Source organism: Actinomadura sp. 6N118, from assembly GCF_044326415.1.
In the GTDB taxonomy this organism is placed as follows: Bacteria; Actinomycetota; Actinomycetes; order Streptosporangiales; family Streptosporangiaceae; genus Spirillospora.
In genome coordinates, this window is record NZ_JBIRAZ010000004.1 from 111,726 (window position 1) to 339,183 (window position 227,458).

Here is a 227,458-nt window from a genome sequence, read left to right on the forward strand (position 1 = left end):
GAACGGGGAGGAAACCCGATGACCACGCCCGACTTCACCAAGCCCGCCACGGCCCTGCGCGCGGGCGACGCCGAACGCAACGCCGTGATCGAACGTCTCGGCGACGCCCTCGCCGAGGGCGCTCTGGACACCGCCGAGTACAACCGCCGTCTCGAACTGGCCGCCACCGCCGTCACCATGGACCGGCTCGAGCTGCTCACCGCCGACCTGCCGGTCTCCCGCGCCGCCCAGGCCAAGGCCGAAGCCGCCCGAGAAGAGGCCGACAAGCGCGAATGGCTCAACGAATGGGGCTACTGGGGCGCCGGCGCCCTCATCATGACGGTCATCTGGGGCGTCTCCTCACTGAACGCGGGGGAGCTCAAGTGGTTCTGGCCCATCGCGCCCCTCGGCATCTGGGCCGCGGTCCTGGTGTCGTACGCCATCTGGCCGGACGCCAAGGACAAACACCGCAGGTCCATCCGCCACTGACGGGCGCCGCAAAACCCGTTAGCCCCCTCCGCCCACGATGCACCACACTTGGCTGATCGTGAGCAACCTGCACATCTTCGACATGGACGGCACGCTTCTCGCCGGGTCCACCGCCAACCTCGAGGTGGCCCGGCAGCTCGGCACCCTCCCCGAACTCCACGCCCTCGAAGCCCGGTTCGCCGACGGCACCCTGGACACCCGCGGCTTCTCCGCCGCCATCCACGCCCTCTGGCGCACCCTCACGCCAGCCCAGGTCGCCGCCGCCTACACCGCCGGGCCCTGGCTCAACGGCATCGCCGACGTCGCTGCCGACATCCGCCGCCGCGGCGAACGCTCCGCGGTCATCACCATGTCGCCCGACTTCTTCGCCCGCCACCTGCTCGACCTGGGCTTCGACGAGGTCGTCGCGTCCCGCTTCCCGCCGCTGCCGTTCACCGCCCCGCTCGACCCCGCCGGCATCCTCACCCCGGCCGACAAGGTCCGCATCGCCGACGACCTGCGCACCCGCTACGGCCTCACCCGCGCCCAGTGCGTCGCCTACGGCGACTCCGTGTCCGACGGCCCCCTCTTCCGCCACCTCACCCACACCGTCGCCGTCAACGCCGACCACCACCTCGCCGGCATCGCCGCCGCCGACTACCGCGGCAACGACCTCACCCAGGCCTACCGCCTCGGCCGCAGTCTCCTCGACACCCCCGCCTGACCACCAAGACGAGCCGTGCACGTTCAGTCGCGGGGGCCCCGGCCCGAGCAGGGCCACACCGGGTGAACGCGCCTGCGGCTCACCAGGACGTGACCGCCGAGGCTGCCTCGCCCCTGCATCTGGAGTGGGCGGCATCCGGATTGGCCGGGAGCAAATCCCGCAACCACCATCGCGATCTGCGTTCGTCCACTTACCGTGGGTTACATGACCTGGCCCCCGCACCCGCCCAGGCCGCGCCGCACGGCGGGGGCCCGGTCCACCGCGGCTCTCATTCTCTTCACGGTCGCCGCCGCCACAGCCGTCTGGGTCACCGTCCAGGCCGCCCACCACACCCCGCGCAGCGGCCACGGCGACCTCGCGCCCTCCGGACCGGGCACGCCGTCCGGGCCGGGCACGCCGTCCGCGCGCCGCAGCGGCGCACCGCCATCCCCGCACGCCACCGCCTCAGCGTTGATCGGCCAGCAGGACACCACCCGCCCCGACCCCGCTCCCGCACGCGCCCGGGCACGCGCTGGCACGCCAGATGACCGCATGCCAGAAGCCCGCACGCCGCGCCCTGTTCCGCCACGGCCTTCGCGCAAGCTGCCGCGCCGCCCACTCCAGGCCAAACCACGCAAGCCCGCGCAACCTCAGGTACCCGCCTGGATCCGCAGCGAATGCGCACGCCGCTTCGAAGACGGCCCGCGCCGCTCCGCCTGCGTCATCCACCTCCAGCAGACCCTCGGCCGCTGACACCCCGAGATCGCCCGCACGGGCGCATAGGCCCTCCACCGCGGCAACCCGACCCTTGGCCGGCCGAGGTCGTTTGCGCCGAGCCCCCGTGCCCGCCCGTCATGGTGATCGCGCTCATGGCGACGTTTCGACCAGGACGACTACGCTGCGACCTGCGTGCGCGAGTGCCAGCGTCCTCCCCGCTCATGGAGGCCGCCACGACCACCTCGTACACGCCCCGTGTGCATGCACGGGGCGTGCCGTTCAGCAGACTGCCCAGGGGACGGCCGGGCGATCCGGCCCCGGCCCCGCGAGGACCACGCCCAGGCATGTGCGGTCGTCCCGGGGCGACCGATATCGTCGCGCCAGGAGGCGCGACGATGGGCTGGTGGCAGATTGACGCGGACACGCTCGCGCGGGGCCGCTTCGTCATCTCACCTTTGGCGGAGACCATCGCCGCGCTCAAGACCCTTCACCACGCGGCGGCGGCCCACCCCGGTGAACGCACCTGGCTCGACACGCACCTGCCCGCCTACCGCCGGCGCCTCGCCGCCGATCCCGTCACCGCGCTCCTGATCCACGCCGCCCTGGGCCCCACCTGGAACGCCACCTTCCTCACCCCCACGCCCGACGGCGACTCCACGTTCGACGACGGCTCCGCGTTCGACCAGGAACTCGCCCGCGTCCGCGCCACCGCGCCCGATGCCGCACGCACCGACCTCGGACCTTCCCTGCGCGGCCCGCTCCCCGCCGCTCTCGACCGCGACGACCTGCCCGAACGCGCCGCGAACCTCCTCCACTGGGTCTGGACCAGCACCGTCCACCCCACCTGGCCGCACCGCCGCCGCGTCATCGAGGCCGACATCGTCGCCCGCACCGTCCATCTCGGCCACGGCGGCTGGTCGGCCGCCCTCGGCGACCTGCGCCCCGGCATGCGCTGGCTCGGCGGCGACCGCCTCCAGATCACCACCCGCGACCACCCGCCCCGGCATCTCACCGGCGACCAGCTCGTGTTCGTCCCCGTCACCCCTCACCGGACGTGGCTCGCCTGGGACGACGCCCACCGGCGCTCCGCCGTCGTCTATCCCTGCTCCGCCACCCTCACCACCGCGCGGCAGAGCCCCGCCGCCGCGTCACTCGCCGCCCTCCTCGGACCCGTGCGAGCCGCCGTCCTGACCCTCCTGGACGCCCCGAAGAGCACCACCCAGCTCGTCGCCCTCACCGGATACGGCCTCGGCTCGGTCGGCCGCCACCTCAAGGTCCTGCTCGACGCGCACCTCGTGGAGCGCCGCCGCGCGGGACGCTCGGTCCTCTATTACCGGACCGTCCCCGGCGACGCTCTCGTCCAGGCCCAGGAGCACTCATGAGAGCCCCTGCGGCCCCAGGCACCCCAAGTGCCCCTGATGCCCCTCCCAGCGGCTCTGCTTACCTGCCCTGGCTCCTCGTCACCGCCATCGCCTACGCCCTCACCCACCACATCGGGTTCGGACTGGCCTGGCTCGGCAACGCGGGGGAGACCCGATGGGCCGACTGGGTCGACCTCATCACCCCCTACGCCGTCCTCCTCCCCGCCGCCGCGGCCCTGCGCGCCGGGGGAGCGGCACCGCGCCTCTGGATCCTCTACCTCGCCGGCGCCCTCACCTACGTCGAAGGCCACGGCATCCACCTGGCCGCCAACTCCGTCAGCAACGCCGAACCCAGCGACCTGGTGCATCTGTGGGACGAGGTCGTCGGCCACTACGTCTGGTACGGCGGCCTCGCCGTCGTCTTCGCCGCACTCGGCGCCGCCCTGGCCCGCCGGCCACCTGCACGCGGGCCGCTGCCCGCCCTCCTCTCCCTCATCACCGGCGTCACGTTCACCACCAACGCCCTGGAGGGCGGCACCGCCGTCGCCGGGATCGCCGTCGCGGCGGCCTTCACCGCCTGGGGCTGGCGCACCCGCGGCAGCCTCGGCCGCGTCATGATCTACACGTTCGCGCCCGCGGTGGTCCTGCTCATCGCCTACGGCATCATGCACGGCGGCTTCCCCGAACCCTCCGACATCGGCTGGGTCTGACCCCAGGCCGCTCACCGCCATGAAGGCGGATCGCTCCTCCCTGCCGGTGGCGCCGTGCCAAACCTTGAACGGGGTTGCGCCGGTCGACATCCCGGATCAGGGCGGCCTTGACCGGCAGCCCCGCACCCCCTATGGTCGAAAACCAGTTGGTTATATAACCAGGTAGAGAGAGTATGACTGACACTGACACAGAACGGCTGGATGCGACCTTCGCGGCGCTGGCCGACCCGACCCGACGGGCCATCCTCGGACGGCTCGCGCGGGGCGAGGCCACGGTCGGGGAGCTGACCGAGCCGTTCACGATGAGCCAGCCCGCGATCTCCAAGCATCTCAAGGTGCTGGAGCGGGCCGGGCTGGTCTCCCGCGGCCGGGACGCCCAGCGCCGCCCGGTCCGGCTGCAGGCGGCGCCGCTCAAGGAGGCCACCAACTGGCTGGAGGACTACCGGGACTTCTGGGAGGAGCGCTACCAGAACCTGGACGCACTCCTGCGCGAGCTCAAGGGGGAGACATGAGCACCCTGCACGTCGACACCCCTGGCGAAACCGACATCGTCATGTCCCGGGAGTTCGACGCCCCGCGCGAGCTCGTCTTCGCCGCTTGGACACGGCCGGAGCTGCTGCGCCGCTGGCTCGGCGCCCGCGGCTGGCACCTGACCCGATGCGAGGTCGACCTGAGGGCCGGCGGTCGCTACCGGTTCGAATGGGCCGGCCCTGACGGGCAGTTCATGGCCAACGGCGGCGTCTACCGGACGGTCGCAGCGCCCGCGCGGCTGGTGTTCACCGAGCGGTTCGACGACCAGTCCTATCCGGGCGAAACCCTCATCACCCACGACTTCACCGAACTCGGCGGCACCACGACGGTGACCAGCACGCTCCGGTTCGCCTCGCGCGAGGCACGCGACCGGGTGCTCGCCCACCCGATGGCCCGCGGAGTCGCCGAGGGCTACACACGACTCGATCAGGCACTCAAGGAGAACCTCATGAACTGGACCCTCGAAGTGGTCATCGTCCCCGTCACCGACCTCGACGCCGCCAAGGAGTTCTATGCCGACCAGCTCGGCTTCAACGTCGACCACGACACCAAGGTCGGCGAGGATCAGCGGATCATCCAGCTGACCCCGCCGGGTTCGGGCTGCTCGGTCGTCATCGGCACCGGGATCCACTCGATGAAGCCCGGCTCGCTGCAAGGCCTGCAGCTGGTCGTCAACGACCTGCACAAGGCCCGCGCCCAGCTGGTCGAACGCGGCGTCGACGTCAGCGAGATCACGGTCTTCGGCCCCGAAGGCAAACGCCCGGAGCAGGAAGGAGACGACCTCAACAACGCCGGCTTCGTTTTCTTCTCCGACCCGGACGGCAACTCCTGGGCGGTCCAGCAGATCACCAACCGTCCGTGACGGCGCCGCCGGGGGAGCGGGGGGCTTGTTCAGGCGTCGTCGCGGCCCAGCAGCGGGTGAATGCGCATCGCCGCCTCCAGCTCACCCGGCAGCTCGTCGCGGTATCGGCCCAGCGTGGACAGGTCCGCGTGGCCGAGCACGCGCCGCACCGCGTCCATGTCGGTCGCCGCCGCCAGCAGATGCGTCGCCGTCGTATGCCGCAGGCCATGCGGGGTGACGCTGCGCCGCCGGTCCGGCTCCACCCGCGCCAGCACCCGGTCGATCACCGCCTGCACGTCACCGCGCGCCAGCCGCCGCCCCCGCCATGACAGCAGCAGCGCCTTCGGCTCGAGCCCGCGATCGAGCAGCGGGCGTCCCTCCTCCAGATAGGCGTCCAGCACCTGCGCCACCGGCCGGGGGAGAGGCACGTCCCTGGTCCGCCCGCCCTTGCCGAAGATCCGCCAGTAGCGGGTGCCCGCGTTCACGAAGAAGTCCTCGGAGTTGGCACCCGTCAGCTCCGACACCCGCGGCCCCACCGCCGCCAGCACCAGCACGATCAGCGCGTCCCGCAGCTCGGTCCGCTGGTCGGACCGGCCACGCCGCTGCTCCCGCTGGCCGGTGCCGAGCTCCCGCGCCGCGCCCACCAGCCCCGCCGCCTGCTCCGACGTCAGCGCGCGGCGTTCGGCGCGCAGCCCGCCGCGCTGCTTGGGCCGGACCGTCACCGTGAGCATCGGGTTGAGCTGGACCCACCCGGAGAGCGCCGCGTGCTGGAAGAACGCCGACACCGACCGGCGGAACCGCGCCTGCGACGCCGCGCTCTGCAGCGGAGCGGCACCACCGGCCGGCACGCCGCCACGCTCGGGCGCGCGGCGCCCGTCCGGTTTGCGCGCGAACCGCAGCAGCACCTCGTCGACGTCGGCGCCGTCCAGGTCGTCGAGGACGTGGTCGGGCCCGGCCAGGTCGGCGAAGGTGTGCACGTCCCGCGCGTACACCTCGGCGCTGCCGGGAGCCAGCGCCCCCGTCGCCGTCTTGGCGCGGACCATGTCGGTATAACGGTCGACACACTCGGCCACGGTGAGACGCTGAACATCGGCTGGACGCACCCGCCGGACGCTACCGGCCGCCTCCGACAAATCTAGAATCGGACATTAGATACAAAACCAGACAGAACCCTCATTCTGTCTGGTTTTGAAAAGAGTTCAGATAATGAGTACAGGAGTGCAGGTCCGGTGGAATCGGACGGCCCGGCGAGCCGTTCCCCCATAATGATCACGAGGAGGTCAGCGGTGCTGGACGAGGGACTGTTCGAGCAGGTCGGCGAGGTCGTCAGGGGATCGGCGCCACGCGACCTGGGAGAGCTGCGCCTCATGGTGCGCCGCACCGGCGTCAAGGCCTGGTTCGGCGACGCCGCGCCGCACCGCGAGCACTACGAGGCCCAGGTCATCAACGCCGACATCGTCACCGCCGCCCGCGAGTTCGCCGTCGAGATCGGGTTCCACGCCGAGCACCCCAAGGCCGCCGACAACGACGCCGCGCTCGAACGCCTCACCACCCGCCAGGACAGATGGCGCCCGGCGCTGGGGGACGACGCGGTCGCCGGCCCGTTCATCGGCCCCGCCAACTGGCGCCGCGTCTCCGAGCTCTGGCTCGACCCCGACCTCGCCGACGGCGACATCGCCTTCGAGATCGGGGTGCGCCTCGTCGACTACATGACGGCGCTCGAGCCGCTCCGCCGCACGCCCTGAACACCGGTCATCGAACACCGTTCATCCGAACGAACACCGTCATCCCTGATGTGCGGCGTTAGAGGTGCGGGGCCAGGTCGGCGAGCAGGCGCCGCTTGGACCTGGCGCCGACGATCTGCAGGGCGACCTGGCCGTCGCGGTAGAGGTTGAGGGTGGGGAAGCCCATCACGCCATACCGCTGGGCGATGCCGGGGTGGTCGTCGCCGTTGAGTTTGGCGATCGTGAGGCGGCCGCGGTACTCGTCCTCGATCTCCTCAAGGATCGGTGAGATCATCCGGCAGGGCGGGCACCACTCCGCCCAGAAGTCGACCAGTACCGGTGTGCCGCCGCGGAGTACCTGCTCGTCGAAGGTCTCGCTGGTCAGCTCGATCATCGTTGTCTGCCTTCCGTGCCGTCTTTCCAGGGAGGGCGCAGCCTGGGCAGGCACGCGCCAGCTGGCCGGCCATGTCGGCCCGGCGCCTGATCAGGGCGCGGATCTCGGTGTCGATCTCGGCGAGTTTGCGCTGGTAGACCGCTATGGACTGGGGGCAGGAGCCGCCGGTGTCATGGCCGGCCCGCAGGCATTCCACGAACGGGCGGGCGTCGTCCAGCGTGAACCCGGCGGCCAGCAGCGTGCGGATCTCCGCGACGAGCCGCACGTCCGACTCGTCGTATTCGCGGTAGCCGTTTCCGGCGCGCCGCGCCGTCAGCAGTCCCTGTTGCTCGTAGTAACGCAGCGAGCGGGTGCTGACGCCGGCTCGTTCGGCCAGCTCACCGATCCGCATCGGCCCTCCCTGATCATCAGCCGTCAGCGACGGTAACGCTTGACACCGGCGTCAAGGTCAAGCCGCCGCGGGCACGCCTTCTTCCCGCCGGTTTCCGCGGTTTCGCGCCCCTCTTCTCGCGTTCTCACACTTGGTCGATAATGTACATTATGTTAAGTAAGCTGGTAGAGGCTGAGATCGGCGTTGGCTCCGGTGAGCACGGTGGCGATCACATCGCCGGGAATGTCCCGGGCGGCGATCGCGGCCAGGCCCGCCGCTCCGGCGGGTTCCAGCAGCAGCCCGAGCGTCTCGGCCGCCAGGTGCATCGCGGCGAGCAGCTCGTCGTCGTCGATCAGCAGGAAATCGTCGACGAGCGCGCGGGTGCGGACGACCGCCTCAGGTTCGGGCTCGCTGATGGAGATGCCGGCGGCGATGGTGGCGCCGTGTTCGACGGCGACACGCGCGCCGCTGCGCCAGGAGCGTTCCAGCGCGGGTGCGGCGGCCGAGGTGACGCCGACGATGCGGACGTGCGGCGCGTGGGCCTTCACCCAGCGCGCGACGCCGGCGATGAGCGCGCCGTCGCCGACCGGCACCACGAGCGTGTCGAACGGTTCACCGCGCAGGAGTTCGACGCCGATGGTGGCGTTGCCCTCGTACACGGCGGTGTCGCTGCCGTCGACGGCGTAGTACCGGCCGGGCACCTCGGCGGCGGCGTAGGCCGCGGCGTGGTCCTTGTGGGAGCCTACGACACGGTGGACGTGGGCGCCGAACGCCGCCATGCGGCGGGTCTTGATCTGGGAGGCGTCGGCGGGGACGAACACGTCGGCGCGCAGGCCGTGGCGGCGGGCGGCGTAGGCGATGGCCTGGCCGAAGTTGCCGCCGCCCGAGCCGCACACCACGGTGCTCCCCCGGGCCAGCCCGCTGACGAGCAGGTCGGCGCCGCGGCCTTTGAAGCTGCGCAGCGGGTTGAGGGTCTCGACCTTGGTGATGACGCGGCGGCCGAGGCGTGCCTGGAGCTGTTCGTCGGCGTACTGGGGGCTGTCGCGGAACGCGGGGTCGATGGTGGTGGCGGCGTGGGCGATGCGGTCCAGGTCCAGGCCGAGGCCCGGGCCAAGATCAAGGCCTAGGTCAATGTCGTGGTCGAGGTTGTGCTCGAGGTCTGCGTTGAGGCCGGGTGCGTGGTAGGTCATGGGTGGAACGGTAGGCGGGCCGCCAGTGGACGCGATTGAAGATTTTCCCGGCGCCGTGCAAGATTCTTGCGTGGACGTCGCGTACAGCCTTGATGAGATCGACTATCTGCTGCTCGGGCTGGTGCAGGTGGACGCGGCGCGTCCGCTGCACGAGCTGGGTGATGAGGTGGGCCTGTCCCCCAGCGCCGTTCAGCGGCGGCTGACGCGGCTGCGCGCGGCGGGGGTGATCCGGTCGCAGGTCGCTGTGCTGGAGCCGCGTGCTGTGGGCGCGGCGTTGACGGCGGTGGTGCTGGTGGCGCTGGCGGACGATGACGCGGCGCATCATGAGGCGTTCCGGGCGCGGATGCGGGCCGAGCCGGCGGTGCAGCAGTGCTTCAACATCGTCGGGCAGTGGGATTACGTGGTGGTGCTGGTGACGGCGGATCTGGCGGCGAACCGGGAGGTGTCGCGGCGGTTGTTCGTCGGGGACGCGACGCATGTGCGGCGGTTTGAGACGTTGCCGGCGTATGAGACGGTGAAGTCGGGATTGGCGGTGCCGCTGCCGGGTGCGGCGGGATAGGCTGCGGCCATGACATGGCGACATTGATCTTCCACTGGGCCTGGGTCCGGGCTGGCGCGCCGGCTGTACGCGTGTGCGTTCCTTGAGGACTTCGTTCTTCTGTATCCGGTGTACGCGCTGCTGTTCGCCGACACCGGCCTCTCCCCCGCGGCGATCTCGTCGCTGTTCGTCATCTGGTCGGTCGCGGGTTTCGTGTTCGAGTTGCCGTCGGGTCTGTTCGCCGATGTGTTCTCGCGCCGCCGGCTGCTGGTGGCCGCTCCCCTGCTGACCGGTGCGGGTTTCGCGCTGTGGACGTTGGTGCCGTCGTATCCGGCGTTCGCGGCGGGGTTCGTGTTGTGGGGTGTGGGGACGGCGCTGCGTTCGGGGACGTTGCAGGCGCTGGTGTACGAGGAGCTCGGGCGCGTGGGGGCGGCGGGTTCGTACGCGCGGGTGATGGGACGGTCGCAGGCGCTGGGCACGACGGCGATCATGCTGGCGAACGGGGTGGCGGCGCCGGTGATGGCCGCCGGGGGTTACCGGGCGGCGGGGGTGGCGAGCGTCGTGGCGTGCCTGCTGTGCGCGGTGGTGTCGTGGTCGCTGCCGGAGTCACGGGGCGCAGGCACAGGCTCGGTCTCGGGTGCGGGTTCCGGCGAGGACGAAGGTAACGGAGGGGACGGCGATGGGTCGTTCCTGGAGGTGCTGCGGGACGGGGTGACGCAGGTCCGGCGGGTGCCGCGGGTGCGGGGCGCGCTGGTGCTGACGACGGCGGTGATGGGGTTCGGTGCGCTGGATGAGTACCTGCCGGTGCTGGGGCGTTCGACGGGCGCGGCGGTGGCGGTGGTGCCGTTGCTGATGCTGGTGGTCGGCGTGGGTGAGACGGCGGGCGGGTGGCTGGCGGGCCGGGGTGTGCGGTGGCTGGCGCCGGCGTTGGTGGTCGCGGCGGTGTGCATGGCGGCGGGGGCGCTGAGCGGCCGGCCGGAGGGGATGGCGCTGATCGCGGTGGCGTTCGGCGTGATCCAGTGGGCGGTCGTGGCGGCGGAGGCGCGGCTGCAGGAGCGGATCTCGGACCGGTCGCGGGCGACGGTGATGTCGATGGCGGGGTTCGGGTCGGAGGTGGTGGCGGTGCTGGTGTTCGCGGGGTACGCGCTGGGGTCGGCGTGGGCGGGACCCGGGGTGTTGTTCGCGGTCGCGTCGGTGCCGTTCGTGGTGATGGGGCTGGCGTTGTGGGTGCCGGGGCGAGGGCGCCGCTGACGGCGGGTGTACAGGGTCGTGGGCGGTGTACATCTCGGGATGTAGCCGGGTGGGCGGCGCTGCGCGAAAGGTGCACGGCGGGTGAACGCTCGCGCCGGATTCGGCGGTGCGGGTGTCCCGGTCAGGATCGGGGCGTACTGGAACGATCCTGGTTTGGGGCGTGAGCTGATGGATGCGCTGATGCTGGCCCGGGTGCAGTTCGCGTTGACGGCGGGTTCGCATTTCCTGTTCGTCGCGTTGACGCTGGGCCTGGCGACGCTGGTGGCGGTGATGCAGACCCGTGCGACGGTGTCGGGCAGCGTGGTGCACGCGCGGATGACGCGGTTCTGGGGCCAGCTGTATGTGATCAATTATGCGGTGGGGATCGTCACCGGGCTGGTGATGGAGTTCCAGTTCGGGTTGAACTGGGGCGGCATGTCGCGGATGGTCGGCGGGGTGTTCGGGGCGCCGCTGGCGATGGAGACGATCGTGGCGTTCTTCATCGAGTCGACGTTCCTGGGTCTGTGGATCTTCGGGTGGGATCGGCTGAACCGGTGGGCGCATCTGGCGCTGATCTGGGTGGTGACGCTGACGGCGTACTTCTCGGCGTATTTCGTGCTGGTGGCGAACGGGTGGCTGCAGCGGCCGGTGGGCTACGAGATGGTGGACGGCGTCGCGCGGCTGACGGATCTGGGCGCGGTGATGGCGAACCCGACGGCGGTGCTGGCGTTCTTCCATGTGCTGTTCGGCGGGTTGCTGACCGCGGGGTTCTTCATGGCGGGGGTGAGCGCGTTCCATCTGTTCCGGCGGACGGCGGAGGTGGAGTTCTTCCGCCGGTCGATGCGGATCGGGCTGCTGACTGTGATCTTGTCGGTGTTCCCGGTGGTGGTGTTCGGCGGGATGCAGTTCGGTCATCTGCAGCCGACGAAGAACCCGGGGTCGGACGACGCGGCGGCGAAGGCGGCGGAGTTCACGGCGCGGTTCGGGCCGGATGACTACCTGGCGCCGGGGCTGACGGACGCGGGCCTGGCGACGATGATCATGGTGTGGGTCGTGATGGTCCTGGTGGCGCTGGTGGCGTTGGTGAAGTTCCCGTTCGGGCGCTGGCTGGTGCGGGGCCGGGTGTTCCACGTGCTGATGATGGTGGCGGTGCCGCTTCCCTATGTCGCGATGCTGGCGGGCTGGGTGTTCCGTGAGGTCGGGCGGCAGCCGTGGACGGTGTACGGGGTGCTGAAGACCAAGGACGCGCTGTCGGACGTGAGCCCCGGGTTGATCACGACGTCGTTCGTGGCGTTCACGGCGCTGTTCGCGGTCCTGATCATGGTGAACACGTGGCTGCTGGCGCGGTATGCGCGGCGGGGGCCGGACGCGGCGCAGCTCGGTGCGGCTCCCCCGGTGGAGTCCGCGGCGCCGGCGTTCGCCCCGACGTTCTGATCCCGGCGTGTTGACCGGTCTTTCTTGACCTGGCCTTCGTACTTCGGTCTGAGTGGAGCCTGACGATGGAGATTCTGGCGATCGTGATGCTGGCGGTGTTCGCCGGTGCGTATCTGGTGCTGGCGGGAGCCGACATCGGGGTGGGCATGCTGCTGCCGGTGCTGGGCCGTTCGCAGCAGGAGCGGCGGGTGGTGATCGCGGCGATCGCGCCGTTCTTCCTCGGGAACGAGGTGTGGCTGGTGTCGACGGCGGGGATCGTGGCCGGAGCGTTCCCGGGGCTGGAACATCACCTGCTGGAGGGGCTGTTCCCCTTGTTCGCGGTGTTGCTGCTCGGGTGGGTGGTGCGCGACATGGGTTTGTGGCTGCGGGGGCGGGTGGACGCGGCGGCGTGGCGGCGGGTGTGCGACGGCGCGATCGTGGCGGGCAGTTGGGCGCTGGCGCTGGCGTGGGCGTCGGTGCTGGGGTCGGTGTTGGCCGGTGGTGAGGGGCTGAACGCGGGGTCGGTGGCGGGGTTGCCGCTGGCGGCGTTGTTCGCGGCGCACGGTGTGGCGCTGGCGCGGTGGCGGCTGACGGGCGCGCCGGCGGCGCGCGCCGACCGGTTCCCGGCGCCGTATCCGCTGACGGGCGCGGCGCTGGCGACGGTGATGCTGGTGGCGGGGACGCGGTTGCCGTGGTCGGACGCGGCGGCGGCGGGATCGGGGCTGGCGGTCACGGCGGTGACGACGGCGGTGGTGCTGCCGGTGCTGGTGGCCGCGCAGGCGCTGGTGTGGTGGACGTTCCGCGGCCGTGTCGACTCTCCCTCATATCTGTGATGTCCGGCGTGTCTGTGCTGTCCGGTGTGATGTTCGGGAGGTCGTGGTGAAGCCGGTCGAGCGGCGTCTGCTGCGCCGTCTCCCCCGCCGCGTGGTCGTGGTGCTGGCCGCGCTGGCGGTGGGGCAGGGGGTGTTGCTGGTCACGCAGGCGGATCTGCTGGCGCGTGCGATCGCCGGTCTGGAGGCGTGGCCGCTGCTGCCGCTGGCCGGGGTGGTGGCGGGCCGTGCGGTGCTGGCGTGGGTGACCAGCGGTGTCGCGGGGCGCGCGGCGGCCACGGCGAAGCGGGAGCTGCGCGACGCGCTGCTGGCACGCCCCGCAGGGACCTCCGCCGGCACCTGCCCCGAGCCCTCCGCCGGGACCTCTGCGGGAGGCTTGGTGGGGACTTCAGCCGGTGGCGGTGGTGCCAGTGCGGGTGAGCGGGTGACGTTGCTGACGCGGGGCCTGGACGCGCTGGATCCGTTCTTCACCGGGTACGTGCCGCAGTTGCTGGCGGCGTGCGTGGTGCCGGTGCTGGTGCTGGCGCGGCTGTTCACCGCTGATTGGGCGTCGGCGCTGGTGGTGGCGGCGACGGTGCCGCTGGTGCCGGTGTTCGGTGCGCTGGTGGGGATGCGGACGGCGGCGCTGACGGGCCGGCAGTGGGGGCTGCTGCAGCGGCTGGGTGGTCATTTCCGGGATGTGCTGGCGGGGCTGCCGACGTTGCGGGAGTTCGGGCGGACCGGTCATCAGTCGGTGGTGGTGCGGGAGCTGGCGGGTGAGCACCGCCGCGCGACGGTGGGGGCGCTGCGGGTGGCGTTCTTGTCGTCGCTGGTGCTGGAGCTGGTGTGCGCGCTGTCGGTGGCGCTGGTCGCGGTGCCGGTGGGTTTGCGGCTGATGGATGGCGCCATGGCGTTGTCGACGGGGCTGCTGGTGCTGATCCTCACGCCGGAGGCGTATCTGCCGTTGCGGGCGCTGGGCGCACGGTTCCACGCGAGCGCGGAGGGGGTGGCGGCGGCGGAGCAGGCGTTCGCGGCGCTGGACGCCCCTGTGGAACGCGGCGGCGGGCTCCTCCCCCGCGATCGGGCGGTGGCGCCGGAGATCGTGCTGGAGGACGTCACGGTGCGGTATCCGGGGTCGGAACGGGTGGCGCTGGAGGGGGTGTCGTTGCGGATCGCGCCGGGTGAGCGGGTCGCGGTGGCGGGGCCGTCGGGCGCGGGCAAGTCGACGTTGCTGCTGGTGCTGCTGGGTTTGGTGACGCCGGAGTCAGGCCGGGTGCTGGTGGACGGCGTGGACTTGGCGGAGCTGGATCTGGCGGAATGGCGGCGCCGGATCGGGTGGGTGCCGCAGGCGCCGCATCTGTTCGCGGCGTCGGTGGCCGACAACATCAGGCTCGGTGCGCCGGACGCGCCGGATGAGCGCGTGGTGGAGGCGGCGCGGGCTGCGGCGGCGGACGGGTTCATCGGGGCGTTGCCGGATGGGTACGCGACGGTGCTCGGTGAGGGCGGCGCGGGCCTGTCGGCGGGTCAGCGGCAGCGGCTGGCGGTGGCGCGCGCCTATGTGACGGGTGCGCCGCTGATGGTGCTGGACGAGCCGTCGGCGCGGCTGGATCTGGCGAGTGAGCGGGCGCTGGTGGAGGGGGCGGAGCGGCTGCTGGCGGGCCGTACGGCTCTGATCGTGGCGCACCGGCCGGCGCTGCTGGGGTTGGCGGGCCGTGTGGTGCGGATGAGGGACGGCCGCCTTGCCGAGGACGGCACGGAGTCCGGCAGGGAGGCTGCGGCGTGATCGGCATGTGGAGGGCGGTGCGGCCGTACACAGCGCGGTTGCTGGCGGCGGGGCTGGCCGGGGTGGCGGCGGAGCTGTGCGGGCTCGGGCTGGTCGCGGCGGCGGCGTGGCTGATCGCGCGGGCGGCGCAGCAGCCGGCGCTGGCGGCGTTGTCGCTGGCGATCGTGGCGGTGCGGGGGTTCGCGCTGGCCAAGGGGTCGCTGCGGTATGCGGAGCGGCTGGCGGGGCACGATGTGGCGTTGCGGGCGCTGGCGGAGCTGCGCGGGCGGGTGTTCGACGCGCTGGCGGCGCGGCGGCGGGGTCTGGCGTCGCGTGACGGGGACGCGCTGACGCGGATGGTGTCCGATGTCGACGCGGTGCAGGATCTGCTGCTGCGGTGCCTGCTTCCGGGGGCCGCTGCGGTGGTGTGCGGCGCGGCCGGGGTCGTGGTGTGCGCGGTCGCGGCGCCGGCCGCGGCGTTCGTGGTGGCCGGTGGGCTGCTGGTCGCCGGGGTGGTGGTGCCGTGGGCGGCGTGGGCGGCGGGTGGCCGCGCGGCGGCGCGCGCGGCGGCCGAGCGTGAACGGCTGGCGGTGCGGGCGCTGGACGTGCTGGAGGGCGCCGCGGAACTGGCGGTGTTCGGCGCGTCCGGGCGGTTCACCGAGGCGGCGCGGGAGTCGGCGGCGCGGCTGGAGGATGCCGAGCGGGTCACCACGCGGGTCACGGGCGCGGTGACGGCGGCCGGATTCCTGCTGCAGGGTCTGACTGCGGCCGGGGCGGCGTGGGCGGCGATGAACGCAGGTGCGGACGAGGTCGCCGTGGCGGTCGTCGCCTTGACCGCGCTGGTCGCGGTGGAGGCGGTGCTGCCGCTGGCGTCGGCGGCGCAGCGGCTGCGTGAGGTACTGCCGGCGTCGCGGCGCGTGGCGTCACTGCTGGCCGCTCCCCCGCCGTCCCGTCCGGCACGGCCCAGGCCGCTGCCGCGCGGGCCGCTCGCGGTGGACTTCCTCGGTGTCCGCGTCGCCTACGAAGGCGTCACTTACAAAGGCGTCACCTACAAAGGCCACGGCGGGTACGCGCTGGACGGTGTGGACTTGACGGTGGAACGCGGGCGGCGCGTCGCGGTGGTGGGCGCCAGCGGCGCGGGCAAGAGCACGCTGCTCGCCGTGGTGTCCGGTGAGGTCCGGGCGGCGTCGGGGACGGTTCGGCTCGGCGGCCACGATGTGGCTTCCTGCGACCCGGACGAGGTGCGTTCGGCGGTGCGCGGGCTCACGCAGGACGCGCACGTGTTCGCCACCACCGTCCGCGGCAACCTGATGCTGGCCCGCCCGGACGCCACGCAGGCGCAGCTGGAGGCCGCGGCGCGGCGGGCGCGGCTGCTGGAGGTCGTCGACGGGCTGCCCGATGGGTGGGACACCGTCGTGGGTGAGGGTGGCCGTGGCCTGTCGGGCGGGCAGCGGCAGCGGCTGCTGCTGGCGCGCGCCCTGCTGGCCGACCCGCCGGTGCTGCTGCTGGACGAGCCCGCCGAGGCGCTGGACCCGGCCACCGCCGACGAGATCACCCGGGAGCTCCTGACGCTGCCGGGCGGCGGCACCCTGATACTGGTCACGCACCGCCTGGCCGCCCTCGGCGCCGCCGACGAGGTGATCGTGCTGGACCGCGGGAAGGTCGTGCAGCGCGGCCGCCACGAGAACCTCCTCGCCCGCCCCGGCGCCTACCGCGACCTGTGGGAGTCCGAGCTCCTCACCACCTGACTTCCCCCGGCCACCTGACCCTGCCGCTGACCGCGCGGCTACAGCGGCAGCGGTGCGGCGCGTCTGACGGTGCGGATGACGGGGGCGGTCTCCATGGTGGTGATGGCGTCCAGCGCCGCGATCCGTTCGGTGAGGTAGCGGCCCAGGTCGTGGGGGTCGCGGCAGTTCAAGGCCGCTACCAGGTTGGTGGGGCCGGTGGTGAGCGCGGCGAACGAGATCTCGGGGTGGGACGCCAGTGCCTGGCCGACCTCGGCGGCGCGGGCGGGGCGCGCGGCGATCCACAGCCGCGCCTGGGTGCGGTAGCCGGCCGCGGCGGGCGGGAGGTCGAGCTGGTAGCTGAGGACGCCGGTGCGGCGCAGCGTGTCCATGCGGCGTTTCACGGTGGTCTCCGACCAGCCGGTCACCGCGGCGAGGTCGGCGTAGGGCGCGCGGCCGTCCAGGGTGAGCGCCCGCAGCAGCGTTCTGTCGCCGTCGCCGAGGTCGACAGGGCCGTCGCCGGGTTCAGGTGGCGGCGGACGCAGCCGTCCGGCCGCGTCGGGGGGCAGGCAGGCCAGGCCGCTCCAGCCGCCGGGAAGCACGAAGCCGCGCAGCAGCAGGTGGGCCGACACCGACACCACACGGCCGGTGCGGGGCAGCTTGTCCAGCAGCAGCGCGTCCTGGTCGCGGGTGCTGCGGGTCTGCACGGTGCAGGACACCTCCGTGCCGCCCGACAGCAGGTACACGAACGAGGTGTCGTCGCGGGCGGCGAGGGCCCTGGCGACCGGCATGGCGGCGTCCGGTGTGCAGGTCAGCCGGATCGTCCATTGCAGGTATCCGAGGCGGCGGCCGTTCACCAGCCCCACGACCCGCACCATGCCCTGGCTGTGCATCCGCCGGTAGCGGCGCGCCACGGTGTTCTCCGAGACCTCCAGCGCGCCGGCGATGGCGCGGAACGACGCCCGCCCGTCGATCTGCAAGGCGTGGATCAGGCCACGGTCGACGGCATCCATCATCTTCCCCGCTGCGAATGACGGTTTCCACCGATTCTAAAGGCACGGCTGGGATGTGGCGGCGGCCAGGGTGAGCATCGGCGCATGACAGATGACACGAAGATCCTCGTCCTGGCTGCCACCGGGAATGTCGGGCGGCACCTGGTCACCGGGCTCCACGCGGCGGGCCATGCCGTGCGGGCGGTGACCCGCGACCCTGGCCGCGCCCGTGTCCCCGCTGGTGTGGAGGTGGCGCGCGGCGACCTCGCTGACCCCGGCAGCGTCGAGGCCTGCCTGGCCGGCGTCGGCGCGGTGTTCCTGCTGTGGCCGCTGCACACCGGTGACCGGCTGCCCGCGGTGCTGGAAGCCATCGCGCGCCGTGCCGGCCGCGTGGTGTTCCTCGGCACCGGCGGCGTCCCCGATCTGCCGTTCGAGAAGCAGGACGCGCTCGTGCACGGCCTCGGCATCGAGTCGACCGTGCTGCGGCCGACCACGTTCGCGGTCAACCTGCTGTGGTGGGCGGGCCAGATCCGCGCCGGCGACACCGTCGAAGGCGCCTACGGGCAGCTCCCGATGTCGCTGATCCATGAAGCCGACCTGGCCGCCGTCGCCGCCCGCGCCCTCACTTCACCCGGCCATGACGGCGCCACCTACACCCTCACCGGCCCCGAGGTGCTCACCCAGGCCGAGCAGGTCCGCGTCATCGGCGAGACGCTCGGGCGGCCGCTGCGCTGGCGGGAACTCACCCGCGAGCAGGCGTACCGGCGCCTGCTCGCCGACGACTCGTTCCCCGACTCGTTCGCGGACGTGCTCCTCGACGGGTACGCCGCGATGCTCGCCGGGCCGCCGCCCACGCTCACCACCACCGTCGAGGACGTCACCGGCTCCCCCGCGCGCCCGCTGCGACGATGGGTGGCCGACCACGCCGCCGAGTTCGTGTGAACGCCCGTTCATGCAGGTCGTGGGTGTGGACGCATGGAGGGCGCCGCACCGGGTAGGGCGCGCACCGACGAATCGTGCAATCTCCCGGGAGGGGGCGAGCGTTCAATGCCGCGATCACGCGACGTACCGTCGGCCTTCCGGCGCACTCCGCAGGTGGCTCAGGAACTGCTGGGCAAGGCCAGGGACCGCCTCGGCCGGCTCGGTGAACGGTGGCGGCCGGCGCTGCGCCGTAACCTGCGGCCCAACGGGCCCGGCAACATGCAGCCGGGGCCCGCGCCGCTGGAGGAGCCGGAGGAGGCACGGGGCCCCGAGCCGCCCCAGCCGCGCAAGGCGGACACACCCAAGAAGGCTCCGGCAAGGAAGAAAGGTCCGGCTGAGAAGTCCGCCAAGGGTTCCCAGCCCGCCGGGGCGAAGAAGGCTCCCGCCAAGCAGGCACCGGCGGCCGCGAGCGCTCCCGCGCGGTCTGAGCCGGCCGGCTCCAACGGTGACGGCCTGGCCAAGCGGGACCTGTACGAGCGGGCGCGGGAGCTGGACATCCCCGGCCGGTCCAAGATGAGCAAGCAGCAGCTGGCCGACGCGATCAGCAAGGCCGAGAAGAGCTGATCGCGGCGGCGGTCAGCCGTCATGCGTGCGGGCGCCGGACGGGCAGCGACGCCGGCGGCGCCCGCTCCCAGCGCGCGGGCAAGGGAAAGGCCCGGTGGCGCCCCTGTCCACGCACCACCGGGCCTATGGCCTGATCACCGCGGGGTCATGCTTCGGGCAGCAGCGGGCCGAGCGGGCCCAGGTCGAGGTTGAGGTCGTGGTCCTCCAGGTCGAAGTGGTCCTTCAGCCGTTCCATGGCCTGTTCCAGCCGCATCAGCGCGAGGCCGAGGTCCTCGACCTGGTCGTCGGTGAGGCCGCCGCCCTCGACGCGGCGCAGCGCCTGCCGTTCCATCAGCTGCCGGATCAGCTCGACGAGGGTGAGGACCAGCTTCACCAGGTCGCGTTCGACGGTCTCAGGGTCGGAACGCAGCCGCTGCATCACACTCGAGGTGCCCGACGTACCTGACGTGCCTTGCGTGGCGCGTATCGGCGCTGACCGCAGCGGCTCTGCGGCCGCCGCGCGGCTGGCAAGGGGGTAGGTCACGGAGTCCTCGTGCGTGAGGTGCCGTGCGGGGCGGTGGTCGTCAGGGCGCTCGCGCGCGGGCCGGTTGTCGGTCACTGGTCCTCCTCCCCCATGAGCTCGTCGCGGACGGAGGTGATGAGGGCGCGCAGCGAGATGTGCACCAGGTCGACCTCGGCGATGGAGATGACCAGGTCGCCGGTGATGACCACCCCGCCGGCCAGCAGCCGGTCCAGCAGGTCCACCAGCGCCACCCGCTCGGCGGGAACCGACGGGTGGCCGGGATCCAGGGTGACCGTCATCGGCGCTCGCCCGCCTCGGCGTCGCCGGTGTCGATGAACGAGTACGGCGGCCACGGGCCGGTGACCTCGGCGCCGATGCCGGGCAGGCGCGCGTCGATGTCCTTGACCGCCGCCAGGAACCCCTCCACGTGGTCGTCGTCCAGCAGGTAGGCGACGTTGAGGATCTGGGTGCCGTCGTGGCCTGACAGCTTCGGGTCCTGCGGCGGGTGCTGGCGCGTGGCGACGGCGTGGTCGGCGAGCTCGGCGTGGATGGCCTGGGCCTGCGCGGTGATGCGGCGGCCGGCGTCCTCGCGCTGCTTGCGCTGCGCCTGCCGGTTACGCAGGTACGCGGCGCCCGCCCCGGATCCGCCGACCGGCGCGTCAGCGCCGGCGGAGGTGGCGGGCGCGGCGGACAGGGCCTCGGCGTAGGCGTAGGCCTTGACGCCCCATTCGGACCGGCCGGTGATGCGGTCCAGCGCGCGGGTGAACGTGTCGTGCTGCTCGGTGAGCAGCCGCGCCACGCGGTCGTCGTCGCGGTAGAGGGTGGCGATCCGCACCGGCGCGGTCGGTGCGGAGCGGGCTGCCTGGTCGACGACATCGTGGTGGGCGCGCGCGGTGGCCTCCAGGAACGACAGGTCCTCCAGGTTGACGCGCAGTGCCTCCTCTCCGTAGTCGGCCTCACGTACCGTGCTCACCAGCGCGGTGAGGTCACCGACTGTGACGGCGCGGACAGGGGCGCCGCCGACGCCGGGCGTGGCCGGGAGCGCCGCAAGGTCCAGGCCGCGCGACACCCCGTACAGGTAGACGGCGGTGCCGCTGCCCGGCGTGCCGGTCCCGGCAGGTCCGGTCACTGTGCGTCACCACCCTTCCCGGTCTTGGTGTTCTTGCCGGTCGTCTCGTTCCCGGCGGACCCGTTGTGCTGTCCGGCTTCCAGCGCCGCGATGCGTTCCCGCAGCCGCTCGTTCTCCTCAAGGATCTGCCGCTGCTGGTCGAGCTCGGCGTCGGATGGGCCGCCTGCGGCGGGCTTCCGCGCGCGGGACGACAGTGACGGGTCGTGTTCCCACCAGTCGATGCCCATCTCCTTGGCGCGGTCGACGGAGGCGACGAGCAGCCGCAGCTTGATGGTGAGCAGCTCGATGTCCAGGAGGTTCACCCGGATGTCCCCGACGATGACGATTCCCTTGTCGAGGATGCGTTCCAGCAGGTCGGCGAGGTTCGCCGAGGGCCGCTGTTCCATGCCCATCGAGCGGGCCGGTGAACGGGCACCGGTCCAGGACAGATCATCGCTCACGTGTGCAGCCCCCTTTTCCTGGTCAGTCCCGTCCGCATCTGTCGACCTGGCCGCGCAGGTAACGGCGCCTGCGCCGGTACGACGACAGCTCGCCGTCGCCGTCCAGCGCGGTCTCGTAGACCGCGAGGATGTCGGCCGAGTCGGGGATGCGATGGGTCTCCACGATCTCCACCGCGATGTGCCAGCCGTCGTCGGCGCGTTCGACGCCCACGACGCACTCGGCGTCCCGGCCGGTGAGCCGGGTGACATGGCCGACGGCGTACTTGGCGGCCTCGGACGCGGAGATCATCGTGTTCAGCTCCCCTGGGACCGGTTCTGGGTCAGCCGGGCGATGAGTTCCTCTTCCCGCTCGGCGGCCTCCTCCTCGGTGATCTCACCGGCGGCGACCGCGTCCGCGATGTACTGCATCTCCGCGGCGATCCTGCCGGGGTCGTACAGCTGCGCCTCGGCCTGCTCCTTGAGCACCTCGGCGATCCACACGACCCCGCGGACGGGAGCGAGCGGAAGGGTCACCAACCCGGTGAAAAGACCCATGTCAGGCCTCCGGGACGAAGTCGTAGGGCGGCAGCGGCCCGACCAGCCGCAGCTTGATGCGGTCGCCGTGAGCCTGGCCGAGCTTGTCGACCGCCGACTCGAACTCCTCGCGCTTGGCGCGGTCGATGAGGAACGCGGCGTCCAGCACGTCCTCCTCACGGGCCGGCGGCTTGTTGACCACCGACTCGGCGACGGGCGCGAGCGGGTCGATCAGCGCACGGCCGTCGTGGTCACGGCGCCGCTCCAGCGCCTGCGCGATCATCTCGCCGAGGCGGATCCGGTCGTAGTAGACCGCGTCGGCGGCGTCGGCCGGCACCTGCCGGATCCGTTCGCTCAGCTGCGCGATCTCCGGTTCCTGCTCCATCACCTCCCGCAGCACGCTGTCCTGCACGTAGGTGCCCTTCAGCCGCAGCTCCAGGCGGCCGTCGAGGCCGTCCAGGACCTGCCCGAGACGGTCGGAGTTGGCGGCCAGCAGTTCCTTCTCCACCGCCTCGCGGCCGCTCAGCGCGGCGCCGAAACGGAACGGGACGACGACCGCGGCGGCGTCCAGGAACTCGTTGAGGACCTTCTGATGGGCGACCAGGTCGGCGCGTTCACCGAGCGGGCGGCCCTGCGGCAGATCACTGATGATCGCGCCGACGCCGTCGCCCTGGACGAGCTCGACCGGTTTGTCGTCCAGCCCGGTCAGCCCCTTGGGAACGGGCGTGCCTGCGCGGGTCACACCATAAACGTAGGAAGGAGTGGTCATCGTTTACTCCTCCTCCTTCTTGCTGCTCCGGCTGCCGCCACGGCGTGACCGCGCGCCCTGCTTCTCCTCTTCTTCCTCTTCGGAGCCGCCGAACGTCTCCTTCAACTTCTCCGAGGCGCCTTCCAGGGCACCCTTGGTCTTCTTGTTGGCGCCGGACTCGGTCATGGTGTCGATCATCTGCGGGAGGCCCTTGGACGTTCCGTCGTGGGCGATGTCCAGGCGGTTGACCGCCTCGGCGAACCGCAGATAGGTGTCGACGCTGGCTACCACGATCCGCACGTCGACGGTGAGGATCTCAATGCCGACCAGCGAGACCCGGGCGTACACGTCAATGACCAGTCCCTTTTCCAGGATCAGGTCGACGACGTCGGCCAGGCCGCTACCCGACCGGCCGCCGCCGCCCTGCGTATAGGTCGTGCCCGACGTCTGCTGGGCGATGGGCCCAGACATGTCATCACTCCTTGGGAAGTCGGGAATTTTTCGATGTTCAGTTCGACCCCTACCCCTCCTGTTCCACCTAAACGAGACACCCGGATCGCGAACGGCCGCGGACCGGCGGTGGCCTGCCCGCAGCCGTTCGCGATCGTTCGCGATCGTTCCGCGGTGGTCAGCGCTTGCGGGCGCGGCGCACGGCCCACACCGCGGCGCCGGTGGCGACGACGGTCGCCGCCGCGGCGGGCGCGGCGCGCAGCAGCTTGTGCATCGTCAGCAGCCGGGTGAGGCGGCCCAGCTTCTGCGGGACGGCGGCCACCTTCTCCACCGCCCGGACATCCGACCGGACCTGCTCGGCTCCCTTCGACACGCCCCTTGACGTGGATTCCGCCGTGGATTCCGCTGCGGATTTCGCGGTGCCGCGAGCCGCCTCGGCGACGCGGTTCTTTGCGTCGGCAGCGCGGTTCTTTGCGCCGGCGGCGCGTTGCTTCACCTGCTCGGTTCCCTTACCGGGGACCGACGGGGTCTTCATTGTCTTCTCCTTGCCATGATGAACGATTTTCCAGTGGATCTCGGGATCGCCGAACGCCCCCCGGGGGTCAGCCGTGGCGGCGGATCTCGAAGAACTCGGCGAGCTTCTGCCGGAACGCCACCGCGGCGACCCCCACCCGGTCGGGGTCATGCCACAGCGCCCTGGCGGTGTGCTTGGCCTGGTCGAACATGATGTGCGGAGGCAGCGGCGCCACGTTGGGGTCGACGACGAACTCCAGCACGACGGGCCCGCCGGCGCCCAGGGCCCGGTCCCACGCGGCGCCGACCTCGTCGGGATCGGTGCAGCGGATACCGGTCAGCCCCAGCAGCTCGGCGTACGCCGCGTACGGCACGTCAGGCACGTCCTGCGACGCCGGGAACTTCGGGTCGCCGCCCATCGCGCGCTGCTCCCAGGTGACCATGTTCAGGTCCTGGTTGTTGAGGACGCAGAACACCAGCGGCGGCCCCGAAAGCCGAGCGGCGTACCGCGCCACCGTGATCATCTCGTTCATGCCGTTCATCTGGAACGCGCCGTCCCCGACGAACGCCACCACCGGCCGGTCGGGATGGGCGAACCGCGCCGCGATCGCGTACGGCACACCCGGCCCCATCGTCGCCAGCGTGCCCGACAGCGACGCGCGCATCCCGGCGCGCAGCCGCAGCTGCCGCGCCCACCAGGTGGTGCCCGACCCGGAGTCGGCGGTGAGGATGGCGCCGCCGGGCAGCCGGTCGCTCAGCTCCCACGCCACCAGCTGCGGGTTGATCGCGTCGAACCGCTGGCGCGCCTGGCGTTCCATGATCCGCCACCACTCCCCCACGTCGGCCTCGACGCCCTGCCGCCACGTCCGGTCCTCCTTGCGCTCCAGATAGGGGATCAGCAGCCGCAGCGCCTCCCGCGCGTCCCCGGCCAGCCCCGCGTCGACCGGGACGCGGCGGCCGATGCGGCGTGCGTCCTGGTCGATCTGCACGACCCGCGTCTTGCCCTCCTCAGGCAGCCACTCGGCGTAGGGGAACCCAGTGCCGACCATCAGCAACGTGTCACACTTCATGATCATGTCGTCGCTGGCGCGGGATCCGAGCAGCCCGACCGGCCCGGTGACGAACGGCAGATCGTCGGGCAGCACGTCACGGCCCAGCAGCGCCTTGGCGACCCCGGCGCCCAGCAGCTCGGCGACCTCGGTGAGCTCCACGGCGGCGCCGCGGGCGCCCTGCCCGGCCAGGATCGCCACCTTCTTCCCGTCGTTGAGGATCTCAGCGGCGTGCCGCACGTCGTCGACCCGCGGGATCACCTGCCCGCGGTAGAAGCCGACGCCGGAGAACACGCTGCCGTGCGCCCGCCCCGGCGTGGTCACCGCGTCCTCCTCCTGCACGTCCTCAGGGAAGATCAGCGTCGCGACGCCGCGGGTGGCGGCGGCCGTCCGCATCGCCTGGTCCACCAGATGCCGCGCCTGCGCCGCCGTCATGCACACCTGCACGTACTCCGACACGTCCTTGAACAACGACGCCAGGTCCACTTCCTGCTGATAGTCGGCGCCCAGCGAGGTACGCCGCTGCTGCCCCACCAGCGCCACGACCGGCGCGTGGTCGAGCTTGGCGTCGTACAGCCCGTTCAGCAGATGGATCGCGCCCGGCCCGGACGTGGCCATGCACACCCCGACCTCGTCGGTGAACTTGGCGTGGCCGCACGCCATGAACGCCGCCATCTCCTCATGCCGCGGCTGCAGGAACTCCGGATCGTTCTTGGCACGCTCGAACGCGCCGAGGAAACCGTTGATGCCGTCCCCCGGATAGCCGTACACCCGGTGCACACCCCACTCGCGCAGCCGCGAGAGGACAAAGTCGGAGACCTGAGTCATCGTTCGCTCCTCCTGTGGGTACCGGATGTCACGGGAGTTCACCCAGCGCCCTACCCGGCCCGTCACCGGCAAACATGCGCCCCCGCGAGGGCGCGGAACGGGTCCGGTACGGGTCCGGTTCCGGGTCACGGACGTTTACGGCCGTGACCACGGTTATGCAAAGGACCATGCGGGGAACACGATGATGCCGGGAGAGCTGCTGGCGCTGGCGGCCGCCGCCGGGTTCGGAATCACCCACTTCGCCGCCGGGCTGCTCGCCCGCCGCGTCCCCGGCGTGACGGTCGCGCTCCACACCCAGCTCGGCGGCACCGTGATCGCGGTCGCCGCCGCGCTCATCTGGACGTTCGGGACGCCTGGCCCGGCCGACCTCGCATGGGGTGCGCTGTCGGGCGCCGGGTCGGGCATCGGCGTGGCGTTCCTCTACCGTGCCATGAGCCGCGGCTCGCTCTCGGTGGTGGTGCCGCTCAGCGACGTCGGCGCGGTCGCGATCCCGGTGCTGGTCGGCCTCGCCGTGCTCGGCGACCGGCCCTCACTCCTCGGCCTGGCCGGCATCGCCATCACGATCCCCGCCATCTGGCTGGCGGCCACCGGCCCCGCCACGCCATCCGAGCACCCCGGCCGCCGCCGCTGGCTGTCACCCGGCGTCGGCGACGCGCTGCTGGCCGGAACGGGCTTCGCCGTGCAGTTCCTCGCCCTCAAACCCGTCCCCCTGGACGCCGGGCTGTGGCCCATCGCCGCCAGCCGCGCCGCGTCCGTCGCTGTCACCGTCCCCTGGGTACTCGCCGCCGCAGGCGTCCCCCTGCGCATCCCCGCGCGGCACGCACTGCCGGCGCTGGCCGTCGGCACCGTCGGCAGCTCCGCGATCGCGCTGTTCTGGATCGCCGCGCACCGCGAACTGCTCGCCGTCGCGTCCGTGCTCGCCGCGCTCTACCCCGTCATCCCGGTCGTCCTCGCGCTGATCTTCCTGCGGGAACGGCTCACCCGCAAGCAAGCCCTCGGCCTGTGCGGCGCGGGCACCGCCATCGCGCTGCTCACCGTCTCCTGACCGCTGCCTCCCCGGCAGAGATCGACTGCCTCCCCGGCAGGAATCGAACCTGCGGCACCCGGCTTCGGAAACCGGAGCTCTGTCCGCTGAGCTACGGGGAGAAGACCCGCGAACGGGCCTGGAGACGCAGGCGGGATTCGAACCCGCGTACACGGTTTTGCAGACCGCCGCCTGACCACTCGGCCACTGCGTCCAGAAAAACAAAAAAGCCGCCGTTCCGGAATCCGGAAGGCGGCCGAGCCTGTCGTCACACAGAACTCACCGGCCCGCCCGGCCGGAACCACCGGATACAGCTCATGTCCCGGCTCCCTTCCCGTCCGACGCGGCGTCCTTGACCACCAGAATGCCCGCCGCACCACCCCGGTTTCAACGCATTTTCCCGCGCTGTAAAGTCACCGGAATGGCCGCGGCACCCGTCCTCACCACCGAACGGCTGACCCTGCGAGGCTGGCGCGACAGCGACCGCGCCCCGTTCGCCCACATGAACGCCGACCCCGCCGTCATGGAACACTTCCCCGCCCCGCTCACCCGCGCCGAAAGCGACGCCCTCATCAACCGCGTCACCGCCGGCTTCGACCGCCACGGCTTCGGCCTGTGGGCCCTGGAAATCACCCGCACCGGCACGTTCATCGGCTTCACCGGCCTGTCGGTCCCCGCCTTCGACGCGCCGTTCCTGCCCGGCGTCGAGATCGGATGGCGGCTGTCCACCACCGCCCAAGGCCACGGCTACGCCACCGAGGCCGCCCGCCGCGCCCTGGCGTACGGCTTCCAGAACGCCGGCCTCACAGAGATCGTCTCGTTCACCACGACCACCAACCACCGCTCCCAGGCCGTCATGCGCCGCATCGGCATGACCCGCCACCCCGTCGGCGACTTCGACCACCCCGCCCTCCCCGACGGCCACCACCTCAAACGCCACGTCCTCTACCGCATCACCGCCCCCACCTGGGAATCCACCACCCGCTAACCGCCACGCGAAACGCCAAGGGTCTCAGGTGGTATCGGCGTCGTAGGTGGCGCGGGCCTCGAGAACGTCGTCCATGTTCGCCTCGGCCCAGCTCTTCACCGCCTGCATCACCGGTAGCAGGCCGGCACCGAGCGGCGTCAGCTCATAGTCCACGCGCACCGGCACCGACGGCGTCACCGTGCGCGACACCAAGCCGTCGCGCTCCAGGTTGCGCAGCGTCTGCGTCAGCATCTTCTGGCTGATGCTGGCGACCACCCGCGCCAGCTCGCCGTACCGCAGCGGCCCCCCGGCCAGCGCGTTCACCACCAGGCTCACCCACTTGTCGCTGATGCGGTCCAGCAACTGCCGCGTCGGGCACTCGGCGATGTAGGCGTCATAGGCGACCGCCGCCTCCGCGCGCCGCTGCGCCGCCGTCCGCGTCGCCATCGCTCACTTCCACGTCCGGTACGCACTCCCAGGTGCCTACTTCCCGACAGAGAGTACCTCTCCCTAGGTTTGCAAGGAATTCACCAACCGACATTTGGAGATGGCCATGCGCGCAGTCGTCGCCCGTACCTTCGGCGGACCTGACGTTCTCGAGATCATCGACGTTCCCGTGCCCGCCCCCGGGCCCGGGCAGGTCCGCATCCGCGTCCAGGCCGCCACCGTCAACCCCGTCGACACCGCCACCCGCGCCGGGCTCATCACCGAAGGCGGCCTGATGGCGCCCCGCGACACCATCGGGATCGGCTGGGACGCCGCCGGGACCATCGACGCCACCGGACCCGGCGTCACCGCGTTCACCACCGGCGACAACGTCATCGGCCTGTCAGACCGGCTCGACGTCCCCCTCGGCACCCACGCCGACTACGTGGTGCTGGACGCGAGCGCCGTCGCACCCGCCCCCGCCGGCATCCCCGCCACCCACGCGGCGACGCTGCCGCTCAACGGCCTCACCGCCGCCCAGGCACTCGACCTGCTGGATCTCCCCCGCGGCGCGACGCTGCTCGTCACCGGCGCCGCCGGTGCCCTCGGCGGCTTCACCGTCGAACTGGCCGCCCACCGCGGCCTGCGCGTCGCCGCGGTCGCGGGACCCGGCGACGAACACCTCGTGCGTGACCTGGGCGCCGAGTGGTTCGTTCCCCGCACCTCCCCCGACCTGCCCGCCGACGTCCGCGCCCTCGTCCCCGGCGGCGTCGACGGAGCCGTGGACGCCGCCATCATCGGCCCCCGCGCCCTGGAGGCCGTCCGCAACCGCGGCGCGTTCGTCGCCGTCGCCGGGGGAGCCGCACCCGTCCCCCTGCGCGGCACCCGCGTCTCCAACGTGTGGATCACCGCCGACGGCGCGCAGCTGGCCGAACTGTCCGCGCTCGCCGCAGACGGCCACCTCACGCTCCGCGTCGCGGACACCCTCCCCCTCAAGGAGGCCGCGCTCGCCCACCGCAAACTCGACGAAGGCGGGCTGCGCGGACGCCTCGTCCTCACCACTTAGGCGAAGACGTTCTCAGGCGTAGACGACGCACCCGCGCTCCTCAAGCCCGGCGACCAAGGCGCCGGACCTCGCATCGAGGGGATTCCAGCGCACATCGAGCTTGTCGAGCGCGGGCAGCTCGCCCAGCCACCCCGGAAGCATCCGCAGGCCGTTGGCCCGCAGATCAAGATGACGCAGCGACCGGAGCCGCCGCACTCCCTCCGGTACCGCGGTGAGGCGGTTGCGGCGCAGGTTGAGGACCCTCAGCTCCGCCAACTCACCCAACGTGCCCGGAACGCTCGCCAGCCGGTTGCCCTCCACGTGCAGCTCGCGAAGGCCCGTCAGCCCCTCGATCTCCACGGGAAGCCCGGTCAGGGCGTTCCGCATCGCCCGCAACTCCCGCAGGCGGCTCAGAGCGCCGATCGCGTCAGGCAACGCTGTCAGCTCGTTGCCGTTCACGTTCAGGTAGGCGAGATCGGCCAGGGCGCCGATCTCCTCCGGGATGCGTGCCAGGCGCAGGTCCGCCGCATACAGGAACCGGAGCCGCCGCAGCACACCCAGACCCTCCGGCAACTCCGCCAGCTGGTTGCCGCTCAGGTCCAGCACCCGCAGGCCCGGCATCGACCCAACAGGCGGCAACGCCTCAAGCCGGTTGTTGTCGACGTACAGCTCCTCCAGCGCCGTCAACCCCACCAGCCGCCCGGAGATCTCCGTCAGCGCGTTCTCACCCACATCCAGGCAGCGCAGCCCCGCGTGATCCCACACATCCGCCGGCATCGCCGAAAGGCCCGTCCCACGCAGCCGCACCTCATCCACGTCCACCGCCCCGACCCTAGATCACCCACCGGCCGGCGCCGCCGTACGGTGGGGCCATGACGGCGCTCATCCCCCGGCCACGGTCCGAACCCGCGCCCGGCGCCGTACACGTCCCTGGCTGGCTCGACACCGCCATGCAGCGGCGTCTCGTCGAGGCCTGCCGCACGTGGGCGCGGCCACCGGCGGGCATGCGCCACACCAGACTGCCCGGTGGCGGCGTCATGTCCGTGCAGACCGTGTGCCTGGGGTGGCACTGGGAGCCCTACCGCTACGTGCGCCACGTGGACGGCCAGCCGGTCAAGCCCCTCCCCGGCTGGCTGGCAGACCTGGGAAGACGCGCCGTCGCCGAGGCCTACGGCGACGACGGCGAGTATCTGCCGGATGTCGCCCTCGTGAACTTCTACGACGCCGCGGCCAGGATGGGCTTGCACCAGGACCGCGACGAACGCAGCCCCGCCCCGGTCGTATCGTTCAGCCTCGGCGACACCGGCGTCTTCCGCCTGGGCAACACCGAGAACCGCGGACGTCCCTGGACCGACCTGGAACTGGAATCGGGCGACCTCCTGGTGTTCGGCGGATCCTCCCGCCTGGCCTACCACGGCGTCACCAAGATCCTGCCCGGCTCCGGACCGCCGGGCATCGGTCTGGACAGCGGCCGTCTTAACATCACTCTCCGCGAATCTGGTCTGGGTGATGGGGATAGATAGGAAATGGTGGTGAGCTTTACTGACCCGCCAGCTTGACAATGTAAGGTTCAATCCGACAGACGAACTCCCGGGAGAGCCATGGGCCGCGACCCCGACTACCTGGCCTACCTGCGGCAGCGCCTTGCCGCCGAACCGCCTTCCGGCAGCAGGTCCCTCACCGAGCTCCGCCAGGAACACGCCGCCGCCCTGGCCGCCCTCCCCCGCCCCACGGTCGACCTCGTCAAAGACATCACCATCGACGGACCCGGCGGGCCGCTGCACGCCCGCCTCTACCGCCCCGCCTGCACCACGCCCTCCCCCTGCCTGGTGTACTTCCACGGCGGCGGCTGGGCCCTCGGTGACGTGGAGTCCTACGACCCTGTCGTCCGCGCCCTCACCCTCGCCTGCGACGTCGCCCTGCTCTCCGTGGACTACCGGCGCCCGCCCGAGCACCCCTTCCCCGCCCCGGTGGACGACGCCGTCGCAGCCGTCAGCTGGACCGCCGCCAACGCTCCCGCCCACGGCCTGGATCCCGCCCGCCTCGGCATCGCAGGCGACAGCGCCGGCGGTCAGATCGCCGCCGCAGCCGCCTGGCGCCTGCGCGGCACGGACCTGCGGCCCGCCCTGCAGCTCCTGGTCTATCCGGCCGTCGACCTGCGCGACGTACCGCCCGACCTGCCCGACCCCGACGGCCTGCAGTTCCCGCGAGCGGGCGTCGCCCGGATCCTGGAGCTGTACCTGCGCGACACCGACCGCTCCCTCCCCGAGGTGTCGCCGCTGCTCGCCCCCGACCTCACCGGCATGCCCCCGACGATCGTCGCCACCGCCGAACACGACCGGCTGCGCCCCCAGGCCGAGCAGTACGCGGCGCGCCTCACCGACGCCGGCGTCGACGTCACCCTCGTCACCGGCAGCGGCCTCGACCACGGCTTCCTCGGCTTGGGATCGTTCGCCCGCAGGCCCGCCGAAGGCATCGCCCGCATCGGCGCCGAAGTCCGCGCCCTCTTCGCCCGTATCTGATCGAGTGGCTGTCGATTCCGGCGGAACCCGATCGTCGTATGAGCGAAACGATCCACCAGCGGGAAGGACGAACGCGATGAAGTACATGTTGATGATGTACGAGACCGACAAGGACTGGGTCGGCGCACCCGAACAGGAAATCCAGGACTCCATGAACGAGCACATCGCGTTCACCCAATACCTGGACGGACGCGGCGTCGCCTGGTCGGGGGAGGCACTGCGGCCCTCGACGTCGGCGACCACACTGCGGCCCAGCGCCGACGGGCTGGCCGTCACCGACGGCCCCTACGTCGAGCTGACCGAGCATCTGGGCGGCTTCTACGTCATCGAGGCCCGCGACCTGGACGACGCCCTGGACATCGCCCGGCGCTGCCCCATGGCCACCGGCATCGAAGTACGCCCGATCTGGGACGTCGACACCCTGGAACAGGAGGCGCGGAACGCGTGACCGGCGTCGACGCCGCCGTGGCGGAGGCGCACCAGCGGGGGTGGGCGGAGACGCTCGCCACCGTGGTGCGCCTCACCCGCGACCTGGACGAGGCCGAGGACGCCGTGCAGGAGGCGTTCGTCTCCGCGCTCGCCACCTGGCCGCGCACCGGCGTGCCCCGCAACCCCGTCGCCTGGATCACCACCACCGCCCGCCGCAAAGCCCTGGACCGGATGCGCCGCCGCGCCACACTCGCCCGCAAGCTCCCGCTGCTCATCGTCCCCGCCGAGCCCGACGACTTCGACGGCTTCGAAAGTCCCGACCGCGGCGAAAGCACAGCGGCGGCGGGACCACAGGACGACAGGCTGCGGCTCATCTTCACCTGCTGCCATCCGGCGATCGCGCCGCAGGCGGCGGTCGCCCTCACCCTGCGGCTGGTGTGCGGCCTGCACGTCCCCGAGATCGCCCGGTTGTTCCTGGTGACCGAGCCGACCATGGCCGCCCGCCTCACCCGCGCCAAGAAGAAGATCCAGGAAGCCGGCATCCCCTACCGCTCTCCTGGCGGCGACGAGCTCACCGAACGCCTCCCGGCCGTCCTGGCTGTGATCTCGCTGCTGTTCACCGAGGGGCACACCGGCAGCCAGGGCACCACCCTCACGCGGCCCGAGCTGCTCGACCAGGCGATCCGGCTCGCCCGGCTCCTGGCCGAGCTGCTGCCCGGCGAAAGCGAGGTCACCGGCCTGCTCGCGCTGCTGCTCCTGCTGGACTCCCGCCGCGCCACCCGCGTCGGCCCCGGCGGCGACCTGATCCTGCTGGCCGACCAGGACCGCTCCCGCTGGAACACCGACGCGATCGCCGAGGGACGCGCCCTGGTCGAACGCGCGCTGCGCACGGCCCGCCCCGCCGGCGCCGGCCCCTACACCGTGCAGGCCGCGATCGCCGCGCTGCATGCCGAGGCGCCCACCGCCGCCGACACCGACTGGCCCCAGATCGTCGCGCTCTACGACGTGCTGCTGCGGGTGCATCCCTCCCCCGTCGCCGCGCTCGGCCGCGCCGTCGCGGTGTCGATGGCGGCCGGCCCCTCGGCGGGCCTCGCCGAGCTCGACCGCATCGCCGGCGACCCCCGATTCGCGCACTACCACCGCCTCGACGCCGCCCGCGCCCAGATGCTGGAACGCCTCGGCCGGCACACCGAGGCACGCGCCGCGTACCGCCGCGCCGCCGAGGCCGCCCGCAATCCCGTCGAACGCGACTTCCTCACCACCCGCGCCGGCGAAGCCGAAACAGGCCCGTCACGGGCGTGATGCCGGCACCGGCCTGAAAGCCGTCACCGGCCGGAAGCCCTCACCGGCGCGTCCGCCCCACGGTCAGGCGGCGGCGAGCTCGGCGCGCAGCATGTCCAGCCCCATCGGGCCCAGGTCCAGCGCACGGCGGTGGAAGGCCTTGAGGTCGAACGCCGCGCCCTCGCGGCGCCGGGCCGCCTCCCGCGCCTCCAGCCACACCTTCTCCCCCAGCTTGTACGCGATCGCCTGCGCCGGACGCCCCAGATACCGGTCGATCTCGAACTCCACCGGGATGTCGGGCGTGGTGTGACCGCGCAAGAACGACAGCGCCAGATCCGGCGTCCACCGCTCCCCCGCGTGGAACCGCACGCCCTTGGGGATCTCCAGCTCCAGGTGCAGGCCGATGTCCAGCACGATCCGCGCCGCGCGGAACCGCTGGCCGCCCGCCCACATGCCCAGCCGGTACGCCGGGTCGGTGAAATAGCCCAGCTCGTCCATCAGCCGCTCGGCGTACAGGCCCCAGCCCTCGCAGTGGCCCGGGAACAGCTCACCGGCCAGCCGCTGGAACCGGTTGAGCGTCGTGGTGTTGAGCGTGGTGACCCCCAGCTGCAGGTGATGGCCGGGCACGCCCTCATGGAACATCGTCGCCGGGACGCCCCAGGTCACGATCTCCTGGTCCGGGTCGGCGACGCCCCACCACACCGTGCCGGGCCGCGACAGGTCCTCGGCCGGCGCCAGGTAGTAGATCCCCTCCTCGTTCGGGATCCGGCACTCGACCCGGCGCAGCGGCGCGGGAATGTCGAAATGCGTCCCGTCCAGATCGTCGATGGCCTGGTCGGCCAGTTCCTGCAGCCACGCGCGGAACCGCTCGGCGCCGCGGACCCGGTACGCCGGGTCGGAGTCCAGCGCCGCCAGCACCACCCGCAGCGGCTCAGCCGGCACGATCCGCTCCGCCGCGTTGTCGATCTCGGTGCCGATCCGGGCGAGCTCCTCCCACCCCCACGCGTAGGTCTCCTCCAGATCCAGCCGTGTCCCCAGGAAGTCCCGTACACCCAGCTCGTAGCGTTCCCGGCCGAGCGCGTCACGTTCGGGCGCGGCGGGCGCCAGCTCACCGGTCAGGAAAGCCGCGAACCCGGCCGTGGCCCGCGCGGCGGCACGCGCCGCCTCGTCGAGCTCCCCGCGCAGCGGACCGTCGCCATACCCGGCCCCCAGACTCGCCAGGTAGGGCTCCATCTGCGCGCAGGCGCGGGCGTTCCGCAGCACCTGCCGCCGCGCCGCCACCCGGCCGTCCCGCCGCGCCAGCGACAAGCTCGTCCGCAACCCCTCAAGCGTGCCCGGCAACGCCCGCAGCCGCGACGCCATCGCCTCCCACGGCGTGCGCGGGCCGTCGTCCAGCAGCTCGAACGCCTGCCGCAGCCGCTGCAGCGGCCCGTCGGTGGTGTCCAGGAAGCTGTCGTTGACCTTCGCCTCCTCCAGCGCGAGCTCGACCTCCAAGCGCTCACGCAGCACCCCGGCCGCGACCCGCCCGCCGTCCCCGGCCGGCCCGCCCGCCGTCAACGCGTTCAGCTCGGCGAGGGTACGGCGGGACAGGTCGGCGCGCGCGGCGAAACCCTCCGGGCTGTAATCAGTGAGGTTCGCCTCCTGCCCGGCGATCCCCATCATCGCCGCGCGGCACGGGTCCAGGGCGGCGAAGCCGTCCACGTACCGGTCAGCGAGGACATCCAAAGCGATCATGATCTCAGGCTACGACCGGGGCGCCCATCAGCGTGACCCGCCCGCCGGGTCAGCGTGCTTCGGCGTCAGCGTGATTCGGCCGCCAGCCGGATGCCCAGGCCCACCAGCACCACGCCCGAGACCTGCTCCAGGCGGCGCCGCGCTCCCGGCCGCTCGAACAGCCGCCGCGCCGCGACCACCAGCCACACGACCCCCGAGTACCAGATCAGGTCGATCAGGGCCCACAACACCGAGAACGCGATCAGCGTCACCAGCACCGGCGCGCCCTCCGGTACGAACTGCGGCAGGAACGACACCGCGAACACCCCGGCCTTCGGGTTCGCGAAGTTGGTGATCAGGCCGAGCCGGAACGACCGCCACCCCGGCACCGGGACGTCCGCCGCCTCGAACTCCGGCGTCTGCGTCGCCGGGCCCCCGCGGCGCGCCTGCCACAGCGCCTTGGCGCCGAAATAGACCAGGACGGCCGCCCCCGCGATCCGCAGCGCGTCGTAGGCGAGCTGGGACGCCGCCAGCAGCGCCGACAGGCCCAGCGCGGCGGCCACGCCCCACACCACCACACCCGCCTCGTTCCCCAGCGTCGTCAGCACCCCGGCGCGGCGCGACCGCATCGACTGCCGCATGATCACGACCGTGCTCGGCCCCGGGGCCATGGCGATCAGGAACGCGGCGCCGGTGAAGGCGAGAAGACTCTCCAGCATCCAGCCATGATCGCGTGGCGTCCACGGTGAACGCAACGCATATCGCGCCGGTCCAGACCCGCCCCCGGCTCAGACCGGGCCGCCCCCGTCGTCGGAATTCCCGGGGGACGGCGTCGGAGTCGGGGTCGGCGAGGGGGACGGGGTGGTCGGCGACGGAGTCGGCGTCTGCAACGTCGGCTCGGGCGGCGGCGGTGGCGGATCCTTCACCTTCGGCTGGCACGCGAACAGCACCAGCATGAGCAGCGCCAGCACCACCAGCACCGCCGCCAACGTCAAGATCGCAGACACCAGGCCGCGCTCGGTCCGTTCCACCGTGACCATTTGCGGCGGCGCAGGCTCGGGCGGCCGTTGCAGCGCCGGCGCGCTCGACCCCTGCCAGTACGGCTGGAACTGCGGCCCCCGGCGGCGGCCGCCCCAGCGGCTCCGGAACGCCCCCTCCAGCATCACCGAATCCAGGAAGCGCTCCGCGCCCACCCGATCGGGTCTGCCCGCGTCGTACAGCACCGCCACCCACGGCGCCGGGCCGTCCGGCTGCGCGGCCACCACCGGCGCCGGCCCGTCCGGCCCGAACTCCGGCGGCCGCCCCGACCCCGGCAGCGCCGCCGTGATCGCCGCGCGGAACCGGTCCCGCGCGGCCGCGTCACCCGCCGCGCCCCGCGTCAGCACCGCCACGCTGGCCCGGCGGCCCTCATGATCCTCACCCAGGAACACGATCCCGGCGGAGGTCTCCGACAGCCGCGCCGAAAGCCGGTACGGCCCCAGCTGGGCGGGGTCTCCCGGTGGCAACGGCCTCGACATGGCCGTCAGACTAACAACGCCGCCAAACCGACCACCCCGGCGGCCACACAGATCACCAAGGACGTGGGATGGACGTGGGGATGGACGTGGGGATGGACGTGGGGATACTGCGCGATTGGGTACAGATGATCGCGTAGGGTCGAAAGGCGCCCGACCGCACCCGGAGGACCGTGTGGCCTCCCAGACGACGAGGACTCCCAGATGACCGTGGCCGCCCACGACGTCGACCAGGCCGCTGCGCTGCTGCAGCACACCGTGGCCGAGGTCAAGAAGGTCATCGTCGGGCAGGAGCACATGGTCGAACGGATGGTCGTGGCCCTGCTCGCCAAAGGCCACTGCCTCGTCGAAGGCGTGCCCGGCGTCGCCAAGACCCTCGCCGTCGGCACCCTCGCGCAGGTCGTCGGCGGCACGTTCGCCCGCCTGCAGTTCACCCCCGACCTGGTGCCCTCCGACATCGTCGGCACCCGCATCTACCACCCCTCCACCGAGCAGTTCGACGTCGAGCTCGGCCCGGTCTTCGTCAACTTCGTCCTCGCCGACGAGATCAACCGCGCCCCCGCCAAGGTCCAGTCGGCGCTGCTGGAGGTCATGGCCGAACGCCAGGTCTCCCTCGGCGGCAAGACCTACCCCCTGCCCAAGCCGTTCATCGTCCTGGCCACCCAGAACCCCATCGAGTCCGAGGGTGTCTACCCCCTGCCCGAGGCGCAGCGCGACCGCTTCCTCATGAAGATCGACGTGCACTACCCCGGCGCCCATGAGGAGCTCCAGATCCTCCAGCGCATGAGCGTCGACCCGCCCGAGGCCGCCGAGGTGCTCGACCCCGAGCAGCTCACCACCCTCCAGCGCGCCGCCGAAGAGGTCTCGGTGCACGAACTGGTCGCCGACTACATCGTCCGGCTCGTCATGGCCACCCGCGAACCCGAGCAGTACCGCCTGCCCGACCTGCGCCGCGTCATCGAGATCGGCGCCAGCCCCCGCGCCACCCTCGGCCTGGTCGCCGCCGCCCGCGGCCTCGCCCTGCTCAACGGCCGCGACTACGTCCTGCCCGACGACGTCCGCGCCGTCGCCCGCGACGTCATGTCGCACCGCGTCGTGCTCACCTTCGACGCCCTCGCCGACGGCGTCGAGACCGCCGACGTCATCAACCAGATCCTTGTTGCCGTCCCGCCACCCCGCGTGGTGTGGAACCACGGCGTCGCGGTGGCGACACCATGATCTCCCTCCGGCGGTCCCGCAACGGCCCGAAGCTGGCGGCCCTCGCTCCCGAACGCACCCTCAAACGGCTGGAGCTGGCCGTCACCCGCCGCCTCGACGGGCTCCTGCACGGCGAGCACATGGGCCTGATCCCCGGCCCCGGCACCGAACTCGCCGAAGCCCGCCTCTACCAGCCCGGCGAGGACGACATCCGCCACATGGACTGGGCCGTCACCGCCCGCACCACCACACCCCACGTCCGCGACCTCATCGCCGACCACGAACTCGAAGCGTGGGCGCTGGTCGACCTCACCCCCAGCATGGACTTCGGCACCGGCACCATGGTCAAACGCGACCTCGCCGTAGCCGCCCTCGCCGCCGTCGGGTTCCTCACCATCCGGCTAGGCGACCGCGTCGGCTCCTACCTGCTGCAGCCCGACGGGCTCCGCCGCCGCCCCGCCCGCACCGGCAAAGCCGCCATGTACTCCATGCTCCAGGCCATCCTCGACGCCGAACCCGGCCCCCGCGCCGACGGCGCCCCCGACCTCGCCGCCGGGATCACCGCCCTGGACCGCGGCCAGGCCCGCCGCGGCCTCCGCGTGATCATCTCCGATTTCCTCCCACCCCACGACACCGCGCTCACCGCGGCCGCCGGCCCCGGCACGGCCCCGCCCTGGGAACGGCCCATGCGCCGCCTCGCCGCCCGCCACCAGGTCCTCGCCGTGGAGATCATCGACCCCCGTGAGCTGGACCTGCCCGACATCGGCCTGGTCGAGATGACCGACCCCGAGACCGGCGCCGTCCACGAGATCGTCCTCAACAAGAAGGTCCGCGCCCGCTACGCCGCAGCCGCCGCCGCCCAGCGCGAGCACACCCGCGCCGCGCTCCGCCGCAGCGGCGCCCACCATCTCGTCCTGCGCACCGACCGCGACTGGATCGCCGACGTCGCCCGCTTCGCACTCCGTCAGCGCCGCGCCGCCGGCCGCACCGTCGCGCCGGGGGTCCGCCCATGACGTTCCTGTCACCCGAACGGCTCTTCCTGCTCGGCCTGCTCCCGATCCTGGCCGGCGCCTACATCGTCTTGCAGCTGCGCCGCCGCCACTACGCGGTCCGTTTCACCAACCTCGCCCTGCTCTCCCAGGTCGCACCCAAGCGGCCGGGCTGGCGCCGCCACGTTGCCGCGGGGCTCTTCCTCACCATGCTGCTCCTGATGATGATCGGGTTCGCGCGGCCGGCGACCGCGGTCAAGGTCCCCCGCGACCGCGCCACCATCATGGTCGCCGTCGACGTCTCCCTGTCGATGATGGCCAAGGACGTGGCCCCCGACCGGTTCGGCGCCGCCAAGGAAGCCGCCAAGAAGTTCATCCAGGACCTGCCCCGCCGGTTCAACGTCGGCGTCGTCTCGTTCGCCGGCAACGCCAACCTCGTCGCCGCGCCCTCGGCCGACCGTGAGGCCGCCATCAACTCCATCGACCGGCTCGTCCTGGCCAAACGCACCGCCATCGGCGAAGCCGTCTTCACCTCCCTGCAGGGCATCCGCTCCTTCGACGCGCAAGCCAGCAACGACCCGCCACCCGCCCACATCGTGCTGCTGTCCGACGGCGACAACACCACCGGCCGCACCGTCCAGGAAGCCATCGACGCCGGCCGCGCCGCCCACGTCCCCGTCTCCACCATCGCCTTCGGCACCCCCTACGGCACCGTCGACATCGAAGGCGAGACCACCAGCGTCTCGGTCAACAAGGAAACCCTCCGCACCCTCGCCGAAGGCACCACCGGCAAAGCCTACGAAGCCGCCGACGGCAACCAGCTGTCAGAGGTCTACGCCAACATCGGCAGCTCCCTCGGCTGGAAGACCGAACACCGCGACGTCTCCGCCCGCTACACCGGCATCGCCCTGCTCTTCGCCATCGCCGCCGGCGGCGCCTCCCTCGCCTGGTTCTCCCGCCTCCCCTGAACGCCGCGCAACCGAACCCCGCGCAACCGAGCGCCGGGGACCTCAAGGCCGCGCAACACGCCCGGCGCTGATACGGTCGGCCGACGTGGGGGAACATTACTTCGCGAACCGGCCTGAGGCCGCCAGCAAACCGCGCAGCGTCGATCTCGTCCTGCCCGACCTGCACCTGCGGCTGGAGACCGACCGCGGGATGTTCTCACCCGACCGCATCGACCTCGGGACCCGCATCCTGCTCGAAACCGTCCCCCCGCCGCCCGCCACCGGCACCCTGCTGGACCTGGGCTGCGGATACGGCCCCATCGCCCTCACCATGGCCACACGCTCGCCGCAGGCGAGCGTTGTAGGGGTAGACGTCAATGAGCGAGCGCTCGCCACGGCTGCACGCAATGCCACAGCCGCGGGCCTTGACAATGTAAGGTTCTGCCTGGTGGACGAGGCCGACCCCGGGCTGCGCTTCGACGCCATCTGGTCCAACCCGCCGATCCGCATCGGCAAGGCCGCCCTGCACGACCTCCTGCTCACCTGGCTCCCCCGCCTCACCCCCGCCGGGACCGCCCACCTCGTCGTCCAGAAACACCTCGGCTCCGACTCCCTGCAGCGGTGGCTGAACGACCAGGGCTTCCCCACCCGGCGGATCGCCTCCCGCTCCGCCTACCGGATCCTCGCCGTGTCCGCCCGTACAGAAGGCCAGACCTCATGAGCACGCCCGCCGAGCGCAGGCAGCTGCGCCCCACCGACGTCAAACGCCTCAACCGGGACTGGCGCCGGCGCACCGAGGCGCGGCTCGGCCTGCTGGTGGAATCGGTCACCCAGCCGTTCAACATCGGCTCGATCGTCCGCAGCGCCGCGGTGTTCGGCGTCGACCACCTCTGGCTGGCCGGCAACTCCACTCCCCCGACCCACCGCAACGTCGCCAAGACCGCCCTCGGCACCGAACGCCTCGTCCCCTGGGAACACGCCGGCACGCCCGCCGAGGCCGCCGCGGCGGTGCGCAAGGAAGGCATGCGCCTCATCGCGATCGAGCTCACCACCGACGCCGTCCCGCTGCACGAGGCACCCCTGGACGGCGACGTGTGCCTCGCCGTCGGCGGCGAGGACCACGGCTGCTCCCCCGCCCTGCTCGCCGCCGCCGACGCGGTCGCCTACATCCCGCAGATCGGCCGCGTCGGCTCGCTCAACGTCGCCGTCGCCACCGCGATCGCCCTGGGCGAGGCCCGCCGCCGCGAATGGGCCGGCTAGCGACTCCCGGGCCGGCCAGCGGTTCCGCGCGGCTACCCGCCCAGCAGCGCCGCGAACTCCTCCAGCGAGATCTTGCCGTCCCCGTTCGCGTCGGCCTGGACCACGACCTCCACCGCACGCGTGCTGCTGACGTCCTGCCCCAGCGCGCGCATGAGGTTCTGCAGCTCGGCCGTCGAGATGTAACCGTCACCGTCGGCGTCGACCATCTCGAACGCCGCCCTGTAGTCGTTCACGTCAGCCACTAGGCGCACCTCTCGTCATGGATCTTCCAGCCTCAGGACGGTAGCGCAGCCCACCGCCTTGACAAAGTAAGGTCGCACAAGACCGCGGCGCCCGCCATACTCGGGTGAGTGCCGCGCAGCTATGCATTCCTGGACCACGCCGGCCCGATCCCGTTCGCCCACCGAGGCGGCGCCGGGGGCCGTCCCGAAAATTCCATGGCCGCCTTCCAGCGCGCCATCGACCTCGGCTACCGCTACCTGGAGACCGACGCGCACGCCACCACCGACGGCGTCGTGGTCGCCTTCCACGACCGCACGCTGGACCGGGTGACCGACAGTTCCGGCGCGATCGCCCGCCTCCCCTACGCCCGGGTCGCCAAGGCCCGCATCGGCGGCACCGAGCCCATCCCCCGCCTCGAGGACATCCTCGGCACCTGGCCCGAGGCCCGAGTCAACATCGACCTCAAGGACGCCCCGGTCATCGGCCCCCTCGCCCAGGCACTGCACCGCACCCAGGCCTGGGACCGGGTCTGCATCACCTCGTTCTCGACCCGCCGCCTCGCCCAGATGCGCGCCCGCCTGCCGCTGTTCACCGACCGCGACGTGTGCATGTCCCTCGGCCCGCGCGGCGTGATGGCGCTGCGCGCCAAGTCCTACGGCGGCGCCACCGACAAGCTCGTCCGCCTCGCCGCGACCGGCATCGCCTGCGCCCAGGTCCCCCACGGCCTCGGCCCCGTCCCGTTCGTCACCGAGGCGTTCGTCTCCAAGGCCCACGACCTCGGCCTCAAGGTCCACGCCTGGACCGTCAACGACGCGCCCGACATGGACCGGCTCCTCGACCTGGGCATCGACGGCATCATGACCGACGAGCTCATCACCCTCCGCCAGGTCATGACCGCGCGCGACCTCTGGCCCCGCGCCACCGCCCAGCCCCAGGCCTAGCGCCCCCAGGCGCCCTGTGCGCCGCTCGGCGTCACCGGGTGAAGCCCGGCGGGCGTGGTGGGCGCGGCGGGCCTCCTGGACGGTACTGAGCGGCGATGCGCATCGGCTGCGCCCGCGTCACCTGCTGCTGCTCGGTCTCCTCCGGGACGGGGCCGGACTGCGTCAGGTCGATCCGGCCGTCCTTGAGCAACCGCAGCAGCTCAAGGTCCTCCGCGGAGACGATGGCGGCCATCACCCTGCCACGGCGGGTCAGCGCGATCGGCTCGCCCGTGTACGAGACCCGGTTGACCAGATCTGCAAAGTTCGCTCGCGCTTCCGTAACCGGCACATCCACAGGATTCATCGTATAGCGAACTCCTCTGGCCTCCCGTGAGTACGAAACGTACGCTTCGGACATCTCGTACCTACTGTACAGAGAGAAAGGGAGTCACTCATGGATGTGGCGATGCCGGGGTTCGGCGGCGAAGGCGCGGAGGTGTTCGCGCCGCGGATGAGGGCCACAGTGGCGGAGGCGCCCATGCTGGCGGAGGCGGCGCTGTACGAGCGGCTGCTCGCCGAGCGGATCATCTTCGTGGGGCAGGAGGTCGACGACCAGCTCGCCAACCGCGTCTGCGGGCAGCTCCTCCTGCTGTCGGCGCAGGACGGGCGGCGCGACATCACGCTCTACATCAACTCCCCCGGCGGCGTGGTCGACGCCGGGATGGCGATCTACGACATGATGCAGTTCGTGCCCAACGACGTCTCGACCGTCGCGCTGGGCATGGCGGCCTCGATGGGGCAGTCGCTGCTGTGCGCGGGCACGGCGGGCAAGCGGTACGCGCTGCGGCACGCGCGGATCATGATGCACCAGCCGCACGGCGGCATCGGCGGCACCGCCTCCGACATCAAGATCCAGGCCGAGCAGACGCTGTACCTCAAACGGACCCTGGCCGAACGGACCGCGTTCCACACCGGGCAGCCGCTGGAGAAGATCGAGGCCGACTCCGACCGGGACCGCTGGTTCACCGCCGAGCAGGCCCGCGAGTACGGGTTCGTCGACCACGTCATCGACAGCACCGAGCGGGTGGGAGCATGACGGAAGGACGCTACGTGCTGCCGTCGTTCGTCGAGCGCACCTCGTACGGGATCAAGGAGATGAACCCGTACAACAAGCTGTTCGAGGACCGCATCATCTTCCTCGGCACGCCCGTCGACGACACCGCGGCCAACGACATCACCGCCCAGCTGCTGGCGCTGGAGGGCATCGACCCCGACCGGCCCATCAGCCTCTACATCAACTCCCCCGGCGGCTCCCTGACCTCGATGCTGGCCGTCCACGACACCATGCAGTACATCCGGCCGGAGATCGAGACCACCTGCGTCGGGCAGGCGAGCTCGGCCGCGGCGATCCTGCTCGCCGCGGGCACCCCCGGCCGGCGGGCCGCGCTGGTCAACTCCCGGATCCTGCTCCAGCAGCCGGCCACCGACGTCCAGCGCGGCCAGTCCAGCGACCTGGAGATCCAGGCACGGGAGATCATCCGGATGCGGGAGCGGATGGAGGAGATCCTCGCCGAGGCGACCGGCCGGGACCTGGCCGAGGTCGCGGCCGACATCGACCGCGACCGGTTCTTCACCGCCGCCGAGGCCCGCGAATACGGCCTGATAGACGAGGTTCTCAGTTCCCGCAAGGGATACGGCCGCTGAAACTTTCTCCCGCGCGGCGCAGTACGGCCGAAACTACAGGGTTGGATCCGGTCTCCTGCGGGAATCTTGTCTCGGCATAGAGCGTTGGGGATTACAAGACCGCAAGCCGTCTGGGAGGCACGTGACGATGGCCGAGCGCGCACTTCGCGGCACCCGACTCGGAGCTACGAGCTACGAGAACGATCGCAACACCGATCTGGCCCCTCGGCAAGAGGTGGACTACACCTGTACAAAGGGCCACCGGTTCACCGTGACGCTCGCAGCCGAGGCCGAGGTGCCGATGACCTGGGAATGCCGCAGCTGCGGCGCCACCGCGCTGCGGGTGGACGGAGAACTGCCCCAAACCAAGAAGGGCAAGCCTCCGCGCACCCATTGGGACATGCTCATGGAGCGCAGGACACTCGAGGACTTGGAGGAGGTCCTCGCCGAGCGCCTGGCGATCCTGAGAGCAGGGCGCAGGAAGACCGCATGATCAGCACCGCATGATCAGCCCGACTGCGTGATCAGCTGAAAGGGCCCGTACCGTCTGCAGACGGTACGGGCCCTGCTGCTTGTCCGGATTTGACGCGCCCGGATTGCCGCGTCGGAGCTGCCGCGTCGGAGCTGCTGTGCCCGGGCTGCTGTGTCTGGCCGGGCTGCGCCACTGGGCGGTGATGCTGCACCGCCGGGCGCTGAGGAGGTCTCAGGGGCGCTTTTCGTCGTCGTCGACGACCTCGCCCCGGACGACCGGCCCGCGCGGCGTCCCGGCGCCCTGAGAGCCGCCGGAGGCGGCGCCGAACGGGTCGAAGCCCGGCCCGGGGAACATCGGCCCGGCCCGTGTCTGCGCGATCTTCACCCGCCGCCCCGCGTACGCGGCCAGCAGCCGCCGGACCCCCGGCCGGGTGAACGGCAGCACGAACAGGAAGCCGAAGAAGTCGGTCACGAACCCCGGCGTCAGCAGCAGCACGCCGCCGACCAGGACCAGCGCCGCGTCGGCCAGCTCCCGGTCGGGCATGACGCCGCGCTGGAGCGTGTCCTGCAGCGCCCGCCACGCACGCCTGCCCTCACGCCGGACGATCCAGCCGCCCAGCAGGCTCTCGACCAGCAGCAGCGCCACGGTCCACCAGCCGCCGATCACCTCGCCCACCTGAATGATCACGTAGATCTCCAGGATCGGCATCACCAGGAAGGCCAGGACCATCACGAGCGCAAGCATGGTTCCATCTTCGCGTAGGAGGGTTGTCTCTGCCCCTGTCAACGCCGGGGATCAGCCGATCGTTTCCCCGGCCGCGCGAGTATGCGCAGGGCGAAACGCTGCGCAGGACGAAAACAGGGCCGGTCCAGCGCCGGCCCAAGCCGCCGATCCAGCGCCGTCGGCTCAGTCCCGCCGGCTCAGCGGCGGGAGCGCAGCTTGGCCGTCCGGGCCTCCACACCCCACCGGGTGATGCGCAGCATCGCCTCGGCCATGATGTCGCGGCTCATCTTGCTGCTGCCGTGGGTGCGTTCCACGAACGTGATCGGCACCTCGTCGACCTTCAGGCCCTGCCGCAGCGCGCGCAGCGCCAGGTCGATCTGGAAGCAGTAGCCGCGCGAGTCGACCCCCTCCAGGCCGATCTTCTGCAGGGTCGCGGCGCGGAACGCGCGGTAGCCGCCGGTCGCGTCGTGCAGCGGCACGCCCAGCATGAGCCGGGTGTAGGTGTTGGCGCCGCGCGACAGAGCCTCCCGGCTCTTGGGCCAGTTGAGGACCTTGCCGCCCGGCACCCAGCGCGCCCCGATCACCAGGTCGGCGTCGACGAGCGCGGCGAGCAGGCGCGGCAGCTCCTCGGGCTGGTGGGAGCCGTCGGCGTCCATCTCGACGATGACGTCGTAGCCGCGTTCCAGAGCCCACCGGAAGCCCGCGATGTAGGCGGGGCCCAGCCCCTCCTTGCCGGTCCGGTGCAGCACCTTGACGTGCTCGTCGGACTCGGCGAGGGCGTCGGCGAGCTCGCCGGTGCCGTCCGGGCTGGCGTCGTCGACCACGAGCAGGTCCACCGACGGCGCGGCCTCTCGCACCCGCACGACGATGCTCTTGATGTTGTCCCGCTCGTTGTAGGTCGGGATGATCACGAGCACCCTGCCGAGCTCGGCTGGGATCTCCATCGGTGTCTACTTCCCCTCGTTCTTCCTGCGGGTGGTCGCCACGGCAACACCGGCCGCGCCGACGGCCAGCAACGCCAGCACCCACTCCGGCTTGGCCCCGAGCCGGTCCGACAGCGTACGCGAGGTGCGCGCCGGCACGCTCGCCACCTGGATGTCGGGGGTGAACTCCCGGGACTTGTCGATCATCGTCCCGTCCGGCGCCACGATCGCGCTGATGCCGCTCGTCGCCGCAACCAAGATCGTACGGCCATGCTCGACCGCGCGCAGCCGGGACATCGCGATCTGCTGCGGCGGCAGGCTGGTCTTGCCGTAGGTGGCGTTGTTGGTCTGCACCACCAGGAGGTTGCCCGCGGCGACGTCGCGGACCTCCTTGTCATAGGCGACCTCGAAACAGATCACATCCCCGACCGTGACCGGTCCCAGCCGCATGACGCCCGAGCGGGTGCCCCTGGCGAAGTCGCGCGGGATGCGCTCGAAGCGGGTGATCAGCTTGGTGAGGACGTCGCGGAACGGCAGGTACTCCCCGAACGGCACCGGATGCCGCTTGACGTAGTAGTCACCGGGGCCGCTGCGCGGGTCCCAGACGATGCCGCGGTTCTCCACGCGCTCGCCGTCCGGGGTGTCGACGAGGGCGCCGACCAGCACCGGGACGCCGATGTCGCGGACGGCGCCGTCGATCGCGGTGTAGGCGTCGGGCTCGGCGTACGGGTCCAGGTCGCTGGCGTTCTCCGGCCACACCACCAGCTCGGGCCGCGCGACCTGCCCGGCGCGGACCAGCCGGGCCAGCTCGCGGGTCTGCCGCACGTGGTTGTCGAGCACGGCCTTGCGCTGCCCGAGGAAGTCCAGGCCGAGCCTCGGCACGTTGCCCTGGACGACGGCGACGGTGACCGGGTCGCCCGCGGTCGGCGTCGGGATGGCGAACCCGCCCCCGACGATCGCGGCGGCGGCGCCCAGCGCGACCGCCAGCGGCCGTGCGGCCGTCCGCAGTGAGCCCTTGCGGTGGTCGAGCACGATCACCGCGGCGTACGCCAGGAGGCCGCCGATCAGGGCCGTGAGGAAGGTGACCAGCGGCGCGCCGCCGAGCGAGGCGTAGGGGGTGAGCGGGGTCGCGGTCTGGCTGAACGCCAGCCGGGCCCAGGGGAAGCCGCCGAACGGCACGTTGCCGCGCAGCAGCTCCTCGGCGACCCACAGGGCGGCGGCCCACACCGGCCAGGCGGGCAGCCGGATCACCAGCGCGATCGCGGCGCCCAGCGGTATGAAGTACAGCGCCTGGACCAGGCTCAGGAGGATCCAGCCGTCGGGGCCGATCTTGGCGATGCCGGTGAGGACGGGCAGGAAGAACGCGGCACCGCCGACGAAGCCGAGCCAGGCGGCGGTGCGGCCGCGCAGGCCGCGCAGCGCCAGGGTGAACATCGCCACGCCCACGGGCGTGAGCGGCCACAGGTCGATCGGCGGGAACGCCAGCCACATGACCAGGCCCGACGCGATCGCCAGCAGTGTCCGCGGCCACCCGGCGCGGCCGTTCGTCCGCCCGAACGCCACCAGGCGCGCGGTGCGCCCGCGAGGGGCGTCGGCGCCGGGCTTGCCGGCGGAATCGGGCTCGCCGCCGGAACCGGCCGCCGCCGGTGTCCGGTCCGGGAGGGTCTCCTGCGCCACCATGGCTCCTGTCGCAACACCACTGGGTCGAAAACACCACTGGCGGGAACGCTACCGCTCACGCGGGCCTGACACGACCAGGAGGTGGCAAGGGAGAGGCGCCGGGGCAACGGAACAGGAGCGCCGGGGCACGGAAGAGGGCCCGTGACATCCATCGGGCCGGAGTCGTCTCACAGGCGGTGAGAACGATGATGCTCCGTTTTCTACTGGATGTCCGGGCCCTTCCCGGGTCCAAGCCCCCGCCCGATCGGGCGGCTCCGCCGTGACGCGGCTGCCGGTCACCTGCACCTGGCTCGGACGGGATCGGGCGCGAATCCGCACTCGTGCCCGTCGCGGCGCGGTGTCCGGTGGCGCCTCGGGCGGCCGATCGGTGAGTCCCGTGCTGGACTGCAGCAAAACTACCGGCTTCCGGGCCCTTGTCAACCGCTTCACGTCCTGCGCGGACCCCTTGTTTCACAAGGTGAAAACCATGATCGGGACACGTTCGCAAATCACGGTGGTCACAAGGGTCACAACTGCGGCGGCGCCGGTTCGGGCACCACCACCGTGCCGGTCGCGGTGACCACGATGATCGGTTCGCTGAGCACTTCGGCGGCCGACTCGCCCTTGCCCGGGGTGCCCCGGCACACCACCCGCGCCTCGAACTCCAGGGTGCGGCTGCGGCGGCCCACCCGGGCGACGGTCGCGGTGGCCTCGACCACGTCACCGGCCCGCAGCGGCGCGCGGAACTGCACGTCGGAGTAGGACGCGAACAGCCCCTCGTCGTTGTCGGTGCGGATGCAGACCTCGGTGGCGACGTCGCCGAACAGCCCGAGGACGTAGGCGCCGTCCACGAGATCGCCGGCGTAGTGGGCGTGGGCGTACGGCACGTACCGGCGGTGCGTGACCACCAGCCCTTCGAAACCCTGCCCTTCGAGGCTCTGCCCCTCGATGCTCTGCCCCTCGATGCTCTGCCCCTCGATGCTCTGGCCGGTCACTGGGTCGCCTCCCCGGGCAGCAGCGCGTGGACGAGATAGCTGGCGACCTCGGCGGGCGTGGTGCCCTTGCCGAAGATCCGGTCGACGCCGAGGTCCTCGGGCGTGACGGTATCGAAGCGGGGCCCGCCCACAACCAGCAGCGGGCGGCCCATCCCGGCGGCGACGGCCGTGGGGTACTCGGCGTGGAACGCGGCCGCCATCTGCTTGGTGTTGTGCAGGTGGGCGTTCCTCTGCGTGACGACCTGGGAGACCAGCACGGCGTCGGCGTTCTCGGCCTTGGCGCGTTCGACCAGCTCTTCGACCGTGACCTGGGCGCCCATGTTGACCACCTGGACCTCGCGGTAGTACTCCAGGCCCTTCTCCCCCGCGAAGCCCTTGACGTTGAGGATCGCGTCGATCCCGACGGTGTGGGCGTCGGTGCCGATGCAGGCGCCGACGATCACCAGGCGCCGGCCCAGGGCGGCGCGGATCGCCAGGTTGACCTCGTTGGCGCTCAGCAGGGGGTACTCCCGCCCTTCCGGCACCGGGATGGAGGCGTAGTCGATCAGGTGGCCGACCCGGCCGTAGACGATGAAGAACGTGAAGTCGGGGCCCATCGGCTTGGCGTGCACCACGCTGGCCGGGTCCAGCCCCATCTTCCCGGCGAGCTGGAGCGCGGCCGCGTCGGCGCGCTTGCCGGCCGGGACGGGCAGCGTGAACGACACCTGCACCATGCCGTCGCCGGTGGTGTCGCCGTAGGGCCGGATGACCTGCCGGGTGTCGGCGGGCTCGGCCGGGGCCTGGGTGTGGGTGCTCCCTGCGGGATGCGTGCTTCCTGGCGGTGGGGTCATGCCGGCACCTCCTCTGTGTGAACGCCGTGGTGGGCATGCGGATCCTCGGCGTCGAGGATCTCGATCGCGGGGTTGAAGTACCCGCCGGCGCGTTCGGCGACGCCGTCCAGGCCCTTGCCGCGGTCGGCGGGGCGGCGGGTGATGCCGAACGTGCCGTCGGCGATCGCGTTGAGCAGCCCGTCGTCGCAGATCCGGTCGAGCAGGTCGATGGACTCCGACAGCACCTGGCGGGCCCGCTGCGCGACGAACCCGCCGGGGCGCGGCACGAAGTCGTCGGCGAGGCCGCCGCAGGCGTCCCGGACGTAACGGACGTTCTCCAGCGCCAGGTCGCGGTCCGACAGCCAGGGCGTGTGGATGCCCTCGGTCATCATCCCGATCAGGATGATCGACTGCCCGGTCATGACGCCGGCCAGGTTGAAGAACGCGTCCAGCAGGTAGCCGGCGAAGATGTTGCCGGTCATGTGCTTGGTCGGCGGCATGTACTTCAGCGGCGCGTCCGGGAACAGCTCGCGGACGAGCTGCGCGTGCGCGAGCTCCAGCCGGAACGACTCGGGGATCGCCGGGTTGATCTCGAACGCGTGGCCGAGCCCGAGCTGGGCGTCGGCGAGCCCCGCCTCGTGCCCGAACCGCTCGTTCAACAGCTGGCTGACGATGACGGTGTGCGCGGCGTCGACCGCGTCGGCCGTGGTGAGGTAGTTGTCCTCGCCGGTGTTGATGACGATCCCGGCCCGCGCGTGGATCTGCCGCGAGAAGCGCTGGTCGATGAACGTCCGGCGCGGGTTGATGTCGCGGAAGATGATCCCGTACATGCAGTCGTTGAGCATCATGTCCAGGCGTTCGAGCCCGGCCAGCGTCGCGATCTCGGGCATGCACAGCCCCGAGGCGTAGTTGGTGAGCCTCACGTAACGCCCCAGCTCCCGCGAGACGTCGTCCAGGGCCGCCCGCATCAGCCGGAAGTTCTCCTGCGTGGCGTACGTGCCGGCGTAGCCCTCCCGCGTCGCCCCCTCCGGCACGAAGTCCAGCAGCGACTGCCCGGTCGAGCGGATCACCGCGACGACATCGGCGCCCTCCCGAGCCGCCGCCTGCGCCTGCGGGATGTCCTCGTAGATGTCTCCCGTGGCCACGATCAGGTAGATCCAGGGCTGCGCCGGATCGCCCACCTCCGCCAGCACCCGGTCGCGTTCGGCGCGCCGCCGGTCGATCGCGGTGATCCCGGCCCGGGCCGCCCGCCGCGCCGCTTCTCGCGCGTTCACCTCGTCGGTCCCGGCGGGGAGCCGGAAGGACACCCGTCCCCTCGCGGCGGCCTCGGCGAGCTCGATCAGGGAGCCGTGCGACCCGTTCACCAGCGCGTCCCACACCGGGAGCGCTACGCCGTGCTCCAGGCCGACCTGGTCGCGGACGGCGTCGGCGAGATGGTTGGCCCAGGGGCGGCCGTCGCTGTCGGCGCCGGCGAGGCCCGCCAGCCGCAGCAGTGCCCGTTCCACCGAGACCGTCGTGTGGGTCCGGGCCATCTCGATGATCGGCTCGGCGGCGCGGGCGGCCAACCGTCTGGCGCGCCCTGCCACCGCCGGGTCGAGATCGAGTTTTCGCTGCGGCGTCATTGCCGACCCCCTCGAACAATCGTCCGTATTGATGGGCTTCCTACGGGAGATCCTCCGGCAAACAGACCCCGATCCGCAAGAACCTCAACTATCTCAACCGAACCTGCCGAGGAGGCCGACGACGCGGCGTGTCACCCCTGTGCCGCCCCCGTGCCGCTACAGGCCGGGGATCTGGCCGTTCCTGAAGGCGTCCACGAAGAGCCTGTGATCGTCGCGGACGACCGAGGCGTACTCCATGCCGAACGCCACCATCGCCTCGACGAACGCCTTCTCGTCCGGGCCGACCGCCGCGTTGATGGCGTCCTCCACCTGGAACCCGACCAGGGTGTGGTCGGAATCGGTGTCGGACACACAGTGGATCTTGGCGGTGGCGCGGCCCAGGTCGTCGAGCACCGAGAGCATCTCCTCGGGCTCGGTGAGGGTCGACCAGTCCAGGTCCTCCTCGTAGGGCGAGAGCTCCTGCACGACGTAGCCGACCCCGTCCAGCTCGGTGTAGCCCAGCCACGGGTCGGTGTTGGCCTGCAGCGCGCGCCGTGAGACGGCGGTGCGGTGGCCGTGGTGGTGGAAGTAGTCGCGGATGCGGGGGTCGTCGACGACGCGGCTGGGCGCGGCGACGTTGCCCTGCTTCATCGACAGGACGACGTCGTTCTCCAGAGCCTGGGTGTTGCCCTCCACCAGGATGTTGTACGCCGACAGCCCGGCCGAGCCGATGCCGAACCCGGAGGCGCCCACGATGTCCTTCACCTGGTAGGTGATGGGACGCAGCCGCTTGTCGACGGGGATCGTCTGCAGGTACGCCTCGTACGCCCGCTCCACCTTGGCCCGCTCGGCCTCGCCGAGGCGGCGCACGCCCGGCCGGTTGCGGAACCGCCGCTCCTGCTGGTCCACCAGCGTCATCTCGTCGAGCAACTCGATGCGGGTGTTGGCCAGCGCCGCCACCAGCACGGCGCGGATGTAGCCGTCGGTGTTGTCGAGGGTGAGCGCGAACTCGTGGTCGTCGTCGTGCTCGGCGAAGTGCCTCACCTGGTCCACGTAGGCGCGGACGTAGGTCTCGATCAGGCGCTGGATGTCGGAGTCGGAGATGGCCTTGCCCCACGCCATCAGCGCCAGGCTGGCCACCAGGCGCTTCACGTCCCAGGTGAAGTGCCCGACGTAGGCCTCGTCGAAGTCGTTGACGTCGAAGATGAAGATGCCGTCGTCGTTCATGTAGGTGCCGAAGTTCTGCGCGTGCAGGTCACCCTGGATCCAGACGCGGCCGGTGCGCTCGTCGGCCCAGGGGTCCTCGTCGTGGATGATGTCGGCGTAGAACAGGCAGGCACTTCCCCGGTAGAACGCGAACGGGTCGGACGCCATCTTGCGGAAACGGCGGCGGAACTCGGCGGGACTGCGCTCCATCAAGTCGGAGAAGGCGTCGACCAGGACCTCCACGATCTGGCCCTGACGTTGCTTGGGGTCACGCTCGCGCAGTGACCGGGTGATGCTCGCCATCACAGTGCTCCTCGATGATCCGGTGGGTCGTCCCGGTCATTGTGGTTGGTTCCCAGCCTCTCGGGCGGTGAACAACGCGCGAATCGCCGGTTCCGACCTGAACAAGTCCAATGCCAGATCGACGTGCCCCGGGACATAGCCGTTCCCGATCAGCATCGTGACGTCCGCCGCCAGGCCCTCGGCGCCCAGCGCGGCGGCGGCGAACGAGGTGGCCATCGAGAAGAAGATCACCGTGCCGCCGGGCGCGGTGGCCAGGATCGCGCCGTGCTCGCAGCCGGGCACGTCCACGCAGACCACGGTCACATCGGCGGGCTCACCCAGGGCCGCGGCCACGGCGACCGGGTCGCGCGCGTCCGCCCGGACGACCGTGTCGGCGAGGCCGGTGGCCGCCAGGCGGCGCTCCTCCTCTTCCGTGGGCACCAGCCCGATCGTGCGGGCCGCGCCGGCGCGGCGGGCCGCCGCCAGCGACAGCGACCCGCTCTTGCCCGCCGCGCCCAGCACCGCCACCACCGGTCCGCCGCGCGCTGAGCCACCAGAGGCTGAGCCACCAGAGGGGGAACGACCCTCCACACCCCCCGGCGCGGGTCCGCCGGGCCCCTCGTGCCGGCGGACCACGCGATGGGTGAGTGCCGGCGCGCCGCACACGTCCATCACCGACAGCGCCAGCGGCACGGGCAGGTCGGCGGGGAGGACGGCGGCGATGGAACACGCGAAGAGGATCGCGTGCCCCTCGGCCGGGATCTGTTCGGACCGCCCGTCCCAGCGGGCCAGCCCGTCGGTGATGGCGAGCGGGGTGAGGGTGAGCGAGACCAGCGTCGCGATCCGGTCCCCCGGCTTGAGGCCCAGCGGCGAGTCCGGCCCCGCCTCGTCGACGACGCCGACCAGCATGCCGCCCGAGCCGGTCACCGGGTTCTGCATCTTGCCGCGCGCGCCGATGATCGCCAGTACCTCGCGGCGGACGGCATCGGGATCGCCGCCGTGCGCGGTGTGCAGCTGCCGGTAGGAGGCGGCGTCCAGGTTGAGCCGCTCCACCCGTACGCGCACCTCGTCCGGGCGGATCCGGGGATCGGTGTCGAGCCGCGCGGCGGCCTGGGGCAGCACCCCCGGCGGATCCAGGACCCGGTGGAGCCCCACCGGGGACGTGCTCATGCGTGGATCACCCATATATCCGCCCGCCTCGCCTCTCTTGTCCGGATTGGCATCCCGGAGGATATCCGGGGTACCACTGGTTCATACGGAATTCTTCCCGTAACGTCCGTCTCGGACAAGATATAGTTAAGACGCGTCGCACGAGGGGGGTCAACGATGACCACTGCTGCTCTGCATCCCGAAGCCCTGCCCGAGGGGAACGACGCCGGGATTTCGGATCAGCCGTATGTGTACCGCCGGCGGCCGTTGGAGGAGCCCGACTGGCGGCGCCTCCCGGGCTGGCGCGACGTCACGGCCGAGCAGTGGGAATCCGCGCAGTGGCAGCGAGCGCATTGCGTCAAGAACATCCGGCAGCTGCGCACCGTCATGGGCGACCTGCTCGACGAGTCGTTCTACGCCGACCTGGAACGTGACCAGGCCGAACGCGCCACCATGTCGATGCTGGTCACGCCGCAGATGCTCAACACGATGGACGTGACCTCCACCGAGTCCTTCCTCGCCGACCCGGTGCGCCTCTACATGATCCCGGTCTTCAGCGACCGCAGGACCGACTGGCCGTCCCATCCCTACGCGGCGCGCGACTCTCTGCACGAGGCGGAGATGTGGGCGGTCGAGGGGCTCACCCACCGCTACCCCACCAAGGTGCTGGCCGAGCTGCTGCCGACCTGCCCGCAGTACTGCGGGCACTGCACCCGCATGGACCTGGTCGGGACGTCCACCCCGGCCGTGGACAAGCACAAGTTCACGATCAAGGCGCCCGACCGGCACGGCGCGATGCTCGACTATCTGCGCCGCACCCCCGGCGTCCGTGACGTGGTGGTCTCCGGCGGTGACGTGGCCAACCTGCCCTGGCCCCGCCTGGAGTCGTTCGTGGACGCCCTCCTGGACATCGGCAACATCCGCGATATCCGGCTGGCCACCAAGGCGCTGATGGGGCTGCCGCAGCACTGGCTGCAGGATGAGGTCCGGGCCGGGATGGAGCGCCTGGCGGCCAAGGCGCAGCAACGAGGCGTGCAGATCGCCATCCACACCCACGTCAACGCCGCCCAGTCGGTCACGCCGCTCGTCGCCCGCGCGGCCAAGGCGATGCTCGACACCGGCATCCGCGACGTCCGCAACCAGGGCGTCCTGCTCCGCGGCGTCAACACCACGCCCGAGCAGCTGCTGGACCTGTCGTTCGCGCTGCTCGACGAGGCCGCGATCCTGCCGTACTACCTCTACATGTGCGACATGATCCCCTACAGCGAGCACTGGCGGATCGCGGTGTGGGAGGCGCAGGAACTGCAGCACGCCATCATGGGTTACCTGCCCGGATTCGCCACCCCGCGGATCGTCTGTGACGTGCCGTACGTCGGGAAACGCTGGGTGCACCAGCTCGCCGACTACGACCGCGAGCGCGGCATCTCGTACTGGACGAAGAACTACCGCACCGCCTTGGAGGCCACCGACCCCGAGGCGCTCAACCGCCAGTACGAGTACTACGACCCGATCCACACCCTCCCCGAGCCCGGACGCACCTGGTGGCAGGAGCGCCCCTCCGCCGCATGATCACGCCCGACTGATTGCCGCCGCATGATTGCCGCGGGGCTACGCTCGCTAGCGTGACGCCTCCACCAGCAACGTTCCCGCTCGGCGCGGCGGCCACGGTCGAGGAGCTGGAGACCGATCCGCACCCGCTCCTGGCCCGGCTGCGCGCCGGCGAGCCGGTCTCCTGGCTGCCCGCCTTCGACGGCTGGCTCGTCACCTCACACGAACTGGCCGTACGGGTGATGCGCGACGCGGCGGCGTTCACGGTCGACGATCCGCGTTTCTCCACGGCGCAGGTCGTCGGCCCCAGCATGTTGTCGCTGGACGGGCGGACCCACACCCGCCACCGCGAGCCGTTCGCCCGCCCGTTCCGCCCGGCCCAGACCCGTGCCCGCTTCACCGCGTTCGTCCAGGCGGAGGTGGACCGTCTCATCACCGGGATCGCGCCCGCCGGGCGGGCCGAACTGCGCGGCGACCTGGCGGGCCCGCTCGCCGTCGCCGTCGTGGCCGAGGCGCTCGGGCTGGAGGGCGCCGACGCCACCACCGTGCGGTCCTGGTACGAGGCGTTCGTGGTGGCGGTCTCCGACATCACCGCCGGGCGGCAGGGCCAGGCGGGCGACGCCTACGCGCGGCTGAGCGAGGCCGTCCATGAGGCGATCGGCGTCCCAGGGTCCGCGTCGCTGCTCGCCGAGGCCGCGCACCAGGAGGAGGGCCTCACCGCCGAGGAGGTCACCTCGAACGCGGCGGTGCTGATGTTCGGCGGCATCGACACGACCGAGGGCATGATCTCCAACGCCGCGCTGCACCTGCTCGGGCACCCGGAACAGCTCGCGCTCGTCCGGGCCGACCCCGGCCTGCTGGACGCCGCGATCGAGGAATCGCTCCGGTTCGAGCCGTCGGCCTCGGTCGTGGACCGCTACGCCACCCGGGACGTCACGCTCGGCGGGGCGGCGATCAGCAAGGGCGACCTGGTGCGCGTGTCCATCGCCGGCGCCAACCGCGATCCGGCGGTCTTCCCCGACCCCGACCGGTTCGACGTCCGCCGCGCGAACGCCGCCGAGCACCTCGCGTTCGCGCACGGACCGCACTTCTGCTTCGGCGCGCACCTGGCGCGCCTGGAGACCCGCACCGCCCTGGCGGCGCTGCTCGACCGGCTGCCCGGGCTGCGGCTCGATCCCGCCGCCACGGTGTCGGCGCGAGGGTTGGTCTTTAGGAAGCCAGTGCGGCTGCCGGTGCGCTGGGATGCGGCCTTTACATTGTAGATCACAAATGACCTGGGCCGATAGCAGCGATTTCGGCCCTGGTTGTGTGGGAACATCGGCGCATGATCGTGGAACGCCGGGTCGAGCTCCGCTTCGGGCATGAGAGCCGTGAAGCCGAGACGCACACCAATCTCTCCGCCGTCCGCCAGGACGGCTCCTGCCTGTGGCTCGCGGGCGACGAGACCGCCACCATCGAGCGGCTCACCGCGACCACCGACGGGCTCGGGCGGGTCGCCGCCTACGACGACCATCGTTCGGTCGCCCTCGCCGACCTGGTGGAGCTCCCGGCCGGACCGGACGAGGAGGCCGACATCGAGGGCCTCGCCCGCGCCAACGGCTGGCTGTGGGCGATCGGCTCGCACAGCCTCAAGCGCAAGAAGGTCAAGGCCGGGCAGTCCGACGCCAAGTCGCGCAAGCGGCTCGCCTCGGTCGTCCGCGAGGAGAACCGGTTCATCCTGGCCCGGCTGCCCCTGGTGACCGGCGACGACGGCCTGCCCGAGGTGGTCAAGCGGCGCGGCGAGCACACCGCCGCCGTGCTGGGCGGGCATGGCGACTCCATCACCGATCTGCTCGCCGACGACCCGCACCTGGGCCCGTTCCTTCCGATCCCGAGCAAGGACAACGGCATCGACATCGAGGGGATCGCCGCCCAGGGCGACCGCCTCTACATCGGCCTGCGCGGGCCGGTGCTGCGCGGCTGGGCCGCGCTGATCGAGATCCACCCCGAGACGCACCCGGACGATCCGCACCGCCTCCGGCTGCGCCCCATCGGGGAGGGCAAGGCGCTGTACCGGACCCACTTCCTGGACCTGGGCGGCCTCGGCATCCGCGACCTGTGCCCGCACGGCGACGACCTGCTGATCCTCACGGGCCCGACGATGGACCTGGACGGCCCGGTGCGCGTGATGCGCTGGCCCGGCGCCGCCAAGGTCGCCGCCGCCGACATCGTGCCCGCCGAAGAGCTGCAGCTCGTCGGCGAACTCCCGTACGGGGACGGCGACGACCACGCCGAGGGCATCGCGGTGCTGGAGGAGTCCGACGCCGTCGGCCCCAAGCTGCTGGTGGTCTACGACAGCCCGTCGGCCGAACGGCAGACCGCGGACGGCGGGATCCTCGCCGACGTCGTCTCCTTCGAGAAGTAGCCGACCCGAAATAAGCGCTTACTTTCGACCTCTGCTTGGATGGGACCTGGGAACCGAGCGGGAGTCGAAAGGCGGGGCAGGCATGATCGAATGGTCCGACGAGGACGTCATGATCCGGGACGCCGTGCGCGGCTGGATCGACGCGGAGGTCCGGCCGAACCTGGACGCCCTCGACGCCGGGGAGCTGCCGCCGTACGACCTGATCCGCAGCCTGTTCAAGACCTTCGGGTTGGACGAGCTGGCCCGGTCCTCGTTCGCCTCCCGCATCCAGAAGGAACGCGACGGCGGCAGCCCCCGCGAGGGTGGCCACTCCGGCGAAGGCGGCGACTCCGGCGAGGACCGGCCGGGGGGCGGGAACGCCGCGATGAACATGCTGCCCATCATCGAGCTGTGCAAGGTCTCCCCCGGCCTGGTCACCGCGATGGGCGTCAGCCTGGGTCTCGCGGCCGGCACGATCATGAAGCGCGGCACGGTCGAGCAGAAGGAGCGCTGGGGCCTCGACCTGCTCACGATGGACAAGGTCGGCGCCTGGGCGATCACCGAGCCCGGCTCCGGCTCGGACGCGTTCGGCGGCATGCAGGCGACCGCGCGCAAGGCCGGCGACGAGTACGTCCTCAACGGCAGCAAGACCTTCATCACCAACGGCCCCTACGCCGACACGATCGTCTTCTACTGCAAGCTCGACAACGGGCGGGCGCCCCGCGACCGCGAGATCCTCACGTTCGTGCTCGACCGCGGCATGCCCGGCCTCGACCAGAGCAAGCCGCTGCGCAAGATGGGCCTGCACTCCTCCCCCACCGGCGAACTGTTCCTCAACGACGTGCGGGCGGGCGCGGACCGGCTGCTCACCGGCGGGTCGGGCGGTGGCAAGGAGTCGGCGAAGCAGAACTTCGTCACCGAACGCGCCGGCGTCGCGGCCATGTCCCTCGGCGTCATCGAGGAGTGCCTGAAGCTGTCGGTCGACTACGCCAAGAAGCGCGAGCTGTGGGGGCAGCCGATCGGCGACTTCCAGCTCATCCAGCTGAAGCTGGCGAAGATGGAGGTCGCGCGCATCAACGTGCAGAACCTCGTCTTCCGGCACATCGAGATGCAGCGCGCCGGGCGCACCCCCACGCTGGCCGAGGCGTCGGCGATGAAGCTCTACACCGCGCAGGCCGCCAGCGAGGTCGCGATGGAGGCCGTGCAGCTGTTCGGCGGCAACGGCTACATGAGCGAGTACCGCGTGGAGCAGCTCGCCCGCGACGCCAAGTCGTTCCAGATCTACGCGGGCACCGACGAGATCCAGGTGACCCACATCGCCCGGGATCTCCTGTCGCGCTGACACCCGCGCCCACCGAAAGATCGGCGGCCATCCGAACTCCGGGTCACCGCCGGGCATCCAACAGACAGCCCGGCCAAAAGGCGGGGCCGAAGGTAAGGGATCAGCAACGATGATCACTTATCCTGGGGATGCGGGCTTTCCTGGACAGGCGACGACGGGATCTGGATACTCACAGCTATGGACGGTCAGCCCTCATATCCGGTGAGAGCGTCCGATATGGAGCGCGACCGAGTGTTGCGTGTGCTCAGCGATCGAGTGGCCGAAGGCCGGATGTCCCACGAGACGTTCGAACGGCGGGTCGACCAGGTGCTGCGCGCGCAGAGCCAGGCCGAGCTCGCCGACATCGTGCACGACCTGCCGTCCACCAATCGCGTCGTCAACCGGCTGACCGGGATCATCACGTCGGTCTCGCAGGTCACCGCGCGCATCGAGGCGGCCTGGCGGGCGCCGCGGCTGCCTCGGTTCATGCTCCCGCCGTCCGACCTCAGCCGCATCGTCGTCGGGCGCGCACCGGGCTGCCAGTTCATCCTCACCGACCTCACCGTCTCCCGTTTTCACGCCGAGATCTACCGCGGTGACGAGGGCTGGATGATCTCCGATCTGGGTTCCATGAACGGCACCCGCGTCAACGGCTGGAGGCTGACCGGCCCAGCCCGGGTGCGTCCCGGTGACGAGGTCGGCTTCGGCAACTCCAGCTTCATCGTGGCGGCACCCTGAGCTGGACCGCCGCGGCGCTCCGGCAGCTCGACGAGGACGCCCCGGTCACTCCCCTGCGGCCCTACCCCGGCGACTCCCGGATCCTGCTCAAGGACGAGTCGGCGCAGCCCTCCGGCAGCCTCAAGCACCGGCCCGTCCGCGCGCTGCTGCGCGCCGCGGTCAAGTCCGGCGCATTGCGTGAGGGACAGGCGATCGTGACGCCGACGAGCGGCAACACAGCGATCGCCGCCGCCTGGTTCGCACGTCTGCTGGACCTGCCGATGGTCGCCGTGGTCCCTGGCCGGACCCGGCCGGACAAGGCGGCCCGCATCGAGCGGCTCGGCGGCGAGTGCCGCCGCCACGACCCGCCACTGGCCGTCTACGAGGAGGCCGGGCGGCTCGCGGACGAGATCGGCGGCTACGTGCTCGACCCCTTCACCCCGGTCGACGACCGGTCGCTCGCCACCGAGCTGTTCGGCCAGCTCGCCGAGCCGCCCGCCTGGGTGGTGACGGGCGCGGGCAGCGGCGTCACCAGCGCGGCGCTCGGCCGCCACATCAGGGACGGCGGCCTGTCCACGCGGCTCGCGGTGGCCGACCCGGAGCACTCGGCCTACTTCGCGGCGTGGGCCTACGACGTGGACGACTACGCCACCGGGATGCCGTCGCGCATCGACGGGATCGGGCGGCCACGCGTCGAGCCGGCGTTCGACGCCTCGGTCGTCGATGTCGTGATCCCGGTGCCGGACGAGACGAGCCTCGCCATGACCCGCCACCTGCACGAGGCGACCGGGGTGCCTGCGGGTCCGTCCAGCGGTGCCTGCCTGCAGGCCGCGCTGCAACTGGCCGCCAAGCGCGGCGAGGGCACCATCGTCTCGCTGATCGCGGACGCACCCGGCCCGCCCGCTTCCTGAAATGGAGTAGTTGGACTGGACCTCGGTCCTCATCCGGTCACGTAAGGGCTGTCCCGGGTGAGGTGCACGGGGTAGGACACTGTGACGTACCGCAGGCCCAGGCTGCCGCATGGGCACGCATGCAGAACCCGGCGCCCACCGTCGAGGAGACGCCCGAGACCCAGCCGCCGGCATGAACGGCGCCACGGGCGTGCGCGCCACGTCGGCGCTCGACACCCCGGCGGCCTCGCCCGCCGACGTGGTCCCCTCGCCGTTCGCAGCGGTGAACGGGGGTCCCCCGCGGCTCGACCCGTCGGCGTTGCGGACGGAGCCGACCAGCGCGGACGTGGAGGCCTGGTGGGACGGCCTCGTCGCCGCAGGGCTCGATGTCCGCCAGCCGGCGGCGCTGCTGACCCAGCTTGATGCGCTGCTGGCGGCGGCCACGGGCCTTGACGGCCAGGACCTGCTCGACAACCTCGCCCCCCGCGCGGCACTCGTTCGAGGGCTGGTCGGCTACGCGCTGGTGCAGCTCGGCCCAGCGCTCGAGCGGGCGGGCGCCGTGGCCGGCGCCCTGCCGGTCACATCGCCGATCGTCGACCACGTCGCCGGCCGGGAGAATCTCGTGAGCGCGGCGCTGCAGTCGGCTGCCGACCTCTCCGTGTTCGTCCCGTTCCCGCTGTCAGCGGCCGTCTCGTCCAGCACGCGGCTGGCCGGGTTCCTGACGAGCGACGCGCCGCAGGCGCAGGCCGTCAAGGCCGCAGCGGTCGAATTCGCGCAGGGTGTCTACGACGGCTTCACGACGTCGGGCCTGGTCGACCCCTCCTCTCGAAGGCCCGCTCGGCGACGCGTTCCGCGCAGCGATCAACGATGACCGCGTCCAGGACGCCATCGCAACGTCGCCACACGACATGATCGACGTGATGACCCGGCTCGACGCTGCGATCAGGAACGGCCGCCTGATCGGCTCCTTCGGCGTGAACGCGCCGTGAGAGGGTTTCGGCCACCACGACCGCGACCGGCTGGCCGAAGAAGCGGGGGCCGTTTAGGATCGCTCCGATGATCACCGGAGTCCGTGCCGCACATTGGCTGTTGTGGAGCCAGCTCGTCCTGGCGGTGACCGCTCTCGCGGTCTTCGCCGCCTCGTTCTTGGTCGGGCCCGACGACAATGCCGCTGCAGACGTCTCCATCGACGTGCAGACCTCTATCGTCCCCGTATGCTTCTGCCTGCTGATGTCCGGGACGCTCGGCCTCGTGGCTCTGCAGACGGGGAGCATACGGCGCCTCGCAGGGACCGCCCTGCTGCTCATACCGGTCGCGGTAACGCTCTCGAAACTCTGGACGACCTTGCTGACCGCACCTACGGACGGTGAGGCCATAGACACGGCGAGCGTCGAGGAGGAAGTGGAAGTGCCTGCCTGGATCCCCGTGGCCAGGGGGTCGATGAATGACGTTCTGTTCATGCTGAACGCGGCACATTGGCTGGCGTCTGCGGCGATCCTGCTGGCCGCCGTCTGCGGCGTGCTCGTCCTGCGGGTCCGGCCGCGCGGCGGCGCCTCCGGCTGAAGGAACCGCACCGTTCTGAAATCGGGGTCTTGACGGATTCGGCAGGGTTCCTTACTTTCACTTCCAAGTTAGGAAACCTTCCTAACTTGACGGCCGGTCCCGCGTGGGCGGAGGCGATCTCGTGGCTGCACCTGTCCCCGGCAGACCGAGCCTGATGCGGGCGATCAACGACCGTGCGGCGCTCAAGGTGCTGCTGGAACGCGGGCCGCTCACCCGGCCGCAGCTGTCCGAGCTCACCGGCATCTCCAAGCCCACGGCGTCGCAGCTGCTGGCCCGGCTGGAAGAGGCGGGACTCGTCGTCCAGGACGGGATACGGGAGGGGCAGCCGGGCCGCACCGCCGAGCTCTACCGCGTCAACCCGGCCGCGGCCTACGTCGCCGCCCTCGATGTGACCCCGGCGCGGATCCGCGCCGTCGTGGCCGACCTGACGGGGGCCGTGGCGGGCGAGCACACGCTGCCCACACCGGCGCGTTCCGGCGTGGACGCGGTGGCGCGGGTCCAGGCCGCCCTCGAATCCGCCTCTGTCGGGATCCCGCGCGACCGGCTCCGGCGTGTGGTCATCGGCATCGGCGGCGCGGTCGATCCCACCACCGGCAAGCTCGGCTACGCCGCGCACATCCCCGGCTGGCACGTACCCGACCTCGGCAAGCGCCTGACCGGCGCGCTCGGCGCGCCGGTCTCGATCGAGAACGACGTCAACCTGTCCGCTCTCGCCGAGCTGTCAGGTGGGGAGGCGGGTGACGCCCGCGACTTCGTGCTGTTGTGGGTCGCCGAGGGCGTCGGCATGGCGGTCGTGCTCGGCGGCGTGCTGCACCGGGGCGCCACGGGCGGCGCGGGCGAGATCGGCTACATGCCCGTCGCGGGCGCGCCGCTCAGGCGCGACGTCAGGCGCACGCACAGCGGCGGCGTGCACAGCCTCACCGGCGGCGCCGCCGTGCTCAAGCTGATGCGGGCGCACGGCTTCCGGGGACGGGACGCCGCGACCGCCCTCGGCCGCGCCGCCGCCGTGGAGTCCGGCCCCGCCCACGCCGCGCTCACCGAACTGGCCACCCGGCTGGGCGCCACCCTCGCGACCGTCGTCGCCGTCCTGGACCCGCAGCTGATCGTCCTCACCGGCGACGTGCTGCGGTCGGGCGGCGAGCCGCTGCGCGCGCTCGTCGAGCGCGAGCTGCACACCATGACCATCCCCAGGCCTCCGGTCCGGCTCAGCTCGGTCGAAGGCAACCCCGTCCTGGCGGGCGCCCTGCACCTGGCGCTCGGCGACGCCCGCGACGAGGTCTTCTCCAGCACCACTCCCTGATCCGGGCGGTCCCCCCTGCCGCCCTCCCCTAAGGAGGAACCGGAGTGCGCATCCAACCCTCGCCCCGCGCAGTGGCCCTGACGGCCGTCCTCGCCCTCACCGCGGCCTCGGCTTGCACGGCCGGCGGCGACAAGGACAAGGACAGCGGGCCTGCGGCGGACGCCCCGCAGACGATCCAGGTCTGGCACGGATGGAGCGCCGACCACGAGGTCAAGGCGTTCGAGGACGCCGTCGCCGGTTTCCGCCGCGCCCATCCGAACATCACCGTCAAGATCACCGGCAACCAGCTCGACGACCAGATCACCAACGCGATCCGCGGCGGCAACCCGCCCGATGTCGTCTCCTCCTTCACCACCGACAACCTCGGCCAGTTCTGCCAGAGCGGCGCGTGGCAGGAGCTGACCCCGCGGTTGCAGAAGGACAAGGTCGACCTCGGCATCTTCCCGAAGGCCGTCCAGGACTACACGCAGTTCAAGGGCAAGCGGTGCGCGCTGCCACTGCTCGCCGACGCCTACGGCCTCTACTACAACAAGAAGCTGATGAAGGGCGAGAAGCCGCCGACGACGATGAGCGAGCTCGCCGCGCTGGCCAAGAAGCTGACCGTCCGCGATCCCGACGGCACCATCAAGGTCGCCGGGTTCATGCCCTCGACGCAGTACTACGAGCACACGCCGCAGCACATCGCCCCCAGCTTCGGGGTGAAGTGGCTGGGTGCCGACGGCAAGGCCAACTTCTCCAAGGACCCGGGGTTCAAGGCGTACCTGCGGTGGTCCAAGGACCTGCTCGACTGGTACGGCCTGCAGAACGCGCGCAAGTTCATGCGGTCGATGGGCCAGGAGTTCGAGGCGTCCAACCCCTTCCAGAAAGGCAAGGTCGCCATGGCCATCGACGGCGAGTGGCGCACCAAGTTCATCGAGAAGGAGGCGCCCACGCTGGACTACGGGACGGCCCCGCCGCCCGTCGCCGACGACCGCAAGGACCAGTACGGCAGCGGCTTCACGCTCGGCACCATCATGGGCATCCCGCGCGGCGCCAAGCACCCCGAGGCCGCCTGGGCGCTGGTCAAGTACCTGACGACCGACACGCAGGCCGTGGTGACGCTGGCCAACGCCCTGGGCAACGTGCCGAGCACGCGCGACGCGCTCGCCTCACCTGCTCTGAAACTGCCGCCGCAGTTCAAGACGTTCATGGACGTCTTCCGGCATCCCGGCACCAGTACCAGCCCGTCCAGCCCGAACGGCGGCGACTACATCGTCCAGTTCCAGGAGTTCGTCCAGGACCAGTGGGAGCCCGGCAAGGTCTCCGATCTCGACAAAGGCCTGCGCGACCTCGACGTGAAGATCGACAAGGCCCTTCGGCTCTCCGGCGGCTGACATGACCGTCCTGTCCGCGCGGCGCGCACGCGGGGGACGCCGGCCGGTGGCGGCGCCCCGCGCGCGCCGCCGCCACCGCCTCCGGGTGCTGGCGTTCCTGTCACCCTGGCTGATCGGCTTCGGCGTCTTCTTCGCCTACCCCTTGCTGGCCACCGTGTACTTCTCGTTCACCCGGTACGACCTGTTCTCACTGGAGTACGTCGGGCTGACCAACTACCGCTTCCTCCTCCAGGACGAGGACGCCTGGCGGTCGATGCGCAACACCATGTGGCTCGTCGTGGTCATGGTGCCGCTGCGGGTGCTGTTCGGGCTCGGCACCGCGCAGCTGCTCACCCAGCTCAAGGCGGGCGGGAGCGTGCTGCGGTCGATCATCTACCTGCCGTACCTGGTGCCGCCGGTGGCCGCGACGGTGGCGTTCGTGTTCCTGCTCAACCCCGGCACCGGGCCGGTCGAACAGTTCGCCAGCGCCCTCGGCGTCCCCGTGCCCGACTGGTTCAACGAGCCGGAGTGGAGCAAGCCCGGGCTCACGCTGCTCGGGCTGTGGGCGGTCGGCGACGTCATGATCATCTTGCTGGCGGCGCTGCTGGACGTGCCGCGGCAGTTGTACGAGGCGTCCGCCATCGACGGCGCCGGGCCCTGGCAGCGCTTCCGTCACATCACGCTGCCCACCATCTCGCCGGTGTTGCTCTTCGCTGCTGTCACCGGCGTCATCCAGACCCTCCAGTACTTCACGCAGGCGATGGTCGCGGCCAAGGTCGCCGCCGGGCAGGCCGACCAGCCCGGCACGACGACCGCGCCGGGCTACCCGGACGGGTCGACGCTGACGTTTCCGCAATGGCTGTACGACGAAGGGTTCCGGCAGTTCAACATGGGCTACGCCTGCGTGCTGGCGCTGGTCCTGCTGGCGGTCTCGATGGCCTTCACGCTGGTCCTGCTCCGCCAGTTCCACGCCTTCGCCGACGAGGAGGTGTCCGGATGACTGACGGTGTCCGGATGCGCGAGCCAGCCGAGGGCCTGCGTCCGTCCCCCGGTCCCGGCGAGGCGCCGCCGCCCGCACGGCGCCGCGCCGCGGGCGGGACGCGCGGGCGGCGTGTCCTCTACTGGGTCGCCACGCACGCGATCGCCATCGCCCTGGGCCTCATGTTCATGGCGCCGGTGACGTTCATGTTCCTCACCGCCGTGATGACCGACGACCAGGCGCTGAGCGGCGCGCTGTGGCCCTCGGAGTGGGCGTGGGGCAACTTCGCCGACGTGATGTCGTCCGAGATGCTGCGGTGGCTCGGCAACACCCTGCTGTACGCCGGGCTCGGGACGGCCTTCATGCTCGTGTCGAGCGTGCCGGTGGCGTACGCGCTCGCGCGGTTCAGGTTCCGCGGGCGCAAGCTCGCGCTCGTGCTGGTCATCACGACGATGATGTTGCCGCCGCAGGTCGTGGTCGTCCCGATGTACATCGTGTGGGCGCGGTTCGAGCTGACCGGCTCGTTGTGGCCGCTGATCATCCCGCTGCTGTTCGGCGACGCGTACTCCATCTTCCTGCTCCGGCAGTTCCTGGTGACGATTCCCAAGGACTACGCCGACGCGGCGCGGGTGGACGGCTGCGGGGAGTTCGCCGCCATGATCCGCGTCGTCCTCCCGATGGCCCGGCCCGCGATCGCCGCCGTGGCGCTGTTCCAGTTCTTCTACTGCTGGAACGACTACTTCGGGCCGCTGGTCTACGCCGACCCTGACCACCGCCCGCTCGCCGTCGGCATCGCCACGTTCCGCGCCGCGCACAACGTCGAGTGGAACCTGACGATGGCGGCGACCCTGCTGACCGTGCTGCCGGTGATCGTGGTGTTCTTCCTCGCCCAGCGGGTGTTCATCCAGGGCGTGACGCTGACAGGAGTGAAAGGGTGAAGCTGGCCGTCATCGGCGGGGGTTCGACCTACACCCCCGAGCTCGTCGAAGGGATCGCGCGGCGTGCCGGGACGCTGCCGGTCGAGGAACTCGTGCTCGTCGACCCCGCCGCGGACCGGCTGGCGGTCGTCGGCGGGCTGGCCGCCCGGATGCTCGCCCGCGCGGGCAGCCCGGTGACCGTGCGCACGGTCACCGGCATGGGCTCCGGCCTGGACGGCGCGCTCGACGGCGCCGCCGCCGTGCTCGTCCAGCTCCGGGTCGGCGGGCAGGCCGCACGGCTGAGCGACGAGACGTTCCCGCTGGCCTGCGGATGCGTCGGCCAGGAGACCACCGGGGCGGGCGGGCTGGCCAAGGCGCTGCGGACCGTCCCGGTCGTGCTGGAGCTGGCCGAACGGGTGCGCGAACGCGCGCCCGGCGCGTGGATCGTCGACTTCACCAACCCGGTCGGCATCATCACGCGCGCGCTGCTGGACGAGGGCCACCGCGCCATCGGCCTCTGCAACGTCGCGATCACGTTCCAGCGCCGCTTCGCCGGCCTGCTCGGAGTGGACCCGGGGCGGGTGAGTCTCGGGCATGTCGGCCTCAACCACCTCACCTGGGAACGCGCGGTCCAGGTAGACGGCTCCGACGTCCTCCCCCGGCTCCTGGAGGAGCACCTCGGCGCGCTCGCGGTGGAGATCGGACTGCCCGCCGGGCTGATCCGGAGGCTGGGCGCCGTCCCCTCGTACTACCTGCGCTACTACTACGAGCACGACCGCGTCGTCGGCGAGCAGCGCGCCGCGCCGGCACGGGCCGCGAAGGTGGCGGAGATCGAGCGTCGCCTGATGGAGATGTACGCCGACCCCGCGCTCGACACCAAACCGGCGCTGCTGGGCGAACGCGGCGGGGCGCACTACTCCGAGGCCGCCGCCGACCTGCTGGCCGCGCTGCTCGGTGAGGCGCCGGGCGTACAGGTGGTGAACGTGCAAAACGAGGGGACGCTGCCCTTCCTGCCGCCGGAGGCCGTCATCGAGGTTCCCGCCCGGATCACCGCCGCCGGTGCGGCGCCGCTTCCCGTCCCGCCGGTCGAACCGTTGCTGGCAGGCCTGATCGCGCATGTCTCCGCGTACGAGGAGCTCGCCGTCGCCGCCGCCCGCCACGGGGGCGCCGACCGGGTGACGGACGCGCTCCTGGGCCACCCGCTGGTCGGCCAGGCGGACGCGGCCGAGCGGCTGGCGCGCGAACTGATCAACGAAGGCCGGGCTCACCTCCCCTGGGCGGCGAACGGATGAGCCGCACGCTGGTGGCGGTCGACGGCGGCAACAGCAAGACCGACGTCGCCGTGGTGTCGGACGGCGGCGAGCTGCTCGCCGCCGTCCGCGGCCCGGGGTTCCAGCCGCAGGCGCACGGAGTGGACGACGCCGTCGCGATGCTGAGCGGTCTCATCACCGACGCCGTCGCACGCGCCGGCCGCGGCACGGCCGACCAGCTCGCCGCCTTCCTGGCCGGAGCGGACTTCCCCGAGGAGGAGGAACGGCTGGAGAAGGCTCTGGCCGCCCGCGGGCTCGCCCGGCGCGTCCGGGTCGCCAACGACACGTTCGCCCTCCTCCGCACCGGCTCCACGATGGGATGGGGCGTCGCGATCGTCTGCGGCGCGGGCATCAACTGCCTGGGTGTCGGCCCGGACGGGCGCACCGCCCGGTTCCCCTCGCTCGGGCGGATCACCGGCGACTGGGGCGGCGGCGCCGACCTCGGCGCCGAGGCGTTGTGGCACGCCGTCCGCGGCGAGGACGGACGCGGGCCTCAGACGGCGCTGACCGCCGCCGTCGCGGCGCACTTCGGCCTGTCCCGCGCGGAGGACGTGGGCCTCGGCGTGCACCGGGGCGACATCCCGCCTGGACGGCTGGCAACGCTCACTCCGGTACTCCTCGACACAGCCGAAGCAGGCGACCCGGTGGCACGCGGGATCGCCGAACGACTGGCCGAGGAGATCATGCTCCTCGGGGTCACGGCGCTCCGCAGGCTCGATCTTCTCGGCTCCCCCGCCGAGGTCGTGCTCGGCGGAGGCGTGCTCACCTCCCGCCGCCCGGTGCTCATGGACACCATCGAATGGCGCTATTCGGCGCGGGCGCCATGGGCGCGCCTGATCGTCGCGGACAGCCCCCCGGTGCTTGGCGCCACATTGCTGGGCCTGGACCTGCTCAACGCACCCCTCGCCGCCTACGAAGCAGCCCGCGCCGCGTTCAGTACGCCATGGCAGCCACCAATCCGCTCATAATGGCGCTCCGCGTTGCGGCGCCCTAGCCACGGACCTTGACGTTGTAAGGTTCGGCCCGAGGAGTCGACAACACTCCACAAACGATCCGCAACGGAAGGAACGTCGTGCACATCGGGTTCGCCGTGCCGGTATCAGGGGCGTGGGCCACTCCCGCCCACCAGGTCGAGATCGCCCAGAGGGCCGAGGGTCTCGGCTACCACTCGCTGTGGACGCTGCAGCGGCTCCTCAACCCGGCCGGATCCACCGACGACACGTACCGCAACGTTCCCGATCCATTTGTCACGCTCGCCTACCTGGCCGGATTCACTAGCACGGCCAGGCTCGGCGTGGCCGTCGTCAACCTGCCGTACTTCTCCCCCGCGCTCCTGGCCAAGCAGGCCGCGACGCTCGACCACGTCGCCGGCGGACGCCTGGATCTCGGCTTGGGGCTGGGCTGGATGCGCGAGGAGTTCGCCGCGGCGGGCGCGCCGTACGAGCGGCGCGGCGCCCGCGCCGAGGAGTTCCTCGCGGCGCTGCGCGCGCTGTGGCACGACGAGGTGAGCGAGTTCCACGGCGAGTTCTACGACTTCCCGCCGGTCCGGATGGACCCCGCGCCGTTCCAGTCCCCCGAACCGCCGATCTTGCTCGGCGGCGCGTCCGAGCCCGCGCTGCGCCGCGCCGGCCGCCTGGCGGCCGGCTGGGTGAGCTCCAGCCGGGCCGACCCGGCGAGCCTCGGCCAGTCGATCGGCATCGTCCGCGACGCCGCCGCGAAGGCCGGGCGCGACGTGGACGCGCTGCGCTTCGTCTGCCGCGCCGCCGTCCGGCCCGGCCCACGCCGGCGGCCCCTCACCGGCACCTACGACGAGATCCGCGACGACTTCGCCGCTCTCGCGCGGCAGGGCGTCACGGAGCTGTTCGTCGACCTGAACTTCGACCCGCGCGTCGCGGACCCGCACGAGGCGATGCGCCTCGCAGGCGAGGCCCTGGAGGCCTTTGCACCGTTCTAAAATCTGGGGGCGGCGTTCTAAATCTGGGGGCGGCGGCCCTCCCAGGGAGTGCTGAGGACGACCGTGGTCCGGGTGGCCACGTTGGCCGCGGCCCGGATCTTCTGGAGCAGGTCCTCGAGCTCGTTCGGCGTGGCGACCCGCACCTTGAGGATGTAGCTCTCCTCGCCCGCCACCGAGTGACAGGCCTCGATCGCGGTCAGGTCCCTGAGCCGATGGGGGGCGTCGTCAGGAGCGGACGGGTCGATCGGCTTGATCGACACGAACGCGGTCATCGGCAACCCGATCTGCTCATGATCGAGTTGCGCGGTGAAGCCCTTGACGATGCCGCGTTTCTGCAGCCTGCGCACCCGCTGGTGCACGGCGGACACTGACAGCCCGGTCTCCTTGGCGAGGTCGGTGAAGCTCATCCGCCCGTCGTCGGCCAGCAGTGTCATGATCTGACGATCGATCTCCTCCACGCGGGAAAATCTAGCTTGCGCGGGAGGCCGGTGCCGACCCGGTTACGGTCACAGATCGGTCAGGACCTGCGCGGTGGCCCGCAGCTGCCGCGGATCACCAGCTCCGTGGGCAGCAGCACCGGCCCGCCCCGGGCCCGCGTGCGGTCTCGCAGCAGCAGTTCACAGGCCCGGTATCCGGCGTCGTGGCCGGGGCGCGCCACCGCCGTCAGCGGCGGGTCGCACAGCTCGGCCCACGACACGTCCCCGACCATCGCGATCGACACGTCCGCGGGCACCCGCAGGTCCAGTTCGCGCGCCACCAGCACGGCCGCCTCGCCGATCAGGTGCCCGGCGGCCAGCACGGCCGACGCGCCGGCCCGCCGCTGCAGCAGCCCGGCCGCCGCCGCGTAGGCGCTGTCGCGCTCGGGCCTGGCCGCGACGACCAGGTCCTCGTCCACCGCGACGCCCAGCTGGGTGAGCGTGTCGCGGAACGCACGCTCCCGCACCCCCATCGGCGCCCCCGGTGACGCGGCCCCGAGGAACGCGATCCGCCGGTGCCCGAGGCCCACCAGATACTCCACCAGGGCCCGCACCCCGGCACGGTCGTCGATGAGCACCGTGAGGACGTCCGGCGGCCCGGGGAGCACCCGGTCCACGGAGACGACCCACCCCCCGGCGCGGGCCACCGAGTGCCACGCCGCCGGATCCCCCTCCGGCACGGCGATGATCCCATCGAGGCGCTGTTCCATCATCCGGTCGGCGATCGCGGCCTCCCGCCCGGCGTCGCCGTGCGCCGCGTCCAGCAGGACGTGCTCGCCGAACGTCCGCGCGCACTCCAGCACGCCCGCGATCAGATCGGCGCAGAACGGGTCGGTCACGTCGGGGACGATCAGCCCGATCCCGCCCGTCCGCTGGAGCTTGAGGCTGCGGCCCACCGCGCTCGGCCGGTAGTCGAGATCCCCGGCGGCGGCGAGCACCCGTTCCCGCGTCGCCGCGCTGACCGAGCCGCCCGAGAACACCCGCGAGACCGTGGCGATCCCGACCCCCGCCGCAGCCGCGACGTCTTTGATCGTCGCAGGCCGCGCCCCACGCCGCCCCACCGCACGCTCTCGCGATTCACCCCTGTCGGCCATGTCCGCCACTCACTTCTCCTCTGTCGACCATGTCAACCGCCTCCGCATTTTTTCATGATCTTGCGTGTTGTGGAAACGTTTCCATGAGGTTTAATCCGATGAACAAGTAAAGGGCCTGCTTAACCGAGTGGGTTGGAAACGTTTCCATCCGACACCGGCACCGGCCGGTGATCGGGGGGCCCGTGCGACGGCGTGCGGGTGAGGTGAGAGGCAGACGATGGCCAAGATCGTGCTGGACAAGGTCGACAAGATCTATTCGGGTGGCGTCAAGGCCGTGGACTCCCTGGACCTGGAGATCCGCGACGGCGAGTTCATGGTGCTGGTCGGCCCGTCCGGCTGCGGCAAGTCGACCGCGCTGCGGATGATCGCCGGGCTGGAGGAGATCAGCGACGGCAAGATCTCGATCGGCGACCAGATCGTCAACGATCTCGCGCCCAAGGACCGCGACATCGCGATGGTCTTCCAGAACTACGCCCTCTACCCGCACATGACGGTCGAGCAGAACCTGGCGTTCGGCCTGAAGCTGCGCGGCACCCCCAAGGCCGAGATCAAGCAGAAGGTCCTCGATGCGGCCAAGATGCTCGGTCTCGAGCAGTTCCTGGCGCGCAAGCCCGCCGCGCTGTCGGGCGGCCAGCGCCAGCGCGTGGCGATGGGCCGCGCGATCGTGCGCCAGCCCCAGGCGTTCCTCATGGACGAGCCGCTGTCCAACCTGGACGCCAAGCTGCGCGTGTCGATGCGCGCCTCGCTGAGCCAGCTGCACGAGCGCCTCGGCGTCACCACCGTGTACGTCACGCACGACCAGGTCGAGGCCATGACGCTGGGCGACCGGGTCTGCGTGCTGCGCGAGGGCAGGCTGCAGCAGGTCGACACCCCGCAGCGCCTGTTCGACAACCCGGTCAACCTGTTCGTCGCGGGCTTCATCGGCTCCCCCGCCATGAACTTCGTGACCGCCGAGCTCAGCCGCGGCGACGGCGGCGCGCAGGTCACCTTCGCCGGCTACACCCTGCCGGTGCCGGACGCGCTGCTGGCCGACAAGCCCGGGCTTGAGGGCTACATCGGCAAGAAGATCATCCTTGGCATCCGCCCGTCGGACTTCGAGGACGCCGCGCACGCCAAGCCCGAATGGGCGCCGCTGGCCGCCAAGAGCAGCGTCACCGAGGAGCTCGGCAGCGAGATCAACGTCATTTTCACCATCGACGCCCCGCCGGTCGAGCACAAGGACACCGCCGACCTGGCCGAGGACGCGGCCGAGGGCGAGGCGGCCGACATGGCGATCCCGCTGATCGAGAACAAGGCGCTGTGGACGGCGCGCGTCAACGCGCGGTCCCACGTGCGGCCCGGCCAGGACATCGAGCTGGCCGTCGACACCCGCCGCCTGCACTTCTTCGACCAGGCGAGCGGCCTGGCGATCGGCCACGCCGACGCGGCGGCGGTCGAGCCCGCCGACGACGACGAGGTCCCGGCCTAACGAACGCATCACGTTTTCCCACAGCCTCATCCACAGGCTGTGGGGAACGTGATGCGCGTCACATTTTTCAGATACGCGCCGCATGCCGTTCACATCACGGTATGCGGCGCTTCATCTCTCACTTCACCGAGCCGGCGAGCACCCCTTGCACGAAGTACCGCTGGAAGGCGAAGAACACGGCCAGCGGCACCACCAGCGACAGGAACGCCCCAGGCGCGATGATGTCGATGTTGGAGCCGAACTGCCGGACCTGCTGCTGGATCGCCACCGTCAGGGGCTGGGAGTCCCGGTTGGCGAAGATCAGCGCGATCAGCATGTCGTTCCACACCCACAGGAACTGGAAGATGCTCAGCGACGCGATCGCCGGGCCGCCCAGCGGGAAGATCACCCGGCGGAAGATGGTCCACTCGGTGCCGCCGTCCATCCGCGCCGCCTCCAGCAGGTCCCGCGGGATCCCGGCGAAGTAGTTGCGCAGCAGGAAGATGGCGAACGGCAGGCCGTACGCGACGTGGAACAGCACCACGCCGGTGATCGACCCGAACATCTTGAACCCGCCGATCTCGATCCCGCCGTAGAGCTTGGCGATCGGGATGAGGCCTACCTGGATCGGCACCACCAGCAGGCCCACCACGCCCAGGAACAGCCAGTCGCGCCCCGGGAACTCGATCCAGGCGAACGCGTACGCCGCCAGCGACGCGATGACCACGACCAGCACCGTCGTCGGCACCGTGATGAGGACGGTGTTCACGAACCCGGTGGTCATGTCGTCGTTGGACATGACGTCGGTGTAGTTCTTCAGGGTCAGCTCGGTGGGCTTGGTGAAGATCTTCCACCAGCCGCTCTCGGTGTTGTCGGCCTGGCCGCGCAGCGAGGCGATGAACAACCCGATCGTCGGCACCAGCCAGACGACCGCGATCAGGATCAGGGCGATCTGCACTGCGCCGCCGCCCAGCCGGTTCACGATCCGGGACGCGACGCTCCGCCGCGGCGCCCCCGACACGCCCCGCGCGGCACGCCCCACCGGATCGCCGGCGGCCGCCGGAACCCTCGCCGCCGCGCCGCCGGTGGCCACACCGGTGCCCGCCGCGTCCACGGACCCGGCGCTGTCAGACTCGGTGCTCTCGGTCATCCCTGCTCCCGGCGGAATCGGCGGATGTTGAAGATCATCGCGGGCAGCACCAGCAGGAAGAGCACGATCGCGATCGCGCTGCCCATGCCCTGGTCGGCGCCCTCACCGGTGAACGACTTGAGGTACATCTGCAGGGCCAGCACGTTGGCGTCCTGCTGCGTGGCGCCCGGCGCGATGATGTAGACGAGGTCGAACACCTTCAGCACGTTGATGACCAGGGTGACGAGCACGACCACCAGCACCGGCGCCAGCAGCGGCATCGTCACCCGCCAGAACACCTGGAGCTCGGTCGCGCCGTCGACGCGCGCCGCCTCCAGGGCGTCGCGCGGGATCGCGGCCAGCCCCGCGCCGATGAGGACCATCGCGAAGCCCGCCCACATCCAGATGTACGCGCCGATGATGGACGCGGTGACCAGGCTGGAGCCGAGCCAGTCGATGCCGTTGTACGGCTCGGCGAAGTTCGAGGCGGCCAGGCGGACGGTGTAGGCCCCGGCCGGCAGGTCCTTGAAGGCGAACGTGCCGTCCGCGGCGGACGTCGTGGTCGCGGCCACCTTGCCTCCCGAGACCGCCTCGACCTTGATCTTCCCGAGGCCCTTCTCGGGTGGGTCGACCTGGTTGGGCTTGGCCGCGGCGCCCGGCGTGAAGTCCGACCACACCGTGCCGGTGATGGTGCCGGGCCGGGGCGTGTTCGCCTTGGCGGGCCCCAGCGTCCGCTGCACCTCGGGCTTGACCGCGACGAGCGGCAGCAGCACCGTCGCGCCGGGTTGCACCGCCTCACGGGTCACGTAGGCGGTGCCGTCGGGGGTCTTCTCCGCCTTCAGCGGGCCGCCGCTCTCGCGCGGGCGGACGCCCGGGAAAGCGGAGGACTCCTTGAACGTGTCGTGCACGCCGACGGCGACCGCGTTCAGCACGCCGCGTTCGGGCGCCCGGTCGTACACCAGCGTGAAGATGACGCCGGCGGCGAGCATCGAGATCGCCATCGGCATGAAGACGATGAGCTTGAACGCCGCCGCCCAGCGGATGCGCTCGGTCACCACCGCGAAGATGAGCCCGAGCGCGACGATGATGGACGGCGCCGCGATGACCCAGATCAGGTTGTTGCGGAACGCGGTGTACATCGGCGACTTGGCCGACAGCAGCGCCCACATCACCAGCAGGGCCAGCGGCAGGGCCACGAGGATGATCCCGGCCCGCCGCCGGTCGGTGATGCCGAGGTACGCGGCGAAGACCGTGCCCGCCGCGACCAGCAGCACCAGCAGGGTCACGATCAGCTTGCCCGCGGTCGGGCCCCAGCTGACCGTGACGTCGTCGGTGAACATGTCGGTGTAGTTGCCGAACCACACCAGCTTCTCGCCGGAGCCGTCGTACAGGCTCCGCCAGAGCGTGTAGAGGATCGGGTAGACGACCAGCAGGCCCAGCACCAGGAGCGCCGGGAGGAGGAACCCTCCGGACATCCACGGCGCCGGACCGAGCCGCCCGCCCTCAGCAGACGGCTCCGTCCGGGTCTTCCCAGAGACTGCCTTCTTCTCGGACCCGTCCCCCGAGGGCTCGGGCGCGGCCGGACTCTCGGGGGAGTCGGTCATCAGCTTCTCCGTTGTCCCGTCAGTGTGATGGTGGTCAGCTCTTCATGGCCTTGGCGGCGTCGGACTCCAGGCCCGCCGCCGTCGCGTCCACGCTGGACGGGTTCTTCAGGAAGTCCTGGAGGCGCTTCCACTCGCCCGAGCCCTTGGTGCCGCCGAAGGCCGCCGGGTAGAGGTCGGACATGTCGAACAGGAAGTCGTCACCCGCATCGATGACGGCCTTGGCGCTGGTGCGCTGCACCTCGTCGGGGTAGTTCGACACGTCGAGCCCCTTGTTCGGCGAGATGTAGCCGCCCACCTTGGCCCAGTGCGCGGCCGCCTCCGGCGACGCCAGGTACTTCATGAACTCCTGGCTGCCCTTGTTGTCCTTGAGCATGACCGCGGCGTCGCCCGCGCCGACCAGCGGCGGCTTCTCCCCGGTCTTGGGGAACGGGAAGACCAGCGCGTCGGTGCCGACCTTGGACTTGGTCTCGGTGATGTTCGCCGAGACGACGTCGGCGCCCGAGAGCATGGCGGCCTTGGGCTCGGCGCCGAAGACGCTGGTGACCGCCTGGTCCATGAGCAGGCTGTTGGCCCCTGCCGCGCCGCCGGACATCAAGGTGGGCTTGCCCCAGAGCTCGGCGAGCGTCTTCAGCGCCTGCTTCACCGACGGGTCGGTCCACTTGATCTCGTGCTTGGACAGCTGGCGGTACTTCTCCACGCCGGCCTGCGAGGCGTAGACGTTCTCGAACCAGTCGGTCAGCGTCCAGCCGTCGCCGCCCGCGATCGCCAGCGGGGTCGTGCCGGCGTCGGAGAGGGTCTGCGCGGCCTTCACGAAACTCGCCCAGTCGGCGGGCGGCTGCACCCCGGCGTCCTGGAACGCCTTGGTGCGGTACCAGACCAGCGACTTGTTGCCGGCCTTGAAGTACAGGCCGTAGAGCTTGCCGTCGGCGGTGCCGAAGTCCTGCCACACCTTGGCGTAGTTCTGCTTGACCAGCGTCTGGACCTCGGGGCTCAGCGGCTTGATCCACCCCTTCTTGGCGAACTCGGCGATGACGCCCTGCTGGGGCAGCATCGCCACGTCCGGCGGCGCACCGCCCTGGATCTTCGTCTGCAGGAACGTGGCGGTGTTGTCACCGGTCGGGGTGAGCGTGACGGTCGCCCCGGTCTTCTTCTGGAAGCCCTCCAGCACCTTCTTGAAGCCGTTGCCCTCGGCGCCGGTCCACACCGCCGCCACCTCGAGCTTGACGCCCTTGAGCGTCTGGCCGCCGGAGTCACCGCCCTTGTCACCGGAGTCGTCGCCGCCGCAGGCGGCGAGGGCGAGGAGCAGGCCGGTCGCGAGGGCGGTGCCCCGCATCACGGCAAAACGGTTGCTGCGCATTCGTTTCCTTCCTGGACGAGGGTGCGGCCGATCACCAGATCGACGCACCGCTCTCGGGGTCGAAGAAATGCAGTCGGCCGGTGTCCACGTGGATGTCGAGCGGGTCGCCGACCTTCACGCGGGTACGGGGGCTGAACCGCGCGACCATGTCGGTGCGCGGCGCGTCCAGGGAACCGAGCACGTCGGTGCCCGCGTCCCGGGCCAGCTCCTTGGTGTCCTCGGTGACGACCTGAGCGGCCTCGACCGCGAAGTGCACGAGCACGTCCGAGCCCATCGCCTCCACCAGTTCCGCGGTGGAGGTGAGCCGCGCGCCGTCAGCGGTGCCGATGAGCTCGGCGTCCTCCATGTCCTCAGGGCGGATCCCGACGACGACGGCCTTGCCGAGGTAGGCGCCGAGGCCCTCGCGGTCCGCCAGCGCCTCCCCTGGCAGGGTCAGCGTCTGGCCGCCGACCTCGATGCGCGGGTTCGCCGCGTCCCCGGCCAGCGTGCCCTGAAGCAGGTTCATGGCGGGTGAGCCGATGAAGCCGGCGACGAACAGGTTCGCCGGCCGGTCGTAGAGCTCCTGTGGCGGTGCCACCTGCTGGAGCTCGCCCTTCTTCATCACCGCGACCCGGTCGCCGAGCGTCATCGCCTCGGTCTGGTCGTGGGTGACGTAGATCGTGGTGACGCCGAGGTCGCGCTGGATGCGGGCGATCTCGGCGCGCATCTGGACGCGGAGCTTGGCGTCCAGGTTGGACAGCGGCTCGTCCATCAGGAACGCCTGGGGCTCGCGCACGATCGCGCGGCCCATCGCCACCCGCTGCCGCTGGCCGCCGGACAGGTTGCGGGGCCTGCGGCCCAGGTGGTCGGTGAGGCCGAGGATCTCCGCGGCCTGGTCGACCTTGGCGCGGATCTCGGTCTTGGGCAGCTTGCGCAGCGACAGCCCGAACCCGATGTTGTCGCGCACCGACAGGTGCGGGTAGAGCGCGTAGCTCTGGAAGACCATCGCGACGTCGCGGTCGCGGGAGGGGATCCGGTTCACCACCCGGCTGCCGATCGTGACCTCGCCCTCGGATATCTCCTCCAGGCCGGCCACCATCCGCAGCGCGGTCGTCTTCCCGCATCCGGACGGCCCGACCAGGACGAGGAACTCCCCGTCGGCGACGGCCAGATTCAGGTCGGTCACGGCCCGGGTCCCGTCGGGATAGACCTTCCCGACGCCCGTCAGGGCCACCTCTGCCACGGCGTCTCCTCTTCGTCCGTCAACCTGGGGGACATCCGTCCGTAACCCCGGCGGAACAAGGACTTAGGTACATCGCGGCGAAGCCGGGCCGCAACCGGCACAGCACGTACTGAGACATTTGGTGTAGAGATCGTTATCTCCCCGTGGGGCGGCGCGACCGCGCGGCCGGACACGCCGTCAGGGGTCCGGCAAGAGACGGCAACGGGGGCGGACCAGCGCTGATCCGCCCCCGTTCGCCGCGCGTCCGCCGCTCGCCGCGCGTCCGTCGTCAGCCGACGATGATCACGTCCCGGTCGGTGGTGTTCATCCGGTCGGCGCCGCTCCCGGTGCACACCACGATGTCCTCGATCCGGGCGCCGTGCGCCCCCGGGTAGATGCCCGGCTCGATCGAGAACGCCATCCCCGGTTCGAGCGGCTCGGTGTTGCCCGCGACGATGTAGGGCTCCTCGTGCGACTCCAGCCCGATGCCGTGCCCGGTGCGGTGGATGAAGTACTCGCCGTACCCGGCCGCCGCGATCACCTCGCGCCCGGCGGCGTCGACCGCCTCGGGCGTCACGCCCGGCTTCACCGCGTCGCAGGACGCCTGCTGCGCCTCCCGGAGCACCCGGTAGTACGCCAGGTAGCCGTCCGGCGGCGTCCCGACGCAGTAGTTGCGGGTGGAGTCGGAGCAGTAGCCGCTGGGCATGGTCCCGCCGATGTCGACCACGACCGGCTCGCCCGGCCGGATCACCCGGTCCGACAGTTCCGCGTGGGGATTGGCTCCGTTGGGGCCGGAGCCGACGATGACGAAGTCCACCGTCTCGTGGCCTTCGGCGATGATGGCGTCGGCGATGTCGCGGCCGACCTCGCGTTCCGTACGGCCGGGCTTGAGGAAGTCCGGCACGCGGCGGTGCACCCGGTCGATCGCGGCGCCCGCCTCACGCAGCGCCGCGACCTCGGCGGCGCTCTTGCGCATGCGCAGCTCCCGCAGCACCTTCCCGGCGAGGACCTGCTCGGCGCCGGGCATCGCGGCCCGGAAGCGGAGCACCATCATCGCCCACATCCGGTCTGCCAGCCCCACCGTTCCCACCTGGCCCGGCAGCCGCCCCGCCACCAGCGCGTAGGGGTCGTCGGTCTCGTCCCACGGGACCAGTTCCACGTCCAGGTCACCGGCGGGCGACTCTTTCGCGGCGGGCAGCTCCAGCCGGGGCACCACCAGGAACGGGTCGCCCGACGAAGGCACCACAAGGCACGTGAGCCGCTCCAACGGCAGCGCGTTGTAGCCCGTCACGTACCGCAGATCGGGGCCCGGCGTCAGCAGCAGCGCTCCCAGCCCCGCCTCAGCCGTCGCCTGCTGCACCTGTGCAAGCCGCTCACGCGGATACAACTCCGTCGTCACATCCGTCTCCATTCCGCTTCGGATACGAACAAGGATCCCAGGGACCAGCATGGCAAGCGCCGTCGCGCTCCCCCACGCCGGGCCCGAGCCCGGCGGCGGCCGCCAATGGGACACGGCGGTCCCCCAACATGGCACGATGAGCCCCATGAGCGGGCTCATGCTGCTGGACACGCCGTCGTTGTACTTCCGCGCCTTCTTCGGGGTGCCCGAATCGGTCAAGGCGCCGGACGGGACGCCCGTCAACGCGGTCCGGGGGCTGATCGACATGATCGCCCGGCTCGTGCAGGACCGGTCCCCCGACCGCCTGGTCTGCTGCATGGACGCCGACTGGCGGCCCGCGTTCCGCGTCGAGGCGCTGCCCTCCTACAAGGCGCACCGGGTCGCCGAGGACGGCGGCGACCAGACCCCCGATCCCCTCGAGGTCCAGCTGCCCATCATCGACGCGGTCCTCGACGCGGTGGGGCTGGCCCGGGTGGGCGTGGCGGGCTACGAGGCCGACGACGTCATCGGCACGCTGGCCGTGCGCGGGGCCGCCCAGGGCCCCGTCGACATCGTGACCGGCGACCGGGACCTGTTCCAGCTCGTCGACGAGCGCGGGCCGGTCCTGGTGCTCTACACCGCCCGCGGCATCCGCAACCTCCAGATCATGGGCGAGAAGGAGGTCGCCGAGAAGTACGGCATCCCGGGCCGCGGCTACGGTGACTACGCGACGCTGCGCGGCGACCCCAGCGACGGGCTGCCGGGCGTGCCGGGCATCGGCGACAAGACCGCCGCCGCGCTCATCACCCGCTTCGGCTCGGTCGACGGCATCGTCGCCGCCCTGGAGGCCGGCACGGCCGAGGGATTCCCGGCCGGTGCCCGGCGGCGCCTGGAGGGCGCCCGCGACTATCTCACCGCCGCCGAGACCGTGGTCCGGGTCGTCACCGACATCGACTCCCCCGATCTGCGCGACCTCGACGACGCGCTGCCCCGCACACCGCGCGACCCCGAAGCGCTCATCGAGCTCGCCGACCGCTGGGCCCTGGAGAGCCCGGTCAACCGCCTGCTCAACGCCCTCAGCGCCTGACCGCCGGGTACAACCGGCCGATCCTGGCAGCAAGCCGGGCCTGTCCACTGTGTCAGGTGACGCAGACTACGTGTCCCCATGGGCGCAACATCGTGATCAGTGGTGGGTTTTGCTGGACGGGTGAGCAGAACGACCGCCCCGCTGGAGGGCCATGGACATGTTGCCGATCGGCGTCCGCGGGGCCGTCTCGTGAACGGCCGGTACCCGCGGCACTGGGCCTCACCGCCCCACTCCCCCCAACTGCCACGGGTACCGGTTTCCGCGAACACAGCCATTGCGGTGGACCGCCCCACTCCGCTGCGCCACCTGCCACGGGTACCGGTTTCCGCGAATGTCAGACCTGAGACCGCCCAAAGCGGCGCGCAGCCTTGCCAGACCCCATGGCCCGATTGTCCACTGGAGTGGACTCCACCCCGACCCGCGAGCCTCCGCCCCCGAAGCGCTCAGAAAACGGACCCCCGGTGATCGAAAGGAACTCCCAGCCGCGCGGTACCCCGCCCGCCGCCGCCCCGCATGACAACACCGCCGCCGATTCCTCCTGGGACGGCTTCTGGAACGCTCTGGACGACACGCAGCGCACCGCGCTGCGCCAGGTGGCCCGCCCGCGCGGCTACGCCTCCCGCGCGCCGCTGTGCTACCAGGGCGAAGAATCCGACCACATCATCATCATCAAAGACGGCTGGGCCAAGGTCACCTCGACCACCGAAGACGGCCACGACGTCGTCCTGGCCGTCCGCGGCCCCGGCGACCTGGTCTGCGAGAGCGCGGTGCTGGGCAGCCGCCGCAGGTCGGCGACCGTCACCGCGCTGAGCCCGCTGTCGGCGCTGGTGGTCCCCGCGGCCCGCTTCACCGCGTTCCTGGACGCCTACCCGCGCGTGTGGATGCTGGTCAGCAGCACCCTGGTCCGGCGGCAGGACGACGCCGACCGCCGCCTGCAGGCACATGTCTCCGCCAAAGGCACCCAGCGGCTCGCGCTGTTGCTGGCCGACCTCGCCGAGCTCTCGGCCAAACGATGCCCGCCGAGCCGCGACGGCAGCATCGACATCGCACCGCCACTGTCGCAGGAAGAGCTGGGCAGCTGGATGGACGCCTCCCGCGAGACCGTCGCCCGCGCCCTCAGCGACCTGCGCGGACACGGGCTGGTCCGCACCGGCTGGCGCCGCATCACCGTGGTCGATCTGTCCGGCCTGCGGGAGTTCGCGCACACCCCGGCCCCTTCGGGTACGCATTGACGGCTGCCGGGGAGGACGCCGACCGGGTTTACCCGGAAGGTCACCGTCCTTTGCCCGGCGTTGCCGGGCCGGTCCCCTACGCTCGTGGAGTGCTCCAACGGCCGATACGCCTCCGTTCCGAGGAGGCCGACAGCGAGGTCCGCGCAGGCCTCGACCGCATCCGCCAGGAGCTGGCGGTGCCCGGTGCCTTCCCGGCCGCCGTCACGGCCGAGGCGGTCCACGCGGCGCGGCTGACACCCAGCCCGGTGCCTGAGACGTCGGATCTGCCGTTCTTCACCCTGGACCCGCCGGGGTCGATGGACCTCGACCAGGCCATGCATCTGGAACGACGAGGAGCGGGCTACCGCGTGCACTACGCGATCGCCGACGTCGCCTCGTTCGTCCAGCCGGGCGGCGCCATCGACGCCGAGTCGCACGCCCGTGGCGTGACGCTCTATCTGCCCGACGCCAAGGCGCCGCTGCATCCACCGCAGCTGTCGGAAGCTGCGGCCAGCCTCCTGCCCGGGCAGCAGCGGCCCGCCGTCGTCTGGACGATCGACCTGGGCGGCGACGGCAAGATCACCGGCGTGGACGTCCGGCGGCGGCTGGTGACCAGCCGCGAGCGCCTCGACTACGACGGCGCCCAGCGCGCGGCCACCGCCGATCCGCGTCTCGCGCTGCTCGCCGAGATCGGCACCCTGCTGCTCGAGGCGGAGGCGGAACGGGGCGGGGTCAGCCTCCCGGTGCCCGAGCAGGAGGTGATCCGCGGCGACGACGGCTGGGAGCTGGCGTTCCGCGGCGGGCTGCCGAGCGAGGCGTGGAACGCGCAGATCTCGCTGCTCACCGGCAGGGCCGCCGCCGGGCTGATGTTGGACGGCGGGATCGGGTTGCTGCGCACGATGCCGCCGCCACCGGCCGAGGCGGTCTCCCGGCTGCGCAGGTCCGCGACGGCGCTCGGCATCGGCTGGCCCGAGGACCGCTCATACGGGGAGGTCGTCCGCGGCCTTGACCCGGCCGACTCCCGGCACGCGGCGTTCCTGCACGAGGCCGTGGGGCTGATGCGCGGCGCCGGCTACACCGCCTTCGACGGGACGGCATCGGAGGCGGCAGGGCCGGATGACCCGGCCGCGCTCGTCCACGCCGCCGTCGCGGCGCCCTACGCGCATGTGACCGCGCCGCTGCGCCGTCTCGCCGACCGCTACGCGGCCGAGATCTGCCTGTCGCTGACCGCGGGCAGCGAGATCCCCGGCTGGGTACGGTCGGCGCTCCACGGGCTGCCCGACCTCATGAGGCGGAGCCTGCAGCGGAGCGCGTCGGTCGACCGCGCCTGCGTCGACCTCGTCGAGGCGCTGTTGCTGCGCGACCACATCGGCGAGGTGTTCGACGCGGTGGTGGTGGACGTGTCGGGCAACGGCTCAGGCGGGGTCGTCCAGTTGCTGAGCCCGGCCGTGCTGGCCCGCTGTGACGGGGACGGACTGCCGCTCGGCGACCCGGTCAAGGTCCGCCTGACGGAGTCCGACCCCGTACGCCGCCAGGTCCGGTTCATCCGGACGGCCTGACGGCATTTCACGAGCGGGGCGGCGTCACCGCCTGCGGGTGCGGGACCAGGACCGGCCGCGCCAGCTGGTGGACGTGCCGAATCCCGCCATGTGGAGGGCGAGCAGCAGCAGGCCCACCACGATCAGGGTCTGGTAGTTGAGGGCGTCCGACGCGTAGTCGGCCAGGTCGAGCAGCAGGGCGATACCGAAAACGATCGCCGCGACGATCGCGAGCATGGTTGACCTCCGGTGCGTGTAGGGCGTATCCCCCGACGCACAACCGGGATGTCCGGAAAACGCCCCTTCAAACCAGGGCCGGATTCCGGTCAGGTTCAGGCGGCGGGCTCGATGTGCAGCTCGCGGCTCAGCTCGGCCGTGACCTCGGCGTTCAGGCGGTAGGCGAGCTTCACCTCGGCGATGATCCGGGCCTGCTCACGCTCGTCCCAGGGCGCCGCGTCGAGCAGGGCGCGGTAACGCTCCTTGTAGCCCTTGGGCTTGCCCGGGAAGCGGTAGAAGCGCACCCCGTCGTCCCCGGCGCCGATGCCGAGGGAGCGCTCCACCTGCCGCGCGATGTACTGGCCGCCCGACAGGTCGCCGAGATAGCGGGTGTAGTGATGGGCGACGAAACCGCCCGCCCAGTCGAAGCAGACCTCGCCCAGACGGTCGCAGTAGCGCCTGGTGGCCTCGTTGGGGCTGATCCGCTCGGCCCAGTCCGGCCCGTAGAAGAACGCGAGGTCAGTCTGGAGGGCCGCACGGCGGCGCAGATCCGCGAAGTCGAACGCCGCGGCCACGGAGTGGCCCGCCATCCGGTCGGCGGCCTGCTCCAGGACGTCGTACACGTGGTAGAGCTGCGCCACGAGGACCGCGTACTCCGCCTGGCCGAGCCGGCCTTCGACCAGGGCGCTCATGTAGGACGAGCCTTCGTTGTCCCCGTGGTCGCTCCAGGTCGCCGTCCGCAACGCCCCCGAGAATCCCTGGTCCGGCTCGACCGCACCCATGCACATCCCCTTCACTCGCCCGCACGACCCGATCTAGAGTTAGGTTAGCCTCACCTAACTTTCAACGGAAGGGCCTCCGTCAAGTTTCCGACGTGACGTCGGCTACTTTACCGACGCGGCGTCGGAATAGGAAGCGGCCCAGCGCGCCCTCAGCGGCCGTCGCGCGGCGCCAGCCCGAGGACGTCGCGCGCCTCGTCCGTCATCCGGACCACCTCACGGCGCACCTGGATGCGTTCGGTCAGCCGCTCGCTCCACGGGACCCGCACCGGCACCTTCTCGCCTCCGACCACGGCGACGAAGTCGATGCCGTCCGCGTCCATCCCGCTCATCCGCGCCGACTCGGCGTCCGGCCGGCCACCCAGCGCCTGGACGATCATGCGCGAGTCCCCGGCGTGGTCCTCGTTCATGTGCCGCATGATCTGCGCCACCACATCCTCGGTGAAGGGGTCGGCCTCGGTCATGGATCCCGCCTCTCGCGCTCGGTGCCGCGCCGGCGACCCGCCGCGGTAAGGCAACCCTAACCTCCCCCGCGCCACCTCGGCCGCATCACTGGTGCGGGTCGCGGCGCCCCAGGTAGAACACGGCGGCCAGCACCAGGACGGCCAGCCCTGCGAGGAGAAGGAGCACGCCGACCACCATCGATCCGTCGGCCATCTCAACCACCTCTGCCCCTTGGCATGTCGGAAGCCCTGTGCGTGTCGAATCCCTCTGTCGAATCCCTCTGTGGACGTCCCTTTCCAAAACGGCCGCGGCCATGCCTCCGTGAGGGTCAGGTCACCGAGGAGTAGGCGACGACACCCCGGCGCATGGCGTCCATGGCCCGGCGCGCGGTCTTGCGGATGTGGCTGTTCTGCGGCGCGGCGTCGGTGACCTGACCGAGCAGGTCCAGGAGCTGCTTGACCGCGCGGACGAAGTCACCGGCGGTCATGTCGGTCTCCAGCAGCACCGCGTCGAGGTCATGGCCCTTCGCCCACCGGTAGGCGGTCCAGGCGAACCCGAGATCGGGCTCGCGCAGGAACGACACCCGGTTGTCCTTCTCGATGGCGTCGAGATCGCCCCAGAGCCCCACCATGGCGGCCAGCGCGTCCTGGGCCGCGCCGGCGGGCGTCTTGGGCGGCGCGGCGTCGTCGGGCTGCCGCGACTCGTACACCAGCGCGGACACGCACGCCGCCAGCTCGGCATGGTCGAGCCTCTCCCAGATCCCGGCGCGCAGGCTCTCGGCCGTCAGCAGGTCGAGCTCGTTGTAGATGCGGCCGAGCCGGCGTCCCTCCTCGGTCACGGCGTCGCCGTCGAGATAGCCGAGCTGCTGGAGCACCGCGCACACCCGGTCGAACGTCCGGGCGATGACCTGCGAGCGGCCCTCGACACGGCGGCGCAGCTGATCGGTCTCGCGCTGCAGCCGGAAGTACCGCTCGGCCCACCGCGCGTGGTCCTCGCGCTCGTCACAGCCGTGCACCGGGTGCTGCCGCAGCTCCGCCCGCAGCCTCGTGATCTCGGCGTCGTCGGACGCCTTGGACTCGCCCCGGCCGCCGCGCCTGCGCTCCCGGGCGTCCTCGGGGATCTTGTTGCGCAGCGTGGACGCCAGGTCGCGGCGGGCCTGCGGGTTGCGCGGGCTGAACGACGTGGGGATGCGGACGCGCTCGATCGGCTCGACCGGGCGCGGGAAGTCCAGGATCGACAGCCGCTGCACCGACCCGCTGATGGTGAGCACGAGCGGCGCCGGGCCGTCGGACCGTTTACCGACGCCGGGATCCAGGACCACCGCGACGCCCGACCGGCGCCCGCTGGGGACCAGGACGACGTCGCCGGGCCGCAGGTGCTCCAGGGACCTGGCAGCCTCGGCACGCCGCTCAGAGGACCGCTCGCGGGCGAGCTCGGCCTCGCGGTCCGACAGGCGCCGGCGCAGCGCCGCGTACTCCATGAAGTCACCCAGGTGGCACTTGGCGGCCTTGGCGTAGCCCTCCAGGGCCTCCTCGTTCTTGTGGACCTGCCGGGCGAGCCCGACGACCGCGCGGTCGGCCTGGAATTGCGCGAACGACTCCTCCAGCAGCGTCCGGGCACGCTCGATGCCGACCGCGCCGACCAGGTTGACGGCCATGTTGTACGAGGGCCGGAAACTGGAGTTGAGCGGGTAGGTGCGGGTGCTGGCCAGGCCCGCCACCGAGCCGGGCTCGGCGCTGGGGTTCCAGAGGACGACGGCGTGGCCCTCGACGTCGATCCCGCGGCGGCCGGCGCGTCCGGTGAGCTGCGTGTACTCCCCCGGCGTCAGGTCGACGTGGGCCTCGCCGTTCCACTTGTCGAGCTTCTCGATCACCACCGTGCGGGCCGGCATGTTGATGCCCAGCGCCAGCGTCTCGGTGGCGAACACCGCCCTGATCAGGCCGCGCGTGAACAGTTCCTCCACGATCTCCTTGAACGTGGGGAGCATCCCGGCGTGGTGGGCGGCGACGCCGCGTTCAAGGCCGGCCAGGAAGTCGTCGTAGCCGAGGATGGCCAGGTCGTCGGGGGCGATGTCGGCGGTCCGCAGCTCGACGTGGGCGCGGATCTCCTCGGCCTCCTCCTTGGAGGTCAGCCGCGTGCCCGCGTACAGGCACTGCATGACGGCGGCGTCACATCCGGCCCGGCTGAAGATGAACGTGATGGCGGGCAGCAGACCGGCGCGGTCCAGCCGTTCGATCACGTCGGGGCGCGCGGGCGGGCGGTACCGCTGCGGCCGGGCGGTGCGGCGCCGCCCGGTCCGGCGGCCCTGGTTGACCTTGTTGCGCCGTACCTCGTCGAGCGAGATCCGGCGCAACTCCGGGTTGACCTTGGCCTGCCGGTCCTTGCCCTTGCCGGTGTCGACGAACAGGTCGTAGAGCCGGGTGCCGACCATCATGTGCTGGAACAGCGGCACCGGCCGGTGCTCGTCGACGATCACCGCGGTGTCGCCCAGCCTCCCCGCGTCCGGTGTCCCTGCGTCCGGTGTCCCTGCGTCCGGTGTCCCTGCGTCCGGTGTCCCTGCGTCCGGTGTCTCTGCGTCCGGTGTCGCCGTGCCTCGCACTTCCCGCAGCCACTCGCCGAACTCCTCGGCGTTGCTGACGGTCGCCGACAGGGCCACGATCCGCACCGAGTCCGGCACGTGGATGATCACTTCTTCCCAGACGGCCCCGCGGAAGCGGTCGGCGAGGTAGTGGACCTCGTCCATGACCACGAACGCCAGCCCCGCCAGCGTCGGCGACTGGGCGTAGAGCATGTTGCGGAGCACCTCGGTCGTCATCACGACGATCGGCGCCTCGCCGTTGACGCTGTTGTCGCCGGTGAGGAGCCCCACCTTTTCAGGCCCGTAGCGTTTGACCAGGTCAGCGTATTTCTGGTTCGACAGAGCCTTGATCGGGGTGGTGTAGAAACACTTTTGCTTGCCGGTCAGGGCGAGGTGGACGGCGAATTCCCCGACCACGGTCTTGCCGGAACCGGTGGGCGCCGCGACCAGCACCCCGCTGCCGCTCTCCAGGGCTCGGCATGCCTCAAGCTGGAACTGGTCCAGCTCGAAGTCGTAGAGGGTTTGGAAGTCCAGCAGGGCTGGCCCGTTGCCGGCGGTGCGCTTGCGAAAGGCGGCGTACCGCTCTGAAGGGCTCTCATCGGCCGACGGCGCGTCGGGGGAGGTCATATGTCGAGCCTACGGTTTCGACCGGCCCGATACCCAATTCAGGATGCGTTCCGTGCCATTCGGGGTGCGTTCGGTGCCGTTCGGGGTGCGTTCAGTGCCGCCGGTCTCCGCGGCCCTGCTCTTCCCTCTCCAGCTCGGCGTCGATCTCCTCCAGGCCGAGCGGGGAGATCTCGTCGTCCGACAGACCCTCGTAGGGGTCGGGCCGCCGGGCCTTGCGCCGGTCGTTGACGAAGGCCAGGAACGCCGACACCTCGAACAGCACCACGGTCGGCAGTGCCAGCGCCAGCATCGTGAACGGGTCGGCGCTCGGCGTGGCCACCGCGCTGAAGACGAAGATCCCGAAAATGATCATCCGCTGGGAGCGGCGGATGCGGGACGAGCTCAGCACCCCGGCCAGGTTGAGGATCACCACGAACAGCGGCAGCTCGAACGTCAGGCCGAAGACCAGCAACATCGCCAGCACGTAGCCGAGGTAGTGGTCGACCGTGATGAGCGCCGAGACGTCATCGGGGACGAAGCCCAGGAAGATCGACAGGCCCTTGTCGACCGTGATGTAGGCCAGCGCCGTGCCGACGAAGAACAGCGGGATGGCCGCGCCCATGAACACGTAGGTCCACCGGCGCTCCCGCCGGTACAGGCCCGGCGCCACGAAGGCCCACAGCTGGAACAGCCAGACCGGCGAGGAGATCACCATGCCGATGATGAAGGCGATCTTCAGCCGCAGGAAGAACGAGGAGAAGATCCCGTTGACGACCAGCGAGCACGTCTTGCCGTTGAGGTCCTTGGACTGCGGCAGGGAGCAGTAGGGCTCCTTGAGGAAGTCCCAGACCGGTGAAAAGAAGATCCACCCGATCACGGTGCCGACGAGCAGGGCGAGGATCGCCTTGATCAGACGGTTGCGCAGCTCACGGAGGTGGTCCATGAGCGGCATGCGGCCTTCGGAGTTGGCGGCCTGGTTGCTCATCGTCGTCATCGTCGTGGGGAGTGGATCGGCCCGTCTTTGCGCTGGGAGGAGGTCAGGACTGGCGCGTGCGGCTCGGGTCCACGGGGACGCCCTGGATGGGCTCACCCGAGGGAAGGGCGCTCTGCGACCGGGGCGCGGGGTCCTGCCCGGCGGCGGCCTCGCGCTCCAGACGGGCCGCCTCGGCCCGCAGCTGGGCGGCGCGGTCGCGCGCGGCGTCCTGCCCGGTGGCATCGGCCGTGCCGGCGGCCTTGGACTGGGAGGCCTGCTTGTCGTCTGACTGCTCGTCGTCGTCCTCCCGCAGGCCCTTGGTCTCGGCCTTCAGAATCCGGGCCGACTTGCCAAGGGAGCGCGCGAGCTGCGGCAACTTCGCCGATCCGAAGATCAGAACGACGACCAGCAAGATGATCAGCAGCTCGGGGGTCCCGATGTTCGGCATGCGCAATCCTTTTCAGAGCAGGTGGTACTCAGGTCGATCGTACGCCGTCTTCGGGGTCTTGTGTCTCTCGTGCGTCCCTGAGTGTATGAAGTTCATCCTGCAGCGTGGACTGTTTGGGCTCGAGCCGCCGCCGGGTCCGGTCGAGTTCACGTCCCAGCCGGCGAACGCCCAGGTAGACCTTGAAACTGCAGTAGGCGAGGATGGCGATGCCGACAAAGCCCATCGCCACCGACACAGGAACCCACGCCACGTCCGTCACGGTAGCGGAAGGCCTCACGCCTTGTCGTGCTGGGCGGCCGCGTCGTGCCGTGCAGCCGCGTCGTATCGGGTGGTCACGTCGTACGGGCCGTCGCGTCGTATCGGGCGGTCGCGTCGTACTGGGCGAGCGCTCGGACCGCGTCGGATCGGATCTCCGCAGCCAGCTCGGGCGGGGCCACCACCCGGCCCTGGTCGCCCAGCCGCAGCGCGAGCCCCCGCACCCATCGCGTGTCGGGCGTGCGGAGGACGATGCGCAGCCGCCCCTCCCCCAGCTCCTCGACGCTCTCGCAGGGGTAGTAGTCGGCGACCCAGCGGCCCTGCGGGGTCAGGTCGAGGGTGACCCGCACGTCACCCGGCGAGGGGCGGAACAGCCCGGCGTCGACGTCGATCGGCTCGGCGTCGTCGGGTACCTCGGCGGGCACGTCCAGCACCGTCAGGTCGCGGATCCGGTCGAGGCGGAACACCCGGACCGCCTCGGCACGCCGGCACCAGCCCTCCAGGTAGGTGTTGCCCTCCACGACCAGCAGCCGCATGGGGTCGACGTCGCGCTCGGTGTTCTCGTCGCGGGCGGGCACGTAGTAGCTCATGTGCACCCGGCGCCCGGCGGACACGGCCTCCCGGAGGGTGGCCAGCGTGTCGCCGCGGGCGTCGACCTCGACCGAGACCTGGCTGCTCACCGTGGCGGCGGCACCGGCGGCGCTCTCCAGCTTGGCGATCACGCGGCTGAGGGCGTCGCGGTCCTCCAGGTCGGGGATGCCCGCCAGCATCCGCAGCGCCACCAGCAGCGCGCTGGCCTCGTCCACCTTGAGCCGCAGCGGCCGGGCGATCGACTCGGCCTCGGTGACGATGATCTCGCCGCCCTCGTAGGACAGGTCGATCGGGCAGTACGGATCGGGCGCGCGCAACTCCACGCACCAGAGCAGATTCAGATCGTCGATCAGCTGCTTCTCGGTGACGCCGAACGCCGCGGCGGCCTGGTCGAGGGCCACCGAGTCGCGGTTGACCACGTAGGGCACCAGAGCAAGCAGCCGTCCCAGCCGGTCGGTGGAGGTCGTGCTGCTCGTCTTGCCCTGCGTCGTTTTGCCCTGTGTCGTCTTGCTCATTGGTCGCTCCCCGCCAGGACCGCCTTCAGCTGCTGGATGACCGCCTCGCGCAGGTCCGGTGGATCGACGACCACGATGTCGTCGGCGAACCGGGCCAGGTAGGGCGCGAACCGGTCCACGTCACGGAACGTGAGGACGGCCTCGTCCCAGCCCTCCCCCACCGGGTGCACGTCCTTGGCCCACTGCCGGGGGCCCTGCGCGGCGCCGGTCCGCAGCCGGACGGTGGCCGGGCGCGGCTCGGCCACCGGGTCGCCCCAGGTGAACGCGATGCTGCGCACGTCCACGCCCGGCGGCACGGTGACGCTGCCCGCGGGCCCGTCGGCGGCGACCTCGCCGGTGATGCGGCTCAGCCTGAACACCCGCGTCTCCTCGCGGTCCCGGTCATGGCCGACGGCGTACCAGCGGCCGCGGCGGCTCACGACCCCCCAGGGCTCCAGGTGCCGGCGCGCGACCGAGGTCCGGCCGATGCCCTGGTAGTCGAACGCCACCGGACGGCCGTCCCGCACGGCTTCCCACAGTGCCGGGAAGGCGGGATCGCCGGTGTCGACCCGCGGCTCGATGCCGAGGCCGGTGGAACCGTCGGTCTCGACGCCCGCCGCGCGCAGCTTCAGCAGCGCGCCCGAGGCGGCGTCGGCCATGCTGGCCCGCTGCCAGACCCGCGCGGCCAGGCCCAGCACGGCGGCCTCGTCCGGCGTCAGATGGATGTCGGGAAGCTCGTAGGCCTGCGGGGGGATGCGATAGCCGATCTCCTCGCCGCCGCCACCCTGCTGGTCACTGCCGACCTCCAGGGGCACGCCGAGCTCGCGCAATTCCTCCTTGTCGCGTTCGAACATGCGCTTGAACGCTTCGTCGGAGTCGGGATAGCCCGGCACCGCCCGGCGGATCTGCTCCGCCGTCAGATAACGCCGGGTGGCGAGCAGGCAGACCACCAGGTTGAGCAGACGCTCGGTCTTGCGCCGCGACACTTCGCCACCACCCTCTCCGCAATGAGCCACTTCTCCCGATCAGGACGCTACCGTTTTCGGCGTGATCCGATGGCGCAAAGGCACAGTAGAGGGCATCCGCCGTGAATGGCCGGGGGCGGTGGAGCTTGACGTCACTGTCGAGGGTGACGGCCTCCGCCGGGCGCTGGCCTATCCCGCGCTGGTGGGAAGGCCGGAGCCGGGCGACGCCGTCCTGCTCAACACTACGGCCTTGGCGATGGGGTTGGGCACCGGCGGCTACGCCATGGTCATCGCGATCCCCGACCGGCTGCCGCCCGACCCGTCCGGGCCGGGTCACCTGGTCAAGGCCCGCTACACGCCGCTCCAGGCCACCGTGCTCGGCGCCGACGAGCAGGACTCCCCGCACCACGAGCTGATGCGCGAGGCCGACTCCCTGGACGGGATGCCGGTGATCGTCGCGGACCTGCATTCGGCGCTGCCGCCGATCCTGGCGGGTCTGCTGGCCGGCTGGCCGGACGCCAAGGTCGTGTACGTGATGCCCGACGGCGGCGCGCTGCCCTCCTGGTTCTCCATGTCGATCGGGCGGCTGCGGGACGCCGGGGTCCTCGGCGGGGTGGTGACCGCGGGCCAGGCCTTCGGCGGCGATCTGGAGGCCGTCACGGTCCACACCGGCCTGCTGGGCGCCCGGCTGGTCCTCGGTGCCGACGCCGTGGTGCTGGCCCAGGGGCCGGGCAACCTCGGCACCGGCACCCGCTGGGGATTCTCGGGCGTGTCGGCCGGGGAGGCGATCAACGCGGCGGCCGTCCTGTCGGGCCGCCCGGTCGGGTCACTGCGGGTCAGCGAGGGCGACCTGCGCGAACGCCACCAGGGCGTCTCCCACCACAGCCTCACCGCGTACGGGCGGGTCGCGCTGGCCCGGGCCGAGATCGTCGTCCCGGAGCTCGGCGGCGAGTTCGGCACCAAGGTCGCCGCGCAGGCCGCGACGCTGGGCGAGCGCCACGACCTGATCCCGGTGGGCGTGGAGGGCCTGGAGGACGTGCTGCGCACAGCCGAGAAGGACTGGGGCGTACGGATGTCCACGATGGGCCGGCGGCTCGACGAGGACCTCTCCTACTTCCTGACCGCCGCGGCGGCAGGCCGCCACACCGCGGCCCTCCTGGCCTGACGTCTGGCCACCGTCGGCCTGGCCCCGCCGGCGTTCAGGCCGCCGGGGCCTCCAGGTCCGCCGGGGTGAACGTCTCCCGGAACGTGAAGGCGCGCGGCGAGGGGCCCTCCGCACGCAGCAGCTCCAGGCGTTCCAGGGCCTCGTCGACCGTCGGGATGTGGCCGGCGGGGATCCACCAGAGCACCTGCTCCGGCCGTGTGGGCCGTTCGACCCACTCCCCGCGCCGGCGCAGCACGTCGAGGTGCCCGCTCCGGTAGACGTAGTCCCAGAGCGCGTCCTGGCTCTCCCACACCGACATGTTGACGAAGATGTCGGGACCGAGCGGCTTGATCGAGGTGGCGTCCACCCCCGACTCCCCCACCAGACGCCAGACATAGCCGGGTGAGCGTTCGGCGATCTCGTTGATCGGCTCGAGCCACGCCACGAACTCCTGCAGGCGGGGGTCGTCGATGGGGTGCTTGAGCTTGGCGAGGTTGAGCTGAGCCAGATGGAACTGAGCAGGGTGATGTCCAGTCATGCGACTCACCTCACCATGCCTTCCGCTTCTATGTCAATCTCCATTATTTTTAGAGTCTTCCACCACCGTGCAGCAGCACAGTCCCGGCTTCGCATCCATTCGCACGTGGAAGCCCTCAGCACCCTCCAGAAGTCCTTCGAGCAAGGCCAGGTTCATTCCGCACACCAGCGGCGGGAAGCGCTCCGAGAGGGCATGGAACGGGCAGTTGCGCATGCGGATCACCGCACCGCCCTCACCCTCCTCCAACCGCGGCTCGTAGCCACGGCGGGCCAGCAGCCCGGCGACGGCCTCCAAACCCTCCTCCGGCCGCTCATCGCCGCGCAGGGCACGCCCCTGCCTGCGCGCGGCCTCCTGGAGCTCGACGTCCAGACGGGCGGACTCCGCCACCTCGGCCAGCAAATCGGCGGCCGTGCGGTAGTCCCTCGCAGGCAGCGAGAACTCGTGCTCAGCGGCGGCCCGGCGATAAAGCTTGGCCGGACGCCCCGCCCCAGGCCCCGACCGCCCGGTCAGGCGCCTGCTCTCGGTCTCCAGCAGGCCCGCGGCGGCGAGCTTGTCGAGATGGAACGCCGCGAGAGTGCGCTGAACTCCCGTGCCCTCCGCCGCCTGGTTACGGCTCACCTCATGGTCCTGGGCGGCCACATACTCGTACAGGCGCCGCCGGACCGGGTCCTGCAGCACGGCGATCGCGTCGATGTCCTCCACCCGGCCATTCTAAGAACAACCGGGCCGGGTGATAGAAATGCCGGACGGACCTTAGTGCTGCCCTAGCTGGGTGGTCTAGGGCTGCCCTAGTGCGCGCCGAGGATGTCGACGACGAAGACCAGGGTGTCGTTGCCCTTGATCCCGGCCTGCGGCAGGCCCTTCGCGCCGTACCCCATCGCCGGCGGAACGACCAGCAGGACCCGGCTGCCCACCTTGCGGCCGAGCAGACCGTCGTCCCAGCCCCTCACGACCTGGCCCGTGCCGATGGTCGTGGCATACGGACGGCCGCCGCTCCAGGACGAGTCGAAGACCTTGCCGTCCCGCCAGAACAAGCCCACGTACTGCAAGGCCAGCAACTGCCCCTTGCGCACCTCGGGCCCGGTGCCTTCGACAAGGACCTTCATCGCCAGCTTCTTCGGCGCGGTTACGCGCGGCACGGTCACCGTGGGCGCCTTGCCCGCAGCACCCTGCACCTTCGGCAGCTTCGGGTCGTCCAGCGGCTGCTCGCGGCCCTGCGCCCCGGCGGTCGAGGGATAGACCGCCCGGACGTCGAGAACGTAGACCAGCGAGTCGCCGGCGCCGACCTGGTGCTGGGCGTCACCCTTGGTCCCGTAACCGTCCTTCGGCGGGATCTTGGCCGCGACGCGGCCGCCGGCCCGGCTGCCCTCCAGCGCCTTGTCCAGCCCCTTCACGAGCTGCCCCACGGGGAACGCCCCGGGCTGACCGGCCATGTAGGTGTTGGCGAGGAGCTTGTAGCCGCCGTCGCTCCACCGGTAGCCGACATAGTCCGCGACCACCAGGTCACCCTTGCGCGCCGCGGCGCCCTTGCCCTTCTCCAGGACCTTGACCGCCAGCTCGTCGCCCGGCTTGTCCTTGGGGAACGAGACATCCGGCCGCTGCCCCACATCGCCCTTGACCGCGACCTGGATGTCGCCGATGTCATCGCCGAAGAGCGAGCAGCCGGTGAGCAGCAGGGGCATGATCAGGACGGCCGCCGCCAAACGGCGGAGACCGGTGGGACGACGGCGCATACGGGTCCTTCGGGGTGCAGGTCCTTGCGGGTGAGCCTGGGGGTGGTGAGCCCGACAGGCGCTCACCTTACCCCCTGGTCACATCCCGGACCGGTCACATCCCGGCGATGAGCTTGTCCACCCTCTCGTCGACGGATCGGAACGGGTCCTTGCACAGGACGGTGCGCTGGGCCTGGTCGTTGAGCTTGAGGTGGACCCAGTCAACGGTGAAGTCGCGGCGCTTCTCCTGCGCCTTGCGAATGAACTCACCGCGCAGCCGCGCCCGGGTGGTCTGCGGCGGCACCGACTTGGCCTCGAAAATCTCCAGATCCTTGGCCACCCGTTCCACCGAGCCGCGCTTTTCCAGCAGGTAATACAGGCCACGTTCGCGGTGCACATCGTGGTAGGCCAGATCCAGCTGAGCCACCCGCGGCGAGGACAACGGCAGATCGTACTTGCGCCGGTAACGCTCGATCAGCTGATACTTGGTCACCCAGTCGATCTCCCGCGCGACCAGATCCAGATCACCGGTCTCCACCGCGCGCAGCGTCCGCTCCCACAGCTCCAGCACCCGCATCGCGACCTCATCGCCACCACGCCGGTCGACAAAATCCTTGGCCTTGCCGAAATACTCCTTCTGAATCTCCAGCGAGCTGGCCTCACGGCCGTTGGCCAGCCGCACCTTACGGCGACCGGTCATGTCATGACTCACCTCACGGATCGCCCGGATGGGGTTTTCGAGGGTGAGGTCGCGCATCACCACGCCGGCCTCGATCATCCGCAACACCAGGTCGGTCGCGCCGACCTTCAGCAACATCGTGGTCTCACTCATGTTGGAGTCACCGACGATCACGTGCAGTCGCCGGAACCGCTCGGCGTCGGCATGCGGCTCATCGCGGGTGTTGATGATCGGCCGGGACCGGGTGGTGGCCGACGACACGCCCTCCCAGATGTGCTCGGCGCGCTGCGACACGCAGTAAACAGCGCCGCGAGGTGTCTGCAGCACCTTGCCGGCCCCACAGATGATCTGCCGGGTGACGAGATAGGGGATCAGCACGTCGGCCAGACGGCCGAACTCACCGTGCCGTCCGACTAGGTAGTTCTCGTGGCAGCCGTAGGAGTTACCGGCCGAGTCGGTGTTGTTTTTGAACAGGTAGATGTCGCCTGCGATGCCCTCCTCGCGGAGCCGCCGCTCAGCGTCGACCAGCAGCCCCTCCAGGATCCGCTCGCCCGCCTTGTCATGCGTCACCAGATCGATGACGCTGTCACATTCAGGCGTGGCGTACTCGGGGTGGCTACCCACATCCAGATACAACCGCGCACCGTTACGAAGGAACACATTGCTGCTACGACCCCACGACACCACCCGCCGGAACAGATAACGGGCCACCTCATCCGGTGACAACCGCCGCTGACCGCGGAAGGTGCAAGTGACGCCGTACTCGTTCTCAAGCCCGAAGATGCGCCTGTCCACACCCAGACCCTATGCGGCCAGGCGTCGACTTGGCAGTCTCTGAAGCCTCTGGTTTCGCAGGGCTATCCGGCTCACGAAGCCGGAGCCTTTACAATGTAGATCATTAGCGGAGACGGCGAACCCGCCGTGACCTCGCACAACGCGATCACGACGGGTTCGGCACGCGGATGACGCCCAGGATGCGGATGACGCCCAGAATCAGGAGGCGTCCTCGCCGAGAAGGCTCTCGATCCGGGCCGCCGGCAACCGCCTGAACAGGCGGTGCTCACGGTTGCGGTCCAGCACCGCGACCTCAAGGGACTTGGCCTCCAGATGCCGGTCGGAGTCCTGCGCCTCCAGCGACTGCACCGCCGCCTTGAGCGCCTCCGCCAGCGACATGCCCTCCTGGAAACGATCCTTCAACGCCTGCGCCACCGCCTCGGCCTGGCCCCCCATCGCCACATAGCCGTGCTCGTCCGCCACCGAGCCGTCAAACGTCAACCGGTAGATCTGGTCGGTGGCCGCCTCCGCGCCCACCTCAGCCACCACCAGCTCCACCTCATACGGCTTGTTGGTCTCGGTGAAGATCGTGCCCAGCGACTGCGCGTACACATTGGCCAGACCCCGCGCCGTCACGTCACGCCGGTCGTACTGATAGCCGTTCACATCGGCGTACCGCACCCCGCCCAGCCGCAGGTTCTCGAACTCGTTGTACTTGCCGACCGCCGCGAACGCGATGCGGTCGTAGATCTCGCTGATCTTGTGCAGCGCCCGGGACGGATTGTCGGCCACGAACAGGATGCCGTCGTCGTACTGCAGCACGACCACACTGCGGCCGCGCGCGATCCCCTTGCGCGCGTAGTCCGCCTTGTCCTTCATCTGCTGTTCGGGCGACACGTAGAACGGCATGGACACCGGTCTGGATCCCTTCTATCGCAGCGGGGCGGTCGGACCGCCCGGCGAGTCGTAACGCCCGTCGACGACGGCCTGCGCCATGGCGCCGACCTCGTCCTCACCGAGCCTGCGGTACCCGTCGGCCGTCACCGACGCGACCACCGGGAAGATCCGGCGCGTCAGATCCGGGCCGCCGGTCGCCGAATCGTCGTCGGCCGCGTCGTACAGGGCCTGCACACAGGCCAGCGCCGCGTCCTCCTCCGGCAGCTCAGGCAGGTAGAGCTTCTTCAATGCGCCGCGCGCGAACACCGAACCGGACCCGATCGAGTAGAAGTCGCGCTCCTCATACCGGCCCCCGGCCGGATCGTAAGAGAAGATGCGCCCGGTGTCGCGCTCCTCGTCATATCCAGCGAACAGCGGCACCACAGCCAGGCCCTGCATCGCCATGGCCAGGTTGCCCCGCACCATGGTCGCCAGCCGGTTGGCCTTACCTTCCAACGAGAGCGTCCGGCCCTCCATCTTCTCGTAATGCTCCAGCTCGACCTGGAACAACCGCACGATCTCGATCCCGATCCCCGCCGTGCCGGCGATCGCGATCGCCGAGAACTCGTCCGCCCGGAACACCTTCTCGATGTCCCGCTGGGCGATCACATTCCCCGCGGTCGCGCGCCGGTCTCCCGCCATCACCACCCCGCCGGGGAAGCTCACGGCCACGATCGTCGTGCCGTGCGGGATATCGTCCCCCACCGGGGACACCGGAGGCGTCCGCCGCCCGGGCAACATCTCCGGGGAGTACGCCCCCAGGAAATCCGTGAACGAGGACGTGCCCGGGTTAATGAACAGCCCCGGCAGACGTCCGGTGTGCGATTCGTGGGACGCCACGCGACTCCTTCCCTCCACCATGGCGCCGGCTCCCCCTGAGAGCTCACCGGCGCGAACGCCTATGACCCTACTGTTCCAACGACGGCCGCCGCATACCTCGTGATCCTTACCGTAGTCAGCCGAGGGCGAACCCCGCCGAGACCGGTCCCTTCACCAGGCGGCAAGCACGCCATCCGGGCTTCGATCGCGGCGGGGAACCTCCACCGCCTCAGCTCTGGGACCCTTCGAAGCCACTCAGGCCCGTCTCACTGCCCGATCCACGGCCAGAAGAGACCGCCGCCGCACGGCGGCCCGGCCTCCTCCGACCCGTCAGCCTGTTCTTCCTGAAGAGCAAGCGCCGCTCCACCGGCTGGCACTGCCCCCGACCCACCTCCGGGGCCGTGGACGACAGCCTCTTCCCGTCATCGCTGGCGACCTGCCGACCACCCGTTCTCTCCAGATAGTCCGCAGCCCGGCGCAACGTGACCGGATCGTCCCTGAGCTGTCCCATCCCCGTGTTGCACTCCGGGCAGAGCAGCCCTCGCACTTCCCCTGTCTCATGACAGTGATCGACATGAATGGCAGGTGCCGACAGGCAGATGGGGCACTCATCCCCCGGTTGCAGCCCGAGCCTGATCACATCCCTGGGGCTGAGACGATGCCGCGCGATCGCCCGCGCGCTGACACGATTAACCCAGAACCCCCAGAGCTGCAGAGTACGGTACGACTCTTCATCGACCGGCTCCCATTGGAAGCCCTTGGGGTGCCGTTCCAGATACGCCGCGGCCGCACGCATGCGACGCGAGTCGTCTCCGAATTGGCCGAGTGCGCCATTACAGCTGAAGCACAACAGCCCACGGACCTTTCCCGTCTTGTGGTCGTGGTCCACATGCTTTGCGGCGCTACTGAGGCAGATGGCACATAGGCCGCCCTGTTGGGCGGCCATCCGCTCCACGTCCTGTTCAGTGATGCCGTAGCGCAGCTTGAGGAGATAGTTGCGCTCGCTGCCATGGGTGCGCTGTTTGATCTCTGACATGACGGCTGTGTGGCAGGGGCGGCAATAGGCCGTGAGCCCTGACTTCTTAGACCGATTGCGTCCGAAATCTTCCAGAGGCTTGGTCTCCTGGCACTGCGGGCAGTACTTCATGCCCTCCGGCACTGCCGAGTGCCTGCGATAGGGCCTCGCCTTCTTGCCCTGCTTCGCCTGGCCTCCTCGGTAGTAGCCGGCGTTACGAAGCCCGAAACATTCCTTGCAGTAAAGCGCAAGGCCGTCGGGAGAGGCCTTGCGCTTCCAGAACTCTGTGACGGGCTTGAGCTCGCCGCAGTCCCGACATTTTTTGGATGTCATGGCGGGGAGATTACCGTTTATCCACGCCTGGTGTGACTGTATGAAGTTAGGTGGTCACGTTATGACAATAACTCCGCTCCGGGCTTTATGTCCGTTTTGCGGCTATTGTCCTCCCTTTTGGACATATGACCGGATAAATTCCTCTGCGTTCTCTTCGAGAACTTCGTCTATTTCGTCCAGAATGGCGTCTACGTCGTCGGTGAGCTTGTCCTGGCGTTCCTGGACGTCACCTTCGGTCGCGGCCTGGGTCTCCTCGACCTCTTCGGTGCGCCGCGTGGTCTGCTTCTGACCGCCGCTGTCCTTCGTGGCCATCCCGTACCTCCACTCTGCCGGTGCCCCCAACCCTATCTCCGATCATCGGAGACGAGCGGACATCGCCGTCCGTTTCGCCTCCACGACAGCGCGGGGGCTTGCTGGGGTTATCGCCGGTCCGAAGATCGCTGAAACGGGCAAACCAGTCACGAACGGGGGACGACGAGCGCCCCGCGTCAGCTCTGGCCGGTGAGATCAGCTCTGGCCGGTGAGAGTCGCGACGAGGTCCGCGGCGGTACGGCAGCGGTCCAGGAGGGGCCCCACGTGCTGCTTGGTGCCGCGCAGGGGCTCCAGGGTGGGCACTCGCTGCAACGACTCCCGGCCGGGCACGTCGAAGATCACCGAATCCCACGAGGCGGCGGCCACCGAGTCGGCGTACTGGCGCAGGCACCGGCCGCGGAAATAGGCCCTGGTGTCCTCTGGCGGGTCCTCGATGGCGGAGTCGACCTGCGGCTCGGTGACGATCCGTTCGATGCGGTCGCGGGCCACCAGGCGGTTGTAGAGCCCCTTGTCGGCACGGACGTCGGAGTACTGCAGGTCGACCAGCTGCAGGCGCGGGTGCGACCAGTCGAGCCCGTCGCGGCTGCGGTAGCCCTCCAGCAGCTCCAGCTTGGCCACCCAGTCCAGTTCCCGGGAGAGCTGCATGGGGTCGTCACCGAGGCGGTGCAGGACCGACTCCCAGCGGTCGAGGACGTCCTTGGTCATCTCGTCGACGTCGGCGCCGAAGCGGTCCTCGACGTACTTGCGCGACTGCTCCAGGTACTCCATCTGCAGTTGAACGGCGGTCATCTTGCGGCCGTCACGCAGTGTGAGGAGATGCTTGCAGGTGGGGTCGTGCGAGACCGCGCGCAGGCCGGCCACCGGCATGTCGACCGACAGGTCCACGGTGAGGAAGGAGTCCTCGATCATGGCCAGGACCAGGGCGGTGGTGCCGAGCTTGAGGTAGGTCGACACCTCGCTCATGTTGGCGTCGCCGATGATCACGTGGAGCCGGCGGTATTTCTCCGGGTCGGCGTGCGGTTCGTCGCGCGTGTTGATGATCGGGCGCTTGAGCGTGGTCTCCAGGCCGACCTCGACCTCGAAGAAGTCGGCGCGCTGGCTGATCTGGAAGCCGTCGCCGCGGCCGTCCACGCCGATGCCGACGCGTCCGGCGCCCGTCACGACCTGGCGGGAGACGAAGAAGGGGGTCAGATGGCGGACGACGTCGGCGAACGGCGTCTCCCGCTTCATGAGGTAGTTCTCGTGGCAGCCGTACGAGGCGCCCTTGTTGTCGGTGTTGTTCTTGTAGAGCTGGATGGGGTGGGTGCCGGGCACCATCGCGGCGCGCGCGGCGGCGTCGGCCATCACCCGCTCCCCTGCCTTGTCCCAGATCACCGCGTCGAGGGGGTTGGTGCACTCGGGCGCGGAGTATTCGGGATGTGCGTGGTCGACGTAGAGCCGGGCGCCGTTGGTGAGGATGACGTTGGCCAGGCCAAGGTCCTCGTCGGTGAGCTGGGTGGGGTCGGCCACCTCACGTGCCAGGTCGAACCCGCGCGCGTCGCGCAACGGGTTTTCCTCCTCGAAGTCCCAGCGGGCCCTTCGCGCCCGTGCTGCTGATGCCGCGAGGTACGCGTTGACGACCTGGGAGGAGGTCACCATCGCGTTGGCCCCTGGCTGACCGGGTACGGAGATGCCGTACTCGGTCTCGATGCCCATCACCCGCCGAACACTCATATCGTCGAGCCTATCGGGGCGGAGAGGGTGGAGCCATGGGGCTCCACTCCGCGTTGCGGCGGTGTCGCCGCCGGTGGCGGCCGTACCTCCGATTCGTTGGTGTACGGCGTGTCGGCCCGCTGGATCGTCCGGTGAGGCGCCTGAACGGCGCGTGCGGCGCGACCGGGATCACCCATGATGACCGTCACAGTCCGGCAACGAAACGCAGCCTTGGAGCGAAATACGGCCGGCGATGGAACACGGCGGTCACCAGGGGGTGACCGCCGTGTTCCTCACGAACCATGTGGGGCGATTGCTTACAGGTACTGGCCGGTGTTAGCCACCGTGTCGATCGAACGGCCGGCTTCGGCGCCCTTGGTACCGGAGACGAGCGTGCGGATGTAGACGATCCGTTCGCCCTTCTTGCCGGAGATGCGCGCCCAGTCGTCCGGGTTGGTGGTGTTGGGCAGGTCTTCGTTCTCGCTGAATTCGTCGACGCAGGCGGCGAGCAGGTGCGCCACGCGCATGCCCTTCTGTCCTGTGTCGAGGAACTGTTTGATGGCCATCTTCTTGGCCCGGTCGACGATGTTCTGGATCATCGCTCCGGAGTTGAAGTCCTTGAAGTAGAGGACTTCCTTGTCACCGTTGGCGTAGGTGACTTCCAGGAAGCGGTTTTCCTCGCTTTCGGTGTACATCCGTTCGACGACCCGCTGGATCATGGCGTCCACGGTGGCGTCCGCGGAACCGCCGTTCTCCTTGACGTCGTCGGGGTGCAGTGGCAGCCCTTCGAGGATGTACTTGGAGAAGATGTCCTTGGCCGCCTCGGCGTCCGGACGCTCGATCTTGATTTTGACGTCCAGCCGGCCGGGCCGCAGGATCGCCGGGTCGATCATGTCCTCCCGGTTGGAGGCACCGATGACGATCACGTTCTCCAGGCCTTCGACACCGTCGATCTCGCTCAGCAGCTGCGGGACGATGGTGTTCTCGACGTCGGAGGAGACGCCGGAGCCGCGGGTCCGGAAGATCGAGTCCATCTCGTCGAAGAACACGATCACGGGAGTGCCGGCGGAGGCCTTTTCACGGGCCCGCTGGAAGACCAGGCGGATGTGCCGCTCGGTCTCACCGACGTACTTGTTGAGCAGCTCGGGGCCCTTGATGTTGAGGAAGAAGCTCTTGCCCTCGGCGCCGGTCTGCTCGGCGACCTTCTTGGCCAGCGAGTTGGCGACCGCTTTGGCGATGAGCGTCTTGCCGCAGCCGGGCGGGCCGTACAGCAGTACGCCCTTGGGTGGGCGCAGCTGGTGCTCGCGGAACAGGTCCGCGTGCAGGTACGGCAGCTCGACCGCGTCCCTGATCATCTCGATCTGCGAGCCGAGCCCGCCGATCTCGTTGTAGGAGATGTCGGGGACCTCTTCGAGGACCAGTTCCTCGACCTCGGCCTTGTGGATCTTCTCGTAGGCGTATCCGGACCTGGTTTCGAGCATCAGCGAGTCGCCCGCCCGGAGGGGGACGCCGCGCAGCGGCTCGGCCAGCTTGATCACGCGCTCCTCGTCGGCGTGCGCGATCACCAGGGCCCGTTCGCCGTCGTCGAAGAGTTCCTTGAGCATGACGACTTCGCCCTGCTCTTCGAACTCCAAGGCTTCGACGATGTTGAGCGCCTCGTTGAGCATGACCTCTTGGCCACGCTGCAGTTCGTCGACGTCCACGGCCGGGCTGACGTTGACCCGCAGTTTGCGGCCCCCGGTGAAGATGTCGACCGTTCCATCGTCCCGGGCTTCCAAGAAGACCCCGAAGCCTGATGGCGGTTGGGCGAGCCTGTCGACCTCCTCCTTGAGCGCCACGATCTGCTCGCGAGCCTCTTTGAGGGTCGCTACGAGACGCTCGTTCTGACCCGTTACGGCAGCCAGGTTGGCCTGTGCCTCATGGAGTCGTTCTTCTAGAACACGTACTTGGCGCGGGGATTCCGCGAGCTTGCGGCGCAGCACGGAGATCTCCTCCTCCAGGAAGGACACCTGCGTTTGGAGGTCCCTAACCTCCTTGTCGTGCTGCGCCCTGCGCGCCCCAGCATCGTCACGAGCGGCCACGCCCCGTCACCTCCTCACGAAGAGAGCCGACGACCTACTGAGACCCTACCTATCTGGCGGGCATCCGTAACCTGCCGCTTCGGTTCTCCTGTGCTTCACGCCCGTCGTGGGCGGCCCGGAATAGCCCGTTCCAACGCGGGAGAGAATCCGCCGACACGTCCGGCAGACCATGAAATTCCCGGCTTTCACGGGCCAAGCCAAGCAAAGTTTGCTGATTACGGCCCTACCGGAAGGGGCCCTTCGGGCCCCGGGCGCGGTTTGTGAATTCCCTGTTACGCGGGGGCCGGCGACCGCCGGGGCCTCCCTGGCCGGGCATCCGGCCGTCACGAAAATGTGATCTACGCCTCGGTGGCGTCGGGCGCGTCGGCCTCGGCGTAGGCGCCCTTCGCGGGCCGGCGGCGGCGCAACGGCGGGGTGACGCCGTCGGCCAGCCTGCGGGCGGTCACCAGGAAGCCGGTGTGCCCCACCATGCGGTGGTCGGGCCGGACGGCCAGGCCCTCGACGTGCCACGAGCGGAGCATCGTCTCGAACGCGTACGGCTCGGCGAACGCGCCGTGCTCGCGGAGCCCCTCCACGACCCGCGACATCTGCGTCGTGGTGGCGACGTAGGCACAGATCATCCCGCCGGGGATCAGGGCCTTGGCGACGGCGTCCAGGCACTCCCAGGGGGCGAGCATGTCCAGCACGACCCGGTCGACCTCTGTCTCGGCGAGGGAGTCCTCCAGTGAGCCGACGGTCAGCTTCCACGCCGGGTGCGGACCGCCGAAGAACTTTTCGACGTTGCCCTTGGCGACCCCGGCGAAGTCCGCGCGCCGCTCGTAGGACGAGACCATGCCGCGCTCGCCCACCGCGCGCAGCAGGAAGCAGGTCAGCGCGCCCGAGCCGGCGCCCGCCTCGACGACGCGGGCGCCGGGGAAGATGTCGGCCATCGCGACGATCTGGCCGGCGTCCTTGGGGTAGACCACGGCCGCGCCGCGCGGCATGCGGACCGCGAAGTCGGCCAGCAGGGGCCGGAACGCGAGGTACTCGGTGCCGCCGCTGGAGCGGAACACCGTGCCCTCGGGGCTGCCGATGATCTCCTCGTGCGGGATCGAGCCCTTGTGCGAGTGGTAGACCTTGCCGGGCTGGAGGGTGATCGTGTTGATCCGGCCCTTGGGGTCGGTGAGCTGAACCTGGTCGCCGGCTCGGAAGGGGCCGTGGGGGATGCGGCCGTACGAATCCTGGGCGGACGGGTCGTGGGGGTGGAGATCGTGACCGCCGGCTTCGGGGGTCGGCGTGGGTTCGCTCATAACGTTCAAGGCTATCGGCGGAAAGCCCCCGTTCAGACCGCCCGGAGCGGCCGGTCAAGGCTGGCCGCGGGCGGCCTCAGATCCCGGCGAAGGCGCGGTCGACGTCGGCCACCGCGAGCACCCCGTAGACCCGGCCGTCAGGCTCGACGAGCAGGTATTCCGAGGCGGGGGCGCGGCGGAGCGCGACGATCAGTTCCTCGCCGGTGAGGTCGGCGGAGAGGGACAGGTCCGGGTCCAGCCCCCGCGACAGCTCCCCCACTTCGATCCAGGGGCGGCGGTGCTCGGGCGTGGCGGTCACGGCCTTCTCGTTCACCAGGCCGAGCGGGCGCTCCTCGTGGTCGACGATCACGAGGGCGCCGGACCGGTCCTCCTGGGCGCGGCGCACCGCCTCCGCCAGCGGCACGTCCGCCGTCACCAGGGTGGCGCGGCGGGCCAGCCGGCGGGCGTCGAGCAGCGGGATGCGGTCGCGTACCTTCTCGGCCCGGATGGCCTGGGTGGCGCCGACCCAGATGAACGAGGCGACCAGGGCCGACCAGAGCAGGGCCAGCCAGCCGAACCCGCCGCCGCCCGCGGCGGGCCGGGTGGCGAGTATCGCGCCGGCGAGCAGGGTGAGCAGCGCGACACCGCGCCCGACCCAGCCGGCGAAGATCGCGCCGTTGCGGCTCTGGCCGGTGGCCTTCCAGACCGCGGCCCGTACGAGCCGGCCGCCGTCCAGCGGCAGGCCCGGCAGCAGGTTGAACACGCCGACGAGCAGGTTGGCGAAGGTGAGCGCGTCGACGAGCAGCACGGCGACGCCGGAGAGCGGCAGCACCAGATGCGCCAGCAGGCCGAGGCCGGCGAGCACGAGGTTGACCAGCGGCCCGGCGAACGCGATCAGGAACTCCCGGCCGGGCGTGGGCGCCTCGCGTTCGATGGAGGTCTCGCCGCCGAGGATGTGCAGGGTGACCGAGCGCACGGGCAGGCCGAGCGCGCGGGCGGTCACGGCGTGGCTCAGCTCGTGGACGAACACCGACGCGTACAGCAGGACCGCGTAGGCGAACGCGACCACGAAGCTCCCGGGACGCCCGATGACGCCGGTCTTCAGCACCTGGTTCTCGAACATGATGGTGACGACCACCGCGACGAGGAACCAGCTGGGGGACACGTACACGGGGACGCCGAACGGGCGTCCCATGAAAAGACCCGGCCCGCCCCGTCCGGGACCGGCGCCCGCTGGATCACCGCCGGGTGCGGTCTTGCCTTCGGTCGGGGGTGCGCTCTCTGTCACGACCACGATGCTACGCGGCTACGGGATTTCGTCGGTGGCGTCCCCTAGGGTGCTGGGCATGACGACCACCGAGGCCGCAGGCTCGCCGGGCGCCGCACCGGAGACTGGGGCGACCGACGGCCCCCAGGTGATCGGCTCCCTGTCCCCCTCCCGGGCGGGCGATTTCATGACCTGCCCGCTGCTGTACCGCTTCCGGGTGATCGACCGGATCCCGGAGAAGCCGAGCCCTGCCGCGGTGCGCGGCACGCTGGTGCACGCGGTGCTCGAACGGCTTTACGATCTGCCCAGGGAGCAGCGCACGCCGCCTGCCGCCCTGGACCTGCTGGCTCCGCAGTGGGAGCGGTTGCAGGCCGAGGAGCCGGAGCTGGCGCGCCTCTTCACCGCGGCCGCCGAGGACGACGCGGCAGACACGGACGGCCAAACCGACCAAGGCGGCCAGGCTGATCAAGGTGGCCAGGCCGTTCAGGATGACACGGTCAGCCGGGACGGCGCGGCGGTCGAGCGGGAGTGGTTCGAGCAGGCCCGGCAGATGGTCGAGCGCTACTTCACGCTCGAAGACCCGCGCCGCCTGGAGCCCGCCGAGCGGGAGCTGTTCGTCGAGACCGTGCTGGCCTCGGGGCTCAAGCTGCGCGGTTACATCGACCGGGTCGACGTCGCCCCGAGCGGCGAGGTGCGGATCGTCGACTACAAGACCGGCACCGCCCCGCGCGCCGATTTCGAGGCGCGGGCGCTGTTCCAGATGAAGTTCTACGCCCTGGTGTTGTGGCGGCTGCAGGGCAGGGTGCCGCGGCTGCTCCAGTTGATGTACCTCGGCAACGGCGAAGTCCTGCGTTATGAGCCCGATGAGGCCGACCTGCGGGCGACCGAGCGCAAGGTCGAGGCGCTGTGGGCGGCGATCCGGCGGGCGATGGAGACCGGCGAGTGGCGCCACCGCACCAGCCGCCTGTGCGACTGGTGCGATCACAAGGAGCGCTGCCCGGGCTGGGGTGGCACGCCTCCGCCGCTGCCGGATCTGTCCGCCGCGCACGGAGCGGCGCCGGCCGCCCGCCCCTCCCCCGCGGATCTGGAGGTCTCGGCGTACGGGCGCGGCGACGACCTGTGACTTCACCTGCTGGCCGACCTGCGGTGATGTCCTACTCATCCTTGCGGATGAGCTGAGATCCGCGTCCAGGAGGGCTCACCACCTGGAACGACCTCCTAGGGTGATAATCGTGTCACCCCGCATCCATGGCCTCGCGGCCTTCCGCGCCTGGCTTCAGTCACGCCCGCAGGCGGCTGACGCCGTACTGGCGCTGTCCCTGTTGCTCATGGGGTTCCTCCAGCTCTTCATCGAGGACCCCCCGGCCGAGCTGAAGCCGTACTACGGGAACACGGATGCCACCCATGTGGTGCTGGTCATCGCCATCACCATGTTGATCACTTTCCGGCAGCGCTATCCGATGACGGTGTTGTGCCTCATCGTGGCCGGCCAGTTCTGGATCACGTTCGGGCAGTACCCGGCGACGGTCCCGGACGTGGTCGCGTTCCTGCTGGCGATCTACAGCGTCGCCGCGCACCGGGGCCTGGCGCACAGCGCGCTGGGCGGGCTGCTGGCCCTGGTCTCGTTCAACACGATGCTGCTCATGTTTCCGGTCGATGTGGGCGTCATCACCTACCTGATGGACAACGCGCTGGTCATCGGCGTCTGGGTGCTCGGCCGCAACCTGCGGCTCCGGCGCGCCTACTTCGCCGAGCTGGAGGACCGCGCCGCCCGGCTCGAGCGAGCGCGCGGCACCGACGCGCGGGCGGCCAGGGTCGAGGAACGCTCCAGGATCGCGCGTGAGCTGCACGACGTCGTCGCCCACCATGTCAGTGTGATGACGGTCCAGGCGGGCGCCGCGCGGCGCATCCTCGACCGGAACCCGGGCAGTGCCCGTGAGGCCATGACGACCATCGAGGAGGTCGGCCGGACGGCTCTGAGCGAGATGCGCCGCATCGTGGGGGTGCTGCGCACCGACCGCGACCCTGAGCGGGCGGGCGGTGAGCTCGCGCCCCAGCCGGGTCTGGGCGACCTCGGTGAGCTGCTCGACCATGTGCGGGAGACAGGCCTGTCTGTGCAGCTGTGGATCGAGGGCGAGGCGCGCACTCCCTCGCCGGGCGTGGACGTCGCCGCGTTCCGGCTGATCCAGGAGGCGCTCACCAATACGCTCAAGCATGCCGGTCCACAGGCGCGCGCCTGGGTCCGGCTGTACTACACCGACGACGACCTGACCGTGGAGATCGAGGACGACGGGCGTGGCACCGCGACGATCATGGCTGACAACGGGGACAATCCCGGGCATGGCCTGGTCGGCATGTACGAGCGCGTCGCCCTGTACGGCGGCGAGCTCCGGATCGGGCCTCGGGTCGGCGGCGGTTTCGGCGTGCGGGCCCGGTTCCCCCTGGAGGCATGAGTTGACAACGAGCGGAGCAAGGGTCATGAGCTGGTCGAGCGGAGCAAGGTCATGAGTACGGTGCGGGTTCTGCTCGTGGACGACCAGCCGCTGCTGCGGACCGGATTCCGGCTGATCCTGGAGGCGGAGGGCGATCTCGCGGTCGTCGGCGAGGCGGGCGACGGCGCGGCGGCGGTCGAGATGACGCGGTCGCTGCTGCCGGACGTGGTGCTGATGGACATCCGCATGCCGGGCGTGGACGGGATCGAGGCGACGCGGCGGATCATCCGCGAGGGCGCCGCGTCGCACGATCCGAAGGTGCTGATCCTCACCACGTTCGACCTGGACGAGTATGTGATCGAGGCGGTGCGGGCCGGGGCGAGCGGGTTCCTGCTCAAGGACTCGCCGCCGGAGGACCTGGTGCAGGCCATCCGCATCGTGGCGGCCGGCGACGCCATCGTGGCGCCGAGCGTGACCCGCCGGCTGCTGGACAAGTTCGCCACCCGGCTTCCCGCGGTCCGCGATTCCTCTCCGCCACCCGGTCTCGACACCCTGACCGAACGCGAGCGAGAGGTGCTGTCGCACGTGGCGCGGGGGCTGTCGAACGCCGAGATCGCCGCGGAGCTGGTGGTCAGCGAGACGACGGTGAAGACGCATGTGGGCAACGTCCTGGCCAAGCTGGGGCTGCGCGACCGGGTGCAGGCCGTGGTGTACGCCTACGAAACGGGGATGAGCCGGCCTGGCCAGAGCTGAGTTCCCGCTTTCTCCTCCGGAAGGCCCCTGACTGAAGATGGTCCGTCTCTCCCCCGGGAGGACGAGGGCGGGGGTACCCCTCCCCCCAAGGGTGGAGTGCGAAGTCCGTTCCCTGGGTGCATCCCAGGAGCCTCGCTGGCTCCTACTGTTCTGTGTCATGGATCGCACCGGGGGAACGCGCGGTCTTGAAAGATCCTGAGAACCGTTCCGTTCCAGGTTCCATCCGCACTCAGCTTCCGCAGACAGGGGAATTCACGTGACGAACACCGCCCCATCCACCGCTGACGCGCACTCCGCGCCCGGGGCGGGCGATTTCGCCGCACGGGCACATCAGATCGCCAAGGTGTACGGCTCCGGCGACGCCCAGGTCATCGCCCTCGACGGCGTGACCGTCGGCATCCCCCGCGGCCGCTTCACCGCGATCATGGGCCCCTCGGGGTCCGGCAAGTCCACGCTCATGCACTGCATGGCGGGGCTGGACTCGGTGGACTCGGGTCAGGTCTTCATCGGCGACACCGACTTGACCCGGCTCAAGGACAAGCAGCTCACCCGCCTGCGCCGCGACAAGGTCGGCTTCATCTTCCAGGCGTTCAACCTGGTGCCGACGCTGACCGCGCTGGAGAACATCACGCTGCCGATGGACATCGCCGGCCGCAAGTACGACAAGCAGTGGCTGGACACGGTCATCGACACCGTCGGCCTGCGGCCGCGCCTCAAGCACCGCCCGAGTGAGCTGTCGGGCGGCCAGCAGCAGCGCGTCGCGTGCGCCCGCGCCCTCGCCGCCCGTCCCGAGATCATCTTCGCCGATGAGCCGACCGGCAACCTGGACTCGCGTTCGGGTGCCGAGGTGCTGGGCTTCCTGCGGGACTCGGTGCGGAAGATGGGCCAGACCATCGTCATGGTCACCCACGACCCGAACGCGGCCGCCTACGCCGACCAGGTGCTGTTCCTGACCGACGGCCAGATCGTCGACACGATGGCCGACCCGACGGCCGAGCGTGTGCTGGAGCGCATGAAGGGCTTCGATCAGCCGGGGGTCAAGGCCTGATGATGGCCAAGGTGACGCTCCGCAATCTCGCGGCGCACAAGATCCGCCTCGTCCTCACCGCGGTCGCGGTGATCCTCGGCGTGGCGTTCGTGTCGGGCACGCTCATCTTCACCGACACGATGAACAAGCAGTTCGACGACCTCTTCAACCGGGTCGGCAAGGGCGTGGCCGTCGATGTGCGCGCCAAGAAGCTCACCGACGACTTCGAGGACGACGGCCTGTCGGCTCAGCCCGTCCCGGCGTCGGTCATGGAGCGGATCCGCGCGATCCCCGGCGTCAAGGACGTCCAGGGCAACGTCTCCGGCTACGCGGCGGTCGTCGGGAAGAACGGCAAGATCGTCGGCACCGAGCAGGATGGGCCGCCCCAGTTCGGCGTCAACTGGACCGCGAGCGGCGACTACGACATGAAGGAGGGCCGGGCGCCGGCCGGTCCCGCCGAGGTCGCCATCGACGCCAAGACGGCCGAGAAGGGCAAGCTGAAGATCGGTGACACCGCCAAGGTCGTGATCCAGGGGCCGCCGCAGCAGCTGAAGGTCGTCGGCCTGATCGACACCGGCAATCTGATGGGCGCCACGGTCACCGCGTTCGACACCGCGACCGCGCAGCGGCTGCTGCTCAAGCCGGGGTTCTACAACGACATCCAGATGGGCACGTCGGGCCCGGGTGAGACCGAGCTGCGCGACAGCGTCGCCAAGGTCCTGCCCGCGAACCTGGAGGCGATCACCGGGACCAAGCTCCGCGAGGACGCCAAGAGCGACGTCGCCACGATCATGAACTTCTTCCGGACGTTCCTGCTCGTGTTCGCCTTCATCTCGATCTTCGTCGGCGCGTTCATCATCTTCAACACCTTCTCCATGCTGGTCGCCCAGCGCACCCGGGAGCTGGCGCTGCTGCGCGCCATCGGCGCGGGGCGCTCGCAGGTGACCCGGGCCGTCATCGGCGAGGCGATCGCGGTCGGCTTCATCGGGTCGTCGATCGGTCTGGTGGCCGGTGCGGGACTGGCGCTGATGTTGCAGGGCTTCATGATGCAGGACAGCGCGTCCGGGCTGGTCTTCACCGCGTCACCGGTGATCTGGTCGTACGTCGTGGGCATCGTCGTCACGGTCGTCTCGGCGTACTTCCCGGCCCGCCGTGCGGCGAAGATCCCGCCGGTCGCCGCGATGCGCGACGACGTGGCGCTGCCGCAGCGCTCGCTGCGGATCAGGATCGCGCTGGGCTCCACGCTGACGCTGCTCGGCGCCGCGCTCATCGCGCTCGGCCTGTTCGGCGGCGGGAGCAACCCGGTGGTCCCGGTCGGGGCCGGCGCCCTGCTGGTGTTCATCGGCGTGGCGATGCTCGCTCCGGTGATCAGTGTGCCGGTGGTGCGGCTGCTCGGCGCGCCGTTCGCCCGCCTCATGGGCATGCCGGGCCGCCTCGCCCAGCAGAACGCGCTGCGCAACCCGCGGCGCACCGCCGCGACCGCCGCCGCGCTGATGATCGGCCTGGCCCTCATCACCGCGGTGAACGTGATGGGCGCCTCCATGAGCGCCTCGGTGGAGTCGCAGGTCGACAAGCAGTTCGGCGCCGACTACGTGGTCGAGCCGACCGGCGCGGGCGGCACGGACACCTCCGCCGTCACCAAGATCGCCGCGGCCCCGGGTGTCGACAGCGCCTCGCCGTTCTACTCGGGCAACGCCAAGATCAACGGTAAGCGCGCCTTCTATGTGGCGGGTGATGTGAAGGTCCTCGCCGAGGGCGTCCGGCTGAAGATGGTCACCGGCGGCACCGACCTCGGCCAGGACGGCATGCTCATCGACGAGGACACCGCCAAGGACAACAAGTGGGCGGTCGGCTCGACGATCGCGACGGCGTTCCCCGACGGCAAGACGCAGCAGCTCCGCGTCATGGGCGTCTACGAGAAGAACCAGATGCTCGGGCCGCGCGTCATCGCACAGCCGGTCTACATGGCCCACACGGCCAAGCCGGCCGTCGACGGCATCGTCGTCAACGCGAAGAACACCGACGCCGCGACCAAGCAGGCCATCGAGCGGTCGGTGCAGGACTACCCGAACCTGAAGGTCTCCGACCAGGCGGCGCTCAAGAAGGACGCGCGCAAGCAGGTCGACCAGTTCGTCACCTTCCTCACGATCCTGCTGGTCATGTCGGTCATCATCGCGGCCGTCGGGGTCATCAACACGCTGGCCCTGTCGGTGATCGAACGCACTCGCGAGATCGGCCTGCTGCGGGCGATCGGCGTCAGCCGCCGCCAGCTGCGCCGCATGATCCGGGTCGAGTCGATCGTCATCGCCGTGTTCGGCGCGGCGCTCGGCATCGGCATCGGCATCACGTTCGGTGCCGCGTTGCAGAGCGCGCTGAAGGACCAAGGGCTCACGGTGCTCTCCATCCCGGTCGTCACGCTCGCCGTGTACGTCGCGGTGGCCGCGATCATCGGTGTGCTGGCCGCGCTCTGGCCCGCGTGGCGGGCTGGCCGGATGGACGTCCTGAAGGCCATCTCCACCGAATGATCCATTCCAGCGGATGACGCACTCCACCGGAGAGCGCCCCATCCGGGGGCACGAAAGACACGCCCCGTACGGCCGGCCGGCCGTACGGGGCGTGTCCCTTTTCCAGAACCACTTTCCAGAACCACCGCCGGGAACCACCGCCTGAACCGCCGCCTGGAACCGCCGTCTAGAACTGCCGGACGCGCGGGTCGAGGAACGAGTACGCGATGTCGACCAGCAGGTTGGCCACCACCACGCACAGCGCGACGGCGAGGACGATCCCGAGGATGACCGGCGCGTCCCCCACGGTGATGGACTGGACGACGAGCTGGCCGATGCCCTGCAGGCCGAACACCTTCTCGGTGACGATGGTCGAGCCGATGAGGGCGCCGATGTCGACGCCGAACTGGGTCACCACCGGCGTCAGGGCCGCCCGGAGGCCGTGCTTGTAGACGACTCGCCGTTCCGGAAGGCCTTTGGAACGGGCGGTGCGGATGTAGTCCTCACCGAGCACGTCGAGCATCGCGCCGCGTGTCAGCCGCGTGTAGCCGGCCATCAGGAGGAAGGCCAGCGCGAACCATGGCAGGGTCATCCGCTTCCAGAAGTTCTCCTGCAGCGGCGGCCCCGGTTCGAACAGGTGGATCCCCGCGTCACCGGCCTTGCTGAACAGCACGTACAACATCAGCAAGGCCACCACGAACGCGGGCATCGACAGGCCGGCCAGCACGAACAACGTGGCCAGCCGGTCGACGAGCGACCGCGCCCGGGTGGCGCTCAGCACGCCGGTGAGGACGCCGCCGGCGAGCCACAACACCGACGCGCCCAGCACGAGCACGACCGTCGTCCCCAGCCGCTCGGCGATCATCGAGGTGACCGGGGTGCCGTGGATGTAGGACCGGCCGAGGTCGCCCCCCAGCAGCCGGCCGAGGAACGCGCCGTACTGCACGATGACCGGCTCGTCGAGGCCGAGGTTCGCGCGGATGAGCCGGAGCGTCTCGGTGGTGGCGCGCGGTCCGCCGATCACCCGTTCGGGCTTGCCCGCCGCGACGAAGACAAGGAAGAACACCACGGTGGACACCAGCCAGAGCACGACGATCCCGAACAGCGAACGCCGCACGATGAACCGGATCATCCCTTCGCCGCCTTCGTAGCCTTCACCGTTTTGGTCGCCTTCGCCGCTTTGGACGGCTTCTGGGAACGTCGCGCGTTCAGCAGCCGTTCGGTGCGCGGATCGAACGCGTCGCGGACGCCGTCACCGAGGATGTTGAACGCGAACGTCGTCGCCAGCAGCAGCCCCGCCGGAACCAGCAGATACCACCACGCGGTCTGGTAGTACTCCTGCGCCTCGTTGAGCATGCCGCCCCAGCTGGGTGTGGACGGGTCGACGCCAGCGCCGAGGAACGACAGCGTCGCCTCGAACGTGATGGCCTGCGGGACGAGGAGCGAGGCGAGCACGGTCACCGGCGCGACCAGGTTGGGCAGGACGTCCACGACCATGATCCGCGGCGTGCTCGCGCCGAGCGACCGGGCGGCCTCGATGTACTCCTTCTCCTTGATGGACATCACCTGGCCGCGGACCACCCGCGCCATGGCGGCGAACATGAAGAAGGCGATCACGACGATGGTCAGCGGCACGCTCGCGCCGAACGTCACCGCGATCACGATGGCGACCAGGAGATAGGGGAACGACAACACCACGTCCATGCCGCGTGCGAGCACCGCGTCGGCCCAGCCGCCCAGGAAGCCCGACAGCACCCCGGTCACCACGCCGAAGAAGGTCGCCAGCGCGGTCGCGGCGAGCCCCACCAGCAGTGAGATCCGCGCGCCGTAGGCGGCCCGCACCAGCACGTCCCGGCCGATCGAGTCGGCTCCCAGCCAGAACTCCCCCGACGGCCCGGCCGGCAGGCCGCTCTCGTCCAGCCCCGTCCTCGGATAGGTGGAGTGATGGGTGTGGCCGGTCCACGCCGCCCACAGCGGCGCGGTCAGCGCGAACACCATCATCAGCGCGATGACGCCGATGGAGATCATGGCGAGCCGGTCCGCGCGCAGCCGCGCCAGCGCCAGCGACCACGGGCTGCGGCACTGGATCTCGCGGGTGGGGGAAGACGTGTCCATCAATGTGTGTGATGTGACTCTGTGTGATGTGACTCTTAGGAAGCTAGCCGGACCTTAGCGTAATCATAGGCCTGGATGGTCGGGATGAAGTGAGGGTTGCGAACGCGGCGCGAGTGGAAGATGGGGAAGTTCGGGCTGAGGAACGGCACCACCGCCGCGTCGGCCATGATGAGCCGGTCGGCGGCGTGCCACAGCGCCGCGGCCTTCGCCGGCTGCTCGGTCTGGAGCGCCTCGTCGATGAGCTTGTTGACCTCGGCGTTGTCGTAGCCGCCGTAGTTGGTCGAGTTCGGCCCGTAGGTCCTGCCGTCGAAGATCGGCTGGATCACCGACCGGCCGTTGTTGCCGTACCAGTCGGGGCTCCAGTTCGGCACGGCGACGTCCCAGCGCCCCTCACGGGCGGCGGACGGTGTCACCAGGGTGCTGCTGTAGAAGGTGCCGTTGCCGTCGGCGATGAGATGCGCGGTGATGCCACAGGCAGCCAGGTTGGACTGCACCGACTGGGCGACCTTCGGGTTGTTGCCGCTCATCCGGTACGGGAAACGCAGGGTGAGCCCGCCGGCGCGGCCCGCGGCGGCGAGCAGGCTCCGGCACTTGGCCGCGTCTCCCCTGCCGCCGGGCGTCGGGTACGGGTCGTGCCTGCGGTGGCCGGCGTTGCCCGGCGGGATCACCTGGTTCAACGGCTCGGCCACGTCGGGGCCACCGTAGATCTTCACCAGGGCCGACTTGTCGACGGCGTACGTGATCGCCTGCCGTACCCGCCTGTCCGCGAGGGCGCGGTTGTTGTTGGGGCTCTGCAGGTTGAAGACGAGGAACGGGCTGAGGCTCGGGGAACGCCGGATCGCGAAGCGCGGGTCGCGGGCCGCCTTGAGCCGGTTGATCGCCGCGACGGGCACCGGCGAGTCCCAGGCGAGGTCGGCGGTGCCCTGTTCGAGTTGCTGCTGCACGCCGTCCGGGGTGTCCTGCCCGAGGGTGATCTGGATCCGGTCGACGTGGGCGGGACGGAGCGGGTCGGCGGCGGCCCGCCAGGCCGGGTTGCGGTCCAGGACGATCGTCGTGCCGGGCGTGTAACGGGTGATCTGGTACGGGCCGTTCGAGATGGTGTTGCGGCGGAATTCGGCCCCGTCGGGAACGTACCGGTCGTACTCCCGCGGCGCGGCCGTCGCGAACTGCAGGCCCAGCAGGTCGAGCATGTCGCCGGCCGGGCGGTCGAGGCGCACGACGAGGGTCTTGGCGTCCTTGGCCTTCAGACCGGCGATGTCGTGGCTGTTCTGGAAGTCGGCCATCGCCCTGGCGTCCCTGCCGTCGACCTTCGCGTAGGCGTCGCAGTAGGCCTCCATGCCCGTGATGGTCGATCGGTAGTACCCCTGCCCACCCGACGGCGAGGCGGGGTTGCAGAGCCGCTTCAGGCCGCGGACATAGTCGCCGGCGGTCACTTCGCGCGGCGGCCGCGTGTTCCAGGTGACGCCGTCGCGCAAGGTGATGGTGTAGGTCCTGCCGTCGGCGCTGATCCCGCCGTTCCGCCGCGTCGGCAGCTCGCGCGCGACGTCGGGCTGGAGGGGGATCGTCTCCTCGAACGTGTTGGACGACCTGGTGAGGAACAGCGGCCGGGCGAACATCCGGCTCAGCGAGAGCGAGGCGAACGTGTAACCGCTCGCCGGGTCGATATGGTCCGGATCCGCGGCGCCCACGATCCTCAGCGTGCCGCCCCCGCCCGCCAGGTCGCCGCCCGCCTCACCGTCACAGGCGGCGAGCGCCCCCGCGAGCAGCGTCGCCAGCACGATCGTCACGGCTGCCGGACAGTCCCGCGCGGCCATCCCGTAACCCCGCACCACGCGCCCCTCCCGTATGACCGCGAGTCGTACCCACAGCCGACCTTGCAGGGCCCAGGCCCGCACCGCTCCATCCTGTACAGATTGTGACCGGAGCATGACTTAAGGTATACCGTAAATCCAAAACGGCCCGTGCGGAGCAACTCCGCACGGGCCGGTCATCTGCCGCCGGGAGGCGGTCTGGGTGTGCTGTGGGTGTGCCGGCTGTCAGTCCTTGCCGACGGGAGCGTCCGCCGTGCCGGGGGCCGCGCCCGGGGCGACCGCGGCCTTGGCCACCAGGTCGGTGGCGCTGACCGTGGTGTTCTCCGGGAAGTGGCACGCCGCCATGTGTCCCGGGCTGAGCTCCTGCAGCGGCGGCTCGACCTGCTTGCAGATCTCCTGCGCCTTCCAGCAACGGGTGTGGAAACGGCAGGCGGGCGGGGGGTCGAGCGGGCTCGGCACGTCGCCCTGCAGCCGGATCCGGTCCCGGCCCTCGCGCTTGCTCGGGTCCGGGATCGGCACCGCCGACAGCAGCGCGTTGGTGTACGGGTGCATCGGCCGCTCGTACAGGTCCGCCCGGTCGGCGATCTCGACGAGCTTGCCGAGGTACATGACCGCGACCCGGTCGGAGATGTGCCGCACCACCGACAGGTCGTGCGCGATCACGACGTAGGTGAGGTCGAGCTCGTCCTGCAGGTCCTCCAGCAGGTTGACGACCTGCGCCTGGACCGACACGTCGAGGGCCGACACCGGCTCGTCGGCGACGATCAGCTTGGGCCGCAGCGCGAGCGTGCGGGCGATGCCGATGCGCTGCCGCTGGCCGCCGGAGAACTCGTGGGGATAGCGGTTGTAGTGCTCGGGGCTGAGCCCGACCATCTCCAGCAGCTCCTGCACCGCCGCCTTCTGCCCCTGCTTCGGCTGCTCACCCTGCAGCCGGAACGCGGCGCCGACGATGCTGCCGACGGTCTGCCGCGGGTTCAGCGACGAGTACGGATCCTGGAAGATCATCTGGATGTCGCGGCGGAGGGGCCGCATGTCCCGCTGGGACATGTGGGTGATGTCGTGCCCCTCGAAGGTGATCTTCCCGAAGCTGGGCTCCAGCAGCCGCATGATCATGCGGCCGGTGGTGGTCTTGCCGCAGCCGGACTCGCCCACCAGGCCGAGCGTCTCGCCCTTGCGCACGGAGAAGGACACGCCGTCGACGGCCTTCACCGCGCCGACCTGGCGCTTGAAGACGATGCCCTGGGTGACCGGGAAGTGCTTGCCGAGGTCCTCGACCTCCAGCAGCGTCTCCCCCCGGCGCCCGGTGCCCTTGGCCGGCGCGGCGGCCTCGGCCACCCCGGCCGCGGCCACGCCGGCGGCGGCGCCCTCTGAGGCGGCCTTGCCAGAGGCGGCGGCGTCCGACCGGGTCTCCTCGGGCCCCGGCGCCGGGTTGTCGGATGTGCTCACGTTGTCCCCCATCACAGCTTGGGCGCGATCTCGTCGTTCCAGATCTGCCGGCGCTTCTCGGCGGGCAGGTGGCAGGCGACCCGGTGGCCGGGGGCCGCGTCCCGCAGATCGGGACGCTCCTCGGTGCTCTTGCCGCCGTTCAGTTCAGCGTAGGCGCAGCGCGGGTTGAAGGCACAACCCTGCGGCAGGTTGATGAGGCTCGGCGGTGTGCCCTTGATGGGCAGCAGCCGCTCGGTGCGCTCCCGGTCCAGCCGCGGCATCGAGCCCAGCAGCCCCCACGTGTAGGGGTGCTCGGGCGCGTGGAACACGTCGTCCACGGTGCCGTACTCCACGCACCGGCCGCCGTACATCACCAGGATGTCGTCCGACAGCTCGGCGACCACGCCGAGATCGTGGGTGATCATGATGATGGCGGAGTTGAACTCGCGCTGCAGGTCCCGGAGCAGGTCCAGGATCTGCGCCTGCACCGTCACGTCCAGCGCGGTGGTCGGCTCGTCGGCGATCAGCAGCTCCGGGTCGCAGGACAGCGCCATCGCGATCATCGCGCGCTGCCGCATGCCGCCGGAGAACTGGTGCGGGTAGTCGTCCACGCGCCGGTCCGGCTTGGGGATGCCCACCCGGCCGAGCATGTCGATCGCGTGCTTGCGCGCGACCTTCTTGGTGACGTCGTTGTGGATCCGGTAGGCCTCGATGATCTGGTGCCCCACCGAGTAGAAGGGGTGCATCGAGGACAGCGGGTCCTGGAAGATCATCGCCATGTCGCGGCCGCGCAGCCGCCGCACCTGCTCCTCGCTCGCACCGACGAGCTCGTCGCCGTCCAGCCAGATCTCCCCCGAGACCTTGGCGTTGCGCCGGTTGTGCAGGCCGAGGATGCCGAGGCTCGTCACGCTCTTGCCGGAGCCCGACTCGCCCACGATGCCCAGCGTCTTGCCGCGTTCGAGCTGGAAGCTCAGCCCGTCCACGGACCTGACCAGGCCGTCGTCGGTCGGGAAGTGGATCCGCAGGTCGCGGACCTCCAGGAAGGAGGACGGCGGCCGGGAGTCCGCGGGCCCGCCGGGCGCCGTGGACGTGCCGTTGCGCATCTCGTTGTCCCGCTTCTTGCCCCTGCCCGTCTTTTCCTTGCCCGTCTTTTCCCTGCCCGCCATCAGCCCAGCCTCACTCTCGGGTCGGCGACCGCGTACAAGATGTCCACCACCAGGTTGGCGACGATGACGAACAGGCCGGTGGCCATCGTGACGCCGAGCGCGACAGGCAGGTCGCTGCGCGTGATGCCCTGCAACATCAGCTGGCCGAGCCCGGCGAACGAGAACGTGGTCTCGGTGATCACGGCGCCGCCGAGCAGCAGGCCGATGTCCAGGCCGAAGATCGTGATGATGGGGGTGAGCGCGGACCGCAGCCCGTGCCTGGTGATGACCGTCCGCTCGGGCAGGCCCTTGGCGCGGGCGGTGCGGATGTAGTCCTCGCCCATCGTCTCCAGCATGCCCGCGCGGGTGAGCCGCGCGTACATGGCCGCGTAGAGGAACGCGAGCGTGATCCAGGGCAGGATCAGCGCCTGTGCCCAGGTCGCCGGGTTGTCGAGGAACTCGTGGTACCTCGGTGTCGGCAGCAGCTTCAGCTGCCGGCAGATCAGCCAGATCGAGACCAGGCCGGTGAAGAACATGGGGAGGGACACGCCCGCCAGCGCGGCCGACATGGACGCGCGGTCGAAGACGCTCCCCCGCTTCAGCGCCGAGATGACGCCGATGGTGACGCCGGCGACCAGCCACAGGACGGCGGCGCCGAGCGCGATGGAGAAGGTGATGGGCGCACGGTCGAGCAGCAGGTCGAAGACCGGCTCGTTCGTGCGGTACGAGTACCCCAGGCACGGCGCGGGACACTCGGTGATGCTCGTGCCGAACCTGTACTCCTGGCCGACGAAGATGCCCTGGACGAACTCCCAGTAGCGGACCAGGAACGGGTCGTCGAGCCCCAGCTTGGCCTTGACGCCGGCCAGGCCCTCGGGGGTGACCTCACGGCCCAGGTAGCGCGCCGCGAGGTCGTCGGTCGACTGACCCGCCAGCTGCGGCAGCAGGAAGAAGATGCCGAACGTCACCAGGCTGATGATCGCCAGCAGAAGAACGGCGACCAGGAGACGCCGGATGATGTATCGGATCACTTCGAGCGGCGGTGGGGGCCGGCGCGGCGTGTCCTGTGGGACACCGCCGCGCCGGCCACCTCTGCCTTCACCTCTCTCAGAATTACTTGGCGAGCCCGAGGTTGGCGTAGTCGACCATGCCGGAGTACCCGTAGTTGATGAACACGTTCGTCACCTTCGGGTTCCGGTAGTACAGGTTCTTCGCGTACAACATCGGGATGATCGACGCGTCCTCCATGACGATCTTGTCGATCTCCGCGTAGATCTTGTTGCGCTCCGCCTCGTCCTTCAGCTGCACGACCTCCTTGAACTTCTTCGCGATCTCGGGGAGGTCGATGTGCGAGATGTTGGAGCTACCGGTGCCCTTGAGCGCGCCCGGGTCGGTGATCTGCTGCAGGAAGCCGAAACCGCTCGGGAAGTCGGCCGCCCAGCCGTAGACCATCAGGCCGAGCTGGTTCTTCTTGACGAAGTTCGGGTCGCCGACCACACCGCCGGTGTAGCCGTCCTCCGGGTAGTTCTTGATGTTGACGGTGATGCCGACCTTGGCCAGCGAGGCCTTCACGGACTCGGCCGCCGCCTTCTCCTTGGGCCGCTCGGTGCGGTAGGAGATGTTGGTGGTGAAGCCGTTCGGCTTGCCGCACTTGGCCAGGTGCTCCTTGGCCTTGGTCACGTCGCCCTTACCACCGTTGTTCGGGTACAGGTCGAACTTCTGGTGCGCCTTGAGGCTCGGCGGCATCACCGTGGAGGCGACGTCACCGCCGGTGGTGCCACCGTAGGCGGCCTGGTAGCCGGTCTTGTCCACGGCGTACTGGACCGCGATGCGGCAGTCCTTGTTGGTGAACGGCTCGACCTGGCGGCTGATGGCCGTGTACCAGAGGAAGCCCGAGGTCGGGTTGTCGGCGTTCTTCTTCAGCTCCGGGTCGGAGAGGATCTTCGACCGGGCGGCGGCGTTGACGCCGTTGCCCTGGACGTCCATGTGGGCGCTGCCGTCGATCTGGCGGTTGTCGACCTCGTCGGCCGCGACGCCCAGCTGCACCTCGATGTTGTCCAGGAGCTGCTTGCGGTTGGGGTCGCTGGCGTCCCAGTTCGGGTTCTTGCTCAGCTTGATCGACTTACCGGGCTCGTAGCTGTCGAGCTTGTACGGGCCGGTGGACACGACGCCCTTGGCGTAGTTGACGCCGCCCTTGGCGCCGGCGTCGGCGGCCTTGGGGACCGGAGCGGTCTGCGGGATCGTGGCCAGGTAGTCGAACTCGGCGAACGGAGCCGCCAGCTTGAAGACCACGGTCTGGTCGTCAGGGGTCTCGACGCCCTTGAAGTTGTCGAGGTTCGGGTCCTTGTACGGGCCCTTGTAGCCGTTCGGGTTGGCCAGGTACTGCCGGAAGTAGACCGGGCCCTTCTCCATGACCTCGGGCGAGTAGTTGCTCCGCGCGACCGCGTACTTCACGTCCTTGGACGTGACCGGCGTGCCGTCGGAGAACTTGACGCCCGGACGCAGCTTGTAGGTCCAGGTCTTCAGGTCGGCGCTCGGCTGGCCGAGACCGGTCGCCAGGTCCGGCGTGATCTCCAGGTTGCCCTGGCCGCCGACCGACTTGAAGGTCACCAGCGTGCGCGCGTAGAGGCGGCTGAAGTTCCAGGCGGTGGCGTAGTACATGTTGCCGGGGTCGGTCGAGTCGAAGTCGCCCGTCCGGAGCATCTGCAGGGTGCCGCCCTTGGCGTCGCCCGGGTTGACGATCGACTTGCTGCCCTGGTCGAAGACGCCGCTGCCGCCGCCTTCCTCATCCCCGCCGCCGCAGGCGGCGAGCACGAGGGCGGCGCTGACGCCGGCCGCCAGAACGGCGGTGCCCCTCCGTGTCGTTCTTCTCATTGTGTTCGCTCTCCCTTTGGGATCGGTCATGGTTTCTCGAGGGACAGTGGATGAGGGTCAGCGCGAGGACCGCGGGTCCAGCGCATCCCGGAGGCCGTCGCCGAAGAGGTTGAAGGCCAGCACGGTGACGAAGATCGCCATGCCCGGGAAGAACATGAAGTGCGGCGCGATCTCGTAGACCTCCTTGGCCTCGTTCAGCATGCCGCCCCAGCTGGGGGTGGGCGGGATGATGCCGACACCGAGGAAGGAGAGCGACGCCTCGAAGATGATGTTGGTGGGGATCATCAGCGTCGCGTAGACGAGGATCGGCGCCCACAGGTTGGGCAGCAGCTCGCGGAAGAGGATGTACGGGGCGCGCGCGCCCATGCTGCGGGCGGCGTCCACGAACTCGCGTTCCCGCAGCGACAGGGTCTGGCCGCGGATGATGCGGCCGATATAGGGCCAGCTGAAGAACCCGATCACGAAGATCAGGAACGCCACCCGCAGCCCGTTGCCCTCCAGCCCGAACGCGCTGTTGGGGAAGACTCCGACGAGGGCGATCGCGAAGAGCAGCAGCGGGAAGGCCAGGAAGATGTCCATGGCGCGGGCGATGAGGGTGTCGACCCAGCCGCCGAAGTAGCCGGCGATGACGCCGAAGAAGACGCCGAGCACCACCGCGAGCATCGTCGCGAGGAACGAGATCAGCAGGGAGTACTTGGCGCCGTTGACGATGCGGCTGAACATGTCCCGGCCCGCCGGCAGGTCCACGCCGAACCAGTGGTCGGCGCTGATGCCGGAGTGCATGATGCCGGTCTTGGGGCGCGACAGCGTCGGGTCGATCAGATCGTTGTGCGGCTCATTGGGGTCGCCCACCAGGAACGGTCCCACGATCGCCATGAGGATCAGCAGCACCACCAGGATGCCGCCGGCCATGGCGACCTTGTCGCGCTTGAGCCGCAGCCAGGCGATCTGCCCGAGCGAGCGGCCCTCGATCGCCTTGCGTTCGACGCCCGCAAGGACGGCCTCAGGCTGGGCCTCGGCCTCAGACCCGGTCGTCTCGATCGGTGCGGTCACGCTCCGTACCTCCTGCCGTTCGGCCTGTTGGCCACTCCGCCGCCGACCCAACGTCATGCGGCTGCGGAGATCATCCGCTGCCCGTGCCCGTTACGCCGTGTTTGCTGGAGGGAAACCTAGTCCTTCGGGCACGACTGTCCATCGCGTGTGGCGGCCTCTGCTAGTACCCGTATCTGACTTGTGATCTCGTCGTCATCTTGGGCACACGTGACCTGGACAACACACAGGACAAACCGCCCAGATATTACGTAGACGGGCGGCCTGCCCGGAGTTGAAACGCCGTCGGCACGGGGAAGCTTTACCGTTCTGAGGCCGTTCTGAGATCGATCGTCCGCAGGTCAACGGCGGTGGGCGCAGAATCGGCACAGACGAAGGGGCCGCCCGGCCGCGCGGAGGCGGCCGGACGGCCCCTGTCGGGACGTTCGGGAAAGCAGCGGCCGGCGGACGGCCGGGACAGGCGTGAATTCCGGTGACGCCCGTGTCGTGGCGGGCGGCGCCGTCACCCGGTCCCGCGGTTACGGAACGTTATTTGATGCCGCGGTTGCGGAGGATCTCTTCGATCTCGGCGAGGTCGGGATCCATGGCGGCCGGCGCGCCGCCGCTGGACCGCTCGACGGCCTTGTCCGGCTTGCGCTGCTTGGCGGCCTTGGGCGCCTTGGAGCGCTTGGACCCCTTGCCCTCGTCCACGGCGGCACCGGCCTCGGCCCGGCGGCTCAGCATCACGCCCGAGGCCAGGTAGAGCATGACGGCGAGGCCCACGAGGGCCACGCCGGCCCATTTCACGGGGCTGAAGACCAGCTCCGTCACGAACTCGGTCACGCCGGTCATCGCCGCTGCGGCGGGCACCAGGGACAGGGCGGCGCCGCGCATGCCCGAGGCCGCCCCCCGGCGCTTGTAGACACCCCAGCTGATGACCAGCCCCAGCAGGGTGACGCCATAACTGATCAGCTCGATCATGCGGGCCCCTCAATCCGTGCGATAGTGCTCTCCCCCATGGTCACACGTCCGGAACGGAAGGCCACTCCTCCGAGCGGACGGTTGTCGGACCTGCGGTGTCATCCGGAAGCGTGATCTGTCCCCTAGGGCTCAAGCGTGAGCCGCCCCGCAGATCACCCCGGGAGGTATCAGGCCCCCGCCACGAGGCTTGCTCAGCGTCCGCTGGAGACGAGTGAGGCCAGGAACGGCACGTCGACCTCCTGCAGCGAGCCCACCACCGTGCGGCGCGGGGCGGGCGGCGGGGGCAGCACCCCCGGGACGGCCACCGTCGCGCACCCGGCAGCCTGCGCCGAGGTCAGCCCGTTCGGCGAGTCCTCGATGGCCACGCACCGCGCGGGGTCGGCCCCGAGCAGCTCGGCGGCCGTCAGGTACGGCTCGGGATGCGGCTTGGTGTGCGTCACCTCGTCACCCACGACCGTGACCGCGAAGAGGTCGCGGCCGATGGCGTCGAGGACCGGCTCGGTCAGCGCCCGGTGGCTGGAGGTGACCAGCGCGACCGGGATGTCGGCCTCCCGCAGGCCGCACAGCAGCTCCTTGGCGCCGGGCAGCAGCGGGACGTGCGTCGAGAGCAGCTCGATCATGCCGTCCAGCATCCACCGCCCCACCCGCTCCTCGGGGACGTCGGTGCCGGTCTTGGCGACCATGTAGGCGACGGCGATCGCCAGCGAGCCGCCGACCAGATGTTGCTGGTCGGCCTCGCTCCAGGTGCCGCCGAGGCGCGCCACCACGTCGGTCTCGACCTCGAGCCAGAGCCGTTCGGAGTCGATCAGTGTCCCGTCCATGTCGGCCAATACGGCCTGCAGTCCCCCTGCCGGGTTCACGCAGCTCCTCTCATCAGGTGGTGAAGTGCTCTGTGTCGAAGTCGTGCTCAGGTGTTGAAGTATTTGGCCTCGGGGTGGTGGACCACCATCGCGTCGGCGGACTGCTCGGGGACGAGCTGGAGCTCCTCCGACAGCGACACGCCGATCCGCTCCGGCTTGAGCAGCCGTACGAGGGTGGCGCGGTCCTCCAGGTCGGGGCAGGCCGGGTAGCCGAAGGAGTAACGGGCGCCGCGGTAGCCGAGCTTGAAGAAGTCGCTCACGTCATCGGCGTCCTCGGCACCGAAACCGATCTCCGACCGGACGCGCGTGTGCCAGTACTCCATCAGCGCCTCGGTGAGCTGGACCGACAGGCCGTGCAGCTCCAGGTAGTCGCGGTAGGCGTCCTTGGCGAACAGCTCCCCGGTCGCCTCGGCGATCTTGGAGCCGACGGTGACCAGCTGGAAGGCGACCACGTCGGTCTCTCCCGACTCGCGCGAGCGGAAGAAGTCCGCGAGGCACAGGTGCCGGTCGCGGCGCTGGCGCGGGAACGTGAACCGTTCGCGGTCCGACCCGTCCTCGTTGAGGATCACCAGATCGTTGCCCTCACTGACGGCGGGGAAGTAGCCGTAGACGACCGCGGCCTCGATGAGGCCGTCGGTCTGGACGCGGTCGAGCCACATGCGCAGCCGCGGCCGGCCCTCGGTCTCGACGAGCTCCTCGTAGGAGGGACCGTCTCCGCCGCGGGCGGGCTTGAGGCCCCACTGCCCCATGAAGGTGGCGCGTTCGTCGAGGAAGGCCGAGTAGTCGGCCAGCGGGATGCCCTTGACGATGCGGTCGCCCCAGAACGGCGGTGAGGGCACCTTGTTGTCGGCCGCGACGTCGGAGCGCGCGGGCATGTCCTCGGGCTCGGTGACCTTGAGGGTGGCGCCCTTCTTGACCCGCCGCTCGCGCAGCGGCGGCAGCGAGGCGCCGTCCTCGCCGCGCTTGACGGCCATGAACGCGTCCATGAGCCGCAACCCCTCGAACGCGTCGCGGGCGTAACGGACCTCGCCGTCGTAGAGTCCCGCGAGGTCCTGCTCCACGTACGCCCGCGTCAGAGCGGCGCCGCCGAGCAGCACCGGCCACTCCGAGGAGAGCCCGCGGGAGTTGAGCTCCTCCAGGTTCTCCTTCATGATCACGGTCGACTTCACCAGCAGGCCGGACATGCCGATCACGTCGGCGCGCTCGTTCTTGGCGGCCTCCAGGATCGACGACATCGGCTGCTTGATGCCGAGGTTGACGACCTCGTAGCCGTTGTTGGACAGGATGATGTCAACCAGGTTCTTGCCGATGTCGTGGACGTCGCCCTTGACCGTGGCCAGCACGATGCGGCCCTTGCCGCCGTCCTCGGCCTTCTCCATGTGCGGTTCGAGGTAGGCGACCGCCGTCTTCATGACCTCGGCGCTCTGGAGCACGAACGGCAGCTGCATCTGGCCGGAGCCGAACAGCTCGCCGACGGTCTTCATGCCGTCCAGCAGCACGTCGTTGACGATCTCCAGGGCGGGCCGCTGGCTCAGGGCCTCGTCCAGGTCGGCGTTGAGCCCGTCCAGCTCGCCGTCGACGATGCGGCGCTTGAGCCGCTCCCACAGCGGCAGCCCGAGCAGCTCGGCGGCCCGTGCGCCCTTCATGGCCGCGGTGTCGACGCCCTCGAACACCTCCATGAACTTGATCAGCGGGTCGTAGTCCCCCGCACGCCGGTCGTAAACCAGGTCCAAGGCGACCTTGCGCTGCTCCTCGGGGATCCGCGCCGTCGGCAGGATCTTGGAGGCGTGCACGATCGCCGAGTCCAGCCCGGCGTCCACGCACTCGGCCAGGAACACCGAGTTGAGCACGATGCGCGCGGCCGGGTTGAGCCCGAACGACACGTTCGACAGTCCGAGCGTCGTCTGCACCGTCGGGTAGCGGCGCTTGAGCTCGCGGATCGCGTCGATGGTCTCCAGGGCGTCGCGGCGCGACTCCTCCTGGCCGGTGCCGATCGTGAACGTGAGGCAGTCGACGATGATGTCCTCGACCCGCATGCCCCAGGTACCGGTCAGCTCCTCGATCGTGCGGGCGGCGACGTCGACCTTCCAGTCGGCGGTGCGGGCCTGGCCCTCCTCGTCGATGCACATGACCACGACCGCGGCGCCGTGCTCGCGCACCACCGGCATCAGCCGCGCCATCTTGGAGTCGGGCCCCGTGCCGTCCTCCAGGCTGACCGAGTTGACCACGGCGCGGCCGCCGAGCATCTCCAGCCCGGCCTCCAGCACCGGCGTCTCGGTGGAGTCGAGCACGATCGGCAGGGTGGCCGCGGTGGCGAACCGGAAGGCCAGCTCCTTCATGTCGGCGACGCCGTCACGGCCGACGTAGTCGACGCACAGGTCGATCATGTGGGCGCCGTCGCGCGCCTGGTCACGGGCGATCCTGACGCAGTCGTCCCAGCGCTGCTCCAGCATCGCCTCGCGGAAGGCCTTGGAGCCGTTGGCGTTGGTGCGCTCGCCGATCGCCAGGTAGGAGGTGTCCTGGCGGAACGGGACATGCTGGTAGAGCGAGGCGGCGCCCGCCTCGGGACGGGCCCGGCGGTCGGCCACCTCGCGGCCGCGCACCCGCTCCACGACCTGGCGGAGGTGCTCGGGGGTGGTGCCGCAACAGCCGCCGACCAGCGACAACCCGAAGTCGCGCGTGAACGTGTCGTGCGCGTCGGCCAGCTCGCCCGGCGTCAGCGGGTAGTGCGCGCCGTCGGCGGTCAGCTCCGGCAGGCCCGCGTTGGGCATGCAGGACAGGCCGATCCGCGCGTGCCGGGCCAGGTAACGCAGGTGCTCGCTCATCTCGGCCGGGCCGGTGGCGCAGTTGAGACCGATCAGGTCGAGCTCCAGCGGCTCCAGCGCGGTCAGCGCGGCGCCGATCTCCGAGCCCATCAGCATGGCGCCGTTCTGCTCGATCGTGACCTGGCCGATCAGCACCGTGTCGGCACCGGCCGCCTTGATCGCGCGCTTGGCGCCGATCAGCGCGGCCTTGGCCTGGAGGAGGTCCTGGCAGGTCTCCACCAGGATGGCGTCGGCGCCGCCGGCGATCAGTCCCTCGACGTTGCGCTGGTAGGCGTCGCGCAGCGAGGCGAACGGCACGTGCCCGAGGGTGGGCAGCTTGGTGCCGGGCCCGACCGACCCGATCACCCAGCGGGGGCGGTCCGGCGTGGCGTAGGCGTCCGCGACCTCGCGGGCGATGCGCGCCCCGGACTCCGACAGCTCCTCGATGCGCTCGGTGATGTCGTACTCGCCGAGGTTGCCGAAGTTGGCGCCGAAGGTGTTGGTCTCGACGCAGTCGACGCCGGCCTCGAAATAGGCCTCGTGGACCGACCGGACGATGTCAGGCCGGGTGACGTTCAGGATCTCGTTGCAGCCCTCGTGCCCCTGGAAGTCGTCCAGGGTGGGGTTGCGGTCCTGGAGCATCGTCCCCATGCCTCCGTCGGCCACGACGACACGCTTCCGGAGGGCCTCACGCAAGGACTGTGGGTTGGGAGAGCTCATGGTGCCCCACCTTATCCGGGGCCACCTGAGTCTCCCTCGAGGCGTCCAGATGCTGGGAACACTGCGACGCAGGTCACGTACGGAACGAGATTGACCCGTGACGCGGGGGTCATCAGACCGATAACGTGCCCACCTGAAACTACTCCCCGGTAAGGAGCGGCATGAGCGCGTACCGCACCATCCTCGTCGGCACCGACGGCTCGGACACCTCGTTCCGCGCGGTCGACAGGGCCGCCCAGCTTGCCGCCGCCACCGGCGCCACGCTGCTGCTCGCCTCCGCCTACCACCCCATGCCCACGCGCGAGCGCCTCACCGCCGCCGACCGCCTCGGTGACCTGGCCTACAAGGTGCAGGGCTCCACACCTGCGGAAGATGCCCTGCGCGCCGCCCGTGAGCGGGCGGTCGCGGCCGGCGCCAAGGACATCGACGAGCTCGCCCTCGAGGGTGACGCCGTCGACGTCATCGCCAGGGTCGCCAAGGAGCGGACAGCGGATCTCGTGGTGGTCGGCAACCGCGGCCTCAACAGCCTGGCCGGACGGCTCCTGGGTTCGGTCCCGGCGAACCTTTCGCACCGTTCGCCCTGCGACATCCTCATCGTCCACACCACGGACGGCAAGTGACCGAACTGTAATCGGTTCCACCCGGCCACCGGGCACCCCGGAGGTCTGGGCGGCGGGGCGGTGGGGTAGGTCCCCCTCAGGACGTAGGCTGACAGCCACCGATCATGAGCGGGCCCCGGAACCCCCCGGGAATGCCGCCCCCCTCGGTGACGCTGTACCCGACGTCGGAAGGAGGCAGCGCGTGGTCGAGCTCGAAGGCGTGCCGGAACTCGTCGACCCGGTCCTCGTGGCCGCTTTTGAAGGGTGGAACGACGCTGGGGAGGCGGCCAGCGGGGTCATCCAGCATCTGGAGAACATCTGGGACGCGGTGCCCATCGCGGAGCTCGATCCGGACGACTACTACGACTTCCAGGTGACCCGGCCGATCGTCGAGATGGTCGACGGCGAGAGCCGCGGCATCACCTGGCCCACCACCCGGATCTCCTGGGCGCGCCTTCCCACCGGCCGCGACGTGGTCCTGGTGCACGGCATCGAGCCCAACATGCGGTGGCGCTCGTTCTGCCGCGAGCTGGTGGGCCTCATGCTCCAGCTCGGCGTGGAGAACGTCGTGCTGCTGGGCGCCCTGCTCGCCGACGCCCCGCACACCCGGCCCGTCCCGGTCACCGGGGCCGCCTCCGAGGCCGGACTGGTCACTACCCTCCACCTGGAGCCCGCTCGCTACGAGGGCCCGACCGGCATCCTCGGCGTGCTCCAGGACGCCTGCGCCAAGGCCGATCTGAGCACCGTGTCGCTCTGGGCGGCGGTGCCGCACTACGTCGCGCAGCCGCCCTCCCCCAAGGCCACCCTCGCGCTGCTCCGCCGGGTCGAAGACCTCCTTGACGTCACGATCCCCCTGGGCGAGCTGCCCGAGGAGGCCCGCGCCTGGGAAAACGGCGTCAACGAGCTGGCTGAAGAGGACTCCGAGGTCGCCGAATACGTCCGCACCCTGGAGGAGCAGAAGGACGCCGCCGAGCTGCCCGAGGCCAGCGGCGACGCCATCGCCCGCGAGTTCGAACGCTACCTCCGCCGCAGGGACGCCGGCTGATCGACTTCGGGCTGGAGCCTGGAGATCCCCGCAAGCTCGCCGGTCTGCCGTGATCGATCGCCATGCAGGCGGTTTAAGTGGCATTATGCGACAGGTCCAATTAGCGGACCGCGAGGGAGCGCCGTGCCGGAGGTCCAGCCGCTGCTGCCGCACGATCCCAGGGCGCTGGGGTCGTACGAGCTGGTGGGACGGCTGGGGTCGGGTGGTCAGGGCACGGTCTACCTCGGCACGGGCCCGGACGGGCAGCAGGTCGCGGTCAAGCTGCTGCGCGTGCAGTTCGACGAGGACGGCAGCGCGCGGACCCGGTTCATCCGGGAGGCCGAGGTCGCCAAGCAGGTGGCCCGCTTCTGCACCGCCCAGATCCTCGACGCCGACACGATCGGCGACAGCCCGTACCTGGTCAGCGAGTACGTGGCGGGGCCCGCGCTCAGCACCCAGGTGGCGCGGGCCGGTCCGCTCTCCGGCGGGGCGCTGGACCGGCTGGCGGTCAGCACCGCCAGCGCGCTGGCCGCGATCCACCGGGCCGGCATCGTGCACCGGGACCTGAAACCCCCCAACGTGCTGCTGGGCCCGGACGGGCCGCGGGTCATCGACTTCGGCCTGTCCCGGATGCTGGACGTGGCCACCGCGGCGAGCAGCAAGGCCGTCGGCACACCCGCGTACATGGCGCCGGAGCAGATCACCGGCGGTGAGGTGGGCGCGGCGGCGGACGTGTTCGCGTGGGGCGCGACGATGACGTTCGCGGCGACCGGGCACCCACCGTTCGGCACGGACTCGATCCACGCGGTGATCTACCGGGTGCTCCACCACGAGCCGGACCTCGGCGGGCTCGACGGCCGCCTGCGCGCGCTGGTGGCGGCGGCGATGTCCAAGGACCCGGCGGCCAGGCCCACCGCGGCGCAGCTGATGCTCCGCATGGTCGGGCACGACGAGGCGTTCCAGCCCGATGACGCACTGGCCACCCGAGCCGACGGCAGGCCGCTCGTGCCGCCGCCGCGCACCGGCGACCCGCAGCGTACGGCCGATCCCCAGGAGGCCGACCCCCAGGAGACGTCGCCCATCCCTCCGCGGCGCCCGAGGAGCAAGTTCGCGGGCACGGTCGCCGTGGTGGGTGCCGCCGCGCTGGTGGGAGCCGGCGGTTTCACGTTCGCGTCCTGGCCGGACGAGACGGGACGGGACGAGCAGGAGCCGGCGGTGGCGGCGCAGGGCGGCGGCGTCCCCACGTCGGCCGTCTCGCCGGGAGTGAAGGCCAAGAGACGCGCGAAGGAGAGCGCCGGGCTCGATTCCCGGGGCACGGTCTCCACGACGCCGTCCGGCACGCCGAAGAGCAGGACCACCAGGCGGCCCAAGCCGTCCGGCGGCCCCTCCGCGTCACCGACGCCGAAGCCGAGGCCCGTCCGCCTCGGCTCCCCCGATCCGGACCAGTACTGCAAGGCGGGAGACCCGGACAAGTCCGCCGTCTTCCGGAGCGGCCAGTGGTACTGCGTCCACGACACGGGACTCGGGGTCGACACGGTGATCACCATGACCCAGGTGTGCCGGTCGCAGTGGAGCCCGTACGCCGAGGCCAGGCTGACGGGCGACGCGAGCGCTCCCGGTGACTGGGAGTGCTACGTCATCGAATGAGGGAACCGTGGCCTCCTTGCCTGCTCAGAGGGACACGGCTTGCTCAGAGGGACACGCCGAGCAGGGCGTCCACGAGGGCGCGGATCTGCCCGGGCGCGGCCTCGTCGGGGCCCTCGCCCGCGGCGGCGCGCTCGGCCCACCGGTCCACCGCGAGCAGCGCGGCGGGCGCGTCGAGGTCGTCGGCCAGGTGGCGGCGGACCTCGTCGGCCGTCTCGGCCGCGGGCGGTCCGGCGGGGCTCCGCACCGCCTCGCGCCACCGGCCCAGGCGGGCCTGCGCGGCGTCAAGCTGCTCTGCGGTCCACTCCCAGTCGGAACGGTAGTGGTGGGCGAGCAGGCCCAGCCGGATGGCCATCGGGTCCGTCCCCGAGCGCCGCAGCTTGGAGACGAACACCAGATTGCCCTTGGACTTGGACATCTTCTCGCCGTCCAGGCCCACCATCCCCGCGTGAACGTAGGCCTTGGCGTGCGGCCGTTCGCCGGTGGCGACCTGCGCGTGCGAGGCGCCCATCTCGTGGTGGGGGAACGCCAGGTCCGAGCCGCCGCCCTCGACGTCGAACGCCATGCCCAGCTCCTGGATGGAGATCGCTGAGCACTCGACGTGCCAGCCGGGGCGGCCCATGCCGAACGGCGACTCCCACCCGGGCTCACCGGGTCGCTGCGACAACCACAGCAGCGCGTCCAGCGGGTCCTTCTTGCCCGGCCGGTCCGGGTCGCCGCCGCGCTCGGCGAACAGCGGCATCATCCCGGCGCGGTCCAGCCGGCTGACCTGGCCGAAGTCCGGGTCGGCCGCCACCGGGAAATAGATGTCACCGTCCACCTCGTACGCGGCGTCCTTGGCCCGCAGCTTCTCGATCATCTCCACGATCAGCGGGATCGCCTCGACGGCGCCGACGTACTGGTCGGGCGGGAGCACGCGCAGCGCGGTCATGTCCTCGCGGAACAGCGCGATCTCCCGGTCGGCCAGCTCCCGCCAGTCCTGGCCGGTCTGCTGCGCCCGCTCCAGCAGCGGGTCGTCCACGTCAGTGGCGTTCTGCACGTAGTGCACGGTGTGACCAAGGTCTCGCCACACGCGGTTCACCAGGTCGAACGCAAGATAGGTGTTGGCGTGCCCGAGGTGAGTGGCGTCGTAGGGCGTGATGCCGCAGACGTACATCCGTGCCGTCTCACCCGGCTGGGTGGGCTTGACTGACCCTGTCCCGGTGTCGTGCAGATGCAGCTGGAGCGCCGGAGCCGGCAGTCCGAGGGCGGGAAGGCTGGGCACTTCGGGTGCAGGCCACGATCGCATACGGAAAAGCTTATCTGCGTCCTACACGTGACAAACCTGACCCGACTCGCCTGCCGGGATCTCTCAGCGCACGCTGCTCCAGGCGCGCGGGTCGCCCGGCGCGGACGAGAAGTCGTAGCGGAGGCCTTCCCGGGACATGGCGACCAGGCTCACCGACGTGGTGCCCCACACCCTCCCGCCGCCGAGGTCGAGGAGAGGCAGCAGCGCCCGCTTGTCGTTGCGGGCGATGCCGTCACCGTCCACCAGGGGAAGCCACTCGCCCCACACTTCGGCGGCACCACCGCCACCGCCCGGCTCGGGCCGGACCGCGGCCGCCAGCCTGGGCCGGAAGTGCGCGATGCGCTCCGACATGAACGAGTCCTCGGAGTCGCCCGTCTCGGGGCCCTCACCTTCGAGACCCCGGTTCACCACAAGATGCAGCCCCGGGCCGAGCTCTCGTCCGGTGAGCTCGATGCCGTCCCAGCTCCACATCCGCACCGCGCCGGGCTCGGCGCCGATGAGGTGGAACGGGTCGAAGCGCGGCAGGTCGAGGCCGTCGAGCCCGCCGCCGGCCGCGACGAGCAGCGGCAGTTCGCCACGGGAGGCACGAACGTTCTCCGGGGCCATCCGGCCGCGGCCGTTGAGCACGCAGGAGGCACGCGGGGCGGCCGGGTCGACGGCGAACCAGGTGCCGCCGGCGCGCAGGTCGCGGCCGCCGATCAGGCCGGGCCGGCCGGGCCAGTGCGGACCGGGGGGCTGCCAGGCCCGGGCGACGAACTCGTCCCGGACACCTACCAGGAGCACCGGGACGGGGGACGAGGGGTCAACGCTGACGATCGCCGTGCACATGGCGACCATTGGAGCATTACGGGCAAACCCGTCGGCGCGCGGGTCCCGCACAGACCAGAGGGTGAGCGCTAGAGGGGCGGCCAGGGGATGGCGGGCCAGTCCTCCGGCGGGTAGGGGTGGATGCGGTGCTTGAGCATCAGCTCCACCCTGCGGCGCGTGGCGTCCACCTCCTCCTCGGTGAGAAGCTCGGCGAGCCGCGTGCCCAGCGAGCCCGCGCGCAGAGCCGACTCGACCCGGCCCAGCGCCTCCAGCGCCTCGTCGGTCAGCGGCTTGCCGCGCCACTGCCACAGCACTGTGCGCAGCTTGTATTCCACCGAGAAGCAGACGCCGTGGTCGCAGCCGTAGACATGCCCGTCGCCCGGCGGCAGGAGATGCCCGATCTTGCGGTCGGCGTTGTTGACGACCGCGTCGAACACCGCCATCCGGCGGATGGGGTCGTCGTTCGACCGCGACAGCCCGACGAGGTCGATGTCGGGGTCGGGCTCGACCCACAGCTGCACCATCCCGGGCCCGTACGGGCCGTCGCGGTGCACCGTCGGCGGCACCAGGTGCCAGCCCATCACCTCCGACACCGCGTAGGCGGCGACCTCGCGGTCGGCCAGCGTCCCGTCGGGGAAGTCCCACAGTGGCCGCTCTCCCGCGACCGGCTTGTAGACGCAGGCGGCCTGTGTCCCGTCCCATTCCACCGAGCAGTAGAGGGTGGCGTTGGAAGCCTGGACGAGGCGGCCTTCCACGTTGAGGCGGCCCTGCAGCAGCAGCCGCTCGGCGCCCTCGACGTCGTGCGGCGAGACGGACCGGCCGCCGGTGGGGGTGCGATCCCGGGAGGGCTGCGTCATGCGTTCATTCTCCAGCGCACCACGGTCATGATCCAGCACAGGGCCGTCTCAACCTAGATGCCCGTTTTGGCGTGGGCAGATGTGGCCGGCCGCGTCGAGCGGAAGGCCGCACAGCGGACAGGGCGGACGGCCCGCGGCCACCACCTTGAGGGCCCGCTCCGCGAAGGCGCGTGCCTGGGCGGCGGTGATGCGGACCCGCAGCACGACGATGGCCGGATCGTCCTCGCCGACCTCGGCGTCCTCGGCCTCCTCGGTGACCTCCTGGGCCTCGATGATGATGCGCTCGTCCTCGGGGTCCCAGGCGAGCGCCATGGTCCCGACCTTGAACTCCTCCTCCACCGGCTGGTCGAGCGGCTCGTCGTCGTGCAGCTCGGACGGGGCGACAGCGGGCACCGCGGCGTCGCCGCCGCTGCGCCGCAGCACCTCGTCCAGGAGCTCCTCCAGGCGTTCAGCGAGCAGGGTCACCTGGAACTTCTCCAGGCCGACGCTGGTGACCCGCGGCCCGGAGCGGGCCTGCAGGAAGAAGGCGCGATCCCCTGGCTGCCCGACGGCGCCGGCGACGAACCTGTCCGGTAGTTCATAGGAGATGACAGGCATGACCACGACCCTACGCGCCGCCACCGACGGGCGCGTCACTGTCCCCTCCGTCACGTCTCTCGCCGTCCGCGGCGGGCTTGGGGACCAGGTCCGCCACGCCGCCGCCGGTGTCGTTCAGCCGGACCACGAACGGCCGCAGCTCGGTGTAGCGGATCACGGTGAGCGAGGCGGGGTCGGCCTGGATCCGCTGGAACTGGTCGAGGTGCAGGCCGAGCGCGTCGGCCACGATCGCCTTGATGATGTCGCCGTGGCTGCAGACCGCGTACATCGCGTCCGGCCCGTGCTCGGCGGCCACGCGTTCGTTCCACTCCCTGACGCCGGCGACGGCGCGATGTTGCGCGGCGGCCAGGGACTCGCCGTCCTCACCGGGGAATCGGGCGGCGCTCGGATGCGCCTGCACGACCCGCCACAGCGGCTCCTTGGCCAGTTCCTCCAGCCGCCGTCCGGTCCAGTCGCCGTACCGCACCTCGCCGAACCGCTCGTCCACCTCGATCTTCTCGATCGGGTCGCCGTGCCCGGCGGCGATCGCCTCGGCGGTCTCCAGGCACCGGTCGAGCGGGCTGGACACGACCGCCCGCAGCGGCAGCGCGGCGATCCGCGCGCCCAGGTCCCGGACCTGGGCGCGGCCGCGCTCGTCCAGGTGCAGGTCGGGGGTCCAGCCGGCGAGCACGGGGCCCGTCAGGGCGGTGAGGCCGTGCCGCACCAGCAAGAGCGTCGTCACAGCAGGCACTCTACGAGACCCGCCGCCCAGGGGTGATCATTACGCCTTCTTGGAATTATCGGGAACAATGCCAAGCGTGATTGTGGACAAGGCGATCTACCTCGCCGGAACGCGCCAGGAGATCGACGGCGACATCAGCGACGCTTTCGATGCCGCCAGGACGAAAGGCGACTGCTTCGCGTGGATCGGCCTGTTCGAGCCGACCGAGGACGAGTTCGAGCTCATCCGCGAGGAGCTCAAGCTCCACCCGCTGGCCGCCGAGGACGCGGTCTCCGCCCACCAGCGGCCCAAGCTGGAGCGGTACGACGACACGCTCTTCATCGTGCTCAAGTCCCTGGCCTACCACGACGACACGTCCGACATCGAGGTCGGCGAGATCATGTTGTTCCTCGGCAAGGACTTCGTGGTGACGGTCCGGCACGGCCCCGGCAACCCGCTCGGCCCGGTGCGCAAGCGGCTGGAGACCGACCCCGAGCTCCTCCAGCACGGCGCCACCTCCGTCCTCTATGCCATCTGCGACGAGGTGGTGGACCACTACGGCGTCGTCGCGCACGAGGTCGAGCAGGACATCATCAATCTGGAACGCGCGGTCTTCGATCCACAGGCTCCCGACGTCACCGAGGACATCTACTCCCTCAAGCGCGAGGTCCTGGAGTTCCGCGGCGCGGAGGACCCGCTGATCCCGGTGCTCCAGGACATCGTCAAGGGCCGCGTCGCCGAGTGCGGGACGACCCGCGAGTACTTCCGCGACGTCCTCGACCACCTGCTGCGCGTGGACGGCCTGGTCGACGCCCACAACGAGCTGCTCAACAGCGCGCTCACCGCGCATCTGGCCCTGCTCGGCAAGCAGCAGAACGAGGACATGCGCAAGATCTCCTCGTGGGCCGCCATCATCGCGGTGCCGACCGCGCTGGCCGGGATCTACGGCATGAACTTCGACTACATGCCCGAGCTCAAGTGGAAGATCGGATACCCGCTGGTCATCGTCATCATGGTGGTCGCCTGCACGATCGTCTACCGCAAGCTGCGCAAGAACGGCTGGCTCTAAGCGGGGTCTCTAAGACTTGGAAGCCTTGCTGCGGGGGACGCGGGCCAGGAGACCGGCCCAGAGATGGGACTCGGCTCCCCCGGCCTCCAGCCGGCGGCGGATCCTGTCCACGGTCCCGGTGGTGGGCAGGGCCAGCCGGATCAGCAGCGGATAGCCCAGCACGAAACCGGCCACGAACACCATCTCGCTGTGGCCGATCATGGCGAGCGGCAGGCCCAGCAGGATGACCGCCTCCGCCAAGGCGAACCGCAGCAGCAGCGCCTGACGGAACTGCAGCAGCGCCGTCTCCACCGCCTGCGCAGGTGCCTGCCCCGCGCCCATCGGCCGCGGCGCGCGAGGGCCGGCCAGCACCGCCACGAGGGCGCCTGCGGCCAGCGGCAGGTAGAACCACCACGGCGCGTCACCCAGCCGGCCCTTGCCGTCCTGGACGATCAGCGGGGTGATGGCGGCGATCAGCACGGGCGCGACCATCAGCACCAGCATCATGGTCCGCAGCCGCCCCAGCAGCGTCCCCGACCGCATCGACGCGGCGAATCCCGGGTCGTCGGCACGGCTCGCCCCGAACACCGGCTCATCGATCTGCCCGCCGTCGCCGGGGAAGGGCTGCGACGAGTACATCGGAAACTGCGGCGGCGCCATGGTGGCGAACTCTAGCCCGACACGGAGTGAATCGGGAGTGTTGCGACGGTCTCAAATACGAGGTCAGCCACCTTATGCGCGGCCGGCGGGGTCAGGTCGCGGTGATCGTCCCGGCGGCCAGGAGCCCCATGATGATGCCGCCGAGCGCCACCCGGTAGTAGACGAAGACCATCATCGAGTGCCGGGCGAGGTACTTCAGCAACCAGGCGATGCAGGCGTACCCGACCACGAACGACACCACGGTGGCGACGATCGTGGGGACGAGCTGCAGCCCGCCCTCGAACGCGTGCCGCATCTCGAAGGCGCCGGACAGCACCACCGCGGGCACCGAGAGCAGGAACGAGTAGCGCGCCGCTGCCTCTCGCGTGTAACCGAGGAAGAGCGCGCCGGTCATGGTGGAGCCCGACCGCGAGGAGCCGGGGATCAGCGACAGGCACTGGAACGCGCCGATGATCAGGCCGTCCCGCAGATTCAGGTCGGCGACCTCGCGCTTCCGGTTTCCGGCCCACTCGGACACCATCAGCAGCAGGCCCATCAGGATCAGCGTGGTCGAGTTGATCCACAGATTCCGCGACGGGCCCTCGATGAAGTCGGAGAACGCCAGCCCGCAGACGCTGATCGGGATCGTGCCGAGGCCGATGTACCAGCCCATCCGGGCGTCCTGGTGACGCCGCAGGTCCGGGGTCCACAGGCTCTTGGTCCAGGTGGTCGCGATCTTCACCAGATCGCGCCAGAAGTAGATGATGACGGCCGCCATCGTGCCGAGCTGGATCACCGCGGTGAAGGGCGCCCCCGGGTCGTCCCACCCCATGAACTTGGGGACGAAGAGCAGGTGACCCGAGCTGGAGATCGGCAGGAACTCGGTGAGTCCCTGGACGATTCCGAGCACGGTCGCTTCCACGACGTTCACTTGGTGAGATTCCCCTCGAAGCGCGAATCGGGCGCCGGCGCATGTTCCGAACGGAAGCGTAGCGGTCCCAGGGATACGCGCGCGCCGCACGGAAGTGGACCGCTCCCGTTCCCCGATACATTGACGCCCTATGGAACAGCGTCACCTCGGCCGGAGCGGACTGCTGGTGTCCCGGCTGGGCCTGGGCACCATGACGTGGGGCCAGGACACCGAGCCGGACGAGGCGGCCGCGCAGCTCGCCGCGTTCGTCGAGGCCGGGGGCACCTTCGTGGACACCGCCGACGTCTACAGCGAGGGCGACAGCGAGCGGATCCTCGGGCACCTCCTGCGCGAGCTGGTGCACCGCGACGAGATGGTGGTCGCCACCAAGGCCGCGATCCGCCCGAACGGGCGCTACGACGCCTCCCGGCGCCACCTGCTCGGCGCGCTGGACGCCTCGCTGGACAGGCTGGGCCTGGAGTACGTGGACCTGTGGCAGCTGCACGTGTACGACCCGGCGACCCCGATCGAGGAGACGTTGTCCGCCCTCGACGAGGCGATCATCTCCGGCCGGGCCCGCTACGTCGGCGTGTCGAACTACACCGGCTGGCAGCTGGCCAAGGCCGCCGCGTGGCAGAAGGCCTGGCCCGGCCGCGCCCCCATCGTGTCGGCGCAGCTGGAGTACTCGCTGCTGCGCCGGGACATCGAACGCGAGGTCGTGCCGGCCGCCGTCGACGCGGGCACCGGGCTCCTGCCGTGGTCCCCGCTGGGCCGCGGGGTGCTCACCGGCAAGTACCGCACCGGCATCCCGGCCGACTCGCGCGCGGCCGCACCGCACTTCACCGAGTTCGTCCAGCCGTATCTCGACGAGGAGTGCGGCCGGATCGTGGAGTCGGTGGTGACGGCCGCCGAGGGCCTCGGCGTCTCGCCGCTGAGCGTGGCGCTCAGCTGGGTCCGCGACCGCCCCGGCGTGATCGCGCCGATCGTCGGGGCGCGCACGGCGGCGCAGCTCAAGGTGGCGCTGGAGAGCGAGGGCCTCACCCTCCCCCACTCGATCCGATCCGCCCTGGACGACGTTTCCGATCTCGCTACGGGGAACCCGTGACCGATTCCGACCTCACCACCGATTCCGACCTCACCGGCCTCTTCGCCGCCACCGGCGTGCCCGCCGCGTTCGCCGCCCGCGCCGCCGCCCGGCTCGGTGCGGGCGCCGCCGCGCGCCTGCGCGACGATCCCTGGCGGCTGCTGCGCGTTCCGGGCGTCCGGCCGGCGCAGGCCGACCACTTCGCCCGCCAGGTGCTCGGCGACGCCGCCAAACCCGACGATCCACGCCGGGGGTGTGCGCTGGTCGAGCATCTGCTCACCGAGGCCGCACGGCAGGGCCACACCGCGACGCCCGCCGCCGACATCGAGTCGGAACTGGCCAAGCTCCGGATCCCCGACGCCCGCAAGGCGATCGACGACGCGCTGGACGAGGCCGAGGTCCTGTCGCTCACCGAGGAGCCCGCGTTCGACGAGGCCGCGTTCGAGGACGACGAGGCGGACCTGCCCGAGCCCGAGGAGACGCTCGGGCTGGCCCGCTGGGCGCTTCCCGAGGAGGCTGCGGCCGAGGGCTTCCAGCGGCTGAACGCCACCGCGAGCCCGCTCATGGACGACACCGCCGTCAAGGAGGCCCGCGCCGGCCTCCCCGAGGATCGTTCCCTCGCCCTCACCGCCTCACTGCGCACGGGCGTCTGCGTGCTGCGGGGCACACCGGACGATCTCGCCGAAACCGCGCTCCTCCTCGCCAAGGTGGCGACGGCGGACGGCCTACGCGCGGCCGTCGTGACGGCGACCGAACGTGCTGCCGCCGATCTTCGGAGCGAAGCGAGGAAGATCGGCGTAGCCGTTGCCGGGGGGTCGCCCCCCCAGGATGAAACCGATCTTCGTGGCGAGGGAGATGTCGCGGTCGTGGGGTTGCACCGGCTGATGGAGCCGGTGGAGAACGCTCCGGCGGCGCCCGGCGCCGTGGTGTTCGGGCGCGGCGAGCAGCGGCCGTTCGAGCTCGACCTCGTCGTGCTCCCGGACGCGGCGGGTCTGGACGTCGAGCTGGTCGCCGTGCTGGTGGAGGCGTGCGCGGACGGGACGCACCTGGTGCTGGGAGGCGAGCCCGGGGCGCTGCCGCCCAGCGGGCCCGGGCAGATCCTCGGCGATCTGGCGGCGTCGGAGACCGTGCCGGTCATCGACCTCGAACCGGCACCGGCCGCCGATCCGCTCGGCGCGCTCACCGCGGCGGTGCGGGCGGGAGAGCTCGTCCCCGTCGAGGCGCCCGGCAAGGAGGTCGTGATCGTCCCGGCCGCAAGCACGCAGGAGGCCGTGCACCGGACGGTCCAGCTCGTCACCGACTCGATCCCGCGGGCTCTGGGCATCGCCCTGGACGATGTGCAGGTCGTGGCGCCCGCGGCGGGCGGCGAGGCGGGCACCACCGCGCTCAACGCCGCGCTGAAGGCGCGCGTCAACCCCGGGCCCGGCGCGTACGGAGGCTTCGACCCGGGTGACCGTGTCGTCGTGGTGGCGCCACTCCCGCAAGCCGCCGTGGGTGAGACCGGGACGGTCACCGGCGCTGCGGGTGGCGCACTCCAGATCGCCTTCGCCGGTGGCACCGCCGACGTCCCGGCCGCGCTGACCGGGCGGCTGCGGCACGGCTGGGCGGTCACGGTGGCCCAGGGCCGGGGAACGCGGCGTCCCGCAGTGGTGGCCGTCATGTCCGACGGCGCCGGGCTGTCGCGTCCACTCGTGGCCACCGCCTTCGGACTGGCGCGGCGGCATCTGTCGGTCGTGCAGGCCGCCGGTCCCGCGCTGGCCCGCGCCGTCCGCGAGACGGGGGTTCCCGCCCGGCGCACCAGGCTGGCCAGGCTCCTCACTCAATAGCACGGTGCGATGAGCCGGGTGCGGTGAGTGGGATGAAGTAAGTCGGTGTTTACGACCGGAGCCGTTTGGGGCACGATCGCATCCAATGACACCCCCGTGACGGGATCACCCGGACCCGTTATCGTGGGGCCCGCACCTCGTTGGACAATATGTCAACAGGTGCGGGGGTCAACAACTGCATCACCGGCGGCATGGGAGTGACGCGGCATGGGGAGTGGCATGGCGCAGGGGCGGCGGCAACGCTTCAGGCGGTTCGGCTCGACCACGACCGCGGTGTCGGCGGGCGCTCTGGTGCTGGTGTTCCTAGGGGCACCGGCGGCGTACGCGAGCACGGCGGCGGCACCGAAGACCTGTAAGAAGGGCACCGACCCGAAGAGCACCATCGAGAACTGGAAGTGCCAGCTCGGAAACTGGCGCGAGAGCCTCACACCCAAGAAGCCGCAGACCACACCGAAGCCTTCGCCCTCCAAGAAGCCCCCGCTGAAGCCGGACTCCAACGGTAAGGGCGACAAGTCCCCCAAGGGCTCCGGCTCGCCGGGCCAGTCGGGCGGCGGCAGCAACGGCAACAACGGTCAGCCGCAGCAGGGCTCCGGCCCGGCGACGCTCAACCGGCCCGGCAGCGTGCAGCCCTACACACCTTCGGCGAACACAAGGCCCAATCTGCCCGGTGTCCTGCCGACCCCCGAGGTCGCCGCGGACCCGCGTGCCTACATGCAGCAGCCCGGCACGCCCCAGACCCGCCTCATTTCGCCTGTGGCGGCCTCGGAGCGCCAGGACGGCGAGGTGATGTGGGTCGCCGCGGCCGCCGGCGCTGCGGGCGCCATGGGCGCGCTCAATCTCAGCGTCCTCGGCCGCCGTTTGCGGCGCCGCGCCGAATCAGGAGCCTGAACCCAGGCGACCCGGACACGGCGACGGGCCCCGTTCCTTCCCTGTGGAGAGGAACGGGGCCCGTCGTATCGTTCGCGGAGACTCGCCCGGGGCCTAGCCGGGTGCGCCGATGGCGTGCAGGCCGCCGTCGACGTGCACGATCTCTGCGGTGGTCGCCGGGAACCAATCCGACAGCAGAGCGACACAGGCGCGGGCCGTGGGGTCGCTGTTCTTGACGTCCCAGCCGAGGGGCGCGGCCTGGGGCCACATCTCGACCATGCCCTCGAAGCCGGGGATGCTCTTGGCGGCCATCGTGGCCAGCGGCCCGGCGGCGACCAGGTTGACGCGGACGCCCTGCGGCCCGAGGTACTTGGCGAGGTACCGGGCACACGACTCCAGGCCCGCCTTGGCGACGCCCATCCAGTCGTACACCGGCCAGGCCTTGGTGGCGTCGAAGTCCAGGCCGACCACCGCGCCGCCCTCCTTCATCAAGGGCATGCAGGCCATGGTCAGCGCCTTGAGCGAGAACGTGGAGGCGTGCACCGCGGTCGCCACGTCCTCCCAGGGCGTCTCCAGGAAGTTGCCGCCGAGGGCGGACTGCGGGGCGAACCCGATCGCGTGCACGACACCGTCCAGGCGGTCGAAGCCGACCTCCTGCAGGTTCCCGGCGAGGGCGTCGAGGTGCTCGGTGTTCATCACGTCGAGCTCGATCACCGGCGGCGGGGAGTCCGGGCCGGACGGCAGCCGCTTGGCGGTGCGCTGGGTCAGCGTCGGCCGCGGGTAGGCGGTGAGGACCACCTCCGCGCCCTGCTCCTGCGCGACCCGCGCGACGTGGAAGCCGATCGAGGCGTCGGTGAGGACGCCGGTGACCAGGATGCGCTTGCCTTCGAGGATTCCCATTGTGCTCAGTGCCCCATTCCCAGGCCGCCGTCGACGGGGATCACTGCCCCGGTGATGTAGGCGGCGTCGTCGCCGGCCAGGAACCGCACGGCCTTGGCGATCTCCACGGGGTCGGCCACCCGGCCGAGCGGGATCACGCTCTTGATCGCCTTGTGCTGGTCCTCGGTCAGTACCGCGGTCATGTCGGTGTCGACGAAGCCGGGGGCGACGACGTTGACGGTGATGTTGCGGGAGCCGAGCTCCCGGGCCAGCGACCGGGCGAAGCCGACCATGCCGGCCTTGGAGGCGGCGTAGTTGGCCTGGCCGGCCGAGCCGAGCAGCCCGACGACGGAGGAGACGAGGATGATCCTGCCCTTGCGCTTGCGCATCATGCCCTTGACGCCGCGCTTGGCGACGCGGAACGCGCCGGTCAGGTTGGTGTCCAGCACGGAGGTGAAGGCCTCCTCGCTCATGATCGCCAGAAGGGTGTCCTTGGTGATCCCGGCGTTCGCCACCACGACCTCGACCGGACCCTGCTCCGCCTCGACCTTGGCGAACGCGGCGTCCACGTCCTCCATGCTCGTCACGTCGCACTTGACGCCGAACAGGCCCTCGGGCGGCTCCCCGGACCGGTAGGTGACCGCGACCGCGTCACCGCCGGCGGCGAGCTCGCGGGCGATCGCGAGGCCGATGCCCCGGTTACCGCCGGTCACGAGGACAGAGCGACTCATGTCGTACCTCTCGTTAGCTGCGTCACAACGCAAATGAGCGTATCGGGAGAGGCCTCGCGAGGAGATGTGGCTTCCCGACAAGATCCGGTCTCCCGGCTTTGTTCAGGACGTCCGCGCGGACCCACGCGGTAGGTTCTCCAGGGTGCATGACATCGATCCCGAATTCGCGGCGCTGCCGCTGCGCGCGCTCGCCGACGCGGCCCTGAGCCGGGCCCGCGAGCTGGGCGCCGAGCACGCCGACTTCCGGCTGGAACGCATCCGAAGCCAGACCCTGCGGCTGCACGACGCCGCGCTCGAGACCGCGCTGGACGCCGACGACCTGGGCCTGTCGGTACGGGTGGTCAAGGACGGCACCTGGGGCTTCGCCGCAGGCATCGACCTCACCCCCGAGGGCGCCGCCCGGGTGGCCGCCCAGGCCGTCGAGGTGGCGGCGGTGGCCGAGCCGGTCAACCGCGAGCCGATCGAGCTGGCCGCCGAACCCTCCCACGGGGAACGGACGTGGATCTCCTCGTACGAGATCGACCCGTTCGAGGTGCCGACCGGCGACAAGATCGCGCTGCTGACCGACTGGACCCGCCGGCTACTGGCCAGCGACCACGTGGACCATGTGGACGTCTCGCTGCTCCAGGTCAAGGAGAACAAGTTCTTCGCCGACCTGCAGGGCACCGTCACCACCCAGCAGCGGGTGCGGCTGCATCCGGCGATCGTCGCCGTGGGCATCGCCGACGGCGCGTTCGACACGATGCGCACGCTCGCCCCGCCGGTCGGGCGCGGCTGGGAGTGGCTGACCGGATCGCACTGGGACTGGGACGGCGAGCTGGCCGCCCTCCCCGAGCTGCTCGGCGAGAAGCTGGCGGCGCCCTCGGTGGAGGCGGGCGTGTACGACGTGGTCATCGACCCGTCCAACCTCTGGCTGACCATCCACGAGTCGATCGGCCACGCCACCGAGCTCGACCGGGCGCTCGGCTACGAGGCCGCCTACGCGGGCACCTCGTTCGCCACGCCCGACAAGCTCGGGAAGCTCCAGTACGGCTCGGCCGTCATGAACGTGACCGGCGACCGGACGGCCGAGCACGGCCTGGCCACCATCGGCTACGACGACGAGGGCGTCGAGGGCCAGTCGTTCGACATCGTCAGCGGCGGGCTGTTCACCGGCTACCAGCTCGACCGGCGCATCGCCCGCCTCACCGGCCAGGAGCGCTCGAACGGCTGCGGGTTCGCCGACGCCGCCTCCAGCATGCCGTTGCAGCGGATGGCGAACGTGTCGCTGCAGCCCGCGCTGGACGGACCGGGCACCGACGAGCTCATCTCCGGCGTCGAGCGCGGTGTCTACATCGTCGGCGACAAGAGCTGGTCGATCGACATGCAGCGGCACAACTTCCAGTTCACCGGCCAGCGCTTCTACAAGATCGAGAACGGCCGGCTGGCGGGCCAGCTGCGCGACGTGGCCTACCAGGCCACCACCACCGACTTCTGGAACTCGATGGAGGCCGTCGGCGGGCCGCAGACCTACGTGCTGGGCGGCGCGTTCAACTGCGGCAAGGGCCAGCCCGGCCAGGTCGCTCCGGTCAGCCACGGCTGCCCGTCGGCGCTGTTCCGCGGGGTCAACATCCTCAACGCCCTGAAGGAGGCCGGCCAGTGAGCATCATGAGGCCGCAGGAGGCCGTCGAACGGGCGCTGGCGCTGTCCCGCACCGACGACTGCATCGTGATCGCCGACGAGTCCAGCACCGCCAACCTGCGCTGGGCCGGCAACACCCTGACCACCAACGGCGTCACCCGCTCCAACCGGCTGACGGTCATCGCGTTGCGCGCGACCGAGGGCGGGATCGCCACGGGCGTGGTCTCGCGCGCCGCGGTCGGCGCCGACGGCATCGAGGACCTCGTCCGGGCCGCCGAGAAGGTGGCCGAGGGCGGCGAGCCCGCCGAGGACGCCGCACCGCTCATCACCCAGAGCGCGGCGGGCGGCGGCTGGGACGACGAGCCGGCCGAGACCGGCATCGGCGTCTTCGCCGGCTTCGCGCCCGCGCTCGGCGAGGCGTTCGCCGCCGCCGAGGGTGCGGGCCGCAAGCTGTACGGGTTCGCCAACCACGTGCTCACCTCCTCGTTCCTCGGCACGTCGGCGGGCCTCCGGCTGCGCCACGACCAGCCGACCGGGCTGCTGGAGATCAACGCCAAGGGCGGCGGCAGCTCGGCCTGGGCGGGTGTCGGCACGCGCGACTTCACCGACGTGGACGTGCCGCGGCTGACCGGCGACCTGGCGCGCCGCCTCGACTGGGGGCGGCGGCGCGTGGACCTGCCGGCCGGGCGGTACGAGACGATCATGCCGCCGAGCGCGGTGGCCGACCTGATGATCTACCTCTACTGGTCGGCGGGCGCCCAGGACGCGCACGACGGCCGGACGGTCTTCAGCGCGCCGGGCGGCGGCACCCGCGTCGGCGACAAGCTCGCGAGCCTGCCGGTCCGGCTGTGGAGCGACCCGGGTGCCGCGGGGATGGAGAGCTCCCCGTTCGTCGTCGCGCACGCGTCCAGCCGGGACTCGTCGGTCTTCGACAACGGACTGGAGCTGACCGCCACCGACTGGATCGCGGACGGCACGCTCAAGGCGCTCACGCAGACGCGCCGGTCGGCCGAGCTGACCGGGCTGCCGGTCACGCCGGGCATCGACAACCTGATGCTCGCCGGGCCGGCCGGCTCCTCGGCCTCACTGGAGGACATGGTCGCGCGCACCGAGCGCGGCCTGCTGCTGACCTGCCTCTGGTACATCCGCGAGGTGGATCCGCAGAGCCTGCTGCTCACCGGCCTCACCCGGGACGGTGTCTACCTCGTCGAGAACGGCGAGGTCGTCGGCGAGGTCAACAACTTCCGGTTCAACGAGAGCCCGGTGGACCTGCTGTCCCGGCTGACCGAGGTCGGCGCCACGGAGCCGACGCTGCCCCGTGAGTGGTCGGACTACTTCACGCGCGCCGCCATGGCGCCGGTCCGCGTGCCCGACTTCAACATGTCGACGGTCTCCCAGGCATCCTGAGCGAGAGGGGTCCTGAGCGCCAGGCCTCCTGAACGACGCGGAACGTCCGGCCGGGCCTCCCTCACCGGAGCCCGGCCGGACGTGCCCGCCGCGTTCTAGGCGTCTTCCAGGCGGAAGCCGACCTTCAGGCTGACCTGGAAATGGGCCACCTCCCCGTCCACGATCTGGCCGCGGACCTCGGTCACCTCGAACCAGTCCAGATGGCGCAGTGTCTGCGAGGCGCGCCTGATCCCGTTGCGGACCGCGGCCTCGACGGAGTCCGGGGACGTGCCTACGATCTCGGTCACCCGGTATGTGCGATCGGTCATGTGCCCTCCTGGTGTCGCCTGTCAGCCCCCATGGGCTTACCGTGGAATCGTGAAGGTCATTCCCCGCCGGCAGGCCGAGGTCTACACGGTCACCAACGCGCCGCGCCCGATGTCGGAGGACATCGGATACCGCCAGCGCCGCTACCTCATTTCCATGGGAATCCGCACGGGCTGCTTCGTGGGGTCGGTCATCGCGGCGATGGCCGGGGCCCCGCTGTGGATCGTGGGACTCATGGTGGCCGGCGCGCTGTTCCTCCCCTACATCAGCGTGATCTTCGCCAACGGCGGCCGGGAGCCCACGGAGACCGCACGCTATTCCGACCCGGACAGCGAGCACCACAAGCCGATTTCCGGACAACGACCAGAAATCGGGTCGTGACTTTCTCTTGACTAACCGCAGGGGGTTTCGGTGTACGATTTGTACCGGCGCTCTGGTCCCCCGTCGGGGCGCCCGTGCCGGTGTTCCGGGCCCCCGTCGGAACACCGATGATGCGACGCCGGGTGGATTGCCCCCGTATCCACCCGGCGTCGCTTTCATTTTCCCGGACCTTCGATCCGGCCTCTGACCAGCGACGATCCCTGTCCGGCGGCCCGGATCCCGGCTGCTGACGACGGCGCTTTGGTCCACCCGGTGCGCGCCTGCGAGATCGACTTCCCGGGTCCACCACCTGCCCCACCTCTCCCTCTGAGTCCCTCTGAGGCGCCGTCCAGGGCACATTGCGGAGATGACGCGCCGCAGGGCCGGGCTTTGACTCCGGCAGACCATCCCGTGACCGCTCGATGACTCGCGGACCAGGCTTTCCGTCCCTGGACGGTCAGGGCGCGTCACGGGACGCTGCATTTTCGCGCTTTCCTGGCAAGTCCCCGACGCTGGCCTGGTCCGGCCACGGACCGAAACCCGTCCCTCGTAGTGCCTGTCCGCCGACTCACCTCATTTGCCACATACCGCTTGACGACTGCGGGGAGTGAGGCGAACATCACACGCTACGTTGTCATGAGACAGATTGTTGATCTGTCTCACCCTCGGTAAGGGCGGCCGTCAGGGCCGTCCCAAATCGGAGAGCGGCTATGAGCGAGCGCGGCGAGGTGCCCGAGTGGGTGCCCAGGGAGTCCCCACGGCACGCCGGAGGCCCCGGTGTTCCGCGCGTCTTCCTCGGCATGTCCGACGCGGGCGGCGGCGGGCTGCCTCGCCGTCCGGCGTTCCAGCCGCCCCCGCCGCCCCCGCCGGAGGACCACCAAGACCAAGAAGGGCCGGAGGCGTCCAGATCACCGCGCCACGGGCGGGCCGGCAGCGGCGGGGGCCACGCTCTCCCGCCGCACTCCCGCCGTCGCCCCGGTCTGCTGATCGGCCCGCTGGCGGGCGCGGTCGGGCTCACGCTCCTGGCGACCTTCGGGGTGTACGCGTTCGCGACTGGCAGCGGATGCGGCGGGGATGACGCGATCACGCTGAACGTGGCCGCGGAGCCCGGCATCGCCCCGGCCGTCGCCGCCGCCGCGGGCCGTCTCAACGACGCGGACGACACAGACGACACGGTCGGCGGGCGGTGCGTCCGGGCGGAGGTCACAGCCACCGACCCGGTCGCGGTCGCGACGCTCCTGTCCGGCCGGGGCGTCGCCGGGGTCACCCGGCGCCCCGACGTCTGGATCCCCGATACCTCCCTGTGGATCGGTCCGGCCCAGGCCGCGTCCAAGACGACGGGGCAGACCCGGATCATCCCGCAGGGTTCGCTGGCCGCCAGCCCGCTCGTCGTGGCCGTGCCACGCACGCTCGCGGGGCAACTCAAGAGCCAGGGCGCCCAGCCGTCATGGGCGGACCTTCTCAAGGCGGCTTCCGGAGGCACGACGGAGCCGGGCGACGCCGCGATCCCGGCAGGACTGGTGAAACTCCAGGTCCCTGATCCGAACCGCACAGGCCCGGGAATGGCCACCCTCCTGCTGGCCAACGCACTGCAAGCCCGATCCCCCAAAGGGACCACCTCGTTCACCGGAGTCGTCCGGGCGATCCGGGAGGGCGTGTCGCCGTCGGTCAAGGCCGGATTCGCCTCGTTCCGCCGCGACCGGCAGGGGCGGTATCCGATCGCCCTGGTGCCCGAGCAGGCCGTGTACGAGTACAACGCGCGCGGTCCCGGCGAGTCCGCGGTCGCGCTCTACCCGTCCGAGGGCACGCTCACGATGGATCACCCGGTTCTCTTCCTCGGTCAGGACGGCGCGCGTGAGCGGGCGAGCCGCCTCCTCACCTCGGCGCTCACCGCCAAGCCCACACGTGACGATCTGCGTGAACGCGGATTCCGCACGCCCGGCGGCGTGGCCCCCGCCTCGTTCAGGGAGAAGACCGGCCTCGATCCGCGCCCGCCCCGCGCGATCCCGCCGCCCCCGCCCGCCGAGGCGCAGAAGACCATGCAGGCCTGGGCCAGGCTCTCGCTCAGCATCCGCATGCTGAGCATCATCGACGTCTCCGGTTCGATGGAGGACAAGGTCGCGCCGGGCATCACCCGCCTGCAGTCGACCGTGCGGACGGCCCAGCAGGGGCTGGCGCTGCTGCCCGACGACACCGAACTCGGCCAATGGGTGTTCTCCACAGATCTGCAGAACGGCCAGGACTGGCGGGAGCTGGTCGGCGTGGGCCCGCTCGGCGAACGGCTCGGCTCGGCCACCCGCCGCCAGCTCGTGCTGAGCGCGTTCGCCCAGGTACGCCCCAAAAAGAACGGCGACACCGGGCTGTACGACACGGTCCTGGCGGCCTACCGGAAGATGAAGCGGTCCTACAAACCCGAGTTCGTCAACTCGGTCCTGATTTGGACCGACGGCAAGAACGACGACCCGGGCGGCCCGTCGCTGCAGGCGACCCTGGACGCGCTGCGCCGGGAGGTCGATCCGGACCGGCCGGTCCTGGTCTTCATGTACGGGTACGGCAAGGGTGTGGACGCGGGTGCACTCCGGCAGATCGCCGAGGCGACCCGGGGTGACGTCCTCATCGCCGAGACGCCTGATGAGGTCCAGCAGAAGTTCCTCCAAGCCGTCGCACGGAGGGTATGCGCCCCCGATTGCTGAGCACCGTCCCGGCCGCTGAGCCACGTCAGGAGCCCCCGGAGTTCCTAGCGGCCGGAGTTGAAACTAGAATCAGATTCGAGGAAACTTAGCGTTCCGCTAGATCGCCATGACGTGGACGAAAGGGGCGCGCCATGCGCCGTACCGTGTTCAACGAGGACCATGAGGCGTTCCGGGAGACCATCCGGGACTTCATCGAGGCCGAGGTCGTACCCGTCTTCCCCGCGTGGGAGGAGGCCGGTCACCCGCCCCGGGACTTCTACAACAAGCTCGGCGAGCTGGGCGTCTTCGGCATCACGGTGCCCGAGGAGTACGGCGGCGCGGGCGAGACCAGCTTCAAGTACGCCGCCGTGATCTCCGAGGAGTGCGCCCGCCAGGGCGTGAACTTCGGCGCCACGACCGTGCACGTCAACCTCGTCCTGCCGTACCTGCTCGCGTACGGCTCCGAGGAGCAGAAGAAGCGCTGGCTGCCCGCCTTCGTCTCCGGCGACATGATGACCGCGATCGCCATGACCGAGCCCGGCACCGGCTCGGACCTCGCGGGCATGCAGACCACCGCCCGGCGCGACGGCGACCACTACATCCTCAACGGCGCGAAGACCTTCATCACCGGCGGCGTGCTGGCGGACATGTGCCTCGTCGTGGCCCGCACCTCCCCCGCCACGCCGGAGAACCGCCGCGCCGGCCTGTCGATCCTGTGCGTGGACACCAAGAGCGAGGGTTACTCCGTCGGCCGCAAGCTCGAGAAGATCGGCCTGCGCACCTCCGACACCGCCGAGCTGTCGTTCACCGACGTGCGGGTGCCGGTGGAGAATCTCCTCGGCGAGGAGGGCCGCGGGTTCGAATACCTCGCCCACAACCTGGCCGAGGAGCGGCTGGCCATCGCGGTGCAGTCGTACGCGTCGGCCGCCGCCGCCGTCGAGTTCGCCATGGGGTACGTGAAGGACCGCACGGTGTTCGGCAAGTCCGTCGCCTCGTTCCAGAACACCAAGTTCGTGCTGGCCGAGTGCGACACCGAGGTGGAGGCGGCCCGTTCGCTGGTCGACCGCGCCATGGACGCGCACGACCTCGGCGAGCTCACCCCCGCCGACGCGGCCAAGACCAAGCTGTTCTGCACCGAGGTCCAGGCGCGGGTCGTCGACAAGTGCCTGCAGCTGCACGGCGGCTACGGCTACATCCTCGAGTACCCCATCGCGCGGCTCTACACCGACGCCCGCGTCAGCCGCATCTACGGCGGCACGAGCGAGGTGCTGAAGACCATCATCGCCAAGCAGCTCGGCGTCTGACGCCCGGCCGCGACGCCCACAGGGGAGGAACGGACATGACCGAGTCCAAGGTGGCCATCGTCACCGGAGCGGCACGCGGGATCGGCGCCGCCACGGCGGCACGGCTCGCGCGGGAAGGCTTCGCCGTCGCCGTCTGCGATCTCGACGAGGCCGCCTGCGCGGGCACTCTCAAAGACATCGCGGCGGCCGGGGGACGCGCCATCGCGGTCGGCGTGGACGTCGCGGACTCGACGCGCGTCGAGGCGGCGGTCGCCCGGGTCGCCGACGAGCTGGGTCCGCCGCTGGTGCTGGTGAACAACGCCGGGATCATCCGCGACAACATGTTGTTCAAGATGACCGACGACGACTGGGACTCGGTCATGTCCGTCCACCTGCGCGGCGCGTTCCTCATGAGCCGGGCGGTCCAGACCCACATGACGGACGCGGGCTGGGGCCGCATCGTCAACCTGTCCTCGGTGTCGGCGCTCGGCAACCGCGGCCAGGCCAACTATTCGGCGGCCAAGGCGGGCCTGCAGGGGTTCACCAAGACCCTCGCGATCGAGCTCGGGAAGTTCGGGGTGACCGCCAACGCCATCGCTCCCGGCTTCATCGCCACCGAGATGACGGCGGCGACCGCGGCCCGGATGGGCGTGGACTTCGAGGAGTTCAAGCGCGCCGCGGCCGAGCAGATCCCGGTGCGCCGGGTCGGCGTTCCCGCGGACATCGCCGGCACGGTCGCGTTCCTGGTGAGCGACGACGCCTCGTTCGTGACCGGCCAGGTGATCTACGTGGCGGGCGGCCCGCGAGCGTGACGGCACCCGCACGCGAGCCAGACCCAGAGCCCGCCCGCGAGCCGGCCCGCGAGCCGGCCCGTGAACCCGGTGCCCTGCGCGGCCGGGAGGTGACCGAGGAGGCGCTGCGCGTCGCCGCGATCGGCCTGCTGCGCCGGGAGGGCATCCTGGCAGGTCTCAACCTGCGTGAGGTCGCCGACAAGGCGGGCGTCAACCGCGGGCTGGTCTACCAGTACTTCGGCTCGCGCCGCGGGCTGCTGCGGTCGGCGCTGTTCCACCGCGCCAAGGCCAACGCCGACGACGCCGGGGAGGCCGCCAGGCTGCCGTTGCGCGAACGGCTGTCGAGGCTCTTCTGGACCAACCTGCGCCGTCCCGAGCCGATCGTGCTCACCACGCTGCTGGTGCTGGACGGGGACGACCGGGCCCGCGTCCTGCCCGACCGGGGGGAGAGCCGGGCCCGGCTGGCCGAGAGCGCCTCCCACGGCGAGCTGGCGACCGGTGACGTCGAAGCGGTCCAGGCCGCGCTCGCCTCGACGATCTACGGCTACACGCTCTTCCGCGAGCAGCTCGCCCGGGAGATCGGCCTGCCCGTCGACGAGCTCGACGCACGCATGGACCGGTGCGTGCAGTCCCTGTTCACCACCACGGACTGATCGCCAGGAAGATCACAGCACGTCGAGCTGGGCGGCCAGCGCCCGCGGCGCCGCCACCAGCGACGGCCCGTACCAGGTGAGCAGGCGGCCGTCGACGAGGGCGCACGGCGTCCCGGGAAAACACTCCGGCCCGTCGTCGGCGGTGAACCGGTAGGGCTCATCGGGCAGGACCACCAGGTCGGGCGCCGACGCCACGATCTCGTCCAGGGGAATCTTCGGGTAGCGCTCCGGATGATCCGCGTAGACGTTGCCGACTCCCAGACGGGAGAGGACGTCCCCGGTGAACGTGTCGCGTCCGACGACCATCCAGGGCCGCCGCCAGATCGGGACGGCGGCTCGTACCCGCCGGGCGGGCGACGGGAAGTCCCAGGCGCGGGCGGCGTCGTCCAGCCAGCCCGGGGCGTCCAGCCCGCAGGCCTCGGTGAGCATCCGGCGGAGCGACACCAGCGCCTCGTCCACGGTGCGGATCTCGGTCATCCAGACGGCGACGCCCGCCGCGCGCAGCGTCTCGACGTCGACGGCGCGGTTCTCCTCGGTGTTGCCGAGGACGACGTCCGGCTTGAGCGCCACGATCCGTTCGATGTCGGGGTTCTTGGTGCCGCGGACCCGCTCGACGTCGAGACCGGCCGGATGGGTGCACCAGTCCGTCGCCCCCACCAGCAGGCCGGGGGCCGTCTCGGCGACCGTCTCTGTCAGGGACGGCACGATCGAGACGATCCTGCCCACCCTCGTCACCTGCTCACCCTCGTCACCTGCTCACCTCGTCACCTGCTCACCTCGTCACCGGCGCACACCCGTCACACGTTCCGCCGGTACTGCCCGCCGACCTCGAAGAACGCGTCGGTGATCTGCTGCAGGCTGCACACCCGCGCCGCGTCCATCAGGACCGCGAACACGTTGTCACCCGAGCGCGCCGCCTCCTTCAGCGCGGCGAGAGCGCTCTCGGCGTCGTCGCGGTGCCGCTGCTGGAAGCCGCGCACCCGGTCGAGCTGCGAACGCTTCTCGTCCTCGGTGGCCCTGGCCAGCTCCAGCGGCTTGCCGGCCTCCTCGCCGCCGTTCGGGTTGCGGAACGTGTTGACGCCGATGATGGGCAGCGACCCGTCGTGCTTGCGCTGCTCGTACAGCATCGACTCGTCCTGGATCCGGCCGCGCTGGTAGCCGGTCTCCATCGCGCCCAGCACTCCCCCGCGCTCGCTGATCCGGTCGAACTCGGTGAGCACCGCCTCCTCGACCAGGTCGGTCAGGTCATCGATGATGAACGATCCCTGCAGGGGGTTCTCGTTCATCGCGAGGCCCCACTCGCGGTTGATGATGAGCTGGATGGCCAGGGCGCGGCGCACCGACTCGGCGGTGGGCGTGGTGACCGCCTCGTCGTAGGCGTTGGTGTGCAGGCTGTTGCAGTTGTCGTAGATGGCGATCAGGGCCTGCAGCGTGGTGCGGATGTCGTTGAAGTTCATCTCCTGCGCATGCAGCGACCGCCCGGACGTCTGCACGTGGTACTTCAGCTTCTGGCTGCGTTCGTTGGCCCCGTACCGCTCCCGCATCGCCACGGCCCAGATGCGCCTGGCCACACGGCCGAGCACGCTGTATTCGGGATCCATGCCGTTGGAGAAGAAGAACGACAGGTTGGGCGCGAAGTCGTCGATGTCCATGCCGCGGGCCAGATAGGACTCGACGTAGGTGAAGCCGTTGGCCAGCGTGAACGCGAGCTGGCTGATGGGGTTCGCCCCGGCCTCGGCGATGTGGTAGCCGGAGATCGAGACCGAGTAGAAGTTGCGGACCTTGTTGGCGATGAACCACTCCTGGATGTCGCCCATCATCCGCAGCGAGAACTCGGTGGAGAAGATGCAGGTGTTCTGCCCCTGGTCCTCCTTGAGGATGTCGGCCTGGACGGTGCCCCGCACGATCGAGAGCACCCGCGCGCGGATCCTCGCGGCCTCCTCGGCCGTGGGCTCCCGGCCCTTGTCCTCCCGGAAGGCGTCGAGGCCCTGGTCGATGGCGGCGTTGAGGAAGAACGCCAGGATCGTCGGCGCGGGGCCGTTGATGGTCATCGACACCGAGGTGGTGGGGCTCGCCAGGTCGAACCCGTCGTACAGCGCCTTCATGTCGTCGAGCGTCGCGATCGAGACGCCCGAGGTGCCGACCTTGCCGTAGACGTCGGGCCGCTCGTCGGGGTCGCGGCCGTAGAGCGTGACCGAGTCGAACGCGGTGGACAGCCGGGTCGCGGGCTGCCCCTCCGACAGCAGCTTGAAGCGGCGGTTGGTGCGGAACGGGTCGCCCTCGCCCGCGAACATGCGGGCCGGGTCCTCGTTGTCGCGCTTGAACGGGAAGACGCCCGCGGTGAACGGGAAGCGGCCGGGCAGGTTCTCCGCGCGGAGGAAGCGCAGCAGCTCGCCGTGGTCGGTGTAGCGGGGCAGCGCGACACGCGGGATACGGCTGCCGGAGAGCGACTCGCGGGTGAGCTCGGTGCGCAGCTCCCGGTCGCGGATCTTCACGACCTGCTCGTCACCGGAGTACGACTCCACGACGGCGGGCCAACCCTCGATCAGGTCGGCGTTCTCCGGGGTCACGTCCCGGCGTGCGTCCTCCAGCAGGCCGTCGACCTCGGCCGTCTCAGTCAGCTCGGCGCGGACCTCGGCCAGGCGCTCCACGCGCCGGACCGCCTCGACCTGCGTCAGCGTGTCGGCGTGGTAGCCGCGCACGGTCTCGGCGATGCCGGACAGGTAGCGGACGCGCGCGGGCGGGATGATCTGGGCCGCGCCGGTGGAGACCTTGGTCGTGGCCTCGGGCAGCACGCCCGGCTCGATGCCCAGCAGGCCGATCAGGTGCTGGTAGAGCGCGGTGACGCCGTCGTCGTTGAACGTGGCGGCGCTCGTGCCGAAGACCGGCATGTCCTCGGGCTTGGCGCCGAACGCCTCGCGGTTGCGGATGAGCTGCCGGGAGACGTCCCGCAGCGCGTCCGCCGCGCCCCGCCGCTCGAACTTGTTGATCGCGACCACGTCGGCGAAGTCGAGCATGTCGATCTTCTCGAGCTGGGAGGCGGCGCCGAACTCCGGCGTCATGACGTACAGCGAGACGTCGGCGAGCGAGACGATCGCCGCGTCGCCCTGGCCGATCCCGGGCGTCTCCAGGATCACCAGGTCGTAGCCGGCGGCCTTGCACGCCTCGACCACGGACTCGACGTTGTCGGGCAGCTCGCGCGCGCCGCGAGTGGCCATCGAGCGGAAGAAGACGTGGCCCCCTTCAATCGCGTTCATGCGGATGCGGTCACCCAGGAGCGCGCCGCCGCCGCGCCGCCGGGTCGGGTCGACCGCGAGCACCGCGACGCGCAGCTTGTCCTGCTGGTCCACGCGCAGCCGCCGCACCAGTTCATCGGTGAGGGACGACTTGCCGGAGCCTCCCGTGCCGGTGATGCCGAGCACGGGCACGCGCCGCCGGCCGGCCGCCTCGGCTATCGCCTGCTGGTCGGCCTCGGGGAGCTTGCCTGCCTGGAGGCAGGTGATGGCACGGGCGAGCGCGCGCCGGTCGCCCGCCATCACCGCGTCGGCCGGGACCGGCTCGGCCGCCAGATCGACGTCGCAGTCGCGGACCAGTTCGTTGATCATGCCGGGCAGGCCCAGCCGCTGGCCGTCCTCCGGTGAGAAGATCCGGACCCCGGCCGCCGCGAGCCGGGCGATCTCCTCGGCCACGATCACGCCGCCGCCTCCGCCGAAGATCTGCACCTGCCCCGACCCGGCCTCGGCCAGGGACTTGGCCAGGTACTCGAAGTACTCGACGTGGCCGCCCTGGTAGGAGCTGATCGCCACACCCTGGGCGTCCTCCTCCAGGACCGCGTCGACGACGGCCTGGACCGAGCGGTCATGCCCCAGATGCACCACCTCGGCGCCCTGGGCCTGCAGGATGCGCCGCATGATGTTGATGGCCGCGTCGTGGCCGTCGAACAGCGCAGCCGCCGTCACGAACCGCACCGGATTCACCGGGACATGCATCAGAACCCCACCCTTGGACTTCCAATATTTGGAAGCTAAAGTAATTCCTCGTGGCCGACTCAGTCAATTCCCTCGATCCCATCGCCGAAGCTCACCACCAGTGGAGCGCCCGGTGGCCCGAGCACGCCGACCGCATGGCCGCCGTCACCTCGGTGATGCGGGTCCAGCAGCTGCTGCTGAGCCAGATCGAGGCGGCCCTCAAACCGCACGGCCTCACCTTCGCAGCCTACGAGGCCCTGCGGCTGCTCGCCTTCACCCGTTCGGGTGCCCTGCCCATGGGCAAGATGGGCGTACGCCTGATGGTGCATCCGGCCTCGGTGACCAACGTGATCGGGCGGCTGGAGCGGCGCGGGCTCGTGCGGCGCCGCCCCTCCCCCGATGACCGCCGGATCGTGCTCGCCGAGATCACCCCGGCCGGGCGCGAGCTCGCCGAGGAGGCGACGGACGCCCTCCACGAGGCGTCGTTCGGGCTCCCGGACGTGACCGCCGAGGAGGCCACCGGCCTCACCGCGGCCCTGCGCGCGGTCCGCGTCGCCGTCGGCGAGGTCGAACCACAGCCGGAGGACTCCGCGGGCTGACGGGTCAGCGGGAGGATTCCCCGGGCTGGCGGGTCAGCGTTCGCGCACCCAGGCGTCGATGAGGTCGGCCATCTGGGGCCGGGACTCACGGAAGTAGTGCTCGTCCTTGATGAACTCCAGGCGCTTGTCCTGTGCGGCGAGAGCCCCGTGGACGGCCTGGGCGTCGCTGTCGTACACGCACTCGTCCGCGGTCGCGTGGATCACCAGCGACGGGACGGTGATGCGCCGGAGGTGCGGCGCCGCGACGCACTGGGACGTGCGCAGGCTCCACATCGACAACCAGGTGCGCAGCGTGCACAGCGAGCCGATGCCGAAGACGCCGTAGTTGGCCTTGACCGGTTCGCCCTGGTAGCACCAGTTCGGCCTGCGGTCCGACGGCTCGATGGAGGGGTCGATCATCCGCAGGTCGGCCCAGGTGCGGTGGAGGTTGAAGAGCTGGTCGCGGGCGCGGGTGCCCTGGAGGGCGGCGAGCCGTTCGAGTGCCCAGCCGGTGATCCGTTCGTTGCGGGCGCGCTGCGCGGCGCGGTAGCGCGCCTGGAACCCGGCGCTGTAGGGCGGGCCGTTCTCCGGGTTGAACGGGTCGAGCGCCGGATCCACCGAGAGCGCGTCGGTCTCGTCGGTGATCGAGGGGTCCATCCATGCGGTGAGCACCTCGGGCCGGCCGGAGTGCGCGGCCAATGCGACGAACAGGTCTCCGGCGGGCAGATCCTCGATCGCGGACACGGGCCGCATCCCGGCGACCGGCGTCACGTTCGGCTCCAGCGCCTGGGACTGGTAGGCGGCCATGAGCGAGCCGCCCCCGGAGTTGCCGAGCAGCACCACGCGTTCGGCACCGGCCTGCTCCCGGAGCCACCGCACTCCGACGCCGATCTCGGCGAGCGCGTGATCGAGCAGGAAGTACGCCTCGGCGCCGCGGAACCGGGTGTTCCAGCCGAGGAAGCCGTATCCGCGTTCGGCCAGGTAGGAGGCGAGATAGTGCTCGGAGAAGTCGATGTTGTAGTGCGTGGCGATGAACGCGGTCCGCGGGGGCGCCCCCGCCGGCCGGTGATAGACGCCCTGGCACGGGTGGCCGCCCGCGCCCGCCCTGCCGATGAGGGGCGACGGCAACCCCACGAACTCCCTGACGACCTCGGTCATCCCGGCCTCCCAGCATCGAACCGAATTCCGTTCGAAGGCTAGCGTCCGAGCCGGCTGCGGGCTCAGCGTTGTCCGGGCTCGGCGTTTGTGCGGGCTCGGCGTTTGTGCGGGCTCAGCGTTTGAGCGCCAGTCCGATGTGCACGCCGAGTTCCTCGTACAGAGCGAGGTCGGTGAGCGTAAAGGCCGGCCGGTCGGGCTTCCTGACCAGGAGCAGGACACCGAGCGGACCGGGCGTCTCGTCGCGCAGGGCGACACCGACGGCGAACGCCGCGTTCAGCTCCTTGGGCAGGGGGCAGCCGGTCTGGCTCCGCCCGAGCACCCCTTCCTCCCGCAGGGGGATGTGCAGCATGGACTCACCGGTCTCGACGATGGTCTGCGCGACCAGGGAGCCGTCGGGATCCAGCCGCTCCAGGGCCCGGCAGGTCACCACGCCGTCCGGTTCCTCCGGCGTGCCCACCGGACCGGCCACGACCGCCCTGCGGAGCACGCCCCCGCGGAGCAGGTCGATCACGGCGAAGTCGCAGCACTCGGCGGCCAGCAGGGCCGCGGCGTCGCCGAGCATCTCCGGCCCGGAGACCGCCGGCGCGCTGAGGAGGAGCCGGGTCATCCGCCCCATGATGTCGAGCCGGCGCAGCTGGGCGGCCTCGGCCATGAGGTCGTGATGGCCACCGTGGTTCGCGAAGACGTCCAGGGTGACCAGGACCACCGGGCGCTCGCCGGGGTGCGGGAAGATCCGCGCCAGCCGGAGTTCGAGCGGCGGCGTGCAGCCGGTCCTCGAGCCCACCCGGCCGACGACCGACCCCGGGCGGCCCTCGCTCAGCACGTCGGCGAGCTCACAGCGGAACGTCGTCCGCCATGGCTGCTCGACGAAGACCGCGAAGGGCCTGCCCACGGCGCGGACGGCGGTGACGCCGAGGAGCCCGGTGCCCCGGCGGTTGAGCCCGCGGATCACACCGGAGTCGTCGAGCACGAAGGCGGGTGACGGCAGCTCCTGGAAAGCGCGGCTCATGAGTTCCAGCTGCAGGTCGGTGTCACCACAGGGCAGCGCCAGCCGTTCGACCTCCTCTGAGCAGACCCGGAGTTCCTCTTCGGCGTTCTCCAGCTCCAGCAGCGCCGCCTTGAGCGTCGGCGCCGCGCGCATGGCGTTGATGCGTCCGGCGAAAGCGTCGAGGTCCTTCCGGATGGCCGTGAAATCCAGGTGTGAGGCCATCGCGCGCCCCTCCCACGAGCAGCCAACCCTTATCCGGTATTCTGCCCGCTTTCCACTTCAGGGGAAGAGTTGAGGTCCGGTCATCGAGCTGCCGGCGGCCGGCCTCCCCGGGGCCGACCGGCCGTGGAGCAGGCCTCGCTGCGCGCTCCCCGCGCCGGGTATGTACCTTTGTGCCGGTCCTATGGCGATGATTCGGTCACAGTGTCGTGGCGGCGCCAGGGACGGGGAGGTACGGCGATGGGCGACCCGGCCGAGGACGTCACCTACGGCGGTTATCTGCGGCTCGACCGCTTGCTGGCGTGTCAGGAGCCGCGCACCGGCGCGCACGACGAGCTGCTGTTCGTGATCATTCATCAGGTCTATGAGCTGTGGTTCAAGCAGCTCCTGCACGAGGCGGCACTGCTGCAACGGCGGCTGGAGGAGGACAACAGCGCGGGCGCGCTGCACACGGCCCGGAGGATCGCCAAGATCCTCAAGACGGTCGTCGGTCAGCTGGACGTCCTCGAGACGATGACGCCCCGCCAGTTCGCGTCGTTCCGGGACGCGCTGGGCTCGTCCAGCGGCTTCCAGTCGGCGCAGTTCCGGGAACTGGAGGCCGTGCTGGGGCGCCGCGAGTTCCCCGCGTCGGACCTGCGCGACGACCAGCGGCTGCAGGCCGCCGTGGCTCGGCGATCGCTGTTCGACTCGCTGCTGCGCTACCTGCAGCTCCAGGGCTTCGACGTGCCGGACGCCGCGCTCCACCGGGACCCGCGCGCACCGTGGCGGCCGGACGAGGACGTACAGCGCACGCTGCTCAAGGTCTACGCCGACGAGAACGGGCCGGCCGCCGAGGTGTGCGAGGCCCTGGTGGACGTGGACGAGGGCATCCAGGAGTGGCGCTACCGGCACGTCAAGATGGTGGAACGTACCATCGGCGCCAAGATCGGCACGGGCGGCTCTGCGGGCGCGGACTACCTGCGCTCGACCCTGTTCAGGCCCGCCTTCCCGGATCTCTGGGAGGTCCGCTCGCAGATCGAGGAGGCCCCCGTCCATGGCGCGTGAATCTGTGACTCGGGATTTCCAGACACGTGACGGCGAACGGGTCGCGATCGTCGGCGGCGGCCTCGCGGGGTGCCTGCTGGCGACGCTGCTGGGCCGGCGCGGCCTCGAGGTGACGCTGTACGAGCGCCGGCCCGATCCGCGGGTCGCCGGCCCGGAGCGTGGGCGGTCCATCAACCTCGCCATCTCGGCGCGCGGGCTGGCGGCGCTCGACGCCGTGGGGTTGCGCGACCAGGCCCTCAAGCGGGCCCTCCCCATGCACGGGCGGATGGTCCACCCGCTGGGGGCGGGGCAGAACTTCCAGCCGTACAGCGCCGACGGTGAACGGGCGATCAATTCGATCAGCCGGGCCGAGCTCAACCAGGCGCTTCTGGACACGGCGGAGGCCACGCCGGGCGTGACCGTGCGGTTCTCCCAGCGGGTGACGGGCGTCGACGCCGGGGTGCTCCAGATACAGGGGCCGGACGGGCCCGTCACCGAACGCGCCGGCGTCGTGCTCGCCGGGGACGGCGCGTACAGTGCCGTGCGGCGGTCGCTGGCCTCCGGCGGCGGTCTCGACGACCGCCAGGACTTCCTGGAGCACGGCTACAAGGAGCTGACCATCCCGCCCCGCGACGGGGACTTCGCGCTGGACCCGGACGCGCTGCACATCTGGCCGCGCGGGACCGCCATGATGATCGCGCTGCCGAACCTCGACCGGTCGTTCACCTGCACGCTGTTCTGGCCGAAGACCGACTTCGAGGCCCTCGACACCGACGCCAAGGTGCGGGCCCACTTCGAGTCGCACTATCCCGACGCCGCCCGCCTGATGCCCGCGCTCACCGACGACTTCACGCACAATCCGGTGGGCTCACTGGTGACCGTCCGCTGCTGGCCCTGGGTCCGGTACGGGCAGGGCGCCGTCGTCGCGCTGCTCGGCGACGCGGCCCACGCGATCGTGCCGTTCTTCGGGCAGGGCGCCAACTGCGCGTTCGAGGACTGCATCGAGATCGACCGGCTCCTGACCGAGGCTGACGGCGACTGGGCGCGCGTGCTCTCGCTCTACCAGGAGCGGCGCAAGGCCAACACCGACGCGATCGCCGAGATGGCCCTCGACAACTTCATCGAGATGCGCGACCGGGTAAGCTCCCCGGTCTACCGGCTGAAGCAGGCCGCCCAGCACGCTCTTGAACGCCGCTCGGCGGGCCGTTACGTCTCCCGGTACGAGCTCGTCTCGTTCAGCACGATGCCGTACGCGCAGATCCCGAGGCGGATCCGGCGGCAGAACCAGGCGGTCGCGGCCGGTGTGCTCGGGACCGCGCTGCTGGCCGGGCTCGCGGTCCGGCGGCTGCGCCGACGGTGCCCGCGCCCGCGCCCTTGACAGGACTACTGCCTGTATTTGACCGAAGACGGTCAGGACTATTGTCGGCGGGCGGGGGCGGACGTAGGCAAGAGGGGAATCCGCCCCGAAGGCGCGGCAGTTCGAAGGAGCGAGCATGGCCACGTACAAGACCCAGATCCAGTGGGGTGGCCCGAATGCCGACTGGCACGACGACGCCGATCTGATCATCACGATCAGGAACCGCGAGGCGGTCGTGCCCGCCGACCAGATGCCCGAGACCGGGACGCAGGTCTCGTGGGCCAGCCCGCGCGGCAACGCCCAGGTCACCTTCTATGACAACGGCGCCCGGTTCTCGGGCTCGGCGCAGTTCAAGGGTGAGGGACCGGTCGGCTACCGCGGCCAGGCCAAGGCATGACGCTCAAGGCATGACTAACAGGGCGTGACGCCGGCGGGCCTCCCCGTGCCCCCCACGGGGAGGCCCGCCCGCGCTGTGCCAAGGTTGGGGCGTGACCGAAGAACCCGTCGACGAACTGCAGTGCTCGGCCAAGGGATGCCGCGCGGACGCCGTATGGGCGCTGCGCTGGAACAACCCCAAGATCCATACGCCGGACCGGCGCAAGATCTGGCTGTCCTGCGACGAGCACCGCGCCGGCCTGTCGGCGTTCCTGGACCGCCGCGACTTCCTGCGCGATGTCGTGCCGGTCGCGGAACGCGACCTGCCGGCCTAGGCCCCGCCGCCCTGTGAGTCGGGTGAGTCAGGGCCGGGCTTCCAGCCCTCGGCCATCGCGGTGAGCCGGGCGGCACCGTCCCGCGCCGGGGCGCCGCGGCCGACCGCCAGTCCCAGCAGGTAGGCGGTGAGCGGAGCGCCCGGCCGCGCCACGCCGTGCGCGACGTCGCGGGCGAGGTCAAGGATCAGATCCCGGTCGACCTCGTCGCGGTCGATCCCGAGTTCGAGGCAGACCGCCTCGATCCATTCCTCCAGCACCGTCATCTTCCCCCTCGGCGTACGTGTGATCTCCACTCTCGCACGATCAGGGGCCACCGGGACGGGCAAGGCGGTCGGCGTGTTCAAGCTCGCCGGGGGTGTCGCAGTCGTACCAGGGCGGTCGCTCCCCCGCCCGGACGGTCACTTTGACGGGATCGAGCGGCCCCAGCAGGCCGCGCAGCGAGGCCCCTTCATAGGCGGCTAGCGCCCTGCGCAGCCCCTCGGTCCGCCAGCACCCCGCGAGCCACTGCTCGCGCCCGCCGTCGTCCAGCAGCACGGCTCCGCCCGCGTCCGCGTCCCGCGCGGCCGCCAGCAACGACGCCACATCGTCCCGGCGCAGGAACGGGAGATCACCCGCGAGCAGCGCCACCCACGGCGCGGAGACCTCGGCAAGGCCCGCCCGCAAGGCCGGCACCGGTCCGGCCCCTGGCGGCTCCTCCCGCACGAACACGGCACGCGCGGGCTCCGGGCGCGGCGGGCCCACGATCACCAGCCGCCGGGCCGCCCCGGCCGCGTCCGCGACGCGGGTGATCAGTGCCCGCCCGCCGACCCGCTCGCCAGGCTTGTCGCCGCCGCCCATCCGACGCGCCCGCCCACCCGCGAGCACCACCGCATCGAACGGCCCAGCGTCGAAAGGCACCGTGTCGAACGGCACCGCGGCGACGTCCTCAGCCCTCGCCATTGCCCCGGGTGCCGCCGGTCTCGCGCTCGTACGCGCTGAGGTTCTGTTCGAGGGCCTTCATCAGCTCCCAGATCTGGCCCGGCGGGACCCGTACCCGCGCCACGACCCGGGCCGGCACATGCACGAACCGCTCTCCGGACGCCGGGTCCTCCGAGACCTCGGGCGGCCGTGTCTCGGTCGCGAAGTCCAGCACGAAACAGTCCTGTGTGCGCCACACCGAGGCGAACCCAGCGTAGGCGCCGACTTCGTTCTCCGGTGGTACGGCGATCTCGACGCGATGTTCCAGTGGCTGGTCCGTCACGGGGCCATCGTCCCATGTGGAACGGGCGGCGACGGCAACGGCGACGGCACCCGCGGAGTCACCCGCCGATCGCCGACATGGGGCGGGCGGGCTGAAGGAACGACGGGTCGTCGATGCCGTGACCCGCGCGCTTGGCCCAGACCGACTTGCGCCAGCGGTCGGCGAGCTCGTCGTCGGAGGCGCCCGCCCGCATCGCGTCGCGCAGATTGGACTCCTCGGTGGCGAACAGGCAGTTGCGGATCTGCCCGTCCGCGGTGAGCCGGACGCGGTCGCAGGCACCGCAGAACGGCCGGGTGACCGAGCCGATGACGCCGACCGTCGCCGGACCGCCGTCGACGTGGAACGACTCAGCGGGGGCGCTGCCGCGCTCCTCCGGCAGCTCGGGGGTCAGCTCGAACGCCTCGCCCAGCAGCGCCAGGATCTCGTCCGCGGTGATCATGTTGTCGCGGGTCCAGCCGTGCTGGGCGTCCAGCGGCATCTGCTCGATGAACCGCAGCCGGTAACCGTGCTCCAGGCAGAAGCGCAGCAGCGGCACCGCCTCGTGATCGTTGATTCCGCGCATCAGCACGGCGTTGATCTTCACCGGGGCCAGCCCGGCGCCGACGGCCGCCGCGAGTCCCTTGAGCACGTCGTCGAGGCGGTCCCGGTGCGCCAGCCGCTTGAAGACCTCGCGGTCCAGCGTGTCCAGCGAGACGTTCACCCGGTCCAGGCCCGCGTCCGCCAGCGGCGCGGCCAGCCGGTCCAGGCCGATCCCGTTGGTGGTCAGCGAGACCTGCGGCTGCGGCGTCAACTCGGCCGTCCGCCGCACGATGTCGGCGATCCCACGGCGCAGCAGAGGCTCCCCGCCCGTGTAGCGGACCTCGGTGATGCCGAGCTCCTCCACGCCCAGCCGGACCAGGCGCACCACCTCGTCGTCGGTGAGCAGTTCGGGTTTGGGCAGCCAGTCCAGCCCCTCAGGCGGCATGCAGTAGGTGCACCGGAGATTGCACCGGTCCGTGAGGGAGACCCGCAGATCGGTCGCGGTACGACCGAAGGTGTCGACCAGCAACGGGCGCCCCTTTCCTGCTGACTGCGGCGGTCCGCCACCGGACCGCCAGCGAAGTAGGTGGATTGCCCCAGCCTATTCGGGTAGTTGACGATCCGTCGCATCCCAGGAGACGGGATCGGCCACGCCAACGGCTCCGTCCCTTGGCGGATCGTACAAGCGATCACTGCACTGGACGCGGGAGGCGCACGTGGCTACGGCACGACTGTGGGAGTTCGCTGGGGTCCGCGGCGCGATCACCGCCCATGCCTGGCACCGTGAGAACCCCCGCTACATAGCGGTTCTCGTCCACGGATATGGCGAGCACCTCGGTCGCTACGAGCACGTCGCCGAGACCCTGGTCCGGCATGGCGCCGTGGTCTGCGGCCCGGATCACCTGGGCCACGGCCGATCCGCCGGCGAGCCGGTCCTGATCGAGGACTTCGCCGACCTCGTGGCCGACCTCCACACGGTCGTGGAATCGGCCCGCGCCGACCACCCGGACCTGCCCGTGGTCATGATCGGCCACTCCATGGGCGGCATGATCGCCGCTCGCTACGCCCAGCTCCACGTGCGCGACCTGACCGCCCTGGTGCTCTCAGGCCCGGTGCTCGGCCGCTGGGACGCCCTCAGCGCCCTCCTCGGCTTCGACGAGATCCCCGACGTCCCCATCGACCCGGATACCCTGTCCCGCGACCCGGGGGTCGGCAAGGCCTACAACGAGGACCCGCTCGTCTGGCATGGCCCGTTCAAGCGCCCGACCCTGCTGGCCCTCGACGCGTGCATCCGGCAGATCGGCGAGCACGGCTCGCTGGGCGATCTGCCCACTCTCTGGGTCCACGGCGCGGACGACCAGCTCGTTCCCCTCGACGGCACCCGTACGGGCATCGAGCAGATCCGCGGCACCGACCTCACCGAGCGGATCTTCTTCGGGGCCCGGCACGAGGTCTTCAACGAGACCAACAAGGCCGAGATCCTCACCGAGGTGACCGCCTTCCTCGACCGCGCCCTGCCCGTCCGGTAGGCCCGCGGCAGTTGCATTCCGGATATTTCGGATAGCTCCGGGCATGGCGAAACACGGGACAGAAGATCCTTTGTACGGTTACTGTCACCCTTCGTGTTGATTTGCCCGCCATATCGCGAGCATCCACCGGGAGCGACGATGAACGAAGCGAACAAGTCCGCCAGGGTCACGGAAGTCGACTACATGGACCTCGTGGACGTCCACCCCGACGTTCACCGGGCGACCGAGCCCGACGAGGAGCAGGTGCTCCGGGATCTCTACGGGGAGCCGGACGCCGACGGCGTCTTCCGCGGCGACGGGGAGGACGCCTGATGGGCACGGCCACCGCGATGATCGCCGAGGCCCGCAAATGGCTGGGCACCTCGGGCCGGCCGAACACCCTCACCCGCGCATACGCCTCCCGCCACGGCGACGGCTTCCTCCGCGCCGCCTGGTGCGACATCGCGGTGACCGAATGGGCCCGCCGCTCCGGCAACGCCAAGGCGGTGCTCCCCGCCGGAGACCGCGCGTACACGGTCTGGCACGCGCAGGACTTCCAGAAGATCAAGCGCTGGTACACCGGCACGGCCGCCAACATCGACAAGGCCAAGCCGGGCGACATCGTCTTCTTCGACTGGGGCTCCTCCAACAGCGTCGGCGCGATCGACCACGTCGGCATCGTCGAGAAGGTCCTCGGCGGCGGACGCGTCCAGACCATCGAAGGCAACACCAGCGACGCCTGCAAACGCCGCGTCCGTTCCGCCTCATCGATCGCCGGATACGGCCGCCCCGCCTACAGCCCCTCGTCAGGCGGCACAGCCCCCAACTGGACGGAGACCATGGTGAAGAAGCTCCCCACCCTCAAGCGCGGCGCCAAGGGCGAGGACGTCCAGTCGCTCCAGGGCCTCCTGCACGCGCGCAGCCACACCGAAGTGAAGATCGACGGAGAGTTCGGCGCGTCGACGGAGAAGGCCGTCCGCGCCGTCCAGCGCTGGGGTGGCGTGCTGGACGACGGCGTCGTCGGCCCGTCCACGTGGCCGGTCCTCCTGCGCGTGCACAAGTGAAGCGGTCGGCGCCGCCGAAGGCCTGATTACAGCCCTCGGGAGAACGCCGTCAACGATCTGACCGGCACCGACACCGGCACCGGCCTCGGTGCCGGTCAGATCGGCGATGGCGTCGCCGATCAGAGGCGCTCATCATGAGGCTCGATCCCGATCGGGAGGGAGCCCACCCAGTGCACAGACCACACCTGGCGACCGCCGGCCTCGCGGCCCTGATCGCGGCGGCGCTCGCCCCCACCGCGCACGCCGCCGCAGCCCCGACCCAGCTGACCACCCCGTGGACCGACCAGGTATCCCCTTCCAACGCGCTCCCCGACTATCCCCGTCCCCAGCTCACCCGCGACCGCTGGCGCAACCTCAACGGGACATGGCAGTTCGCCGAGGCGACTCCCGGCCAGGCGCCGCCCATCGGCACCAAGCTCGGCGAACGCGTCCTCGTCCCCTACCCGGTCGAATCCCTGCTGTCCGGCATCCGGCGGCACGTCGACCACATGTGGTACCGCCGCACGTTCACCGTGCCACCGTCCTGGCGCGGCGACCGCCTGCTCCTGCACTTCCAGGCCGTCGACTATCAGAGCACCGTCTACGTGAACGGAACGCGCGTCGCCACCCACACCGGCGGCTACGACGCGTTCAGCGCCGACATCACCGGCGCGCTGCGCGGCACCGGTCCGCAGGAGCTCATCGTCGGCGTCACCGACACCACCGACATCGCCTCCCAGGCAGTGGGCAAGCAGCGCAAACCCGGCGACGGCATCTTCTACACCCCCTCGTCCGGCATCTGGCAGACGGTCTGGATGGAGCCGGTCGCCCCCGCACACGTCCAGCGCCTGGAAACAACGCCCGACCTGGCGTCCGGCACTCTCCGCCTCACCGCCCGCGCCACGGGCGGCAGTTCGGTCGAAGCGGTCGCCTACGCCGGACACCGCGAGGTGGGCCGCGTCTCCGGCGCTCCCGGTGCTGAGCTGCGTGTGCCCGTTCCCCGAGCCCGGCTCTGGACGCCCGACGACCCGTACCTCTACACGCTGCGCGTCCGGCTCCGCGACGGCGCCCGCGTCGTCGACGAGACCGGGTCGTACTTCGGGATGCGTTCGATCGCCAAGGGCCCGGGAGCCGACGGCAAGGTCCGAATGCTGCTCAACGGCAAGCCCGTGATGCACGTCGGCACGCTCGATCAGGGCTTCTGGCCCGACGGCCTCCACACCGCCCCGACCGACGCCGCCCTGCGCTTCGACCTCGACGCGCACAAGCGGCTCGGATTCAACATGGTGCGCAAGCACATCAAGATCGAGCCCGACCGCTGGTACTACTGGGCCGATCGGCTCGGCCTGCTGGTCTGGCAGGACATGCCCGCCACGTTCGCCGGGCACGATCCGCCCCCCGCCGTCAAAACGCAGTACGAGACCGAGATGCGCGCGATGGTCGACCAGCTGCGCAATCACCCCTCGATCGTCATGTGGGTGCCGTTCAACGAAGGCTGGGGTGAATACGAGCCCCGCCGCATCGCCGACGCCGTCAAGTCGTGGGACCCCAGCCGCCTGGTCAACGCCAACAGCGGCGTCAACTGCTGCGACTCGCTGCCCGACGGCGGCGAGGGCGACATCTACGACAACCACACCTACGTCGGCCCCGGCGCTCCCGCCCCCTCCACCGAACGCGCGGTCGTCGACGGCGAGTACGGCGGCCTGGGCCTGCGCGTCGACGGGCACATGTACGACCCCGAACGCGGCTTCGCGTACGAGATGACACCCGACTCGGCCACCCTCACCCGCCGCTTCACCGAACTCCAAGACCGCATGCTGACGATCAAGCAGCGCTGCGCCGTATCCGGCTCGGTCTACACGCAGATCAGCGACGTCGAGAACGAGCTCAACGGCCTCTACACCTACGACCGCAGAGTCCTCAAGATGGACGCTGCCGCCGTCCGCACGGCCAACCGGAAACTCATCACGTCCACAGGCGGCGAGATCCCACCCCTCCCGCCCGGCAGCCCGAACGCCGTCAGCGTCTACCCGTTCAACGAAGGCACCGGCTCAACGACCGAGGACGCAGCCGGCGACCACGACGCCACCCTCATCAACGGTCCAACCTGGACCACCGGCCACTCCGGCTCGGCCCTGCAGTTCAATGCCACGAACCAGTACGCCGACACAGGCGCGGCCATCCTCGACACCACCGGCAGCTACACCGCCGCCGCATGGGTGAAGCTGGACCGCCTGGGCTCGTTCGCCACCGCCGTGAGTCAGGACGGCGGCACCAACAGCGCGTTCTTCCTCCAATACTCAGGAGCCGACAACCGCTTCGCGTTCAGCTTCGCCGGTCTCCGCGCCTTGGCGCCCACCGCTCCCGACCCCGGCCGCTGGTACCACCTGACCGGCGTCCGTGACGCCGCCAACGGCACGCTCACCCTCTACGTGGACGGCCAGAAGGCCGCCACGGCCGCCGCCTGCCTGGGCGACCCGTCCACCGGCCACACTGTGATCGGCCGCGCCCTGTACGGCGGGAACCAGGTCGACTTCTGGCCGGGCGCCCTGGACGAGATCCGCCTCTACGACCGAGCCCTCTCCCCCACCGAAGTAGAGACCCTCTCCAAGTCCGCCAGATAAGTAGCCAGCGCGAATACAAAGGCCCTGAGCCGGTCAGTCCGTGTACGGACTTCCCGGTCTCAGGGCCCTGGCTCGTCAGCCCTTAATGCAGATGAGCTGGCGCAGGTGCGCGACGACCTCGACGAGGTCGGACTGCGCCTCGATCACCGTTTCCAGGTCCTTGTAGGCACCCGGGATCTCGTCGAGCACGCCGCCGTCCTTGCGGCACTCGACGCCCTTGGTCTGCTCGACCAGGTCCTCGACGGTGAACGACTTGCGCGCCTTGTTACGGCTCATCTTGCGGCCCGCGCCGTGGGACGCGGAGTTGAACGAATCCTCGTTGCCCAGGCCGCGCACGATGTAGGTACCGGTCGCCATCGAACCCGGGATGATCCCGAGGTCTCCCTTGCCCGCGCGGATCGCGCCCTTGCGGGTCACGAGCAGCTCGACGCCGTCGTAGACCTCCTCCGCCACGTAGTTGTGGTGGCAGGAGATGACCTCGCCCCACCGGCAGTGCTTCTCGCCGAAGCGGCGCGTGATCACGTTCTGCGCGAGTGCGATCATGACCGCGCGGTTGCGCCGCGCGTACTCCTGCGCCCAGAACAGGTCCCGGCGGTACTCGTCCATCTTTCGCGTGCCGGTCAGGAAGACCGCGAGGTCCTTGTCCGGCAGGTCCTGGTTGTGCGGAAGCTTCTGGGCGGCCTCGACGTGCTGTTCCGCGAGCTCCTTGCCGATGTTCCGCGACCCGGAATGCAGAACGAGCCAGATCTCGCCCGAATCATCCGCACAAAGCTCAAGGAAGTGGTTGCCGCCGCCAAGGCTGCCCATTTGCGCACGGGCTCGACCAAAACGGCCGCGGACTCCGGGGTGAAGGTCGTCGAAGTCCTTCCAGAAGTCGTACCAGCCGCGTTCCTTGAGGCCAGGGAGTGCGGACGGGTCCACCGGCTCCTTGTGGGAGTAGCGGCCGACCGGGATCGCCTTTTCGAGGCGGCTGCGCAGGCCCGCGAGGTCATCGGGCATGTCGTCGACCGTGAGGCTCGACTTGACCGCGGTCATGCCGCAGCCGATGTCGACGCCGACCGCGGCCGGCGAGACCGCGTCCCGCATCGCGATGACGGACCCGACGGTCGCACCCTTGCCGTAGTGCACGTCAGGCATGACCGCGAGGCCTTCGATCCAGGGAAGGCCCGACACGTTCTTGAGCTGGTCGAGCGCCTGGTCCTCAACGGTGGCCGGGTCGGTCCAGAGGCGGATTGGAACACGGCCGCCCTTGAGCGTCTGGTACGGCATCACCTGCTCCTCTCCGTTGTGAGGGATCCGAACCGTGATCTATGACGCCAGAGATCACCGATCCGGTTCAACTCATTTTCCCTCGTCCTCGGGCTGGGGGACGCTGCGGGTCTCGCCGGTTCGGTGGGTCAGGCCGCGGGAGTCCAGGTGGTGGAGGAGGGCCATGGCCACGCGGCGGGTGGTGTTGAGGGCTTGGCGGGCCTGGCTGACGGTGAAGGGCTGCGGGAGGGTCTTGAGGATTCTGAGGGCCTCGTCGTCGGCGCCCGGGAGGAGGACGATGCCGTCGGGGAGGCGGAGGATGGCGCCTGTTCGTTCGGCCGCCGCGATGACGTGCGAGGTGAGGCCCAGGTCAGTGAGGCGGTCGGCTGTCGGGGCGCCGAACGGAGACGTGCCCAGATCGGCGGTCAGGCGTTTGACGGCGTCGGCGGCCTGGGGCGGGAGGCCCGTGTCGGGGCCGTAGACGCGGCCTTCGGTCAGGCGGAGGGGCGGACGGACCAGCGAGGCGACCAGCTGGCGGGAGGGGAGGCCCAAGCGGAGGCGGAGGGCTTCGACGGGGATGCCCGGGGCCAGAGGGTGGGCGGCTGCGTGCTCAGCCAGCTCGTCCGTGAGTTTGTGGTGGAGCTCCTCCCAGTACGCCGGGTCCGCCAGCCACTCTGTGCCGAGCGGGACGGCGTCCGGGGGCGGGGTGCAGCCCATGATGCTGAGGTCGTCACGGCGCAGGACACCGCGGCGGCGCAACACGAGCTTGCCGCCAGGGCGGTTGGGCCATGATGCGAGCTCACGGGCGCGCGCCGCCCCCGCGCCGCGGCGGACGAGGGTGGGTGGGCGGACGTCCAGGATGCCCACCCCAGCGACGGCGCGGCGGCCGGGGTCGCGGAGGAGGGCGACGTCGCCGACGTGGAGGGGCAGGCGGGCGTTCAGGGTGAGGCGTGCGGTGTCGGGGCCGAGGGGGCGCAGGCGGACGGGCGTCGCGGACGAGCCGAGGTGCAGGATCATCTGGCGGGCGAGCCGGCCGGAGGGTTCGTCGGAGGAGACGCGCACGTCGATGCAGGTCGTGAACGTCCACTTGCCTGGAGTGACCAGGGCCATTCCGCGCTCGATGCGGTCGCGGTCGACGCCGCGGAGGTTGAGGGCGACGCGAGCGACGCCGCTGACGGTTTCTTGCGGTTCCTTGGCTGATTCCAGTGCGCGGACGCGGACGCGTTCACCGGCGGGCATGAGGAGGAGTTCGTCGCCCACGGTGATGGTGCCTGCGGCGAGCGTGCCGGTGACGACGGTGCCGCTGCCGGCGATAGTGAACGCCCGGTCGATCCAGAGCCGTACGGGCGCCTCGGGGTCGGGCACCGGGAGGCGGGCCGCGAGGCGGTCGAGCGCGGCGGTCAGCTCGGGCAGTCCGGCGCCGGTGGTGGCGCTGACGGTGACCGCCTCGCAGGCCCGCAGGGTCGTTTTGGCCAGGCGCTCGCGGGCTTGGCGCAGTGCGAGCTTGGGGTCCGCCACGTCTGAACGGGTGATGACGAGGACGCCGTGGCTGACTCCAAGGGCGTCGATGGCCGCCAGGTGCTCTTCTGTTTGCGGCATCCACCCCTCGTCGGCGGCCACCGCCAGGAGGACGGCCGGGACGGGGCCGACTCCGGCGAGCATGGTGGTGACGAACTTCTCGTGGCCCGGGACGTCGACGAAGGCGAGTTGCTCCCCGGAGGGGAGGGTCGTCCACGCGAAGCCCAGGTCCAGGGTCAGGCCGCGGCGGCGTTCCTCGGCGAGCCGGTCGGGCTCCATGCCGGTGAGCGCGCGGACGAGGGTCGACTTGCCGTGGTCGACATGGCCGGCGGTGGCGACGACCTGCATCAGACCTCTGCTTCCTTGGACGCGAGGACGGCGACCTGGAGGGGGCCGTCGTCGGCGGGGCCGGTGGAACGAAGGTCGAGCAGGAGCCGGCCGTTCTCGATACGGCCGATGACCCTCCGGGCACGGAGCGGGGATTCATAGGTGGCGGGGAGCGAGATCGCGGCACTGGGCAGGTCCACGCCGGGCGCACCCCCGCCGCCGACCGCGGCGGTCGTGTCGACTGCGAGGGCGTCGATGCCTTGGGCGGCCATGTCCTTGGCGAGGACTTCGGCGCGGGCGCGCAGATCCCGTACCGGGGTGTGGAGCATGCGGTCCACGGGAGGGCGGGGCCCGCGAAGGGTGGCTTCGAGCGCGGCGAGCGTGAGCTTGTCGACGCGGAGTGCGCGGTAGAGGGGATGGCGGCGAAGCTGCTCGACGCGGTCGCGTTTGCCGAGGATCAGCCCGCCTTGGGGGCCGCCGAGCAGCTTGTCAGCGCTGGCGGTGACCAGGTCGGCACCGGCGTTGAGCACGGTGGTCGCGTCGGGCTCGTCTGGCAGCGCCGGATCCGGCGCGAGGAGGCCGGAGCCGATGTCGACGACCAGGGGGACGTCGAAGGCGGCCAGGGCGTCGACCGGGGCCGACGCGGTGAAGCCCTCGATCCGGAAGTTCGACGGGTGGACCTTGAGGATGAAGCCGGTGCCGGGCCCGATCGCGGCGGCGTAGTCGCCGGCCGTCGTGCGGTTGGTGGTGCCGACCTCGCGGAGCCGGGCACCGGTCGTCTCCAGCAGGTCGGGCAGGCGGAACCCGTCGCCGATCTCGACCATCTCGCCGCGGCTGATGATGATCTCGCGGCCCGCCGCGAGCGCGGTGGCCGCGAGGACGAGCGCGGCGGCGTTGTTGTTCACGATCTGGACGGCCTCAGCGGCTGGGCACGCCTCCCGGAGGGCCGCCAATGTGCCGCCGCCGCGCGGGCCACGCCGACCAGTGGCCAGGTCGTACTCGACGTCGGCGCAGCCGGCGGCAGCGGTGAGCGCGGTGCGGGCCGCGTCGGAGAGCGGCGCCCGGCCGAGGTTGGTGTGCAGCAGGACACCGGTGGCGTTGATGACGGGCCGCAGCGTGGTCGCGTGCTCGGGCAGCTCCGCCAGCGCGGCCTCGGCGACCGCGGCGGGCGGGATCTCGCCGTTGCGGACCCGCTGCTGGGCCGCACCGACCGCGCACTTCACGATCGCCCGGCCGAGCCGCTCGGCTGCGTGCGCCAGCCGGGGGTCGGCCATGACGGCGTCGGTACGGGGAACCTGTCTCCGTGGGTCCACGCCAAGCCACCTTATGGACGCCGGGGCCTCCGGTGAAAGCCGATCGTGCTCACACTCTGAGATCAGCGCCCGAAGCGCGAAAAGTGTCACAGTACGCGCCGGAAGGGCTACCAAGCGGAGCTTGTCCATTGATGGTGGCGGGTGGGGGCTGGAGGACGGTTACAGATTCGCACTACTTTTTGTTCGCCCTACTTCGGCACTATGCCGAAGTGGTCTCGTTCGGCAGCGTGCGCCACGAAGTCGTCCACCATCCGGTGCACCAGCGTGGCGAGCAGGCGGCGATCCTCCCCTGACCACTCCGACAGCGCCTCGTCCATCCAGCGCCGGCCGACGGCGCGCAGGCACTCGACGGCGTCGCGGCCCGAATCGCGGAGGCGGATCCGCTGGGCACGCCGGTCATCGGGGTCGGGTACCCGTTCCACGTAGCCGGCCTTCTCCAGGCGTTGCAGCTGGCGGGTGACGTGCGGCGCCTCGACGGCCAGGCGGGCCGCCAGCTCGCCCGGGCGCATGGGCCCGTCCGCGTCCGCGAGCAGGCGCAGCAGCGGCACCGCGGCGCGGTCGACCGGCACGCCGGCGGCGGCGACGGTCCGGTCGTGCTGCTTGGCGCGGGTGAGCAGATGGGAGATGCGGGTGAGGGCCCGCTCGATCTCCGCGATGTCTGCGGGAACGTCGTCCCGCGCCTGGCGTGAGGGCATGTGATCAAGCCTACTGTCTATTTACTTAACTTAAGTAAGTACAATCGCGATCATGTCGTCCGCTCCCCCCACCGAGGTCTCCGTGCACACCGGACCCTCCGGCCAGACCGCGCATGCCGGGCTCACCCTCCTCGCGCTCGCCACGGCCGGGGCTGTCGTCTCGGTACAGCAGACCCTGGTGATCCCGCTGCTGCCCCGCCTCATGACCCAGTTCGATGCCTCGGTCACGTCGGTGACGTGGGTGTTCACCGCCTCCCTGCTCGCCGGGGCGGTGGCCACGCCGCTGCTGTCGCGCTTCGGTGACATGTACGGCAAGAAGAAGATGATCCTCGTGACGATGGGCCTGCTGGTGGCGGGCTCGGTCATCTGCGCGCTGTCGGGCTCGCTCGGCGTCCTCATCGCGGGACGGGCGCTCCAGGGCACCTCGGCGGCGATGATCCCGCTGGCCATCGGGATGATCCGGGACACCTTCCCGCCGGAGCGCGTGACCACCGCGATCGGGATCGTCAGCGCCACCATGGGCGTGGGCGGCACGATCGGGATGATCGTCACCGGCCTCGTCGCCGACCACGTGACCGGCCACCATCCGATGTTCTGGATCGCGGCCGGCCTGGCCGCCGCCGGCCTGGTGCTGATCGCGTTCAGCGCGCCGGACGTCGGCGGGCGCACCGGCGGGCGGCCCGACCTGCTCGGCGCGGCGGTGCTGGCGGGGTGGCTGGTCTGCCTGCTGATGGCCATCAGCGTGGGCAACAGCTGGGGATGGTCGTCGGCCGGGGTGCTGGGCCTGTTCGCGGGCTCGGCGATCCTGTGCGCGCTGTGGGTGCTGGTCGAGCTCCGCGTGCGCGAGCCGCTCGTCCGGCTTGGCCTGCTCATCGGGCCCAAGTCGCTGTCGGCCAACATCGCCTCGGTCCTGCTCGGTTTCTCGATGTTCGCCGCGTTCACGCTGATCTCCAACTTCGTCCAGTCCCCCAAGGACGAGGTCGGATACGGCCTCAGCGGCTCGGTCCTGGACGTCGGCCTCTACATGCTGCCGAGCACCGTCACGATGCTGATCTTCTCCTCGCTGGCCGGGCGCGTCGCGGCCCGCGTGGGCCCCGCCTTCACGCTGGCCATCGGCTCGTTCTTCGCCGGGCTGAGCTACCTGTGGCTGGCGGTGTCGAACGCGCACGGCTACGACATGCTCGCCTTCAGCGCACTGCAGGGTGTCGGGTTCGGCATCGCGTACGCGGCGCTCGGCACGCTCGCCGTCCAGCATGTGCCGATGGACCAGAGCGGCATCGCGAGCGGGATCAACTCGCTGGTCCGCACGACCGGCGGCAGCATCGCGGGCGCCGTGACGGCGGCGGTCCTCAGCGGCCGCACGATCGCCGGCACGTCCGTGCCGACGCTCGGCGCCTACGAGTTGTGCTTCTTCATCGTCGCCGCCGGCGCGGCCCTGGCCGCCGCGGTCGCCGTGGTGCACGGTCTCCGCCACGGACCTCGGACCTCTTGACTAACCGGCCTCCGGACCGACCCAATAGGGGGACGCCCCGAATGGGCAATTGGGGCGCAGGACTCTGTGGAACAGGGAAGCAGGGCACCTGAACCGGAGGTTGACATGGGCGCCTACGCGGCCGCGTACGAACGCAGCATCGCCGACCCCACCCGGTTCTGGGGGCTCGCCGCGCGCGACGTCCGGTGGCTCGTGCCGCCGGACCGGGTGCTCGACGACGGGGCGCCGCCGTTCTACCGCTGGTTCACCGGCGGTGAGCTCAACACGTGCGACAACGCGCTGGACCGGCATGTGGAGGACGGCCGCGGCGACCAGGCCGCGCTGATCTACGACAGCCCGGTCACCGGCACCGTCGCGACCTACACCTACCGCCAGCTGACCGAGCTGGTGGCGCGGTTCGCCGGCGCCCTGCGCGAGCTCGGCGTCGACCGCGGCGACCGGGTGGTCATCTACCTGCCGATGATCCCGGAGGCGGTCATCGCCATGCTCGCCTGCGCCCGGCTGGGCGCGGTGCACTCGGTGGTGTTCGGCGGGTTCGCGGCCAAGGAGCTGGCGGTACGGATCGACCATGCGCGGCCCAAGGTCGTCGTTTCGGCGTCCTGCGGCATCGAGGGCGGCCGGATCATCGCGTACAAGCCGCTGCTGGACAAGGCGCTGGAGCTGGCCACCCACAAGGTCGACCGGTGCGTCGTCCGGCAGCGTCCGCAACTGCACGCCGATCTGGCCCGGCCACGCGACATCGACTGGGACGAGGCGGTCGCGCGGGCGGTGCCCGCGGACTGCGTCCCGGTCGCCGCCACCGACCCGCTCTACATCCTCTACACGTCGGGCACCACCGGCCGCCCCAAGGGCGTGGTCCGTGACAACGGCGGGCACGCCGTGGCGCTGCGCTGGTCGATGGAGAACATCTACGGCGTCGGTCCAGGTGATGTGTTCTGGGCGGCCTCCGACGTCGGCTGGGTCGTCGGCCACTCCTACATCGTGTACGCGCCGCTGCTCACCGGGTGCACGACCGTCCTGTACGAGGGCAAGCCCGTCGGCACACCGGACGCCGGGGCCTTCTGGCGGGTCGCCTCGCAGCACCGGGTCAAGGCGCTCTTCACCGCCCCCACCGCCATCCGGGCCGTCAAGAAGGAGGACCCGGACGGGGCGTTGCTCGCCGGGTACGACCTGTCGGCCATGGACACCCTCTTCCTGGCCGGAGAGCGGCTGGACCCCGACACCTACCACTGGGCGGCACGGGTGCTGGACAAGCCGGTCATCGACCACTGGTGGCAGACCGAGACCGGCTGGCCCATCGTGGCGAACCTGCGGGGCCTGGAGCCGATGCCGGTGAAGCCCGGCTCCCCCACCGTGGCGGTGCCCGGGTACGACGTGCGGGTGCTGGCGCCGGACGGCACCAGCGCCACCCCCGGCACCGACGGCGACATCGTGGTCCGGCTGCCCCTGCCGCCGGGCACCCTCTCCACGTTGTGGCAGGACGATGAGCGCTTCGTCGAGTCCTACCTCACCCGCCATCCCGGGCACTACCTCACCGGCGACGGCGGACGCGTCGACGCGGACGGCTACGTCTGGGTCATGGGCCGCACCGACGACGTCATCAACGTGGCGGGGCACCGGCTGTCCACCGGCACGATGGAAGAAGTCATCGCGGCACACCCGGCGGTGGCCGAATGCGCCGTGATCGGCGTCCAGGACGAGCTCAAGGGCCAGGTGCCCTGCGGCCTGGTCGTGCTCAAGAGCGGCGCCGACGTGGACCGGGCGACCCTCCGCGGCGAGCTGGTGGCGATGGTCCGCGAGCAGGTCGGACCGGTCGCCGCGTTCAAGGAGATCTCGGTCGTGCCGGCCCTGCCCAAGACCCGCTCGGGCAAGATCCTTCGCGGCGCGATGCGCGGCATCGCCGACGGCCACGACGTGACGGTGCCCTCGACGATCGAGGACCCGGCCGTGCTCGACGAGCTCCGGCCCGTCCTGCGGCCACCGACCGGCCGGCTTCCCCAGTAGTCCGAGATTCAGAAGTCCGCCGAATTCAGTAGTTCGCGGACTTCCTGGGCCAGAACGCAGCCACCAGGTAGACGCCGACCACCGCGAAGCCGATCTGGAAGAGCGTCTCCCAGAAGTTCCATCCGGAGGTCTTCAGGTCGAACAGGTGCGCGAGGCCCGTCCCGGCGAACGCGGCGATGATGCCGACGGCGACGGTGAGCCAGACGGGCATGCTCTGCTTGCCCGGCACGATCAGTCGCCCGATGGCACCGATGATGGCCCCGAAGACAAGGGCGGTGATAATCCCCCCGATGGTCATTTCCGCTCCCTCGGTCGTATGGTCTCCGCTCCACCCGACAGCGGAGCGCCACCGGGTGAATACCCAAGGTCAGGATCATTGACACGAACGGGGCGCATCAGGACCGGACCAGCGCCCAGGCCGGCCTAGCGCACTACGAGGGTGTGCCTGCCTCGCCCGACCAGCTCGCCCACCACGGGGGCGCCGGGGATCTCACCCGCGACCAGGAGGCCGCCGGAGGTCTGCGCGTCGGCCAGCAGCAGCCGTTCGGCCTCGGCGATCCGGCCGAAGTCGGTGTGCGGCGCGACCCAGGCGAGGTTGCGCCGCGAGCCTCCCGGGATGAAGCCGTCGCGCACCGCGTCGCGGGCACCGTCCAGGTAGGGCACGGCGGCCGCGTTCACCACGGCCGTGACACCGCTCGCGCGCGCCAGCTTGTAGAGGTGCCCGAGAAGGCCGAAGCCGGTGACGTCGGTGGCGCAGCGGATACCGCGTTCAAGGGCGAGCCGGCCCGCCACCGCGTTCAGCGTGGTCATGACCTCGACGGCCTGGCCGAACACCTCTCCGGTGGCCTTGTGGCGGGCGTTCAGCACGCCGATGCCGAGCGGTTTGGTCAGCGACAGCGGGGTCCCCGGGCGTCCCGCGTCCAGCCGGAGCAGGCGGCCGGGGTCGGCGATCCCGGTGACGGCAAGGCCGTACTTGGGCTCCGGGTCGTCGATGCTGTGGCCGCCCGCGATCGGGCAGCCCGCCAGGGCCGCGACGTCACGGCCACCGCGCAGCACCTCCTTGGCCACCGCCCACGGCAGCGCGTCCCGCGGCCAGCCCAGGAGGTTGATCGCCATGATGGGCTCGCCGCCCACCGCGTAGACGTCCGAGAGCGCGTTGGCCGCCGCGATCCGGCCCCAGTCGTAGGCGTCGTCGACCACCGGGGTGAAGAAGTCGGCGGTGGAGACGACCGCGCGGTCCCCCTCGATCCGGAGCACGGCGGCGTCGTCCCCGTCCGCGGCGCCCATCAGGAGCGCGTCCGGAACGGCCGCTCCGGAGAGCCCGGCGACGGCCTCCTCGAGCTCTCCCGGGGGGATCTTGCAGGCACATCCCCCGCCGCGGGCGTACTGGGTCAGGCGAAGGCCGGCCGGCACGGAGTCCACAGCGGGAACCTATCCCACCATCCACCTAAATGATCAAGGAGCGGACGGTGCCGGTCCGGCTACACACGGACCACATCCGGCCGCGACCAGCAGGGCGGCCCGTTCGCACCGCCTCACAGACCCTTCCCCGAAAACCATGAACCCTTGCCCGAACCCCGTTCGGCATGATGCGATTCTGCCCTGCAAGTAACCAGTTACTTCCGCGAAGGGCGCGCATATGGACGAGGCCGGAATCCCCGACGGACAGACGATCTGCACGAGGCTGGCCGCCACCGCGCGAGAGCACGGCGACCTGGCCGCCTACTCCGATCGCGACGGCGCCGGATGGCGGACGCTGAGCTGGGGCGAGACGCGGCGGCGGGCGCTGGAGACGGCCGCCGGATTCGCCGCACTGGGCCTGGAACCCGGCGACGTGGTGGCGCTGATGATGCCCAACCGGTCCGAGCACATCCTTGCCGATCTGGGGGCGATGCACGCGGGAGGCGTGCCGTCGACCGTCTACGCGACCCTGGCACCCGATCAGATCGGCTTCGTCGCACGCGACTGCTCGGCCACGTACGCCGTCCTGGACGGGCAGGACCAGCTCGGCCGGTGGCTGCCGGTCCTGGACGAGCTGCCCGCGCTGCGCAAGGTCATCGTGGTGGACGCGGCGGCGTGCCCGCCCGGCGAGAGGTTCATGACCTGGCAGGCGTTCAGCGAACTCGGCCGTGAGCGCCTGGCGGCCGACCCCGCCGCCGTCGACCGCCGCTGGCAGGCGGTCACGCCGTCCGGCACCGCGACGCTGCTCTACACCTCGGGCACGACCGGCGACCCCAAGGGTGTGATCATCACGCACTCGATGGCGTTGCACGAGTGCGCCATGGTGGAGCGCAGCTCGGTCCTGCCCGAACGGAGCGTCGGCATCTCCTACCTGCCGTTCGCGCACATCGCCGACCGGGTGCTCAGCTACTACCTGCCGGTCACCCGCGCCTCGCACGTGTACTTCTGCCCGGACCCGGCACAGCTCACCACCGTGCTCCGCGAGGTCCGGCCACACTCGTTCTTCGGCGTGCCCCGGGTCTGGGAGAAGATCATGGCGGGTGTCCAGGCGGTGCTGGCGGGCGAGCAGGACGAGGCGAAGAAGGCCGCGGTCCACGGTGCGCTGGACGTCGGCCGCCGATACGTGACCAGCCTGGAGTACGGCAACACCACCCCGCCGGAGCTGGCCGCCGCGTTCGAACGTACCGACGCCGCCGTGCTCACCCCGATGCGCGCGCTGCTCGGCCTCGACCGGGTGGGCCAGGCCTCCAGCGCCGCCGCGCCGCTGCCGGAGGAGGTCGCGCGGTTCTTCGCCGGGCTGGGTCTCAAGATCTTCGACGCGTACGGCATGACCGAGACGACCGGGGCCGTCACGGCCAACCTCAGCGACTCGTTCAAGCTCGGCACGGTCGGCCGCGCGTTCGACGGCGTGGAACTGCGGCTGGCCGAGGACGGCGAGATCCTCGTGCGCGGCGCCACCTGCACACCTGGCTACCTCGGCCGGCCCGAGGCGACCGCGGAGCTGCTCGACCAGGACGGCTGGGTGCACACCGGCGATCTCGGTGTGCTGGACGAGGACGGCTTCCTCACGGTCGTCGACCGCAAGAAGGAGCTCATCATCACCGCGGGCGGCGAGAACATCGCCCCGTCGATGATCGAGAACATGCTCAAGGAACATCCGCTGGTCGGCCAGGCGCTCGCGTACGGCGACCGGCGGCCCTACGTGGTCGCGCTGGTGACCCTGGACGGCGAGGTCGCGCCCGTCTGGGCGGCGGCGCACGGCGCCGACACCGCCGATCTGGCGGCCCTCGCCGAGCACCCGCTGGTCGTGGCGGAGGTCGCCCAGGCGGTCGAGGACGCCAACGCCCGCCTGGCCCGCGTCCAGCAGGTCAAGAAGTGGCGGCTGCTGCCCGCCGAGTGGACCGCCGAGAGCGAGGAGCTGACGCCGACCCTCAAGCTCAAGCGCCGCGTCGTCCACGGCAAGTACGGGGACGCCATCGAGGATCTCTACAGGTGAGCGGCGTACGGTGGGGTCACGTCGACCGGCGCGGATGACGGTGCCCGGCGGCGCCGAGCTGCTCGATCTGGACGGCAAGGCACGGGCCGCCCTTCGCCCCGGGGGCACATCGGGAGTACGGTCACGACATGGGGCGGATCACGGTGCGCAAGCCGGTGCTGCGGCTGAGCACCGCCGGGGTGCGCGGGCAGCGGCCCGACACGCTGGCGGTGGAGGAGCCACTCGAGATCCGGGTCGGCGGCCGGCCACTGACCATCACGATGCGGACACCGGGCGATGATTTCGATCTTGTGGCGGGGTTCCTGGCGGCCGAGGGGGTCATCGCCGGGGCGGCCGACCTCGCGGGCATGCGCTACTGCGCCGACACCCATGAGCAGAACACTCTCGACGTGGTCCTCGCGGCAGGTGTCAGGCCGCCGGACACGCTGCTGGAACGTGCCTTCACCACGACGAGCGCGTGCGGGGTCTGCGGCAAGGCCAGCATCGAGGCGCTGCGCGCGGACCGCCCGTACGACGTCGCGGCCGACGACGTGGAGCTCACCCCCAAGGTCCTCGCCGGGCTGCCGGACCGGCTGCGCGAGTCGCAGCAGGTGTTCGACCGCACCGGCGGCCTGCACGCGGCCGGGCTCTTTGACCCGGCGGGCGGCCTCCTGGCCGTCCGGGAGGACGTGGGGCGGCACAACGCGGTCGACAAGGTCGTGGGCTGGGCGCTGCGCGCGGGTCTCCTCCCGCTGACCGGCCGGATCCTCATGGTGAGCGGCCGCGCGTCGTTCGAGCTCACGCAGAAGGCGATGCTGGCCGGGATCCCCGTGCTGGCGGCCGTTTCGGCGCCGTCCTCGCTCGCGGTCGAGCTGGCCGAGGACGCCGGGATGACCCTGATCGGCTTCCTGCGCGGCGAGACCATGAACGTCTACACGGGTGCGCAGCGCGTGACCGTCTGATCATCACGCGCGATCATTCACGGTGAACGGGCGTTTTTGTCATCCGCCGATGAAGACCGGCCGGTAACTTGTGGGCCCGAAGGCAAGAAAGCGCAGCGGTCCCACTAGTTCACTGGCGTGCCAGCAGTCCATTCGGCGATTTCCTCGCCGGGACGCCGAAAGACGATCATGAATTCGTCGATTCGGTGCTCGTGTACTGCTCCAGTGACCAGGCGCGCCGGTATGAGGAGCGGAAATGGCAGGGCCTCCCGAAGCGGGATCGATGGTCGAGATCGACGAGCGCCACCCCCGTATCCAGCCCAGACGCGTCTCGTTCGACTGGGAGAAGACGCCCCTGCACTGGATCCCCGGCGACCCGGTCGCGACGCACATGATCAATTCCTTCCACATCGTCCTGCCTGAAGGCGAGAAGTGGTTCATCCAGTGCGTCAAAGATGCGATGCCGCACATCAAGGACGAGAAACTCCTCTCGGAGATCAAAGGATTCATCGGCCAGGAGATGGTGCACGCACGATCCCACCAAGGTGTGCTGACCCAGCTTCTGGAAGTCAACGGGATCGACGTCTCCAAGATCACTGAACCCGCGGCCCAGGGCAACGCCGACCGCCCGGCCCAGATGGCGGCGCTCAAGGAGAGGTCGCCGCGCCTGTGGCGGCTGCGCCTCCAGTTCGAGCTGGCCGCCGTCGCCGCCATCGAGCACTACACCGCCGTGCTCGGCCAGTGGATCATGGACAACGACCGGCTGGACGAGGCCGGCGTGGACCCGACGATGCTGGACCTGCTGCGCTGGCACGGCGCGGAGGAGGTCGAGCACCGCTCCGTCGTGTTCGACGTCTTCCAGCAGATGGGCGGCAAATACCCGATGCGCGTGGCCGCCTGGGCGGTCTCCCTGTTCTTCCTCACGTGGGCCGTGATGGGCGGCGGGATCTACCTGCTGAAGCAGGACCCCACCATCAAGCGCAAGGTGACGTTCCCGCGTGTCTACCGCTCGTACCGCAAGGCCGTGCGCAAGGGCCACATGCCGGGGATCCTCAAGCTGCTGCTCGGCGAAGCGCCCGTCTACCTCAAGCCGTCGCACCACCCGTCGCAGATTTGCTCCACCCCGCAGGCGCTCGAATACCTCCTGAAGTCGCCAGCAGCCCAAGCGGGGGGCTACGACCCGTACTGATCCAGATCCCTCCCCGCCACGTGCGGGACAGGCGCTTCAGAAGCCCCGGCCGGGCCAACGCCCGGCCGGGGCTTCGGCTTGGGTGATGGGTGCCACACCGTCTCGCCTTGACCGAGGTTGCGGAACAGCGGTTAATTAACGATGTGTCCAATAGCGCTGGGTCGCACGTAGGGGAGACCGCATGAGCACGCCGCACAAGACGAGCCCGCACAAGACGGCGCGACGGGTCCGCGGTGACGGAGTCGACCTCGCCGTCTTCGAGCAGGGCGACCGCTCCCGGCCGACCGTGCTCCTGATGCACGGCTACCCCGACACCCACGCCGTCTGGGACGAGGTGACCGACCGTCTGGCGGCGCGCTATCACGTGGTCCGCTACGACGTGCGGGGTGCGGGCGCCTCGTCACGCCCGTTCGGCCGCAAGCGCTACACGTTCGACTACCTGATGGCCGACATGCGTGCGGTGCTGGACGCCACGTGCCCGGACCGGCCCGTGCACCTCGTCGGTCACGACTGGGGCTCCCTCCAGGCGTGGGAGGCCGTCTGCACGATGCCCGAGCGGTTCGCCTCGTTCACCTCGATGTCCGGTCCCTGCTTGGACCACGTGGGGCACTGGATGCGCGGCAAGCTCAGCCGGCCCACACCGCGCAACCTCAAGCACGCGGCGGGACAGAGCGTGCGGTCCTGGTACATCTACTTCTTCCAGACCCCGGTCGTGCCCGAGGTGATGTGGCGGGCCGGGCTGACCAAGCCGTTCACCCGCGCCCTGGAGATCGGCGAGGGCGTCAAGCCGCGCGAGGGGCACCCGGCGCGCACGTTCGCCCGCGACGGGGCCGCCGGCGTCGGCCTCTACCGGGCCAACCTGCTCCAGCGGCTCCGCAAGCCGCGCGACCGCCGCACTGCGGTGCCGACGCAGGTGATCGTGCCGACCAAGGACCTGTTCGTCTCGCCGCACCTGGTGGGCGGCCTGCAAGACCGCGTGCCCAACCTGTCGCTCCGCACGATCGCGGCGGGGCACTGGGTGCCGCGCAGCCACCCCGAGGTCGTCGCCCGGTGGATCACCGAGCACATCACCGCGGTGTCGGGCGGCCCGCTCACCGCGGCCGAGTCACGCGCGCTGCGCCGGGCCCAGGTGAGCCGCGAGCGGCGCCCGTTCGATGGGTCGCTGGTCGTCGTCACCGGCGCGGGCAGCGGCATCGGCCGCGCGACCGCGCTGGCGTTCGCCGACAAGGGCGCCGAGGTGGTGGCCGCGGACCTCGATCTGGCCACCGCGCAGCACACCGCCGAGCTCGCCGGGCTGCTCGGCCGCGGCGCGCACGCCTTCCAGATCGACGTCTCGGACCCGGTCGCGATGGAGGACTTCGCCAAGTCGGTGCTGCACGAGCACGGCGTGCCCGAGGTGGTGGTCAACAACGCCGGGGTCGGCATGGCGGGCGGGTTCCTCGACCACTCGGCGGAGGACTGGCGGCGGGTCCTGGACGTCAATCTGTGGGGTGTCATCCACGGCTCGCGGCTGTTCGGCGCGCAGATGGTGGAGCAGGGCCAAGGCGGGCACATCGTCAACACCGCCTCCGCCGCGGCGTTCACCCCCTCGCGCGCGCTCCCCGCGTACGCCACCAGCAAGGCGGCGGTGCTCATGCTCTCCGAGTGCCTGCGCGCCGAACTGGCGGGCAAGGGCATCGGAGTCAGCGCCATCTGCCCGGGCGTCGTCAACACCAACATCACGCGTACGTCGCGGTTCGTCGGCCGGTCAGAAGAGGAGGAGAGCAAGAGCCAGGAACGGGCGGCACGCGCCTACGCCTTGCGCAACTTCGGCCCGGAGGGCGTCGCCAAGGAGATCGTGGCGGCGGTGCAGAAGAACCGCGCCGTCGCTCCCGTCACCCCGGAGGCCCGGCTGAGCTATCTCACGTCCCGTTTCTCGCCGCGAGTGATGCGTCTGCTCGCCCGCTTCGACGTCGGCTAGCTGGGTTGCCCTGGCAGGTCAGGTCCACCACGGGACGCGGTGGCCGTCAAGCTCGTGGGCGGTGTGGATCAGCGGCACATGGCTGAACGCCTGCGGGAAGTTGCCCACCAGGCGGCCGGTCCTGGGGTCGTACTCCTCCGCCAGCAGGCCCACGTCGTTGCGGAGCGACAGCAGCCGCTCGAAGAGCTGCCGCGCCTCGTCCTCGCGGCCGATGAGCCGCAGGCCGTCGGCGAGCCAGAACGAGCACGCCAGGAACGCGCCCTCCTCGCCCGTCAGGCCATCGGACGACTCGCCCTCCCGGGTCGGGTACCGCCGGACGAACCCGTCGGGCGCGAGCTCCCGCTGGACGGCCTCGATCGTTCCGACCACGCGCGGATCGTCCGCCGGGAGAAAGCCCAGCTGGGGCATCAGAAGCAGGGCGGCGTCGACCTCCTTGGAGCCGTACGACTGGGTGAACGTACCGCGGACGGGATCGAAGCCCTTGGCGCACACGTCCCGGTGGATACGGTCGCGCAGCCGGCGCCAGTGATCGACCGGCCCGGGTCGCCCGAACTCCTCCGAGAGCTTGATGGCGCGGTCGAACGCGACCCAGCACATCATCTTGGAATGCACGAAGTGGCGCCGGTCACCCCTGATCTCCCAGAGCCCCTCGTCGGGCTCCTCCCATCGCGCCTCCACGTACGCGAGCAGCGAGTCCTTCATCGCAGCGATCTCCGGCGCCGGCGGCAGGCCCGCCTTGCGCGCGAGGTAGAGCGTGCTGATCACCTCGCCCGGGACGTCCATCTGGAGCTGGGCCGCGGCGGCGTTGCCCACCCGTACGGGCCGCGAGTCCTCATACCCGCCGAGCCATCCGACCTCCCACTCGGGGAGCCTCCGCTCCCCCGCCACCCCGTACATGATCTGGACGTCCTCGGGGGCGCCGGCGACGGCCCGCAGCAGCCACTGCCGCCAGGCGTCCGCCTCCAGGGTGCAGCCGCTGCGCAGGAGCGCGTCCAGTGTCATGGCCGCGTCACGCAGCCAGCAGAACCGGTAGTCCCAGTTGCGGATGCCGCCGATCGTCTCCGGGAGTGACGTGGTGGGCGCCGCGACGATGCCGCCGGTGGGCGCGTAGGTGAGCGCCTTGAGCGTGATCAGAGAGCGGATGACGGCGTCACGGTAGGTGCCCTCGTAGGAGAACTTGCCGACCCACGTGTTCCACTCCTCCTCGGTCTCCTCCAGCGCGTGCAGGGCGTCGACCGGCCTGGGCGCCGGAAGGTGGGACGGATGCCAGGTGAGCACGAACGGGATCCGCTCCCCCGCACGCACGGTGAACTCCGCGGTGTGCGTGAAATCGTGGCCCGCCACCTTGATCGGGCTTCGCAGCCAGATCGAGTCCGGACCGGCGATCCCGGCGAGCTGGCCGCAGGACTGGTGCATCCAGGGCACGCGGTGGCCGTAGTCGAACCGCAGCCGCAGGTCCATCATCATGCCGACCTCGCCCGAGAGCCCCTCCACGATCCGCACGACGTCGGGCGCCTCACCGCGGTGCGGCATGAAGTCGATGACCCGGACGGCGCCGTCCGCGGTCTCCCACTCGGTCTCCAGGATCAGCGTGTCGCGCCGGTAGCGGCGGCGGGTGGCCCGTCCGGCGCCGGCGGGCGCGAGCTGCCAGCGGCCGTTCTCCTCGGCGCCGAGCAACGCGGCGAAACAGGCCCCCGAGTCGAAGCGCGGCAGGCACATCCAGTCGATGGACCCGTCGTCGCAGACCAGCGCGGCACTCTGGCAGTCGCCGATCAGGGCGTAGTCTTCGATACGTCCCGGCACGTTGCGTCTCCTTGGATGCACGGCCCCTTGAGTTCACCACGAGACCAGCAGGTCAGGCCTACCCGTGATCGACTCTCCGCATGCCCCGGCCGGGGACGATCACGTGCCGCCGGAGCGAACCGTTTGCCGCGGTGGGGTTCCGGCGGGCGGCGGAACATGGGACCTTGGCAGGTAAGAAGACCGCGGCGGGGCCCGCGAAAGCCGACCGAACCGACGCCGGAGTGCTGAACATGCGCATTCGCGACATCCTGCGGAGAAAAGGGAACGCGGTGGCCACGGTGCGACCCGACGCCACCGTCCGGGAGCTGCTGGCCACCCTGGCCGAACACAACATCGGTGCGGCGGTGGTCTCGCCGGACGGTGAGACGATCGCGGGCATCGCGTCCGAACGTGATGTCGTGCGCCATCTGCACGAGCACGGCGCGCGGCTGCTCGACCGGCCCGTGTCGGAGATCATGACGGCCGAGGTGCGCACCTGCGAGCCGCGCGCCGATGTGCACGACCTGCGCATGACGATGACCGAGCACCGGATCCGGCACATCCCCGTCGTGGTCGACGGCCGGCTGGCCGGGCTGGTCAGCATCGGCGACGTGGTCAAGAGCGCGATCGACGAGCTCGAGAGCGAGCGCGAGCACCTCGTCGACTACATCCAGCGCGCGCCCTGATCAACGGCCCGATCGGCCCGACGGGCCGATCGGGACGTCAGACGTAGGCCGTCAGACGTAGGCGGGCAGCGACCGGGCGACGGGGGCGGCGTCGACCTCGCCGTAGGCGGTGGCCAGCCGTTCGACGGCTTCGCGCAACGTCTCCGGCGGCAGCACGTACGGCAGCCGGACGCAGTCTTCGAGCACGCCGTCGACGCCGAAGACCGGGCCGGGCACCACGCGCACGCCGTACCGCCCGGCGACCTCGGCCAGCAGGGTCGCCACCGGGGCACCGAGCCGCACCCACAACGACATGCCGCCCTCGGGCAACTGGAACTCCCAGTCCGGCAGGTGATCGCGCAGCGCCGCGGCCAGCGCGTCCCGGTTGCGCAGCAGTGTCGCCGCCCGCTCGGCGCGCACCTCGTCGAGCCGCAGCAGCAACTCCCGGACGATGAGCTGGTCGAGAACCGGGCTCGCCATGTCCATGGCCTCGCGTGACAACACCAGGCGCCGCGCCAGCGGCGCGGTGGTGCGGATCCAGCCGATGCGCAGCCCGCCCCACAGCAGTTTGGACGCCGAGCCGATCGTGATGACGCGCCCGCCGGTGTCGTACGAGGACAGCGGCGCCATCCGCGGCGCGGCCAGGTCGTGTCCCAGCTCGGCGAACGTCTCGTCGGCGATCACGAAGGCGTCGGCGCGCCGCGCGGCGTCGACCAGCGCGGCCCGGTCGCCGCCGTCCATGAGGCGGCCGGTGGGGTTCTGGAAGTCGGGGATCGTGTAGGCCAGCCGCACCGCGCCCTGCCGCATGCTGCCGGCGATCAGCTCCATGTCCCAGCCCTCGTTGACGCCCACCGGCACCAGCCGCGCTCCGCGCCGCCTCAGCGCCCCGAGGGCGTGGGGGTAGGTCGGCCGCTCGACCAGGACGGCGTCACCGGGATCGATCATGACCTGGGTCAGCACGGTGAAGGCGTGCTGCGCGCCCGTGGTGACGACGATCTGGTCCGGCCGGGTCGGCACGCCCCGCGCCGCGTACATCGCGGCGAGCACCTCGCGGAGCTCGACCAGGCCGGCGGGTTCGTAGCCGGGACCGGCGCTGTAGCGGCCCAGCTCGGCGACCGCGGCGGCGACGGCCGCGTCGAAGATCTCCGGTGCGCCCGGCGTCGCGCAGCCGAGGTCGATGAAACCGGGCCCGTCCGGTGCGTGCGCCATGCCGAACTTCCCGGCGCCGAAGGGCACCGACACCGAGGGCACCGTGCGCGTCGACGGAGCCGCCATGTTGGTCGGGGGCAGCGCCGTCCAGCTGCCGGCGCCCTGCTTGCTCTCGATGAACCCCTCGTCGCGCAGCCGGTCGTACGCCGCCGTCACGGTGGTGCGGCTGACTCCGAGGGCCGCCGCGAGGTCCCGTTCGGCGGGCAGCCGTGTGCGCAGCGCCAGCCGCCCGTCGAGGACGAGCCCGCGCACCGCGTGGGCGAGCGCGGCGTAGAAGGGACGCTCGTGCGGCACCTCACCGAGCAGGCGGGCCAGCTGGGGTCCGCTCACATACCGGGTACTCATACAGACCACTTTTCCATATTGGCCCTTTAGTTACCAGTCCACTTTGAGGCAGGCTATCGGCATCCGGGACCGCCAGGCCGCACACCTCCACAGGTAACGGCACTAATCCGCAGGGACAGAACAGTGGCTTTGATGATGCGTCGATTGGTCCAGCTGTACGCCGGATTGGCCTTGTACGGCTTGGGCATCGCCCTGCAGGTGGACTCCGCTCTGGGCAACGATCCCTGGGATGTGTTCCACCAGGGCCTGTCGCGGCAGTTCGGGCTGTCGATCGGCATGTGGATCATCATCATCGGGGCGCTCGTCATGCTGGCCTGGATCCCGCTGCGGCAGAAGCCCGGCCTGGGCACGATCAGCAACGTGATCCTGGTCGGCGTCTTCGCCGACCTCTTCCTCCATCTGCTGCCCGATCCGTCCGCCCTCGCGGCGCGCTGGGCCTACCTGATCGCGGCGATCGTCGCCAGCGGCTTCGCCACCGGCCTCTACATCGGCGCCGGGTTCGGGCCGGGCCCCCGGGACGGCCTGACGACCGGCCTGGCCGCGCGGGGCCGTTCGATCCGGGTCGTCCGCACCGTCATCGAGCTGAGCGTGCTGGCGACCGGCTGGCTGCTCGGCGGCACGGTGGGGATCGGCACCCTGCTGTACGCCGTCGCCATCGGCCCGCTCGCGCACGTCTTCATCCCGCTGCTGGAGACCAAGAAGCCGCCGGTCGGCCCTTCAGCCGGTCACCAGCCGACCCCGGAGCCGCTGGTGGGCGCCGGTCAGTGACCCCGCCGCAGATCCGCCACAGGGGCGGCCCGGCTCAGATCAGCCGTATGGGCAGCCCGGCTCAGGCAGGGCCGCCGCCCGGTCCCGTTCAGGGCTCGGCGGCCAGTGTGGTCAGGACCGAGCGGAAGTCCTCGGGCAGCACGAGCGTGTCGCCGTCATAGCGGGTCTCCAGGAGCGAGAGCTCGCCGTTGCGCCACCAGTAGAGATGCGGGCTGAGGGAACCCGGGCCGTCCTCGTACGCCTGGTGGGCCTGCCCCTGAAGCTCCCGCGCGGCCGCCACGGCCGCCCGGTAGCCAGCGCGGATGCCGCCGACCGGGTGCTGGATCGGGTGCGCGATGATCAGGCTCCGGTTGGGCGCGACGACCAGCGCGCCGTACGGGCCGATCGGCAGGTATTCCTCCAGCCAGGCCAGGTGGGTCACGGCGTAGAACGTCCAGCCGTGCAGCACCGAGACCCGCACGCCGCCGAGCTCCTGCTCGTCCAGCTGCAACGGCCCGTCGGCCCGCACGTTGGCGCGGCCGAGCATGAACAGCGCGTCGCCGGAGACCGGCCAGCCGTTCATCTCCTCGGTGGTCACCGTCCGCACGGTGGTGGGGGTGTCGACCACCACGGCCTCGATGAGCCCCGGGGCGAACGGGCGGGCCGCGAGCACGCCGTTGTCGGCCTCGGCCGGGTAGATGCGAGTGCGCAGCAGGTTCTGGGCGAGCTCGAAGTCGCTGAGGTCCAGCGGCTCCTCGATCGCGGTGACGATCGTGGTGACGTGGTCGGAGACCAGTGCGGGCCAGTCGTTGCGGGGCACGAGCCGTGCCAGCTGCCGCAGGTTGCGCAGGCTGACGTGGAGGCGGTTGGCGCCCTCGAGCAGCATGACGTCGCCCGGCACCTGGCGGCATGAGTAGCCCAGGCTCTCGGCCACCAGCACCAGAAGGGAGTCGAGGGCGCCGTCGTCCCAGTCGCCGGGACGCGCGTGCCTGCCGCTCATCAGACACCTCCTGCGGGGGCTTGCAGGGTCAGAACGCCGGCGTCGGCGTCCAGCTGGACCCGGGCGCCGAGTTCGAGGGTGAGCTGGCGGGGGCCGTGCCCGGCGGGGACGCCCGCCAGGATCGGGACGCCGAGCGGGCCGAGCCGGTCCGCCACCACGGCGTCCGCCTCGGCTGGATCGCCGCAGTCGGTCCAGGGGCCGAGGACGACGCCTGCGGCGCCGCCGAACCAGCCCGCCTGGAGCAGCTGTGTGAGCATGCGGTCGATGCGGTAGGGCGCCTCGGCCACGTCTTCCAGGAAGACGATGCGCCCGGCTGCTGGAGCCGGTGCGCAGGGCGTGCCGAGCATTGCGGTGAGAAGGGCCAGTGTGCCTCCGGTCAGCAGGCCCTCGGCCCGGCCAGGGCTGAGGGCGTGGGTGCCTTTGACGGCCGCGGGAGCGCTCCCGAACCACGCCGAGCGCAGGCTCGCCAGCGAGGCCTCGTGATCGTCACCGGCGCCCTCCGAGAGGAGGACGCCCGCGGGCATGGGCCCGAACGAGGTGGTGATGCCGAACCGCTCGCCGAATGCCGTGTGGAGCGCGGTGATGTCACTGGAGCCGTGCAGGAGCTTGGGGCCGCGGTCAGTGACCGCCGCCTCCGCCAGCGCCGTCCAGTCGAGATGATCGAGAACCCGGGTGGCCCCGTAACCACCCCGGGCGCACACCACCGCACGCACCTCTGGATCGCACCACGCGGCCTGCAGGTCGGCCGCCCGGTCGGCGTCCGCCCCGGCGAGCCGCTGCCAGTCGTCCCGGACCTGTCCCGCCCCGCCGAGATTGACCCGGTCAAGTGCGTGCTTGGTCACGACGACGTCCAGGCCGAGATCGCGCAGCACCTCGCAGCCGGACTCCAAACGGCCCGGATCCACCGGGCCGCTGGGCGCGATCACGGCCACCCGGTCACCGGGCCGCAGCCTGGCGAACCCCCGGGCGCCCCCGCTTCTCAACCCGATCCCTCCTCGCACCGCAACGGATAGAGCTTGTCAGGAGAAGTACGTGAGCGGAAGGGCAGACCGGTCACGACCCGCCAACAGATCTCTGCGGCCCCCCGGCCCCCGCCCACCACCATCAACGGACGAGCTTCGCTCGGCGTCCCCGTGCTCCAGCCCCCACCGCCCGGCCCCTGGCGGCTCAACCCTGGGCTCCGCAGGCCAGGTCTACCAGGTGCGGGAGCGTTTCGCCGATCGGCTTGGGCAGAACGGCGTCGGCCAGCCCGTCGTAGGGCGTGGGCTGGGCATTGATGATCACGAACCGGGCACCGTGCTCGACGGCCTCCAGGCAGAGGCCGGCCGCGGGCTGGACGGTCAGCGAGGTACCGACGGCGACGAAGAGATCGCAGGACCGGGCCGCGGTGATCGCGGCGTCGAGCACGTCCTGTTTGAGTGACTGGCCGAACGAGATCGTCGCCGACTTCTGGATCCCGCCGCAGTCCGCGCACGGCGGATCCTCCTCCCCCGCGTCCACCCGGGCCAGGATCTCGGGCATCGGGGTGCGGAGCCCGCAGGACAGGCACTCGGCCTCCCGCATCGTGCCGTGGATCTCGATCACGAGCTCGGAGCTCGATCCGGCGCTCTGGTGCAGGCCGTCGATGTTCTGGGTGACGATGGCGCGCAGCCGGCCCGCCCGCTCCAGGGTCACCAGGGCGGCGTGCCCGGAGTTGGGCTTGGCCGACCATGCCGGGTGGTCGCACCGTGACCGCCAGGCACGGCGGCGTACCTCGGGGTCGGCGAGGTAACTGCCGATCGTCGACATGGCCGCGGCCGCCGGGTCCTTGGTCCAGACACCCTGCGGGCCCCGGAAGTCGGGGATTCCGCTGTCGGTGCTGATCCCGGCCCCGGACAGCACCGTGATCGACTGGGCCTCGGGCAACCAGCCGGCGAGCGTCTGGGGGGCGTCCATGGTTCCAGGCTAGGGCCGGAACGCCCCATTCTGTTCCGATTATCCCGAAGCGGATGGGGGATCTCCCAGGGTGGTGGGGGCTGGAGGACGGTGGGGAGCGGTGACCTGGACCGCGAGTGGGGCGAACCTGGTGGGCCGAACGTGGTGGGTCGTCGTCCTCGGCATTACCCGGGAAGTGAGAAACTGGTCCTTCGTATGAGGTCGACGCCGCACATTCTGGTGATCAACGGCACCAAGGTCCGCCGCCCCGTCTTCGTTCTGGGCGCTCCCCACTCCGGTGCGGACCTTGTCGCGCGCTCGGTGAAACGGTCCGCCGGCTTCCATCTGACCGTCGGCCGCCCCGGTGTGCTCCGCGTCTCCTACGCCTTCGCCCGGCGGCCGTCGATCGCCTCCGAACGCGGCCGCGGTGCCGCCCGCGTGCTGCGGGACGCGTTCGCCGAGGCGTGGCAGATCTCCGAGCGCGGCTGCGCGGAGTGCCCGAGCGAGTGCCGTGAGCTGTCCGGCCTGCGGCCGTCCCGGCCGGGGGACGATGACCTCCCCGGGCCGTGCACCGAGCCGCGCGGGGTCTCCCGGTTCGCCGACGCCTCCCCCGACCTGCTCTACAGCGCCGACGTCCTGCTGGACGCCTTTCCCGACGCCCAGTTGCTCCAGGTGATCAGGGACGGCCGGGACGTGGTGGCCGACATGCTCGACGACGAGCGCTGCCTGGCCTGGTTCCGGCCGGGGCTCGCCAATCTGGACGAGGTCTTCCCCAACCCGTTCTTCGGCGTGGAGGACGTCCTGGAGCGCGACCGCTGGCCCCGGGCGGCGATGGCGGTCCGGTGCGCGCTGCGGTGGCGCGGCTCGGTGCGGCTCAGCGCCCGGCTGCGGGCGCAGACGCCCGACGACCAGCTGATGACGGTGCGGTACGAGGATCTGATCTCCCGGCCGAGACGGGTCGCCGACGCGGTGTCGCACTATCTGGAGACGCCGGTCTCCAAGGTCGCCCTGTCCGGGCTGGTGCGGCCCGGCGACCGGGAGGCCGGGGAGCGGCAGGCCGGCGGGTGGCGCGACCGGCTGACCACCCGGCAGCTGATCCAGGTGGAGAAGGTCGCGGGTCCGGAGCTGCGCAGGCTGGGCTATGAGCTCAGCGGCGCTTCATGATCGCAGTCGCTGACGCCGCGACGTCGGGGCCTCGCCAGCCGAGCGCGACACCCGCCGCCCCCAGGCCGACGAGCAGGACGGTATAGCGTCCCGGCCCGCTCTTCACGACCCGTGCGGGGTTGATCGTCGCGGTGTTGATGGTCGGTCGCACGTCTGGTCCCCTCTCCGTGGACGCTCGCTGTCACCTGATGGCGGTCACGCGCCTCCAATCACTGTGACGACAGCAGGTGGCCATCGGGTTGCCATCGTTGCGCGATCAAAGAAAGTCCAGGCGCCGGACGGGCGTATCAGGGGGTCAACTTCTCGGCCGTGAACGGTCCGCTGGCGAACGATGCACTTCCTCCCGGGCATGAATCCCCGGGGTTCCTCACAAAGAATCAGGCTGAAGATCTGCTGCATCGCGGTGATCCGGCGCTTTCGTGGTCTCGGTCTGGTCACTCGGCTCCGAGCGGCTCCGCCGTGCGGGGCTCCTGCCCGTTCTGACGGGCGAACTGGGTGCGGTAGAGCTCGGCGTAGAGCCCGCCGCCGAGCAGGAGTTCCTCGTGCCGCCCGCGCTCCACGACCCGGCCGTCATCGATCACCAGGATCTGGTCCGCCTCCCGGATGGTCGAGAGCCGGTGCGCGATCACCAGCGACGTGCGGCCCGCCAGCGCCGTCTTCAGCGCGCGCTGCACGGCGGCCTCGGACTCGGAGTCCAGGTGCGCGGTGGCCTCGTCCAGGACGACGACCGAGGGGGCCTTCAGCAGCAGCCGCGCGATCGCCAGGCGCTGCTTCTCCCCACCGGACAGCCGGTACCCGCGGTCGCCGACGACGGTGTCGAGCCCCTCGGGCATGTCCGCGATCACACCGCCGATCTGGGCCGCCTCCAGCGCGGCGAGGATCTCCTCATCGGTGGCGCCGGGGCGGGCGTAACGCATGTTCTCGCGGATCGAGTCGTGGAAGAGGTGGGCGTCCTGGCTGACGACGCCGATCTGCGCCCGCAGCGACTCCAGGGTCACCTCCCGGACGTCCTGGCCGCCGACGCGCACGGCCCCGGCGCCGACGTCGTACAGCCGGGACACCAGGTGGGTGATCGTCGACTTGCCCGCCCCGGACGGCCCCACGAGGGCGACCAGCTCGCCCGGCTGGGCCGTGAACGTGACGCCGTGCAGAACGGGCCGTCCTGGCGCGTTGTCGTTGCGCGCGATGGACTCCAGCGACGCCAGGGAGACCTCTTCGGCGGAGGGGTAGGCGAAATGCACCCCGTCGAACTCGACCGCGGGCGCCGCGGCGCCCGCGCCTGCCACGCGTCCCGCTCCATCGCTGTCCGCCCAGCCTCCTTCCAGCGGCGCCGCGCCCTTCCGGTCGCGGATGAGGGGCTTGAGGTCGAGCACCTCGAAGACGCGGTCGAAGCTCACCAGCGCCGTCATCACATCCACGTGCACGTTCGACAGGGCGGTGAGCGGGCCGTACATCCGGGTCAGCAGGGTGGCGAGCGCGACCAGCGTGCCGAGCTGGAAGCCTCCGTCCGTGACGAGCAGGCCGCCGACGCCGTAGACCATGGCCGTGGCGAGCGCGGCGACGAGCGTCAGCGCCGTGAAGAACACCCGCCCGTACATCGCGGCCACCACGCCGATGTCGCGGACCCGCGCGGCGCGGGCGGAGAAGTTCTCCTCCTCCTCGGAGGGGCGCCCGTAGAGCTTGGCGAGCATGGCGCCCGCCACGTTGAACCGCTCGGTCATCAGCGAGCTCATCTCGGCGTCCAGCTGCATCTGCTCGCGGCTGACGCGCTGGAGCCGCTTGCCCACCCACTTGGCCGGCAGGATGAAGATCGGCAACAGCAGCAGCGCGATCAGCGTGACCTGCCAGGACAGGATCAGCATGGTGATCAGCACCAGCACCAAGCTGATCACGTTGGAGACCACCGAGGACAGGGTCGTGGTCAGGGCGCGCTGGGCGCCGATCACGTCGTTGTTGAGCCGACTGACCAGCGAGCCGGTCTGGGCCCGCATGAAGAAGGCGACCGGCTGGCGCTGCACGTGGCCGAAGACCTGCGTGCGCAGGTCGTAGATCAGGCCCTCGCCGATGCGCGCGGAGTACCACCGCTGCGCCAGCCCGAGCACGGCCTCGACCAGGGCGAGCCCGGCCACCGCGACGGCGAGCCAGATCACCAGGTCCTGCCGGCCGGGCACGATGCCCCGGTCGATGATCGCCTTGAGCAACAGCGGGTTGGCGACCACGCTCACCGCGGCGAGCGAGTTCAGCAGCAGGAACAGCACCAGCTCGCGGACGTACGGCCGGGCGTAGCCCGCGATCCGCTTGACCGTGCCGGGCGTGAGCTTCTGCTGGGTCACCGAGCCGTCCCGGCGGAACGACGCCATCACCTGCCAGCCGCTGCCCGGCATACCCGGCATCGACACTGCGTCCTCCGTGTGATCAGTATGCGCTTGTAATCAAGTAAGCAACTCGTTCGTAATCAAGTAAGCATGCCAGTGCGCCCTCACCACAACGCACCTTTCCCCGGGCCGCTTCCCGGCTCAGCTCCTGGCGAAAACCGGCGGCCCTTCAGCGGCTCGCGTGGAGAGCTTCCGGCTCTCTGGCCACCTCTGGGCGATCTTGTGGACTTTGTAGCGGTCCGGTAGTAGATGTAGCCACCTACCCAGGCTCAACCCCTCAGGAGCCCCTAGTGACCCGAAGACTGACGCGTGGCGGCGCCGGCGTGCTCACCCTCACGGCCGCGCTGCTCGCCACGACCGCACTTCCGGCCGGCGCCACCGCGCCCGGTGCGCCGGCACGCCCGCAGATCAAGGTGGAGAACGGTGCGACCCAGCCGGTCTTCTCCCGGGCGGACGCGGTCACCCAGACGGTGAGCATCGAGACCACCGTCGACAGCGACCGTGACGGCGTGCGGGACCGCGTGCAGATGCGCATCATGCGGCCCAAGGAGACCGGTTCCGGCCTCAAGGTGCCGACCATCGTCGAAGCCAGCCCGTACTGGGCGGGCACCCACGACGACGTCCCGATGCATCCCGTCGACATCGACGGCGCGAAGACCCGCTCGCTCGCCGCCGTGCCGCGGAACCTCGCCGAGATCTTCCCCGGCTACCTCGACAACTACTACATCCCCCGCGGCTACGCCGTCGCCCACCTCGACAGCATCGGCACCGGCGGCTCGACCGGCTGCCCGACCTCGGGCGACCGGCAGGAGGCCGCAGGCGCCAAGGCGGCCGTGGACTGGCTGAACGGCCGCGCCAAGGGCTGGGCGGCCGACGGCAGCGAGGTGAAGGCGGGCTGGTCCACCGGCAACGTCGGCATGATCGGCCAGTCGTACAACGGCACGCTGCCCAACATGGCCGCCGCCAGCGGCGTGGTCGGCCTGAAGGCCATCGTGCCGGTCGCCGCGATCTCCAGCTGGTACGACTACTACCGCGCGAACGGCGGCGTCCTCGCACCCGGCGGCTTCCAGGGCGAGGACCTCGACGTCCTGGCCAAGGTCGTGCTGACCCGCAAGAACCCCGAGGTCTGCAAGCAGGTCATCGACGAGCTCACCGCGACGCAGGACCGCGAGACCGGCGACTACAGCAAGGTCTGGGCCGACCGCGACTACGTGGGCCAGGCCCGCAAGGTCCGCGCGGCCGTGATGGTCGTGCACGGCCTGAACGACTGGAACGTGAAGGTCAAGAACTCCGTCCAGTGGTGGAACGCCCTCAAGCAGAGCGGCGTGCCGCGCAAACTCTGGCTGCACCAGGCCAGCCACGCCACCCCGTTCCGGTGGCGGCTCGAGGAATGGCTGCGCCAGACCGGCGCCTGGTTCGACCGGTTCCTCTACAACATCGACACCGGCGTCACCAGGGAGCCGCGGGTCGACATCGAGCGGGCACCCGGCCAGTGGGAGACCGCGAGCGACTGGCCCGTGCCCGGCACGCGCACCGTGCCGGTGAGCCTGAACGCGGGTCCCGCCGGCCAGCCCGGCACGCTGTCGCTGCGGCCGCGCCGCGGCCCGGCACAGTCGATGATCGACGCGGGTCGCACCCGGACCGCCGAGCAGCTGCTGGTGAACGAGAACCAGGCCGACCCGAACCGGCTGGCCTTCCTCACCCCGGCGCTGACCGAGCCGGTCCGCCTGAACGGCATCCCCAAGGCGGCCTTCCGGGCCTCGCTCGACGGGCGCTCGCCGTATCTGACGGCCCTGCTGGTCGACTACGGCACCGACACCCGGCCGACCGGCGCGCGCCTCGACACCGGTGAGCGGGTCTGCTTCGGCCAGGGCGTGCCCGGCGACGACGGCTGCACCACCCGGCAGGCGCACCGCGTCGAGACCGCCCCGTACAAGATCGTCACGCGGGGCTGGCTGGACGGGCGCAACCGGCACAGCCCGAGCCGCACCGAGCCGATCAAGCCCGGCAAGGCGTACGACTTCCGGTGGGACTTCGAGCCGACCGACTACGTCGTCAAGCCCGGGCACCGGCTCGGCGTGATCGTCCTGTCCACCGACTACGACTACACGCTGCGCTATCCGGCGGGCACCAAGCTGACCCTGCAGCCAGGGACCAGCAAGGTGTTCCTCCCGCTGGCCCGCGGCGGCCGTGAGGCCCTGCGCTAGGCCGATGGACGCGGTGTCAGATTTAGACGCTGCGTCAGATTTAGACGCCGTGTCAGGTCTAGACGCCGTGTCAGGTCTAGACGCCGCGTCAGACGCCGCGTAGGACACGGAGAGCCGCGAAGAGGCCCGGACCCGCACTGCGGGTCCGGGCCTCTCCCGTTGAGCTGATCAGGCGCTCTGGGAGCCGAAGAGCTCGCGCAGGCGGCCGATCTGCTCGCGGCGCTCGGCGGCGCACTGCTCGTCAAGCGTGTTGTGGGGAGCCTCCAGCAGCAGCCGCTTGGTGGCCACCGCCGCACCCGGGTTGACCGCGAGGAGCGCCGTGACGATCTCGCCGACGGTCTTGTCGAGGGCGTCCCGCGGCACGACGTGCTCGGCCAGGCCCAGCCGCGCCGCCTCGTCGGCGAGCACGGTGCGCGCGGTGAGGCACAGCTCCAGCGCCCGGTTGACGCCCACGATCTCCACCAGCGGCTTGGTGCCGGTGAGGTCCGGGACGAGCCCGAGCGCGGGCTCCTTCATGCAGAACTTGGTGTCGTCCGCGATCACGCGGATGTCGCACGCCAGGGCGAGCTGGAAGCCGCCGCCGATGGCGTGCCCGTGCACGGCCGCGATGGAGACGATCTCGGGCCGCCGCAGCCAGGTGTAGCCCGCCTGGAGATCGGCGATGAACCGGTCGGACGCGGCCTCGTCGGCGCCGTCGGGGAAAGCCCCGCCCGCGTCCTCCGCGCCCGCGCCGCCCGAGAACATGCCCAGGTCGATCCCGGCCGAGAAGGCCGGGCCCGCGCCGCGCAGCACGACCACGCGGACGCCGCCGGGCAGGGACTCACCGATCTTGGCCAGTCCCCGCCAGGTGGCGAACGTCATGGCGTTGCGGCGCTCGGGCCGGTTCAGCGTGATCGTCGCGATCGCGCCGTCCACGTCGAGCCGCAGCCCTGCCTCGGCCAGTTCGGCCTCGTTCGGGCCCGTGGCCGGATCCGGCCGCGGCTCCTTGACCCTCGCGTCCGACATGACGCTCCTTCCGCAGTGACATAAGTCAGATGACTAAGCCCGGACCTAAGTCGTTTGACTCATGCCCGGGCCGGCGTCATGCGGTACCGGCGCCGGCCGGCGACATGCCGGCCACCCGATCCCGCCGCCGCGACCGAACCATACTCGGTCGGCCGCGGCGGCGGGTCAGGCGGTGTGCTCATCCGGGGGTCGTCGTCCGTTCAGGACTTCTTGCCACGGGTGGCGCCACCGCGTCCCCGCAGGTTGACGCCGGATTCGGTGAGAATCCGGTGGATGAACCCGTACGAGCGGCCGGTGGCGGCTGCCAAGGCGCGGATGCTCTCGCCGGAGTCGTACCTCTTCTTGAGCTCCGCCGCCAGCTTGTCGCGCTCGGCACCGGTCACGCGGGTGCCCTTCTTAAGGGTCTCGGCCACGAGTACCTCCCGTAGTGATGTGGTGACCGCTGCGTTATCCCCCGCCATGATCAGTCATTCCCGCGAGTTCGGCTACCCACTCCGCCAGAAAAGATCTGCGATAGCTGCCGCGCAGGTCACGCAAGTGCCACCAGATCGGCAAACTCGTCACTCCAGATGTCTTCGACACCATCTGGCAGCAAAATCACTCTTTCCGGCCGGAGCGCCTGCACCGCACCCTCGTCGTGGGTCACCATCACGATGGCTCCGGCGAAGGTGCGCAGCGCTCCGAGGATCTCCTCGCGGCTCGCCGGATCGAGGTTGTTGGTGGGCTCGTCCAGCAGCAGGACGTTGGCGCTCGACACCACGAGCATGGCCAGTGCCAGCCTGGTCTTCTCCCCGCCGGACAGGACGCCGGCGGGCTTCTCGACGTCGTCGCCGGAGAACAGGAACGAGCCGAGGATCTTGCGTACCTCGACCGGCGCCAGCCCGGGCGCGGAGGACTGCATGTTCTCCAAGACCGACCGTTCGACGTCCAGCGTCTCGTGCTCCTGGGCGTAGTAGCCGATCCGCAGCCCGTGCCCGGGGATCACCTGGCCGGTGTCGGGCTTGTCGACCCCCGCCATCAGGCGCAACAGCGTGGTCTTGCCGGCGCCGTTCAGGCCGAGGATGACCACCCGGCTCCCCCGGTCGACCGCGAGGTCCACGTCGGTGAAAATCTCCAAAGATCCGTACGATTTCGACAAACCCTCGGCGGTCAGGGGAGTCTTGCCGCACGGCGCCGGGTCCGGGAAGCGGATCTTGGCGACCTTGTCGGCCCGCCGCTCCCCCTCGGCCCCGGCGAGCAGCTGCCGGGCCCGCCGGTCCATCTGCTGGGCCGCCTTGGCCTTGGTGGCCTTGGCGCGCATCTTGTCGGCCTGGGCGAGCAGGGTGGTCGCCTGGCGCTGGGCGTTGGCGGTCTCCCGCTTGCGGCGCCGCTCGTCGGTCTCGCGCTGGTCGAGGTACTTCTTCCAGCCGACGTTGTAGATGTCGATGACGCTGCGGTTGGCGTCGAGGTGGAAGACCCGGTTGACGACGGCGTCGAGCAGCTCCACGTCGTGGCTGATGACCACGAGGCCGCCCTGGTGGGACTTCAGGAAGTCGCGCAGCCAGACGATCGAGTCGGCGTCCAGGTGGTTGGTGGGCTCGTCCAGCAGCAGCGCGTCGGCGTCGGAGAACAGGATCCGTGCCAGCTCCACCCGGCGCCGCTGGCCGCCGGAGAGGGTGCCCAGGGGCTGGGTCATCACGCGGTCGGGCAGGCCGAGGCTGGAGGCGATCGAGGCCGCCTCGGCCTCCGCCGAGTAGCCGCCGAGGACGTGCAGCCGCTCCTCCAGGCGCCCGTACTGGCGGACGGCCTTGTCGCGCTGGCCGTCGCTGGCCGTGGCCATCTGCTCCTCAGCGAGCCGCAGCTTGCGGATCACCTCGTCCAGCCCGCGCGCGGACAGGATGCGGTCACGCGCCAGCTCGTTCAGGTCCACCCCGCGCGGGTCCTGGGGGAGGTAGCCGAGCGTCCCCGACCGGGTGACGGTGCCCTGGGCGGGCTGGGCCTCCCCGGCCAGCACCTTGGTGAGGGTGGTCTTGCCGGCGCCGTTGCGGCCGACGAAGCCGACCCGGTCACCGGGGTTGACCCGGAAGGTGGCGCCTTCGATCAGCAGCCGGGACCCGGCGCGCAGCTCGATGTCGTTCGCAATGATCACTGTGACAGGGCTCTCTGACGGAGGGTTCGACGGCTCTGCGGCTCAACGGAAAGGGCTCAACGGAAAACAGGCGGACGCACAAACGCGCGTCGGCGGTCCGGTCGACCGCGACGCGCGCGCTGGGGGCCTGTCAGCTCGGGAGCGAAACCATCCGATCAGTGTACGTGACGCGGAAGGCACTTCCCTCCCAGCAGAGGCGGCACGTTAGAAGAGTGCCGCTCCTGGCCATACCGATCTAAGGGAACCGGGGGAGGACGCGCAGGGGGCGGTCCAGGATGCGCAGTACGGGCGTGATGCGAGATACGCCGGGCGCTCCGACCCGGCACGAGGGAGTGTGAGTCCCGATGGTCCACGTAACGAGCAACGCACCCAGCGGCACACCGAACTGGCTGGATCTCGGCATCCCGGATCTGGACCGGGCCAAGGAGTTCTACGGAACGGTCTTCGGCTGGGAGTTCCAGGACTACGGCGCCGAGGCGGGCCACTACCACGCCTGCCTGCTCCGGGGAGAGCCGGTCGCAGGGATCATGAAGAACCCCGACGACGCCCCGGCCGAGTACTGGTGGCAGATGTACTTCGCCACCGACGACTGTGACGGTACCGTCAAGCGGGCGTCCGACGCCGGCGCCACCGTGGTGATGCCGCCCGACGACGTCATGGACCAGGGCCGGATGGCGATCCTGCGTGATCCGACCGGGGCCCAGTTCGGGCTCTGGCAGGGCCGTGCCCACGTCGGCTCGCAGTTCCGTGACGAGCCGGGCTCGCTGGTGTGGAGCGAGCTGGTCACCGCCGATCCCCAGGCCGCGCGCGACTTCTACAGCGCGGTCTTCGAGTACACGCTCGAAGAGATGCCGGGCGACTTCGACTACACGGTCCTCAACCGGCCGGACGGCCAGGCCATCGGCGGCATCGAGGGGCGGCCCGACATGCAGGGCGCGTCCTGGGTGGTCTACTTCGAGACCGCCGATCCGGACGAGACCGTCCGGCGTGTCCGCGACACCGGCGGCACGGTGGTCACCGAGCCCGAGGACACGCCCTACGGCCGTCTCGCCACCGTCAAGGACCCGTTCGGCGTCCCGTTCCGCGTGATGCGGTCGGCTCCCCCGGAAGGGACCTGACCGACCGCGGAGCCCGGCCCCGGCGGCTCGATCGCCGGGGCCTGGCTTCCGCTGGCTCCTCCCGCCGGGCCTGCTTCAGCCGGGCCTGCTTCAGCTGCCGACGTGAACGCTGTCGTTAGCGTTCGCGCTCGGCGGCCAGGCGCTGGCCGACGGTCTGGTGGAGGCGCTGCAGGCCGTTGGCGCCGAGCATCCCGACCTGGCCTTCGAGGTCGCGGAGCAGCGTGTCCTCGTTGGCCACGGCCTCCGACGACTGCATGAGCACCGTGCCCTGGCCGGTGAAGTCGAACTGGTGCTCCTCGCCGGAGGTGCCGCCGACGCCGAACACCTGCCGGGCCATCCCCATCACACCGCGCATGTACGAGTGGTCGTAGTGATGGCAGGGCGACGGGCAGTCGGCCCAGCCGAGCAGTGCCTGCGGGTCGACCCGGATCGGCGGCTCCACGAAGTGCACCGGGCCGTTGGAGGCGGCCACGAAGCGGCCGGTGCCGATGAGGGTCAGGAACCCGGGGATGATCGACTGCTTGAGCTCCAGGCTCGGCTCGAAGGCCAGCAGGTTGCCCGCGCGGACGGTGAGGTTGCCGTCGTCGAGGTCGAAGGAGTTGACGTCGAAGCCCCTGTCGGCCAGCAGCAGCTTGCCCTGGCCCTGCGCGACGACCCAGTCGTGGGCGTACAGGGGCGAGTGGAAGTGCGCGGCCACCAGCGAGTCCAGCGGTCCCGCCGAGAGCGCCTCGAACTTGATCTGCCCGTAGTAGGCGATCATCTTGCCCTTCTGGGTGAACCACTGCCCGTTGAGGTCCACGCTGAAGGCGTACGGGTTGACGTTGTCGTTCGACGGCAGCGTCATCGGGTTGAAAGTCGGGACCGACACGGCTCAGATCTTCCTCTCGCTGGCCTGCACGTAGACGACGCCCTGGCCGCTCAGCTGCAGCTGGAAACCCTCGCCCGAGCCGCGGCCGACCATGTCGCGCAGCCCCATCGCCGTGGTGAGCTTGTTCTGCACCTGGCCGCGGTGGGCGACGTACGCCTGCGGGTCGACGTGCACCGGCCGCTGCGGGGTGATCGGCAGCTCCATGACGCCGCCGTGCGACAACACCGCGCACGAGCCCTGCCCGGTGAGCGTGGTGGTGAACAGGCCCTGCCCGCTGACCGCGCCGCGGATCACGCCGCGGACGCCGCCCTGCTCGCCCATGAACATCGTCCCGGCCTGCAGGCTCCCGTCGTAGACCAGCAGCCGGTCGGCCTCCACGTAGAGGGTGTCGCCCGCGAGCTCGATGACCTGGACGTGCAGGCCGCCGTGTCCGAACATCGCACTGCCCTGGCCCGTGACGTGCATCATCACGGTGCGTTCGCCGGCCATCGCGCGGCCGAGGGTCTGCCCGAGGCCCTGCCCCGCCGTGGCGGTGGGCGCGAAGTTCACCCGGCCGGTGTAGGCGAGCATGGCGCCGCGCTTGCTGTAGACCTCCTGTCCAGGGCCGACCGCCACCTGGAGCATCTTGGCGTTGATCGAGGTGTATCCCGGCATCAGATCTCCAGAATTCCGCCGCCGCGCTCGGCGGGCTGAACGTAGACGAGGCCGTGCCCCTGGTAGCGGAACTGGACGCTCTCCCCCGAGCCCTGGCCGAGCACGGTGCGCCAGTTGACGTCGGTGACGACGTCCTGCTGGAGCTGGCCACGGTGCCCGACGTAGGCGTGCGGGTCGACGCACAGCGGCGTCCCCGGGGTCACCTCGAGGGCGATCGCCGGGCCGTCGGAGAGCATCGCGACCATGCCCTGGCCCTCCACCTTGGTGGTGGCGAGGCCCTGGCCGGTGCCCATCCCGCGCAGCCCGGTGAACTGCACCCCGGTCTGCAGCCGCCCGTCGAGGGCCAGCAGGCTCTCCGACTCCACGAACAGAGTCTCGCCGTTCAGCGGGACCAGGGTCACTTCGGTCGCCTCGCTCGCCAGGAACACCGTGCCCTGGCCGGTGATCTCCATGAGCGTCATGCCCTCACCGGCGATCCGGCGTTTCAGCGCGCCGCGCAGGCCCTCGCCGCCGGTCATCCCCTGCCGCTTGAACGTCATCTGCCCGTCGTAGGCGACCATCGACCCGTTCAACGCCCTGATGGTCTCGCCGGCCAGATCGACGGCCAGCATCTTTGAGCCGTTCAGTCTGAATTGCGCCACGAGGCCACAACATACCGGCCACCAGCCGTCAAGGCGGGACCCTGTGCCATCCGGCGGCGACGGCGCGCCGGATCGGGAAAGATGGCGGCCATGTGGATCGCCCCCGAACGCCGCGGCCTCGGCCGCTGGATCGCACCCGGCCTCGCCCTCGCCGCCGGCGCGGTGGTCGCCGTAGTCCTCGCCGCCGACGGGCGTGGCGAGACGGCGCTCATCGCGCTGGGCGTGCTGGCCGGCTACGCCGCCCACCTCGGCTACCGCCGCAACGAGCCGACGCTCCCCATCAGCGAGGCGTTCGGCACCGGGCACCGGGCCCGGGCCCATCTGAAGTCGGCGGCCATGACCGGCGACGTGCTCACCGCCGCCATCGTCGCCGCCGTGGTGGTGCAGGGGCTGCGCGGCGCCGACATCACGCCGTACGCCTGGCTGGCCGCACTCGCCGGAGTCGTCTACACACTGTCCGCGCTTTTCGGCGGACGTGGGCTCTGAACAGCGAAGACATGCGAATACTTCGTTAACTCTTCCTAACAATATCCGTTTTGTCATGATCACGACGGCATGATGCGGTTGTGTCAGCCCTTGAAGTGCTCGTCCCGGCGCGAGCGGTGTTCCATCCGGTGGTCGACCTCGACACCGGAAACGTGATCGCCGTGGAGCCGCACACCGGTCCGCCGGCGGAGACCCAGCCGGCTCACCCGGCCGCCCGGCCCGATCCGGTGACGGACGACCTGTGGCGCGCCGTCGGCGCCGCGCGGGCCGCCGCCGATGTGGGTACCCACCTGCCGCTGACGATCGGTCTGCGCGCGGAGACGCTGGCGCACGGCGAGGCGGTCCTGGGCGAACTGCACCAGGGTCTCGCCGACGCGGGCCGCCGTCCCAGCGAGATCATCATCTGCGTCACCGGCGGCTTCCCTCCCGCTCAGCGCCAGGCGGTGACTCGGGCGCTGCACAAACTCCGGCGCGCTGGATATCCAGTCGGGCTCGGCGGCCTCGGAGTCGCCCACGCCCCGCTGGACCTCCTGCTCGACATCGCCCCCTATCTCATCCGGCTCGATCCCGACCTCGCCCGCCGGACCTCCTCCGATCCGCGCCGCTCAGCGCTGGTGACGGCGCTGGTCGACCTGGCGCACCGCATCGGCACCCACGTGCTCGCACCGGGGCTGGAGACCGAGGCCCAGGTGCTGCACCTCCGTGAGCTCGGTGTGCGGCTCGTCCAGGGTTCGGCGCTGGCGCCGCCGGAGTGGCGCCCCGGCATGCGGGTCACGGTGCCGGTGATAGCGAGGGAGGACCGCGATCCGACCCCGCACGGCATCGACCTGGGACCGCGTGTCTCGGAGTTCACGCTGCCGGCGGTGACCATGCCGCAGACGGCGACCGCGGACGAGGTGCTCAGCGCGCTCAACGCGGAGACGGGCACCACCAGCGTCGTCCTGGTGGACGAGCACCAGCGACCGCGGGCCATGGTGGACCGGACGCGGTTCCTGCTGAGGCTGTCGGGTGCGTACGGCCACGCCCTCCACGCCCACAAGCCCGCCGCCCGCCTGGCCGACGTGCCGCGTCTCGTCCCCCGCACCGTTCCGGCGATCGCGGCGCTGCGCGCGGCGGGCCGGGAGAACGACCGCGTCTACGACGATCTCGTCGTCACCGACGAGATCGGCCGGTGCCTGGGCATCGTCCGCGTGGGCGACCTCATCCGCAGCCTCTCCAGCTGATCCAGTCGGACGCGCTGAGATCGTCTCTGCGGCGTCAGGACCCCGAAGGTGACCCCGTGTCACTGATCGACCCAGAAAGGCCGCCAGCGACCGTCTCCTGGGCGAGAATGGCGGCCTGGACACGGCTGCGCAGCTTCAGCTTGGCGAGGATCCTGCTGACGTGGGTCTTGGTCGTGGTCTCGGCCATCTCCAGGCGCGCCGCGATCTCCCCGTTCGACAGCCCCTCGCCGAGGCACGCGAAGACCTCGCGCTCGCGCGGGGTCAGCTCGGACAGGCCGGGCGGCTCGGGGTGGGCGGACACCTGCCGGCCGGCGAACGCGCTGATCAGGCGCCGGGTCACCTGCGGTGCCAGGATCCCCTCCCCCGCCGCGACCGTCCGCACCGCCTCCACGAGATGATCGGCGTCCACGTCCTTGAGCAGGAACCCGGCCGCCCCGGCCCGCATGGCCCCGAACACGTACTCGTCCATGTCGAACGTGGTCAGCACCAGGACGTCGGCCACGCCCGCGAGCTCCCGGGTGGCGGAGATGCCGTCCAGCTTGGGCATGCGGATGTCCATCACGACCACGTCCGGCCGCAGATGCCGGGCCTGCGCGACCGCCTCCTCGCCGTCGGCCGCCTCGCCCACCACGGCGATGCCCGGCGCCGCGCCCAGGATCAGCACCAGGCCGGCACGGACCGCCGCCTGGTCGTCTGCCACCAGCACCTTGATCAAGGTCTCTCCTTGTCGGTGAGAGGAAGCTCGGCGTACACCCGCCAGCGGCCGTCCTCGGGCCCGGCCTCGAACGTCCCGTCCAGCATGGTCGCGCGCTCCCGCATCCCGATCAGCCCGCTGCCCGATCCGGGCAGCCGCGACCCCCCGGTCCCGAGGGGGCTGTCGACGGTGACCACGACACAGCCGGGGCGATGTTCCAGGAGCACCTCGACCCGGCCCGACGCAGCGTGCTTGAGCGCGTTGGTCAACGATTCCTGCACGATGCGGTACGCCGCGTGCTCCACCGGCGCGGGCAACCCGGGCGCGTCCCCGATGACCTTCAGGCCCGCCGTGAGGTCGGTGCGCGCCGTGTGCGCCACCAGCCGCTCAAGGCCGTCCAGCCGCGGCGCGGCCGCGGGATCGGCCTCGCCGTCGCCCTCCCGCAGCAAGCCGATCATGCGCCGCATCTCGGCGAGGCCCTGGACGCTGTTCTCCCGGATCACCTCCATGGACCGGTTGATGCTCTCCCGGTCCAGATCCGAGACCTTGAGCACGGCCGAGGAATGCAGGGCCACCGCGCTGAGGTGGTTGGCGATGACGTCGTGAAGTTCCCGCGCCATCCGCGCCCGTTCGGCGTTGACGGCCGCCCAGCGGTCCATCTCGGCAAGCCGTGCCATCTGCGCCGCACGCTGCCGCTCCATGTCCGCCCGGTCCCGGTGCCCCCGGACGACCATCGCGGTGAGCACCGGCCCGACCCAGGCCACACCGGCCAGCGAGCCCGCTATCACCCCGCCGCTGATCGTGGCGAGGGCGACCCCGACGGCCGCCGCCACGGCCAGCGTGGCCGCCGTCGTGATGCCGAGCAGCCATTCGGCCGCGCGCTTCGGGCCGTACAGGCTCGCCGCGTACAACGCGTCGCTGTAGATCATCAGGGTGGCGATGCTCGGCCCGATCACCACGTCCGCGAAGTTGAACGGGGTGGAGAGCAGCAGGCCCACGATCGGACGGGTGCGCCGGAACAACATCGCGAAGCACAGCCCGGCCAACGGCAGCAGCCGCCACCCAGGCACCAGGTCGAGCTCTGGCCAGGTGCTGTAGCCATGCGCCAGGAGGAGCACCACGCCCGCCCCGAAGGCGGCGACGGCCAGCAACACATCCTGGCGCGTGGTGGTGAAACGCATGGCCCTATCTCAGCATCCCCCGAACGGTCCGCGGCTCAGCCTTGGTGAGGGTCGCGCGTACATCGTTCGTAGGACCCGAATGCGTAAGGCAGGCCCCGTAAGGGGCCTGCCTTCGCGTGATGGGCTTCGTCAGACGTTGAAGCCGAGGGCGCGGAGCTGGTCGCGGCCCTCGTCGGTGATCTTGTCGGGGCCCCACGGGGGCAGCCAGACCCAGTTGATCTTGACGTCCTTGACCAGGTCCTCCAGGGCGCTGTGCGCCTGGTCCTCGATCACGTCGGTGAGCGGGCAGGCGGCGCTGGTCAGCGTCATGTCCAGGGTGGCCACCTCGTCCGCGAGGTTGATGCCGTAGATCAGGCCCAGGTCGACGACGTTGATGCCGAGCTCGGGGTCGACCACGTCCTTGAGCGCCTCGAGGATCTCCTCCTCGGCGGGGCCGGCGGCGACGGGGCCGTCCGCGGGGACCGCGGTCTCCGGGGTCTCAGCGTCCGGCGTCGCAGTGTCCGCGGCGGCGGTGGTGTCAGTCATGATGCCTCTCCGAGAGCACGGGCGGTCGCGTCCTTCCACGCCATCCAGGCGAGCAGGGCGCACTTGATCCGGGCGGGGTACTTGGAGACCCCGGTGAAGGCGACGGCGTCCTCCAGGACGTCCTCGTTGGGCTCGCCCTCGCCACGCGACTGCATGAGCGCGAGGAACTCGTCGCCGATCGCCATCGCCTCCTTGACCGGCTTGCCGATGATGAGCTCGGTCATCACCGACGCGCTGGCCTGGCTGATGGAGCAGCCCATGGCGTCGTACGAGACGTCCGCGACAGTGGCGTCCTGGCCCCCGCCGTCGAGGTGCACCCGCAGCGTCACCTCGTCACCGCAGGTCGGGTTGACGTGGTGGGCCTCGCCCTCGTACGGCTCCCGCAGCCCCTTGTTGTGGGGGTTGCGGTAATGATCCAGGATGACCTCCTGGTACATCGCCTCGAGCTGCATGTCTTCCTTTTCCTCGTCGGGGGGCTTCTTCCCTACAACAGGTGTTGGACTCAGGCTGTTCCGAAGAACTTCTGGGCCTTGCGTACCCCCTCGGCGAGCGCGTCCACGTCGGCGAGGTTGTTGTAGATGTAGAAGGTCGCGCGGGTGGTGGCCGGAATGCCGAACCGGCGGCAGATCGGCCATGCGCAGTGGTGCCCCACGCGGATGGCGACGCCGAGCTCGTCGAGCACCTGGCCCACGTCGTGCGGGTGGATGTCGTCCACCGTGAACGACACGGCCCCGCCGCGCGCCTCGGTGCTGCGCGGGCCGATGATCCGCACCCCGGGGATCTCGCTGAGCCGCTCCAGCGAGTAGGCGGTGAGCACCTCCTCGTGGAGGGCGACCCGGTCCATCCCGAGGTCGGACAGGTAGTCGCACGCCGCGCCGAGGCCGATGGCCTGGGCGGTCATCGGCACGCCCGCCTCGAACCGCTGCGGCGGCGGCATGAAGGTGGAGCCCTCCATGCGCACGACCTCGATCATCGAGCCGCCGGTGATGAACGGGGGCATGGACTCCAGCAGTTCGCGGCGGCCCCAGAGCACGCCGATGCCGGTCGGGCCGAGCATCTTGTGACCGGAGAACACCAGGAAGTCGGCGCCGAGCTCACGCACGTCGACCGGCTGGTGCGGCACCGACTGGGCGGCGTCCAGCAGAACCAGCGCGCCGAACTGGCGGGCGCGGGCCGCGATCTGCTGGACGGGCGGCACCGTGCCGAGCACGTTGGACTGGTGCGTCAGCGCGACCAGCTTGGTGCGCTCGTTCACGATCGTGTCGAGCTCGGCCAGGTCGAGCCGGCCCTCGTCGGTGATGCCGAACCAGCGCAGCGTGGCGCCGGTCCGCTGGCACAGCTGCTGCCAGGGCACCAGATTGGCGTGATGCTCCATCTCGGTCACGACGATCTCGTCGCCCGGGCCGATCTTGAACCGCTCGGCTTCCGGGCCGAACGTGGCGGCGTTGCTCAGCGCGTACGCCACCAGGTTGATGCCCTCGGTCGCGTTCTTGGTGAACACGATCTCGCCGGGCACCCCGCCGATGAACGTGGCGATCCGGGTGCGCGCGCTCTCGTAGGCCTCGGTGGCCTCCTCGGCGAGCAGGTGCGCGCCGCGGTGCGGAGCGGCGTTGTGGCGCTCGTAGAACTCCCGCTCGGCGTCCAGCACCTGGACCGGCTTCTGCGAAGTCGCCCCCGAGTCGAGGTAGACCAGGTCACGGCCGCCCCGGACGGTACGGGACAGAAGGGGGAAGTCCTTCTTCAGCTCCTCGGGGAGCAGGGTCATGAGGATGCGCCCACCTTCGCGTACTTCTCGTAGCCCTCGTCCTCCAGCACGTTGGCCAGCTCCGGGCCGCCCTCTTCGACGATCCGGCCGCCGGCGAAGACGTGCACGAAGTCGGGCTTCACGTAGCGCAGGATGCGCGTGTAGTGGGTGATGAGCAGCACGCCGGTGTCACCGGCCGCCGAGAAGCGGTTGACGCCCTCGGAGACGACCTTGAGCGCGTCGACGTCGAGGCCGGAGTCGGTCTCGTCGAGCACCGCGATCTTCGGCTTGAGCATCTCCATCTGGAGGATCTCGTGCCGCTTCTTCTCACCGCCGGAGAAGCCCTCGTTCAGGCTGCGCTGGGCGAAGGCCGGGTCGATGGCGAGGTTTTCGAGCGCCTGCTTCATCTCCTTGGAGAACTCCCGCAGCTTGGGAGCCTCACCGCGCACGGCGGTGACGGCGGTGCGCAGGAAGTTGGAGACGGAGACACCGGGCACCTCGACCGGGTACTGCATCGCCAGGAACAGCCCGGCGCGGGCGCGCTCGTCGACGCTCATCTCCAGGACGTCCTCGCCGTCGAGCGTCACCGAGCCGCTGGTCACGTCGTACTTGGGGTGGCCGGCGATGGCGTAGGCGAGCGTGGACTTGCCGGAGCCGTTGGGCCCCATGATCGCGTGGGTCTCGCCCGCCTTCACGGTCAGGTCGACCCCGCGCAGGATCTCCTTGGCCCCGTCGGTGCCGTCGGCGACGGAGACGTGGAGGTCGCGAATCTCTAGCGTGGCCATATCTATCTGAGCTCTCTCGTTGGTTCAGTCGTCGGAGCCGAGCGAGACGTAGACGTCGCCGTCCTCGACCTTGACCTTGTAGGTGGCGACCGGCTGGGTGGCCGGCGGGTTGGTGGGCTTGCCGGTGCGGATGTCGAAGCAGGATCCGTGCAGCCAGCACTCGATCGTGCCGTCGTAGACCTCCCCCTCGGAGAGGGAGACCTCGGCGTGGGAGCAGATGTCGTTGAGCGCGAACACGCCCTCGCCGCTGCGCACCAGGGCGACCGGGGTGTCGTCGACCTCGACGGCCATCGCCCCGTCGGTGGGGATCTCGCCCAGCGGGCACACCTTCACGAACGTCATCGCTTCGCCGCTCCCCGGTCCAGCTCCGCCTCGATTGCCTCCTGCACCTTCTCGCGGACCTCGTCGACCTCGATGCGCTCGATGAGCTGGCCGAGGAAGCCGCGCACGACCATGCGGCGGGCCTCGTCGAACGTGATGCCGCGGGCCTGCAGGTAGAACAGGTGCTCGTCGTCCAGCCGGCCGGACGCCGAGGCGTGGCCCGCCCCAGCGACCTCACCGGTGAGGATCTCCAGGTTGGGCACGGAGTCGACCCGGGTGCCGTCGGTGAGCACCAGGTTGCGGTTGAACTCGTAGGTGTCGGTGCCCTCGGCCTCGGCGCGGATGATCACGTCGCCGATCCAGACGGCGTGCGCGTCGACGTCCTGCAGCGCGCCGCGGAAATCCACCCGGCTCCGGCAGTGCGGGACGGCGTGGTCGACCAGGAGGCGGTGCTCCAGGTGCTGGCCGCCGTCGGCGAAGTAGACGCCGTAGAGCTCGGCGTCGCCGCCGGGTGCGTCGTAGACGACCGACGGGGAGATCCGCACGACGTCGCCGCCGAGGCTGATGTTGTGGCTGAAGAACCGCGCGTCGCGGGCCAGCTTGGCGTGCTGGTGCGAGACGTGCACGGCGTCGTCGGCCCAGTCCTGCAGGCTGATCACCGAGAGCCGCGCGCCGTCGCCGACGACGAACTCGACGTTGTCGGCGTAGGTGGCGCTGCCGTGGTGGCTGAGCACGACCGTGGCCTCGGCGAACGGCTCCAGGATGACCGTGGTGTGGCCGTAGCCGGCGCCCTCGCCGTTCTCCCCGCGGGTGCGGATCACCGTGGGCGCGGAGGCGACCGCCTCCTTGGGCACGGTGACGACCGTGGCCTGGGTGAACGAGGCGTACGCCTGCGCGCTCACCCGGTCGGCGGGCACGTAGGCCTTGCCGAGCCGTTCGTCGTCGCGGCCGACGATCTCGACGGTGACCTCGGGGGCCGACTGGACCTCGACGATCACCTTGCCGGTCGGCTCCGCGGTGCCGTTGTGCAGGCCGCGCAGGCGGCGCAGCGGGGTGAACCGCCACTCCTCCTCACGGCCCGACGGCACCTCGAAGTCGGCGACCTCATAGGAGGCCTTCTCGTGCAGCGTCGAGAGAGGCCTGGTGTCCAAGCCCATCAGCCGACGGCTCCTTCCATCTGCAGCTCGATGAGCCGGTTGAGCTCAAGCGCGTATTCCATGGGCAGTTCGCGCGCGATCGGCTCGACGAAGCCACGCACGATCATCGCCATCGCCTCGTCCTCGGTCATGCCGCGGCTCATGAGGTAGAACAGCTGGTCCTCCGACACCTTGGAGACGGTGGCCTCGTGGCCCATCTCCACGTCGTCCTCGCGGACATCGACGTAGGGGTAGGTGTCGGAACGGCTGATCTGGTCGACCAGCAGCGCGTCGCACTTGACCGTGGACTTGGAGTGCGCGGCGCCCTCCTGGATCTGGACCAGGCCGCGGTAGGACGTGCGCCCGCCGCCGCGCGCCACCGACTTGGAGATGACGCTGCTGGAGGTGTGCGGGGCCGCGTGCACCATCTTGGCGCCGGCGTCCTGGTGCTGGCCCTCGCCGGCGAACGCGATCGACAGCGTCTCGCCCTTGGCGTGCTCGCCCAGCAGGTAGACGGCCGGGTACTTCATGGTGACCTTGGAGCCGATGTTGCCGTCGACCCATTCCATGGTGGCGCCCTCGTAGGCGACGGCGCGCTTGGTCACCAGGTTGTAGACGTTGTTGGACCAGTTCTGGATGGTCGTGTAGCGGACGCGGGCGTCCTTCTTCACGACGATCTCGACGACCGCCGAGTGCAGCGAGTCGGACTTGTAGATCGGCGCGGTACAGCCCTCGACGTAGTGGACGTACGAGCCCTCGTCCGCGATGATCAGGGTCCGCTCGAACTGGCCCATGTTCTCGGTGTTGATCCGGAAGTAGGCCTGCAGCGGGATCTCGACGTGCACGCCGGGCGGCACGTAGATGAACGACCCGCCCGACCACACGGACGTGTTGAGCGCGGCGAACTTGTTGTCGCCCACCGGGATCACGGAGCCGAAGTACTCCTGGAAGATCTCCGGGTGCTCCTTGAGGCCGGTGTCGGTGTCGAGGAAGATGACGCCCTTCTCCTCGAGGTCCTCACGGATCTTGTGGTAGACCACCTCGGACTCGTACTGGGCCGCGACGCCCGCGACGAGGCGCTGCTTCTCCGCCTCGGGGATGCCCAGCTTGTCGTAGGTGTTCTTGATGTCCTCGGGGAGCTCCTCCCAGGAAGCGGCCTGCTTCTCGGTGGAGCGGACGAAGTACTTGATGTTGTCGAAGTCGATGGCCGACAGGTCAGAGCCCCACGAGGGCATCGGCTTCTTGTCGAACAGCCGCAGCCCCTTGAGGCGCAGGTCGAGCATCCAGGCGGGCTCGCCCTTCTTGGCCGAGATGTCGCGCACGACATCATCGTTGAGGCCGCGGCGCGCGGAGGCGCCGGCAACATCCGAGTCGGCCCAGCCGAACTTGTACTTGTCAAGCCCTTCCAGCTCGGGGTGGGCTGCCGTAGTCATAGGGGTGTCCCTCCGGACTCCTCGTTCGCGTTGTCAGTGCCGTCCGCCGCGTCTGCCCCTCCGCAGAGGGACCGGGGGCTGACGTGGGTGGTGCAGATCCCGTCGCCGTGGGCGATCGTCGCCAGGCGCTGGACCGGGGTCCCCAGCAGTCTGCTGAAGGCCTCCGTTTCGGCCTCGCACAACTGCGGAAACTCTTCCGCCACGTGCGCGACCGGACAGTGGTGCTGGCAGAGCTGCTCTCCGCCTGGCTCCCCGGACACGGTCTGGGGGGCCTTGGCCGCCGCGGCGGCGTAGCCGTCGGCCGACAAGGCCTCGGCCAGCTTGCGTACCCGCTGGTGGGGCGGGGCCGCCTGGACGACGGGGGTGTAGCGCCGCTCCAGGTCGGCGATCTGGCGCCGGGCGAACTCGGCCACGGCCTCGTCCCCCGCCGTCTCGGCGAGGAACCGCAGCGCGCTGGTCGCCAGGTCGTCATAGGCGTGCACAAAGGCGTTGCGGCCGGCGTCGGTGATCACGAACCACTTGGCCGGACGTCCCCGCCCGCGCTGCCCCTGCGACCGGGACCGGCGGGTCTCGATCTCGATCATCTCCTCCGTGAGGAGGGCGTCCAGGTGGCGGCGGATGGCGGCCGGGGTGAGCCCCATGCGCTCCCCCAGTGCGGAGGCCGTGATGGGGCCGTGCTCGAGGATGAGTCGGGCCACCCGCGCGCGCGTGTCGCGCTCGCCGTGGCCGGCGCCCGACGGCATGCCGGAAGGCCGCGCGGAGGCGGCCCGGGCGACGCTCGTCGTCTCGCTCACGTATTTCACAACATCAGTGTGCCGTAATTCCTTCCCGAGAAACAAACGAATCTGAATGTCGTCGCTCACGCAGGTAAGCCTTACCTAACCTGGGCTTTTACGGCGCGGGAGGACACTCTATGCCCCGCCGGACGTGCTCAGCTGGCAGACGCACACGTCAGCGGGGGCGTGCGCTCAGAGCGTGCTCGCCGGCGGTGTCTCACGCCGGCACCCGCCCGCTACCGGCGGCGCCGCGCACGGATCTGTCGTTGGGCCTGCCTAAAATCGTCTCCATGGCACCCCCGGAAGAGAGCGCCGTCGAGCTCGACGGCTTGGTCAAGCGCTACGGCGCGGCCACCGCGGTCGACGGGCTCTCGTTCCGGGCCGGACGCGGCGCCGTGACGGCCCTGCTCGGCCCCAACGGCGCGGGCAAGACCACGACCATCGAGATCTGCGAGGGCTTCCGCCGCGCGGACGCGGGCACCGTACGGGTCCTCGGGCTCGACCCGCACCGCGACGCGCGGGCCCTCAAGCCCCGGGTGGGCGTGATGCCGCAGTCAGGCGGCGTGCCCGGCACGGCGCGGGCGGCCGAGTTCCTGCGGCTGGTCGCCGCGTTCCACGCCGGCCCGCTCGATCCCGCCGCGCTGCTGGCGCGCCTCGGCCTCACCGAGCACGCGCGCACGCCGTTCCGCCGGCTGTCGGGCGGCCAGCAGCAGCGGCTCTCGCTGGCGGTGGCGATCGTCGGCCGGCCCGAGCTGGTCTTCCTCGACGAGCCGACCACCGGGCTCGACCCGCAGGCCCGCCGCGCCACCTGGGAGCTGATCGAGGAGCTGCGCGCCGCCGGGGTCTCGGTCGTCCTCACGACGCATCACATGGAGGAGGCCGAGGGCCTCGCCGACCAGGTCGTCATCGTCGACCACGGCCAGGTCGTGGCGCAGGGCAGCCCCGCCGAGCTCACCGGCGCGGAGCGGCAGCTGCGCTTCCGCGCCCGGCCGGGGCTGGGCCTGGACGAGCTGCTCGCGGCGCTGCCGGCGGGGAGCGCCGCGAAGGAGTCGCCCGCCGGGCACTACCTGGTCGAGGGAGACGTGCGGCCTGAGCTGCTGGCCACGGTGACCGCCTGGTGCGCCTCGCACGGCGTCCTCACCGAAGATCTGCGGATCGAGCGGCGCACTCTGGAAGACGTCTTCCTTGAGCTGACCGGACGGGAGCTGCGCTCGTGACCACCCAGCCGACAGCGCGGTCCGCCGCCGGGCCGCCCCGGCTCGACCTCACGCCGGCGCCCGGGGCGGTGCCGCTGCCGCGGATGATCCTGGCGCAGACCGGCTACGAGCTGCGGACCATGCTCCGCAACGGCGAGCAGCTGCTGCTCACGATGATCATCCCGGTGGTGCTGCTCACGCTGTTCAGCGCCACCTCGCTGCTGGACCTCGGGCCGGGCCGCCGGGTCGGCTTCCTCGCCCCCGGCATCCTGGCCCTGGCTGTCATGTCCACCGCGTTCACCGGCCAGGCGATCGGCACGGGCTTCGAACGGCGCTACGGCGTGCTCAAGCGGCTGGGGGCCACCCCGCTGCCCCGCACCGGTCTGATCGCCGCCAAGACGCTCACCGTCATCGCGGTGGAGGCGCTGCAGGCCGTGGTGATCTCCGCGGTGGCGCTCGCGCTGGGCTGGGAGCCGCACGGCAACCCGCTCGCGGTGGTGGCGCTGATCCTGCTCGGCACCGCCGCGTTCAGCGGCTTCGGGCTGCTGATGGCCGGGACGTTGCGCGCCGAGGCCACGCTTGCCGCGGCCAACTTCGTCTACATCCTGCTGCTGGCCGTCGGCGGTGTGGTCTTCCCGCTCGACAAGTTCCCCTCCGGCGCCCGCTCGGCCCTGGAGCTGCTGCCGATCTCGGCGTTGGCCGAGGGGCTGCGGCAGGTGCTGCAGCACGGCGCCGCGCTGCCCGGCAAGCCGCTGCTCGTTCTCGCGCTGTGGGCCGTGGCCGGCCTCGCTCTGGCCGCACGTTTCTTCAAGTGGGAGTGATCTGTGGCACTCGCTGATGCCCCCGGCTCGGACGGCGCGACCGGCGGGTTCCCCCGCCCTGCGCGGATGGTGTCGCTCGGGTCAGTGCCGCCGCCCGCGCTGATCCTTCTCGGCATCGTCTCGGTGCAGGTCGGCGCCGGGATGGCCAAGCACATGTTCGACCGGATCTCGCCGGACGCCGTGGTGCTGATGCGGCTGGCGACGTCGGCGATCGTGCTGGGCTTCATCGGCCGCAAGGTGCTGCGGACCGTGCTCCGCGACCACACCAGGGGCGATCTCGCCGTGGCCGCCGGCTTCGGGCTGACACTCGCCTTGATGAACTTCTCGATCTACCAGTCGTTCGCACGGATCCCCCTTGGCGTCGCCGTGACGATCGAGTTCCTGGGCCCGCTGACGGTCGCCATCGTGGCCTCCCGGCGCCTGCGCGACGTGGTGTGGGCGCTGCTGGCGTTCGGCGGCGTGGTGATGCTCGCACGCGGCGGCGAGCTGGACATGGTGGGCATCGCGTTCGGATTGCTGGCGGGCGTCTGCTGGGCCGGCTACATCCTCCTCAGCGCCGCCACCGGCAAACGTTTCGCGGGGTCCACTGGGCTGGCGCTGGCGAGCATCGTCGGCACGTTCGCCATGCTGCCCATCGGGGTCACCTCGGGCGGCTCGGCCCTGCTCAGCCCGGAGCTCCTGCTCATCGGGCTCGGTGTGGGCCTGCTCTCGTCGTTGATCCCCTACTCCCTGGAGCTGGAGGCCCTCCGGCGCATGCCCGCCCGGGTCTTCGGCATCCTGATGAGCCTCGAACCCGCCGTCGCCGCGCTGATCGGCGTGCTGCTGCTGGGCGAGATCCTCTCCGGCCGCCAGTGGCTGGCGATCGGCTGCGTGGTCGTGGCCTGCGTCGGCGCCACCCGCGGCCAGCAGGATCCGCCCGAGGCGCCCGAAGCCTGACTAGGATCATCTGACTAGGATCCTTCGAGAGGACGCCACGACAGCACCCCCGACAGAAAAGAGGCCGCCGTGACCGCCTGGCGAGAAGAAGAGGGGCTGCCGCCCGAGTTCTTCGAGGCGGGCTCACCGTCGTTCGTCGACTTCCTGCGCACCCGCGCGCCCGAGCTCCTGCCGGTCAACCGCGAGCGCAAGAACGTCCTGGACCTTCCGCACGGCACCACGATCCTGGCGCTGACGTTCCCCGGCGGCGTGATGATGGCCGGCGACCGGCGCGCCACCCGGGGCAACGAGATCGCCTACCGCGAGCTGGACAAGGTCCAGAAGGCCGGTGAGCACTCGGTGGTCGCGTTCGCCGGGACGGTCGGGCTGGCACTCGACATGGTCCGGCTGTTCCAGGTCGAGCTGGAGCACTACGAGAAGATGGAGACGGTCACGCTGTCCCTGCCGGGCCAGGCCCGCCGCCTCGGCGCCGTCATCCAGGCCAACCTGGCGCAGGCCCTCCAGGGGCTGGCCGTGGTCCCGCTCTTCGCCGGCTACGACCTCGACTCCGACACCGGCCGGATCTTCACGTACGACATCATCGGCTCGCCGCAGGAGGCCCGCGACTTCCACGCCGAAGGCTCGGGCTCGCCCTACGCTCACGGCGCGCTCAAGAAGCTCTACCGCCGCGACCTGTCGGAGGACGAGGCCGCCGCGGTGTGCATCGAGGCCCTCTATGACGCCGCCGACGACGACTCCGCCACCGGCGGACCCGACCTGACGCGCCGCCTCTATCCGGTGATCGGGTCGGTCACCGCCGACGGCTACCGCCGCCTCCCCGAGGACGAGGTGGCCGCCATCGTCGACCGGGTCGTCCAGGCCCGCCACGAGCGCCCCGACGGTCCGGTGGCGCCGCTGCGCTGATCATGCCTGGGCCGCTGCGCTGATCATGGCCGGTTCGACGCCGGCCGGCCGATCACGGGGTGTCGGACCCGCTCCCTAGGATGGGCCCATGGCACGCGCGAACGACGAGGCCGCCGAGCTCATCCAGGAGCTGGCCGACCTCCTCTCCATCACCGGCGGCGACGCCTTCAAGATCCGGGCGTACGAGAAGGCCGCCCGCGCGATCGCCGGCTATCCCGAGGACATCTCCGGCCTCGACCTGGCCGGGCTGAAGAAGATCCCGACCGTCGGGGAGGCGATCGCCAAGAAGGTGCTCGACTACACCACCACCGGCACGATCCGCCAGGTGGAGGAGCTGCGCACCCAGATCCCCGCGGGCGTCCGCGCGCTGACCACCATCCCGACCCTCGGCCCCAAAAAGGCGCTCGCCGTCTACGAGGAGCTGGGCATCTCGTCCGTCCCCGAGCTGGCACAGGCCATCCAGGAGGGCCGCCTGCGCGATCTCAAGGGCTTCGGCGCCAAGACCGAGGACAACATCCTGCGCGGCATCGAGCTCATGCAGCAGTCCGGCGAGCGGGTCCTGATCGACGGCGCCGCCGACCTCGCCGACGAGATCGTGGCCGCCCTCACCGCCCACCCCGCCGTGCAGCGCTGCACCCACGCGGGATCCCTGCGCCGCATGCGCGAGACCATCGGCGACATCGACGTCCTCGCGGCCTCCACCGACCCCCACCCGATCATGGAGGCGTTCACCGCTCTCCCCTACGTCACCGAAGTGATCGCGAGCGGCGACAAGAAGACCTCGGTCCGCACCACCAGGGGCCTCCAGGTCGACCTCCGCGTCGTCCCTCCGGAGTCGTGGGGCGCCGCCCTGCAATACTTCACCGGCTCGCAGGCGCACAACATCCGCACCCGCGAGATCGCCGTCCGCGCGGGCCTCAAGCTCTCCGAATACGGCCTCTTCCACGCCGAGTCGGGCGACCTGATCGTCTCCGAGACAGAAGAAGAGGTCTACGCGCGGCTGGGCCTCCCCTGGATCCCGCCGACCCTCCGTGAGGACGGCGGCGAGATCGAGGCGGCCCTCAAGGGCGAGCTCCCCCGCCTCGTCACCGTCGAGGATCTCAAGGGTGACCTCCACAGTCACACCGACCTCACCGACGGCCTGGCCACCTTGGAAGAGATGGTCGAGGCCGCCGCGGCCCGCGGCCTGGAGTACTACGCGATCACTGACCACGCGCCCAACCTCTTCATGCAGCGCATGACCGACGAGAAGATGCTGGCCCAGCGCGAGCAGGTCCGCGCCCTCCAGGCGAAATACCCCGGCCTCACCCTCCTGCACGGCACCGAGCTCAACATCGACCCCGACGGCGAGGTCGACTGGGACGGGGACTTCCTGGCCGGTTTCGACGTCTGCGTCGCCTCGGTCCACTCCGCGTTCACGCAAGACACGGCGGAGATGACCCGCCGCTTCGTCCGCGCCTGCGAAAACCCCCACGTCCACGTGATCGGCCACCCCACCGCGCGCCTCATCGGCAAGCGCCCGCCCGTGGACGCCGACTGGGACGAGGTCTTCCGCGCCGCCGCCCGCACCAGCACGGCCCTGGAGATCGACTCGTTCCCCGACCGCCTGGACCTGCCGGCCGACCTGATCCGCCGCGCCGTCCGCCTCGGCGTCAAGTTCTCCATCGACACCGACGCCCACGCGCTCCGCCATCACCGCAACATCCGCTTCGGCGTCGGCACCGCCCAGCGCGGCTGGCTCACCCCCGACGACGTGATCAACACCTGGCCCCTGGACCGCCTCCGCGCCTTCCTCGGCAAGTCCTGACCCGCCGCCGGCGGCGGTCAGGCGGGCTGAGGGGTCTTACGGGTCTCCTGGACGGCGGGAGCCGGGGCCAGGGGCCCTCGGTCGCGGGCAGCGAAGATCAGCCGCAGGGCGGCGATCCACATGATCGCCGAGCCCAGCATGTGCAGGACCACCAGGACGGCGGGCACGCCCGTGAAGTACTGGACGTAGCCGATCGCGCCCTGGGCCATCTCGATGACGAAGAGCTCGACGGCGCGGCGCTGGAGGGCCGAGGGGGCGCCTGACCGGTGACCGGAACGGAGCGCAGCGGAGTGCAGGCCGCCGGTCAGGCGGCCTTTGCCGGGGGGTCTGGGGGGTCGTCCCCCCAGAGGGGGGCGGGTCCGGCGCAGGACCACGAGAAGGACGATCGTCAGGGCCACGGTGAGCCAGGCGAAGGCGCTGTGGATCCGGGCGACGTCCTCGATGTTGAAGCCCCAGCGGCGCGACTCGGCGTCGCCCGCGTGCGGGCCGGTGCCGGTGACGACCGTTCCGGCCACCATGAGCAGGGCCGTGACACCGATCAGGGCCAGGATGAGCCGCCGGACGCCGCTGCCCACCAGCGGGCGCACGGGTTCGTCACCTTCCCCGGCGCGCACCCAAAGGGCCAGGCAGAAGATCAGGAGCGCGGGCGAGATCAGGAAGTGCAGCCCGACCGAGGCTGGGTGGAGCTTGGTGAGCACCACGATGCCGCCGATGATGGCCTGGGCGAAGACACTCGCCGGCTGCGCGCAGGCCAGGAGCACCAGGTCGCGACGGCGGGGGCGCAGCCGCAGCGCGGCGACGAAGACGGCCACGCCGATCGCCAGCACCAGGAACGTCAGCATCCGGTTGCCGAACTCGATCGCCATGTTGACGGCCGAGTGGTCGGGATGCGCGGTGGGCACGAGGCTGTCGCCGGTGCACTTGGGCCAGTCGGGGCAGCCCAGGCCGGACTTGGTGACCCGCACCGCACCGCCGGTCGCGATGATGCCCGCGTTGCCGATCACCCCGAGCAACGCCAGGAGACGCATCGACGCCGGGGTGGGATGCCACACGGCGGCCCACACACGGGTCAGGGGATTGCGCGAGGAGGGGACGACGTCGGATCGTTCAGCCACGGCACTCATCGTATGGCCGCCCCCCGGTGACCCTGACCCGACCCCGGGTCAGCCGTGAGGACGGGGCCCGACGTCCGCGTCAGCCGTAGGGACCAGGCGGGGGCGGCATGAAGCCGGAGGGGCCTTGCGGGGCCCATGGAGGGGCGGCGGGCGACGGCACGCGCGGCGGAGTCCGGAGGAATGCCTGCCGGGCGGTCCCCATGAGGCCCAGCAGGGCGTCGCGCCGGGTGGCGAACCACCGGGGTTCGGCGACGCCTCGTTCGGCCCGTTTGTGGAGCAGGGCGAGCTCGGTCGCGGCCAGCTGGTAGTCCTGCATGGCGCGCGCGGCGGGCCGGCCGCCGACCGTGCGGGCCCAGCGCCGGGCGGCGCGGCGGGACGGGATGGTCCGCAACATCCGGACGTCCTGGGGTGTGACGAGCCCGGTGCCCCCGTACATGGGCAGGTACGCCTCGATCCGGCGGACCGTGCGCCGGCGCTCCACGATGACCACGACCACCAGGGCGATGAGGACGCAGAAATCCAGCAGGTAGACGATCCCGAGACCGCCGAGGCCGAACGCGGTGGCGCCGTTCCAGAGGCCGTGCAGGACCATGGCGGCGAAGAGCCCCAGCAGCGGCGCCAGGACCTGCTTGCCGCGGTGGGTGGCGGCGTACGCGACGCCCAGCCCGGTCATCGAGGTGAAGAGCGGGTGGCTCAGCGGGGCCACGAGTCCGCGCAGGATGAAGACGGCCTGGAGCTGCTGCGTGCCGCCCTCGTCGTACGCCCGCATGTAGTAGGTGATGTTCTCCATCATGGCGAACCCGAGGCCCACCATGGTCGCGTACATGATCCCGTCGGCGAACCCGTCGATCTCGTTGCGGCGGATCCACAGCAGCACGAAAAGCACCGCGCCCTTGAGCGTCTCCTCGACCAGCGGCGCCCCGAAGGTCGCGCTGACGAAGTGCCCCTCGGTCTCGCCGAAGATCGGCACCGTCACGTACAGCAGGCCGAGCGTGTTGAGGATGAGCGCGCCGAGCACCGCCACCCCCGCGCCCCACATGAACGCGAACGCCAGGGCGCGCGGCGGCTCGGGCTCCAGCCGGTCGAGCGTCAGCGCCAGCGCGATGAGCAGCGGGATCGGGATGATCGCGAGGACCACGCCGACCCAGAAGCCCGCTCCGCCCCAGAGGGCGTCGACGCCCAGGGCGATCACGGCGCACAACGAGGACACCACCAGGCCGATGATCAGGCCGGCCGACGGCCGCCCCGGAACACGCCCTTCGAGCACCGCTTTGGGATCTACGCGCGCCATGTCGCGAGCGTAACCGGCCGGTCAGCGCTGAGTAGAGGCGGGAGCCTCACATCGTTGTTCCGATCAGGGCTCAGAAGAGCATCGGGTCGATCGCCACGGCGGTGAACAGCAGGGCCAGGTAGACGTTCGACAGGTGGAAGAAGCGCATCGGCCGAAGGTGGACACCGCTCACACCCGCCCGCACCGCCCGCAGCAGCCGGTGCCCTTCGAGCAGGAACACCGCGCCGAGCACGACCGCGACCGCGCCGTACACCGGCCCCATCCCGGCCACCGGCCACAACAACAGCGAGCACGCCACGGTCGCCCAGGTGTAGAGGAGGCTCTCGATGACAACCCGGCGCTCGGTGGCGACGACGGGCAACATCGGCACCTTGGCCAGCTTGTAGTCCTCGCGGTAGCGCATCGCCAGCGTCCAGGTGTGCGGCGGGGTCCACAGGAAGACCACGCCGAACATCACGAACGGGGTCCAGCTCAGGCTGTCGGTGATCGCGGCCCAGCCGATCAGCACCGGCATGCAGCCCGCGATGCCGCCCCACACGACGTTCTGAGAGGTGCGGCGCTTGAGCAGCAGCGAGTACACGAAGATGTAGAACAGGATCGCGAAGACCGAGAGGGCGGCGGCGAAGACGTTCACCGTGAGCGCGAACCCGGCCGTGGAGCCCACTGCCAGCACGACACCAAAGATCAGCGCCTCGGTCGGCGAGACCTGCTCCCGGGCCAGCGGGCGGCGCCGCGTCCTGCGCATCTTGGCGTCGATGTCGCGGTCGATGTAGCAGTTGATCGCGTTGGCCGCGCCCGCCGACATCGTGCCGAACACCATCGTCGCCAGCGCGAGGCCGAGCGGCGGCACTCCCCGGGCGGCCAGGAACATCACCGGCAGCGTCGTGATCAAGAGCAGCTCGATGACGCGCGGCTTGGTCAGCGCGACATAGGCGCGCACCAGCGCGCCCACCGGCCTGCGGCCTGCCGTCGGCTCCGGCGGCGGCGCCGGGAGCTCCGCCGGCATCTCCTCGGTCAGCTCGACGCCGGGCTTGTTACTGAGCACCGTCACAATCGGGTCCACGTCCATTTAGGCATGAGAGGCCGTTCACGACCTCGGCGGTGCCCCCCGTGATGGGCCGCACCTCGGCGTGATGAAGGCTTGATGGAACTGCCGCGGCCGCTGTCGTCAACCGCGCAATCACTGTAGTGCGCCCCCTCCCAGGGTCGAGCACCGGGGCACCGAACGCGCCGCACGGGCGGGCCCGGAGCAGCCGCACGGGCAGGCCCAGACCAAGCGCACGGGCGGGCCGGACCACAGGTCGCTGGGGGGCTGCGGATCCCCCGTGGGTTCACTCCTGCGGGTGGTTAGTCCCAAGGACCATCGGGCAAGGGTCGGGATGTGCGGCGCGGGCCGCCCGTGGCCCGCCGTTCACCGCGACGTCAGGAGCTGCGGTCCGCCGGTTCGATAGGGTCAGAGGGCAAGGCGTGATCATCGCCGTGCGGATCGTCGAGACGACCGCTCCAGGCGGTTCACCTGGGGAAGATCTGCGGGCCGTTCCACGTTTCGGTGAGCGACGGCGAACAACGGCGCGTCGTGCGGACGTACAGACTGAAGACGATCCGAAGTTGAAGTTGAAGCTGTGGTGTGAAGCAGGCACAGCGGTTCGAGAGGAGCCTGGCGTTCCGTGAGCAGGGACAGCAGCACGTTTGAATGGTCCGACCTGGACCGGCGGGCAGTGGACACGATCCGCGCCCTGGCCATGGACGCGGTAGAGGAAGCGGGCTCTGGGCACCCGGGCACGGCGATGAGCCTGGCCCCGGCGGCCTACCTGCTCTTCCAGCGGTTCCTGAAGCACGACCCGACCGACCCCGCCTGGCCGGGCCGCGACCGGTTCGTGTTGTCGTGCGGGCACTCCAGCCTGACCCTCTATATCCAGCTCTACCTGTCGGGTTACCCGCTGACGCTGGACGACATCAAGTCGCTGCGCAAGTGGGACAGCCTCACCCCGGGCCACCCCGAGCACGGGCACACCGCGGGCGTGGAGACGACGACCGGCCCGCTGGGCCAGGGCCTCGCCAACGCGGTCGGCATGGCGATGGCGGCGCGCCGCGAGCGCGGGCTGTTCGACCCGGACACCGACCAGGGCGAGTCCCCCTTCGACCACACCATCTGGACTTTCGTCTCCGACGGTGACATCGAGGAGGGCATCAGCCACGAGGCCAGTGCCCTCGCCGCCCACCAGCGGCTGGGCAACCTGGTCGTGCTGTACGACGACAACAACATTTCCATCGAGGACGACACCCGGATCGCCCTCTCGGAGGATGTCCGCGCCCGCTACAGGGCGTACGGCTGGCATGTCCAGCACGTCGACTGGGCCCTCGACGGCGACTACAAGGAGAACGTCCAGCAGCTCGCCGAGGCCTACGCCGCCGCGCGTGCCGAGACCTCGCGCCCGTCCTTCATCTCACTGCGCACGATCATCGGCTGGCCCGCGCCGAACAAGAAGAACACCGGCAAGATCCACGGCTCCGCGCTGGGTGCCGACGAGGTCGCGGCCACCAAGAGGATCCTGGGCCTCGACCCGGAGCTGTCCTTCGACGTGCCCGAGGACGTGCTGGCCCACGCCCGCCGCGTCATCGACCGCGGCCGCGAGCTGCACGCCGAGTGGGACACGTCGTTCGCCGCCTGGCGCGAGGGCGACCCCGAGCGCGCCACCGAGTACGACCGCATCTCGGCACGCCGCCTGCCCGAGGGCTGGACGGCCAAGCTGCCCGAGTTCGAGCCCGGCAAGGACCTGGCCACCCGCGCCGCCTCCGGTGAGGTGCTCAACGCGCTGGCCGGGGTGCTGCCCGAGCTGTGGGGCGGGTCCGCCGACCTCGCCGAGAGCAACAACACCACGATGAAGGGCGAGCCGTCGTTCGTCCCCGAGGAGTTCCAGACCAAGGAGTTCCCCGGCGGCCCGTACGGCCGCACGCTTCACTTCGGCATCCGCGAGCACGCCATGGGCGCGATCCTCAACGGCATCGCGCTGCACGGCGGCACCCGGCCCTACGGCGGCACGTTCCTGGTCTTCAGCGACTACATGCGCCCGGCCGTGCGCCTCGCCGCGGTGATGGGGCTGCCGGTGACGTACGTGTGGACGCACGACTCCATCGGGCTGGGCGAGGACGGCCCGACCCACCAGCCGGTCGAGCACCTGTGGGCGCTGCGCGCCATCCCCGGCCTGGACGTCGTCCGGCCCGGCGACCCCAACGAGACCGCGGTCGCCTGGCGCACGATCCTGGAGCACACCGACCGCCCGGCGGGCCTGGCGCTCACCCGGCAGAAGATCCCGACGTTCGAGC

The 227,458-nt window shown here is 70.8% G+C and carries 218 protein-coding genes and 2 tRNA genes (1 of these 220 running past the window's edge); 99 read left to right on the top strand and 121 right to left on the bottom strand.

The window, feature by feature from the left end; translation table 11 throughout:
• Positions 1–18 precede the first annotated feature (18 nt).
• The 7 genes from ACH34W_RS11270 (at position 19) to ACH34W_RS11300 (ending at position 5,331) form a co-directional block, all read left to right on the top strand.
• Positions 19–468, top strand: a complete 450-nt coding sequence (locus ACH34W_RS11270; RefSeq protein ID WP_395960736.1) for a DUF1707 domain-containing protein — start codon at positions 19–21, stop codon at positions 466–468.
• Positions 469–526: 58 nt separating this feature from the next.
• Positions 527–1,171, top strand: a complete 645-nt coding sequence (locus tag ACH34W_RS11275) for an HAD family hydrolase (RefSeq protein ID WP_395960737.1) — start codon at positions 527–529, stop codon at positions 1,169–1,171.
• A 204-nt stretch (positions 1,172–1,375) separates the two neighbouring features.
• Entirely contained in the window at positions 1,376–1,903 is a 528-nt protein-coding gene (locus ACH34W_RS11280; protein ID WP_395960738.1) for a hypothetical protein, read from the top strand.
• Positions 1,904–2,262: 359 nt separating this feature from the next.
• Positions 2,263–3,249, top strand: a complete 987-nt coding sequence (locus ACH34W_RS11285; protein ID WP_395960739.1) for an ArsR/SmtB family transcription factor — start codon at positions 2,263–2,265, stop codon at positions 3,247–3,249.
• A complete protein-coding gene (locus ACH34W_RS11290) occupies positions 3,246–3,938 on the top strand; it encodes a hypothetical protein (protein WP_395960740.1) in 693 nt (230 codons plus the stop codon). Before ACH34W_RS11285 ends, ACH34W_RS11290 begins: the two co-directional genes overlap by 4 nt.
• Positions 3,939–4,111: 173 nt before the next feature.
• The gene (locus tag ACH34W_RS11295) at positions 4,112–4,450 is read left to right on the top strand and encodes an ArsR/SmtB family transcription factor (protein ID WP_395960741.1); all 339 of its coding nucleotides are present in this window, start codon (positions 4,112–4,114) and stop codon (positions 4,448–4,450) included.
• Positions 4,447–5,331 carry an SRPBCC domain-containing protein gene (locus ACH34W_RS11300; RefSeq protein WP_395960742.1) on the top strand — a complete coding sequence of 295 codons (885 nt, stop codon included), beginning with the start codon at positions 4,447–4,449 and terminating at the stop codon, positions 5,329–5,331. Before ACH34W_RS11295 ends, ACH34W_RS11300 begins: the two co-directional genes overlap by 4 nt.
• Before the next feature lie 29 nt (positions 5,332–5,360).
• On the opposite strand, the gene ACH34W_RS11305 is transcribed toward ACH34W_RS11300, so the two are convergent.
• Positions 5,361–6,413 (bottom strand): tyrosine-type recombinase/integrase, encoded by a 1,053-nt coding sequence (locus ACH34W_RS11305; protein WP_395960743.1) that lies wholly within the window; start codon positions 6,411–6,413, stop codon positions 5,361–5,363.
• A 183-nt stretch (positions 6,414–6,596) separates the two neighbouring features.
• Between ACH34W_RS11305 and ACH34W_RS11310 the strand changes: the two genes are divergently transcribed.
• Positions 6,597–7,055 (top strand): hypothetical protein, encoded by a 459-nt coding sequence (locus ACH34W_RS11310; protein ID WP_395960744.1) that lies wholly within the window; start codon positions 6,597–6,599, stop codon positions 7,053–7,055.
• Positions 7,056–7,113: 58 nt separating this feature from the next.
• Here ACH34W_RS11310 and trxA read toward each other — a convergent pair whose 3' ends face one another.
• The 3 genes from trxA to ACH34W_RS11325 all read right to left on the bottom strand — a co-directional run bounded on the left by trxA (position 7,114) and on the right by ACH34W_RS11325 (position 8,988).
• Positions 7,114–7,428, bottom strand: coding sequence for a thioredoxin (trxA, locus tag ACH34W_RS11315; protein ID WP_395960745.1), 315 nt, complete (start codon positions 7,426–7,428; stop codon positions 7,114–7,116).
• Positions 7,310–7,819, bottom strand: coding sequence for a MerR family transcriptional regulator (locus tag ACH34W_RS11320; protein ID WP_395960746.1), 510 nt, complete (start codon positions 7,817–7,819; stop codon positions 7,310–7,312). Before ACH34W_RS11320 ends, trxA begins: the two co-directional genes overlap by 119 nt.
• A gap of 152 nt (positions 7,820–7,971) precedes the next feature.
• A complete protein-coding gene (locus ACH34W_RS11325) occupies positions 7,972–8,988 on the bottom strand; it encodes a threonine/serine dehydratase (RefSeq protein ID WP_395960747.1) in 1,017 nt (338 codons plus the stop codon).
• A gap of 70 nt (positions 8,989–9,058) precedes the next feature.
• On the opposite strand from ACH34W_RS11325, the gene ACH34W_RS11330 reads away from it, so the two are divergent.
• The 6 genes from ACH34W_RS11330 to cydC all read left to right on the top strand — a co-directional run bounded on the left by ACH34W_RS11330 (position 9,059) and on the right by cydC (position 16,488).
• Positions 9,059–9,547, top strand: a complete 489-nt coding sequence (locus ACH34W_RS11330) for an Lrp/AsnC family transcriptional regulator (protein WP_395960748.1) — start codon at positions 9,059–9,061, stop codon at positions 9,545–9,547.
• Between the two features lie 63 nt (positions 9,548–9,610).
• Positions 9,611–10,777 (top strand): MFS transporter, encoded by a 1,167-nt coding sequence (locus tag ACH34W_RS11335; protein WP_395961165.1) that lies wholly within the window; start codon positions 9,611–9,613, stop codon positions 10,775–10,777.
• A gap of 225 nt (positions 10,778–11,002) precedes the next feature.
• A complete protein-coding gene (locus ACH34W_RS11340) occupies positions 11,003–12,190 on the top strand; it encodes a cytochrome ubiquinol oxidase subunit I (RefSeq protein ID WP_395961166.1) in 1,188 nt (395 codons plus the stop codon).
• 65 nt (positions 12,191–12,255) lie between these two features.
• The gene (locus ACH34W_RS11345; RefSeq protein ID WP_395960749.1) at positions 12,256–13,002 is read left to right on the top strand and encodes a cytochrome d ubiquinol oxidase subunit II; all 747 of its coding nucleotides are present in this window, start codon (positions 12,256–12,258) and stop codon (positions 13,000–13,002) included.
• A 46-nt stretch (positions 13,003–13,048) separates the two neighbouring features.
• The gene (cydD, locus tag ACH34W_RS11350) at positions 13,049–14,761 is read left to right on the top strand and encodes a thiol reductant ABC exporter subunit CydD (protein WP_395960750.1); all 1,713 of its coding nucleotides are present in this window, start codon (positions 13,049–13,051) and stop codon (positions 14,759–14,761) included.
• A gap of 5 nt (positions 14,762–14,766) precedes the next feature.
• Complete coding sequence (gene cydC, locus ACH34W_RS11355) at positions 14,767–16,488, top strand: thiol reductant ABC exporter subunit CydC (RefSeq protein WP_395961167.1); 1,722 nt, start codon at positions 14,767–14,769, stop codon at positions 16,486–16,488.
• Positions 16,489–16,526: 38 nt separating this feature from the next.
• On the opposite strand, the gene ACH34W_RS11360 is transcribed toward cydC, so the two are convergent.
• Positions 16,527–17,480, bottom strand: coding sequence for an Lrp/AsnC family transcriptional regulator (locus ACH34W_RS11360; RefSeq protein WP_395960751.1), 954 nt, complete (start codon positions 17,478–17,480; stop codon positions 16,527–16,529).
• A gap of 81 nt (positions 17,481–17,561) precedes the next feature.
• Here ACH34W_RS11360 and ACH34W_RS11365 point away from each other — a divergent pair, with 81 nt between their 5' ends.
• The gene (locus ACH34W_RS11365; protein WP_395960752.1) at positions 17,562–18,398 is read left to right on the top strand and encodes an NAD(P)H-binding protein; all 837 of its coding nucleotides are present in this window, start codon (positions 17,562–17,564) and stop codon (positions 18,396–18,398) included.
• A gap of 105 nt (positions 18,399–18,503) precedes the next feature.
• Complete coding sequence (locus ACH34W_RS11370) at positions 18,504–19,001, top strand: Rho termination factor N-terminal domain-containing protein (protein WP_395960753.1); 498 nt, start codon at positions 18,504–18,506, stop codon at positions 18,999–19,001.
• Between the two features lie 145 nt (positions 19,002–19,146).
• Here the strand turns inward: ACH34W_RS11370 and ACH34W_RS11375 are convergent, their stop codons facing one another.
• From ACH34W_RS11375 to ACH34W_RS11420, 10 genes are all read right to left on the bottom strand, one after another.
• A complete protein-coding gene (locus ACH34W_RS11375; protein ID WP_395960754.1) occupies positions 19,147–19,599 on the bottom strand; it encodes a gas vesicle protein K in 453 nt (150 codons plus the stop codon).
• Positions 19,596–19,802: a gas vesicle protein gene (locus ACH34W_RS11380; protein ID WP_395960756.1), complete on the bottom strand. Its 207-nt coding sequence runs from the start codon at positions 19,800–19,802 to the stop codon at positions 19,596–19,598. Before ACH34W_RS11380 ends, ACH34W_RS11375 begins: the two co-directional genes overlap by 4 nt.
• Positions 19,799–20,632, bottom strand: a complete 834-nt coding sequence (locus tag ACH34W_RS11385; protein WP_395960757.1) for a GvpL/GvpF family gas vesicle protein — start codon at positions 20,630–20,632, stop codon at positions 19,799–19,801. The genes ACH34W_RS11380 and ACH34W_RS11385 overlap by 4 nt, the downstream gene beginning before the upstream one ends.
• A complete protein-coding gene (gene gvpJ, locus ACH34W_RS11390) occupies positions 20,629–21,072 on the bottom strand; it encodes a gas vesicle protein GvpJ (RefSeq protein WP_395960759.1) in 444 nt (147 codons plus the stop codon). Before gvpJ (ACH34W_RS11390) ends, ACH34W_RS11385 begins: the two co-directional genes overlap by 4 nt.
• 22 nt (positions 21,073–21,094) lie before the next feature.
• Entirely contained in the window at positions 21,095–21,361 is a 267-nt protein-coding gene (gene gvpO, locus ACH34W_RS11395; RefSeq protein WP_395960760.1) for a gas vesicle protein GvpO, read from the bottom strand.
• 5 nt (positions 21,362–21,366) lie between these two features.
• Positions 21,367–21,606 carry a gas vesicle protein GvpG gene (locus ACH34W_RS11400; RefSeq protein ID WP_395960761.1) on the bottom strand — a complete coding sequence of 80 codons (240 nt, stop codon included), beginning with the start codon at positions 21,604–21,606 and terminating at the stop codon, positions 21,367–21,369.
• A gap of 1 nt (position 21,607) precedes the next feature.
• A complete protein-coding gene (locus ACH34W_RS11405) occupies positions 21,608–22,354 on the bottom strand; it encodes a GvpL/GvpF family gas vesicle protein (protein WP_395960762.1) in 747 nt (248 codons plus the stop codon).
• A 3-nt stretch (positions 22,355–22,357) separates the two neighbouring features.
• A complete protein-coding gene (gvpJ, locus tag ACH34W_RS11410; RefSeq protein WP_395961168.1) occupies positions 22,358–22,792 on the bottom strand; it encodes a gas vesicle protein GvpJ in 435 nt (144 codons plus the stop codon).
• A 169-nt stretch (positions 22,793–22,961) separates the two neighbouring features.
• Positions 22,962–23,318, bottom strand: a complete 357-nt coding sequence (locus ACH34W_RS11415) for a hypothetical protein (RefSeq protein ID WP_395960763.1) — start codon at positions 23,316–23,318, stop codon at positions 22,962–22,964.
• Positions 23,319–23,385: 67 nt separating this feature from the next.
• A complete protein-coding gene (locus ACH34W_RS11420) occupies positions 23,386–25,173 on the bottom strand; it encodes a thiamine pyrophosphate-requiring protein (protein WP_395960764.1) in 1,788 nt (595 codons plus the stop codon).
• Positions 25,174–25,354: 181 nt separating this feature from the next.
• Here ACH34W_RS11420 and ACH34W_RS11425 point away from each other — a divergent pair, with 181 nt between their 5' ends.
• Entirely contained in the window at positions 25,355–26,218 is an 864-nt protein-coding gene (locus tag ACH34W_RS11425) for an EamA family transporter (protein ID WP_395960765.1), read from the top strand.
• A gap of 28 nt (positions 26,219–26,246) precedes the next feature.
• Here the strand turns inward: ACH34W_RS11425 and ACH34W_RS11430 are convergent.
• Both ACH34W_RS11430 and ACH34W_RS11435 read right to left on the bottom strand, forming a co-directional pair.
• Positions 26,247–26,319, bottom strand: a tRNA-Arg gene (locus ACH34W_RS11430).
• Positions 26,320–26,337: 18 nt separating this feature from the next.
• Positions 26,338–26,411 (bottom strand) — tRNA-Cys (locus ACH34W_RS11435).
• 207 nt (positions 26,412–26,618) lie between these two features.
• On the opposite strand from ACH34W_RS11435, the gene ACH34W_RS11440 reads away from it, so the two are divergent.
• Positions 26,619–27,185 carry a GNAT family N-acetyltransferase gene (locus tag ACH34W_RS11440; protein WP_395960766.1) on the top strand — a complete coding sequence of 189 codons (567 nt, stop codon included), beginning with the start codon at positions 26,619–26,621 and terminating at the stop codon, positions 27,183–27,185.
• Between the two features lie 24 nt (positions 27,186–27,209).
• Here the strand turns inward: ACH34W_RS11440 and ACH34W_RS11445 are convergent, their stop codons facing one another.
• Positions 27,210–27,611, bottom strand: a complete 402-nt coding sequence (locus ACH34W_RS11445; protein WP_395960767.1) for a winged helix-turn-helix transcriptional regulator — start codon at positions 27,609–27,611, stop codon at positions 27,210–27,212.
• A 106-nt stretch (positions 27,612–27,717) separates the two neighbouring features.
• On the opposite strand from ACH34W_RS11445, the gene ACH34W_RS11450 reads away from it, so the two are divergent.
• Positions 27,718–28,656: an NADP-dependent oxidoreductase gene (locus ACH34W_RS11450; RefSeq protein WP_395960768.1), complete on the top strand. Its 939-nt coding sequence runs from the start codon at positions 27,718–27,720 to the stop codon at positions 28,654–28,656.
• A gap of 12 nt (positions 28,657–28,668) precedes the next feature.
• On the opposite strand, the gene ACH34W_RS11455 is transcribed toward ACH34W_RS11450, so the two are convergent.
• Complete coding sequence (locus ACH34W_RS11455) at positions 28,669–29,457, bottom strand: leucine-rich repeat domain-containing protein (protein WP_395960769.1); 789 nt, start codon at positions 29,455–29,457, stop codon at positions 28,669–28,671.
• A gap of 50 nt (positions 29,458–29,507) precedes the next feature.
• Between ACH34W_RS11455 and ACH34W_RS11460 the strand changes: the two genes are divergently transcribed.
• The 4 genes from ACH34W_RS11460 to ACH34W_RS11475 all read left to right on the top strand — a co-directional run bounded on the left by ACH34W_RS11460 (position 29,508) and on the right by ACH34W_RS11475 (position 32,888).
• A complete protein-coding gene (locus tag ACH34W_RS11460; protein ID WP_395960770.1) occupies positions 29,508–30,158 on the top strand; it encodes an alpha-ketoglutarate-dependent dioxygenase AlkB family protein in 651 nt (216 codons plus the stop codon).
• 78 nt (positions 30,159–30,236) lie between these two features.
• Complete coding sequence (locus ACH34W_RS11465; RefSeq protein WP_395960771.1) at positions 30,237–31,157, top strand: alpha/beta hydrolase; 921 nt, start codon at positions 30,237–30,239, stop codon at positions 31,155–31,157.
• A 76-nt stretch (positions 31,158–31,233) separates the two neighbouring features.
• Positions 31,234–31,605, top strand: coding sequence for a YciI family protein (locus tag ACH34W_RS11470; protein WP_395960772.1), 372 nt, complete (start codon positions 31,234–31,236; stop codon positions 31,603–31,605).
• Positions 31,602–32,888, top strand: coding sequence for an RNA polymerase sigma factor (locus ACH34W_RS11475; protein ID WP_395960773.1), 1,287 nt, complete (start codon positions 31,602–31,604; stop codon positions 32,886–32,888). The genes ACH34W_RS11470 and ACH34W_RS11475 overlap by 4 nt, the downstream gene beginning before the upstream one ends.
• A 63-nt stretch (positions 32,889–32,951) precedes the next feature.
• Here the strand turns inward: ACH34W_RS11475 and ACH34W_RS11480 are convergent, their stop codons facing one another.
• The 3 genes from ACH34W_RS11480 to ACH34W_RS11490 form a co-directional block, all read right to left on the bottom strand.
• Complete coding sequence (locus ACH34W_RS11480) at positions 32,952–34,601, bottom strand: DUF885 domain-containing protein (protein WP_395960775.1); 1,650 nt, start codon at positions 34,599–34,601, stop codon at positions 32,952–32,954.
• Between the two features lie 65 nt (positions 34,602–34,666).
• The gene (locus tag ACH34W_RS11485; RefSeq protein WP_395960776.1) at positions 34,667–35,299 is read right to left on the bottom strand and encodes a LysE family translocator; all 633 of its coding nucleotides are present in this window, start codon (positions 35,297–35,299) and stop codon (positions 34,667–34,669) included.
• Between the two features lie 69 nt (positions 35,300–35,368).
• Positions 35,369–36,097 carry a hypothetical protein gene (locus ACH34W_RS11490; RefSeq protein ID WP_395960777.1) on the bottom strand — a complete coding sequence of 243 codons (729 nt, stop codon included), beginning with the start codon at positions 36,095–36,097 and terminating at the stop codon, positions 35,369–35,371.
• A 201-nt stretch (positions 36,098–36,298) separates the two neighbouring features.
• Here ACH34W_RS11490 and ACH34W_RS11495 point away from each other — a divergent pair, with 201 nt between their 5' ends.
• From ACH34W_RS11495 to ACH34W_RS11515, 5 genes are all read left to right on the top strand, one after another.
• Positions 36,299–37,312, top strand: a complete 1,014-nt coding sequence (locus ACH34W_RS11495; RefSeq protein ID WP_395960778.1) for an AAA family ATPase — start codon at positions 36,299–36,301, stop codon at positions 37,310–37,312.
• Complete coding sequence (locus ACH34W_RS11500; protein WP_395960779.1) at positions 37,309–38,304, top strand: DUF58 domain-containing protein; 996 nt, start codon at positions 37,309–37,311, stop codon at positions 38,302–38,304. Before ACH34W_RS11495 ends, ACH34W_RS11500 begins: the two co-directional genes overlap by 4 nt.
• A complete protein-coding gene (locus tag ACH34W_RS11505; protein ID WP_395960780.1) occupies positions 38,301–39,248 on the top strand; it encodes a VWA domain-containing protein in 948 nt (315 codons plus the stop codon). Before ACH34W_RS11500 ends, ACH34W_RS11505 begins: the two co-directional genes overlap by 4 nt.
• Before the next feature lie 85 nt (positions 39,249–39,333).
• The gene (locus ACH34W_RS11510; RefSeq protein ID WP_395960781.1) at positions 39,334–39,948 is read left to right on the top strand and encodes a class I SAM-dependent methyltransferase; all 615 of its coding nucleotides are present in this window, start codon (positions 39,334–39,336) and stop codon (positions 39,946–39,948) included.
• Positions 39,945–40,487: a TrmH family RNA methyltransferase gene (locus tag ACH34W_RS11515; protein WP_395960782.1), complete on the top strand. Its 543-nt coding sequence runs from the start codon at positions 39,945–39,947 to the stop codon at positions 40,485–40,487. The genes ACH34W_RS11510 and ACH34W_RS11515 overlap by 4 nt, the downstream gene beginning before the upstream one ends.
• Positions 40,488–40,519: 32 nt before the next feature.
• Here ACH34W_RS11515 and ACH34W_RS11520 read toward each other — a convergent pair whose 3' ends face one another.
• Positions 40,520–40,729, bottom strand: a complete 210-nt coding sequence (locus ACH34W_RS11520; protein ID WP_395960784.1) for an EF-hand domain-containing protein — start codon at positions 40,727–40,729, stop codon at positions 40,520–40,522.
• Between the two features lie 108 nt (positions 40,730–40,837).
• On the opposite strand from ACH34W_RS11520, the gene ACH34W_RS11525 reads away from it, so the two are divergent.
• Positions 40,838–41,650, top strand: a complete 813-nt coding sequence (locus tag ACH34W_RS11525; protein WP_395960785.1) for a glycerophosphodiester phosphodiesterase — start codon at positions 40,838–40,840, stop codon at positions 41,648–41,650.
• A gap of 31 nt (positions 41,651–41,681) precedes the next feature.
• On the opposite strand, the gene ACH34W_RS11530 is transcribed toward ACH34W_RS11525, so the two are convergent.
• The gene (locus tag ACH34W_RS11530) at positions 41,682–41,993 is read right to left on the bottom strand and encodes a type II toxin-antitoxin system Phd/YefM family antitoxin (RefSeq protein ID WP_395960786.1); all 312 of its coding nucleotides are present in this window, start codon (positions 41,991–41,993) and stop codon (positions 41,682–41,684) included.
• Positions 41,994–42,140: 147 nt separating this feature from the next.
• Between ACH34W_RS11530 and ACH34W_RS11535 the strand changes: the two genes are divergently transcribed.
• The 3 genes from ACH34W_RS11535 to ACH34W_RS11545 all read left to right on the top strand — a co-directional run bounded on the left by ACH34W_RS11535 (position 42,141) and on the right by ACH34W_RS11545 (position 43,805).
• Positions 42,141–42,725: an ATP-dependent Clp protease proteolytic subunit gene (locus ACH34W_RS11535; RefSeq protein ID WP_395961169.1), complete on the top strand. Its 585-nt coding sequence runs from the start codon at positions 42,141–42,143 to the stop codon at positions 42,723–42,725.
• Entirely contained in the window at positions 42,722–43,333 is a 612-nt protein-coding gene (locus tag ACH34W_RS11540) for an ATP-dependent Clp protease proteolytic subunit (RefSeq protein ID WP_395960787.1), read from the top strand. Before ACH34W_RS11535 ends, ACH34W_RS11540 begins: the two co-directional genes overlap by 4 nt.
• 127 nt (positions 43,334–43,460) lie before the next feature.
• Positions 43,461–43,805 (top strand): RNA polymerase-binding protein RbpA, encoded by a 345-nt coding sequence (locus ACH34W_RS11545; RefSeq protein ID WP_395961170.1) that lies wholly within the window; start codon positions 43,461–43,463, stop codon positions 43,803–43,805.
• A gap of 210 nt (positions 43,806–44,015) precedes the next feature.
• Here ACH34W_RS11545 and ACH34W_RS11550 read toward each other — a convergent pair whose 3' ends face one another.
• The 8 genes from ACH34W_RS11550 to ACH34W_RS11585 all read right to left on the bottom strand — a co-directional run bounded on the left by ACH34W_RS11550 (position 44,016) and on the right by ACH34W_RS11585 (position 53,152).
• Positions 44,016–44,528 (bottom strand): FxsA family protein, encoded by a 513-nt coding sequence (locus ACH34W_RS11550; RefSeq protein WP_395960788.1) that lies wholly within the window; start codon positions 44,526–44,528, stop codon positions 44,016–44,018.
• A gap of 176 nt (positions 44,529–44,704) precedes the next feature.
• Complete coding sequence (locus ACH34W_RS11555) at positions 44,705–45,451, bottom strand: polyprenol monophosphomannose synthase (protein WP_395960790.1); 747 nt, start codon at positions 45,449–45,451, stop codon at positions 44,705–44,707.
• Between the two features lie 6 nt (positions 45,452–45,457).
• Positions 45,458–47,110, bottom strand: coding sequence for an apolipoprotein N-acyltransferase (gene lnt / locus ACH34W_RS11560; RefSeq protein WP_395960791.1), 1,653 nt, complete (start codon positions 47,108–47,110; stop codon positions 45,458–45,460).
• A 506-nt stretch (positions 47,111–47,616) separates the two neighbouring features.
• Positions 47,617–48,084: a hotdog fold domain-containing protein gene (locus ACH34W_RS11565; RefSeq protein WP_395960792.1), complete on the bottom strand. Its 468-nt coding sequence runs from the start codon at positions 48,082–48,084 to the stop codon at positions 47,617–47,619.
• Positions 48,081–48,914, bottom strand: a complete 834-nt coding sequence (locus tag ACH34W_RS11570; RefSeq protein ID WP_395960793.1) for an OAM dimerization domain-containing protein — start codon at positions 48,912–48,914, stop codon at positions 48,081–48,083. The genes ACH34W_RS11565 and ACH34W_RS11570 overlap by 4 nt, the downstream gene beginning before the upstream one ends.
• On the bottom strand, positions 48,911–50,515 hold the full coding sequence (locus ACH34W_RS11575) for a lysine 5,6-aminomutase subunit alpha (RefSeq protein WP_395960794.1): 1,605 nt from the start codon (positions 50,513–50,515) through the stop codon (positions 48,911–48,913). Before ACH34W_RS11575 ends, ACH34W_RS11570 begins: the two co-directional genes overlap by 4 nt.
• Positions 50,516–50,671: 156 nt before the next feature.
• Positions 50,672–52,003, bottom strand: coding sequence for a DUF2252 domain-containing protein (locus tag ACH34W_RS11580; protein WP_395960795.1), 1,332 nt, complete (start codon positions 52,001–52,003; stop codon positions 50,672–50,674).
• Between the two features lie 36 nt (positions 52,004–52,039).
• Positions 52,040–53,152, bottom strand: coding sequence for an L-erythro-3,5-diaminohexanoate dehydrogenase (locus ACH34W_RS11585; RefSeq protein ID WP_395960796.1), 1,113 nt, complete (start codon positions 53,150–53,152; stop codon positions 52,040–52,042).
• A 156-nt stretch (positions 53,153–53,308) separates the two neighbouring features.
• Between ACH34W_RS11585 and ACH34W_RS11590 the strand changes: the two genes are divergently transcribed.
• From ACH34W_RS11590 to ACH34W_RS11660, 15 genes are all read left to right on the top strand, one after another.
• Entirely contained in the window at positions 53,309–54,700 is a 1,392-nt protein-coding gene (locus ACH34W_RS11590) for a KamA family radical SAM protein (protein ID WP_395960797.1), read from the top strand.
• Between the two features lie 53 nt (positions 54,701–54,753).
• Entirely contained in the window at positions 54,754–55,941 is a 1,188-nt protein-coding gene (locus ACH34W_RS11595; protein WP_395960798.1) for a cytochrome P450, read from the top strand.
• A gap of 62 nt (positions 55,942–56,003) precedes the next feature.
• A complete protein-coding gene (locus ACH34W_RS11600) occupies positions 56,004–57,083 on the top strand; it encodes a DUF3616 domain-containing protein (RefSeq protein ID WP_395960799.1) in 1,080 nt (359 codons plus the stop codon).
• 82 nt (positions 57,084–57,165) lie between these two features.
• A complete protein-coding gene (locus ACH34W_RS11605) occupies positions 57,166–58,404 on the top strand; it encodes an acyl-CoA dehydrogenase family protein (RefSeq protein ID WP_395960800.1) in 1,239 nt (412 codons plus the stop codon).
• 177 nt (positions 58,405–58,581) lie between these two features.
• A complete protein-coding gene (locus tag ACH34W_RS11610) occupies positions 58,582–59,121 on the top strand; it encodes an FHA domain-containing protein (protein WP_395960801.1) in 540 nt (179 codons plus the stop codon).
• Between the two features lie 53 nt (positions 59,122–59,174).
• Positions 59,175–60,011 carry a PLP-dependent cysteine synthase family protein gene (locus tag ACH34W_RS11615; protein ID WP_395961171.1) on the top strand — a complete coding sequence of 279 codons (837 nt, stop codon included), beginning with the start codon at positions 59,175–59,177 and terminating at the stop codon, positions 60,009–60,011.
• 172 nt (positions 60,012–60,183) lie between these two features.
• Positions 60,184–60,861 carry a hypothetical protein gene (locus tag ACH34W_RS11620; protein WP_395960803.1) on the top strand — a complete coding sequence of 226 codons (678 nt, stop codon included), beginning with the start codon at positions 60,184–60,186 and terminating at the stop codon, positions 60,859–60,861.
• Positions 60,862–61,046: 185 nt separating this feature from the next.
• Positions 61,047–61,553 carry a hypothetical protein gene (locus ACH34W_RS11625; RefSeq protein WP_395960804.1) on the top strand — a complete coding sequence of 169 codons (507 nt, stop codon included), beginning with the start codon at positions 61,047–61,049 and terminating at the stop codon, positions 61,551–61,553.
• 121 nt (positions 61,554–61,674) lie between these two features.
• Positions 61,675–62,853 (top strand): ROK family transcriptional regulator, encoded by a 1,179-nt coding sequence (locus ACH34W_RS11630; protein WP_395960805.1) that lies wholly within the window; start codon positions 61,675–61,677, stop codon positions 62,851–62,853.
• Positions 62,854–62,897: 44 nt separating this feature from the next.
• Positions 62,898–64,226, top strand: a complete 1,329-nt coding sequence (locus tag ACH34W_RS11635; protein WP_395960806.1) for an ABC transporter substrate-binding protein — start codon at positions 62,898–62,900, stop codon at positions 64,224–64,226.
• 1 nt (position 64,227) lies between these two features.
• A complete protein-coding gene (locus ACH34W_RS11640; protein ID WP_395960807.1) occupies positions 64,228–65,205 on the top strand; it encodes a carbohydrate ABC transporter permease in 978 nt (325 codons plus the stop codon).
• Positions 65,202–66,122, top strand: a complete 921-nt coding sequence (locus ACH34W_RS11645) for a carbohydrate ABC transporter permease (RefSeq protein ID WP_395960808.1) — start codon at positions 65,202–65,204, stop codon at positions 66,120–66,122. Before ACH34W_RS11640 ends, ACH34W_RS11645 begins: the two co-directional genes overlap by 4 nt.
• The gene (locus ACH34W_RS11650) at positions 66,119–67,393 is read left to right on the top strand and encodes a 6-phospho-beta-glucosidase (RefSeq protein WP_395960809.1); all 1,275 of its coding nucleotides are present in this window, start codon (positions 66,119–66,121) and stop codon (positions 67,391–67,393) included. The genes ACH34W_RS11645 and ACH34W_RS11650 overlap by 4 nt, the downstream gene beginning before the upstream one ends.
• Positions 67,390–68,379, top strand: coding sequence for an N-acetylglucosamine kinase (locus ACH34W_RS11655; protein ID WP_395960810.1), 990 nt, complete (start codon positions 67,390–67,392; stop codon positions 68,377–68,379). The genes ACH34W_RS11650 and ACH34W_RS11655 overlap by 4 nt, the downstream gene beginning before the upstream one ends.
• Positions 68,380–68,483: 104 nt before the next feature.
• Positions 68,484–69,365, top strand: coding sequence for a TIGR03619 family F420-dependent LLM class oxidoreductase (locus ACH34W_RS11660; protein WP_395960811.1), 882 nt, complete (start codon positions 68,484–68,486; stop codon positions 69,363–69,365).
• Between the two features lie 17 nt (positions 69,366–69,382).
• On the opposite strand, the gene ACH34W_RS11665 is transcribed toward ACH34W_RS11660, so the two are convergent.
• Complete coding sequence (locus ACH34W_RS11665; protein WP_395960812.1) at positions 69,383–69,823, bottom strand: Lrp/AsnC family transcriptional regulator; 441 nt, start codon at positions 69,821–69,823, stop codon at positions 69,383–69,385.
• A 59-nt stretch (positions 69,824–69,882) separates the two neighbouring features.
• Positions 69,883–70,935, bottom strand: coding sequence for a LacI family DNA-binding transcriptional regulator (locus ACH34W_RS11670; protein ID WP_395961172.1), 1,053 nt, complete (start codon positions 70,933–70,935; stop codon positions 69,883–69,885).
• A 217-nt stretch (positions 70,936–71,152) separates the two neighbouring features.
• On the opposite strand from ACH34W_RS11670, the gene ACH34W_RS11675 reads away from it, so the two are divergent.
• Positions 71,153–72,403 carry an ABC transporter ATP-binding protein gene (locus ACH34W_RS11675; RefSeq protein WP_395960814.1) on the top strand — a complete coding sequence of 417 codons (1,251 nt, stop codon included), beginning with the start codon at positions 71,153–71,155 and terminating at the stop codon, positions 72,401–72,403.
• A 118-nt stretch (positions 72,404–72,521) separates the two neighbouring features.
• On the opposite strand, the gene ACH34W_RS11680 is transcribed toward ACH34W_RS11675, so the two are convergent.
• The 5 genes from ACH34W_RS11680 to ACH34W_RS11700 all read right to left on the bottom strand — a co-directional run bounded on the left by ACH34W_RS11680 (position 72,522) and on the right by ACH34W_RS11700 (position 79,072).
• A complete protein-coding gene (locus ACH34W_RS11680) occupies positions 72,522–73,475 on the bottom strand; it encodes a carbohydrate ABC transporter permease (protein ID WP_395961173.1) in 954 nt (317 codons plus the stop codon).
• A 53-nt stretch (positions 73,476–73,528) separates the two neighbouring features.
• The gene (locus ACH34W_RS11685) at positions 73,529–75,115 is read right to left on the bottom strand and encodes an ABC transporter permease subunit (RefSeq protein WP_395960815.1); all 1,587 of its coding nucleotides are present in this window, start codon (positions 75,113–75,115) and stop codon (positions 73,529–73,531) included.
• 34 nt (positions 75,116–75,149) lie between these two features.
• Positions 75,150–76,472: an ABC transporter substrate-binding protein gene (locus tag ACH34W_RS11690; protein ID WP_395960816.1), complete on the bottom strand. Its 1,323-nt coding sequence runs from the start codon at positions 76,470–76,472 to the stop codon at positions 75,150–75,152.
• 31 nt (positions 76,473–76,503) lie between these two features.
• On the bottom strand, positions 76,504–77,694 hold the full coding sequence (locus tag ACH34W_RS11695; protein ID WP_395960817.1) for an ABC transporter ATP-binding protein: 1,191 nt from the start codon (positions 77,692–77,694) through the stop codon (positions 76,504–76,506).
• Between the two features lie 268 nt (positions 77,695–77,962).
• On the bottom strand, positions 77,963–79,072 hold the full coding sequence (locus ACH34W_RS11700; RefSeq protein ID WP_395960818.1) for a M24 family metallopeptidase: 1,110 nt from the start codon (positions 79,070–79,072) through the stop codon (positions 77,963–77,965).
• Positions 79,073–79,217: 145 nt separating this feature from the next.
• Between ACH34W_RS11700 and ACH34W_RS11705 the strand changes: the two genes are divergently transcribed.
• From ACH34W_RS11705 to ACH34W_RS11715, 3 genes are all read left to right on the top strand, one after another.
• Entirely contained in the window at positions 79,218–80,138 is a 921-nt protein-coding gene (locus ACH34W_RS11705) for a 5'-3' exonuclease H3TH domain-containing protein (RefSeq protein WP_395961174.1), read from the top strand.
• A gap of 461 nt (positions 80,139–80,599) precedes the next feature.
• On the top strand, positions 80,600–81,370 hold the full coding sequence (locus ACH34W_RS11710) for a Crp/Fnr family transcriptional regulator (protein ID WP_395960819.1): 771 nt from the start codon (positions 80,600–80,602) through the stop codon (positions 81,368–81,370).
• A gap of 89 nt (positions 81,371–81,459) precedes the next feature.
• Positions 81,460–82,908: an RNB domain-containing ribonuclease gene (locus ACH34W_RS11715; RefSeq protein WP_395960820.1), complete on the top strand. Its 1,449-nt coding sequence runs from the start codon at positions 81,460–81,462 to the stop codon at positions 82,906–82,908.
• 24 nt (positions 82,909–82,932) lie between these two features.
• Here the strand turns inward: ACH34W_RS11715 and ACH34W_RS11720 are convergent, their stop codons facing one another.
• From ACH34W_RS11720 to ACH34W_RS11760, 9 genes are all read right to left on the bottom strand, one after another.
• Positions 82,933–83,124, bottom strand: coding sequence for a hypothetical protein (locus tag ACH34W_RS11720; RefSeq protein WP_395960821.1), 192 nt, complete (start codon positions 83,122–83,124; stop codon positions 82,933–82,935).
• 95 nt (positions 83,125–83,219) lie between these two features.
• The gene (locus ACH34W_RS11725; RefSeq protein ID WP_395960822.1) at positions 83,220–83,885 is read right to left on the bottom strand and encodes a heme oxygenase (biliverdin-producing); all 666 of its coding nucleotides are present in this window, start codon (positions 83,883–83,885) and stop codon (positions 83,220–83,222) included.
• A gap of 149 nt (positions 83,886–84,034) precedes the next feature.
• Entirely contained in the window at positions 84,035–84,346 is a 312-nt protein-coding gene (locus ACH34W_RS11730; RefSeq protein WP_395960823.1) for a DUF2470 domain-containing protein, read from the bottom strand.
• Between the two features lie 308 nt (positions 84,347–84,654).
• Positions 84,655–87,531, bottom strand: coding sequence for a DEAD/DEAH box helicase (locus ACH34W_RS11735; RefSeq protein ID WP_395960824.1), 2,877 nt, complete (start codon positions 87,529–87,531; stop codon positions 84,655–84,657).
• 91 nt (positions 87,532–87,622) lie between these two features.
• Positions 87,623–88,495, bottom strand: a complete 873-nt coding sequence (gene tatC / locus ACH34W_RS11740; protein WP_395960825.1) for a twin-arginine translocase subunit TatC — start codon at positions 88,493–88,495, stop codon at positions 87,623–87,625.
• Positions 88,496–88,547: 52 nt separating this feature from the next.
• Complete coding sequence (gene tatA / locus ACH34W_RS11745; RefSeq protein ID WP_395960826.1) at positions 88,548–88,931, bottom strand: Sec-independent protein translocase subunit TatA; 384 nt, start codon at positions 88,929–88,931, stop codon at positions 88,548–88,550.
• Positions 88,932–88,959: 28 nt separating this feature from the next.
• Entirely contained in the window at positions 88,960–89,181 is a 222-nt protein-coding gene (locus tag ACH34W_RS11750) for a hypothetical protein (protein WP_395960827.1), read from the bottom strand.
• Between the two features lie 82 nt (positions 89,182–89,263).
• Complete coding sequence (locus ACH34W_RS11755) at positions 89,264–90,292, bottom strand: helix-turn-helix transcriptional regulator (protein ID WP_395960828.1); 1,029 nt, start codon at positions 90,290–90,292, stop codon at positions 89,264–89,266.
• Entirely contained in the window at positions 90,289–91,257 is a 969-nt protein-coding gene (locus ACH34W_RS11760; protein WP_395960829.1) for a helix-turn-helix transcriptional regulator, read from the bottom strand. Before ACH34W_RS11760 ends, ACH34W_RS11755 begins: the two co-directional genes overlap by 4 nt.
• A gap of 61 nt (positions 91,258–91,318) precedes the next feature.
• Between ACH34W_RS11760 and ACH34W_RS11765 the strand changes: the two genes are divergently transcribed.
• Positions 91,319–92,401, top strand: coding sequence for a DUF3866 family protein (locus tag ACH34W_RS11765; RefSeq protein ID WP_395960830.1), 1,083 nt, complete (start codon positions 91,319–91,321; stop codon positions 92,399–92,401).
• Between the two features lie 34 nt (positions 92,402–92,435).
• Here the strand turns inward: ACH34W_RS11765 and ACH34W_RS11770 are convergent, their stop codons facing one another.
• The 12 genes from ACH34W_RS11770 to ACH34W_RS11825 form a co-directional block, all read right to left on the bottom strand.
• Complete coding sequence (locus tag ACH34W_RS11770; protein ID WP_395960831.1) at positions 92,436–92,918, bottom strand: DUF3291 domain-containing protein; 483 nt, start codon at positions 92,916–92,918, stop codon at positions 92,436–92,438.
• 33 nt (positions 92,919–92,951) lie between these two features.
• Entirely contained in the window at positions 92,952–93,620 is a 669-nt protein-coding gene (locus ACH34W_RS11775; RefSeq protein ID WP_395960832.1) for a helix-turn-helix transcriptional regulator, read from the bottom strand.
• A gap of 86 nt (positions 93,621–93,706) precedes the next feature.
• On the bottom strand, positions 93,707–94,651 hold the full coding sequence (locus ACH34W_RS11780; protein ID WP_395960833.1) for an FKBP-type peptidyl-prolyl cis-trans isomerase: 945 nt from the start codon (positions 94,649–94,651) through the stop codon (positions 93,707–93,709).
• Between the two features lie 94 nt (positions 94,652–94,745).
• Entirely contained in the window at positions 94,746–96,104 is a 1,359-nt protein-coding gene (gene pafA, locus ACH34W_RS11785) for a Pup--protein ligase (RefSeq protein WP_395960834.1), read from the bottom strand.
• Positions 96,105–96,302: 198 nt separating this feature from the next.
• A complete protein-coding gene (gene prcA, locus ACH34W_RS11790; protein WP_395961175.1) occupies positions 96,303–96,992 on the bottom strand; it encodes a proteasome subunit alpha in 690 nt (229 codons plus the stop codon).
• Positions 96,993–97,013: 21 nt separating this feature from the next.
• Entirely contained in the window at positions 97,014–97,859 is an 846-nt protein-coding gene (gene prcB / locus ACH34W_RS11795; RefSeq protein ID WP_395960835.1) for a proteasome subunit beta, read from the bottom strand.
• 208 nt (positions 97,860–98,067) lie between these two features.
• The gene (locus ACH34W_RS11800; protein WP_395960836.1) at positions 98,068–99,186 is read right to left on the bottom strand and encodes an endonuclease VII domain-containing protein; all 1,119 of its coding nucleotides are present in this window, start codon (positions 99,184–99,186) and stop codon (positions 98,068–98,070) included.
• Between the two features lie 102 nt (positions 99,187–99,288).
• Positions 99,289–99,498: a ubiquitin-like protein Pup gene (locus tag ACH34W_RS11805; protein ID WP_395960837.1), complete on the bottom strand. Its 210-nt coding sequence runs from the start codon at positions 99,496–99,498 to the stop codon at positions 99,289–99,291.
• A gap of 195 nt (positions 99,499–99,693) precedes the next feature.
• On the bottom strand, positions 99,694–101,211 hold the full coding sequence (gene dop / locus ACH34W_RS11810; protein ID WP_395960838.1) for a depupylase/deamidase Dop: 1,518 nt from the start codon (positions 101,209–101,211) through the stop codon (positions 99,694–99,696).
• Between the two features lie 296 nt (positions 101,212–101,507).
• Positions 101,508–103,271 (bottom strand): proteasome ATPase, encoded by a 1,764-nt coding sequence (gene arc / locus ACH34W_RS11815; RefSeq protein WP_395960839.1) that lies wholly within the window; start codon positions 103,269–103,271, stop codon positions 101,508–101,510.
• Between the two features lie 338 nt (positions 103,272–103,609).
• Positions 103,610–104,560, bottom strand: a complete 951-nt coding sequence (locus ACH34W_RS11820) for a tRNA (adenine-N1)-methyltransferase (protein ID WP_395960840.1) — start codon at positions 104,558–104,560, stop codon at positions 103,610–103,612.
• Between the two features lie 76 nt (positions 104,561–104,636).
• A complete protein-coding gene (locus ACH34W_RS11825; RefSeq protein ID WP_395960841.1) occupies positions 104,637–105,827 on the bottom strand; it encodes a site-2 protease family protein in 1,191 nt (396 codons plus the stop codon).
• 58 nt (positions 105,828–105,885) lie between these two features.
• Between ACH34W_RS11825 and ACH34W_RS11830 the strand changes: the two genes are divergently transcribed.
• From ACH34W_RS11830 to ACH34W_RS11850, 5 genes are all read left to right on the top strand, one after another.
• Entirely contained in the window at positions 105,886–106,929 is a 1,044-nt protein-coding gene (locus ACH34W_RS11830; protein ID WP_395960842.1) for a RecB family exonuclease, read from the top strand.
• A 109-nt stretch (positions 106,930–107,038) separates the two neighbouring features.
• Positions 107,039–108,259: a sensor histidine kinase gene (locus ACH34W_RS11835; protein WP_395960843.1), complete on the top strand. Its 1,221-nt coding sequence runs from the start codon at positions 107,039–107,041 to the stop codon at positions 108,257–108,259.
• Positions 108,260–108,310: 51 nt separating this feature from the next.
• Positions 108,311–108,991 (top strand): response regulator, encoded by a 681-nt coding sequence (locus ACH34W_RS11840; protein ID WP_395960844.1) that lies wholly within the window; start codon positions 108,311–108,313, stop codon positions 108,989–108,991.
• 256 nt (positions 108,992–109,247) lie between these two features.
• Positions 109,248–110,039 (top strand): ABC transporter ATP-binding protein, encoded by a 792-nt coding sequence (locus ACH34W_RS11845; protein WP_395960845.1) that lies wholly within the window; start codon positions 109,248–109,250, stop codon positions 110,037–110,039.
• A gap of 2 nt (positions 110,040–110,041) precedes the next feature.
• Entirely contained in the window at positions 110,042–112,543 is a 2,502-nt protein-coding gene (locus ACH34W_RS11850) for an ABC transporter permease (RefSeq protein WP_395961176.1), read from the top strand.
• A gap of 166 nt (positions 112,544–112,709) precedes the next feature.
• On the opposite strand, the gene ACH34W_RS11855 is transcribed toward ACH34W_RS11850, so the two are convergent.
• The 11 genes from ACH34W_RS11855 to metH form a co-directional block, all read right to left on the bottom strand.
• The gene (locus ACH34W_RS11855; protein WP_395960846.1) at positions 112,710–113,654 is read right to left on the bottom strand and encodes an ABC transporter permease; all 945 of its coding nucleotides are present in this window, start codon (positions 113,652–113,654) and stop codon (positions 112,710–112,712) included.
• Positions 113,651–114,637, bottom strand: coding sequence for an ABC transporter permease (locus tag ACH34W_RS11860; RefSeq protein ID WP_395960847.1), 987 nt, complete (start codon positions 114,635–114,637; stop codon positions 113,651–113,653). Before ACH34W_RS11860 ends, ACH34W_RS11855 begins: the two co-directional genes overlap by 4 nt.
• A 35-nt stretch (positions 114,638–114,672) precedes the next feature.
• A complete protein-coding gene (locus tag ACH34W_RS11865; protein ID WP_395960848.1) occupies positions 114,673–116,532 on the bottom strand; it encodes an ABC transporter substrate-binding protein in 1,860 nt (619 codons plus the stop codon).
• Between the two features lie 141 nt (positions 116,533–116,673).
• Positions 116,674–117,798: an ABC transporter ATP-binding protein gene (locus ACH34W_RS11870; RefSeq protein WP_395961177.1), complete on the bottom strand. Its 1,125-nt coding sequence runs from the start codon at positions 117,796–117,798 to the stop codon at positions 116,674–116,676.
• A 107-nt stretch (positions 117,799–117,905) separates the two neighbouring features.
• Positions 117,906–118,976, bottom strand: coding sequence for an ABC transporter ATP-binding protein (locus ACH34W_RS11875; protein WP_395961178.1), 1,071 nt, complete (start codon positions 118,974–118,976; stop codon positions 117,906–117,908).
• Positions 118,977–119,038: 62 nt separating this feature from the next.
• Positions 119,039–120,049 carry an ABC transporter permease gene (locus tag ACH34W_RS11880; RefSeq protein WP_395960849.1) on the bottom strand — a complete coding sequence of 337 codons (1,011 nt, stop codon included), beginning with the start codon at positions 120,047–120,049 and terminating at the stop codon, positions 119,039–119,041.
• An 82-nt stretch (positions 120,050–120,131) separates the two neighbouring features.
• Positions 120,132–121,892, bottom strand: coding sequence for an ABC transporter substrate-binding protein (locus tag ACH34W_RS11885; protein WP_395960850.1), 1,761 nt, complete (start codon positions 121,890–121,892; stop codon positions 120,132–120,134).
• Between the two features lie 57 nt (positions 121,893–121,949).
• On the bottom strand, positions 121,950–122,945 hold the full coding sequence (locus tag ACH34W_RS11890; protein WP_395960851.1) for an ABC transporter permease: 996 nt from the start codon (positions 122,943–122,945) through the stop codon (positions 121,950–121,952).
• 525 nt (positions 122,946–123,470) lie between these two features.
• On the bottom strand, positions 123,471–123,902 hold the full coding sequence (locus tag ACH34W_RS11895; protein ID WP_395960852.1) for a hypothetical protein: 432 nt from the start codon (positions 123,900–123,902) through the stop codon (positions 123,471–123,473).
• Between the two features lie 191 nt (positions 123,903–124,093).
• Complete coding sequence (locus ACH34W_RS11900; protein WP_395960853.1) at positions 124,094–124,762, bottom strand: HAD family hydrolase; 669 nt, start codon at positions 124,760–124,762, stop codon at positions 124,094–124,096.
• Between the two features lie 47 nt (positions 124,763–124,809).
• On the bottom strand, positions 124,810–128,286 hold the full coding sequence (metH, locus tag ACH34W_RS11905) for a methionine synthase (RefSeq protein ID WP_395960854.1): 3,477 nt from the start codon (positions 128,284–128,286) through the stop codon (positions 124,810–124,812).
• Positions 128,287–128,447: 161 nt separating this feature from the next.
• On the opposite strand from metH, the gene ACH34W_RS11910 reads away from it, so the two are divergent.
• The 3 genes from ACH34W_RS11910 to ACH34W_RS11920 all read left to right on the top strand — a co-directional run bounded on the left by ACH34W_RS11910 (position 128,448) and on the right by ACH34W_RS11920 (position 131,556).
• On the top strand, positions 128,448–128,906 hold the full coding sequence (locus tag ACH34W_RS11910; RefSeq protein WP_395960855.1) for a universal stress protein: 459 nt from the start codon (positions 128,448–128,450) through the stop codon (positions 128,904–128,906).
• 181 nt (positions 128,907–129,087) lie between these two features.
• The gene (locus ACH34W_RS11915) at positions 129,088–129,930 is read left to right on the top strand and encodes a PAC2 family protein (protein ID WP_395960856.1); all 843 of its coding nucleotides are present in this window, start codon (positions 129,088–129,090) and stop codon (positions 129,928–129,930) included.
• A 123-nt stretch (positions 129,931–130,053) separates the two neighbouring features.
• Positions 130,054–131,556, top strand: a complete 1,503-nt coding sequence (locus ACH34W_RS11920; RefSeq protein ID WP_395960857.1) for a protein kinase — start codon at positions 130,054–130,056, stop codon at positions 131,554–131,556.
• 43 nt (positions 131,557–131,599) lie between these two features.
• Here the strand turns inward: ACH34W_RS11920 and mshC are convergent, their stop codons facing one another.
• The 5 genes from mshC to ACH34W_RS11945 all read right to left on the bottom strand — a co-directional run bounded on the left by mshC (position 131,600) and on the right by ACH34W_RS11945 (position 135,823).
• Positions 131,600–132,841, bottom strand: a complete 1,242-nt coding sequence (gene mshC / locus ACH34W_RS11925) for a cysteine--1-D-myo-inosityl 2-amino-2-deoxy-alpha-D-glucopyranoside ligase (RefSeq protein ID WP_395960858.1) — start codon at positions 132,839–132,841, stop codon at positions 131,600–131,602.
• Between the two features lie 63 nt (positions 132,842–132,904).
• On the bottom strand, positions 132,905–133,669 hold the full coding sequence (locus ACH34W_RS11930; protein WP_395960859.1) for an NRDE family protein: 765 nt from the start codon (positions 133,667–133,669) through the stop codon (positions 132,905–132,907).
• Positions 133,670–133,737: 68 nt separating this feature from the next.
• A complete protein-coding gene (locus tag ACH34W_RS11935) occupies positions 133,738–134,505 on the bottom strand; it encodes an SCO1664 family protein (RefSeq protein ID WP_395960860.1) in 768 nt (255 codons plus the stop codon).
• 48 nt (positions 134,506–134,553) lie between these two features.
• Positions 134,554–135,102, bottom strand: coding sequence for a DUF3090 domain-containing protein (locus ACH34W_RS11940; protein ID WP_395960861.1), 549 nt, complete (start codon positions 135,100–135,102; stop codon positions 134,554–134,556).
• 10 nt (positions 135,103–135,112) lie between these two features.
• A complete protein-coding gene (locus ACH34W_RS11945; protein ID WP_395960862.1) occupies positions 135,113–135,823 on the bottom strand; it encodes a histidine phosphatase family protein in 711 nt (236 codons plus the stop codon).
• 67 nt (positions 135,824–135,890) lie between these two features.
• Between ACH34W_RS11945 and corA the strand changes: the two genes are divergently transcribed.
• The gene (gene corA, locus ACH34W_RS11950) at positions 135,891–136,871 is read left to right on the top strand and encodes a magnesium/cobalt transporter CorA (protein ID WP_395960863.1); all 981 of its coding nucleotides are present in this window, start codon (positions 135,891–135,893) and stop codon (positions 136,869–136,871) included.
• Positions 136,872–136,880: 9 nt separating this feature from the next.
• On the opposite strand, the gene ACH34W_RS11955 is transcribed toward corA, so the two are convergent.
• Positions 136,881–137,510, bottom strand: coding sequence for a hypothetical protein (locus ACH34W_RS11955; RefSeq protein ID WP_395960864.1), 630 nt, complete (start codon positions 137,508–137,510; stop codon positions 136,881–136,883).
• A gap of 91 nt (positions 137,511–137,601) precedes the next feature.
• Positions 137,602–138,420, bottom strand: coding sequence for an undecaprenyl-diphosphate phosphatase (locus ACH34W_RS11960; protein ID WP_395960865.1), 819 nt, complete (start codon positions 138,418–138,420; stop codon positions 137,602–137,604).
• 130 nt (positions 138,421–138,550) lie between these two features.
• On the opposite strand from ACH34W_RS11960, the gene ACH34W_RS11965 reads away from it, so the two are divergent.
• The 3 genes from ACH34W_RS11965 (at position 138,551) to ACH34W_RS11975 (ending at position 142,197) form a co-directional block, all read left to right on the top strand.
• On the top strand, positions 138,551–139,504 hold the full coding sequence (locus ACH34W_RS11965; protein WP_395960866.1) for an aldo/keto reductase: 954 nt from the start codon (positions 138,551–138,553) through the stop codon (positions 139,502–139,504).
• On the top strand, positions 139,501–141,309 hold the full coding sequence (locus tag ACH34W_RS11970) for a helix-hairpin-helix domain-containing protein (RefSeq protein WP_395960867.1): 1,809 nt from the start codon (positions 139,501–139,503) through the stop codon (positions 141,307–141,309). The genes ACH34W_RS11965 and ACH34W_RS11970 overlap by 4 nt, the downstream gene beginning before the upstream one ends.
• A gap of 207 nt (positions 141,310–141,516) precedes the next feature.
• A complete protein-coding gene (locus ACH34W_RS11975) occupies positions 141,517–142,197 on the top strand; it encodes a hypothetical protein (protein WP_395960868.1) in 681 nt (226 codons plus the stop codon).
• Positions 142,198–142,290: 93 nt separating this feature from the next.
• Here ACH34W_RS11975 and fabI read toward each other — a convergent pair whose 3' ends face one another.
• On the bottom strand, positions 142,291–143,076 hold the full coding sequence (gene fabI / locus ACH34W_RS11980; RefSeq protein ID WP_395960869.1) for an enoyl-ACP reductase FabI: 786 nt from the start codon (positions 143,074–143,076) through the stop codon (positions 142,291–142,293).
• 5 nt (positions 143,077–143,081) lie between these two features.
• The gene (locus ACH34W_RS11985) at positions 143,082–143,786 is read right to left on the bottom strand and encodes a beta-ketoacyl-ACP reductase (RefSeq protein ID WP_395960870.1); all 705 of its coding nucleotides are present in this window, start codon (positions 143,784–143,786) and stop codon (positions 143,082–143,084) included.
• A 142-nt stretch (positions 143,787–143,928) separates the two neighbouring features.
• Between ACH34W_RS11985 and ACH34W_RS11990 the strand changes: the two genes are divergently transcribed.
• Positions 143,929–145,428, top strand: coding sequence for a TldD/PmbA family protein (locus tag ACH34W_RS11990; protein ID WP_395960871.1), 1,500 nt, complete (start codon positions 143,929–143,931; stop codon positions 145,426–145,428).
• 5 nt (positions 145,429–145,433) lie between these two features.
• Positions 145,434–146,813: a metallopeptidase TldD-related protein gene (locus ACH34W_RS11995; RefSeq protein ID WP_395961179.1), complete on the top strand. Its 1,380-nt coding sequence runs from the start codon at positions 145,434–145,436 to the stop codon at positions 146,811–146,813.
• A 95-nt stretch (positions 146,814–146,908) separates the two neighbouring features.
• On the opposite strand, the gene ACH34W_RS12000 is transcribed toward ACH34W_RS11995, so the two are convergent.
• Positions 146,909–147,121: a dodecin gene (locus ACH34W_RS12000; protein WP_395960872.1), complete on the bottom strand. Its 213-nt coding sequence runs from the start codon at positions 147,119–147,121 to the stop codon at positions 146,909–146,911.
• Positions 147,122–147,170: 49 nt separating this feature from the next.
• On the opposite strand from ACH34W_RS12000, the gene ACH34W_RS12005 reads away from it, so the two are divergent.
• From ACH34W_RS12005 to ACH34W_RS12025, 5 genes are all read left to right on the top strand, one after another.
• Positions 147,171–147,500, top strand: a complete 330-nt coding sequence (locus ACH34W_RS12005) for a DUF3099 domain-containing protein (protein ID WP_395960873.1) — start codon at positions 147,171–147,173, stop codon at positions 147,498–147,500.
• Between the two features lie 689 nt (positions 147,501–148,189).
• Positions 148,190–150,172 carry a substrate-binding domain-containing protein gene (locus ACH34W_RS12010; RefSeq protein WP_395960874.1) on the top strand — a complete coding sequence of 661 codons (1,983 nt, stop codon included), beginning with the start codon at positions 148,190–148,192 and terminating at the stop codon, positions 150,170–150,172.
• 131 nt (positions 150,173–150,303) lie between these two features.
• Positions 150,304–151,455 carry an acyl-CoA dehydrogenase family protein gene (locus ACH34W_RS12015; RefSeq protein WP_395960875.1) on the top strand — a complete coding sequence of 384 codons (1,152 nt, stop codon included), beginning with the start codon at positions 150,304–150,306 and terminating at the stop codon, positions 151,453–151,455.
• Positions 151,456–151,490: 35 nt separating this feature from the next.
• Positions 151,491–152,246 carry a 3-oxoacyl-ACP reductase FabG gene (gene fabG / locus ACH34W_RS12020; protein WP_395960876.1) on the top strand — a complete coding sequence of 252 codons (756 nt, stop codon included), beginning with the start codon at positions 151,491–151,493 and terminating at the stop codon, positions 152,244–152,246.
• Positions 152,243–152,878, top strand: a complete 636-nt coding sequence (locus ACH34W_RS12025; protein WP_395960877.1) for a TetR/AcrR family transcriptional regulator — start codon at positions 152,243–152,245, stop codon at positions 152,876–152,878. Before fabG ends, ACH34W_RS12025 begins: the two co-directional genes overlap by 4 nt.
• Before the next feature lie 12 nt (positions 152,879–152,890).
• Here the strand turns inward: ACH34W_RS12025 and ACH34W_RS12030 are convergent, their stop codons facing one another.
• Together ACH34W_RS12030 and icmF are read right to left on the bottom strand one after the other, a co-directional pair.
• The gene (locus ACH34W_RS12030; protein WP_395960878.1) at positions 152,891–153,604 is read right to left on the bottom strand and encodes a helical backbone metal receptor; all 714 of its coding nucleotides are present in this window, start codon (positions 153,602–153,604) and stop codon (positions 152,891–152,893) included.
• A gap of 71 nt (positions 153,605–153,675) precedes the next feature.
• The gene (gene icmF, locus ACH34W_RS12035) at positions 153,676–156,867 is read right to left on the bottom strand and encodes a fused isobutyryl-CoA mutase/GTPase IcmF (protein WP_395960879.1); all 3,192 of its coding nucleotides are present in this window, start codon (positions 156,865–156,867) and stop codon (positions 153,676–153,678) included.
• 50 nt (positions 156,868–156,917) lie between these two features.
• On the opposite strand from icmF, the gene ACH34W_RS12040 reads away from it, so the two are divergent.
• Complete coding sequence (locus ACH34W_RS12040) at positions 156,918–157,445, top strand: MarR family transcriptional regulator (RefSeq protein ID WP_395960880.1); 528 nt, start codon at positions 156,918–156,920, stop codon at positions 157,443–157,445.
• Between the two features lie 33 nt (positions 157,446–157,478).
• Here the strand turns inward: ACH34W_RS12040 and ACH34W_RS12045 are convergent, their stop codons facing one another.
• The gene (locus tag ACH34W_RS12045) at positions 157,479–158,582 is read right to left on the bottom strand and encodes an alpha/beta hydrolase (protein WP_395960881.1); all 1,104 of its coding nucleotides are present in this window, start codon (positions 158,580–158,582) and stop codon (positions 157,479–157,481) included.
• A gap of 112 nt (positions 158,583–158,694) precedes the next feature.
• Entirely contained in the window at positions 158,695–159,792 is a 1,098-nt protein-coding gene (locus tag ACH34W_RS12050; RefSeq protein WP_395960882.1) for a PAS domain-containing protein, read from the bottom strand.
• Positions 159,793–160,029: 237 nt separating this feature from the next.
• Here ACH34W_RS12050 and ACH34W_RS12055 point away from each other — a divergent pair, with 237 nt between their 5' ends.
• The 4 genes from ACH34W_RS12055 (at position 160,030) to ACH34W_RS12070 (ending at position 162,879) form a co-directional block, all read left to right on the top strand.
• Positions 160,030–160,833 (top strand): tryptophan 2,3-dioxygenase, encoded by an 804-nt coding sequence (locus tag ACH34W_RS12055; protein WP_395960883.1) that lies wholly within the window; start codon positions 160,030–160,032, stop codon positions 160,831–160,833.
• Complete coding sequence (locus tag ACH34W_RS12060) at positions 160,823–162,190, top strand: FAD-dependent oxidoreductase (protein ID WP_395960884.1); 1,368 nt, start codon at positions 160,823–160,825, stop codon at positions 162,188–162,190. The genes ACH34W_RS12055 and ACH34W_RS12060 overlap by 11 nt, the downstream gene beginning before the upstream one ends.
• A gap of 115 nt (positions 162,191–162,305) precedes the next feature.
• Positions 162,306–162,566, top strand: coding sequence for a hypothetical protein (locus tag ACH34W_RS12065; RefSeq protein ID WP_151560679.1), 261 nt, complete (start codon positions 162,306–162,308; stop codon positions 162,564–162,566).
• Between the two features lie 91 nt (positions 162,567–162,657).
• Complete coding sequence (locus ACH34W_RS12070) at positions 162,658–162,879, top strand: hypothetical protein (RefSeq protein WP_395960885.1); 222 nt, start codon at positions 162,658–162,660, stop codon at positions 162,877–162,879.
• Here the strand turns inward: ACH34W_RS12070 and ACH34W_RS12075 are convergent.
• From ACH34W_RS12075 to moaA, 4 genes are read right to left on the bottom strand one after another with little or no spacing between them, the layout of a single operon-like run.
• Positions 162,876–163,172, bottom strand: coding sequence for a DUF6457 domain-containing protein (locus ACH34W_RS12075; protein WP_395960886.1), 297 nt, complete (start codon positions 163,170–163,172; stop codon positions 162,876–162,878). The two genes, ACH34W_RS12070 and ACH34W_RS12075, sit on opposite strands and share 4 nt — an antisense overlap.
• 10 nt (positions 163,173–163,182) lie before the next feature.
• The gene (locus ACH34W_RS12080) at positions 163,183–163,818 is read right to left on the bottom strand and encodes a molybdenum cofactor guanylyltransferase (protein WP_395960887.1); all 636 of its coding nucleotides are present in this window, start codon (positions 163,816–163,818) and stop codon (positions 163,183–163,185) included.
• Positions 163,805–164,119 (bottom strand): DUF3467 domain-containing protein, encoded by a 315-nt coding sequence (locus ACH34W_RS12085; RefSeq protein ID WP_395960888.1) that lies wholly within the window; start codon positions 164,117–164,119, stop codon positions 163,805–163,807. Before ACH34W_RS12085 ends, ACH34W_RS12080 begins: the two co-directional genes overlap by 14 nt.
• Positions 164,120–164,177: 58 nt before the next feature.
• On the bottom strand, positions 164,178–165,167 hold the full coding sequence (moaA, locus tag ACH34W_RS12090) for a GTP 3',8-cyclase MoaA (protein ID WP_395960889.1): 990 nt from the start codon (positions 165,165–165,167) through the stop codon (positions 164,178–164,180).
• 187 nt (positions 165,168–165,354) lie between these two features.
• Between moaA and ACH34W_RS12095 the strand changes: the two genes are divergently transcribed.
• The 4 genes from ACH34W_RS12095 (at position 165,355) to ACH34W_RS12110 (ending at position 169,813) form a co-directional block, all read left to right on the top strand.
• Positions 165,355–166,167, top strand: a complete 813-nt coding sequence (locus ACH34W_RS12095; protein ID WP_395960890.1) for a lysophospholipase — start codon at positions 165,355–165,357, stop codon at positions 166,165–166,167.
• 138 nt (positions 166,168–166,305) lie between these two features.
• On the top strand, positions 166,306–166,479 hold the full coding sequence (locus tag ACH34W_RS12100; protein WP_395960891.1) for a hypothetical protein: 174 nt from the start codon (positions 166,306–166,308) through the stop codon (positions 166,477–166,479).
• Positions 166,479–167,210, top strand: a complete 732-nt coding sequence (locus tag ACH34W_RS12105) for a peptidoglycan-binding protein (protein WP_395960892.1) — start codon at positions 166,479–166,481, stop codon at positions 167,208–167,210. Before ACH34W_RS12100 ends, ACH34W_RS12105 begins: the two co-directional genes overlap by 1 nt.
• 170 nt (positions 167,211–167,380) lie before the next feature.
• Complete coding sequence (locus tag ACH34W_RS12110; protein WP_395960893.1) at positions 167,381–169,813, top strand: LamG-like jellyroll fold domain-containing protein; 2,433 nt, start codon at positions 167,381–167,383, stop codon at positions 169,811–169,813.
• Positions 169,814–169,888: 75 nt separating this feature from the next.
• Here ACH34W_RS12110 and ACH34W_RS12115 read toward each other — a convergent pair whose 3' ends face one another.
• The 4 genes from ACH34W_RS12115 to ACH34W_RS12130 form a co-directional block, all read right to left on the bottom strand.
• Positions 169,889–171,082, bottom strand: a complete 1,194-nt coding sequence (locus tag ACH34W_RS12115; protein ID WP_395960894.1) for an RtcB family protein — start codon at positions 171,080–171,082, stop codon at positions 169,889–169,891.
• A 72-nt stretch (positions 171,083–171,154) separates the two neighbouring features.
• On the bottom strand, positions 171,155–172,927 hold the full coding sequence (gene selB / locus ACH34W_RS12120) for a selenocysteine-specific translation elongation factor (protein WP_395960895.1): 1,773 nt from the start codon (positions 172,925–172,927) through the stop codon (positions 171,155–171,157).
• Positions 172,927–174,219, bottom strand: a complete 1,293-nt coding sequence (selA, locus tag ACH34W_RS12125; RefSeq protein WP_395960896.1) for an L-seryl-tRNA(Sec) selenium transferase — start codon at positions 174,217–174,219, stop codon at positions 172,927–172,929. The genes selB and selA overlap by 1 nt, the downstream gene beginning before the upstream one ends.
• 188 nt (positions 174,220–174,407) lie before the next feature.
• Positions 174,408–174,914: a MarR family winged helix-turn-helix transcriptional regulator gene (locus ACH34W_RS12130; protein ID WP_395960897.1), complete on the bottom strand. Its 507-nt coding sequence runs from the start codon at positions 174,912–174,914 to the stop codon at positions 174,408–174,410.
• Between the two features lie 52 nt (positions 174,915–174,966).
• Between ACH34W_RS12130 and ACH34W_RS12135 the strand changes: the two genes are divergently transcribed.
• The gene (locus ACH34W_RS12135; RefSeq protein WP_395960898.1) at positions 174,967–176,406 is read left to right on the top strand and encodes an MFS transporter; all 1,440 of its coding nucleotides are present in this window, start codon (positions 174,967–174,969) and stop codon (positions 176,404–176,406) included.
• Between the two features lie 105 nt (positions 176,407–176,511).
• Positions 176,512–178,410, top strand: a complete 1,899-nt coding sequence (locus ACH34W_RS12140; RefSeq protein WP_395960899.1) for a propionyl-CoA synthetase — start codon at positions 176,512–176,514, stop codon at positions 178,408–178,410.
• A gap of 25 nt (positions 178,411–178,435) precedes the next feature.
• Here ACH34W_RS12140 and ACH34W_RS12145 read toward each other — a convergent pair whose 3' ends face one another.
• Both ACH34W_RS12145 and selD read right to left on the bottom strand, forming a co-directional pair.
• Positions 178,436–178,708, bottom strand: coding sequence for a GlsB/YeaQ/YmgE family stress response membrane protein (locus tag ACH34W_RS12145; protein WP_395960900.1), 273 nt, complete (start codon positions 178,706–178,708; stop codon positions 178,436–178,438).
• Positions 178,709–178,833: 125 nt separating this feature from the next.
• Positions 178,834–179,823 carry a selenide, water dikinase SelD gene (gene selD / locus ACH34W_RS12150; protein WP_395961180.1) on the bottom strand — a complete coding sequence of 330 codons (990 nt, stop codon included), beginning with the start codon at positions 179,821–179,823 and terminating at the stop codon, positions 178,834–178,836.
• 226 nt (positions 179,824–180,049) lie between these two features.
• Between selD and ACH34W_RS12155 the strand changes: the two genes are divergently transcribed.
• The 4 genes from ACH34W_RS12155 (at position 180,050) to ACH34W_RS12170 (ending at position 185,936) form a co-directional block, all read left to right on the top strand.
• Positions 180,050–181,867 carry an AMP-dependent synthetase/ligase gene (locus tag ACH34W_RS12155; RefSeq protein ID WP_395960901.1) on the top strand — a complete coding sequence of 606 codons (1,818 nt, stop codon included), beginning with the start codon at positions 180,050–180,052 and terminating at the stop codon, positions 181,865–181,867.
• A gap of 128 nt (positions 181,868–181,995) precedes the next feature.
• On the top strand, positions 181,996–182,808 hold the full coding sequence (fdhD, locus tag ACH34W_RS12160) for a formate dehydrogenase accessory sulfurtransferase FdhD (RefSeq protein ID WP_395960902.1): 813 nt from the start codon (positions 181,996–181,998) through the stop codon (positions 182,806–182,808).
• A gap of 235 nt (positions 182,809–183,043) precedes the next feature.
• A complete protein-coding gene (locus ACH34W_RS12165) occupies positions 183,044–183,976 on the top strand; it encodes a metal-dependent hydrolase (protein ID WP_395960903.1) in 933 nt (310 codons plus the stop codon).
• Positions 183,977–184,157: 181 nt separating this feature from the next.
• Entirely contained in the window at positions 184,158–185,936 is a 1,779-nt protein-coding gene (locus tag ACH34W_RS12170; RefSeq protein ID WP_395960904.1) for an SDR family oxidoreductase, read from the top strand.
• Positions 185,937–185,954: 18 nt separating this feature from the next.
• Here the strand turns inward: ACH34W_RS12170 and ACH34W_RS12175 are convergent, their stop codons facing one another.
• Positions 185,955–187,739 carry a glycoside hydrolase family 15 protein gene (locus ACH34W_RS12175; protein WP_395960905.1) on the bottom strand — a complete coding sequence of 595 codons (1,785 nt, stop codon included), beginning with the start codon at positions 187,737–187,739 and terminating at the stop codon, positions 185,955–185,957.
• 230 nt (positions 187,740–187,969) lie between these two features.
• On the opposite strand from ACH34W_RS12175, the gene ACH34W_RS12180 reads away from it, so the two are divergent.
• Entirely contained in the window at positions 187,970–188,404 is a 435-nt protein-coding gene (locus tag ACH34W_RS12180) for a CBS domain-containing protein (protein WP_395961181.1), read from the top strand.
• A 51-nt stretch (positions 188,405–188,455) separates the two neighbouring features.
• Here the strand turns inward: ACH34W_RS12180 and ACH34W_RS12185 are convergent, their stop codons facing one another.
• Positions 188,456–189,937: a PLP-dependent aminotransferase family protein gene (locus ACH34W_RS12185; protein WP_395960906.1), complete on the bottom strand. Its 1,482-nt coding sequence runs from the start codon at positions 189,935–189,937 to the stop codon at positions 188,456–188,458.
• A gap of 132 nt (positions 189,938–190,069) precedes the next feature.
• On the opposite strand from ACH34W_RS12185, the gene ACH34W_RS12190 reads away from it, so the two are divergent.
• Positions 190,070–190,705 (top strand): YitT family protein, encoded by a 636-nt coding sequence (locus tag ACH34W_RS12190; RefSeq protein WP_395960907.1) that lies wholly within the window; start codon positions 190,070–190,072, stop codon positions 190,703–190,705.
• Between the two features lie 88 nt (positions 190,706–190,793).
• On the opposite strand, the gene ACH34W_RS12195 is transcribed toward ACH34W_RS12190, so the two are convergent.
• From ACH34W_RS12195 to ACH34W_RS12205, 3 genes are all read right to left on the bottom strand, one after another.
• Complete coding sequence (locus ACH34W_RS12195; RefSeq protein ID WP_395960908.1) at positions 190,794–191,684, bottom strand: hypothetical protein; 891 nt, start codon at positions 191,682–191,684, stop codon at positions 190,794–190,796.
• Complete coding sequence (locus ACH34W_RS12200; RefSeq protein WP_395960909.1) at positions 191,684–192,667, bottom strand: LD-carboxypeptidase; 984 nt, start codon at positions 192,665–192,667, stop codon at positions 191,684–191,686. Before ACH34W_RS12200 ends, ACH34W_RS12195 begins: the two co-directional genes overlap by 1 nt.
• Positions 192,668–192,851: 184 nt before the next feature.
• The gene (locus tag ACH34W_RS12205) at positions 192,852–193,619 is read right to left on the bottom strand and encodes an SIR2 family NAD-dependent protein deacylase (RefSeq protein WP_395960910.1); all 768 of its coding nucleotides are present in this window, start codon (positions 193,617–193,619) and stop codon (positions 192,852–192,854) included.
• A gap of 195 nt (positions 193,620–193,814) precedes the next feature.
• On the opposite strand from ACH34W_RS12205, the gene ACH34W_RS12210 reads away from it, so the two are divergent.
• The gene (locus ACH34W_RS12210; protein ID WP_395960911.1) at positions 193,815–194,762 is read left to right on the top strand and encodes a sulfotransferase family protein; all 948 of its coding nucleotides are present in this window, start codon (positions 193,815–193,817) and stop codon (positions 194,760–194,762) included.
• On the opposite strand, the gene ACH34W_RS12215 is transcribed toward ACH34W_RS12210, so the two are convergent.
• Positions 194,746–194,913 carry a hypothetical protein gene (locus ACH34W_RS12215; protein ID WP_395960912.1) on the bottom strand — a complete coding sequence of 56 codons (168 nt, stop codon included), beginning with the start codon at positions 194,911–194,913 and terminating at the stop codon, positions 194,746–194,748. The genes ACH34W_RS12210 and ACH34W_RS12215 overlap by 17 nt on opposite strands.
• Positions 194,914–195,196: 283 nt before the next feature.
• The gene (locus ACH34W_RS12220; protein WP_395961182.1) at positions 195,197–197,155 is read right to left on the bottom strand and encodes an ABC transporter ATP-binding protein; all 1,959 of its coding nucleotides are present in this window, start codon (positions 197,153–197,155) and stop codon (positions 195,197–195,199) included.
• 272 nt (positions 197,156–197,427) lie between these two features.
• On the opposite strand from ACH34W_RS12220, the gene ACH34W_RS12225 reads away from it, so the two are divergent.
• Positions 197,428–199,344, top strand: a complete 1,917-nt coding sequence (locus tag ACH34W_RS12225) for a Xaa-Pro dipeptidyl-peptidase (RefSeq protein ID WP_395960913.1) — start codon at positions 197,428–197,430, stop codon at positions 199,342–199,344.
• A gap of 168 nt (positions 199,345–199,512) precedes the next feature.
• On the opposite strand, the gene ACH34W_RS12230 is transcribed toward ACH34W_RS12225, so the two are convergent.
• The 3 genes from ACH34W_RS12230 to ACH34W_RS12240 form a co-directional block, all read right to left on the bottom strand.
• The gene (locus ACH34W_RS12230) at positions 199,513–200,349 is read right to left on the bottom strand and encodes an enoyl-CoA hydratase/isomerase family protein (protein WP_395960914.1); all 837 of its coding nucleotides are present in this window, start codon (positions 200,347–200,349) and stop codon (positions 199,513–199,515) included.
• Positions 200,350–200,549: 200 nt separating this feature from the next.
• On the bottom strand, positions 200,550–200,762 hold the full coding sequence (locus tag ACH34W_RS12235; protein ID WP_012852589.1) for a helix-turn-helix domain-containing protein: 213 nt from the start codon (positions 200,760–200,762) through the stop codon (positions 200,550–200,552).
• Positions 200,763–200,878: 116 nt separating this feature from the next.
• Positions 200,879–202,477, bottom strand: a complete 1,599-nt coding sequence (locus tag ACH34W_RS12240) for an ABC-F family ATP-binding cassette domain-containing protein (RefSeq protein WP_395960915.1) — start codon at positions 202,475–202,477, stop codon at positions 200,879–200,881.
• Between the two features lie 344 nt (positions 202,478–202,821).
• Between ACH34W_RS12240 and ACH34W_RS12245 the strand changes: the two genes are divergently transcribed.
• The gene (locus ACH34W_RS12245; protein WP_395960916.1) at positions 202,822–203,595 is read left to right on the top strand and encodes a VOC family protein; all 774 of its coding nucleotides are present in this window, start codon (positions 202,822–202,824) and stop codon (positions 203,593–203,595) included.
• 115 nt (positions 203,596–203,710) lie between these two features.
• Here the strand turns inward: ACH34W_RS12245 and ACH34W_RS12250 are convergent, their stop codons facing one another.
• The 3 genes from ACH34W_RS12250 to ACH34W_RS12260 are packed head-to-tail and all read right to left on the bottom strand — an operon-like array spanning position 203,711 to position 205,758.
• Positions 203,711–204,463 (bottom strand): AIM24 family protein, encoded by a 753-nt coding sequence (locus ACH34W_RS12250; protein WP_395960917.1) that lies wholly within the window; start codon positions 204,461–204,463, stop codon positions 203,711–203,713.
• A gap of 3 nt (positions 204,464–204,466) precedes the next feature.
• Positions 204,467–205,117, bottom strand: a complete 651-nt coding sequence (locus ACH34W_RS12255) for an AIM24 family protein (RefSeq protein ID WP_395960918.1) — start codon at positions 205,115–205,117, stop codon at positions 204,467–204,469.
• On the bottom strand, positions 205,117–205,758 hold the full coding sequence (locus tag ACH34W_RS12260) for an AIM24 family protein (protein WP_395960919.1): 642 nt from the start codon (positions 205,756–205,758) through the stop codon (positions 205,117–205,119). Before ACH34W_RS12260 ends, ACH34W_RS12255 begins: the two co-directional genes overlap by 1 nt.
• Positions 205,759–205,848: 90 nt before the next feature.
• On the opposite strand from ACH34W_RS12260, the gene ACH34W_RS12265 reads away from it, so the two are divergent.
• The gene (locus ACH34W_RS12265) at positions 205,849–206,244 is read left to right on the top strand and encodes an ABC transporter permease (RefSeq protein ID WP_395960920.1); all 396 of its coding nucleotides are present in this window, start codon (positions 205,849–205,851) and stop codon (positions 206,242–206,244) included.
• A gap of 80 nt (positions 206,245–206,324) precedes the next feature.
• Entirely contained in the window at positions 206,325–207,467 is a 1,143-nt protein-coding gene (locus ACH34W_RS12270) for an EAL domain-containing protein (protein ID WP_395960921.1), read from the top strand.
• A gap of 34 nt (positions 207,468–207,501) precedes the next feature.
• On the opposite strand, the gene ACH34W_RS12275 is transcribed toward ACH34W_RS12270, so the two are convergent.
• The 10 genes from ACH34W_RS12275 to ACH34W_RS12320 all read right to left on the bottom strand — a co-directional run bounded on the left by ACH34W_RS12275 (position 207,502) and on the right by ACH34W_RS12320 (position 216,029).
• A complete protein-coding gene (locus ACH34W_RS12275) occupies positions 207,502–208,182 on the bottom strand; it encodes a response regulator (protein WP_395960922.1) in 681 nt (226 codons plus the stop codon).
• Complete coding sequence (locus tag ACH34W_RS12280) at positions 208,179–209,342, bottom strand: sensor histidine kinase (RefSeq protein ID WP_395960923.1); 1,164 nt, start codon at positions 209,340–209,342, stop codon at positions 208,179–208,181. The genes ACH34W_RS12275 and ACH34W_RS12280 overlap by 4 nt, the downstream gene beginning before the upstream one ends.
• A gap of 129 nt (positions 209,343–209,471) precedes the next feature.
• The gene (locus tag ACH34W_RS12285; RefSeq protein WP_395960924.1) at positions 209,472–209,867 is read right to left on the bottom strand and encodes a metal-sulfur cluster assembly factor; all 396 of its coding nucleotides are present in this window, start codon (positions 209,865–209,867) and stop codon (positions 209,472–209,474) included.
• The gene (gene sufU, locus ACH34W_RS12290) at positions 209,864–210,319 is read right to left on the bottom strand and encodes a Fe-S cluster assembly sulfur transfer protein SufU (RefSeq protein ID WP_395960925.1); all 456 of its coding nucleotides are present in this window, start codon (positions 210,317–210,319) and stop codon (positions 209,864–209,866) included. The genes ACH34W_RS12285 and sufU overlap by 4 nt, the downstream gene beginning before the upstream one ends.
• Before the next feature lie 50 nt (positions 210,320–210,369).
• Positions 210,370–211,632 (bottom strand): cysteine desulfurase, encoded by a 1,263-nt coding sequence (locus ACH34W_RS12295; RefSeq protein ID WP_395960926.1) that lies wholly within the window; start codon positions 211,630–211,632, stop codon positions 210,370–210,372.
• Complete coding sequence (sufC, locus tag ACH34W_RS12300) at positions 211,629–212,396, bottom strand: Fe-S cluster assembly ATPase SufC (protein WP_395960927.1); 768 nt, start codon at positions 212,394–212,396, stop codon at positions 211,629–211,631. Before sufC ends, ACH34W_RS12295 begins: the two co-directional genes overlap by 4 nt.
• A gap of 24 nt (positions 212,397–212,420) precedes the next feature.
• Positions 212,421–212,738, bottom strand: coding sequence for a non-heme iron oxygenase ferredoxin subunit (locus ACH34W_RS12305; RefSeq protein ID WP_395960928.1), 318 nt, complete (start codon positions 212,736–212,738; stop codon positions 212,421–212,423).
• Complete coding sequence (sufD, locus tag ACH34W_RS12310) at positions 212,735–213,874, bottom strand: Fe-S cluster assembly protein SufD (RefSeq protein ID WP_395960929.1); 1,140 nt, start codon at positions 213,872–213,874, stop codon at positions 212,735–212,737. Before sufD ends, ACH34W_RS12305 begins: the two co-directional genes overlap by 4 nt.
• The gene (gene sufB, locus ACH34W_RS12315) at positions 213,874–215,286 is read right to left on the bottom strand and encodes a Fe-S cluster assembly protein SufB (RefSeq protein ID WP_395960930.1); all 1,413 of its coding nucleotides are present in this window, start codon (positions 215,284–215,286) and stop codon (positions 213,874–213,876) included. The genes sufD and sufB overlap by 1 nt, the downstream gene beginning before the upstream one ends.
• On the bottom strand, positions 215,283–216,029 hold the full coding sequence (locus ACH34W_RS12320; RefSeq protein ID WP_395961183.1) for a helix-turn-helix transcriptional regulator: 747 nt from the start codon (positions 216,027–216,029) through the stop codon (positions 215,283–215,285). The genes sufB and ACH34W_RS12320 overlap by 4 nt, the downstream gene beginning before the upstream one ends.
• A 323-nt stretch (positions 216,030–216,352) precedes the next feature.
• On the opposite strand from ACH34W_RS12320, the gene ACH34W_RS12325 reads away from it, so the two are divergent.
• The 5 genes from ACH34W_RS12325 to polX all read left to right on the top strand — a co-directional run bounded on the left by ACH34W_RS12325 (position 216,353) and on the right by polX (position 221,725).
• The gene (locus ACH34W_RS12325; protein ID WP_395960931.1) at positions 216,353–217,279 is read left to right on the top strand and encodes an ABC transporter ATP-binding protein; all 927 of its coding nucleotides are present in this window, start codon (positions 216,353–216,355) and stop codon (positions 217,277–217,279) included.
• Positions 217,280–217,362: 83 nt separating this feature from the next.
• Positions 217,363–218,079: an ABC transporter permease gene (locus tag ACH34W_RS12330; protein ID WP_395961184.1), complete on the top strand. Its 717-nt coding sequence runs from the start codon at positions 217,363–217,365 to the stop codon at positions 218,077–218,079.
• A 3-nt stretch (positions 218,080–218,082) separates the two neighbouring features.
• Complete coding sequence (locus tag ACH34W_RS12335) at positions 218,083–219,015, top strand: EamA family transporter (RefSeq protein ID WP_395960932.1); 933 nt, start codon at positions 218,083–218,085, stop codon at positions 219,013–219,015.
• A 69-nt stretch (positions 219,016–219,084) separates the two neighbouring features.
• Positions 219,085–219,918, top strand: coding sequence for a proteasome subunit beta (gene prcB / locus ACH34W_RS12340; RefSeq protein WP_395960933.1), 834 nt, complete (start codon positions 219,085–219,087; stop codon positions 219,916–219,918).
• 88 nt (positions 219,919–220,006) lie between these two features.
• On the top strand, positions 220,007–221,725 hold the full coding sequence (gene polX, locus ACH34W_RS12345; protein WP_395960934.1) for a DNA polymerase/3'-5' exonuclease PolX: 1,719 nt from the start codon (positions 220,007–220,009) through the stop codon (positions 221,723–221,725).
• 17 nt (positions 221,726–221,742) lie between these two features.
• Here the strand turns inward: polX and ACH34W_RS12350 are convergent, their stop codons facing one another.
• The 3 genes from ACH34W_RS12350 to ACH34W_RS12360 form a co-directional block, all read right to left on the bottom strand.
• Positions 221,743–222,849, bottom strand: coding sequence for a heme A synthase (locus tag ACH34W_RS12350; protein WP_395960935.1), 1,107 nt, complete (start codon positions 222,847–222,849; stop codon positions 221,743–221,745).
• Positions 222,850–222,919: 70 nt separating this feature from the next.
• A complete protein-coding gene (locus tag ACH34W_RS12355; protein ID WP_395960936.1) occupies positions 222,920–224,131 on the bottom strand; it encodes a PrsW family intramembrane metalloprotease in 1,212 nt (403 codons plus the stop codon).
• A gap of 70 nt (positions 224,132–224,201) precedes the next feature.
• Complete coding sequence (locus ACH34W_RS12360) at positions 224,202–225,137, bottom strand: heme o synthase (protein ID WP_395961185.1); 936 nt, start codon at positions 225,135–225,137, stop codon at positions 224,202–224,204.
• Positions 225,138–225,798: 661 nt separating this feature from the next.
• Here ACH34W_RS12360 and tkt point away from each other — a divergent pair.
• On the top strand, positions 225,799–227,458 hold the 5' portion of the coding sequence (gene tkt / locus ACH34W_RS12365; protein WP_395960937.1) for a transketolase. 467 nt of this gene lie beyond the right edge of the window; 1,660 of the gene's 2,127 nt are visible here — the first part of the coding sequence; the start codon lies at positions 225,799–225,801; its stop codon lies beyond the right edge, outside the window.

Bases quoted from the DNA above. Each gene is read 5' to 3' on its own strand.
- ACH34W_RS11270 (WP_395960736.1), top strand. From the start codon at position 19: ATGACCACGCCCGACTTCACCAAGCCCGCCACGGCCCTGCGCGCGGGC.
- ACH34W_RS11280 (WP_395960738.1), top strand. From the start codon at position 1,376: ATGACCTGGCCCCCGCACCCGCCCAGGCCGCGCCGCACGGCGGGGGCC.
- ACH34W_RS11285 (WP_395960739.1), top strand. From the start codon at position 2,263: ATGGGCTGGTGGCAGATTGACGCGGACACGCTCGCGCGGGGCCGCTTC.
- ACH34W_RS11290 (WP_395960740.1), top strand. From the start codon at position 3,246: ATGAGAGCCCCTGCGGCCCCAGGCACCCCAAGTGCCCCTGATGCCCCT.
- ACH34W_RS11295 (WP_395960741.1), top strand. From the start codon at position 4,112: ATGACTGACACTGACACAGAACGGCTGGATGCGACCTTCGCGGCGCTG.
- ACH34W_RS11300 (WP_395960742.1), top strand. From the start codon at position 4,447: ATGAGCACCCTGCACGTCGACACCCCTGGCGAAACCGACATCGTCATG.
- trxA (WP_395960745.1), bottom strand. From the start codon at position 7,428: ATGATCGAGCTGACCAGCGAGACCTTCGACGAGCAGGTACTCCGCGGC.
- ACH34W_RS11320 (WP_395960746.1), bottom strand. From the start codon at position 7,819: ATGCGGATCGGTGAGCTGGCCGAACGAGCCGGCGTCAGCACCCGCTCG.
- ACH34W_RS11325 (WP_395960747.1), bottom strand. From the start codon at position 8,988: ATGACCTACCACGCACCCGGCCTCAACGCAGACCTCGAGCACAACCTC.
- ACH34W_RS11345 (WP_395960749.1), top strand. From the start codon at position 12,256: ATGGAGATTCTGGCGATCGTGATGCTGGCGGTGTTCGCCGGTGCGTAT.
- cydC (WP_395961167.1), top strand. From the start codon at position 14,767: ATGTGGAGGGCGGTGCGGCCGTACACAGCGCGGTTGCTGGCGGCGGGG.
- ACH34W_RS11360 (WP_395960751.1), bottom strand. From the start codon at position 17,480: ATGATGGATGCCGTCGACCGTGGCCTGATCCACGCCTTGCAGATCGAC.
- ACH34W_RS11365 (WP_395960752.1), top strand. From the start codon at position 17,562: ATGACAGATGACACGAAGATCCTCGTCCTGGCTGCCACCGGGAATGTC.
- ACH34W_RS11370 (WP_395960753.1), top strand. From the start codon at position 18,504: ATGCCGCGATCACGCGACGTACCGTCGGCCTTCCGGCGCACTCCGCAG.
- ACH34W_RS11380 (WP_395960756.1), bottom strand. From the start codon at position 19,802: ATGACGGTCACCCTGGATCCCGGCCACCCGTCGGTTCCCGCCGAGCGG.
- gvpO (WP_395960760.1), bottom strand. From the start codon at position 21,361: ATGATCTCCGCGTCCGAGGCCGCCAAGTACGCCGTCGGCCATGTCACC.
- ACH34W_RS11400 (WP_395960761.1), bottom strand. From the start codon at position 21,606: ATGGGTCTTTTCACCGGGTTGGTGACCCTTCCGCTCGCTCCCGTCCGC.
- ACH34W_RS11405 (WP_395960762.1), bottom strand. From the start codon at position 22,354: ATGACCACTCCTTCCTACGTTTATGGTGTGACCCGCGCAGGCACGCCC.
- ACH34W_RS11415 (WP_395960763.1), bottom strand. From the start codon at position 23,318: ATGAAGACCCCGTCGGTCCCCGGTAAGGGAACCGAGCAGGTGAAGCAA.
- ACH34W_RS11420 (WP_395960764.1), bottom strand. From the start codon at position 25,173: ATGACTCAGGTCTCCGACTTTGTCCTCTCGCGGCTGCGCGAGTGGGGT.
- ACH34W_RS11425 (WP_395960765.1), top strand. From the start codon at position 25,355: ATGATGCCGGGAGAGCTGCTGGCGCTGGCGGCCGCCGCCGGGTTCGGA.
- ACH34W_RS11440 (WP_395960766.1), top strand. From the start codon at position 26,619: ATGGCCGCGGCACCCGTCCTCACCACCGAACGGCTGACCCTGCGAGGC.
- ACH34W_RS11445 (WP_395960767.1), bottom strand. From the start codon at position 27,611: ATGGCGACGCGGACGGCGGCGCAGCGGCGCGCGGAGGCGGCGGTCGCC.
- ACH34W_RS11450 (WP_395960768.1), top strand. From the start codon at position 27,718: ATGCGCGCAGTCGTCGCCCGTACCTTCGGCGGACCTGACGTTCTCGAG.
- ACH34W_RS11460 (WP_395960770.1), top strand. From the start codon at position 29,508: ATGACGGCGCTCATCCCCCGGCCACGGTCCGAACCCGCGCCCGGCGCC.
- ACH34W_RS11465 (WP_395960771.1), top strand. From the start codon at position 30,237: ATGGGCCGCGACCCCGACTACCTGGCCTACCTGCGGCAGCGCCTTGCC.
- ACH34W_RS11470 (WP_395960772.1), top strand. From the start codon at position 31,234: ATGAAGTACATGTTGATGATGTACGAGACCGACAAGGACTGGGTCGGC.
- ACH34W_RS11480 (WP_395960775.1), bottom strand. From the start codon at position 34,601: ATGATCGCTTTGGATGTCCTCGCTGACCGGTACGTGGACGGCTTCGCC.
- ACH34W_RS11485 (WP_395960776.1), bottom strand. From the start codon at position 35,299: ATGCTGGAGAGTCTTCTCGCCTTCACCGGCGCCGCGTTCCTGATCGCC.
- ACH34W_RS11490 (WP_395960777.1), bottom strand. From the start codon at position 36,097: ATGTCGAGGCCGTTGCCACCGGGAGACCCCGCCCAGCTGGGGCCGTAC.
- ACH34W_RS11495 (WP_395960778.1), top strand. From the start codon at position 36,299: ATGACCGTGGCCGCCCACGACGTCGACCAGGCCGCTGCGCTGCTGCAG.
- ACH34W_RS11500 (WP_395960779.1), top strand. From the start codon at position 37,309: ATGATCTCCCTCCGGCGGTCCCGCAACGGCCCGAAGCTGGCGGCCCTC.
- ACH34W_RS11505 (WP_395960780.1), top strand. From the start codon at position 38,301: ATGACGTTCCTGTCACCCGAACGGCTCTTCCTGCTCGGCCTGCTCCCG.
- ACH34W_RS11515 (WP_395960782.1), top strand. From the start codon at position 39,945: ATGAGCACGCCCGCCGAGCGCAGGCAGCTGCGCCCCACCGACGTCAAA.
- ACH34W_RS11530 (WP_395960786.1), bottom strand. From the start codon at position 41,993: ATGAATCCTGTGGATGTGCCGGTTACGGAAGCGCGAGCGAACTTTGCA.
- ACH34W_RS11535 (WP_395961169.1), top strand. From the start codon at position 42,141: ATGAGGGCCACAGTGGCGGAGGCGCCCATGCTGGCGGAGGCGGCGCTG.
- ACH34W_RS11540 (WP_395960787.1), top strand. From the start codon at position 42,722: ATGACGGAAGGACGCTACGTGCTGCCGTCGTTCGTCGAGCGCACCTCG.
- ACH34W_RS11545 (WP_395961170.1), top strand. From the start codon at position 43,461: ATGGCCGAGCGCGCACTTCGCGGCACCCGACTCGGAGCTACGAGCTAC.
- ACH34W_RS11550 (WP_395960788.1), bottom strand. From the start codon at position 44,528: ATGCTTGCGCTCGTGATGGTCCTGGCCTTCCTGGTGATGCCGATCCTG.
- ACH34W_RS11555 (WP_395960790.1), bottom strand. From the start codon at position 45,451: ATGGAGATCCCAGCCGAGCTCGGCAGGGTGCTCGTGATCATCCCGACC.
- lnt (WP_395960791.1), bottom strand. From the start codon at position 47,110: ATGGTGGCGCAGGAGACCCTCCCGGACCGGACACCGGCGGCGGCCGGT.
- ACH34W_RS11570 (WP_395960793.1), bottom strand. From the start codon at position 48,914: ATGACCCCACCGCCAGGAAGCACGCATCCCGCAGGGAGCACCCACACC.
- ACH34W_RS11575 (WP_395960794.1), bottom strand. From the start codon at position 50,515: ATGACGCCGCAGCGAAAACTCGATCTCGACCCGGCGGTGGCAGGGCGC.
- ACH34W_RS11580 (WP_395960795.1), bottom strand. From the start codon at position 52,003: ATGGCGAGCATCACCCGGTCACTGCGCGAGCGTGACCCCAAGCAACGT.
- ACH34W_RS11585 (WP_395960796.1), bottom strand. From the start codon at position 53,152: ATGAGCACGTCCCCGGTGGGGCTCCACCGGGTCCTGGATCCGCCGGGG.
- ACH34W_RS11590 (WP_395960797.1), top strand. From the start codon at position 53,309: ATGACCACTGCTGCTCTGCATCCCGAAGCCCTGCCCGAGGGGAACGAC.
- ACH34W_RS11600 (WP_395960799.1), top strand. From the start codon at position 56,004: ATGATCGTGGAACGCCGGGTCGAGCTCCGCTTCGGGCATGAGAGCCGT.
- ACH34W_RS11605 (WP_395960800.1), top strand. From the start codon at position 57,166: ATGATCGAATGGTCCGACGAGGACGTCATGATCCGGGACGCCGTGCGC.
- ACH34W_RS11610 (WP_395960801.1), top strand. From the start codon at position 58,582: ATGGACGGTCAGCCCTCATATCCGGTGAGAGCGTCCGATATGGAGCGC.
- ACH34W_RS11620 (WP_395960803.1), top strand. From the start codon at position 60,184: ATGAACGGCGCCACGGGCGTGCGCGCCACGTCGGCGCTCGACACCCCG.
- ACH34W_RS11625 (WP_395960804.1), top strand. From the start codon at position 61,047: ATGATCACCGGAGTCCGTGCCGCACATTGGCTGTTGTGGAGCCAGCTC.
- ACH34W_RS11640 (WP_395960807.1), top strand. From the start codon at position 64,228: ATGACCGTCCTGTCCGCGCGGCGCGCACGCGGGGGACGCCGGCCGGTG.
- ACH34W_RS11645 (WP_395960808.1), top strand. From the start codon at position 65,202: ATGACTGACGGTGTCCGGATGCGCGAGCCAGCCGAGGGCCTGCGTCCG.
- ACH34W_RS11655 (WP_395960810.1), top strand. From the start codon at position 67,390: ATGAGCCGCACGCTGGTGGCGGTCGACGGCGGCAACAGCAAGACCGAC.
- ACH34W_RS11670 (WP_395961172.1), bottom strand. From the start codon at position 70,935: ATGGCCGACAGGGGTGAATCGCGAGAGCGTGCGGTGGGGCGGCGTGGG.
- ACH34W_RS11675 (WP_395960814.1), top strand. From the start codon at position 71,153: ATGGCCAAGATCGTGCTGGACAAGGTCGACAAGATCTATTCGGGTGGC.
- ACH34W_RS11685 (WP_395960815.1), bottom strand. From the start codon at position 75,115: ATGACCGACTCCCCCGAGAGTCCGGCCGCGCCCGAGCCCTCGGGGGAC.
- ACH34W_RS11690 (WP_395960816.1), bottom strand. From the start codon at position 76,472: ATGCGCAGCAACCGTTTTGCCGTGATGCGGGGCACCGCCCTCGCGACC.
- ACH34W_RS11705 (WP_395961174.1), top strand. From the start codon at position 79,218: ATGAGCGGGCTCATGCTGCTGGACACGCCGTCGTTGTACTTCCGCGCC.
- ACH34W_RS11720 (WP_395960821.1), bottom strand. From the start codon at position 83,124: ATGCTCGCGATCGTCGCGGCGATCGTTTTCGGTATCGCCCTGCTGCTC.
- ACH34W_RS11725 (WP_395960822.1), bottom strand. From the start codon at position 83,885: ATGGGTGCGGTCGAGCCGGACCAGGGATTCTCGGGGGCGTTGCGGACG.
- ACH34W_RS11730 (WP_395960823.1), bottom strand. From the start codon at position 84,346: ATGACCGAGGCCGACCCCTTCACCGAGGATGTGGTGGCGCAGATCATG.
- ACH34W_RS11735 (WP_395960824.1), bottom strand. From the start codon at position 87,531: ATGACCTCCCCCGACGCGCCGTCGGCCGATGAGAGCCCTTCAGAGCGG.
- tatC (WP_395960825.1), bottom strand. From the start codon at position 88,495: ATGAGCAACCAGGCCGCCAACTCCGAAGGCCGCATGCCGCTCATGGAC.
- tatA (WP_395960826.1), bottom strand. From the start codon at position 88,931: ATGCCGAACATCGGGACCCCCGAGCTGCTGATCATCTTGCTGGTCGTC.
- ACH34W_RS11755 (WP_395960828.1), bottom strand. From the start codon at position 90,292: ATGAGCAAGACGACACAGGGCAAAACGACGCAGGGCAAGACGAGCAGC.
- ACH34W_RS11770 (WP_395960831.1), bottom strand. From the start codon at position 92,918: ATGACTGGACATCACCCTGCTCAGTTCCATCTGGCTCAGCTCAACCTC.
- ACH34W_RS11780 (WP_395960833.1), bottom strand. From the start codon at position 94,651: ATGCGCCGTCGTCCCACCGGTCTCCGCCGTTTGGCGGCGGCCGTCCTG.
- prcA (WP_395961175.1), bottom strand. From the start codon at position 96,992: ATGCCGTTCTACGTGTCGCCCGAACAGCAGATGAAGGACAAGGCGGAC.
- ACH34W_RS11800 (WP_395960836.1), bottom strand. From the start codon at position 99,186: ATGACATCCAAAAAATGTCGGGACTGCGGCGAGCTCAAGCCCGTCACA.
- ACH34W_RS11805 (WP_395960837.1), bottom strand. From the start codon at position 99,498: ATGGCCACGAAGGACAGCGGCGGTCAGAAGCAGACCACGCGGCGCACC.
- dop (WP_395960838.1), bottom strand. From the start codon at position 101,211: ATGAGTGTTCGGCGGGTGATGGGCATCGAGACCGAGTACGGCATCTCC.
- ACH34W_RS11820 (WP_395960840.1), bottom strand. From the start codon at position 104,560: ATGAGCGAACCCACGCCGACCCCCGAAGCCGGCGGTCACGATCTCCAC.
- ACH34W_RS11830 (WP_395960842.1), top strand. From the start codon at position 105,886: ATGACGACCACCGAGGCCGCAGGCTCGCCGGGCGCCGCACCGGAGACT.
- ACH34W_RS11840 (WP_395960844.1), top strand. From the start codon at position 108,311: ATGAGTACGGTGCGGGTTCTGCTCGTGGACGACCAGCCGCTGCTGCGG.
- ACH34W_RS11850 (WP_395961176.1), top strand. From the start codon at position 110,042: ATGGCCAAGGTGACGCTCCGCAATCTCGCGGCGCACAAGATCCGCCTC.
- ACH34W_RS11855 (WP_395960846.1), bottom strand. From the start codon at position 113,654: ATGATCCGGTTCATCGTGCGGCGTTCGCTGTTCGGGATCGTCGTGCTC.
- ACH34W_RS11860 (WP_395960847.1), bottom strand. From the start codon at position 114,637: ATGGACACGTCTTCCCCCACCCGCGAGATCCAGTGCCGCAGCCCGTGG.
- ACH34W_RS11875 (WP_395961178.1), bottom strand. From the start codon at position 118,976: ATGCGCAACGGCACGTCCACGGCGCCCGGCGGGCCCGCGGACTCCCGG.
- ACH34W_RS11885 (WP_395960850.1), bottom strand. From the start codon at position 121,892: ATGAGAAGAACGACACGGAGGGGCACCGCCGTTCTGGCGGCCGGCGTC.
- ACH34W_RS11895 (WP_395960852.1), bottom strand. From the start codon at position 123,902: ATGATCGAGCTGATCAGTTATGGCGTCACCCTGCTGGGGCTGGTCATC.
- metH (WP_395960854.1), bottom strand. From the start codon at position 128,286: ATGAGCTCTCCCAACCCACAGTCCTTGCGTGAGGCCCTCCGGAAGCGT.
- ACH34W_RS11910 (WP_395960855.1), top strand. From the start codon at position 128,448: ATGAGCGCGTACCGCACCATCCTCGTCGGCACCGACGGCTCGGACACC.
- mshC (WP_395960858.1), bottom strand. From the start codon at position 132,841: ATGCGATCGTGGCCTGCACCCGAAGTGCCCAGCCTTCCCGCCCTCGGA.
- ACH34W_RS11930 (WP_395960859.1), bottom strand. From the start codon at position 133,669: ATGTGCACGGCGATCGTCAGCGTTGACCCCTCGTCCCCCGTCCCGGTG.
- ACH34W_RS11935 (WP_395960860.1), bottom strand. From the start codon at position 134,505: ATGACGCAGCCCTCCCGGGATCGCACCCCCACCGGCGGCCGGTCCGTC.
- ACH34W_RS11940 (WP_395960861.1), bottom strand. From the start codon at position 135,102: ATGCCTGTCATCTCCTATGAACTACCGGACAGGTTCGTCGCCGGCGCC.
- corA (WP_395960863.1), top strand. From the start codon at position 135,891: ATGCCAAGCGTGATTGTGGACAAGGCGATCTACCTCGCCGGAACGCGC.
- ACH34W_RS11955 (WP_395960864.1), bottom strand. From the start codon at position 137,510: ATGGCGCCGCCGCAGTTTCCGATGTACTCGTCGCAGCCCTTCCCCGGC.
- ACH34W_RS11965 (WP_395960866.1), top strand. From the start codon at position 138,551: ATGGAACAGCGTCACCTCGGCCGGAGCGGACTGCTGGTGTCCCGGCTG.
- ACH34W_RS11975 (WP_395960868.1), top strand. From the start codon at position 141,517: ATGGGGAGTGGCATGGCGCAGGGGCGGCGGCAACGCTTCAGGCGGTTC.
- fabI (WP_395960869.1), bottom strand. From the start codon at position 143,076: ATGGGAATCCTCGAAGGCAAGCGCATCCTGGTCACCGGCGTCCTCACC.
- ACH34W_RS11985 (WP_395960870.1), bottom strand. From the start codon at position 143,786: ATGAGTCGCTCTGTCCTCGTGACCGGCGGTAACCGGGGCATCGGCCTC.
- ACH34W_RS11995 (WP_395961179.1), top strand. From the start codon at position 145,434: ATGAGGCCGCAGGAGGCCGTCGAACGGGCGCTGGCGCTGTCCCGCACC.
- ACH34W_RS12000 (WP_395960872.1), bottom strand. From the start codon at position 147,121: ATGACCGATCGCACATACCGGGTGACCGAGATCGTAGGCACGTCCCCG.
- ACH34W_RS12010 (WP_395960874.1), top strand. From the start codon at position 148,190: ATGAGCGAGCGCGGCGAGGTGCCCGAGTGGGTGCCCAGGGAGTCCCCA.
- ACH34W_RS12015 (WP_395960875.1), top strand. From the start codon at position 150,304: ATGCGCCGTACCGTGTTCAACGAGGACCATGAGGCGTTCCGGGAGACC.
- fabG (WP_395960876.1), top strand. From the start codon at position 151,491: ATGACCGAGTCCAAGGTGGCCATCGTCACCGGAGCGGCACGCGGGATC.
- icmF (WP_395960879.1), bottom strand. From the start codon at position 156,867: ATGCATGTCCCGGTGAATCCGGTGCGGTTCGTGACGGCGGCTGCGCTG.
- ACH34W_RS12045 (WP_395960881.1), bottom strand. From the start codon at position 158,582: ATGACCGAGGTCGTCAGGGAGTTCGTGGGGTTGCCGTCGCCCCTCATC.
- ACH34W_RS12050 (WP_395960882.1), bottom strand. From the start codon at position 159,792: ATGGCCTCACACCTGGATTTCACGGCCATCCGGAAGGACCTCGACGCT.
- ACH34W_RS12055 (WP_395960883.1), top strand. From the start codon at position 160,030: ATGGGCGACCCGGCCGAGGACGTCACCTACGGCGGTTATCTGCGGCTC.
- ACH34W_RS12060 (WP_395960884.1), top strand. From the start codon at position 160,823: ATGGCGCGTGAATCTGTGACTCGGGATTTCCAGACACGTGACGGCGAA.
- ACH34W_RS12065 (WP_151560679.1), top strand. From the start codon at position 162,306: ATGGCCACGTACAAGACCCAGATCCAGTGGGGTGGCCCGAATGCCGAC.
- ACH34W_RS12080 (WP_395960887.1), bottom strand. From the start codon at position 163,818: ATGGCGAGGGCTGAGGACGTCGCCGCGGTGCCGTTCGACACGGTGCCT.
- ACH34W_RS12100 (WP_395960891.1), top strand. From the start codon at position 166,306: ATGAACGAAGCGAACAAGTCCGCCAGGGTCACGGAAGTCGACTACATG.
- ACH34W_RS12105 (WP_395960892.1), top strand. From the start codon at position 166,479: ATGGGCACGGCCACCGCGATGATCGCCGAGGCCCGCAAATGGCTGGGC.
- ACH34W_RS12115 (WP_395960894.1), bottom strand. From the start codon at position 171,082: ATGCCGTACCAGACGCTCAAGGGCGGCCGTGTTCCAATCCGCCTCTGG.
- selB (WP_395960895.1), bottom strand. From the start codon at position 172,927: ATGCAGGTCGTCGCCACCGCCGGCCATGTCGACCACGGCAAGTCGACC.
- ACH34W_RS12130 (WP_395960897.1), bottom strand. From the start codon at position 174,914: ATGCCCTCACGCCAGGCGCGGGACGACGTTCCCGCAGACATCGCGGAG.
- ACH34W_RS12135 (WP_395960898.1), top strand. From the start codon at position 174,967: ATGTCGTCCGCTCCCCCCACCGAGGTCTCCGTGCACACCGGACCCTCC.
- ACH34W_RS12140 (WP_395960899.1), top strand. From the start codon at position 176,512: ATGGGCGCCTACGCGGCCGCGTACGAACGCAGCATCGCCGACCCCACC.
- ACH34W_RS12145 (WP_395960900.1), bottom strand. From the start codon at position 178,708: ATGACCATCGGGGGGATTATCACCGCCCTTGTCTTCGGGGCCATCATC.
- ACH34W_RS12155 (WP_395960901.1), top strand. From the start codon at position 180,050: ATGGACGAGGCCGGAATCCCCGACGGACAGACGATCTGCACGAGGCTG.
- fdhD (WP_395960902.1), top strand. From the start codon at position 181,996: ATGGGGCGGATCACGGTGCGCAAGCCGGTGCTGCGGCTGAGCACCGCC.
- ACH34W_RS12165 (WP_395960903.1), top strand. From the start codon at position 183,044: ATGGCAGGGCCTCCCGAAGCGGGATCGATGGTCGAGATCGACGAGCGC.
- ACH34W_RS12170 (WP_395960904.1), top strand. From the start codon at position 184,158: ATGAGCACGCCGCACAAGACGAGCCCGCACAAGACGGCGCGACGGGTC.
- ACH34W_RS12180 (WP_395961181.1), top strand. From the start codon at position 187,970: ATGCGCATTCGCGACATCCTGCGGAGAAAAGGGAACGCGGTGGCCACG.
- ACH34W_RS12185 (WP_395960906.1), bottom strand. From the start codon at position 189,937: ATGAGTACCCGGTATGTGAGCGGACCCCAGCTGGCCCGCCTGCTCGGT.
- ACH34W_RS12190 (WP_395960907.1), top strand. From the start codon at position 190,070: ATGATGCGTCGATTGGTCCAGCTGTACGCCGGATTGGCCTTGTACGGC.
- ACH34W_RS12195 (WP_395960908.1), bottom strand. From the start codon at position 191,684: ATGAGCGGCAGGCACGCGCGTCCCGGCGACTGGGACGACGGCGCCCTC.
- ACH34W_RS12205 (WP_395960910.1), bottom strand. From the start codon at position 193,619: ATGGACGCCCCCCAGACGCTCGCCGGCTGGTTGCCCGAGGCCCAGTCG.
- ACH34W_RS12210 (WP_395960911.1), top strand. From the start codon at position 193,815: ATGAGGTCGACGCCGCACATTCTGGTGATCAACGGCACCAAGGTCCGC.
- ACH34W_RS12220 (WP_395961182.1), bottom strand. From the start codon at position 197,155: ATGCCGGGTATGCCGGGCAGCGGCTGGCAGGTGATGGCGTCGTTCCGC.
- ACH34W_RS12230 (WP_395960914.1), bottom strand. From the start codon at position 200,349: ATGTCGGACGCGAGGGTCAAGGAGCCGCGGCCGGATCCGGCCACGGGC.
- ACH34W_RS12245 (WP_395960916.1), top strand. From the start codon at position 202,822: ATGGTCCACGTAACGAGCAACGCACCCAGCGGCACACCGAACTGGCTG.
- ACH34W_RS12255 (WP_395960918.1), bottom strand. From the start codon at position 205,117: ATGCCGGGATACACCTCGATCAACGCCAAGATGCTCCAGGTGGCGGTC.
- ACH34W_RS12265 (WP_395960920.1), top strand. From the start codon at position 205,849: ATGTGGATCGCCCCCGAACGCCGCGGCCTCGGCCGCTGGATCGCACCC.
- ACH34W_RS12280 (WP_395960923.1), bottom strand. From the start codon at position 209,342: ATGCGTTTCACCACCACGCGCCAGGATGTGTTGCTGGCCGTCGCCGCC.
- ACH34W_RS12285 (WP_395960924.1), bottom strand. From the start codon at position 209,867: ATGACTGACACCACCGCCGCCGCGGACACTGCGACGCCGGACGCTGAG.
- sufU (WP_395960925.1), bottom strand. From the start codon at position 210,319: ATGCAGCTCGAGGCGATGTACCAGGAGGTCATCCTGGATCATTACCGC.
- ACH34W_RS12295 (WP_395960926.1), bottom strand. From the start codon at position 211,632: ATGACCCTGCTCCCCGAGGAGCTGAAGAAGGACTTCCCCCTTCTGTCC.
- sufC (WP_395960927.1), bottom strand. From the start codon at position 212,396: ATGGCCACGCTAGAGATTCGCGACCTCCACGTCTCCGTCGCCGACGGC.
- ACH34W_RS12305 (WP_395960928.1), bottom strand. From the start codon at position 212,738: ATGACGTTCGTGAAGGTGTGCCCGCTGGGCGAGATCCCCACCGACGGG.
- sufD (WP_395960929.1), bottom strand. From the start codon at position 213,874: ATGGGCTTGGACACCAGGCCTCTCTCGACGCTGCACGAGAAGGCCTCC.
- sufB (WP_395960930.1), bottom strand. From the start codon at position 215,286: ATGACTACGGCAGCCCACCCCGAGCTGGAAGGGCTTGACAAGTACAAG.
- ACH34W_RS12320 (WP_395961183.1), bottom strand. From the start codon at position 216,029: ATGCCGTCGGGCGCCGGCCACGGCGAGCGCGACACGCGCGCGCGGGTG.
- ACH34W_RS12325 (WP_395960931.1), top strand. From the start codon at position 216,353: ATGGCACCCCCGGAAGAGAGCGCCGTCGAGCTCGACGGCTTGGTCAAG.
- ACH34W_RS12330 (WP_395961184.1), top strand. From the start codon at position 217,363: ATGATCCTGGCGCAGACCGGCTACGAGCTGCGGACCATGCTCCGCAAC.
- polX (WP_395960934.1), top strand. From the start codon at position 220,007: ATGGCACGCGCGAACGACGAGGCCGCCGAGCTCATCCAGGAGCTGGCC.
- ACH34W_RS12350 (WP_395960935.1), bottom strand. From the start codon at position 222,849: ATGAGTGCCGTGGCTGAACGATCCGACGTCGTCCCCTCCTCGCGCAAT.
- ACH34W_RS12355 (WP_395960936.1), bottom strand. From the start codon at position 224,131: ATGGCGCGCGTAGATCCCAAAGCGGTGCTCGAAGGGCGTGTTCCGGGG.
- ACH34W_RS12360 (WP_395961185.1), bottom strand. From the start codon at position 225,137: ATGCCGGCGGAGCTCCCGGCGCCGCCGCCGGAGCCGACGGCAGGCCGC.